This window comes from Streptomyces spinoverrucosus (genome assembly GCF_015712165.1).
Classification (GTDB): domain Bacteria; phylum Actinomycetota; class Actinomycetes; order Streptomycetales; family Streptomycetaceae; genus Streptomyces; species Streptomyces spinoverrucosus_A.
Genome location: NZ_JADPZX010000001.1, coordinates 4,417,474 through 4,597,500, shown reverse-complemented (window position 1 = coordinate 4,597,500; position 180,027 = coordinate 4,417,474). Strand labels below are relative to the sequence as shown.

165 protein-coding genes, 11 tRNA genes, 1 other RNA gene, 4 pseudogenes and 1 riboswitch (2 of these 182 cut by a window edge) are annotated in these 180,027 nt (G+C 71.0%); of the genes and pseudogenes, 79 read left to right on the top strand and 102 right to left on the bottom strand.

All coding sequences use genetic code 11. The features are described from left to right. Positions 1-388 carry the 5' portion of a MarR family winged helix-turn-helix transcriptional regulator gene (locus tag I2W78_RS20780; protein WP_196461775.1) on the bottom strand. Its footprint begins 161 nt before the window's first position, so the window shows 388 of its 549 coding nt (coding positions 1-388); it begins with the start codon at positions 386-388; its stop codon lies beyond the left edge, outside the window. 139 nt (positions 389-527) lie between these two features. Between I2W78_RS20780 and I2W78_RS20775 the strand changes: the two genes are divergently transcribed. Then, positions 528-1,799: an MFS transporter gene (locus I2W78_RS20775; RefSeq protein ID WP_196464653.1), complete on the top strand. Its 1,272-nt coding sequence runs from the start codon at positions 528-530 to the stop codon at positions 1,797-1,799. A 33-nt stretch (positions 1,800-1,832) separates the two neighbouring features. On the opposite strand, the gene I2W78_RS20770 is transcribed toward I2W78_RS20775, so the two are convergent. Beyond that, complete coding sequence (locus I2W78_RS20770; protein ID WP_196461774.1) at positions 1,833-3,473, bottom strand: ATP-binding SpoIIE family protein phosphatase; 1,641 nt, start codon at positions 3,471-3,473, stop codon at positions 1,833-1,835. A gap of 245 nt (positions 3,474-3,718) precedes the next feature. Next, positions 3,719-5,086: an NAD(P)/FAD-dependent oxidoreductase gene (locus I2W78_RS20765; RefSeq protein ID WP_196461773.1), complete on the bottom strand. Its 1,368-nt coding sequence runs from the start codon at positions 5,084-5,086 to the stop codon at positions 3,719-3,721. 405 nt (positions 5,087-5,491) lie between these two features. Here I2W78_RS20765 and I2W78_RS20760 point away from each other — a divergent pair, with 405 nt between their 5' ends. Next, positions 5,492-6,238, top strand: coding sequence for a TetR/AcrR family transcriptional regulator (locus I2W78_RS20760; protein ID WP_196461772.1), 747 nt, complete (start codon positions 5,492-5,494; stop codon positions 6,236-6,238). 228 nt (positions 6,239-6,466) lie between these two features. After that, positions 6,467-8,449 (top strand): sigma-70 family RNA polymerase sigma factor, encoded by a 1,983-nt coding sequence (locus tag I2W78_RS20755; RefSeq protein ID WP_196461771.1) that lies wholly within the window; start codon positions 6,467-6,469, stop codon positions 8,447-8,449. A gap of 3 nt (positions 8,450-8,452) precedes the next feature. Here I2W78_RS20755 and I2W78_RS20750 read toward each other — a convergent pair whose 3' ends face one another. Continuing rightward, positions 8,453-10,543: an asparagine synthase-related protein gene (locus I2W78_RS20750; RefSeq protein ID WP_196461770.1), complete on the bottom strand. Its 2,091-nt coding sequence runs from the start codon at positions 10,541-10,543 to the stop codon at positions 8,453-8,455. 745 nt (positions 10,544-11,288) lie between these two features. Here I2W78_RS20750 and I2W78_RS20745 point away from each other — a divergent pair. From I2W78_RS20745 to I2W78_RS20730, 4 genes are all read left to right on the top strand, one after another. Beyond that, a complete protein-coding gene (locus I2W78_RS20745) occupies positions 11,289-12,713 on the top strand; it encodes an MFS transporter (RefSeq protein ID WP_196461769.1) in 1,425 nt (474 codons plus the stop codon). Between the two features lie 197 nt (positions 12,714-12,910). Then, positions 12,911-14,125 carry an L-2-hydroxyglutarate oxidase gene (gene lhgO / locus I2W78_RS20740; protein ID WP_374222687.1) on the top strand — a complete coding sequence of 405 codons (1,215 nt, stop codon included), beginning with the start codon at positions 12,911-12,913 and terminating at the stop codon, positions 14,123-14,125. A gap of 494 nt (positions 14,126-14,619) precedes the next feature. Then, complete coding sequence (gene trmB, locus I2W78_RS20735; RefSeq protein ID WP_196461768.1) at positions 14,620-15,453, top strand: tRNA (guanosine(46)-N7)-methyltransferase TrmB; 834 nt, start codon at positions 14,620-14,622, stop codon at positions 15,451-15,453. 42 nt (positions 15,454-15,495) lie between these two features. Continuing rightward, positions 15,496-16,806: a PrsW family intramembrane metalloprotease gene (locus I2W78_RS20730; protein WP_196461767.1), complete on the top strand. Its 1,311-nt coding sequence runs from the start codon at positions 15,496-15,498 to the stop codon at positions 16,804-16,806. A 90-nt stretch (positions 16,807-16,896) separates the two neighbouring features. Here the strand turns inward: I2W78_RS20730 and I2W78_RS20725 are convergent, their stop codons facing one another. The 3 genes from I2W78_RS20725 to I2W78_RS20715 form a co-directional block, all read right to left on the bottom strand. Next, positions 16,897-17,946, bottom strand: a complete 1,050-nt coding sequence (locus I2W78_RS20725) for a M23 family metallopeptidase (protein ID WP_196461766.1) — start codon at positions 17,944-17,946, stop codon at positions 16,897-16,899. A gap of 11 nt (positions 17,947-17,957) precedes the next feature. Beyond that, positions 17,958-18,137: riboswitch (cyclic di-AMP (ydaO/yuaA leader) on the bottom strand. A 191-nt stretch (positions 18,138-18,328) separates the two neighbouring features. Further along, positions 18,329-19,426 carry a PP2C family protein-serine/threonine phosphatase gene (locus tag I2W78_RS20720; RefSeq protein ID WP_196464651.1) on the bottom strand — a complete coding sequence of 366 codons (1,098 nt, stop codon included), beginning with the start codon at positions 19,424-19,426 and terminating at the stop codon, positions 18,329-18,331. Positions 19,427-20,012: 586 nt separating this feature from the next. Beyond that, positions 20,013-20,086 (bottom strand) — tRNA-Met (locus tag I2W78_RS20715). Between the two features lie 189 nt (positions 20,087-20,275). Between I2W78_RS20715 and I2W78_RS20710 the strand changes: the two genes are divergently transcribed. From I2W78_RS20710 to I2W78_RS20670, 9 genes are all read left to right on the top strand, one after another. Then, the gene (locus tag I2W78_RS20710) at positions 20,276-20,536 is read left to right on the top strand and encodes a phosphopantetheine-binding protein (RefSeq protein WP_196461765.1); all 261 of its coding nucleotides are present in this window, start codon (positions 20,276-20,278) and stop codon (positions 20,534-20,536) included. A 345-nt stretch (positions 20,537-20,881) separates the two neighbouring features. Further along, positions 20,882-21,382 carry an RNA polymerase sigma factor gene (locus I2W78_RS20705; protein WP_196461764.1) on the top strand — a complete coding sequence of 167 codons (501 nt, stop codon included), beginning with the start codon at positions 20,882-20,884 and terminating at the stop codon, positions 21,380-21,382. Positions 21,383-21,476: 94 nt separating this feature from the next. Then, complete coding sequence (locus tag I2W78_RS20700; protein ID WP_196461763.1) at positions 21,477-22,103, top strand: hypothetical protein; 627 nt, start codon at positions 21,477-21,479, stop codon at positions 22,101-22,103. Between the two features lie 662 nt (positions 22,104-22,765). Next, positions 22,766-24,319, top strand: coding sequence for an ABC1 kinase family protein (locus tag I2W78_RS20695; RefSeq protein ID WP_196461762.1), 1,554 nt, complete (start codon positions 22,766-22,768; stop codon positions 24,317-24,319). Between the two features lie 100 nt (positions 24,320-24,419). Beyond that, positions 24,420-25,292, top strand: a complete 873-nt coding sequence (locus I2W78_RS20690) for an SAM-dependent methyltransferase (protein ID WP_196461761.1) — start codon at positions 24,420-24,422, stop codon at positions 25,290-25,292. A gap of 5 nt (positions 25,293-25,297) precedes the next feature. Next, a complete protein-coding gene (locus I2W78_RS20685) occupies positions 25,298-25,765 on the top strand; it encodes a hypothetical protein (protein WP_196461760.1) in 468 nt (155 codons plus the stop codon). Beyond that, a complete protein-coding gene (locus I2W78_RS20680) occupies positions 25,762-26,793 on the top strand; it encodes a DUF2156 domain-containing protein (RefSeq protein ID WP_196461759.1) in 1,032 nt (343 codons plus the stop codon). Before I2W78_RS20685 ends, I2W78_RS20680 begins: the two co-directional genes overlap by 4 nt. 80 nt (positions 26,794-26,873) lie before the next feature. Next, positions 26,874-27,851, top strand: coding sequence for a VlmB-like protein (locus tag I2W78_RS20675; protein WP_196461758.1), 978 nt, complete (start codon positions 26,874-26,876; stop codon positions 27,849-27,851). 66 nt (positions 27,852-27,917) lie between these two features. After that, complete coding sequence (locus I2W78_RS20670; RefSeq protein ID WP_196461757.1) at positions 27,918-28,961, top strand: fatty acid desaturase family protein; 1,044 nt, start codon at positions 27,918-27,920, stop codon at positions 28,959-28,961. Between the two features lie 98 nt (positions 28,962-29,059). On the opposite strand, the gene I2W78_RS20665 is transcribed toward I2W78_RS20670, so the two are convergent. The 7 genes and pseudogenes from I2W78_RS20665 to I2W78_RS20635 all read right to left on the bottom strand — a co-directional run bounded on the left by I2W78_RS20665 (position 29,060) and on the right by I2W78_RS20635 (position 35,665). Beyond that, complete coding sequence (locus tag I2W78_RS20665; RefSeq protein WP_196461756.1) at positions 29,060-29,620, bottom strand: flavin reductase family protein; 561 nt, start codon at positions 29,618-29,620, stop codon at positions 29,060-29,062. Further along, entirely contained in the window at positions 29,613-30,080 is a 468-nt protein-coding gene (locus tag I2W78_RS20660) for a type II toxin-antitoxin system RatA family toxin (RefSeq protein WP_196461755.1), read from the bottom strand. The genes I2W78_RS20665 and I2W78_RS20660 overlap by 8 nt, the downstream gene beginning before the upstream one ends. A 79-nt stretch (positions 30,081-30,159) precedes the next feature. After that, positions 30,160-31,452, bottom strand: coding sequence for an aspartate aminotransferase family protein (locus I2W78_RS20655; RefSeq protein ID WP_374222686.1), 1,293 nt, complete (start codon positions 31,450-31,452; stop codon positions 30,160-30,162). Further along, positions 31,449-32,564, bottom strand: coding sequence for an SDR family oxidoreductase (locus I2W78_RS20650; protein ID WP_196461753.1), 1,116 nt, complete (start codon positions 32,562-32,564; stop codon positions 31,449-31,451). Before I2W78_RS20650 ends, I2W78_RS20655 begins: the two co-directional genes overlap by 4 nt. 96 nt (positions 32,565-32,660) lie before the next feature. Then, a pseudogene (locus I2W78_RS41855) lies at positions 32,661-32,897 on the bottom strand (acyl-CoA dehydrogenase); the annotation flags it as partial. A 519-nt stretch (positions 32,898-33,416) separates the two neighbouring features. After that, positions 33,417-34,304: pseudogene (locus tag I2W78_RS20640) on the bottom strand (acyl-CoA dehydrogenase); the annotation flags it as partial. A gap of 227 nt (positions 34,305-34,531) precedes the next feature. Further along, a complete protein-coding gene (locus I2W78_RS20635) occupies positions 34,532-35,665 on the bottom strand; it encodes a dihydrofolate reductase family protein (RefSeq protein WP_196461752.1) in 1,134 nt (377 codons plus the stop codon). A gap of 83 nt (positions 35,666-35,748) precedes the next feature. On the opposite strand from I2W78_RS20635, the gene I2W78_RS20630 reads away from it, so the two are divergent. Next, positions 35,749-36,261 carry a MarR family winged helix-turn-helix transcriptional regulator gene (locus I2W78_RS20630; RefSeq protein WP_196461751.1) on the top strand — a complete coding sequence of 171 codons (513 nt, stop codon included), beginning with the start codon at positions 35,749-35,751 and terminating at the stop codon, positions 36,259-36,261. Positions 36,262-36,349: 88 nt separating this feature from the next. After that, a complete protein-coding gene (locus I2W78_RS20625) occupies positions 36,350-36,985 on the top strand; it encodes a GTP cyclohydrolase II (RefSeq protein ID WP_196461750.1) in 636 nt (211 codons plus the stop codon). Between the two features lie 9 nt (positions 36,986-36,994). Here I2W78_RS20625 and I2W78_RS20620 read toward each other — a convergent pair whose 3' ends face one another. Together I2W78_RS20620 and I2W78_RS20615 are read right to left on the bottom strand one after the other, a co-directional pair. Continuing rightward, complete coding sequence (locus tag I2W78_RS20620; protein WP_196461749.1) at positions 36,995-37,189, bottom strand: hypothetical protein; 195 nt, start codon at positions 37,187-37,189, stop codon at positions 36,995-36,997. 9 nt (positions 37,190-37,198) lie between these two features. Continuing rightward, positions 37,199-37,858 carry an XRE family transcriptional regulator gene (locus I2W78_RS20615; RefSeq protein WP_374222685.1) on the bottom strand — a complete coding sequence of 220 codons (660 nt, stop codon included), beginning with the start codon at positions 37,856-37,858 and terminating at the stop codon, positions 37,199-37,201. Between the two features lie 131 nt (positions 37,859-37,989). Here I2W78_RS20615 and I2W78_RS20610 point away from each other — a divergent pair, with 131 nt between their 5' ends. The 6 genes from I2W78_RS20610 to I2W78_RS20585 all read left to right on the top strand — a co-directional run bounded on the left by I2W78_RS20610 (position 37,990) and on the right by I2W78_RS20585 (position 41,758). Further along, on the top strand, positions 37,990-38,148 hold the full coding sequence (locus I2W78_RS20610) for a hypothetical protein (protein WP_196461748.1): 159 nt from the start codon (positions 37,990-37,992) through the stop codon (positions 38,146-38,148). Between the two features lie 133 nt (positions 38,149-38,281). Next, on the top strand, positions 38,282-38,755 hold the full coding sequence (locus tag I2W78_RS20605; RefSeq protein ID WP_196461747.1) for a glycine-rich domain-containing protein: 474 nt from the start codon (positions 38,282-38,284) through the stop codon (positions 38,753-38,755). A gap of 72 nt (positions 38,756-38,827) precedes the next feature. Next, complete coding sequence (locus tag I2W78_RS20600; protein ID WP_196461746.1) at positions 38,828-39,496, top strand: class I SAM-dependent methyltransferase; 669 nt, start codon at positions 38,828-38,830, stop codon at positions 39,494-39,496. A gap of 713 nt (positions 39,497-40,209) precedes the next feature. Then, entirely contained in the window at positions 40,210-40,506 is a 297-nt protein-coding gene (locus tag I2W78_RS20595) for a hypothetical protein (RefSeq protein ID WP_307783722.1), read from the top strand. Positions 40,507-40,509: 3 nt separating this feature from the next. Continuing rightward, positions 40,510-41,265: a hypothetical protein gene (locus tag I2W78_RS20590; protein WP_196461745.1), complete on the top strand. Its 756-nt coding sequence runs from the start codon at positions 40,510-40,512 to the stop codon at positions 41,263-41,265. A 61-nt stretch (positions 41,266-41,326) separates the two neighbouring features. Next, the gene (locus I2W78_RS20585) at positions 41,327-41,758 is read left to right on the top strand and encodes a DUF6907 domain-containing protein (RefSeq protein ID WP_196461744.1); all 432 of its coding nucleotides are present in this window, start codon (positions 41,327-41,329) and stop codon (positions 41,756-41,758) included. Between the two features lie 148 nt (positions 41,759-41,906). On the opposite strand, the gene I2W78_RS20580 is transcribed toward I2W78_RS20585, so the two are convergent. The 5 genes from I2W78_RS20580 to I2W78_RS20560 all read right to left on the bottom strand — a co-directional run bounded on the left by I2W78_RS20580 (position 41,907) and on the right by I2W78_RS20560 (position 47,141). Next, positions 41,907-41,979, bottom strand: a tRNA-Lys gene (locus I2W78_RS20580). 99 nt (positions 41,980-42,078) lie between these two features. Next, entirely contained in the window at positions 42,079-43,623 is a 1,545-nt protein-coding gene (locus I2W78_RS20575; RefSeq protein ID WP_196461743.1) for an amino acid permease, read from the bottom strand. Positions 43,624-43,855: 232 nt separating this feature from the next. Further along, complete coding sequence (locus I2W78_RS20570; protein ID WP_196461742.1) at positions 43,856-45,937, bottom strand: DEAD/DEAH box helicase; 2,082 nt, start codon at positions 45,935-45,937, stop codon at positions 43,856-43,858. Positions 45,938-46,178: 241 nt separating this feature from the next. After that, positions 46,179-46,715, bottom strand: coding sequence for a hypothetical protein (locus I2W78_RS20565; protein WP_196461741.1), 537 nt, complete (start codon positions 46,713-46,715; stop codon positions 46,179-46,181). 75 nt (positions 46,716-46,790) lie between these two features. Beyond that, positions 46,791-47,141: a metallopeptidase family protein gene (locus tag I2W78_RS20560; protein ID WP_196461740.1), complete on the bottom strand. Its 351-nt coding sequence runs from the start codon at positions 47,139-47,141 to the stop codon at positions 46,791-46,793. A 141-nt stretch (positions 47,142-47,282) separates the two neighbouring features. On the opposite strand from I2W78_RS20560, the gene I2W78_RS20555 reads away from it, so the two are divergent. Then, positions 47,283-48,818: a metallophosphoesterase family protein gene (locus I2W78_RS20555; RefSeq protein ID WP_374222684.1), complete on the top strand. Its 1,536-nt coding sequence runs from the start codon at positions 47,283-47,285 to the stop codon at positions 48,816-48,818. Positions 48,819-48,898: 80 nt separating this feature from the next. Then, positions 48,899-48,974, top strand: a tRNA-Glu gene (locus I2W78_RS20550). An 83-nt stretch (positions 48,975-49,057) separates the two neighbouring features. Here I2W78_RS20550 and I2W78_RS20545 read toward each other — a convergent pair. Together I2W78_RS20545 and I2W78_RS20540 are read right to left on the bottom strand one after the other, a co-directional pair. Continuing rightward, the gene (locus I2W78_RS20545) at positions 49,058-49,960 is read right to left on the bottom strand and encodes a hypothetical protein (protein WP_196461738.1); all 903 of its coding nucleotides are present in this window, start codon (positions 49,958-49,960) and stop codon (positions 49,058-49,060) included. A gap of 14 nt (positions 49,961-49,974) precedes the next feature. Beyond that, positions 49,975-50,355: a hypothetical protein gene (locus I2W78_RS20540; RefSeq protein ID WP_196461737.1), complete on the bottom strand. Its 381-nt coding sequence runs from the start codon at positions 50,353-50,355 to the stop codon at positions 49,975-49,977. An 85-nt stretch (positions 50,356-50,440) separates the two neighbouring features. Between I2W78_RS20540 and I2W78_RS41180 the strand changes: the two genes are divergently transcribed. The 6 genes from I2W78_RS41180 to I2W78_RS20510 all read left to right on the top strand — a co-directional run bounded on the left by I2W78_RS41180 (position 50,441) and on the right by I2W78_RS20510 (position 59,882). Then, on the top strand, positions 50,441-54,922 hold the full coding sequence (locus I2W78_RS41180; RefSeq protein WP_196461736.1) for a CHAT domain-containing protein: 4,482 nt from the start codon (positions 50,441-50,443) through the stop codon (positions 54,920-54,922). A gap of 171 nt (positions 54,923-55,093) precedes the next feature. Then, a tRNA-Asp gene (locus I2W78_RS20530) sits at positions 55,094-55,168 on the top strand. Positions 55,169-55,190: 22 nt separating this feature from the next. Further along, a tRNA-Phe gene (locus I2W78_RS20525) sits at positions 55,191-55,264 on the top strand. Between the two features lie 176 nt (positions 55,265-55,440). Then, the gene (hrpA, locus tag I2W78_RS20520) at positions 55,441-59,385 is read left to right on the top strand and encodes an ATP-dependent RNA helicase HrpA (protein WP_196461735.1); all 3,945 of its coding nucleotides are present in this window, start codon (positions 55,441-55,443) and stop codon (positions 59,383-59,385) included. A 93-nt stretch (positions 59,386-59,478) separates the two neighbouring features. Continuing rightward, positions 59,479-59,553, top strand: a tRNA-Asp gene (locus tag I2W78_RS20515). A 134-nt stretch (positions 59,554-59,687) separates the two neighbouring features. Beyond that, the gene (locus I2W78_RS20510) at positions 59,688-59,882 is read left to right on the top strand and encodes a DUF6274 family protein (protein ID WP_196461734.1); all 195 of its coding nucleotides are present in this window, start codon (positions 59,688-59,690) and stop codon (positions 59,880-59,882) included. Positions 59,883-60,293: 411 nt separating this feature from the next. Here I2W78_RS20510 and bldC read toward each other — a convergent pair whose 3' ends face one another. After that, positions 60,294-60,500, bottom strand: a complete 207-nt coding sequence (gene bldC, locus I2W78_RS20505) for a developmental transcriptional regulator BldC (RefSeq protein ID WP_003949541.1) — start codon at positions 60,498-60,500, stop codon at positions 60,294-60,296. A gap of 520 nt (positions 60,501-61,020) precedes the next feature. Beyond that, a complete protein-coding gene (locus I2W78_RS20500; RefSeq protein ID WP_196461733.1) occupies positions 61,021-61,872 on the bottom strand; it encodes a hypothetical protein in 852 nt (283 codons plus the stop codon). Between the two features lie 221 nt (positions 61,873-62,093). Between I2W78_RS20500 and I2W78_RS20495 the strand changes: the two genes are divergently transcribed. Both I2W78_RS20495 and I2W78_RS20490 read left to right on the top strand, forming a co-directional pair. Then, positions 62,094-63,194, top strand: coding sequence for a Leu/Phe/Val dehydrogenase (locus I2W78_RS20495; protein WP_196461732.1), 1,101 nt, complete (start codon positions 62,094-62,096; stop codon positions 63,192-63,194). Positions 63,195-63,498: 304 nt separating this feature from the next. Beyond that, complete coding sequence (locus I2W78_RS20490) at positions 63,499-63,753, top strand: DUF3073 domain-containing protein (protein ID WP_141312914.1); 255 nt, start codon at positions 63,499-63,501, stop codon at positions 63,751-63,753. Between the two features lie 69 nt (positions 63,754-63,822). Here I2W78_RS20490 and purM read toward each other — a convergent pair whose 3' ends face one another. The 8 genes from purM to purS form a co-directional block, all read right to left on the bottom strand. Next, positions 63,823-64,890: a phosphoribosylformylglycinamidine cyclo-ligase gene (gene purM, locus I2W78_RS20485; RefSeq protein WP_196461731.1), complete on the bottom strand. Its 1,068-nt coding sequence runs from the start codon at positions 64,888-64,890 to the stop codon at positions 63,823-63,825. A gap of 44 nt (positions 64,891-64,934) precedes the next feature. Next, positions 64,935-66,461, bottom strand: coding sequence for an amidophosphoribosyltransferase (gene purF, locus I2W78_RS20480; RefSeq protein ID WP_196461730.1), 1,527 nt, complete (start codon positions 66,459-66,461; stop codon positions 64,935-64,937). A gap of 61 nt (positions 66,462-66,522) precedes the next feature. Next, positions 66,523-67,335, bottom strand: coding sequence for an META domain-containing protein (locus I2W78_RS20475; RefSeq protein WP_196461729.1), 813 nt, complete (start codon positions 67,333-67,335; stop codon positions 66,523-66,525). A gap of 55 nt (positions 67,336-67,390) precedes the next feature. Further along, the gene (locus tag I2W78_RS20470; protein WP_196461728.1) at positions 67,391-68,188 is read right to left on the bottom strand and encodes a maleylpyruvate isomerase family mycothiol-dependent enzyme; all 798 of its coding nucleotides are present in this window, start codon (positions 68,186-68,188) and stop codon (positions 67,391-67,393) included. A 10-nt stretch (positions 68,189-68,198) separates the two neighbouring features. Next, a complete protein-coding gene (locus I2W78_RS20465; protein WP_196461727.1) occupies positions 68,199-69,437 on the bottom strand; it encodes a hypothetical protein in 1,239 nt (412 codons plus the stop codon). 129 nt (positions 69,438-69,566) lie between these two features. Then, the gene (gene purL, locus I2W78_RS20460; RefSeq protein WP_196461726.1) at positions 69,567-71,825 is read right to left on the bottom strand and encodes a phosphoribosylformylglycinamidine synthase subunit PurL; all 2,259 of its coding nucleotides are present in this window, start codon (positions 71,823-71,825) and stop codon (positions 69,567-69,569) included. Continuing rightward, a complete protein-coding gene (gene purQ / locus I2W78_RS20455; RefSeq protein WP_196461725.1) occupies positions 71,822-72,502 on the bottom strand; it encodes a phosphoribosylformylglycinamidine synthase subunit PurQ in 681 nt (226 codons plus the stop codon). The genes purL and purQ overlap by 4 nt, the downstream gene beginning before the upstream one ends. Continuing rightward, positions 72,499-72,762: a phosphoribosylformylglycinamidine synthase subunit PurS gene (gene purS, locus I2W78_RS20450; RefSeq protein WP_196461724.1), complete on the bottom strand. Its 264-nt coding sequence runs from the start codon at positions 72,760-72,762 to the stop codon at positions 72,499-72,501. Before purS ends, purQ begins: the two co-directional genes overlap by 4 nt. Before the next feature lie 309 nt (positions 72,763-73,071). Between purS and I2W78_RS20445 the strand changes: the two genes are divergently transcribed. From I2W78_RS20445 to I2W78_RS20410, 8 genes are all read left to right on the top strand, one after another. Next, the gene (locus I2W78_RS20445) at positions 73,072-73,389 is read left to right on the top strand and encodes a histone-like nucleoid-structuring protein Lsr2 (RefSeq protein WP_196461723.1); all 318 of its coding nucleotides are present in this window, start codon (positions 73,072-73,074) and stop codon (positions 73,387-73,389) included. A 123-nt stretch (positions 73,390-73,512) separates the two neighbouring features. Next, positions 73,513-73,584, top strand: a tRNA-Gly gene (locus tag I2W78_RS20440). A gap of 80 nt (positions 73,585-73,664) precedes the next feature. Next, positions 73,665-73,740: transfer RNA gene (locus tag I2W78_RS20435), tRNA-Gly, on the top strand. Between the two features lie 125 nt (positions 73,741-73,865). After that, complete coding sequence (locus tag I2W78_RS20430; protein ID WP_196461722.1) at positions 73,866-74,825, top strand: ABC transporter ATP-binding protein; 960 nt, start codon at positions 73,866-73,868, stop codon at positions 74,823-74,825. Next, entirely contained in the window at positions 74,822-75,586 is a 765-nt protein-coding gene (locus I2W78_RS20425) for an ABC transporter permease (protein WP_196461721.1), read from the top strand. Before I2W78_RS20430 ends, I2W78_RS20425 begins: the two co-directional genes overlap by 4 nt. Before the next feature lie 19 nt (positions 75,587-75,605). Beyond that, the gene (locus tag I2W78_RS20420; protein ID WP_196461720.1) at positions 75,606-76,835 is read left to right on the top strand and encodes a sensor histidine kinase; all 1,230 of its coding nucleotides are present in this window, start codon (positions 75,606-75,608) and stop codon (positions 76,833-76,835) included. After that, entirely contained in the window at positions 76,832-77,440 is a 609-nt protein-coding gene (locus tag I2W78_RS20415; protein WP_196461719.1) for a response regulator transcription factor, read from the top strand. The genes I2W78_RS20420 and I2W78_RS20415 overlap by 4 nt, the downstream gene beginning before the upstream one ends. A gap of 23 nt (positions 77,441-77,463) precedes the next feature. Beyond that, positions 77,464-77,536: transfer RNA gene (locus tag I2W78_RS20410), tRNA-Gly, on the top strand. A 45-nt stretch (positions 77,537-77,581) separates the two neighbouring features. On the opposite strand, the gene I2W78_RS20405 is transcribed toward I2W78_RS20410, so the two are convergent. The 6 genes from I2W78_RS20405 to ffs form a co-directional block, all read right to left on the bottom strand. Continuing rightward, on the bottom strand, positions 77,582-78,481 hold the full coding sequence (locus tag I2W78_RS20405; RefSeq protein WP_196461718.1) for a phosphoribosylaminoimidazolesuccinocarboxamide synthase: 900 nt from the start codon (positions 78,479-78,481) through the stop codon (positions 77,582-77,584). Positions 78,482-78,550: 69 nt separating this feature from the next. Beyond that, positions 78,551-80,056 (bottom strand): N,N-dimethylformamidase beta subunit family domain-containing protein, encoded by a 1,506-nt coding sequence (locus I2W78_RS20400; RefSeq protein ID WP_196461717.1) that lies wholly within the window; start codon positions 80,054-80,056, stop codon positions 78,551-78,553. 248 nt (positions 80,057-80,304) lie between these two features. Then, the gene (locus tag I2W78_RS20395; RefSeq protein WP_196461716.1) at positions 80,305-82,695 is read right to left on the bottom strand and encodes a hypothetical protein; all 2,391 of its coding nucleotides are present in this window, start codon (positions 82,693-82,695) and stop codon (positions 80,305-80,307) included. Between the two features lie 362 nt (positions 82,696-83,057). Beyond that, a complete protein-coding gene (gene purD, locus I2W78_RS20390; protein ID WP_196461715.1) occupies positions 83,058-84,311 on the bottom strand; it encodes a phosphoribosylamine--glycine ligase in 1,254 nt (417 codons plus the stop codon). A 196-nt stretch (positions 84,312-84,507) separates the two neighbouring features. Continuing rightward, positions 84,508-86,982 (bottom strand): DNA polymerase III subunit gamma and tau, encoded by a 2,475-nt coding sequence (locus tag I2W78_RS20385; protein WP_196461714.1) that lies wholly within the window; start codon positions 86,980-86,982, stop codon positions 84,508-84,510. Positions 86,983-87,078: 96 nt separating this feature from the next. Beyond that, positions 87,079-87,177: signal recognition particle sRNA small type (gene ffs / locus I2W78_RS20380), an RNA gene on the bottom strand. A 72-nt stretch (positions 87,178-87,249) separates the two neighbouring features. Here ffs and I2W78_RS20375 point away from each other — a divergent pair. Further along, positions 87,250-87,334, top strand: a tRNA-Ser gene (locus I2W78_RS20375). A 66-nt stretch (positions 87,335-87,400) separates the two neighbouring features. On the opposite strand, the gene I2W78_RS20370 is transcribed toward I2W78_RS20375, so the two are convergent. The 14 genes from I2W78_RS20370 to I2W78_RS20305 form a co-directional block, all read right to left on the bottom strand. Further along, on the bottom strand, positions 87,401-88,684 hold the full coding sequence (locus I2W78_RS20370) for a tyrosine-type recombinase/integrase (protein WP_196461713.1): 1,284 nt from the start codon (positions 88,682-88,684) through the stop codon (positions 87,401-87,403). Positions 88,685-88,768: 84 nt separating this feature from the next. Continuing rightward, positions 88,769-88,996 carry an excisionase family DNA-binding protein gene (locus tag I2W78_RS20365; RefSeq protein ID WP_230885527.1) on the bottom strand — a complete coding sequence of 76 codons (228 nt, stop codon included), beginning with the start codon at positions 88,994-88,996 and terminating at the stop codon, positions 88,769-88,771. A gap of 341 nt (positions 88,997-89,337) precedes the next feature. Next, complete coding sequence (locus I2W78_RS20360; RefSeq protein ID WP_196464649.1) at positions 89,338-90,885, bottom strand: YfjI family protein; 1,548 nt, start codon at positions 90,883-90,885, stop codon at positions 89,338-89,340. 11 nt (positions 90,886-90,896) lie between these two features. Continuing rightward, a complete protein-coding gene (locus I2W78_RS20355; protein WP_230885525.1) occupies positions 90,897-91,220 on the bottom strand; it encodes a hypothetical protein in 324 nt (107 codons plus the stop codon). After that, a complete protein-coding gene (locus I2W78_RS20350) occupies positions 91,217-92,095 on the bottom strand; it encodes a bifunctional DNA primase/polymerase (protein ID WP_196461711.1) in 879 nt (292 codons plus the stop codon). Before I2W78_RS20350 ends, I2W78_RS20355 begins: the two co-directional genes overlap by 4 nt. Before the next feature lie 202 nt (positions 92,096-92,297). Further along, the gene (locus tag I2W78_RS20345) at positions 92,298-92,588 is read right to left on the bottom strand and encodes a hypothetical protein (protein WP_196461710.1); all 291 of its coding nucleotides are present in this window, start codon (positions 92,586-92,588) and stop codon (positions 92,298-92,300) included. Between the two features lie 19 nt (positions 92,589-92,607). After that, complete coding sequence (locus I2W78_RS20340) at positions 92,608-93,075, bottom strand: hypothetical protein (protein WP_196461709.1); 468 nt, start codon at positions 93,073-93,075, stop codon at positions 92,608-92,610. A 20-nt stretch (positions 93,076-93,095) separates the two neighbouring features. Then, entirely contained in the window at positions 93,096-93,290 is a 195-nt protein-coding gene (locus I2W78_RS20335; protein ID WP_196461708.1) for a hypothetical protein, read from the bottom strand. Between the two features lie 19 nt (positions 93,291-93,309). Beyond that, positions 93,310-93,561, bottom strand: a complete 252-nt coding sequence (locus tag I2W78_RS20330; protein ID WP_196461707.1) for a hypothetical protein — start codon at positions 93,559-93,561, stop codon at positions 93,310-93,312. A 141-nt stretch (positions 93,562-93,702) separates the two neighbouring features. After that, positions 93,703-95,931 (bottom strand): cell division protein FtsK, encoded by a 2,229-nt coding sequence (locus tag I2W78_RS20325; protein ID WP_196461706.1) that lies wholly within the window; start codon positions 95,929-95,931, stop codon positions 93,703-93,705. Between the two features lie 81 nt (positions 95,932-96,012). Further along, a complete protein-coding gene (locus I2W78_RS20320) occupies positions 96,013-96,396 on the bottom strand; it encodes an RRQRL motif-containing zinc-binding protein (protein WP_196461705.1) in 384 nt (127 codons plus the stop codon). Continuing rightward, positions 96,393-97,535 (bottom strand): conjugal transfer protein, encoded by a 1,143-nt coding sequence (locus tag I2W78_RS20315; RefSeq protein ID WP_196461704.1) that lies wholly within the window; start codon positions 97,533-97,535, stop codon positions 96,393-96,395. The genes I2W78_RS20320 and I2W78_RS20315 overlap by 4 nt, the downstream gene beginning before the upstream one ends. Next, positions 97,532-97,822, bottom strand: a complete 291-nt coding sequence (locus I2W78_RS20310; protein ID WP_093910937.1) for a hypothetical protein — start codon at positions 97,820-97,822, stop codon at positions 97,532-97,534. Before I2W78_RS20310 ends, I2W78_RS20315 begins: the two co-directional genes overlap by 4 nt. Positions 97,823-97,921: 99 nt before the next feature. After that, the gene (locus tag I2W78_RS20305) at positions 97,922-98,734 is read right to left on the bottom strand and encodes a DUF4097 family beta strand repeat-containing protein (RefSeq protein WP_196461703.1); all 813 of its coding nucleotides are present in this window, start codon (positions 98,732-98,734) and stop codon (positions 97,922-97,924) included. A gap of 422 nt (positions 98,735-99,156) precedes the next feature. Here I2W78_RS20305 and I2W78_RS20300 point away from each other — a divergent pair, with 422 nt between their 5' ends. The 4 genes from I2W78_RS20300 to I2W78_RS20285 all read left to right on the top strand — a co-directional run bounded on the left by I2W78_RS20300 (position 99,157) and on the right by I2W78_RS20285 (position 104,917). After that, positions 99,157-99,492 carry a winged helix-turn-helix domain-containing protein gene (locus I2W78_RS20300; RefSeq protein WP_230885524.1) on the top strand — a complete coding sequence of 112 codons (336 nt, stop codon included), beginning with the start codon at positions 99,157-99,159 and terminating at the stop codon, positions 99,490-99,492. 158 nt (positions 99,493-99,650) lie between these two features. Continuing rightward, on the top strand, positions 99,651-100,898 hold the full coding sequence (locus I2W78_RS20295) for an XRE family transcriptional regulator (protein ID WP_196461702.1): 1,248 nt from the start codon (positions 99,651-99,653) through the stop codon (positions 100,896-100,898). 258 nt (positions 100,899-101,156) lie between these two features. Beyond that, positions 101,157-102,932, top strand: a complete 1,776-nt coding sequence (locus tag I2W78_RS41450) for an AIPR family protein (RefSeq protein WP_196461701.1) — start codon at positions 101,157-101,159, stop codon at positions 102,930-102,932. 512 nt (positions 102,933-103,444) lie between these two features. Beyond that, positions 103,445-104,917 carry an AAA family ATPase gene (locus I2W78_RS20285; RefSeq protein WP_196464646.1) on the top strand — a complete coding sequence of 491 codons (1,473 nt, stop codon included), beginning with the start codon at positions 103,445-103,447 and terminating at the stop codon, positions 104,915-104,917. Positions 104,918-104,969: 52 nt separating this feature from the next. Here I2W78_RS20285 and I2W78_RS20280 read toward each other — a convergent pair whose 3' ends face one another. From I2W78_RS20280 to I2W78_RS41445, 6 genes are all read right to left on the bottom strand, one after another. Then, the gene (locus tag I2W78_RS20280) at positions 104,970-105,299 is read right to left on the bottom strand and encodes a hypothetical protein (RefSeq protein ID WP_196461700.1); all 330 of its coding nucleotides are present in this window, start codon (positions 105,297-105,299) and stop codon (positions 104,970-104,972) included. Next, the gene (locus I2W78_RS40595) at positions 105,263-105,751 is read right to left on the bottom strand and encodes a DUF2157 domain-containing protein (protein ID WP_230885523.1); all 489 of its coding nucleotides are present in this window, start codon (positions 105,749-105,751) and stop codon (positions 105,263-105,265) included. The genes I2W78_RS20280 and I2W78_RS40595 overlap by 37 nt, the downstream gene beginning before the upstream one ends. A 579-nt stretch (positions 105,752-106,330) precedes the next feature. After that, positions 106,331-106,732, bottom strand: coding sequence for a DNA-binding protein (locus I2W78_RS20270; protein WP_196461699.1), 402 nt, complete (start codon positions 106,730-106,732; stop codon positions 106,331-106,333). After that, entirely contained in the window at positions 106,729-106,977 is a 249-nt protein-coding gene (locus I2W78_RS20265) for a hypothetical protein (protein ID WP_196461698.1), read from the bottom strand. The genes I2W78_RS20270 and I2W78_RS20265 overlap by 4 nt, the downstream gene beginning before the upstream one ends. 128 nt (positions 106,978-107,105) lie before the next feature. Beyond that, entirely contained in the window at positions 107,106-107,525 is a 420-nt protein-coding gene (locus I2W78_RS20260) for a calcium-binding protein (protein WP_230885522.1), read from the bottom strand. Continuing rightward, positions 107,501-108,643 (bottom strand): hypothetical protein, encoded by a 1,143-nt coding sequence (locus I2W78_RS41445; protein ID WP_307784002.1) that lies wholly within the window; start codon positions 108,641-108,643, stop codon positions 107,501-107,503. Before I2W78_RS41445 ends, I2W78_RS20260 begins: the two co-directional genes overlap by 25 nt. Between I2W78_RS41445 and I2W78_RS20255 the strand changes: the two are divergent. Together I2W78_RS20255 and I2W78_RS20250 are read left to right on the top strand one after the other, a co-directional pair. After that, positions 108,569-110,523: pseudogene (locus I2W78_RS20255) on the top strand (DEAD/DEAH box helicase). The gene I2W78_RS41445 and the pseudogene I2W78_RS20255 overlap by 75 nt on opposite strands. After that, the gene (locus tag I2W78_RS20250) at positions 110,520-111,755 is read left to right on the top strand and encodes an SWIM zinc finger family protein (RefSeq protein ID WP_230885521.1); all 1,236 of its coding nucleotides are present in this window, start codon (positions 110,520-110,522) and stop codon (positions 111,753-111,755) included. The pseudogene I2W78_RS20255 and the gene I2W78_RS20250 overlap by 4 nt, the downstream one beginning before the upstream one ends. Positions 111,756-111,863: 108 nt before the next feature. Here the strand turns inward: I2W78_RS20250 and I2W78_RS41175 are convergent, their stop codons facing one another. The 4 genes from I2W78_RS41175 to I2W78_RS20240 form a co-directional block, all read right to left on the bottom strand. Next, the gene (locus I2W78_RS41175) at positions 111,864-111,998 is read right to left on the bottom strand and encodes a hypothetical protein (RefSeq protein WP_269066568.1); all 135 of its coding nucleotides are present in this window, start codon (positions 111,996-111,998) and stop codon (positions 111,864-111,866) included. 40 nt (positions 111,999-112,038) lie between these two features. Beyond that, on the bottom strand, positions 112,039-112,254 hold the full coding sequence (locus tag I2W78_RS40590) for a DUF6000 family protein (RefSeq protein WP_307783721.1): 216 nt from the start codon (positions 112,252-112,254) through the stop codon (positions 112,039-112,041). Between the two features lie 278 nt (positions 112,255-112,532). After that, entirely contained in the window at positions 112,533-113,531 is a 999-nt protein-coding gene (gene gap / locus I2W78_RS20245) for a type I glyceraldehyde-3-phosphate dehydrogenase (RefSeq protein ID WP_196461697.1), read from the bottom strand. A gap of 133 nt (positions 113,532-113,664) precedes the next feature. Next, positions 113,665-114,621 (bottom strand): GlxA family transcriptional regulator, encoded by a 957-nt coding sequence (locus I2W78_RS20240; protein ID WP_196461696.1) that lies wholly within the window; start codon positions 114,619-114,621, stop codon positions 113,665-113,667. 161 nt (positions 114,622-114,782) lie between these two features. Here I2W78_RS20240 and I2W78_RS20235 point away from each other — a divergent pair, with 161 nt between their 5' ends. Continuing rightward, positions 114,783-117,479 carry a tetratricopeptide repeat protein gene (locus I2W78_RS20235; RefSeq protein WP_196461695.1) on the top strand — a complete coding sequence of 899 codons (2,697 nt, stop codon included), beginning with the start codon at positions 114,783-114,785 and terminating at the stop codon, positions 117,477-117,479. A gap of 15 nt (positions 117,480-117,494) precedes the next feature. On the opposite strand, the gene I2W78_RS20230 is transcribed toward I2W78_RS20235, so the two are convergent. Continuing rightward, positions 117,495-118,181, bottom strand: coding sequence for a TetR/AcrR family transcriptional regulator (locus I2W78_RS20230; protein WP_230885520.1), 687 nt, complete (start codon positions 118,179-118,181; stop codon positions 117,495-117,497). A 105-nt stretch (positions 118,182-118,286) separates the two neighbouring features. On the opposite strand from I2W78_RS20230, the gene I2W78_RS20225 reads away from it, so the two are divergent. After that, positions 118,287-119,003 carry an NAD(P)-dependent oxidoreductase gene (locus I2W78_RS20225; RefSeq protein ID WP_196461694.1) on the top strand — a complete coding sequence of 239 codons (717 nt, stop codon included), beginning with the start codon at positions 118,287-118,289 and terminating at the stop codon, positions 119,001-119,003. On the opposite strand, the gene I2W78_RS41695 is transcribed toward I2W78_RS20225, so the two are convergent. Next, positions 118,906-119,142, bottom strand: a complete 237-nt coding sequence (locus I2W78_RS41695; RefSeq protein WP_374222727.1) for a PEP-utilizing enzyme — start codon at positions 119,140-119,142, stop codon at positions 118,906-118,908. The two genes, I2W78_RS20225 and I2W78_RS41695, sit on opposite strands and share 98 nt — an antisense overlap. Here I2W78_RS41695 and I2W78_RS40585 point away from each other — a divergent pair. Further along, positions 119,089-119,586, top strand: a complete 498-nt coding sequence (locus I2W78_RS40585; RefSeq protein WP_230885519.1) for a hypothetical protein — start codon at positions 119,089-119,091, stop codon at positions 119,584-119,586. The two genes, I2W78_RS41695 and I2W78_RS40585, sit on opposite strands and share 54 nt — an antisense overlap. On the opposite strand, the gene I2W78_RS20215 is transcribed toward I2W78_RS40585, so the two are convergent. From I2W78_RS20215 to I2W78_RS20140, 16 genes are all read right to left on the bottom strand, one after another. Beyond that, positions 119,558-119,965 (bottom strand): DUF1257 domain-containing protein, encoded by a 408-nt coding sequence (locus I2W78_RS20215; protein WP_196461692.1) that lies wholly within the window; start codon positions 119,963-119,965, stop codon positions 119,558-119,560. The genes I2W78_RS40585 and I2W78_RS20215 overlap by 29 nt on opposite strands. A gap of 31 nt (positions 119,966-119,996) precedes the next feature. Then, complete coding sequence (locus tag I2W78_RS41440) at positions 119,997-121,556, bottom strand: AAA family ATPase (RefSeq protein ID WP_196461691.1); 1,560 nt, start codon at positions 121,554-121,556, stop codon at positions 119,997-119,999. Beyond that, positions 121,553-122,128: a 4Fe-4S single cluster domain-containing protein gene (locus tag I2W78_RS20205; protein WP_196461690.1), complete on the bottom strand. Its 576-nt coding sequence runs from the start codon at positions 122,126-122,128 to the stop codon at positions 121,553-121,555. Before I2W78_RS20205 ends, I2W78_RS41440 begins: the two co-directional genes overlap by 4 nt. After that, positions 122,125-122,337: a DUF2997 domain-containing protein gene (locus I2W78_RS20200; RefSeq protein ID WP_196461689.1), complete on the bottom strand. Its 213-nt coding sequence runs from the start codon at positions 122,335-122,337 to the stop codon at positions 122,125-122,127. The genes I2W78_RS20205 and I2W78_RS20200 overlap by 4 nt, the downstream gene beginning before the upstream one ends. Before the next feature lie 11 nt (positions 122,338-122,348). Continuing rightward, positions 122,349-123,983, bottom strand: a complete 1,635-nt coding sequence (locus I2W78_RS20195) for an Hsp70 family protein (protein WP_196461688.1) — start codon at positions 123,981-123,983, stop codon at positions 122,349-122,351. After that, the gene (locus I2W78_RS20190; protein ID WP_196461687.1) at positions 123,983-124,519 is read right to left on the bottom strand and encodes a hypothetical protein; all 537 of its coding nucleotides are present in this window, start codon (positions 124,517-124,519) and stop codon (positions 123,983-123,985) included. Before I2W78_RS20190 ends, I2W78_RS20195 begins: the two co-directional genes overlap by 1 nt. A 5-nt stretch (positions 124,520-124,524) precedes the next feature. After that, a complete protein-coding gene (locus I2W78_RS20185) occupies positions 124,525-126,453 on the bottom strand; it encodes a WD40 repeat domain-containing protein (RefSeq protein WP_196461686.1) in 1,929 nt (642 codons plus the stop codon). A gap of 111 nt (positions 126,454-126,564) precedes the next feature. Further along, on the bottom strand, positions 126,565-127,353 hold the full coding sequence (locus I2W78_RS20180) for a DNA-formamidopyrimidine glycosylase family protein (protein WP_196461685.1): 789 nt from the start codon (positions 127,351-127,353) through the stop codon (positions 126,565-126,567). A 47-nt stretch (positions 127,354-127,400) separates the two neighbouring features. Continuing rightward, positions 127,401-129,416, bottom strand: a complete 2,016-nt coding sequence (locus tag I2W78_RS20175; protein ID WP_196461684.1) for a beta-galactosidase — start codon at positions 129,414-129,416, stop codon at positions 127,401-127,403. Further along, positions 129,413-130,726, bottom strand: a complete 1,314-nt coding sequence (locus I2W78_RS20170) for a glycoside hydrolase family 36 protein (protein ID WP_196461683.1) — start codon at positions 130,724-130,726, stop codon at positions 129,413-129,415. Before I2W78_RS20170 ends, I2W78_RS20175 begins: the two co-directional genes overlap by 4 nt. Before the next feature lie 27 nt (positions 130,727-130,753). Then, positions 130,754-131,635 (bottom strand): carbohydrate ABC transporter permease, encoded by an 882-nt coding sequence (locus I2W78_RS20165; RefSeq protein WP_196461682.1) that lies wholly within the window; start codon positions 131,633-131,635, stop codon positions 130,754-130,756. Continuing rightward, a complete protein-coding gene (locus I2W78_RS20160; RefSeq protein ID WP_196461681.1) occupies positions 131,632-132,609 on the bottom strand; it encodes a carbohydrate ABC transporter permease in 978 nt (325 codons plus the stop codon). Before I2W78_RS20160 ends, I2W78_RS20165 begins: the two co-directional genes overlap by 4 nt. An 8-nt stretch (positions 132,610-132,617) precedes the next feature. Further along, positions 132,618-133,928, bottom strand: a complete 1,311-nt coding sequence (locus I2W78_RS20155) for an ABC transporter substrate-binding protein (RefSeq protein WP_196461680.1) — start codon at positions 133,926-133,928, stop codon at positions 132,618-132,620. Between the two features lie 238 nt (positions 133,929-134,166). Then, positions 134,167-134,481: a hypothetical protein gene (locus tag I2W78_RS41435; protein ID WP_196461679.1), complete on the bottom strand. Its 315-nt coding sequence runs from the start codon at positions 134,479-134,481 to the stop codon at positions 134,167-134,169. A gap of 508 nt (positions 134,482-134,989) precedes the next feature. Beyond that, positions 134,990-135,460 carry an ATP-binding protein gene (locus I2W78_RS20145; RefSeq protein WP_196464642.1) on the bottom strand — a complete coding sequence of 157 codons (471 nt, stop codon included), beginning with the start codon at positions 135,458-135,460 and terminating at the stop codon, positions 134,990-134,992. Between the two features lie 139 nt (positions 135,461-135,599). Beyond that, the gene (locus tag I2W78_RS20140; RefSeq protein ID WP_196461678.1) at positions 135,600-136,310 is read right to left on the bottom strand and encodes a siderophore-interacting protein; all 711 of its coding nucleotides are present in this window, start codon (positions 136,308-136,310) and stop codon (positions 135,600-135,602) included. A 91-nt stretch (positions 136,311-136,401) separates the two neighbouring features. Here I2W78_RS20140 and I2W78_RS20135 point away from each other — a divergent pair, with 91 nt between their 5' ends. From I2W78_RS20135 to I2W78_RS20115, 5 genes are all read left to right on the top strand, one after another. Continuing rightward, a complete protein-coding gene (locus I2W78_RS20135) occupies positions 136,402-138,747 on the top strand; it encodes a penicillin acylase family protein (RefSeq protein WP_196461677.1) in 2,346 nt (781 codons plus the stop codon). Next, positions 138,740-139,348, top strand: coding sequence for a GNAT family N-acetyltransferase (locus tag I2W78_RS20130; RefSeq protein WP_196461676.1), 609 nt, complete (start codon positions 138,740-138,742; stop codon positions 139,346-139,348). Before I2W78_RS20135 ends, I2W78_RS20130 begins: the two co-directional genes overlap by 8 nt. Then, positions 139,345-139,818 (top strand): cupin domain-containing protein, encoded by a 474-nt coding sequence (locus I2W78_RS20125; protein WP_196461675.1) that lies wholly within the window; start codon positions 139,345-139,347, stop codon positions 139,816-139,818. Before I2W78_RS20130 ends, I2W78_RS20125 begins: the two co-directional genes overlap by 4 nt. After that, positions 139,815-140,579 carry an SDR family NAD(P)-dependent oxidoreductase gene (locus I2W78_RS20120; protein ID WP_196461674.1) on the top strand — a complete coding sequence of 255 codons (765 nt, stop codon included), beginning with the start codon at positions 139,815-139,817 and terminating at the stop codon, positions 140,577-140,579. Before I2W78_RS20125 ends, I2W78_RS20120 begins: the two co-directional genes overlap by 4 nt. A 101-nt stretch (positions 140,580-140,680) precedes the next feature. Continuing rightward, positions 140,681-142,645 carry a copper resistance CopC/CopD family protein gene (locus tag I2W78_RS20115; RefSeq protein WP_374222683.1) on the top strand — a complete coding sequence of 655 codons (1,965 nt, stop codon included), beginning with the start codon at positions 140,681-140,683 and terminating at the stop codon, positions 142,643-142,645. Here the strand turns inward: I2W78_RS20115 and I2W78_RS20110 are convergent. From I2W78_RS20110 to I2W78_RS20100, 3 genes are all read right to left on the bottom strand, one after another. Then, complete coding sequence (locus tag I2W78_RS20110; protein WP_374222726.1) at positions 142,642-143,067, bottom strand: aromatic-ring hydroxylase C-terminal domain-containing protein; 426 nt, start codon at positions 143,065-143,067, stop codon at positions 142,642-142,644. The two genes, I2W78_RS20115 and I2W78_RS20110, sit on opposite strands and share 4 nt — an antisense overlap. 256 nt (positions 143,068-143,323) lie before the next feature. Continuing rightward, the gene (locus I2W78_RS20105) at positions 143,324-144,007 is read right to left on the bottom strand and encodes an AAA family ATPase (protein WP_307783720.1); all 684 of its coding nucleotides are present in this window, start codon (positions 144,005-144,007) and stop codon (positions 143,324-143,326) included. Then, a complete protein-coding gene (locus I2W78_RS20100) occupies positions 144,004-144,762 on the bottom strand; it encodes a GntR family transcriptional regulator (protein ID WP_196461672.1) in 759 nt (252 codons plus the stop codon). The genes I2W78_RS20105 and I2W78_RS20100 overlap by 4 nt, the downstream gene beginning before the upstream one ends. A 488-nt stretch (positions 144,763-145,250) precedes the next feature. Here I2W78_RS20100 and I2W78_RS20095 point away from each other — a divergent pair, with 488 nt between their 5' ends. The 11 genes from I2W78_RS20095 (at position 145,251) to I2W78_RS20045 (ending at position 154,873) form a co-directional block, all read left to right on the top strand. After that, complete coding sequence (locus I2W78_RS20095; RefSeq protein WP_196461671.1) at positions 145,251-145,520, top strand: DUF6284 family protein; 270 nt, start codon at positions 145,251-145,253, stop codon at positions 145,518-145,520. Then, entirely contained in the window at positions 145,520-145,945 is a 426-nt protein-coding gene (locus I2W78_RS20090; protein WP_196461670.1) for a hypothetical protein, read from the top strand. Before I2W78_RS20095 ends, I2W78_RS20090 begins: the two co-directional genes overlap by 1 nt. Continuing rightward, entirely contained in the window at positions 145,942-146,841 is a 900-nt protein-coding gene (locus tag I2W78_RS20085; RefSeq protein ID WP_196461669.1) for a DUF2637 domain-containing protein, read from the top strand. Before I2W78_RS20090 ends, I2W78_RS20085 begins: the two co-directional genes overlap by 4 nt. Continuing rightward, positions 146,841-147,182, top strand: a complete 342-nt coding sequence (locus I2W78_RS20080) for an RRQRL motif-containing zinc-binding protein (protein ID WP_196461668.1) — start codon at positions 146,841-146,843, stop codon at positions 147,180-147,182. The genes I2W78_RS20085 and I2W78_RS20080 overlap by 1 nt, the downstream gene beginning before the upstream one ends. Positions 147,183-147,184: 2 nt before the next feature. Continuing rightward, the gene (locus tag I2W78_RS20075) at positions 147,185-147,502 is read left to right on the top strand and encodes a hypothetical protein (protein WP_196461667.1); all 318 of its coding nucleotides are present in this window, start codon (positions 147,185-147,187) and stop codon (positions 147,500-147,502) included. Between the two features lie 102 nt (positions 147,503-147,604). After that, a complete protein-coding gene (locus tag I2W78_RS20070; RefSeq protein ID WP_196461666.1) occupies positions 147,605-149,731 on the top strand; it encodes an FtsK/SpoIIIE domain-containing protein in 2,127 nt (708 codons plus the stop codon). Between the two features lie 204 nt (positions 149,732-149,935). After that, a complete protein-coding gene (locus tag I2W78_RS20065; protein WP_196461665.1) occupies positions 149,936-150,400 on the top strand; it encodes a hypothetical protein in 465 nt (154 codons plus the stop codon). 89 nt (positions 150,401-150,489) lie between these two features. Continuing rightward, positions 150,490-151,338 (top strand): bifunctional DNA primase/polymerase, encoded by an 849-nt coding sequence (locus tag I2W78_RS20060; RefSeq protein ID WP_196461664.1) that lies wholly within the window; start codon positions 150,490-150,492, stop codon positions 151,336-151,338. Positions 151,339-151,340: 2 nt separating this feature from the next. Continuing rightward, entirely contained in the window at positions 151,341-152,819 is a 1,479-nt protein-coding gene (locus tag I2W78_RS20055) for an ATP-binding protein (protein WP_196461663.1), read from the top strand. A 456-nt stretch (positions 152,820-153,275) separates the two neighbouring features. After that, positions 153,276-153,509, top strand: coding sequence for a helix-turn-helix domain-containing protein (locus I2W78_RS20050; RefSeq protein ID WP_196461662.1), 234 nt, complete (start codon positions 153,276-153,278; stop codon positions 153,507-153,509). A gap of 86 nt (positions 153,510-153,595) precedes the next feature. After that, entirely contained in the window at positions 153,596-154,873 is a 1,278-nt protein-coding gene (locus I2W78_RS20045; protein ID WP_196461661.1) for a tyrosine-type recombinase/integrase, read from the top strand. Between the two features lie 65 nt (positions 154,874-154,938). Here the strand turns inward: I2W78_RS20045 and I2W78_RS20040 are convergent. The 4 genes from I2W78_RS20040 to I2W78_RS20025 all read right to left on the bottom strand — a co-directional run bounded on the left by I2W78_RS20040 (position 154,939) and on the right by I2W78_RS20025 (position 156,657). After that, positions 154,939-155,023: transfer RNA gene (locus I2W78_RS20040), tRNA-Ser, on the bottom strand. 102 nt (positions 155,024-155,125) lie between these two features. Continuing rightward, positions 155,126-155,557 (bottom strand): tRNA adenosine(34) deaminase TadA, encoded by a 432-nt coding sequence (gene tadA / locus I2W78_RS20035; protein WP_230886393.1) that lies wholly within the window; start codon positions 155,555-155,557, stop codon positions 155,126-155,128. A gap of 56 nt (positions 155,558-155,613) precedes the next feature. Next, positions 155,614-156,150 (bottom strand): tRNA adenosine deaminase-associated protein, encoded by a 537-nt coding sequence (locus tag I2W78_RS20030; RefSeq protein ID WP_196464639.1) that lies wholly within the window; start codon positions 156,148-156,150, stop codon positions 155,614-155,616. Positions 156,151-156,453: 303 nt separating this feature from the next. Next, the gene (locus I2W78_RS20025) at positions 156,454-156,657 is read right to left on the bottom strand and encodes a hypothetical protein (RefSeq protein WP_196461659.1); all 204 of its coding nucleotides are present in this window, start codon (positions 156,655-156,657) and stop codon (positions 156,454-156,456) included. Between the two features lie 96 nt (positions 156,658-156,753). On the opposite strand from I2W78_RS20025, the gene upp reads away from it, so the two are divergent. Beyond that, positions 156,754-157,389 (top strand): uracil phosphoribosyltransferase, encoded by a 636-nt coding sequence (gene upp / locus I2W78_RS20020; RefSeq protein WP_196461658.1) that lies wholly within the window; start codon positions 156,754-156,756, stop codon positions 157,387-157,389. A gap of 128 nt (positions 157,390-157,517) precedes the next feature. On the opposite strand, the gene I2W78_RS20015 is transcribed toward upp, so the two are convergent. Further along, positions 157,518-158,132: a LytR C-terminal domain-containing protein gene (locus I2W78_RS20015; RefSeq protein ID WP_196461657.1), complete on the bottom strand. Its 615-nt coding sequence runs from the start codon at positions 158,130-158,132 to the stop codon at positions 157,518-157,520. A 148-nt stretch (positions 158,133-158,280) separates the two neighbouring features. Further along, on the bottom strand, positions 158,281-158,577 hold the full coding sequence (locus I2W78_RS20010; protein WP_003991361.1) for a type II toxin-antitoxin system VapB family antitoxin: 297 nt from the start codon (positions 158,575-158,577) through the stop codon (positions 158,281-158,283). Between the two features lie 104 nt (positions 158,578-158,681). Here I2W78_RS20010 and I2W78_RS20005 point away from each other — a divergent pair, with 104 nt between their 5' ends. Next, positions 158,682-160,253 (top strand): helicase HerA-like domain-containing protein, encoded by a 1,572-nt coding sequence (locus I2W78_RS20005; protein WP_196461656.1) that lies wholly within the window; start codon positions 158,682-158,684, stop codon positions 160,251-160,253. 19 nt (positions 160,254-160,272) lie between these two features. Here I2W78_RS20005 and I2W78_RS41170 read toward each other — a convergent pair whose 3' ends face one another. From I2W78_RS41170 to I2W78_RS19990, 4 genes are all read right to left on the bottom strand, one after another. Further along, the gene (locus tag I2W78_RS41170; protein WP_269066567.1) at positions 160,273-160,398 is read right to left on the bottom strand and encodes a hypothetical protein; all 126 of its coding nucleotides are present in this window, start codon (positions 160,396-160,398) and stop codon (positions 160,273-160,275) included. 55 nt (positions 160,399-160,453) lie between these two features. After that, positions 160,454-160,783, bottom strand: coding sequence for a hypothetical protein (locus tag I2W78_RS20000; protein WP_307783719.1), 330 nt, complete (start codon positions 160,781-160,783; stop codon positions 160,454-160,456). A 142-nt stretch (positions 160,784-160,925) separates the two neighbouring features. Continuing rightward, positions 160,926-161,603, bottom strand: coding sequence for an HdeD family acid-resistance protein (locus tag I2W78_RS19995; protein ID WP_196461655.1), 678 nt, complete (start codon positions 161,601-161,603; stop codon positions 160,926-160,928). Between the two features lie 67 nt (positions 161,604-161,670). Next, positions 161,671-162,264: an HhH-GPD-type base excision DNA repair protein gene (locus I2W78_RS19990; RefSeq protein ID WP_196461654.1), complete on the bottom strand. Its 594-nt coding sequence runs from the start codon at positions 162,262-162,264 to the stop codon at positions 161,671-161,673. A gap of 158 nt (positions 162,265-162,422) precedes the next feature. On the opposite strand from I2W78_RS19990, the gene I2W78_RS19985 reads away from it, so the two are divergent. The 5 genes from I2W78_RS19985 to I2W78_RS19965 all read left to right on the top strand — a co-directional run bounded on the left by I2W78_RS19985 (position 162,423) and on the right by I2W78_RS19965 (position 165,962). Then, complete coding sequence (locus I2W78_RS19985) at positions 162,423-162,602, top strand: hypothetical protein (protein WP_196461653.1); 180 nt, start codon at positions 162,423-162,425, stop codon at positions 162,600-162,602. Beyond that, positions 162,599-162,892, top strand: a complete 294-nt coding sequence (locus I2W78_RS19980) for a Dabb family protein (RefSeq protein WP_196461652.1) — start codon at positions 162,599-162,601, stop codon at positions 162,890-162,892. The genes I2W78_RS19985 and I2W78_RS19980 overlap by 4 nt, the downstream gene beginning before the upstream one ends. 147 nt (positions 162,893-163,039) lie before the next feature. Continuing rightward, a complete protein-coding gene (locus I2W78_RS19975; protein WP_196461651.1) occupies positions 163,040-163,933 on the top strand; it encodes an RNA polymerase sigma factor SigF in 894 nt (297 codons plus the stop codon). A 346-nt stretch (positions 163,934-164,279) separates the two neighbouring features. After that, entirely contained in the window at positions 164,280-165,194 is a 915-nt protein-coding gene (locus I2W78_RS19970; protein ID WP_196461650.1) for an RNA polymerase sigma factor SigF, read from the top strand. A 39-nt stretch (positions 165,195-165,233) separates the two neighbouring features. Continuing rightward, a complete protein-coding gene (locus tag I2W78_RS19965) occupies positions 165,234-165,962 on the top strand; it encodes a hypothetical protein (protein WP_196461649.1) in 729 nt (242 codons plus the stop codon). 21 nt (positions 165,963-165,983) lie between these two features. On the opposite strand, the gene I2W78_RS19960 is transcribed toward I2W78_RS19965, so the two are convergent. Then, a complete protein-coding gene (locus I2W78_RS19960; RefSeq protein WP_196461648.1) occupies positions 165,984-166,187 on the bottom strand; it encodes a hypothetical protein in 204 nt (67 codons plus the stop codon). Positions 166,188-166,380: 193 nt separating this feature from the next. On the opposite strand from I2W78_RS19960, the gene I2W78_RS19955 reads away from it, so the two are divergent. From I2W78_RS19955 to I2W78_RS19945, 3 genes are all read left to right on the top strand, one after another. Next, entirely contained in the window at positions 166,381-166,830 is a 450-nt protein-coding gene (locus I2W78_RS19955) for a MarR family winged helix-turn-helix transcriptional regulator (protein WP_196461647.1), read from the top strand. Positions 166,831-166,877: 47 nt separating this feature from the next. Continuing rightward, complete coding sequence (locus I2W78_RS19950; RefSeq protein WP_196461646.1) at positions 166,878-169,394, top strand: MFS transporter; 2,517 nt, start codon at positions 166,878-166,880, stop codon at positions 169,392-169,394. 77 nt (positions 169,395-169,471) lie between these two features. Then, on the top strand, positions 169,472-170,293 hold the full coding sequence (locus I2W78_RS19945; protein ID WP_196461645.1) for a YceI family protein: 822 nt from the start codon (positions 169,472-169,474) through the stop codon (positions 170,291-170,293). A 9-nt stretch (positions 170,294-170,302) separates the two neighbouring features. Here I2W78_RS19945 and I2W78_RS19940 read toward each other — a convergent pair whose 3' ends face one another. Then, the gene (locus tag I2W78_RS19940) at positions 170,303-170,983 is read right to left on the bottom strand and encodes a GAF and ANTAR domain-containing protein (RefSeq protein WP_230885516.1); all 681 of its coding nucleotides are present in this window, start codon (positions 170,981-170,983) and stop codon (positions 170,303-170,305) included. A 208-nt stretch (positions 170,984-171,191) separates the two neighbouring features. Here I2W78_RS19940 and I2W78_RS19935 point away from each other — a divergent pair, with 208 nt between their 5' ends. After that, complete coding sequence (locus tag I2W78_RS19935) at positions 171,192-171,662, top strand: PPOX class F420-dependent oxidoreductase (protein WP_196461644.1); 471 nt, start codon at positions 171,192-171,194, stop codon at positions 171,660-171,662. A 120-nt stretch (positions 171,663-171,782) separates the two neighbouring features. On the opposite strand, the gene I2W78_RS19930 is transcribed toward I2W78_RS19935, so the two are convergent. The 6 genes and pseudogenes from I2W78_RS19930 to I2W78_RS19905 form a co-directional block, all read right to left on the bottom strand. Beyond that, the gene (locus I2W78_RS19930; protein WP_196461643.1) at positions 171,783-173,012 is read right to left on the bottom strand and encodes an IS701 family transposase; all 1,230 of its coding nucleotides are present in this window, start codon (positions 173,010-173,012) and stop codon (positions 171,783-171,785) included. A 243-nt stretch (positions 173,013-173,255) separates the two neighbouring features. Beyond that, positions 173,256-174,017, bottom strand: a complete 762-nt coding sequence (locus I2W78_RS19925; protein ID WP_196461642.1) for a TetR/AcrR family transcriptional regulator — start codon at positions 174,015-174,017, stop codon at positions 173,256-173,258. A 41-nt stretch (positions 174,018-174,058) separates the two neighbouring features. Beyond that, positions 174,059-175,555 (bottom strand): MFS transporter, encoded by a 1,497-nt coding sequence (locus tag I2W78_RS19920; RefSeq protein ID WP_196461641.1) that lies wholly within the window; start codon positions 175,553-175,555, stop codon positions 174,059-174,061. Between the two features lie 110 nt (positions 175,556-175,665). Next, positions 175,666-177,818, bottom strand: a pseudogene (locus I2W78_RS19915) (ArnT family glycosyltransferase). Positions 177,819-177,820: 2 nt separating this feature from the next. Continuing rightward, positions 177,821-179,227 carry a bifunctional glycosyltransferase family 2/GtrA family protein gene (locus tag I2W78_RS19910; RefSeq protein ID WP_196461640.1) on the bottom strand — a complete coding sequence of 469 codons (1,407 nt, stop codon included), beginning with the start codon at positions 179,225-179,227 and terminating at the stop codon, positions 177,821-177,823. 14 nt (positions 179,228-179,241) lie between these two features. Continuing rightward, positions 179,242-180,027, bottom strand: partial view of a sensor histidine kinase gene (locus I2W78_RS19905; protein WP_196461639.1) — the 3' end only. It continues 849 nt past the right edge of the window; 786 of the gene's 1,635 nt are visible here — the last part of the coding sequence; its start codon lies off the right edge, out of view — the gene reads right to left on this strand; it ends in the stop codon at positions 179,242-179,244.

Below are 180,027 nucleotides of genomic sequence, written 5' to 3'. Positions count from 1 at the left end.
ACTTCTCGCGGCCCTCCGACGTCAGCTCCACGATCACCCGTACGCGGTTGCTCTCGTCCCGCTCCCGGGTCACCAGTCCCTCGGCGACCATGCGGTCGATCCGGTGGGTCATCGCGGCCGGCGTGAGGCCGAGCCGCTTGGCGAGGTCGCTGGGGCCCATGCGATACGGGGCGCCGGAGAGGACGAGGGCCTTGAGGACCTCCCAGTCGGCGTTGCTGATGCCCAGCGCGGCGGTCTGGCGGCCGTAGGCGACGTTCATACGGCGGTTCAGCCGGGACAGCGCCGAGACGATCTTCTCGACCTGCGGGTCGAGGTCCTGGAACTCGCGCTGGTAGGCGGCGATCTGTTCTTCGAGGGTCGGCTCAGTGACGCCGGGGGTGTCGCCCATGGGGCGAGTATGGCACGGGGTCCGTTGGCGTTGAAGTCCTTCTGTATGTACTCTTTAGCTTCGAAGTTTAGTTTCGAAGTCTTCAGGTCTAACCCCTGAAGACTTCACGGTCTTGAGAGAGGTGAACGTGACCAGGGCGATGGGCGCAGCGATGCGCCGGATCCACGTGGGTAACGCACTCAGCGCCTTCGGGCTCGGCTTCACCGTCCCCTACCTGTACGTCTATGTGGCGCAGGTGCGGGGGCTGGGAGCCATGACGGCGGGGCTCGTCCTCGCCGTCTTCGCCGTGGCCGCGCTGATCGTGCTGCCGTTCGCCGGGCGGGCCATCGTCCGGCGCGGCCCGCTGCCGGTGCTGCTCGCCGCCCTGGTCACCGCCGCGATCGGCGCGCTGAGCCTGGGGCTCGCGGGCAACGCGACCGCCGTACTGCTGTCGGCGGCGGCGCTGGGTGCCGGGCAGGCCGTGATGCAGCCGGCGCTGGCGACGATGATCGTGGACTGCTCGTCGGCGGAGACCCGGTCGCGGGCGTTCGCGATGCAGTTCTTTCTGCAGAACCTGGGGCTCGGCGTCGGCGGGCTCATCGGGGGCCACCTCGTGGACGCGACCCGGGTGTCGTCGTTCACGCTGCTGTTCGCGATCGAGGCGGCGATGTTCCTGCTGCTGGTCGTGGTGATGGTGACCGTGCGGATGCCGCGCTCTCCGCGGATCGGGGATGCGCCGGCGGCGTCCGCCAAGGGCAGCTGGAAGCAGTTGCTGGGGAACCGGGCGATGGTGCAGCTGTGTGTGCTCGGGTTCGTGCTGTTCTTCGCCTGCTACGGGCAGTTCGAGTCGGGGCTCAGCGCGTACGGCGTCGAGGCTGCCGGGATCTCCACGTCCGCGCTGGGGACGGCGCTGGCCGCCAACACGGCGATGATCGTCGTGGCGCAGTTCCTGGTGCTGAGGTTCGTCGAGCGGCGTCGGCGGTCGCGCGTGATCGCCGCTGTCGGGCTGATCTGGGCGGTGGCCTGGGTCGCGGCGGGGTACGCCGGGCTGGGGCACGGCAGTCAGGAGATGGCGACGGCCGCCTTCATCTCGACGTACGCGCTGTTCGGGCTGGGTGAGGCGATGTTGTCGCCCACCGTGGCGCCGCTGGTCGCGGATCTCGCGCCCAGTGGGATGGCGGGGCAGTACAACTCCGCCTTCGCGCTGGTGAAGCAGCTGGCGCTGGCCGTCGGGCCGGCGGTGGGCGGGCCCATGGGGGCCTCGCTGCACGCGCCGTACATCGTGACGTTCCTGCTGTTCTCGTTGGGGATCAGCGTCCTCGCCCTGCGGCTGGGGCGGCGGCTGACCGAGGCGCAGGACCGGCCGTGGTCGGCGCGGAGCCGGGTTGTGACGCGCGGCGGGGCTGCGGAGCCGGTGCCGGCGGACGCGTAACCGTAGGGCCCGCGGCCGCGCCGCTGCGTCCCCTTACTTGTTCGGCAGCGCGAACTCGCACCACACCGCCTTGCCGCCGCCCGGTGTTCTCCGGCAGCCCCAGGCCGAGGCGATCGTCGCCACGATCGCGATGCCGCGGCCCGACTCGTCGCCCGGTTCCGCGCGGCGGCGGCGAGGGAGGTGGTCGTCGCCGTCGGTGACCTCGATGATCAGGCGCCGGTCGGTGCGGCGGAGGCGGAGGCGCATGGGTGGGGTGCCGTGCTGGAGGGAGTTGGCGACCAGTTCGCTGGCGGCCAGGACGCCCAGGTCGTGCAGGTCGGCCGGGAAGCGCCAGCTGGTGAGGACGCCGGAGGCGAACGCACGCGCGCGTGGGGCCGCTTCCACGCCGCCGAGGAGTTCCAGCGCGGCGTTGCGGAAGAGTTCGCTGTCGGCGCCGGTGCGGGCCGGGTGCTGGAGGACCAGGACGGCCACGTCGTCGTCGTGGTCGGCGGTGACGCCTGCCGAGCGGAGCAGGCGGTCGCAGATCACCTGCGGGGTGCCGGTGGCGCCGGCGAGGGCGTGCCGGAGGGCCTCGATGCCCTCGTCGAGGTCGGCGTCCCGGCGTTCGACCAGGCCGTCCGTGTAGAGCACGGCCATGGAGCCGGGGGTGAGCGGCACCGAGCCCGAGGCGTGCATCCAGCCGCCGGTGCCGAGGGGTGGGCCGGTGGGTTCGTCGGCGCGCAGGACCGTGCCGTTCTCGTCGCGGACGAGGATGGGGAGGTGGCCGGCGGAGGCGTACACCAGCCGGCCCTCGTTCGGGTCGTGGACGGCGTACACGCAGGTGGCGATCTGGTTGGCGTCGATCTCCGTCGCCAGGCCGTCCAGCAGTTGCAGTACCTCGTGCGGGGGGAGGTCCAGACGGGCGTAGGCCCGCACCGCCGTGCGCAGCTGGCCCATGACCGCTGCCGCGCGGACGCCTCGGCCCATGACGTCGCCGATGACCAGGGCCGTGCGGCCGCCGCCGAGGGTGATCACGTCGTACCAGTCGCCGCCGACCGCGGCCTCCGTGCCACCCGGCTGGTAGGCGACGGCGATGCGCAGGTCGTCCGGTTGTTCGAGCTCTTGGGGGAGCAGTGACCTCTGGAGGGTGACGGCCGTCTCGCGCTGGCGGCGTTCGCTGGCTCTGAGGCGTTCTGCGGCCTCGGCGTGGTCGGTGACGTCGGTGGCGAAGATCAGGACGCCGTCGCCGGCTCCGTCGGCGACGGGGGTGCAGGTGAAGGTGTAGGAGCGGCCGTCGGGGGCCTTGCGGGACTTGACCGTGCGGGGCTTGCCGCTGCGCAGGACCTGATCGAGGAGGGGCAGCAGGCCCAGGTCGCGGAGTTCGGGGAGGGCCTCGCCGGCCGGTTCGCCCGGCGGGCGGCCGCCGAAGGCCGTGGCGTAGGCGTCGTTGACGTAGGCGAGGCGGTGGTCGGGGCCGTGGACGAGGGCGACGAGTGCCGGGACGCGTTCGAGGACCTCGCGTACCGGCAGTTCGTCGACGGCGGGGGTCGACGGTGGGTCGTCGGTCAGTTGTTCGGCGCGGGCCGCGGGGACGGAGCCGTCCCCTCGACGGTCCGGGGTGACCGTCTGGTCGGTCCGCGCGGCGGCGCGGCGCTGCGTTCCGGGGAGCCGGGCGCTCCAGCGCGTGAAGTTCACGAATCCTTGCCTCGTGTAGTGGTCGTCGACCGGCTCCGGACCCGGCCCGGTCCCCCGGGGGTGGCGCGGCGGTGGCCGTGCCTTGGTACGACCCCTGGGAAGTGCAGCACTTGGGAAAAGCCTCGTGGGTTCGGTGAGCAGGGTGGGCGGCGGCCCGCCCTGACGCGCGGACCAGTCTGGCAGTGTGGCCGACCGGGCCGACATCCGTCAGACGCCGGGGTGGCCGTAGGAGTTCCTCGGGATGGTCAGGTCGACCCCTTCGGGTCGTAAGGAGGCTTTCCACCGGCCGCGAGTTCGAACTCCGCACGGGGATGTTCGAGTGAACCCAGGGAGACGATCTCCCGTTTGAAGAGGCCGGAGAGGATCCATTCGGCGAGCACGCGCGCCTTGCGGTTGAAGGTCGGCACCCTGCTCAGGTGGTAGGCCCGGTGCATGAACCACGCGGGGTAGCCCTTCAGTTTGCGCCCGTAGACGTGGGCGACGCCCTTGTGCAGTCCGAGGGAGGCGACCGAGCCGACGTACTTGTGGGCGTACGTCTGGAGGGGCTCGCCGCGCAGGGAGTGGACGATGTTGTCGCCGAGGACCTTCGCCTGGCGGAGCGCGTGTTGTGCGTTGGGGGCGCACTCCGTGTCAGGCGCGCCTGCGGTGACATCGGGGACGGCGGCGGCGTCACCCGCGGCCCACGCGTGCGCGTGCCCCTCGACCGCCAGCTCCGGGGTGCACTTCAGGCGGCCCCGTCCGGTGCGCGGCAGGTCGGTGGCGGCGAGCAGCGGATGGGGTTTGACGCCGGCCGTCCAGACGACCGTACGCGTGGGGAAGCGCTGTCCGTCGCTGAGGACCGCCACCCGGTCGGCGCAGGACTCCAGGCGGGTCTGAAGAAGGACCTGGATGTTGCGGCGGCGCAGTTCGGTGACCGTGTAGCGGCCGAGTTCCTCGCCGACCTCGGGCAGGATGCGGCCGGAGGCCTCGACGAGGATCCACTTCAGGTCCTCGGGGCGGATGTTGTGGTAGTAGCGCGTGGTGTAGCGGGCCATGTCCTCCAGCTCGCCGAGCGCCTCGACGCCGGCGTAGCCGCCGCCGACGAAGACGAAGGTGAGGGCCGCGTCGCGGATCGCGGGATCGCGGGTGGAGGAGGCGATGTCCATCTGTTCGATGACGTGGTTGCGCAGGCCGATGGCCTCCTCGACGGTCTTGAAGCCGATGCCGTGGTCGGCGAGACCGGGGACGGGCAGCGTGCGCGCGATGGTGCCGGGGGCGAGGACCAGTTCGTCGTACGAGAGCTGCTCGGCGCCCGTGCCCTCCTCCTCGGTGGCGAGGGTGGTGACGGTCGCGAGGCGCTTGGCGTGCTGAACGGAGCGCACCTCGCCGACGATCACCCGGCAGTCGGGCAGGACGCGGCGCAGCGGTACGACGACATGGCGCGGGGAGATGGAACCGGCGGCCGCCTCGGGGAGGAACGGCTGGTACGTCATGTAGGGGTCGGGTGTGACGACCGTGATCTCGACCTGGCCCCGCCTGAGTTCCCGCCTCAGCTTCCGCTGCAGGCACAGGGCCGTGTACATCCCGACGTAGCCGCCGCCGACAACGAGAATGCGCGCACGTTCCTTCACCATCCCATGACGCACCCGGCGCTTGCGTTTGTCCACAGCCCCGACAATTTGTGTGACCGGACTGGGAGCGCGCCCATGGTTGGCCGAAACGACCAGGTGGAGGAGAGCCGCGCAGGTCAGGTGGTGTAGGCCGGGTGAGGTAGGGCGGCACAATCGGGACGTATACGACCCGTACTCCGATCGGGGGGCGCTCCGTGCGGAACCTGCCCCTTCTGAATTGACTGTCTCTCAACTATGTTCGTGTGTCGACGGGGTGTAGGGGGATGCGCTCGTCGGTTCTCGGGGTTCGCGACGGGCGGGCCCGGGGGCCCGGCGGGTCGGCTCGCGGTAGGGGCCTGTTCCCCGCGCTCCGGCTAGCAGTGGCGGGGAGTGTCTCCGGGGGGAGACGTCATTACCGGGGGAATTCGTATGCACATTCAGGACTCTCGTTGGTCTTCCGCGTCTGCCATCGCACCTGGTGGCGCGGTCGCGGCGGCGGGCAACGGACGCGGGGACGGCCCGCGGACCGCGCCGCTGCGAGTGGACGCACAGCGCAACCTCGAACACGTACTGCGGGCCGCCCGCGAGGTCTTCGGCGAGCTGGGGTACGGCGCGCCGATGGAGGACGTGGCACGCCGCGCGCGGGTCGGCGTCGGCACGGTGTACCGGCGCTTCCCGAGCAAGGACGTCCTGGTGCGGCGGATAGCCGAGGAGGAGACCTCCCGGCTCACCGACCAGGCCCGGGCGGCGCTCGGTCAGGAGGACGAGCCGTGGTCGGCCCTGTCGCGCTTCCTGCGCACGTCGGTGGCGTCCGGCGCCGGGCGGCTGCTGCCGCCGCAGGTGCTGCGGGTCGGTGTCGCCGAGGACGGCGAGCCCGACGAGGCGCGGGTGCCGCAGCAGCGGACGCAGCCGGGCGGCGGTGAGCTGCGGCTGGTGGCGCAGGCGCCCGCGTCGGCCGGGGACGACGCCGGTGCGGCGGTGCTGCTCGACGTCGTGGGCCAGCTCGTGGAGCGGGCGCGCGCGGCGGGCGAACTGCGGCCGGACGTGTCGGTCTCGGACGTCCTGCTGGTGATCGCGACGGCGGCACCCTCGCTGCCGGACGCGGCGCAGCAGGCGGCGGCCTCGGCACGGCTGCTGGACATCCTCCTGGAGGGCCTGCGGTCGCGGCCGGCGTGACGGTGGGCGTGGGCGCCGCGCCGCCCACGCCTTGCCCGCTCCTGCCCAACCCGGTGTCCCTAGGTGGCCTGTTGTCGCCTGATCCGTACAACTGAGCACTAGCACTGGCTCACGACAGGCCCCCACGGACGGGTGGATGGTCGGTACGACCACCTCCTGAACAAAAGCCAATATGGCAACCTGGCCCCTGTTCGGGACTGGTTGGGCAGGCGGCGGGGGCTTTCCGCGATGAGCGTTGACGGGCGGGACGAGTCACTCGGTGACGAGGGCGGCGAGGCCAACGGCCTGACCGCGCCCCAGGTGCCGGCACAGCGCGACCGGCGGGAGGACAGCGTCCTGCCGCCACCGGTCGAGCTGCCGTCGTCCGACGCCGAGTTGATCGGCCGGATGCGCGCGGGCGACGACACGGCATACGAGGAGCTGTACCGCCGCCACGCGCAGGCCGTACGCCGGTACGCGCGCACGTGCTGCCGCGACCCGCACACCGCCGACGACCTCACCGCCGAGGTCTTCGCCCGCGTGCTGCAGGCGGTACGCGGCGGCCACGGCCCCGAGCACGCCGTACGGGCATATCTGCTCACCACCGTCCGGCGCGTGGCCGCGAACTGGTCGAACTCCACCAAACGCGAGCAACTGGTCGACGACTTCGCGGTGTTCGCCGCCCAGTCCGCCCGCGCCTCGGAGGTGTCCGACACCGACACCCTGGACCTGGGCGCGGACGTACGCGCCATGCACGCGGCCGAGCAGTCCCTGGCGATGCGGGCGTTCCGCTCGCTGCCGGAGCGCTGGCAGGCCGTGCTGTGGCACACCGAGGTCGAGGACGAGTCGCCGAGCGAGGTCGCCACGCTCTTCGGGCTCGACGCCAACGGCACGCGCGTACTCGCCAGCCGGGCCCGGGAGGGCCTCAAGCAGGCCTACCTCCAGGCCCATGTCAGCGCCGCGCTCACCAGCGACGAGGAGTGCGCCCGCTACGCCGACCAGCTCGGCACCTACGCCCGCCGCAGGCTGCGCACGCGCGCCGAGCGGGGGCTGCGCAAGCACCTGGAGGAGTGCGCCAGGTGCCGGCTGGCCGCCGGCCAGATCGAGGACCTCGCGAGCAGCATCCCCGCGGTCGTGCCGGTCGCGGTCATCGGCTGGTTCGGGGCCGCCGGGTACGCCAAGGTGGCCGGGATCGTCGCGGGCGGTGCCGGAGCGGGGGCGGCGGGCGCGGCGGGTGCCGCCTCGGCGGCGGGTGGCGCGGCGGCGGGTGGCTCGTCCGGCGGGGCGAGCGGCGCGGCGGCGGGTGGCTCGTCCGGCGGGGCGAGCGGCGCGGCGGCGGGTGGCTCGTCCGGCGGGGCCGGCGGTGGGGCCACCTCGGCGGCAGGTGGCTCGTCCGGTGGGGCGAGCGGCGGGGGCGGCGCGGCGGCGTCGGAGGGCCTGGGCGCGCCGGTGAAGGCCGGGATCGCGGCCGGCGTGGCGGCCACGGCGATCGCTGTAGTGGCCATCGCCCTGGTCGGCAACGACGAGCCGGCCGAGGAGAAGAAGCCGTCGGCCAAGCCCCCCGCATCGGCCCCGGCCGCCCAGCCGGAACCCCCCGCCCCCACTCCCTCGGAATCGACCCCCGAGCCCCCGGCCGCGCCCCCCGTCATCCCGGCGGCCAACGCGACCCCGACGCCCACCCCGTCACCGACCCCGACGCCAACCTCCACACCCACCCCGAAGCCGACCCCGACACCCCGGCCGACGCCGACCCCCACGCCAACGCCCACGCCGCCCCCGACACCGACTCCCCCGCCGCCCGTCTCCTACCAGCTCAACGAGCTCTCCTACGACGTCACGGGCGACGGCACCGAGCCCGAACTGCGGCTGAGCGGCAGCAGCTGGGTCTGGCAGCGCTACGGCCTGTCGATCGGCGGGACGACGTACGCGCGCGGGGTCAGTGTCCACGCCCGCTCGTCCGTCACCGTCGACCTCAATCGCGCGTGCACGTCGTACGACGCCCTGGTGGGGATCGACGACTCGACGCTGGGCCTGGGCAAGGTCCACTTCTCCGTCCACGCCGACGGCACCCGGCTCTGGGAGTCGGGCCCGGTCAGGGGCGGGGAGGCGGCGACACCGGTGCACGTGGACCTCACCGGGCACCGGACCGTGCGCCTGGTCGTGGCACCGCACAGCCCCTTCGACCACGTGGCCGTGGCGGACTGGGCGGAGTCCCGGTTCACGTGTACGTGACGGTCATCCGCCGGACGCCAGCGCCCCGCGTCTCGGCGTGATCCCCGCGGGCACCGCACGCGCGCGTGCGGGTGTCCCGGTCCAGCAGGTGCCCCGCCGGGCCAGCAGACGTCGTAGCCACAGCTCCAGGGAGACCAGGTCCGCCAGGCCGTCCAGGGGCAGCGGTTCGCCCTGGGTGGCCGCGCGCAGCGCCTTGCGTACGACGCGTGCCTCGACCAGGCCCGCCTCCGCCAGCAGGGGCGTGTCGAACAGTGCCATCAGGGAGTCGACCGCCACCCTGAGGCCGGCCCGCGCGGCGGCGGCCGCCGGTGCGTGGGAGGGGGCACCCCAGCCGGGCGGGAGGTCGGTGATGCCCGCCCCTTGCAGGACCGTTCGCAGGATCGCCGCGCGGGCGCCGGGCTGGACCCGCAGGGCCTCCGGCAGGGCGCGGCAGGCCCGGACGACCTGGTTGTCGAGGAACGGCGCGTGCAGGCGCTGGAAGCGGATCTCGGCGGCCTGCTCCAGGACGCGGATGTCCGCCGCCGTGCGGGCGAGCGCCGCCCGCGCGCGGAAGTCGCCCGGCCGCTGACCTGGTCCGAGCCCGGCGCCGGAGCGATGTGTGGCCCCCTGCAAGCGAATCGATACTTCAGCCAGTGCCTCTCCGGTCAGCCAGCGCGCCGCCGGGCCGGGTCTGGCCCAGGTCAGTGCTGCGAGCGAGGCGCCGACCGCGCCCCCGGGTTCCTCGAAGCGCTTCTGCAGCAGCCGCTCGGCGAGGCTCTCCAGGCCCGACCCGTAGGGCGTGCGCGCCAGCCGTCGTGCCGCCGCGTACACGCGCGCGGGGACCAGGACGGACCCGTCGGCCTTGGCGAGGGCGGCCACCGGCCGGACGAGGTGGCGTCTTTGCCGGTCCAACAGCAGGTCGGCGAGGCGGGCCGGATGGGCGTCCAGCACCTGGCGTGCACCGTACCCGGTGAGGTGGTCCGCGCTGCCGGAGGCGAGCCGGGCCCGGTGCCGGACGGAGGTGACCAGACTGGGGCCGGGTTCGTCGGTCAGGGGGCCGTCGAGGTCGGCGTACGGCAGGGTCTCCTCGCCGCCCGCCACCACCACGTGGTGGAAGCGCGGGTTGGCGGCCAGTGCCCCCGCCCGCTCCAGCTCGGCCTCCCGGCCGCCGACCGCCAGATCGTTGAAGGTGACGGCCAGCAGCCGCTCCCCCGCGCCCGTGCCGTGTCCCAGCACGGTGCCCGGCATGCCCGGCAAGCCCGCCGCGAGCAGCGCCAGCGTGCCGGAGGCGGGCCCGCCCGAGAGGTCCGCTCCGATGCCGGGCACCGGCATCCCGCGCGCGGCACGTCGTTCGGCGGGGCCCATGCCGGGGACGGGCCCGGGGTCGATGTCGGCGCCGGGGACGTGCCGGGGGGCGGCGAGGCGGGTGCGTACGGCCTCGACGAGGGCGTCGCGGACGGCGTCGACCGCGCGGTCGGGGTCGGCGGGCGGTGCGGCGACGGCGAGGGAGGCCACCGGCTCGTACCCGGCGACCTCGCGCGCCCCGGCGCGCAGGATGAGCGCATGCCCCGGCGGAATGCGACGTACGCCGTCGTACGGGGTGGAGTCGTGCAGCGCGGCGGGGACGTCGGGGGCGGCCAGCAGCGCGGCGAGGTGCCCGAAGTCGAGGTTGGCCTCGATGAGGTCGGCCAGCGGCAGCGCGGCGGTCGCGTAGGCGGTGCCGCCCGCCCAAGGGGTGTGGAACACCGGCCTGGCGCCCGCCAGATCGCCGCAGACGGTGATGCGCCGGCCGACCTGGACGACCGCCGTGTAGCTGCCGGGCCAGGCCGTCAGATGCCGAAGTGCCCCTCCGCGCGCGGTGAACAGCCCGAGCCGCAGCTCCTCGTCGGTGGCGCCGCAGGTGCCGAGGACCGCGATCCGGGTCTGTGCGTCGGCCGTGACGAGCCGAACCTCGTCGGGGCGCCAGTCGCCGACCGCCCACAGCGGATCCGGGTCGCCCCACAGGAGTTGGGAGCCGACCGGGTGCAGGGTCTCGCCGTCGTAACCGGTCGCCCCCGCCGAGCCGATCTCGGCGGCTCCCGCGGCGGTGCTGCTCCAACCCACCAACCACCGCATCGACGCCTCCACAGGCTGTGGACAACCAGTGCACCGTACGAACCGGTTCACCATGCTGCCACGAAGAACGCGCCGCAGAGCGGCGGCGGTGCCGCTTGTGATCCCTCGAATGCGCCCCGCGCACCGCCTCGCGCAACCCCGAACCACCCCGGAGATACCCCGGAATCCGCCGCATGACGCCCTGCGGGCCGCCCCAACAGCGTCTTGCCACAAGACGACTGCGACGCGAATGCGCCCCTGATACGCCCCCCGAAAACCCCCAACGCGCCCTCAAACTCCGTGGTGGGCGCGGTAATCACCCACAGGGGGCGGGGTCGATTTTCGGCCAAATCGATTCCGGGCAAGTGCACGTGCATACGCTTCGTGCACGCTCCGTACAGGCTCAGCGCACCACTTCGGGTGCGCACGGTCCGGGAGACGGGACACGCCTCCCGGACCGGTCCACCGCCCGCGGGGATTGAGGCGGCGGTATCCCCCAGCCCACTGGTCCAGTACAGCGGGCCGACCCACGCAGAGCCATGGAATCGCTCCCGGGATGGCCGGAGAAGAGCGCACGGACGGGCGCACGGCCACACACCGGGAGCACGCCACAACTGTGCGTACCGGGACCGTACTTCCGTACGGACCACAATCCCGCCATCCGGAACAATGCCCCTTAACGCTTGGGATCCGGCGAACTACGCTGGGTTTACGAATGCCGCGTGGTTATGCCAGCGCGGCAGCCGTCTGTGTCGAGGGGTGGCGCATGTCCAGGGAGCAACGCGGGCCGAACGAAAAGCTCGGCGCCGTTCTCGCCCTCGCGGGAATCAGCAACGCGGGACTCGCGCGGCGCGTCAACGACCTTGGCGCCCAACGCGGGTTGACGCTTCGCTACGACAAGACGTCGGTGGCGCGCTGGGTGTCGAAGGGCATGGTGCCGCAAGGTGCCGCGCCGCACCTCATCGCGGCCGCGATCGGCCAGAAGCTGGGCCGGCCGGTGCCGCTGCACGAGATCGGCCTGGCGGACGCGGACCCCGCGCCGGAGGTCGGCCTCGCCTTCCCCCGGGACGTCGGGCAGGCGGTGCGGTCGGCGACGGAGCTGTACCGCCTCGACCTCGCCGGCCGCCGGGCCGGCTCCGGCGGCATCTGGCAGTCGCTCGCCGGGTCGTTCGCAGTGAGCGCATACGCAACGCCCGCCTCACGGTGGCTGATAACCCCGGCCGACAGCTCGGTGGCGCGCGAGGCGAACCCGGCGGAAGGTTCCGGCGCACCGATCAAAGTCGGCCACAGCGATGTGCAGAAGCTGCGGGAGGCCGCCGAGGACGCCAGGCGCTGGGACTCCAAGTACGGCGGCGGCGACTGGCGTTCGTCGATGGTGCCGGAGTGCCTGCGGGTGGAGGCGGCGCCGCTGCTGCTCGGCTCGTACTCCGACGAGGTGGGGCGGGCACTGTTCGGGGCGAGTGCCGAACTGACGCGCCTTGCCGGGTGGATGGCCTTCGACACCGGGCAGCAGGAGGCCGCCCAGCGGTACTACATCCAGGCGCTGCGGCTGGCTCGGGCGGCGGCCGACGTACCCCTTGGGGGGTACGTGCTGGCGTCGATGTCGCTCCAGGCGACCTACCGCGGTTTCGGCGACGAGGGCGTCGACCTCGCCCAGGCCGCGCTGGAGCGCAATCGGGGGCTTGCCACCGCACGCACCATGAGCTTCTTCCGCCTCGTCGAGGCACGCGCACACGCGCGCGCGGGTGACGCCCAGGCCGCGGGAGCGGCCCTGAAGGCGGCGGAGGGCTGGCTGGAGCGGTCCCGCGACGGGGACAACGACCCGTCCTGGCTCGGTTTCTACTCCTACGACCGTTTCGCCGCCGACGCCGCCGAGTGCTACCGGGATCTGAAGGCGCCGCGGCAGGTGCGGCGGTTCACCGAGCAGGCGCTGTCGAAGCCGACGGAGGAGTTCGTCCGCTCGCACGGGCTGCGGCTTGTCGTGTCCGCCGTTGCCGAACTGGAGTCCGGGAACCTCGATGCGGCGTGCGAGCAGGGGGTGCGGGCGGTGGAGGTCGCGGGGCGGATATCGTCCGCGCGGACCACGGAGTATGTGAAGGATCTGCTGCATCGGCTGGAGCCGTACGGGGACGAGCCGCGGGTGGTGGAGTTGCGGGAGCGGGCTCGGCCGTTGCTGATGGCTCCCGCGTAGGGCTCCGCTGGGTGGAGCCGGTTTCCACAGGGCTGTGGTCTTGGGGCTGCGGGTGGTTCGTGGTTGATCGCGCCCGCGTGGCGGGGCCGCATATAGATGCGGCCCCGCGCCCCTGTGGAGGCCTGCGGCCCCATACGGGCGTGCGGGTTTGAGCTCGTTGTCAGTGGCGCAGTGCACTATCGAAAGCGGGAGGTGGTGTGCGGGTGCGGGCGATCGGCTACGACTGTGACGTGCTGGTGATCGGCGGCGGGATCGTCGGGCTGTCGGCGGCGTATGCGATCACGCGTGCCGCGCCGGGGACGCGGGTGACCGTGCTGGAGAAGGAGGCCGGGCCGGCCCGGCACCAGACGGGGCGCAACAGCGGCGTCATCCACAGCGGGATCTACTACCGCCCCGGCTCGCTCAAGGCGCGCTACGCGGTGCGGGGCGCGGCCGAGATGGTGAAGTTCTGCGCGGAGTACGACATCGCGCACGCCGTCACCGGCAAGCTGATCGTCGCCACCGAGCGCTCGGAGCTGCCCCGGCTGCACGCGCTCGTGCAGCGCGGCCGGGAGAACGGCATTCCGGTACGGGAGCTGGTCGCCGCGCAGATCACGGAGTACGAGCCGGAGGTGCGGGGCCTCGCGGCGATACACGTCGGGACGACCGGCGTGTGCGACTTCGTCGCGGTCGCGCGACAGCTGGCCGAGGCGTCCGGCGCCGAGATCCGGTACGGCGCGGAGGTGCTGCGCATCGACCGGCGCCCGGAGCTGGGGGTCGCCGTGCGGACGGCGGACGGGGCCGTGGTGCGCGGGCGGGTGCTGGTGAACTGCGCCGGGCTGTACTGCGACGAGGTCGCCCGGCTGACCGGGGACGATCCCGGCATGCGGATCATCCCCTTCCGGGGGGAGTACTACGAGCTGGCGCGGCCCGAGCTGGTGCGTGGCCTGGTCTATCCGGTCCCCGACCCGGCGTTCCCGTTCCTCGGCGTGCACCTCACGCGCGGCATCGACGGCGGCGTGCACGTCGGCCCCAACGCCGTACCGGCGCTCGCCCGCGAGGGCTACGGCTGGGGCGTGGTCCGGCCCCGCGAGCTGGCCCGGACGCTGGCCTGGCCCGGAGCGTGGCGGATAGCGGGCCGGCACTGGCGGTACGGCGGCGGGGAGCTGTGGCGGTCGGTGTCGAAGGCCGCCTTCACGGTGGCGGTACGGCGGCTGCTGCCGGCGGTGACGGAGGAGGACCTGGTGCCGACGGCGGCCGGGGTCCGGGCCCAGGCCGTGCTCCGGGACGGCACGCTGGTGGACGACTTCCTGATCCACGAGGGCGCGCGGGCCGTGCACGTCCTGAACGCCCCGTCCCCCGCGGCGACGGCCTCCCTGCCGATCGGCCGGGAGGTGGCCCGACGCGCGCTGACCGCCCTGGGCCGGGCATGAGCCTCGTACAAGAGCCGCCGCATCCCCGTCCACTGCTCCCGCCTGCTCGCACGCAGCCTCCGCCGGCCCGTCCACAGCCCCCGCCTGCTCGCACGCGGCCCCCGCAGGCGCGCCCGCAGCCGCTGCCCGCTCGCCCGCAGACCCCACACGCGCGCCCACAGATCCCACACGCCCGTCCGCAGACCCCGCAGGCCAATCCTCGGCGGCCGCACCCGAATCCCCCGCACGCCCGCCCGCAGCCCCCACACACCCGCCCCCAGCCTGCGCACGCTCACCCGCAGACCCCACACGCGCGCCCGCAGATCCCACACGCCCGCCCGCAGACCCCGCAGGCCAATCCTCGGCGGCCGCACCCGAATCCCCCGCACGCCCGCCCGCAGCCCCCACACACCCGCCCCCAGCCTGCGCACGCTCACCCGCAGCCCCCACACACCCGTCCTCGGTGGCCGTGCCCGGATCCGTCCGGATGGGAACGCCGTAAAATCGAATCCACTGTGTCTGACTCCCTGAACACCCCCGAAGCCCCCCACCCCACCCCTGACGGCGGTATCCGCCACACGCGGGCCAAGGGTGAGCCGCGCTTTCCGGACGGTCCCAAGGCGGACCCCGCCGGTTCGCACTTCGAGCGGCGGATCCGGAGTTTCCAGCCACGGCGGAGCCGGGTGACCGCGGGGCAGGCGGACGCGTTGCAGCGGCTGTGGCCCAAGTGGGGGCTGGACATCGACGGGCGACGGGTCCTCGACCTCGCCGAGCTGTTCGGCAACGACAACCCTGTCGTGCTGGAGATCGGCTTCGGCATGGGCGAGGCCACCGCCCAGATGGCCGCCGCCGACCCGGACACCAACATCCTCGCCGTGGACGTACACACCCCCGGCCAGGGCAATCTGCTCAACCTCGCCGACCAGAGCGGCCTGAGCAACGTCCGCGTGGCCAACGGGGACGCCATCATCCTGCTGCGCGAGATGCTCACCCCCGACTCCCTGGCCGGGCTGCGCGTCTTCTTCCCCGACCCCTGGCCCAAGAAGCGGCACCACAAGCGCCGCCTGATCCAGCCGGACTTCCTCACCCTCGCCGCGAGCCGCCTGAAGCCGGGCGCGATCCTGCACTGCGCGACCGACTGGGAGCCGTACGCCGAGCAGATGCTGGAGGTGCTCACCGCGCACCCCGCCTTCGAGAACACCCGGCCCGACGGTGGTTTCGCGCCGCGCCCCCACTTCCGCCCGCGCACCCGTTTCGAGGGGCAGGGGCTGGACAAGGGTCATGTGGTGAACGACCTGCTCTTCCGCCGCGTACCGCACGACGACCGGCGCGCAGGTCAGCAGCAGTAAAACCTTCCCTCGTTCGCACCTCCCCTCGTTAGGGTCAATGCCGTGGCGACCAGTCCCCCGTACCCGACGAACCCCGGCATGCCCACCGGCGGCACCCTGCGGCACGCGCACTGGTGGCAGAAGCGGTGGGTGCGGTACGGCGCGCTGATCACGTTGCTCGCGCTGTCCGGGCTGGTGATCCTCGCCCTGGTCCGGGAACAGACCGGCACCGAGGGCTTCCTGGTCGGTCTCGGCCTCGCGATCCTGCCCGTACCGCTGCTCATAGCCGCCTTCCGCTGGCTGGACCGGGTCGAGCCCGGCCCCTGGCGGAATCTGCTGTTCGCCTTCGCCTGGGGTGCCTGCGCGGCCGCGCTGATAGCGATCGTCGCGAACAGCTTCGCGACCCGATGGATAGCCACCGCGACCGCCGACCCGACCAGCGCGGACACCTGGGGCGCCACGGTCATAGCCCCGATCGTCGAGGAGTCCGCGAAAGCGGCCGCGATCCTGCTGCTCTTCCTCTTCCGGCGCCGCGACTTCACCGGAATCCTCGACGGCGTCGTCATAGCCGGCGTCACCGCCACCGGCTTCGCCTTCACCGAGAACATCCTCTACCTCGGCACCGCCTTCGGCACCGACCAGCTGGCCGGCCACAGCGGGATCGCCTCCGTGACCGCGGCGACCTTCTTCGTGCGGGTCATCATGTCGCCGTTCGCGCACCCCCTGTTCACCGTGCTCACCGGCATCGGCTTCGGCATCGCCGCGCTCGCCGGGGAGCGCCAGCGGCTGCGCCGCGTGCTGCTGCCACCGGCCGGGCTGCTGCTCGCGATGGGCATGCACGCCTTCTGGAACGGCTCGGCGACCTTCGGCGGCTACGGCTTCTTCGCGGTGTACGGCGGCTTCATGGTCCCCGCGTTCGGGCTGCTCACCTGGCTGGTGATCTGGACGCGGCAGCGGGAGCTGCGGACCGTCCGCGAGGAACTCCCGGCCTACGTCGTCGCCGGCTGGCTCGCGCCCGCCGAACCCTTCACCCTCGGCTCGATGCGGGCCCGCCGCCTGGCCCGCGAGTACGCCGGCCACCACCTCGGAAAGCCGGCCGCCCGGGCGGTCGCGCAGTACGAGGCGTACGCCACGTCGCTGGCCTTCCTTCGGGCTCGGGGCCGCCGGGGCCGCGCCCGGGCGGACTTCGTCGTACGGGAACGCGAGCTGCTCCAGGAGCTGTGGAGCCGCCGCGAGATCGCCCGCCCCGCGCTGGAGTACGCGGCACGGGTGACCGCGCCGCCGGTGCCGGTGATGATGCCGCCGGTGTACGGCTGGGCACCGATGCAGGGGCCGACGGCGCCCTACCCGGCGTACAACCCGTACCGCTCGTAGGACGCGCGAAGAACCTCGGACAGCCGAAACCGGCAGCCCTGACGTCGGGGGGTTGCCGTCAGGACCGCCGGGGTTCGTGAGAAGCGTGTCTCAGGGGTTGAGGCCCTTGCTCCGCAGCCAGGCCAGCGGGTCGATCCCGCCGGACCCGCCGGTGTGCACCTCCAGGTGCAGGTGGGCCCCGGTCACGTTGCCGGTCGCGCCCACGCGGCCGATCACATCGCCGGTGGCGACCTTCTGGCCGACGCTGACGCCGATCGAGGACTGGTGGGCGTACCAGATCTCGGTGCCGTCGTCGAGGGTGAGCACGGTCTTGTAGCCGTACGACCCGTTCCAGCCCGCCTCGGTGATGGTGCCGCTGTGGACGGCCTTGATGGGCGTGCCGCTCGGCGCGGCGAAGTCGAGGCCCGTGTGGTAGCCGGACGACCACAGGGCGCCGGCCTGGCCGAAGGTGGAGGTGATGGTGTACGAGGAGGTCGGCAGCGCGAACTGCTTGGCCAGTGCGGCGAGCCGCTCGGCCTCGGCCTTCTCGCGGGCCTCCTGCTCGGCCTTCGCCTTGGCGGCGGCGGCCTTCTCCTTGGCCTCCTTCTCCGCCTTGGCGGCGGCTTCGGCGGCGGCCTTCTCGGCGGCGGCCGCGGCCTCGGCGGCGGCCTTGGTCTCGACCTGCTCCTGCTGCTGCTCGGCCTGCGCGATGATGCGGGCGCGCAGTGCCTCACCGGCGTCGGTGGTGCCCTCCGCGGTGTCCTCGGCGGTCGTGCCGAGGCTGCTGAGCGGGGCGGTCGCGGTCTTGGTGTCGGCGGAGCCGGAGTCGTCGTCGGATATCAGCGCGCCGACGGAGGGCAGGTCGGGCATGGAGATCGACACCGGCGGCTTGCCGGTGTTCGCGCTGGCCATGCCGCCCGCGCCGACCGCGGCTATGACGCCGACGCCGAGAACCGTGGAGCTGCGGGCGAGTCCGCCGCCGCGCTGCTTGGTGACGCGATGCCGGCCGCGTACGGGACGGATGGTCTCCGCGGTGGGGTTCCACTCCTCCCACGGGCCCTCGTCGGTGCGCTGTGCGCCGTAGACGAACGTCTCGGTGCGGTCGGCGGAGCGCTGGTCCGGCACGAACGGGGCTTGTGGGGCAGGCCGGTTGGACGCCACGTAGGCGTACTCCTTTCCTTCCTTCTCGCCTACCGGGTTAGCTGACGGGTTCGGAGCAGGAAGGTCTCCTACGCGCGTAAACAAGCCGTACTGGTACGGCGGCTTACGCCCGATTCACCCCAAGGTGGTGGTTCCCCGGTTCCCTTGTGTGGCCGGTGAGGGCCTCGCGCGGGATTCGGCGCGTGCGCACGGAGCCGCCTCTTGTGACGGCTGGGACGACCGCGCTGCGTTATCGGACGTTAATAGAACCGGGGCCTGATTTCCAAGCTGTTCCACTTGATCATTAACGTTTTCTGCCAGGACGTACAGGCCATGAACGGCGAAAATCGGGCGAGTTGACCGCCGTTCAGGACCGTAACCGAATCTGACTGTATGTCAGTTGTTATGCGGAGGGCGTTCGTTCGCTCACCCCCGGTGACGGTCGGCGGACGGCGAGCAGAGCCATGTCGTCGGTGGCGCCGCCGCCGCTGTGCCTGCGTACTTCTTCGGCCACCACGCACAGCAGTTCGCCGGGTCCGCCGAAGGTCCGGCCGGCCAGCCGGACCGCCGGGTCGTAGAAGGCGCCCCGCGTGTCACGGGCCTCGGACAGGCCGTCGGTGTACAGCAGCAGGGTCGCCCCGCCCGGGAAGCGGGACTCCTCCGCGCGGTCCGGCCAGGCGCCCAGTTCGCCCATGCCGAGCGGCAGCGCCGGGTCCCGGGCGGGCAGCGGACTCACGGTGCCGTCCGCGTACAGCATCAGGGGTGGTGGATGGCCGCGGTTGAGGATCCGTACGACGCCGTCGTCGTGCGGGAGCTCGGCGAGTACGGCGGTGGTGAACCCCTCGAAGGCGTCGATCCTGTCGCGCCGGGTGCCCTCGCGCGTCAGCGCCCGCTCCAGCCGCTGCGCCACCGCCTCCAGCGTCGTCTCGTGCTCGGCGGCCTCGCGGAACGCCCCGATGACCACCGCGACCGCCGCCACCGCCCCCATGCCCTTGCCGCGCACGTCCCCGACCACGAGCCGTACGCCGTACGGGCTGTCCTGCACCGCGTACAGATCGCCGCCGATGAAGGCGTCCGCCTGCGCGGCCTCGTAGCGCGCGGCGATCTCGAACCCGCCGATCAGCTCCATCGGCTCCGGCAGCACCGCCAGCTGGGCGGCCTCGGCGATCTCCCAGGCGGAGTCGAGGCGGGCGTGACTGCGCCGGACGAGCACGTTGATCAGCACGGCGAGGGCGGCGACCGTGGCCACGGTGAGCGTCTCGGTGAACGCGTCGACGTGCGGCAGGGTGCCGTACCGGATGTGCAGCGCGAGCACCACGGCGACGGCGGCGACGCCGGTGAGGAGGGTGGCGCGGCGGGAGAGAAGCGGGGCGGCGATCAGCGGGGCGGCCGTGAGGAAGGGAGCGGCGGTGAAGCCGCGCGGGGTGAAGTAGTCGTAGCAGCCACCGATGAGGAGAAGCAGGACGGGGAGGGCGCGGACGATGGTGCGGGCGTAGGAGATGGGCCGTTCCTCGGGGGGCGGTACGGGGGGTGCGGGGCGGGCGAGGGTGGGGGGGTTGCTGGGGCGGGTGGGGTGGGGGAGTCGCCGGGGCGGGCGGGGGCGGGGGTGGGGGAGTCGCCGGGGCGGGCGGGGGCGGGAGAGTCGCCGGGGCGGCCGGAGGCGGGAGAGTCGCCGGGGCGGCCGGAGGCGCGGGAATCGCCGGGGCGGGCGGGGCCGGAGGCGGGAGAGTCGCCGGAGCGGCCGGAGGCAGGGGCGGTATCCCGGCTCGGTTCCTCGGGGACGCGGCCGTCAGGGGCGGGAGATTCGCCTGAGCGGTCAGGGCCGGAGGCGGGAGAGTCGCTGGGGTGGGCGGGGGCGGTGTCGCGGCTCGGGTCCTCGGGGGCGCGGCCGCCGGGGCCGGCGTGCGGTCGCTCTCCTTCTGGCTCCGCAGGCCGCACTGTCGTCTCCTACCACGCAGGTCACCGCACCTGTCCAGGGTTCCCGGAGTGGGTGTGCGGGACCAGTCGGAAGGGCCGACCGGATGAGGCCGGGTAGAAACGACTCGGGGCCGGAATCCATGATCTGGATTCCGGCCCCGGGCCTTCAGTAGCGGGGACAGGATTTGAACCTGCGACCTCTGGGTTATGAGCCCAGCGAGCTACCGAGCTGCTCCACCCCGCGTCGGTGTGACACCAGTGTACGCCATGCGCGGGACCGGTCGCGCCACCGTTTCCGCCCGCCGCCACTGACCGGCCTTTTCCGGCTCTCGTGGACCACCCGATCGAGCAGTGGCCGGTCGTCCGTGTCGCGCGTTCTTCTTGTCAGGAACGGCAGGAAGAACGGCTCGGAGAACGAACAGGAGCACTCCGTATGCCCCAGGCCACAGGACGGACCGGGTTGCCCGAGCCGCTGGTCGCGCTGATCGCCCACCACCTCGAAGTGCCGGTGAGTCCGAGTCGGCTGACCGCCGACGCGACCTTCGAGAGCCTCGGCATGGACTCGCCGGCCATGCTGGAACTCGTCGTGGCCGTGGAGGAGGAGTTCGGCGTCAGGCTGCCCGACGAGGCGCTGGACCTCTCCCCCGCCTCCACCCTCGGTGACGCCTTCCTGGCCTTCCACGACGCGTCCTGACGTCGCGCGGTCCTCGCCCCCCATCAGCCCGCCCCGCACCGCCGTGGTGAGGCTTTCCCCAGTGATGGCACGTTTCTGTGTGACGGCGGCACGTTTCCGCTGTAATAAGCGGTCGGCCAACCCGTTGAGAAAATGGGCCGTCGGGTGGTTCCGCCCTCGATTTGTAGCACGAAACGGAAGCCTGCGCCGGGGCTTTTGGTCGGTTTCATGCGGATGAGTGGACGTCCATTGCGACCGTTTGTCTCCGGCCCCGGGCGGACAGTTGTCGGGTGACGGGCGGAGGGGGATTTCTTGAATTACTCCGGAGAACTTCACGGCTCAACCGAGATTCCGGTATCCAAGGATGTGGGCCGGGAATTTTCCTGGACCGAGATCGCCGGGCACCGGGAAAGGCTCCTGCGGCTGGTCCGGCGCCGGCTGCCGAACGCGCAGGACGCCGAGGACTGTGTCCATGAGGCCATGCTGCGGGCCGCCGCGCACGGCAGCCTGGACCGCGAGCGGATCGGGCCGTTTCTCACCTCGGTCGCGCTGCGGCTGTGTGCCGATCACTACCGCGAGCAGGAGCGGCGCCACCGGCTGCTGCGCCGGGCCGTGCAGGTGGGGGTGCCCGAGCTGCCCGACGAGGGCGTGTGCGACCAGGACTTCGGGCGCTGGCTCCTCGGGCAGGTTGACCTGCTGCGCGGCCGGGAGCGGCAGGTGGTGCTCGCCCGGGTCCAGGGCATCTCCACCCTGGAATTCGCGCGTATGCATCAGATTTCGGTCAAGGCGGCCGAGGGTGCGTTTACCCGGGGGCGGGCGCGGTTGCGGCTGATGTGCGCGCGTGCGCTGGACGGGGCGGCGGCCTAGCACGTTCCGTGGTTTTCCTTTTCCGGCACTTCCATAAATTCCGCGAGGACGGTTCCCGAATGTCGGCGGACCGGCGAGATGAAAGGCAGTGAGCGTGGGAAAGAACAACACCCAGGACACCATCAAGGATTTCATCGGCGACATCGCCGACAGCACGAAGAAGGCCTTCGACGAAATTCTCGACCGGAAGAGCGACGACCGGGACGGCCTGGAATGGCTCACCCCGGCGCAGTCCGTGCAGGCGCTGACCGGGCTGCCCGGTGACGTGCTGCGCACGGTGAGCGCGCTGTCCGCCCTGGGCGGGGTCGCCAACCCGGTGGCCGCCCTCGCGGGCGCCGCGAACGCCGCCGTGCCGGGCGGTGCCGGCAACCCACTGGCCGCACTGACCGGCGCCGCGGGCAACCCGCTCGCGGCGGTGACCGGAGCGGCCGGGGCCGCCAATCCGCTGGCCGCGCTCACCGGCGCCGCGGGCGCCGCGAATCCGCTGGCCGCCCTCGCCGGGGGTGGTCCACTCGGGGCGCTCGGGCAGGTGGCCGGCGGTGCCGCCTCAGCCGTGTCGGGGGCGGCGGACATGGCCCAGGGCCTGGCCGAACTGCCCCGGCAGATCGCCCAGCTCACCGAGCTGGTCGGCAACCTCGTGCAGGTGCTGGAGAACGTTCAGCAACTCACCGGCGCCGCCACCGGCGGCGGCCGCACGTCCACGGCACGCAAGGCGACGTAGCCGCGCCGTACATCGCGCGGTGCCCTTGCGGCGCTGCGAGAGGTCGGGCGCCGCAAGGGCACCGCGAGAGCGCGGCACTGCGAGGGGCCGGACGCTGTGACGGGCCGGACGCCGCAAGGGGCCAGCCACCTCGACAGGCCGGCCGCCGCGAAAGATCGGCGCTACGACAGGCCGAACGCCACAAGAGGCCAGCCACCTCGACAGGCCGGCCGCCGCGAAAGATCGGCGCTACGACAGGCCGAACGCCACAAGAGGCCAGCCACCTCGACAGGCCGGCCGCCGCGAAAGATCGGCGCTACGACAGGCCGAACGCCACAAGAGGCCAGCCACCTCGACAGGCCGGCCGCCGCGAAAGATCGGCGCTACGACAGGCCGAACGCCACAAGGGGCCAGCCACCTCGACAGGCCGGACGCTGCGAAAGATCGGCCACCGCGACAACTCGGCGCTGCGACGGGCCGGACGCTGCGACGAGCCGGACGCTGCGACGGGCCGGGCGCTGCGAAGGGTCGGATGCGCCGAGGGGGCGAGCGCCGCGACGGGGTGAGTGTCGTGGCGCTCGTCGGGCGGTGTTGCGTCCGGCCCGTGGGTGTCGCTCGGGCGGGCGGTGGGCCGTGGTCCATGTGGGACCGATACGACGTCGGACATCAGGAGGTCGTGGTACATGAGTGCGCCGCTCGGGAACCGGCTGCGGCTGGTGGTCAAGGTGCTGGGGAGCCTCGTCGCGGACGAGGTCGGGCAGGTGGCGCGGGTCCGCCGGCGGGCCGGGCGGGATCCGGCCGCCCCGCCCTCGGCGACGCCCTCCGCCGGGGACGGGGCCCGGCGGGCGAGAGCCGTGCGGAAGGCGCTGGAGAGTCTCGGGCCGTTCTACGTGAAGCTCGGGCAGATCCTGTCCACCCGGCCCGACATGGTGCCGCCGGTGATGATCGCCGAGCTGCAGAATCTGCACGACCAGGTCGACGTCCAGCCGTTCTCCGTCTTCGAGCCGGTGCTGGCGCAGGAACTCGGCCCGGACTGGAAGCTGTGCTTCGACGACATCGACACCACCGGCCCGCTCGGCGCCGCCTCCCTCGCCCAGGTCTACCGGGTTCAACTCCCGGGCGGGCGGCCCGCGGTCGTGAAGGTGCAGCGTCCCGGCATCCGCGACACCGTCCGCGCCGACATGGCGCTGATGCGCAAGGCGTCCCGGATCGTCGCCCGCACCGCACCCCGCTTCAACGAGGTCATCGACGTCGAGGCGATGCTCGACTCGATCTTCGACGCCATGGAGCCCGAGCTGGACTTCACCGGCGAGGCCCGCAACATGGACGAGGCCCGTGAGCACATCCGCCGCTACCCGACCCTGGACGTGCCCCGGGTGGTGCATGCCACCCCCAAGGTGCTGGTGCAGTCGCTGGCGCCCGGAGCCTCGGTACGCCACCTCGACCGCCGCGCGTTCAGCGACCGCGAGCGCACGGAGATCGGCAAGGATCTGCTGCGGTTCATGTACCGGGGCTACTTCGTCGACCGGATGTTCCACGCCGACCCGCACGCCGGCAACGTCTTCGCGCTGCCCGGCGGCCCCGCCACCCTCATCGACTGGGGCATGGTCGGCCGGCTCGACCGCCGCACCAGCCTGCGCCTGCTGCCCCTGCTGATGTCCATCGCGCAGAACGACGGCCATGGCCTGGCCTGGGCGTGGGCCGACATGGGCCGGGTCACGGCCTGGTCCAATCTGCCCGCGTTCGCTTCCGACATGGCCGCACTCGTGCCCAAGGTCGCCACGGCCTCTTTGGAGGACATCAACTTCGGGGTGTCGCTGACCACCGTCCTGGAGAAGGCGACCCGGCGCGGCATCGGCTCCGCGCCGTCGATCTCCCTGCTCGGCAAGTCCTTCGCGAACCTGGAGGGTTCGGTGCGGTGTCTCGCGCCGGACATCGCCCTCGCGGAGGTCTTCAAGGCGGAGGCCCGCGGCATCATCGTCGCCCTGCTGCGCGAGTACTTCTCCCTCGACCAGGCCGCCCGCAACACGATGGACCTGCTGGCGGCCGTGACGACGGGACCCGAGCAGTGGCGCGGGCTGCTCGCCGACGCCGCGAACCGCCGTTTCGCCCTACAGGTCCAGGAGCCGTACACGCCGGCCGCGATGGGCGGCCAGCGCCCCTGGAAGCCGTCGCCCGCACTGATGGCGCTGGGCGCCGCGGCCCTGCTCCTCGACCGACGCCGCCCACCGCGCTGACCAGCGAACGACACCGCGTCTCCCTACGACGCCGTGTCTCCATCTCCCCTTCCCGCCATCCACCATTCGCCACTGCCCACATTGCCGAAGGACCCCAGACATGCCCATGTCCCTGCCGTACGACGACACCCCCGCCGACCTGGACGGTGTCTCCGCCACCGCGCTGTGGACCGTCCGTATGCGGGCGCAGGAATCCGCGCGGGCCGACGCGCTGTCGCACGATCCGCTGGCGGCCGAGTTCCTGGCCCGTGCCCGCACGGCCGGGGCCCCGCCGGGCAGTGGCCTGCTCCAGCAGGTGCTGCCCGACTGGCTCGCCGTACGCACCCGCTTCTTCGACGACCACCTTCTCGACGCGGCCCACTCCGGCGGTGTCCGCCAGGTCGTGCTGCTCGGCGCCGGACTCGACACCCGCGCGTACCGGCTGAAGTGGCCCGACGGCGTCCATGTCTTCGAGGTCGACCTGCCGGCCGTGCACGCCTTCAAGGAGCAGGTGCTGCAGGGCCGCGCCCCCACCGCCGCGCGGCGCACGCCCGTCACCGCCGATCTGCTCGCCGACTGGGGCGCCGCCCTGCGCGCCGCCGGGTTCGACCCCGGGCGGCCCACCGCCTGGCTGTGCGAGGGGCTGCTGTTCTATCTGCCGCCCGAGGCCGTGGACCGGCTCGTCACCGTTGTGTCCGAGCTGTCCGCGCCCGGCAGCACCCTCGGCGCGGAGTGCCTGAACGCCGACGCCGCCGACTCGCCGTTCGTGCGGCCCTGGCTCCAGGCCCTGGCCGGCTCCGGCACGCCGTGGGTGTGGCACCTGGCCGACGCCGAGAAGTGGTGGGGCGCGCGCGGCTGGCAGGCGCAGGTGGCCGACCTGCTCGGACTGCCGTACGCCGTGGCCCGCTTCGCTCCCCACCTCGCCGCCCACCCCGGCCTGGAGACGGGGAGCATGATCCTGGTGACCGCGGTCCGGCCGGTCGGCGGACGGTGACCGGCGTGGACGGAGAGAACCTGTGCCAGACGCCGACCACCTACCGGCTGCTGCGCCTGGAGTACCTGGCCGGGCTGCTCGTGGCCGCCGGGTTCTTCCTGGCGCATCTGCACGAAGTGCGCTGGTGGGTCGCCGCCCTGCTCTTTCTGTACGTCGACGTCATCGGCTACCTGCCCGGCGCCCTCGCCTACCACCGCAGCCCCGACCGGCGCATCTCCCGCGTCTACTACGTGCTGTACAACACCATGCACAGCCTGACCGTGCAGGGGGCCGTGCTCGGCGCGTGGGTGCTGGTGAGCGGCTGGGAGTGGGCGCTGCTGGTGCTGCCCATCCACCTGTTCGGCGACCGCGCCCTGTTCGGCAACTTCGTCAAGCCTTTCACGGTGTCCTTCGAACCCCGCCCGCATCCCGCGGTCCAGTCCGCGCTGCGGGACTTCGCGACCGTGCCCTGGTACCGGGCGGCGGCCCGATGAGCGGCGTCCGCGAGGCCGCCCCGGCCCTCACCGACGACCAGGCGTACCTGCTGCTGCGCCGCCACGCCGGGCACAGCAGCGCCTTCCTCGCCCTGAACGCGGGCAACCACCGCTTCCGCGCGGACGGCGTCGACGGCTTCGTCCCCTACCGGGACGGCGGCCGGCGGCACCTGTTCGAGCTGGGCGGGCCGGTGTGCGCGGCCGCCGACCGGGAGCGGCTGCTGGGCGCGCTGCTGGCGCGGGCCGAGGACGAGGGCCGCCGGGTCACCGCCGTGCAGCTGCCGCGCGCCGCGGCCGAACTGCACGCCGGGCACGGATTCACGGTCAACCAGTTCGGCGCCTCCTTCAGCATCCACCTGGACGGCTACGGCCTCGGCGGGCAGCGCATGGTCAAGGTCCGCAACATGGTCAACCGGGCCCGCCGGGAGGGCGTGACCGTCTCCGAGGTGCCGCCCGCGGAGCGGGACAGCCCGCTCGTCACGGCGGCCCTGGACGACGTGGACCAGGCCTGGCTGCGCGACAAGGGCCGCCATGTGAAGGAGCTGGACTTCCTCATCGGCGAGCGCGGCGGCCCCGGTGCCCCGTACCGGCGGCTGTTCACCGCCCGGCACGCCGGACGGACCGTCGCCTACGTGTCGTACTCGCCCGTGTTCGGGGAGCGTTCGGGCTGGCTGTACGACCTGACGCGGCGGCGGCCCGAGGCCCCGCCCGGGACCGTGGAGCTGATCTTCGCGACGGCCCTGCGCCGGTTCCAGGACGAGGAGTGCGGCTGGCTCCATCTGGGGTTCACGCCGTTCGTCCAACTGCGTGCGGACGTCTGCGACTTCGCCGCCGCGAGCAGCAAGGCGCTGCGGCGGTGCCTGGAGCTGGTCGCCACCAAGGGGCAGGCGATCTATCCGGCGGCCTCGCAGGAGTCCTTCAAGCTCAAGTGGCGGCCCCAGCTGATCGAACCCGAGTACCTCGCCTTCCAGCGCGGGGTGACACCCCGCGCCGTATGGCGGCTGATGCGGCTGACCAGGGCGGTATGAGGTGCCCGGACTCCCGTACCGGTGCCATGCCCCCCGTACCGCTGCCCGGCCCCGTACCGATCGTGATCAGAAAGGCAGAGATGACCACATCCATCGACCGTACGTCCCCTGCTGCCGGCGTCCCCGCGGAGGCCGACCGGCACCGCGCCCCCAGCCTGCTCGACGGCGCGCTGCACGCCGAGCTGACACCGGAGGGCTGTGACCTCGGCTACTGGTTCCGGGCCGTGCCCGAGGGCACCCTGGGCGGTCACCCGATGGGCCGCAGCCCGGACGTGGCCGTACCGGAGCACATGCTGCGCGAGGGGCCGCTGCGGCAGGCGGTCATGCAGGAGCTGGCGTTCCGCTCCATGGCCGAGGAGAAGGCGGCCCGCGCGATCTCCCACCTGGTGGCGAACGCCCCCGACCTCGCCGGGATGGACTTCTACGCCACCCAGCTGATGGACGAGGCCCGCCACGCCTACGCCTTCCGCGGCCACCTCCTCGAACTCGGCGTCCTGGAAGCCGATGTGGAGGACACGATGGAGGACCTGGCGGGCGCCGACCGGGACGCCGTACTCGCCCCGCTGGAGGAGTTCGGGCTTCAGGTGCTGCGCGACGGGCGGGACTACATCGGTGGGGTCGTCACACTCACCGTGCTGGTCGAGGGGGTCCTCGCCCCCACGGCGGAGCTGAGCGAACGCAAGTGGCGGCCCTTCGACCCGCCCGCCGCCGAGATCGAACGCGCCGCCGGCATCGACGAGATCCGCCACCTGTCGGTCGGCACCACCATCGTCCGCCGCCATCTGCGCCGGTACCCGCGCGACCGCGAACGCATCTCAGAACTCATCGATCGCGGCACCCGGTTGTGGGCCCAACTGCCCGTGGGGGAGCTGACCTTCCGGCGCGAGCAGCTCTACCAGGAGGGCCTCGAACAGCACCGGGACCTCGCGGGCGACTACGAGGTGTGGCCCGGCCGCCGGCTCGTCGACACCACGGCGGAGGAACGGATGCGCACCGCCCAGGAATGGGCGCAGCACACGCAGCGGGCACGGCTCGCCGACATGGGTCTGGCGCAGTGAGTCCCGCGCCCACGTCTCTCACATCTCGTACGTCCCCTGCGTCCCCGAGTGCGAAAGGGCACCGCGATGACCGATCTGTCGGCAGTCGGCTCCGCGCCGCGTGAACCGGGCGCGGCGGAGGAGGACTTCCGCGAACTGACGCGGCGCGTCACCGACGCCGGGCTGATGCGGCCCCGCAAGGGGCAGTACGCCACCGCGATCGTGGTGGTCTGGCTGATGAACGCCGTCGGCTGGGCAGGGCTCGCGCTGTCCGACGGCGCCTGGTGGCAGGTGACGCTCGCGGCCGTCTGGCTCGCGATCTGGCACGAGCAGCTCGCCTTCCTCCTGCACGACGCCGGGCACCGCCAGATCAGCCGCTCGCAGCGGACCATCCGCACGCTCGGCCTGATCCACGGCAACCTGATGCTGGGCGTGTGCTTCGGCTGGTGGGTGCAGCACCACAACCGGCACCACAACCACCCCAACCACCTGGAACTGGACCCCGACATCCGACGCCGCGCGGCCGTCTTCGCACCCGAACAGGCCCGCGAGCGCACCGGACTCGCCCGCTTCCTCGCCACCCACCAGCGCCATCTGTTCTTCCCGCTGCTCGGCCTGGAGGCGGTCGTCCTGCGCATCGCCGGGGTCATCGCGCTGCGCCGGCGAGCGGTGCGCCGGCCGTGGCTGGAGGGCGGTCTGATGGCCGCGCACGCGGCGATGTTCTTCGGCGCGCTGATCTGGCTGCTGCCCTGGACGGGTGTCCTGCTGTTCCTCGCCGTGCACCAGGGCCTGCTCGGCTATCTGCTGGGGCTCGGCTTCGCGATCAACCACAAGGGGCTGCCCACCAGGACCGGCGCCGAGTGGACCTGGCTGGAACGCCAGGTGCTCACCTCGCGCACCCTGCCCACCGGTCTGGTCGGCGACTTCTTCTTCGGCGGCCTCAACTACCAGATCGAGCACCACCTGTTCCCGGGTATGCCGCGCTCCGCGCTGCGCCACGCCTACCCGGTCGTCAAGGCGTTCTGCGCCGAGCGCGGGATCCCGTACACCGAGATCGGAGTCCTTCAGTCCTACCGCGATCTCGCCCGCCACCTCGGCACGGCGAGCGAGGTTCTGCGCACGGCGTCCTGACGTCCCTGTGAAACGGCGGTGGGGTGGGGCCCTGAACGGGTCCCACCCCACCGCCTTGTCATGGGCTCAGCCCTCGGTAGGGCTGAGCCGTCGGTACGTCAGTCGGGGTCGAGGGCGTGGAAGGACCGGTCGTGCCACAGCAGCGGCCTGCCGTTGCCGAGGCCGACCGCGCGGAGGCGGCCGACGACGGTGTGGTGGTCGCCGTACCGGCGGACGTCCTCGACCAGGCACACCGTCCAGCCGAGCGCGTCGTCCAGCACCGGCAGGCCGAGCACCTGCCGCAGGGGTACGCCGGTGCAGCGCGCGGCCGGCGGCAGGGCCGGGTCGGCGAACCGCTCGGCCAGCGCGCGCTGGTGCTGCCCCAGCAGGCTGACGGCGAACGTGCCGCGCCGCCGCAGCGCGGCCAGGGTGCGCGAGCCGCTGCGCAGGCCGGCCAGCAGCAGCGGCGGGCGGGCCGACAGGGAGGTCAGGGCCGAGACCGTCATCCCGATCGGGCCGCCGTGGTCGTCCAGCGCGGTGACCACGGCGACACCGCCCGCCAGCTTGGCGTACAGCCCGAGGCAGCGGACGGTGTCGGGGCCGGGCTCGTCGCGCAGCGCGTCCCAGGCCGGTTCGGGCGGGCGGCCGGACAGGGGCGGCGCGGTCACCGGCTCAGCCATGGACGGCCGCGGCGGCCGGCAGGGCCGTGACCCGGCCGAGCAGGCCGCGGGCGATCAGCTCGACGTTGCCGCGCAGCGTCGACTCGGCCACCGGGTCGAGCAGGTCGGCCAGCGTGGGGATGCCGAGGTCGAACACGGCGTCGAAGGTGACGGCCGTACCGCGCGCTCCCGCCGCGCACCGCCACGTGCCCTCGAACACCTCGAAGTCGCCCCGGAGCTGGGTGAAGCCGAGAGTGAGGGTCTCGGGGTGGAAGGCGTCCCGTTCCGACCAGCGCATCAGGCCGTTGCGGAAACGCACGGTCCAGTCGGACACGACCGTGCCGTCGGCGCCGGGCGGGTGCACCACCACCTCGCGGACGGTCTCGGTGACGTCCGGGTAGCGCCGGAAGTCCCGGATCCGTTCGTAGGCGGCCTCGGGCTCGACGTCGTGGGCGGTCATCGTGACGGTCACATGGCGCATGGGGTTACCTTTCCGCCGTCGCCGGGACGGCTGTTGCGCTCGTACGCGGTCAGGGGTTCACGGGCAGGCGGACCAGCGGTCAGCCGAGCCGCTCGGCCACGGCCCGCAGCGAGTCGGACAGGGCCGTGCGGAACAGCCCCAGCTCCGCGTCGGTGACGACGGCCGGCGGGGTCAGGCGCAGGACTCGGCCCGCGTTGAGGGAGTGGTTCACCAGGACGCCGCGGCCGATCAGTTCCAGGATCAGCTCGCCCACCGCCTGTTCGGCGCCCAGCTCCAGCCCGACGAGCAGGCCGCGTCCGCGCACGTCCCGGACCAGGCCGCCGGTGTACGGCGTGCAGGCGGCGCGTACGCCGTGCAGCAGCCGCAGCCCCAGCGCCCGGGCCCGCGCGACGACGCCCTCCCGGTCCAGGGTCTGTACGGCGGCCAGGGCGGCGGCGCAGGCCAGGGGCGAGGCGGCGAAGGTGGAGGTGTGCAGGTAGGGGTCGCGGGAGAAGGGGGCGTAGGCCCGCTCGGTGGCGACCATCGCCGCGACGGGTACGACCCCGCCGCTCAGGCCCTTGCCGACGAGCAGTACGTCGGGGCTGACCCGCTCGGTGTCCACGCCCCACCAGGAGCCGAGCCGGCCGAGGCCGGTCTGGATCTCGTCGACGATCAGGAAGGCGCCGTGGGTACGGCACAGCCGGCCCGTGTCGGCGAGATAGCCGGGCGGTGGGATGCGCACCCCGCCCTCGCCCTGCACCGGTTCGACGATCACGCAGGCGCGCGGCCCGAACCGGGCGAGGGCGTCCGCCAGCACATGGGTGTCGCCGTACGGCACGGACACGGTGTCGGGCAGCAGCGGCCGGAACGGGTCCTGGTAGAGGGGGTTGGCGGTGGCGCCGAGCGCGCCGAGCGTCTTGCCGTGATAGCCGCCGGTGGTGCTGATCAGCGCGGTGTGCCCGTGCACCCGGGCCAGCTTCAGCGCGGCCTCGGTGGCCTCCGCGCCGGAGTTGACGAAGTGCACCCGGTCCAGGCCCGCCGGGGTGTGCGCGGCCAGTGCCTCGGCGGCGCGGGCCGCGACCGGCTCCAGGAAGACCCGGGTGGCCAGTGGATGGGCGTCGATCTGCCGGTGCACCGCCTCGGTGACGGCCGGATGGCGGTGGCCGAGGATGAACACGCCGTAACCGCCGAAGTCGAGGTAGCGGCGGCCGTCGGAGGTGTGCACCCAGGCGCCCTCGGACACCGTCTCCACCATGCCGCCCAGCACTTCGCCGAGCACGGCACGGCCCGCGGCCAGATGCTCGCGGTAGAGCCGGGCGACGTACGACGGGTCCACCACGGCCGCTTCAGTGGTGGAAGAGCTGGTGGGGGAGCTGATGGGAGAAACGGTCACGACGCCAGCCTCCGCGCGGAGGAGGCCCCGTACGACGCGCGCGGTGCCCGGCGCAGCCCGCCCGGGCCGGCCGACCACGCGGCGAGGTTGCGTACGAGCGCCTGGCGCAGGTCGTCCCGGGACACGGTCGTACCGCAGTGCGGGGCGCCCAGTGAGGAGTCGAAGGGCAGGGCCCGCTGGAACACCAGCAGTAACTCGGCGTAGGTGTGAAAGCGGCGGCGCAGCGACTCGGGGAACGACGGGCCCTCGATCAGCGGCAGCAGCAGCCGGTGCACCGACTCCAGCGGGATCAGCCGGGGCGGATGCGGCCGGGGCCCGTACCCCTCGGCGAACTCCAGGCACACGTCGACGACTTCGCCCTGCGACAACGCCTGTGTACCGGCCGTCAGCCAGTATTCGCCACCGGTGGCACCGGCGCGCAGCAGCTCGCCCACGGCACGTGCGACGACGTCCTGCGGCACCATGTCGATCCGGGCGTCCGGCGCCCCCGGCAGCACGGGCACCTGGCCCTTGACGATCGCGCCCAGCGCCCGCGTCAGTCCCTGGGCGCCGGCGATCCGGCCCGTGCGGGAGTCGCCCATCACCACCGAAGGGCGCAGGATCGCCGTCGGCACCGCCGCCTCGCGCACCGCCTGCTCGGCCGCCGTCTTGGAGGCCAGGTAGGCGGCGGCGCCGGGAAAGCGGCGCTGCTCCTCGGGGGCGAGCGGGTTGGCGACGAAAGCGGTGCTCACGTGGTAGACGGGCGCTTCGGCGCGGGCGGCGAGGTCGAGTACGGCGGCGGTGCCGTCCAGGTTGGCCCGCCAGATGGCCTCGGGCGCCGCCTTCCAGTTGGTGGCGGCGGCCGAGTGCACGACCAGGTCCACGTCCGCGGTGAGCCGCGCCAGGTCGGACGGGGACAGGCCGAGACGCGGCTGCGTCAGGTCGGCCGGGACCTCCTCCACGCGGGGGTCGGCCACGCCGGTGCGGTGGCGCAGGCACACGATGCGGAAGCCGGGCGCCAGCTCCTCGATCAGGGCCCGGCCCAGGACGCCGGAGCCGCCGGTGAGCAGCAGGGTTGGTCGGTCGGATGCGTTGAATGCGTTGAATGCGCTGGATGCGTCGAATGCGGGCATGCGAAGGATCCCCTCGGTCGGATGAATGGGGGTTGGTGGAGGTTGGTGGGGTCAGTGGCGGTGGGGAGGGGGGCGGGATCGGCTCTCGGTGACGTGTCAGGCGACGGTCAGCGGGCCGCCGGCCAGGTACGCGGCCAGCGGGCCGGTCATCCGGGAACGGGACGGCGGGTGCAGGGCCAGGCCGTGGGTGCAGGCGGCGAGATGGCCGATCTCGTCGGAACTCATGAAGTTCAGCCCACCGAGCAGCTCGACCGCCCGCGGCACGATCCGGGCGAGGGCGTCCTGGACGCCGTAGCGGACGTAGAGGGACTCGGCGAGGACGGAGTCGTCGAGGGGGGTGCGGTTGGGCGCGGCCATGTCGGACGTGGAACCGGCCGACGTGGAACTGCCGGAGGCAGAGCCGGCCGTCGTAGAGCTGGCCGACGCAGAGCTGCCCGACGCAGAGCTGCCCAACGTAGAACTGCCGGACGTAGAACTCCCCGACGCAGAGCTGCCCAACGTAGAACTCCCCGACGCAGAGCTGCCCAACGTAGAACTGCCGGACGTAGAACTCCCCGACGCAGAGCTGCCCAACGTAGAACTCCCCGACGCAGAGCTGCCCAACGTAGAACTGCCGGACGTAGAACTCCCCGACGCAGAGCTGCCCGACGCAGAGCTCCCGGACGCAGAGCTTCCCGACGTGGAACTGCCCGACGGAGAGCCGGCCGACGTGGAACTCCCGGACGCAGAGCCGCCAGACGTGGAACTCCCGGACGCAGAGCTCCCGGACGTAGCGCTGCCGGACGTAGCGCTCCCGGACGTAGCGCTGCCGAGGTCGGAGCTGTCGGACGAAGACCCGGTCGCCATTGCCTGGTCCACGCGGCGGGCCAGGCCTTCGAGGGACGCCGCGGCGGACTCGACGGCGACCAGCAGCGCGACCCGCTCGCCCTCGGGCACCCGGTCGTTCAGCAGCACCCGCTCGACGAGCGCGCTCGCGGCGCCCAGATAGCTGCCCGTCATCAGCAGCTCGAACCAGACCAGGCCCAGCGTCTGCACCTCGTCGAGCCGTTCGCCGGGCGGGCACGCCGTCCGTACCAGCAGGTCCGGCGGCACGAGGACGCCGTCCAATGTCACCTGCTCGCTCTCGGCGCCGGCCAGGAAGCGGCTGGCCCAGAATCCGCTCACGGTCAGGCCCTCGCTGTCGGCGGGGATCAGCGCCACGGCCAGCTCCTGCCCCTCGCCGTCCGCGCGCGGCACCAGCACGCTGGCCGTGAGCAGGTCCATGGAACGGGCCAGGCTGCAGGGCCGTTTCACCCCGCTGACGCGCAGGCCCTCCGGGGTCGGTGTCGCGGTCATCGTCGGCGACAGGATGCCGTGCCCGCTGCGGCCCTCGGCGAATCCGGACGCCAACAGCAGGTCGTCGGTGGCGACGGCCTGCACGAGCATCCACTCCAGGCCCTCCCCGGTGCCGCTCAGCCCGACCAGGGTGGCCATGGAGAAGTGGTGCATGGTCGTCGCCACGGCGAGCGAGGGAGAGCGGCTGCCGAGCGCGCGCTGTACCCGTACGGCGTCCAGCGCCGAGGCTCCCCGGCCCTTCAGGGACGTCGGCGCCAGCAGCCCGGGGCCCCCGCTCTTGCGGAACAGCCCGATTCCGGGGCTGTCGGGCCCTTCCAGGGTCATCAGCGGCACGGCGCTCAGACTGTCGTCGAGACCCGGCAGCAGCCTGGTGAGGGCCGCGCGCTCACGGTCCAGGAATCTCATGTCGTCCCCTGCTCCTTGCTCCTTGGGCGCTGCCGGCGGCGACGGCTGCGTCGCGGGGGCGCTGAGGTGGCAGCGTCGGTTGTTTTACGCACGGAGCACGGGGACCCCTCGCGCAGAACTCGGGGGCGCCCGGCAGGAGTTCGGGCTTGTTCGGGGGCGCGCGGAGCAAGCGGCGTGTCGAGGCGCGCCTCAGCGGGGGCCGAGCTGTCCCAGGGACTGCGCCCCGCTCACCTCGCCACCAGATGACGATTGGGCGCCGTGGCCGCCCCCTCGTACTCCGGTACCACCACCACGTCCACCCCGGCCCTTCCCAACATCCCACTCCCGTCGGCCCGCTCCACGAACGTGTCCGGCTCGCGCCAGGCGGTCACCACCCGCCCCACCCCGGCGTCGAGGATCAACCGCGCGCAGGGCCGGGGCCGGGAGGCGCGGCGGGTGCAGGGCTCCAGGCTGGTGTACACCGTGGCGCCGGGCAGCCGAGGGTCGTCGGGGTCGATCTTCGCGAGCGCCGCCTCCTCCGCGTGGACGACCGGGTCGCCGCCCTCCCGGGAGTGGCCCCGGGCGAGTTCCGTGCCGTCCTCCGCCACGACCACCGCCCCCACGCTGAAGGCCGTGTCCGACGGCGGGCACAGGGTCGCCAGCTCGCACGCCAGTGCCAGCCAGCGGCGGTCGGCGGCCGAGGGGAGGGTTCCGGTGCCGGGTGCGGTGGGCTCGTAGCGCATGAGTACGACGTCCTCGATGGCCCGCGTCTCGACCAGGCGCAGGCGTCCTGGCTGGTAGCGGCCGGGGCCGAAGAGGCGGGGGGCGGACGGGTCGCCGACGAAGAGGGGGGCGAGGACGAGCTGGAGTTCGTCGGCCAGGCCCTCCAGGAGGAGTTGGGTGTGGACGGTGCCGCCGCCTTCGACCATCAGGCGGCGGATGCCTCGTACGTCGTGCAGGTGGGCCAGTACCGCCCGCCAGTCGAGCGTGTCGCCGAGCGCGACCACGTCCGCCGCGACGGGCGTCTCCTTGAGGCGCCGGGCGCCCTCCGTCGTCGTGTAGACGACCTTCTCGCCGCCGGTGTGCCAGAAGTTGGCGGTCGGGTCCAACTCGCCCGTGCCGCTCACCGTGACCTTCAGGGGGTACTCCGGCTTTCCCTGCGCCACCCGGGCGGCCCGTCGCTCGGGGGAGTTGACCAGCAGCCGGGGGTTGTCGGCGCGGATGGTGCCGGCGCCGACGAGGATCGCGTCGACGGACGCGCGTACCTCGTCGACCCGGTCGAAGTCGGCCGGGCTGGAGAGCAGGAGGCGTTCGGGGCCGGTGTCGTCCAGGTAGCCGTCGAGGGAGACCGCGGCGGACAGGAGGACGTAGGGGTAGGGCATGGGAGCACTCCACCTCGGGGACGGCGGACCGGGGAGGGACCGGCGAGCTTGGTTCAAGTTTTAAGCAAACCTACACTGGCGGCATGACGACTCGCTGGCTCACTCCGGAGGAGCAGCGCGCCTGGCGCGCCTACATCGGAGCCACCCTCCTCCTGGAGGACACGCTCGACCGGCAGCTCCAGCAGGAGGCCGGCATGCCACACATGTACTACTCCATCCTCGCCAACCTCTCCGAGGCCCCGGAACACCGCCTGCGGATGACCGATCTCGCGGAGCGCCTGAAGATCACCCGGAGCCGGCTGACGTACGCCGTCACCCGGCTGGAGAAGGACGGGCTGGTACGGCGCGAGGGGTGCCCCGGGGACAAGCGGGGCAGCGTGGCCGCGCTGACGGACGAGGGGATGGTCGTGGTGGAGCGGGTGGCGCCGGGGCATGTGGAGACGGTGCGCGCGGCGTTGTTCGACCATCTGAACCCGCAGCAGGTGGGGCAGTTGGAGGAGATCTTCACGGGGATCGCGCAGGCGCTGCAGGGGGATGAAGGGGGCAGCGCGGTGAGCGATGTGCCGTGGCGGCGCCGGTCGTCGCCGTGTTCCTGAACGGGTTGCTTGAAGGTTAAAGCATGGAGTAGGGTCGCCGTTCGAGAGGCTGCTTCAAATCTGAAACAACCGCAACCGGGAGACCCGCATGCCCGACTTCCCCGCCGCCACGCCGCGCGCCCGCGTCCGGGTACCACTGCGCTTCCACGACGGCTACAGCGTCGACGCCGACCTGGTCACCTTCCACGGCCTGGCCGACGGCCAGGAACACGTGGCCGTCGTCCTCGGCGAGCCCGGCCCGCGCCCCCTCGTACGCCTGCACTCCGAATGCCTCACCGGCGACCTCTTCGGCTCCGCGCGCTGCGACTGCGGCCCCCAGCTGCGCGAGGCGGTCGAGCGCATCGCGGCCCGCGGCGGCGTGCTGCTCTACCTCCGCCAGGAGGGGCGCGGCATCGGCCTCTACAACAAGCTCGACGCGTACGCCCTCCAGGACCAGGGCCTCGACACGTACGAGGCCAACACCGCGCTCGGCCTCCCGGAGGACGGCCGCGACTACACGGCGGCGGCCCAGATGCTGCGCGCCCTGTCCATCACGGACCTGGACCTCCTGTCCAACAACCCCGACAAGGCCGAACAGCTGCGCGGCCTCGGCATCACCGTCCACGACCGCATCCCCACCGGCGTCTTCACCACGGCCCACAACGTCCGCTACCTGCGCGCGAAGGTCCTGCAAACCCAGCACACACTGCCGCTCGCAAAGCTCGCGGAGCTGAACGCGGGGTGAGCGGGACGCTCAGGCCGACGGGTCGACGGTCCGCACCGCCGCATGGCCGGAGATGCCGCCCTCCCGAGTTCCTGGCTGCCGCGCCTTGCTCTTCCGCGCCTCCTCCCGCGGATACGGAATCCAGCCCACCTCTGCGACCACTGCAAGGATCCGGTCCAGCCCGGCGAAGCCCCGACGCGGGCCGCGCAGGGGGCGCTTCGTCATGACCGGGGTCTAGTCGGGCGGCCGGTTGTACGAGTCGAGCGTCGCCTTCGCGGTCGACGTGTCCAGGAGTCGCAGCTCCCAGGGCCCGGTGTTCACGTCGAACTCCTTGCCGAAGCCCACCCACTTGCCAGCCATGCGGCGGCCGGTCGGCTCGGCCAGCATCTGAATCGCCCCGAAGTAGCGGGCACCCCGGTAGTAGCCCTCGCCGGCCGTCTGCTCCGTCCACGTCCCGGTGACCGTGCCGCCTTCGACCTGCAGGTCGAGGGTGAGCGGGCTGTCCGGGTTGGAGGACGCGTTGGGCAGGCTCCGGCCGGTGAGCCGGTTGCCGTGCTGCAGCAGGACGACGTGGTGCTTGCCGGTGAAGACCTGGTTGCCGCGGCCGCTGGAGACGTACTCGTAGGTGGACAGCCAGACGCCCGAGTAGTTTCCGCGCGGTGCGGTCTGAGGGGCAGTGGAACCGTTTGCGACCGGGACGCCCACGGGCGAGTCCTGTAGGTCGTGGCCCCCATGCCCGTCCTCGGAGATCCGGGCGAGCGTCGGCGGCGGGAAGCCCAGGGACTCGATGGGCAGGCCTGTCACAACCTCCAGGGCACGGGCGTACACCGGTCGCGGTGCCGCGGTCGTACCAGACTCCCATCGCTGCACGAGGCGCGTACTGGTCGGTGCCAATGCCGTCGCCCGGCATGCTGTGCGCGCCCCTTCGCGTCGCCCGGCTGATCGCCGCCGGACGCCACCAGCTGGAGGAGGGGACGGCCGCGTGAGCATCGTCGACTGGGGGTGGGCTGAGAGCGGCCGCGGCCATGGCTCCCGTGCAGCAGCGCGTCATCACGACAGCCCGCGCCCGGGCTGAGGATGCATTCGCCGCCTACAGTGAGCGCCGCCTCGTCATCGCGTATGCCGCCACCCTCACGGTGGAGGCCGGACTGCTCGCGTGGGGTATCGCTACGACCGCGCCCTGACTCCCGTCGCCGGTGCGCCGCCGATCGCGCCGGTAGCGGGCCGCCCCGCCCGTCCCCTACACCGTGAGCACCAGGGCCGGGCGGGTCTCGTCGCCTCCGACCGGAGGCGATCGTCCACAACAGGAGGATTGACGTGACCATCGCGTTAGAACGTCCCGTGGGCACCACCGACCCGATCACCCTGGTCGACCCTGAGGTGACCGACCGGCTCGCCCGCCGCATCACCACCGACCACCCGGACATCGACGAGGCGACCGCGCGCCGCATCGTCGGCCAGGCGGCCGCGTTCATCGCGGCCTCCGGCCAGCAGCCCGGACACTCCCTCGCGCCGAGCGAGCTGGTCGACTTCGGCTGGCACACGTTCATCCTGCACACCGTCGACTACGCCGCTTTCTGCCGACGGGTCGCCGGGCGCTTCGTCCACCACGTCCCGACCAACGAGGGCGACGACACACCGGGCGGGGCACAGGCCACCCGCGAGCGCACCCTCGCCGCCATCACGGCCGCCGGGTACACCGTCGACAAGGAACTGTGGCCGGACATGGCCGACTGCACCCAGTGCCACTCCGGATGCAGCGACAGCCCCAACAGCGGCAAGAAGAAGTAGCGCGCCCATCGTGCAAGACTCCAGCCGCCCGGCATCACAGCCGGGCGGCTGGCCCTGTGAGCGGAGCACCACGTGACAGACACGGCGATCGCCTGGGACACCTACGCGCGACAGCGGCCCGAGCGCCGGCAGACGAACGCCCGCGGCGAAACGACTTGGTTCAACTGGACCCAGTACGAGGACCACGGGCCCGGCGTCGAGTTGCTGGGCGCCGCCGCCGGCAGCCGCGTTCTGGACCTGGGGTGCGGAAAGGGCGGCAACGCCGCGCACCTGGCTGCAATCGGCATGCGCGCCGTCGGCGTCGACGTCTCGCCGCGGCAGCTGGCATCGGCGCACGAGCGCTGGCGTCAGGCGCCGAGGCTGGAACTGCACCACACCGAGGCCGTCAGCTTCCTGCGGGAAGACCGGGAAGGCTTCGACGCCGTGTACTCGGTGTACGGCGCCGTCTGGTTCACCGACCCGGCACTGCTCCTGCCCGCCGTTCGCGAGCGGCTGCTCCCTGGCGGCCGACTCGTCTTCTCGCAGCGGCCACCGGTGCAGGGCTGCTACGGCTGCCAGGCCTCGTACATCCCGCGCGGCGCCGACGAGGACCCGCTCGTTGTGAAGCGGTGGGACTACGAGCCGCGCGAGTGGGAGCAACTGCTCGCCCGGCACGGCTTCACCGATGTGCGCGCCGAGGTGCTGCCCGCACCCCCTGGCCGACGGAAGGTCGGCACGCTCATCGTGTCCGCCCGCGCCTGAGAGACCGCAGCCCCGGCCGGTGTCCCCCGCACCGGTCGGGGCCCCTTCATGTCTTGATCGCCTGACGCTCGGGCCAGCAGCGGGCCGACTAACGATCATGGGACCTACCCAAAAGGACACGCCCCCAGCTCGAAGTACCTCTGAGCTGGGGGCGATTCCGTAGGCCCTGTGGGACTCGAACCCACAACCAATGGATTAAAAGTCCTGGCGTGATCTTGTTGGGTGGTTCCGGACGCCTCCTCAGTGTCCGGAACCACCTGGTCAAGATAGGTGCCGCCTTGCACTCGATCCACGCCGTGATGGCCTCTGCCACATCATCCGCTCACGCATCGCTCACGCACGACAGCCTGCTGAGCATTGCCGGGTCAACCAGCGGACACGAGTGCGTCGAACGCCGACTGCAGGGCAACGACGACGCTGCTCAGGGTGGCCCCGCCTCATCGAGCGCGTCGGTGATTGCACGGCCACGGCGACGCAGCCTCCCAGGGTGAGGCTCGGGGCGGGCCGCCTCCGACTCGGCCTCGTCAAGCGCCCGCATCGCGTCCGCGGCGTCCTCGTCTGGTACGGCACAAGTCCTGCACTCAAGATCCGCAGGCCACCGACTTGAGGGCCTCAGATCTCCCTCAGGCATCCCCCTGTCCACTCATCCTGTCCACTCATCGCTCGCAAGTAGAGGAGGATAGGAGTACCTTTTGGTACCGGAGGAGGTAAGCGTGAGCATCACAGAGGAAGCCCGGAGTAAGACAACCCGGACGACAGCACCATTGAAGGTCGATGCGGCCATAGACGAGCTGATCGCGGACGGCGCCCATTTTCTGGGGATGACGAAGAAGGACCTGGTCGCGGAGGCCGTTCGAACCTACCTGGAGATCCGCCGTGAGGAGGTTCGGGCCAGCATGCTGGAGAAGATGCGCAAGCTTGACGGATCTGTTGAATCGAGCGTCTCGCTGCTCACCGGACTGTCGCCGGAGCGGATCAAGGAACTCGGCGGAGTAGGCAAGGACGACTGATCTGTGCGGCCAGCTCGACCCACCCTGCGCGCACTCCGCGACGACCTGAAACTACCGCTTCCGCCAGCCCGGGAACCGCTCGATGAACTGGATCATCCGCTCCTGGCCAAGGCCCGGGAACGCTTCACCGACGGCGAGGCCGGACAGGAGCGGATCCGCTCGATCGATGATGAGGTGCTCTTCAAAGTCAAGGTCCAACGCTGGCGCGGAGCGGTCTGGACAGACGAGGACCTGCCCTGGCTCATCGCCGCCGGGCAACGCGAGGACGGGTCGCCGGACGACTTCTACTCAGCCTTGGAGACGACTGCGAGGGCTGCACGGGCCCGCTACAACGCCGAAGAACGTCAGCCCCTGAGTACGAAGACGTACGTCGGGCATCTCCTCCCGGACCAGAACGACCGCGATCGCTACCAGCTCGAAGCCGGTACCCGGCTCGTCCGCCATCTCGCTGCGGCTGTGCGGGAGCTGGCTCGCGGATCACTGCACGACGGGCACGAACACGCCGCCGACTTCCCCACCTTCCGCCTCGGCATCCTCGTACGCGCCGACGACGGCCATGAGACCTATGTCGCCGTGCGCATCACCGGCTCCGTCCCCGACGATCTCATCGCGGTCATTCTGCGCCATGTCCCCGGCTGCGATCCAACCGACTGGTATCCCGAGTACGCCCTCCCCAGCCGCCCCCTGCTTCCCGCCGAGCAAGCCTGGTCGACCCTCATGGATCCGAAGGCCGCGGCCGAGCTCTTGAACGAGGAATGAGCCGGGACCCCCATCGCATGCCGGCCCAGGGCCGATGACGACCAGAACAAGGAATCCGCTCATGCCGGATCACGACAACTCGTCCCGGACAGTGACTGTCCCCACATGCGACCACGGGCCTGTCGCCGTCTGGGAACCCGACTGGTGTACGGGCAGCGAGAGCGAGCACCAGCCCGGCGGCTACCGTGTCGACATCACGCACGCGAGCCCCGACTACGAATTCACGACCTCAACGAGCCGTGGTACAGCGGTGGTCCTGCGGGCATGCTTCGAACAGCGCCCCTTCACCGAGCGCCCACCCGGTCATGTCCCGTTCGTGAACGTCGAAATGGACGGCGACTGGCATCCGCATGGTTCCGACGACTTGCGCCGCCTCGCGGACACCCTCACAGCACACGCGGATGAATTCCGAAAACTTGCCGACCGCCTCGACGGTCTCACCAACGCCTTCGATGCCATACATGGGGGGCACACCTGCGGCGGCGAACCCTGAGAAAAGACACGGTGGCTGAACAAGCCACGCTGTCTGTCAGCACACCCGCTCACGCAGACGGCCTCCTCACATGACGTGGCCCCGACCAGAAGGACTGGTCGGGGCCACGAAATCGCTGGTCAGGACCACAAGGTGACCCTGACCTCAGTAGGCCCTGTGGGACTCGAACCCACAACCAATGGATTAAAAGTCCACTGCTCTGCCAATTGAGCTAAGGGCCCAGGCGATGTTGCCTCCCCGAGCATAGCCCGAGGAGGCCGCGTCGCCGATCGGGTATCCCGGAGACGAGGCCGGGTGCCGGGCGGAAGGGTCCGGAAGCGCTAGGGATCTACCGGTTCGCGATCTACGGCCGCCCCCGACCGCGCCGCCTCCCTCCCCGCGGTCCGCTCGTGTTCCGGGTTCAGGAACCAGTGCCGAGCCGACGCCACCCACCAGCTCGTGGCGAAGCCGAGGACGACCAGGACGGCGATCGGGGCGTAGTTGAAGGTCTCCCACGTCACCGGGGAGACCTGCGGGAGCATGAAGAGGACCGTGATCACGCCGACCCAGCCGACCGCCACCACCCCGACGGGACGCGACCAGCGGCCCAGGTGCCACGGCCCCCGTTCGAACGCCTCGCCCTTCCACAGCCGCAGCAGTGTCGGGATGACGTACGCGATGTACAGGCCGATCACCGCGATCGACGTCACCGCCGCGTACGCCGTGACATTGATCAGGTAGGGCAGGCCCAGGGCGAGGGCACCCAGCGCGGCCAGCCACACCGCCGCCACCGGCGTCCGGGTGCGCGGGCTCACCGTGTGCCAGACGCGCGAGAACGGCAGCGCGCCGTCGCGCGAGAAGGCGTAGATCATGCGGCTGTTGGCCGTCACCGACGCCATCCCGCAGAACAGCTGAGCGCCGATCACCACCAGGAGCAGGAGCTTGCCGGCCGTCGCGCCCAGGGCGTCCAGCAGGATCTGCGCGGGCGGTGCGCCGGTCGGGGACGTGCGCGCGCCCTCGTAGGACTGAATCGCGAACGTGAAGCCCAGCAGCAGGACGAACCCCGCTATCCACGACGTCCAGATGGAGCGGACGATCCCCTTCGGGCCCGCCGTCGACGCGTCCCGCGTCTCCTCCGTCATGTGGGCCGAGGCGTCGTAGCCGGTGAAGGTGTACTGGGCCATCAGCAGGCCCAGGAGGACGACGTACACCCCACTGCCCCAGCCCGTGTTGTTCACGAACTCGCCGAAGACGAACGACGCCGACTGGTGGTGGTCGGGGACGAAGGTCAGCGCGCCGACGATCAGCGCCACGCCCAGCACGTGCCACCACACGCTGATGCTGTTCAGCAGGCCGACCACCCGCACGCCGAAGGTGTTCAGCAGGCCGTGCAGCAGCAGGATCCCCGCGAAGAGGAGGATCGTCCGGCCCGGGGTGACCTCCCAGCCGAACTGCAGGTTCAGGTACGCGCCGAGGAAGGACGCGGCGCCGAAGTCGATGCCCGCCGTCACCGCCACCTGGCCCAGCACGTTGAACCAGCCCGTGAACCAGGCCCAGGCCGCGGCCGTCCGCGAGGGCGCCAGGCGGTGCGCCCAGAAGTACAGGCCGGCCGACGTCGGGTACGCCGAGCAGATCTCGGCCATGGACAGGCCGACGAACAGGGTCATCAGGCCGACCGCCACCCAGCCCCAGGTGATCACCGCCGGGCCGCCGGTGTTCATGCCGAACAGGTAAAGGGTCAGACAGCCGGACAGGACCGAGATGATCGTGAAGGAGACCGCGTAGTTGGAGAACGCCGACATGCGGCGGGCGAGGACCTGGGTGTAGCCGAGCTGGGCCAGACGTTCCTCGTCCGTCGGCCCGCCACGCAACGCGTCATCTGTCATGCCCCCAGCAATTCCCCCACCGGGGGCGTGACACACGTCACAGGTTGGCCGGAACAGGCTCTGTTACTAGAACAGGCCCCTGTAGCCCTGCCAGCCACTCGCGATCTTCAGGCCGTGCGGGGTCGGAAATCCATCGGGAACCCAAGGGAATCCAAGGAAATCCCCATGGAAAAGCGCCATGGCCCCACCCGGCGAGGGATGGGGCCATGGCGCTCACTGCTCAGGGATCGACTCAGCCGTTGCGCTTCCAGCGCGGCTTGTCCTCGCGGCGCCCGAAGGAGCCGCCGGTGCCACGGTGGTCGTCACGGCGACCGTACGGGCGCTCGTGACCGCCGCTGCGGAAGCCGGGGCGGTCGCCCTGGCGGTCGCGGTTGAACGGACGGTCGCTGCCCCGGTGGCCGCCGCGCTCGTCACGCCGCTCGAAGGAACGGCCCGGACGGTCGTCACGGCGGAAGCCGCCACGGTCGTCGCGACGCTCGAAGGAACGACCGCCACGGTCACCGTCACGGCGGTCGAAGGAACGGCCACCACGGTCGTTGTCCCGGCGCTCGTCCCGGCGGAAGCCACCCCGCTCACCGTCACGGCGGTCGAAGGAACGGCCACCGCGGTCACCACGGTCGCCACGGTCGTCACGGCGGAAACCGCCACGGTCGTCGCGACGCTCGAAGGAACGGCCGCCACGGTCACCGTCACGGCGGTCGAAGGAACGCCCGCCCCGGTCACGGTCGAAGGAGCGACCACCACGGTCACCGTCCCGGGAGTCCCGGGAGTCCCGGCGGTCCCGACGCTCGTACGACGCCGAAGCCCCCGTACGCTCCGACCGCTCGGGCCGCTCAACGTCCCGCGCCGCCGCCTGCTCCGGCACCGACACCTCGATCACGTCCGGCACCTCGGTCACCGCGGCCGCCTCGGCGACCGCCGCCACCGGGTCCTCGCCCCGCTCGCGGGCGACCCGGGCGACCAGCCGGTCGGCCTCCTCGCGCAGCTCGGCCGCGCGCCGCTGCGCCCGCTCCAGCTGCTTGGTGAGCTGGGCGACCTCGCGCTCGGCCTGCTGCGCGGCGTTGCCCGCGGACTCGGCCTGCACCTCGGTCATCGACCGGGCACCGGTGATCTCGGCGACCTCGGGGTCGAACGCGCCGGCGCCCTGGATGATGTGGCGCGAGGCGTCGACGCCCGCGTCCTCCATCAGGCGGAAGATCTGGCGGCGCTGGTGCGGCAGGGCGAGCGAGACGACCGTGCCGGTGCGCCCGGCGCGTGCCGTACGGCCGGCCCGGTGCAGGTAGTCCTTGTGGTCACCGGCGGGGTCGACGTTCAGCACCAGGTCGATGCCGTCGACGTGGATGCCGCGAGCCGCGACGTCGGTGGCGACGAGCACGTTGACGTACCCGTCCTTGAAGTCCGCCAGCGTCCGGGTGCGGGCGCCCTGGGTCATACCGCCGTGCAGCGCGTCGGCCTTCGCACCGGCGTCGCGCAGCTGCTCGGCGACGCGGTCGGCGCCCAGCTGGGTGCGGACGAAGATGATGGTGCGGCCCTTGCGGGAGGCGATCGCGGCGGTGACCGGCGCCTTGTCCTTGGGCTTCACGATCAGGATGTGGTGCGACATGGTCGTCACCGCGCCCTGGGCGGCGTCGACCTCGTGCAGGACCGGCTCCGTCAGGTACCGGTCGACGAGCGTCTTGATCTCGTTCTCCATCGTCGCGGAGAACAGCATCCGCTGACCGCCCGCCGGAACCTGGTCCAGCAGCTCCGTCACCTCGGGCAGGAAGCCCAGGTCGGACATCTGGTCGGCCTCGTCGAGCACGGCGACCTCGACGTCCTCCAGGGAGCAGGCGCCGCGGTTGATGATGTCGCGAAGACGACCAGGGGTCGCCACCAGCACATCCACACCCCGCTCCAGGGCGTAGATCTGGTTGCCCATGGACGTACCGCCGCACACGACCTTCATCTTCAGGCCGAGCTGGTCGCCGTAGGGCTGGAGCGCGTCAGCGACCTGCATCGCGAGCTCACGGGTGGGGGTGAGGATGACGGCGCGCGGCTTGTGCTTCTCGGTCCGGCCGCCGGCCAGGCGGGCCAGGGTGGGCAGACCGAAGGAGAGGGTCTTGCCGGAGCCGGTGCGGCCGCGGCCGAGGATGTCCTTGCCGGCCAGGGCGTCCGGGATGGTCGCGGCCTGGATCGGGAAGGGGGTGGTCACACCGTTCTGCGCGAGCTTGCGCACGACGCCCTCGGGCAGGCCGAGGTCGGCGAAAGTGATCTCGGGGGCCTGGTCGTCGTCGCCCGCGGGCATAACGGCATGATCAGTACTGGCGATAGACATACGTCTGCGAAACCTTCCGGAGTCTCGTCGGCACGCGCCCGTCAACTCCGTGATTCGCACACGACCGCCTCAATGCGGTCCGCCACGGCAAGGGAGAGTACGCGCCACACGGCGCGCTCTGCGTTGGCGCCGGGCAAATGGGATCAAACGATCTACCAAGATACGCACCCTCCACCCCGAAAAGCAAACCGGGGCCGTTACCGCAGCTCGGCGGCCCCTTCCCCCCTCTGTGCTCCCCCGCCTACACCGGCGCCCCCGCCTCCGGCGCCGGCTCGCGCTGCGCCAGCTGCGGTCCGGTCTCCTCATGTGCCGACGAGGACGGCTCCGCGACCGTCGGCTCGGGAGAGGTCGGCGGTTCCGGCGACGGCGGGGGCGGTTCCGGGTCCGGGGTGGTGCGGGTGGGGGTCGGCTCCGGTGGCGGCGGTGGCGGGTCGCCCGGCTTGACGGTGTGGCCGGGCTTCGCCGGTGCCGAGGCCGACGTGCTCGCCCGCGGCTCCTGCGCCGAACCCGACGGCTCGGGCGTCTCACCCGGCGCCGCCGAGCGGCCCTTGCCGTCCTTGCCGCGCACGGCCTCCGCGCCGCCCGCGGCACCGCCGCCCGCGACGCCACCGCCGGACACGGCCGCCCCTCCGTCGGGTGCCTCGCCGCCCCGCGGTCCCGCCGAGTGCGACGGCCGGGCCCGGTCGCCGTCGTCGTCACCCACGCTCATACAGCCGGCGGCAGCGGCGACGGCCACGACGGTGGCGGCCAGGCGGACGGGTACGTACAAGGGGCGCACGGGAGCCACCTCCGAGGCGGGGTGATGGAGTCAACGTGCCCAACTCCCGCCGCCCACAAGAGGACACGCGCCCTGTTACCCGTATCCCAGAGCGTGCAGCCGGGCGTCGTCGATCCCGAAGTGGTGGGCGATCTCGTGCACGACCGTGATCTCGGTCTCCACGACGACGTCCTCACGTGTGTCGCACATCCGCAGCGTCGGCCCCCGGTAGATGGTGATCCGGTCCGGCAGCACCCCGGCGTACCACTCCCCGCGATCGGTCAGCGGCGTCCCCTCGTACAGCCCGAGCAGCTCGGGATCGTCGGCGGGCGGTTCGTCCTCGACGAACACCGCGACGTTGTCCATCAGCCGCGTCAGCTCCGGCGGGATCCGGTCCAGCGCCTCGGCGACCAGTTCTTCGAACTCCTCGCGCGTCATCTCCAGCACAGGCCCCATTGTCCGGTACGACACCCCCGTACGAGACCCCCGCCACCATCCGCGTACGACCCGCTGGGCGCCCGCATATCCACCCGCGGGCATGGGCATACGGGACCAATGGCCCGCGTCCCCGCTGCCGTCCGGAACACGATGAGCCGTTTCCTTCGAAGCATCCGCCGTCCTCGAACCGCCACCGACCCCGAACTCCTCGCCCCGCCCGCCAACCGCTGGACCCGAGCCCTGGGGCTCATGGCCGTCGTCCTGCTGGGCGCCTGGCTGGGGCTGCTGGTCGTCGGAAACGTCCGGGTCCCGGTCGGACCGATGGACACGACGATGACCCTGCGCCCGTCCGCCACCGGCGGCACGAAGATCAACGTCTCCCCGCTGGGCGCCCTGCACCTGGACAGCCATATCGCCCCCGTCCGGCTGGACGTGAACGTCGACCAGCTCGACCCGGACCGCTCCCAGGCCCTGGTCGACCACCCCGAACGCCTCTCCGGCCTGCAGGACGAGGTCGCCCGGGACGTCGGCCACGGCGCCCTCGACCTGGCCGTGCGCTCCTGCGTGGCCGTCGTCGCCGGCGCGACCGCCCTCGGCCTCGTGGTCTACCGCCGCCCGCGCCGCGCCCTCGCGGCCGGCGGCCTCGCGCTCACCCTCCTGGCGGCCTCGGGAGCGACGGCGTACGCCACCTGGAACCCCAAGTCGGTCCTGGAGCCGAGGTTCTCGGGCCTGCTCTCCTCCGCCCCCTCCCTGGTCGGCGACGCCCGCAGCATCGTCACCGAATTCGACGTCTACCAGCAGGAGTTGGCGCGCCTGGTGACGAACGTGACGAAGCTGTACGACGCCACCTCCACGCTCCCCGCCTACCGGCCGGACCCCACCACCATCCGCGTCCTGCACGTCTCGGACATCCACCTCAACCCGGCGAGCTGGAAGATCATCGCCTCGCTGGTGGATCAGTACGAGGTGAACGTGATCGTCGACTCCGGCGACACCATGGACCACGGCACGTCGGCGGAGAACGGCTTCCTGGACCCGATCGAGGACCTGGGCGCCCCGTACGTCTGGGTCCGCGGCAACCACGACTCCCGGATCACCCAGAGCTACCTGGAAGGCCTGAAGAACGTGCACGTCCTCGACGACGGCCGCGCGGTCTCCGTCGCGGGCCTGCGGTTCGCGGGCATCGGCGACCCCCAGTTCACCCCCGACCGCACCAACAAGCCCGGCGCCGAGGCCTCCCAGGAGCTGGCCGGCGCCCGCCTGGCCACCGCCCTGCGCGACCAGCGTGCCGCCGGCACCCCGGTGGACGTGGCCGTCGCCCACGAACCGCAGGCCGCCCGCCAGACGGACGGCGAGGTTCCACTGGTCCTCTCGGGGCATCTGCACCACCAGGAGATGGAGGTGCTGCCCTACGGCACCCGGCTGCGCATCGAGGGCTCGACCGGCGGCAGCGGACTGCGCGCGGTGGAGGGCGAACACCCCGACCCGATCGAGGCGTCGATCCTCTACTTCGACCGCGACACCCGCCGCCTGCAGGCCTGGGACGCCATCCGCCTGGGCGGTCTCGGCCTCACGACGGCGGAGGTCAGCCGCCACCTGGTGGAGGAGAACCAGCCGGGCGCCACCGGCTCCCCGACTCCGTCCCCCACCCCGTCCGGGGAACGGTCCGGAGAACGGAGTCCGTAAACCGTTTTGGCGATCCATCCCGCCATCCCATATGCTTCTCACGTCCCCGACGCGCTGAGAGGCGCCCAGGCGGGCCGATAGCCCTCATCGTCTAGCGGCCTAGGACGCCGCCCTTTCAAGGCGGTAGCACGGGTTCGAATCCCGTTGGGGGCACCAGCGAAGACGTACATGAACCCACTCCCCGTGCGGGGGTGGGTTTTTTGTATGCGCCAACTTCCGCGACCGCCCCGACCGCCCCGTCACGCGTGCTTGCGCAGATGCGCCGTCACCTGCATGCCGACCGCCGGGGACAGCCGCCCGGGCGGTACGTCGAAACCGAGCTCCCGGGCGAGCGTCGCGCCCCGCAGGTCGAACGCGGCCTCGGTGAGGTGGGCCAGCGTGTCCACGGCGGCACGGGTACGGCGCAGGCCGGTGACGAAGACGGCGGCCGCGACGGGCAACGCCGGCCACCACCACACGGCCAGCGGCACGACCAGCAGGCCCCAGCCCGCGAGCGCCACGGCCGCGTCGAGTTCGGTGCGGGCGGTGCGCAGGGCGTTCTGCTCGGAGTCGGTGAGGACCAGCCACAGCCGGGGCCAGGCGAACACGACGTCGAGCCGGTACCAGCCCCACACCCGGGCGTCCACCGCGCCCAGCCGGTCCCCGGCCCAGACGGGATGGGCGGGCGGCCGCAGGGAGACGGCGTTGCGACGGGCCGCCAACGCGTCCAGCCGGGCGCTGTCCGCGGCCGACGGCCGGTCGCCGACCCGGTCCAGCTCCTCCCGGTACGCCTCGTCGGCCGCCGACCACCGTTCGGCCCGGGCAGCCGTACGCCGCTGCGCCAACCGACCCAGGCCGCGCGGCCAGGGCTCGAACCACAGCCGCGCCAGCACCGCCGCGGCCCCCCGGGCGGCCAGCCCGGCGGCGGCCGACAGCAGCGGCAGCACCACGATCACGAACAGCCACACCGACGAGATGCCCCGGCCGACCAGCGGGCCGCCCGGTTCCAGCAGGCCGGTGAGCCGGCCCGGGTCCGCCCAGTGCGCGTGCCCCAGCCGGTACGCCGCCGCCGCGCCCGCCACGTACAGCAGTCCCGGCAGCACCAGCAGCGCCATCCAGCGCTCGACGTACCTGCGGCCCAGCTCGACCAGTACCGCGTTCATCGCCCCGCCGCCCGTCAGCCGAAGCGCAGCGGGCTGTCGTGCAGCGCGCACACCGGCAGGTCGTCGCCGGGGCGGGGCAGCTCGGCGCGGCGGCAGGTGCCGAGGGGGCAGCGGTAGCGGCCGTGCGCGACCCGGCCGGAGTGGTCGACGCCGGGCAGGTCGACCAGGCCACCGGGCGGTTCCACGCCGGCCAGGTCCGGCGGCACCGCACGGGCCGTCCCGGACCCCAGCAGCTCCAGCAGGCCCAGGTCGCGCAGCCGGTCGGTGACCGGCTCACCGCGCCGCGCCGCCGCCAGGGTCTCCTCCAGCGCCTGACCGTCGCCGGTGTCCGCCGCGACCGCGCGCAGCGCGGGAAGTTCCCGGCACAGCGCGCCGAGCAGCTCCGCCGTCTCCACGAAAGGCTCTCCTCCCCCAGAGAGTTGATGGACCATCATGATGCCCTGAACGGACACCGACAGCGGCGGCCGACGGGGGCGGACCATGCGGGAGGACATCGGCTGGGCACGGGCGGAACTGCTCGTCGAGCGGCTGGGGCAGCGGCTGGAGTCCTTCTGGGCCGAGGGCGTCCGGGACGCGGTGCTGGACCCCGAGGCGGTGACCGAGGCGGACGAACTGCGCGCGTACGTGCTGCGGACCGGGGACGGGGAAGGCGGCGGGCCGCTGTACGTGCTCGACCGGTCGGTGGTGGCCGCGATCGCGCATCTGCACTACGCCCGGTGCCTGGTCATCGGCCCGGACAGCCCGCAGGCCCGGCCCGAGGTGCAGCTGACGCTGATGCTGTACGCGGTGGTCGCCCGGTTCACGCCCGACGAGGTGCCGGAGGATCTGCGGCCGACGGTGGCCACGCTGCCGGCGTTCGAGGCGGTGGACGTGGACGAGACCGCCGACCGCGCCCTTGAGCTGCTCGGGCGCTGGCAGAGCGCGTCGGACGCGGCCGCGCTCCAGGAGGCGGTCACCTCGTGGCAGGAGCTCGCGGAGGTGCTGCCCGCGTCCCACCCCGGACGCGCGATGCTGCTGTCCAACCTGTGCGCGGGCCTGCGTTTCCGGTACACGCTGCACGGCGTCGAGGCGGACCTGGAGGAGTCCGCCGACATGGGCTTCAAGGCCGTACGCCGGGCCGCGCCCGACGACCCGAACCGGGGTATGTACTACACCAACCTGTCCGGAACGCTGACCCTGCGCTACGCGCTCCGGCACGACCCGGCCGACCTGGAGGCCGCCGTCGACACCGGACGGCAGGCGGTACGGGTCGCGCCCGAGCCGCACGCGCTGTTCCACTCCAACGCGGGCCTCGCGCTGCTGGAGCGGTACGAGCGGAACGCGGCGGCAAAGGACCTGGACGCCGCGACCGAGGAGTGCCGGGCCGCCGTACGGCACGCGCTCCCGGACGATCCGCAACGGCCGATGTACCTGTCCAACCTGGGGCGCGCACTGGAGAAGCGGTACGTCCGCTTCCGGCAGGCCGCGGACCTGGACGCCGCCCTCACGGCGGCGCGCCAGGCCGTGGCCGACTGCCCACCCGCGCATCCGGGCCGGCACGGCTTCCTGCTGGCCCTCGGCCAGATCCTTCGGACCCGGGCCAACCTCACCGGGACGGACGCCGACCTCGACGCCGCCGTGGACACCGCGCGCCAGGCGGTGGCCGCCATGCCCGACACCGGCCCCGACCGGGGCGAGACCGTCGAGAACCTGAGCCTGGCCCTGCGGCTCAGATTCGACCGGCGGCAGCGGCGGGCGGACATCGACGAAGCCCTGTCACTGCTGCGGGACCCCACCCACGGCGACGACATGCACCACCTCTACAACCTGGCCCGGGTCGAACTCGCCCGCTTCCGGCAGACCGACGACCCCGCCGACGCCGACGCCGCGATCACCGCCGCCCGGCGCAGCGCCGACGCCGCGTCCGGCAGCCACGAACAGGGCGTACCGCTCAGCCTCCTCGGCGAGGCCCTGCTCGCCCGGGCGACCCGCACGAACTCCCCGGCCGACACCGAAGCGGCGATCACCGCCCTGACCAGGGCCCGCACCCTGCTCGCCGGCTACCACCCCACCGCCCTCAGCTTCTGCCTGTCCGAGCTGGGCCTCGCCCACACCCGGCGCTTCGAGACCACGACGGACCCGGCCGACCTCGACCGGGCGATCGAGGCCTTCCACGACGCCATCCGGCACAGCCCCGACCACCCGGACCGGGTCGTCGACGAGTCCCACCTCGGCGGCTCCCTGCTGCTGCGCTACAGCCGTACCAACTCCCCCGACGACCTCGCCGAGGCGCTGGTCTGGAACCGCCGCGCCGCCGACCGGATCACGGACGTCGGCGACGAGCACGCGGGCCAGGTGCTGTTCAACCTCGGCCGCACCCTCCAGGCGGTCTACCAGCAGAACGACGACCTCACCGCCCTGGACGAGGCCGTACGGCGCCTGGACGACGCCCTGCGCGCCCGACGCCGCGGCCCGGCGGACCACGCCAAGGGGCTGTCCAACCTGGGCGCCGCCCTGCGCGTCCGGGCCGAACGGCTCGGCGGCCGCGCCGACCTCGACCGCGCCGTCGACCTCAGCCACCAGGCGGTCGCGGCCCTCCCCGCCGACCACCCGGACCGCGCGATCTACCTGTCCAACCTGACGACGACCCTGCTCGCCCGCTACATCTCCTACGGCGCCCAGCAGGACCTGACCGACGCCGTACGGGCCGGCCGGGAATCCGTCGAGGCGACCGCGCCCTCGGACACCGGCCCCCTGGTCGTCCACCTGACCAACCTGGGTATCGCCCTGCGACGCCGGTACGAGTGGTCGGGCGCCCTCGACGACCTGGACGAGTCGATCGAGGCGTGCCGGGCCGCCCTACGCGCGCTGCCACCCGGGCACGTCGACGAGTCCCTGCACCGCAGCAACCTCGCCGTGGCCCTGATCTCCCGGTACGGGCGCACCGGCGTGCCCGCCGACGCCGACGAGGCCGTCGAGGCGGCCCGCGCGGCAGCCGACAGCGTCCCCGACGACCACCCCCAACGCGCCACCCACCTGTCCAACCTTGCGCTCGCCCTGCGTGCCCGCTCCGACGGCCGGGACAGCCCGGCCGACGCCGAGGAAGCCATCGACCGGCTCCGGCACGCCATCCGCCTCTGCCCCGCCGGACACCCGCAGCGCCCGCTCCTGCTGACCAACCTGTGCACCGCGCTCCTGGCCCCCGACCGCGACGACCCGGCCGCCGTGGCCGAGGCGGCCGGCGCGGCCCGCACCGCCCTGCGAGCCACCCCCGAGGACCACCCACAACGCGCGTCGAGCCTGTCCACCCTCGGCCAGACCCTGGTCGTCCGCGCCCGGCTGGACGACGACCCGGGCGACCTGGCCACCGCATTCGACCTGTTCCGCCAGGCCACCACCATCGCCACCGCCCCCGCGGCGGTCCGCTTCCGCGCCGCCCGCGCCTGGGCCGTGGCGGCCACCGTCGCCGGCGAGTGGCACGAGGCGCTGGACGCCTACCGCGCCGCCATCGCCGAACTCCCCCTGCTGGCCTGGCACGGCCTGGACCGCCGCGACCGCCTCGACGCCCTCGGCCACGCGGCGGGCGTGGCCGGCGAGGCGGCCGCCGTCGCCCTCAACACCGGCCGCCCCCACGAGGCCCTGAGGCTGCTGGAACAGGGCCGCGGCGTCCTCCTCGCACAGGCCCTGGACGCCCGCGACGACATGACCGACCTACGGGACCGGGCCCCGCACCTCGCCGACCGCGTCCAGGAGATCCGCGCCCGCCTGAACCAGCCCCCCACGGACACCGCAGACACCCGCGCCCAACGAGCGGCAGCAGAGCAGCGCCGGGAACTCGCCCAGGAAATGGACGACTTGATGGCCCGCGTCCGGGAGCTGCCCGGCCTGGAGGACTTCCTCCGGCTCCCCTCCCTCGAACGGCTCCAGTCCGCCGCCGCACACGGCCCCGTGGTCGTCGTCAACACCAGCACCGTGCGCTGCGACGCCCTCGTCGTCACCCGCACCGACGTCCACACAGTCCCGCTCCCCGACCTGCGCCTCGCCGAGGACGACGGCCTGATGGACCGCACCGAGGCCCTCCTGGACGCCCTGTCCGCCATCGGCCGCTCCCCGGCCGACACCTGGCGGGCCCAGCGCATCCTCACCCGCACCCTCGCCTGGCTCTGGGACACGGTGGCGGCCCCGGTCCAGGCCGCCCTGCCGAAGGACACCCGCCGCCTCTGGTGGTGCCCCACCGGCCTGCTCACCCTCCTCCCCCTCCACGCGGCAGGCCACTACACCGGCCGAAAAGGCCCGTCCCTCCCCGACCACTACATCTGCTCCTACACCACAACCCTCCGAGCCCTGGCCGCCGCCCAGACCCGCCCTACCCCTCCCGCCACCCCCCACATCCTGGCCGTGGACCAGTCCGACACCCCCGGCCTGCCACCCCTCCCCCACGCCGCCGCAGAAGTACGACGACTGTCGAAACGCATCCCCCGCACCACAGTCCTCTCAGGCCCCCAGGCAACCCGCCAAAAACTCCTGAACACCCTCCCCACCCACCCCTACCTGCACTTCTCCGGCCACGGCACCCAGGACCCCACCGACTCGGCCGGCGGCGCCCTCTACCTCCACGACCACGAACAGTCCGGCCCCCTCACCGTCGCGGACATCTCCCGCCTCCGCCTCACCGACGCCCAGCTGGCCTTCCTCTCGGCCTGCGAAACCGCACGGGGCGCCGCGGCCGTGCCCGACGAGGCCGCCCACCTCGCCGGCACACTCCAGCTGGCGGGCTTCACCCACGTGGTCGCCGCCCAGTGGGCCGTGGACGACGCCTGCGCCCTGAAGGTGGCCGACACCTTCTACGCCGGCCTGACCACCCCCGACCACCGCATCACCCCGGACCAGGCGGCCCAGGCCCTCCACACCGCCGTCCAGCGCCTGCGCCGCGAGAACAGCGATCCCCTCTGGTGGGCGGCCTACGTCCACACCGGCCCGTGACGCGGAATTAACCGGTACGGGCCACCATCCACCCTCTGATATGCTGATCCAGCGACATCGGGCACCAAGAAAGTGCAGGTCAGCCACCGGGAAGCCAAGTCCCGGCGGATTTCTTCCACTGGTTTTGGAGACCCACATCGCCGTGTGCGACACTGTCGTACGCAACAGCCTGGTCCTGTGGAGCAGTTTGGAGTGCTCGCCACCCTGTCAAGGTGGAGGCCGCGGGTTCAAATCCCGTCAGGACCGCTCGGGGTTCCACAAACCCCGTGGCTGGGTAGCTCAGTTGGTACGAGCGTCCGCCTGAAAAGCGGAAGGTCGCCGGTTCGACCCCGGCCCCAGCCACAACAGCCCTAGCAGGGCGAGAGCCCCTCTCCGGCGAGATCGGAGAGGGGCTTTCTCATGCGGTTCTTCATAAGGTTCTTCATGCGGTTCTTCTTACGGTGCGGTGCTTACCCCCACCCGCACCCGTAGCAATTGGTTCGCCAGTCGTTCGGACGAGGTGCGATCCTGGACCGCGTATGTCTACGCATCCCGCCCCCGCCCTCGGCGCTCTCGCGCCTCGCCTGACCGAGCTGTCGCTGCGCGACGCGCACCGGCTCGGGCGCAGGCTCGAAGGCGCGCGCAAGATCCGTAAGCCGGAGGCCCGGGCCGCCGTACTCGCCGAGATCGAGGCGGAGGTCGCCCAGGCCGCGGAGCGGATCGCCGAGCGACACGCCCGCGTACCCGGGGTCAGCTACCCCGAGCAGCTGCCGGTCAGCCAGAAGAAGGACGAGATCGCCGCCGCCATCCGCGACCACCAGGTCGTGATCGTCGCCGGTGAGACCGGGTCCGGCAAGACCACCCAGATCCCCAAGATCTGCCTGGAGCTGGGGCGCGGCGTGCGCGGCATGATCGGGCACACCCAGCCCCGCCGGATCGCCGCCCGCACGGTCGCCGAACGCGTCGCCGAGGAACTCGACACCCCCCTCGGCGAGGCCGTCGGCTGGAAGGTCCGCTTCACCGACCAGGTGAACCCGGACGCGACCTTCATCAAGCTGATGACCGACGGGATCCTGCTCGCCGAGATCCAGACCGACCGCGAGCTGCGCGCCTACGACACGATCATCATCGACGAAGCCCACGAGCGCTCCCTCAACATCGACTTCCTGCTCGGCTACCTCGCCCAGCTGCTCCCGAAGCGCCCCGACCTCAAGGTCGTCATCACCTCGGCCACCATCGACCCCGAGCGCTTCTCCCGGCACTTCGGCGACGCACCGATCGTCGAGGTCAGCGGGCGGACGTACCCGGTGGAGGTCCGGTACCGGCCCCTCCTCGAAGAGGACTCCGACGACGCCGACCGCGACCAGATCACCGCGATCATCGACGCCGTCGAGGAACTCCAGGGCGAGGGCCAGGGCGACATCCTGGTCTTTCTCTCCGGCGAGCGCGAGATCCGGGACACCGCGGACGCCCTCACCAAGAAGCAGTACCGCTTCACCGAGATCCTCCCCCTGTACGCCCGCCTCTCCCACGCCGAGCAGCACCGCGTCTTCCAGCCGCACACCGGACGCAGGATCGTTCTGGCGACCAACGTCGCCGAGACCTCCCTCACCGTCCCGGGCATCAAGTACGTCATCGACCCCGGTTTCGCCCGGATCAGCCGGTACAGCCATCGCACGAAGGTGCAGCGGCTGCCCATCGAGCCGATCTCCCAGGCCAGCGCCAACCAGCGCAAGGGCCGCTGCGGACGGACCAGCGACGGCATCTGCATCCGCCTGTACGGCGAGGAGGACTTCGAGGCCCGCCCGGAGTTCACGGACGCGGAGATCCTCCGTACGAACCTCGCGAGCGTCATCCTTCAGATGACCGCCGCCGGGCTCGGCGACATCGAGAAGTTCCCGTTCATCGACCCGCCGGACCACCGCAACATCCGCGACGGCGTCCAACTCCTGCAGGAACTGGGCGCGCTGGACCCCGCCCAGAAGGACCCGCGCAAGCGCCTCACGGACACCGGCCGCAAGCTCGCCCAGCTCCCGGTCGACCCGCGCCTGGCCCGCATGGTCCTGGAGGCCGACAAGAACGGCTGTGTCCGCGAGGTCATGGTCATAGCCGCCGCGCTGTCCATCCAGGACCCCCGCGAACGCCCCGCCGACAAGCAGGCCCAGGCCGACCAGCAGCACGCCCGTTTCAAGGACGAGACCAGCGACTTCCTCGCCTACCTCAACCTGTGGCGTTACATCCGCGAACAGCAGAAGGAGCGCGGTTCGTCGTCCTTCCGCCGGATGTGCAAGCAGGAGTACCTGAACTTCCTGCGCATCCGCGAATGGCAGGACATCTACTCCCAGCTGCGCACGGTCGCCAAGCAGATGGGCATCCACCTCAACGATGACGACGCCCCCGCCGACCGCGTCCACGTCTCCCTCCTCGCCGGCCTGCTGTCGCACATCGGCATGAAGGACGTGAAGGACGGCAACAAGAACGAGTACCTGGGCGCCCGCAACGCCAAATTCGCGATCTTCCCCGGCTCGGCCCTGTTCAGGAAGCAGCCGCGCTTCGTGATGTCCGCCGAGCTGGTGGAGACCTCCCGGCTGTGGGCGCGCGTCAACGCCAGGATCGAACCGGAGTGGGTCGAACCGCTCGCCGGGCACCTGATCAAGCGGACGTACAGCGAACCGCACTGGGAGAAGGACCAGGCCGCGGTGATGGCGTACGAGAAGGTCACGCTGTACGGCGTGCCGATCGTCGCCCAGCGGAAGGTGAACTACGGCCGGATCGACCCGGAAGCCTCCCGGGAGCTTTTCATTCGCAACGCGCTGGTCGAGGGCGACTGGCGCACGCACCACAAGTTCTTCGCCGACAACCGGAAACTCCTCACCGAGGTCGAGGAGTTGGAGCACCGGGCCCGCCGCCGGGACATCCTGGTCGACGACGAGACCCTCTTCGACTTCTACGACCAGCGCGTCCCCGAACACGTGGTCTCCGGCGCCCACTTCGACTCCTGGTGGAAGCGCAAGCGGCACGAGCAGCCCGACTTCCTCGACTTCGAGCGCGAGATGCTCATCCGCGAGTCGGCGGAGGCGGTCACGAAGGCGGACTACCCGGACTCGTGGCGCCAGGGCCCGCTCAAGTTCAAGGTGACCTACCAGTTCGAGCCGGGCACGGACGCCGACGGCGTGACCGTCCACGTCCCGCTGCAGGTCCTCAACCAGGTCACCGGCGAGGGTTTCGACTGGCAGATCCCGGGCCTGCGCGAGGAGCTGGTCACGGAGCTCATCCGTTCCCTCCCCAAGCCGATCCGCCGTAACTACGTGCCCGCGCCGAACTTCGCGAAGCGGTTCCTGGACACGGCCGTCCCGCTCCAGGAGCCCCTCACCACCACCATGGCCCGCGAGCTGAAGCGGATGGTCGGCGTGCCCTTCACCGCCGACGACTTCGACTGGGCGAAGGTCCCCGACCACCTGCGGATCACCTTCCGGATCGTCGACGAACGGCGCCGCAAGCTGGCCGAGGACAAGGACCTGGAGGCGCTGAAGCTCCAGCTGAAGCCGAAGGCCCGCAAGGCCCTGTCGCAGGCCGCCGCGGCCACCGCGGAACGCCGGGGCGGCGAGTCCGTCGAGCGCAAGGGCCTCACGGACTGGACCATCGGCACTCTCACCCGCGTCTTCGAGACCCGCCGGGCCGGCCAGCCGGTGAAGGCGTACCCGGCGCTCGTCGACGACGGCGACACGGTCTCCGTACGCCTCTTCGACACGGAGGCGGAGCAGGCCGAGGCGATGTGGAAGGGCACCCGCAGGCTCATCCTGCGCAACATCCCGGTCAACCCGGCGAAGTTCGCGAGCGACCGCCTGACCAACGCCCAGAAGCTCGCCCTCTCCGCCAATCCGCACGGCTCCGTCCAGGCCGTGTTCGACGACTGCGCGATGGCGGCGGCGGACCAGCTGATCGCGGACTTCGGCGGGCCGGCGTGGGACGAGGAGTCGTATCGCAAGCTGTACGACAAGGTGCGCGCCGAGATCGTCGACATGACGGTGCGTACGGTGGGCCAGGTGCAGCAGGTCCTCGCCGCCTGGCAGGCCTGTGAACGCCGTCTGAAGGCCGTACGCAGCCCCGCGCTGCTGCCGAACCTCCAGGACGTGCGCAAGCAGCTGGACGCCCTTGTGAAGCCCGGCTTCGTGGCGGAGACGGGTCTGAGCCGTCTGCCGCACCTGATGCGCTACCTGGTGGCCGCGGACCGCCGCCTGCAGCAGATGCCGACGAACGTCCAGCGGGACACCACCCGCATGGCGAAGGTCCACGAGATGCAGGACGAGTACGCGTGGCTGCTGGAGCAGATGCCGCAGGGGCGTCCCGTCCCCGCCTCGGTGCTGGACATCCGCTGGATGATCGAGGAGCTCCGGGTCAGCTACTTCGCGCACGCGCTGGGCACGGCGTACCCCGTGTCGGACAAGCGGATCGTGAAGGCGATCGACGCGGCCGTGCCGTAACGGAGCCCGCACGCTAAGTGAGTTCGACCAGGCGGCCACGCTCCTGTACAGTCTCTTCTCGCAGCGCAACGCAGGAATCGCGCCGCGAAACCTGGTCCTGTGGAGCAGTTTGGAGTGCTCGCCACCCTGTCAAGGTGGAGGCCGCGGGTTCAAATCCCGTCAGGACCGCATCCGGTGAGAGAGCCCGGGTTCTTCGGAACCCGGGCTCTTTCGTATGCGCTCCACGCCTCCTTGACGGCGTCACATTCGGTCGGTACTCAGAAACCAGGGCAACCCGCCCGCAGGGCCCCCGGAGGTGGCGTATGGCGGCATCGGCGAGGCACGAGACGCGGGCGCTGCTGCGTGCGCATCTGTCGGCCGCGTCGTCGTACCGGCATCACACCCGGCACTGCCCGGTCTGCCACCGGCTGCTGCGGCTCGCCATGGACTCCGCGCCGCGAGCGACGGACGCCGCCGAGGAGGAGGGCGCCGATGAAGAGCGCCCCACCGACGCATGACGCCATGCCCCCGCACCCTCAACTCCCTTACCGCACATAGGCCAGAGGCAACAACCACACTGGCATGTGACGGGAGTCACCGCATGAGTTTCTGAAACGGCGGTACTTACCCATCCCCTACAACAAGTCAATTTAATATGTGCAATTGCACTACCCCGAGGGGTTCCCTCACAGCAGCTCCGACACCCCTCCCCAGAGTCCGACAAGCCCGCCCACAGCCTGGGCATTCCGCGCACAAAAAAGATCGCGCTGGACCCGGCGGAGTCCAGCGCGATCGACGACGCACCCTGTCAGTTGCCTGAGGACCGTGGGCGAGGGCTCTGTTGGGGCAGAACCCGCGTCGCTTGGAGCTTGGTTTCGGACGCCTCGGCAGGTTGGGGGACCGGCCGGTTTGTCCGGTTATTCAGTTGTTCAGGCCTCGCTGCGCTGCTGCGGGATGCCCGCGAGCAGAGCGCGGACCTCGGCCTCGCGGTAGCGGCGGTGCCCGCCGAGCGTGCGGATGGAAGTGAGCTTGCCGGCCTTCGCCCACCGCGTGACCGTCTTCGGGTCGACGCGGAACATCGTGGCGACCTCAGCCGGGGTCAGCAGCGGCTCGGCATCAGGGGTGCGAGCGGTCATGAGCGGCCTCCTCGGGAGAACCGAACCTTCTCGGTTCTTTCCTCTAAATTCTGCACCTTGACCCGCGTTGCCCGAAATGGCGGACGCGAGTCGAGTCGGTTATAGGACGAACGGCTTGTCCTCGGCACTACAACTACACCATCTGTCCAGCCGCGTCGGCCAAACCGATGGAATTGCCCTCCCAGGTGTTCATCAGCGACGGATGCCGATGGACCATGCCATAGCGGACAGTCACGCCGCTGTGACGATCAGTCACAGGGCGATCAGGAGTCACCAGACCCCCCAAAGCGTGCAATGCGGAGAATCCGCCCACAGTTGAGCACATCGGGGCGGACAGAGTCCTCCCCGGACTCCTTGTCCTATTTTGGCATGAGGACGGGCAAGGACCGCAAGAGCCGTGTACGTGCGCTCCGTCACGCATGTCGCATGCATCACACTCTTGACGGATACGCCCAGATCGGGTTCTAGATCCCTTGTTGACGTCCCGTAAGGTCCGTAAGGTGCGTCACAGAACAGTACGTCAGTTCGCCGAACGCAGGTCCCGCACCGACCGCCAGCGCTCCACCAGCCGCCCGTACGCCTCGCCCGCCGTGGCCCCGTCGCCGATGCGCAGCGCCTCGATCCCCTCGGCCACGTCGGCCGCCGAGTGATCGCCCTCCAGGTCACCGGCCGACAGGGCGTGCACGAGCCCGCCGTAGTCCAGCTCCACCAGCGAGCGCGGATGGAATTCCTCCAGCCATCGCCCGACGTCCACCAGGCCGTCGATCAGCGGCCCCTCGTCCATGGCGTTCTTGAGCGTGCGCAGGGCACGGGCCACCCGGCGCCGGGCCTGCACCATGGGCGTGCGGTAGCGCAGCACCGGCGGGGCGTCGTCGGTGCCCCCGGAGCCCTTGTCGTACTGCCGCTCCTCGTCGGAGACGAGGACGAACCAGTTCAGCGGCACCTGCCAGGTCGCCGTGCGGATCCAGGGGCGGGCGTCGGGGTTGCCGGCCAGCCAGCGCTCGTAGTCCTGGGTCGCCTGGTGGCGCACCAGGGGCGGCAGCACGGCGTCCAGGAGCGGCGGCGGGAGCTCCTCGGCGAGGTCGCCGAGCGCCTGCCAGCCGCGCAGCCGGGTCCGCCAGGGGCAGATGTGGACCACCCCGTCGGCCTCCAGCACGAAGGCGTCACGGCTCTCGTGCACCGGCACCGGCACGGGCGGCGTGGGCAGCAAGTCGGCCAGGGAGCGGCGCAGTTCGTCCTGGTACGAGGGGCGGTCCGGGCGGCGCGCGTAGCGTGTCCAGTGGTCGCGCTCCGGCTCGGGGAAGGCGGCCAGCGGCTCGTACACGCGCAGGTACGCCGCATACGGAACGATCACCGAGGACACCTTGGGCACGCCTGCTCCCTCCCCCGCCGTCTGCCGGGGAAACCTGCGGAACCCGCCCACAAACGCGCGGGAAAACTATGCAAATCGTCGCACGGACGTACTCCGTGCGGAGGTGATCCTGAGCACTGCCCGGTCGGCGGGCCCTGGAGGCTTTAATCTCATGCTCACAGGCCCCGCCACCCGCACGGGACCCCGTCCAATCGCCGCTTCTTACCTCAGGAGTCACCACCGTGACCGACGTAACCGGCGCACCTGCTGATGTACTGCACACCCTGTTCCACTCGGACCAGGGCGGTCATGAGCAAGTCGTGCTCTGCCAGGACCGCGCGAGCGGCCTGAAGGCCGTGATCGCCATTCACTCCACCGCCCTCGGCCCCGCGCTCGGCGGTACGCGCTTCTACCCGTACGCGAACGAGGCCGAGGCCGTCGCCGACGCGCTCAACCTCGCGCGCGGGATGTCGTACAAGAACGCCATGGCCGGGCTGGACCACGGCGGCGGCAAGGCCGTGATCATCGGCGACCCGGAGCGGATCAAGAGCGAGGAGCTGCTGCTCGCCTACGGCCGGTTCGTGGCCTCGCTGGGCGGCCGGTACGTCACCGCGTGCGACGTGGGTACGTACGTCGCCGACATGGACGTCGTGGCCCGTGAGTGCCGCTGGACCACCGGGCGCTCCCCGGAGAACGGCGGCGCCGGCGACTCCTCCGTCCTCACCGCCTTCGGTGTCTACCAGGGCATGCGCGCCTCCGCTCAGCACCTGTGGGGCGACCCCTCGCTGCGTGGCCGCCGGGTCGGCATCGCCGGCGTCGGCAAGGTCGGCCACCACCTGGTGGAGCACCTGAGGGCGGAGGGCGCCGAGGTGTTCGTCACCGACGTGCGCGAGGAGGCCGTACGCCGGGTCACCGAGCGGCACCCGAACGTCACGGCGGTCGCCGACACCGACGCGCTGATCCGCGTCGACGGTCTCGACATCTACGCCCCGTGCGCGCTCGGCGGGGCGCTGAACGACTACTCCGTTCCGGTACTGACCGCGCGGGTGGTGTGCGGCGCGGCCAACAACCAGCTCGCCCATCCGGGTGTCGAGAAGGACCTCGCCGACCGCGGGATCCTCTACGCGCCCGACTACGTGGTGAACGCCGGCGGGGTCATCCAGGTGGCCGACGAACTGCACGGCTTCGACTTCGACCGGTGCAAGGCGAAGGCGGCGCGGATCTACGACACCACGCTGGCCATATTCGCACGTGCGAAGGACGACGGGATTCCGCCGGCCGCCGCGGCCGACCGGATCGCCGAGCAGCGGATGGCGGAGGGGCGCGCCGCGCGCGGATGGTGACGTTCCGCAGGGCTCATCCGTGGGGTTTGGGCGGTACCTGCCGGTGGACAGTTGGAGAGAACTCTCACTTCGACCGGCGGGTCGCCCGCCAATAAGTGGTTAAAATCGCCACTGACCAGCGAGGACGGGGCGCCTCAAAGGTTCTGGGCACACGCGCGTGCTGCGGGCGACGTACCGTATGGGCGCGGGCTCAGGTACCGTGGAAGCCCTACGGACCGGTCTCTCCACGGAGAGCCCGTTCCGGATCATGAACGCGTGTCAAGACTCTGGGGCCGTCGAGCCCCGTCGTTGAGGGGGTCGAGCCATGGGGCGCGGCCGGGCCAAGGCCAAGCAGACGAAGGTCGCCCGCCAGCTGAAGTACAACAGCGGTGGGACGGACCTCTCACGCCTGGCCGAGGAGCTGGGCGCATCGACGTCGAACACGTCACCGAACACGAACGGTGACCGGTTCGAGGACGATGAGCACGACGACGACCTGTACGCACGGTACGCCGACCTCTATGAGGACGACGACGAGGACGAGGACGACGACTCCTCGCGCCACCGTCGCGGCGCTTGACCTTGCACTGAGCAGCAACCCGGTCGGTGACCTCGGTCACCGACCGGGTTCTGTGCTGCCCGCAGGGCGTCAGGCGCTGTAATCACCCACCAGGGCGGCGCCCGTGGTGTGCTCGCCCCGGTCCGTGATCTCACCGGCGACCCAGGCGTCGACGCCGCGGTCGGCCAGCGTCGCCAGGGCCACCTCGGTGGACTCCTCCGGGACGATCGCGATCATGCCGACGCCCATGTTGAGGGTCTTCTCCAGCTCCAGGCGTTCGACCTCACCCGTCCTGCCGACGAGGTCGAAGACCGGTGCCGGGGTCCAGGTGGAGCGGTCGACGATGGCGTGCAGGCCGTCGGGGATGACGCGGGCCAGGTTGGCCGCGAGTCCACCGCCGGTGATGTGGCTGAAGGCGTGCACCTCGGTGGTGCGGGTGAGCGCGAGGCAGTCCAGCGAGTAGATCTTCGTCGGCTCCAGCAGCTCCTCGCCGAGGGTGCGGCCGAGTTCGTCGATGTGGGCGTCGAGGGACAGGCCCGCCTGGTTCAGCAGCACGTGCCGGACCAGCGAGTACCCGTTCGAGTGAAGACCGGAGGACGCCATGGCGATGACGGCGTCACCCGTTCGGATGCGATCGGGGCCGAGCAGCCGGTCGGCCTCCACCACGCCCGTACCGGCGCCGGCGACGTCGAAGTCGTCCTCGCCCAGCAGCCCGGGGTGCTCGGCCGTCTCGCCACCCACCAGGGCGCAGCCGGCCAGCACACAGCCCTCGGCGATGCCCTTGACGATGGCGGCGACCCGCTCGGGGTGGACCTTGCCGACGCAGATGTAGTCGGTCATGAACAGCGGCTCGGCGCCGCACACCACGATGTCGTCCATGACCATGGCGACCAGGTCGTGGCCGATCGTGTCGTACACGCCCAGCTGGCGGGCGACGTCGACCTTGGTGCCGACGCCATCCGTGGCGGAAGCGAGCAGCGGGCGCTCGTAGCGCTTGAGGGCGGAGGCGTCGAAGAGGCCGGCGAAGCCGCCGAGGCCGCCGAGGACCTCGGGGCGCTGCGTCTTCTTCACCCACTCCTTCATCAGCTCGACCGCGCGGTCGCCCGCTTCGATGTCGACGCCCGCGGCTGCGTAGCTGGCACCAGTTGTCTCAGACATGGCTTTGAGAACCTTCGTGTCGTACGGCAGGTGACGCGGGCGCCCTACGGGCGACGGATGGCGTCGGTGGCGGCCGTGGCGGCGGGACCGGCGGCGAGCTCGGTCTCCAGGAGCTGCTTGCCCAGCAGCTCGGGGTCCGGGAGCTCCATCGGGTACTCGCCGTCGAAGCAGGCGCGGCACAGGTTCGGCTTGGCGATGGTGGTCGCCTCGATCATGCCGTCGATGGAGATGTACGCCAGGGAGTCGGCGCCGAGCGAGGTGCCGATCTCGTCGATGGTCATGCCGTTGGCGATGAGCTCGGCGCGGGTGGCGAAGTCGATGCCGAAGAAGCAGGGCCACTTCACGGGCGGCGAGGAGATCCGGATGTGCACCTCGGCGGCGCCGGCCTCGCGGAGCATGCGGACCAGGGCGCGCTGGGTGTTTCCGCGCACGATCGAGTCGTCGACGACGACCAGTCGCTTGCCCTTGATGACTTCCTTCAGCGGGTTCAGCTTCAGCCGGATACCGAGCTGGCGAATGGTCTGGGAGGGCTGGATGAACGTACGGCCGACGTACGCGTTCTTCACCAGACCCGCACCGAACGGGATGCCGGAGGCCTCGGCGTAGCCGATGGCGGCCGGGGTGCCGGACTCCGGGGTCGCTATCACCAGGTCGGCCTCGACGGGGGCCTCCTTGGCGAGGCGGCGGCCCATCTCGACGCGGGAGAGGTACACGTTCCGGCCGGCGATGTCGGTGTCGGGGCGGGCCAGGTACACGTACTCGAAGACACAGCCCTTGGGCTTCGCGTCCGCGAATCGGGAGCTGCGCAGGCCGTTCTCGTCGATGGCGAGGAACTCGCCCGGCTCCACCTCGCGGACGAAGCTGGCGCCGCAGATGTCGAGGGCGGCGCTCTCGGAGGCGACGACCCAGCCGCGCTCCAGGCGGCCCAGGACCAGCGGGCGGATGCCCTGCGGGTCGCGGGCGGCGTACAGGGTGTGCTCGTTCATGAAGACGAGGCTGAAGGCGCCCCTGACCTGCGGGAGCACGACCGGGGCGGCTTCCTCGACGGTCAGCGGCTTGCCGTCGGCGTCGACCTGGGCGGCCAGCAGGGCCGTCAGCAGGTCGGTGTCGTTGGTGGCGGCGACCCGGGTGGTACGGCCGTCCTGCTTGGGCAGGTCGGCGACCATCTCGGCGAGCTGGGCGGTGTTGACCAGGTTGCCGTTGTGGCCGAGCGCGATGGAGCCGTGCGCGGTGGCACGGAACGTCGGCTGGGCGTTCTCCCACACCGAGGCGCCGGTGGTGGAGTAGCGGGCGTGGCCGACCGCGATGTGGCCCTGCAGGGAGCCGAGCGAGGTCTCGTCGAAGACCTGCGAGACCAGGCCCATGTCCTTGAAGACGAGGATCTGGGAGCCGTTGCTGACCGCGATTCCCGCGGATTCCTGGCCCCGATGCTGGAGGGCGTAGAGCCCGAAGTACGTGAGCTTTGCGACCTCTTCGCCCGGAGCCCAGACACCGAAGACGCCGCAGGCGTCCTGGGGGCCTTTCTCGCCGGGAAGCAGATCGTGATTGAGTCGACCGTCACCACGTGGCACGCCACCGAGTGTAGGCGAGGTCGACCACTGGTCCGAATTGGGGATACCGGGCGGTAAGGGATCACTGCCCGGCGACGGCCGTCACCGACTCGCCGTTTTCGCTGGTCAGCGTGAGGGTGCGGTGCTCCAGGCGGTAGCTCACGGTGCCGTCGAAGAGGCGCAGGAGACGCTTTTCGGTTGCCATGAGTGAGGCTTCGCACATCATGCGCGTGGTGGACGCGGGGCCGAGGGTGATGCGGCCGTCGCGGACGGTGGCCTCGGCGTTCACCTTGTTGCAGGTGAGGCGGCCGCTGACCGTGCCCGCTGCCTTGTCGAAGGTGAGGTGCGCCTTGCCCTCGGCCTCCTTGGGGAGGGGCTCGGCGACGCCGTCCGGTCCGCCCTTGCCGAGGGTCGTGACCGTCCACTTCGTCCCGTACAGCGGGGCGGCCTTCTCCTCGGTCAGGCGGACGGTGTCGCCGGCGTCCGTGGTGAGGGTCAGGCTGTTGCCGGTGACCTCGGTCTTCAGGGGGCCGTCGGCGAGGGTGCGGGCGAGGTTCTGCTCGAAGGTCATGGGCTTGTCCTCGCAGGCCATCTCGGTCACCGTCGCGTCGCCGAGCCGGACGCGGTCACCGTCGAAGGAGGCCTGCGCGCTGAAGTGGTTGCAGCCGTAGTTGCCCTGTGCCTTGCCGCTCTCGTCGATCGTGACGTGCGCGTCGGTGGGCGCCTTGTGCTGCTTGCCGTCGACGGTGACGCTGTCGACGGCCCAGTGGACGCCCGTGACGGGCTTCCTGGCGTCGGCCGTCGTGCTGCCCGCCTGCTCGCTGCCGCAGGCGGCGGCGAGGGGGAGGAGAGCGAGGGCCGCGGTGAGGGTGATGCGCTGCTTCTGCCTGTACATGCCGATTCGACGGGACGGGTGGGGTGGTTGGTTCCCGTCCGGGGACATCGGCATCTCAGGACATCAGCGGAAGGAGCTTCTCCAGGTCGGCCCGTTCCCCGCTGGCGCTCACCTCGGTGTTGGTGACCGCCTCCTGCCAGGTGAGACGGCCGGTCGCGAGCCGGAGCCAGGTCAGCGGGTCGGTCTCGACGACGTTGGGCGGGGTGCCCCGGGTGTGCCTCGGCCCCTCGACGCACTGCACCACGGCGTACGGAGGGATCCGCACCTCGGTCGAACCACCGGGGGCCTTCGCGGCGAGCGCGTCGGCGAGCAGCCGGGTGGCCGCGGCGAGGGCCTGCCGGTCGTACGGGATGTCCAGTCCCGGCACGGCGGCGTTCAGGTCGTCGGTGTGGACGACCAGCTCCACGGTGCGGGTGACGACGTAGTCGGCCAGGGGCAGCGCGCCGGCGCTGGTGGGGAGCAGCCGGGTGCCCGGGTGCGCGTCGAGGTCGGCGATGAAACGCCGCTCTACGTCGGCGAGGTGGGTGTCGAGGTCGGGGTGCTGTTCGGCCAGGTGGCGGGCGGTGTCGGCGATGGCGGGCGCGTCGGCGGCGATCGCTGCCGGCCAGTCGACCAGCCGACCGTCCTGCTTCGGCGGCTCGGGTTCGGCGAGCAGCCGACTGACGGCCGCGAGGGCCGTTCCGGTGTGCGCGACCAGGTCCCGCACGGTCCAGTCGCCCAGACGGGTGGGCAGGGCGAGCTGCTCGGGCGTCAGCGTCCGGACGGCGTCCCGGACGCCACCGAACTGTGCCAGCACGGCAGCGCGGGTCTTGGCGGGGTCGTAGCTGCGGGGGCGCTTCTTGGCCGGGGGCATGGCGGTGAGCCTAATCGGCGCGGAAGGTGCCGGGCGCGGGGAACTTCACGTCCGTGCAGCCCCGGCGGCCGGTGACGTCCGTGACGTATGCGCGGAACACCTTCTCGTACTCGGGTGCCATCAGCTTGTCGTAGCCGTACGCCATGGTCATCGTGTGGATCTGGGGTGCGCCGGCGCAGACGGAGGAGGCCCACCAGATCGGCTCCTCGCTGCTGCGGCCGGCCTTTCCGGGTGTCGCCGGGGCCGGGGTGTCGGCGAAGTCGGGGTCCTTGAGGTGGACGTTCTTCGCGTCCTCGCCCCGATAGGTGTGCAGGGAGACGAACCACTGGCCGGGGTTCTGCGGCTCGGTCAGCGTGTCGTGGCGGTCCGCCTCGGCAATGTAGAGCCCGTTCGCCAGACCGTCACTGAGTATCAGACCGCAGCTCTCGTCCCAGAGTTCGTCGTCCACACGGCTCTCCAGCACCTGATCCGCGAAGTTTTCCCGGCGGGGGAAGCCGGCCTTGCGATACCAGGCGCAGGTGCCGTTCGCGCGGTCGGCCGGGATCGGGCCCTCGGTCAGCGCCGGTATGTCCCGGGATGGGTCCGGTAGGCGGTCGGCGCAACCCAGCCGTTCGGCGAGATTGTTGGCGGTGAGGACGGCGGTCTCGGCGAGGATGTCACGGTCGTGGGCGGTGAGCTGGCCGTCTTCACCGAACCTGGATGTCTCCGTCAACTCGGCACGCGCCCACAGCGCGGCTCCCACGGGCCGCCCGTCCATCTTGCCCTCGGCGCACGGCAGTTGGACGACCACTCCTGAGCGGGTGAGGACACCGACGATTCCGTTCCCGAGCGGCTGCTGGGGGTAGGTGCGACGGCCGAAGGGATCGATGAGGAACTCCAGCGGGTCGTCGACGACCACAGGGCTGTCGGCGGGAAGAGCACCCACCGCACCGGTGAAGAACCAGCGCTCGCCGGTGTCCGTGCCGAACTTCTCCCCAGCCTCGGTGCTGAATATCTCGCAGTCCTGGCCCGACGACAGGGAATCCAGCTCGATCACGCCCTCTTCACCCTGCCGGTGCGTGATGGTGCCGCCCGCCGGGGAGAGCGCGAGCACCCGCCCGGCGGGGACGAGCCCGGCGCAGGCCTCGTCGATCTGCCGCCGCCCGTCCCACACCTGCCAGATCTCCCGGCCACTCCACCCGATGCCCGCAACGGCCACCAGACACAGCACTACGTTCGCGAACTTCCGTACGCGGTCAGGTACCTTCACCGCTCCCCCGGTCACCCGTGATCCCCAGGTTCCGCCGAAGCTACCAGGAGCCACCGACAACGCCGTGCGCACACGTGAAGGCCCCGCCCTGGCAACGGGCGGGGCCTTCACGGTTGGTGTCGGGGGAAGTCAGGCAAGCAGCGCCGGGATCGTCCCCTCGTGCGCCTCGCGCAGTTCCTCCAGGGAGAGGGCGAACTCGCCCTGGACGTCCACCGTGTCGCCGTCGACGACGCCGATGCGGGTGACCGGGAGGCCGCGGGCGTTGCACATGTCGGTGAAGCGGAGTTCCTCGGAGCGCGGGACGGCGACGATCGCGCGGCCCGCGGACTCGGAGAAGAGGAACGTGAACGCGTCCAGGCCGTCGGGGACGACCAGGCGGGCGCCCTTGCCGCCGAGCAGCGCCGACTCGACGACCGCCTGGATCAGGCCGCCGTCCGACAGGTCGTGCGCGGAGTCGATCATTCCGTCGCGGGAGGCGGAGATCAGGATCTCGGCCAGCAGCCGCTCGCGCTCCAGGTCGACCTCGGGCGGCAGGCCGCCGAGGTGGTCGTGGACGACCTGGGACCAGGCCGAGCCGCCGAACTCCTCGCGCGTGTCGCCGAGGACGTACAGCAGCTGCCCGTCCTCCTGGAAACCGACCGGCGTACGGCGGGCGACGTCGTCGATCACGCCGAGGACCGCGACGACCGGCGTCGGGTGGATCGCCGCCTCGCCCGTCTGGTTGTAGAGCGAGACATTGCCGCCGGTCACCGGCGTACCGAGCTGCTGGCAGGCGTCCGCCAGGCCCCGTACCGCCTCCGCGAACTGCCACATCACCGCCGGGTCCTCGGGCGAGCCGAAGTTCAGGCAGTCGGAGACCGCGAGCGGCTTGGCGCCGGTCGTGGCCACGTTCCGGTAGGCCTCCGCGAGGGCCAGCTGGGCTCCCTTGTACGGGTCCAGCTTGGCGTACCGGCCGTTGCCGTCCGTGGCGATGGCGACGCCCAGGCCGGTCTTCTCGTCGATCCGGATCATGCCGGAGTCCTCGGGCTGGGCGAGGACGGTGTTGCCCTGCACGAAGTGGTCGTACTGCGAGGTGATCCACTTCTTCGACGCCTGGTTCGGGGACGCCACCAGCTTGAGGACCTGGTCCTTCAGCTCCTTGGAGGTCTCCGGGCGCGGCAGCTTGCCCGCGTCGTCGGCCTGGAGGGCGTCCTGCCAGGACGGACGGGCGTACGGGCGCTCGTACGTCGGGCCCTCGTGGGCGACCGTGCGCGGGTCGACGTCGACGATCTTCTCGCCGTGCCAGTAGATCTCCAGGCGGTCGCCGTCGGTCACCTCGCCGATGACCGTGGCGATGACGTCCCACTTCTCGCAGATCTCCAGGAAGCGGTCGACCTTGCCCGGCTCGACGACCGCGCACATCCGCTCCTGCGACTCGCTCATCAGGATCTCCTCGGGGGAGAGCGTCGAGTCGCGCAGCGGTACGTCGTCCAGCGTGACGGTCATGCCGCCCGAGCCGTTCGACGCCAGCTCGGACGTGGCGCAGGACAGGCCCGCCGCGCCCAGGTCCTGGATGCCGACGACCAGCTTCTCGGCGAACGCCTCCAGGGTGCACTCGATGAGGAGCTTCTCCTGGAAGGGGTCGCCGACCTGGACGGCGGGGCGCTTCGACGGCTTCGCGTCGTCGAAGGTCTCCGACGCCAGGATCGACGCGCCGCCGATGCCGTCGCCGCCGGTCCGGGCGCCGTACAGGATGACCTTGTTGCCCGCGCCGGACGCCTTGGCGAGGTGGATGTCCTCGTGCCGCATCACACCGATGCAGCCAGCGTTGACCAGCGGGTTGCCCTGGTAGCAGGCGTCGAAGACGACCTCGCCGCCGATGTTGGGCAGGCCCAGGCAGTTGCCGTAGCCGCCGATGCCGGCGACGACGCCGGGCAGGACGCGCTTGGTGTCGGGGTGGTCGGGGGCGCCGAAGCGCAGCGGGTCGACCACCGCGACCGGGCGGGCGCCCATCGCGATGATGTCGCGGACGATGCCGCCGACACCCGTGGCCGCGCCCTGGTAGGGCTCGACGTACGACGGGTGGTTGTGCGACTCGACCTTGAAGGTGACCGCGTAGCCCTGGCCGACGTCGACGACACCGGCGTTCTCGCCGATGCCGACGAGCAGGGCGTCGTTCTCGGGGGCCTTCTCGCCGAACTGGCGGAGGTGGACCTTGGAGGACTTGTAGCTGCAGTGCTCGGACCACATGACCGAGTACATGGCGAGCTCGGCGCCGGTCGGGCGGCGGCCGAGGATCTCGACCACACGCTCGTACTCGTCCTTCTTCAGGCCGAGTTCGGCCCAGGGCAGCTCGACGTCGGGGGTCGCGGCCGCGTGCTCGACCGTGTCCAGAGGCGTCCTGCTCATGCGTTGACCAGCTTCTTGAGGATCGAGGTGAAGAACGGCAGACCGTCGGTGCGGCCGGTGCCGATCAGCGGCTCCACGGCGTGCTCCGGGTGGGGCATGAGGCCTACGACGTTTCCGGCCTCGTTGCTGATGCCGGCGATGTCCCGCAGCGAACCGTTGGGGTTGAAGTCCAGGTAGCGGAAGACGACCCGGCCCTCCGCCTCCAGCATGTCGAGGGTGCGCGCGTCGGCGACGTACCGCCCGTCCATGTTCTTCAGCGGGATGTGGATCTCCTGACCGGCGACGAAGTCGCTGGTGAAGGCGGTGTTCGCGCTCTCCACCCGGAGCTTTTGGTCCCGGCAGATGAAGTGCAGGTGGTCGTTGCCGAGCATCGCGCCGGGCAGCAGATGGGCCTCGGTGAGGATCTGGAAGCCGTTGCAGATGCCGAGGACCGGCAGTCCGGCCTTCGCCTGCTCGATGAGGGGCTCCATCACCGGCGAGAAGCGGGCGATGGCACCGGCGCGCAGATAGTCGCCGTAGGAGAAGCCTCCGCACAGCACCACCGCGTCGACCTGCTTGAGGTCCTTGTCCTTGTGCCACAGGGCGACGGGTTCGGCGCCGGCGATACGGATCGCGCGCTGCGTGTCCCGGTCGTCGAGGCTGCCGGGGAAAGTGACGACGCCAATACGAGCGGTCACTTCGCCGCCTCCGCGACTTCCTCCACCTTGACGGTGAAGTCCTCGATCACGGTGTTGGCGAGGAAGGATTCCGCGACCTGGTGGATGCGGGCGAGGGCGGCCTCATCGACCGGTCCGTCCACTTCCAGTTCGAATCGCTTTCCCTGACGTACGTCGGAGATGCCGTCGAAACCGAGGCGCGGCAGTGCGCGCTGCACCGCCTGGCCCTGGGGGTCGAGGATCTCCGGCTTGAGCATGACGTCGACTACGACGCGTGCCACTGGCACTCCCGGTGTGTGGTGCTGAGCAGGTTCCTTCAGACTACCCGCACAAAATTTCTACGCGGGTAGAGTTGTAGGAAGCTACGGATCGATGGTCACGGTCACGCATCGACGGGGCGTGTTCACGAAAAGTTCCAGGAAAGATCCGAGATCCACCCGCGAGAGCTATTGCGCCCGGACACGCGGAGAGATTTAGTCGGGCTTCACAATGCTTTGCCGGGCACTGTACAAATGAATTGGCAATAGCCGACACTCGGCATGTCATCGCAGCTGAGCTGGATAGACAGCCGTACGAAGGGACCGATATTCGTGGCGCAGAAGGTCGTGGTCACTCTCTTTGACGACATCGACGGCTCGGAAGCGGCGGAAACGATCGCCTTCGGACTCGACGGCAAGTCGTACGAGATCGACCTGAATGAAGCCAATGCCAAGAAACTGCGTAAGGCGCTCGCGCCCTACGTGGAGGCCGGCCGCAAGCGGTCGAAGTCGGGCAAGGCCTACCGGCAGACGGAGGTCGCCCCCGACCCGGCGGCCGTACGGGCCTGGGCGCAGGCCAACAAGATGGACGTCCCCGCGCGCGGCCGCATCCCCAAAAAGGTGTACGAGGCGTTCACCGCGGCCCAGTGAACCGCGCTCGACGGCCGCTCACGCGCCCCTCGGAGCATCCGACTTGCACAGCACCCCCGGTGATCAGCTAGAGTCTGGAGCACGCCGAGGGGCGGGGCCGGAAAAGCCCAGCTCACGGAACATGCGGGTGTAGTTCAGTAGTAGAACATCCCCCTTCCAGGGGGAAGGCGCAGTGTGCGATTCCTGTCACCCGCTCTGCATCGCCGTACAGACCACTCCTGTGGATCAGGTAGGCTGGTGCTCGCACCGATCGGTGAAAGCTGGTCGGGAGCAATGCGGACGTAGCTCAGTTGGTAGAGCGCAACCTTGCCAAGGTTGAGGTCGCGAGTTCGAGCCTCGTCGTCCGCTCCATTGTGAAAGGCCCCGGTCGTCGACCGGGGCCTTTCGCGTGTGCCCTGAGGCCTTCTGACATTTGTCATGTGCAGTGATGACATCGCGCACTGCTTCCGGGTTTTCGTCGCCGGGATGCTGAAGCCATGAACACGAACGAGCACGAGCACGTGATCGAGGTCACCGACCTGAGGCGTGTCTACGGGGGCGGGTTCGAGGCGGTGCGTGGGATCACGTTCCACGTGAAACATGCCGAGGTCTTCGCGCTGCTGGGCACCAACGGGGCGGGCAAGACCTCGACCGTTGAACTGCTGGAGGGCCTCGCGGCCCCGGCCGGGGGCCGGGTGCGGGTGCTGGGACACGATCCCTACGCCGAGCGGGCCGCCGTACGGCCACGGACCGGGGTGATGTTGCAGGAGGGTGGCTTTCCGTCGGAGCTGACCGTCGGGGAGACCGTCCGGATGTGGGCGGGCTGTACGAGTGGGGCGCGGCCGGTGGGCGAGGCGCTGGAGCTCGTCGGACTCGGCGAGCGGTCCGGCGTACGGGTGAAGCAGCTGTCCGGGGGTGAACGGCGGCGGCTGGACCTGGCGCTGGCGTTGCTCGGCAAGCCCGAGGTGCTGTTCCTGGACGAGCCGACGACCGGACTGGACGCCGAGGGGCGGCGGGACACCTGGGAGTTGGTCCGGCAGCTGCGCGACACCGGGACGACGGTGCTGCTGACCACGCACTACCTGGAGGAGGCCGAGGGGCTCGCCGACCGGCTGGCGATCCTGCACGAGGGGCGGATCGCGGCGGCCGGGACGCCCGCCGAGGTGACGGCGTCCCAGCCGGCCCGGATCTCCTTCGAGCTGCCCGAGGCCTACTTCCTCGGGGATCTGCCGTCCCTGGGCGAACTGGGGGTCGTCGGGCACGAGGTGGCCGGGCGAGTCGTACGGCTGCGGACGCACGAGGTGCAGCGGACGGCCACCGAGCTACTGGTGTGGGCCCGGGGAGCCGGGGTCGAACTGCGCGGGCTGGATGTGCGGTCGGCCTCGCTGGAGGAGGCGTTCCTGCAGATCGCCGGGCGGATGTCCGCGGCGCAGAAGGAGGAGGTGGCGGCCGTATGACCACGGTCACCGGACGTATGAGCGCCCTCGCACGGGCGGAGCTGACCCTGCTGGGGCGCAGCCGGGCGACGATCGTCACGGTGCTGCTCGTCCCGCTTCTGCTGCCCCTGAGCGTGCGGTCGGCGATCGACGGGATGGATCTGGCGGACGCCGGGCTCACGGTCGGCACCGTCCTGCTGCCCGCCGCGATCGGGTTCTCGCTGCTCTTCGCGTTGTACTCGGCGCTCACCAGTGCGTATGTGGTGCGACGCGAGGAACTGGTGCTGAAGCGGTTGCGCACCGGTGAGCTGCGGGATGTGGAGATCCTCGCCGGAGCCGCGCTGCCGCCCGTCGGGATCGGGCTGGTGCAGTGCGTGCTGCTGGCGGTCGGCTGCACGGTCCTGATGGACCTCGGCGCGCCGCCCGCTCCTCATCTCGCCGTCATCGGAGTGCTGTTGGGGCTCGTGCTGTGCGCGTTGCTCGCGGCGGTCACGGCCGCCTTCACCAGGACCGCCGAGAGCGCCCAGGTGACCAGCCTGCCGCTGCTGTTCGTGTCCATGCTCGGCTCGGGCATGGCCGTCCCGCTGGAACTGCTGCCCGACCGGGTGGCCTCGGTGTGCGAGCTGCTGCCGCTGACGCCCGCCATCACGCTGGTGCGCGGTGCGTGGACCGGGGATCTGCCGGCGTCCGAGGCGCTGGGTGCCATGGCGGTCTCGCTGGCCTGGACCGTCGTCGCCGTGTTTGCTGTACGGCGGTGGTTCCGGTGGGAGCCGCGACGCTGACGGAGGGGAGGTGCGGCAGGTGTCCAGGCCGGGGCGATGGTGGCGGAGGAAGAGCACGCCGGCGAAGGTGGAGACGTACACACGGTGGTCGTTCCACTTCTTCGCGGTGATCGAGGTCGGGCTGTTCGGCCTCCCGGTCCTCGGCCAGGGGCGACTGCCGTACGCGGTCTGGATGTTCCTGCTGGTGTGCGGGCACGCTCTGTTCGCCGCGGTGGTCGGTTCCCGGGCGCTGGACTGGACACGCGGCCTGCGCCCACAGCCCCTGCGGCTGATGTGGGCGCACGGGACGGTCAGCGCGCTGTTCGCGGGCACCGTACTCGTCCTCGTCGACCGTGGAGTGGGCGGCGAGGACGCCACGACCGCGCTGGGCACGCTGTTCGCCGGTCTGCTGGCCTTCGGCGTCGGGTCGATCACGCTGGGCATCCGCAGCCGGCGCCGGGTTCTGGAGCTGGTGCTCGGCCTCTCGGCGGGCACCGCCCTGACGGTCCTCGCGCTGGGCGGCCCCGTCGTGGACGCGCTGGCCTCGGCGCTGGCGGGGCTGGCCGCCATGGGCTTCTTCGCCTTCACCTCCGTCTTCTCCGTCTGGCTGCTCAACGCCGTCTACGAACTCGACGAGGCCCGTGAGACCCGGGCCCGGCTCGCCGTCGCGGAGGAACGGCTGCGGTTCGGGCGGGACATGCACGACGTGATGGGCCGCAACCTCGCCGTGATCGCGCTGAAGAGCGAGCTGGCCGTGCAGTTGGCGCGGCGCGGGCGGGCCGAGGCCGTGGACCAGATGATCGAGGTGCAGCGGATCGCGCAGGAGTCGCAACGAGAGGTGCGGGATGTCGTACGCGGGTACCGCGAGGCCGACCTCGGCGCCGAACTCGCCGGTGCTCAGGGCGTGCTGACGGCGGCCGGGATCGCCTGCGAGGTGTCCGGGGAGGACGCGGCCGCCGGGCTGCCGGGTGAGGTGCAGTCGGCGCTGGGGTGGGTGGTGCGCGAGGCCACCACCAATGTGCTGCGGCACGGGGACGCCGGGCTGTGTGTCGTGGGGCTGCGGGTGGCTGAGGGGCGTGTGGTGTTGAGGGTGGAGAACAACGGGGCCTCCGGGGCCACTGGTACCGGAGGGGGGTCCGGTCTTGCCGGACTGCGGGAGCGGTTGGCCGCCGTGGAGGGGACGTTGGAAGCCGGACCGGTCGGGCAGGGTGTGTTCCGGGTGGTGGCAGAGGTGCCGTTGACGCCTGTTGTGCATGAGGTGGCTTCGTGACCGTGCGCGTGCTGCTCGCCGACGACGAACATCTGATCCGGGGTGCGCTGGCCGCGCTGTTGTCGCTGGAGGACGACCTCATGGTGGTCGCCGAGGCGGCGAGCGGGCCGGAGGCACTGGCGATGGCACGGGCGCACGAACCCGATGTGGCCGTGCTGGATCTGCAGATGCCCGGCGCCGACGGTGTGAAGGTCGCCACATCACTGCGGGCCGAACTGCCCGGCTGCCAGGTGCTGATCGTCACCAGTCACGGCCTGCCGGGGCACCTGAAGCGGGCGCTGGCGGCGGGCGTACGGGGGTTCGTGCCGAAGACGGTCAGCGCACAACGGCTGGCGGAGATCATCCGTACCGTCCATGCCGGGAGCCGTTACATCGACCCCGAGTTGGCCGCCGACGCCATCTCCGCCGGGGACTCGCCGCTCACGGCGCGGGAGGCCGAGGTGCTGGAACTGGCCGCGGACGGGGCGCCCGTCGCCGAGATCGCCGAGCGCGCGGCGCTGTCCCAGGGAACCGTACGGAACTACCTGTCGTCGGCCGTGTCGAAGCTCGGGGTGGAGAACCGGCATGCGGCTGTGCGTCTCGCTCGCGAGCGGGGTTGGGTATAGTTGCTTTCGCGCCCCGGCGCACTGCGGACGTAGCTCAGTTGGTAGAGCGCAACCTTGCCAAGGTTGAGGTCGCGAGTTCGAGCCTCGTCGTCCGCTCTGGATGAGCCCCCCGGTTTCGGCCGGGGGGCTTTCTTGTTGTGGTTACGACCAGCTGGTGCCCGTCAGGCGCTCGTACGCCTCCACGTACTTGGCGCGGGTCGCGTCCACGACCTGCTGCGGCAGCGCGGGCGGGGGCTGCTCGCTCCCGCGGTCCCAGCCGGACTCGGGCGAGGTCAGCCAGTCACGGACGTACTGCTTGTCGTACGACGGCTGCGCGCGGCCCGGCTGCCACTGGTCGACCGGCCAGAAGCGGGAGGAGTCGGGGGTGAGGACCTCGTCGGCGAGGACCAGGGTGTCGCCGTCGAAGCCGAACTCGAACTTCGTGTCCGCGAGGATGATCCCGCGGTCGCGGGCGATGTCCCGGGCGCGGGAGTAGACGGCGAGGGTGGCCTGGCGGAGCTGGGCGGCGGTGTCGGCGCCGACCTGGCGGGCGACCTCCTCGTAGGAGACGTTCTCGTCGTGCTCGCCGACCTCCGCCTTGGTGGCCGGGGTGAAGATCGGGGCGGGCAGCTCGGAGCCGTCGACGAGGCCTGCGGGGAGGGCGAGGCCGCAGACCGTACGGGACTCGTTGTACTCGACCAGGCCGGAGCCGGTGAGGTAGCCGCGGGCCACGCACTCCACGGGGACCATCCGCAGCGACTTGCAGACCAGCGTGCGGCCCGCCCAGTCGGCGGGGGCGCCCGGCGGGAGTTCGGTGCTCAGGACATGACCGGGGGCCAGGTCGGCGAGCTGGTCGAACCACCACAGGGAGAGCTGGGTGAGGACGCGGCCCTTGTCGGGGATCTCGGTCGGCAGCACCCAGTCGTAGGCGGAGATACGGTCGCTGGCGACCATCACGAGGTCGCCCGCCTCGTTCTGGTACAGCTCGCGCACCTTGCCGGTGTGCAGATGCACCAGGCCCGGAACCTCGGTCGGCTCGGGCTTTTCGACGAATCCGGACACGGTTCCTCCCCGTGGTTCTGTCCAACTGGGTCGATTCTCCCGCACCGGGAAGTGATCGAGGACAGCGGGTCAGTCGCGTTTGCAGATGCGGTCCAGGAGGTTGGCGGTGGCGCGCTGGATACGGGCGTCCACGTGGCCGGGGCGGTCCAGGGCCGGGGACCAAGCGAACGTTCCGGCCGCGAAGACCAGGGCGCCGGACGGGGCGCGGTAGAGGGACGTCTCCTGGTGGCGGAGGACGCCCTCGCTGTCGGTGTACGGGGAGTGGGCGAGCAGGATGCGCTCGTCGTGGTCGGGGAGCGGGGTGCGCGGGAAGTAGCGGTCGGCCTCGCCGGCGACCAGGCCCGCGATCTCGTCGCCCTCGTGCGCGCCGGTCGCCTCCCACAGCCAGTGGCCGGCGTTACGGACGATCAGCGGGTGCGGCTCGGGGACCCGGCCCTGGTACTGGATGCCGATCACCTGCTGCTCCGGGCGGTCGATCTCCCGCCACAGCACCGGCCTGCCCGGGCCCCTGCGCTTGCGGCAGGTCAGGAGGCGGTCCGGGGTGCCGGACGGGGACGGGCCCAACTCCACCTGCCAGTACATGGAGTTGGAGGAGAGGAAGACGAGGGACGTGCCGTTCTCGCGGGCCAGCTCCACCGTGCGGCGCATGTTCGTCGACCAGTACTCGTCGTGGCCCGGGAAGACCAGGCCCCGGTAGCGGGTGGGGTCGACGCGGCCGGCGTGCAGGTCGCGGGCGTCGGCGTAGGCGAGGTCGTAGCCGTAGCGCTCGGCCCAGCGGATGAAGTCGTAGGCGTGGCCCACGTGCAGGGGCAGGCCCGCGCCCGCGTACGGCCGGTCGAAGGAGACCGTCGTCGCGGCGTCCGCCTCGCCGAGCAGCCGGCCGTGCTCGTCCCAGGCGTGGTAGAGGCTCGCGCCGGTGCGGCCGTCCTCGGGATAGAGGTTGTACGCCTGCCAGGTGATGTCCGGGAGTAACAGCAGCAGGTCGGCCGGGTGGTCGTCGCGGACCGTGAACGGGACGTGGGAGCGGTAGCCGTCGGCGGTGGTCAGGACGGCGACGTACGCGCCGACGCTCCAGTGCGACGGGATCTGCAGGCGCCAGGAGAGCCACCAGTGGTGGCAGGAGACCGTGCGGTCGGCGGTGAGGGGTGGGGGCTGGACGATGCCGGAGAGGCGGGGGCTGGTGGTGATCTTGGCCGCGCCGTCGCCGCCGTAGTGGCCGATGCGGTAGATGTCGACGGCGAATTCCTGGGGCGGGTCGACGGTGACGTGGAAGTCGACGGCATCGCCCGGGGCGACCGCGCCGGTGGAGTTGAAGCCCTTGATCTGGCGGTGTACGTCGTCGGCGGCTCGGGGGCCGCCGGAGCGGGGGGCGGGGACGCGGGGGGTGGCGGCGCCGGGGGTCTGCGTCTGTTGGGCGCCGGGGGCCTGGTCCACGTACCAGGGGACCACCTTTCCGGTGTCGTCGAAGTACGTCTCGCTGCCGCGCAGCCAGGGGAGCGGGCCCTGGCCGAAAGGATCCGTCACGGCGTGTGCCAGTGCTCCCGACTCCCAGCGGCGAATCTGCTCCGACCCCATGGTCGCTTCCCCTCCCCGGGCGCCGTTTTGTTGTGGTGGTGCGGTCGTTCTTGGGTGGTGGTGAGTGTGCTGTGGTGCGCTCTGGGTGTTTGTATGACTGTCTTATGTCGGGCGGGTTTGCCATGTGCGCGTTCAGTACCAGCACATCACATTACGCACGGAGTCCGTCACAGTTCGTTTCGAATTGACCGAAAGCGGAAGCTGGGGCTCCGGGCGGGGAGCCGGAAGGGTGGCGGGCAGACCGGGGCTCAGACGAGCCGTACGGGCTTCTCCGGGCGTATCCCGACCTCGGACAGCCAGGCTCTCAGCGGGGCCGGGTCGCCGTCCTCTATGAGGCTCAGGACTCTGGGGGTCAGGTCGGCGGCGCGTTCGCCCTTGACCAGGAGGGACGGGCCGTCGAGCCAGTCCAGGCCGGGGGCGGCACCGGCGGTGTCCATCGCGGCGCAGCAGATCATCGCCGTGACGTGGTCGGCGAGCAGCTCGCGAGGGGTGCGCGGGGGCTGGAGAGGGAAGAGGGGGAGGGCGCAGTCGTCCCAGAGGGTGTCTGGGGTGGGGGTGGGCGCGGCTGTCCGGGGCGGGGCGGCGGTGGCTTCTTCGCGGGCGATTTCCGCGCTGATGCCTGCGGCGAGGGCTGCGCTGCGGGGGTCGGAGGGTGGGGGGTCTTCTTCTGGGGGTGTGGCTGGGGCGGGGGGTGTGGGGCTGACTGAGGGGGTGGCTGGGGCGGGCGCTGGGGTGGTGGCCGGGGCCGTGTGTGGGGCTGGCGCTGGGGTGGCCGTGGCTGGGGCTGGCGCTGGGGTGGTGTCTTGGGCCGTGGCTGGGGCTGGCGCTGGAGTTGTGTCTGGGGCTGGCGCTGGAGTTGTGTCTGGGGCTGGCGCTGGAGTTGTGTCTTGGGCCGTGGCTGGGGCTGGCGCTGGAGTTGTGTCTTGGGCCGTGTCTGGGGCTGGCGCTGTGTCTGTGGCTCGGGTCGTGACTGTGGGGCGGGCTGCGTCTGCGGCCGCGCCTGCGGCTGACGCCGTGGCTGTGGGTCGCACTGCGTCTACGGCTGGCGCCGTGTCTTTGGCTCGGGTTGCGTCTGCGGCTGTGCCACCGGCTGGCGCCGCGGCTGTGGGTCGCGTTGAATCTGCGGCCGTGCCTGCGGCTGGCGCCTGCTCTGTGGGGCACGCTGCGTCTGCGGCTGGGGTCGTATCTGAGGGTCGGGCCCTCTCTGCGGCCGTGCCACCGGCTGGCATGTCTGTGGGTCGCGCTGAATCTGCGGCCGCACCACCGGCCGGCGCCTGGTCTGTGGGTCGGGCCGTGTCCGGGGCTGGGGCTGTGGTCGGGAGTGTTTCGGCGTTGGTGGTGTGGCCCGGCGTCGGGGGCGGGTCCGTGAGGTGGTCGAGGACTCGGGCCAGGGTGGGGCCGTGGTCGGTGTCGCGGGTCGTGCGGCGTACGCCGAGGGTGTCCAGGACGCGGTGGAGGCGGGCCGCGTCGGTGCGCCACTTGCGGTCGACGACCTCGTCCGGGTACTCCTGCCAGTCCACCGGCAACCAGTCGGGGCCGGACTCCGCCGGGCCCCCGTGGAAGAGGCGGGCGGCGAGCAGCGAGGCGGCCTCGTCCACCAGGCCGGGCTCTTCGAGCAGGTCGCAGGCGGGACGCTCGCCGAGGCGGGAGGCGAATCCCTCGGCCAGGCGGTCGCGCCGGGACAGCTCGGTGAGGGCCGCGACGACGCCCGCGTCCAGCCGGGACGGCCAGCGGCCCATCCGCCAGGCGGGCAGCGCGACCCGGGTGAGCAGGCGGTCCCAGCCGGCGTACGCCAGCCCGACCTGCTCCTGCGCAACGATCCGCAGCCCGTAATCCACAGCCTGTGCACGCTCGGCCGCCGCGGCGGCGACCCCGCGCTCCATCCCGGCCGCGTGCTCCCGGCAACCGCGCAGCAGCAGGCGGGCCAGCCATCCGACGCCCGCGCACACCGTGCGGATCACGGGGCGGCGGCCCGGTGCCGAGACGACGGCCACCGCCGCGTCCAGGCCCCGCACGAAGCGCCGGGCGGCGGCTATGTCGGGGTGCGCCGAAGGTCCCGTACCGGCGACCACCGGGGCGAGCACCGCGCGCAGCTCGCCGACGCGCATCCACCACAGGAACGGGGAGCCGATGACGAGGACGGGGCTGGCCGTCGTACGGCGATGGCCGTGCCGTCGTATGAGACTCGCCATCTCGTCGGGGTCGTCCGGCGCGGGCGGGGGGCCGTGGGCCGGATGAGTGCGGTCCTCCAGCCAGCTGTCGCAGTCCGGGGTGAGCGCTATGGCGGAGGGGGCTGGGACGTCGAGGCGGTCGGCGAGGTCCCGCACCAGCCGGTAGAGGTCGGGGGCCGCTTCCTCGGCGATCGGGACCGTCGGGCTCACGGCGGGGCGGGCGCGGGCGAGGAGCAGGGCGAAGCCGCCGGCGGCCAGCAGGGCGAGCAGCGCGAACACGCTCACCGCCCAGCGGGCGAGGTCCCAGCCCCGGCCGACGAGATGGCCGGTGGAACCCCCCGCCAGCAGGACCACGGCGACGGCCGCGGGCAGCACGGCGACGGCCAGCGCGCGGCTGCGGATCCGCAGCACGGCCAGCGCCCGGGCACGCGCGTTCTGCGTCCCTGCTTCCACACCGATGCCGGTCACGTCCGGAACTCACCCCCTCCCGTCCTGGCAGTCCTGGCTGTCCTGGCGTTGCTCACTCCCCCACTGTGGCACCCACCACTGACATCGCAATGCCGGTGGGCCAAGTGCCGGAACGCTTGCGCCGCACCCTAGTTGGGGCCTCGCCCCTCGTCAGCCGGATACGACATCGGTCACTCGATGGAATGGCTTTGGGGAGAGGTGGATGACGGAGGGCAAGGATCAGGCCCCGGGTCCGAGGAGGTCCGGGGCCTGTGTCATGCCAGGTCAGGCGGGTGATCGCCGGTGATCGTGGCGTGGTGCGGGCGGCGTGGGGCCGTGGTGTGGGTGATGTCGGTGGTGTGCGGGAGGTCGGGCCGTGTGGGCTATGCGCCCGTCGCCGCCTTCGCCGCGATGTCCGTACGGTGCTGGGAGCCGTCCAGGTGGATGCGGGAGACGGCGCGGTACGCCCGTTCGCGGGCCTCGGCGAGATCGCCGCCCGTCGCGGTGACGGACAGGACGCGGCCGCCCGCGCTGACGACGGCGTCGCCGTCGCGGTTCGTACCGGCGTGCAGGACGTAGGCGTGCGGGGCGTCCTCCTCGGCCACCGCGTCGAGGCCGGTGATCGGGTCGCCCGTGCGGGGGGTGCCGGGGTAGTTGTGCGAGGCGACGACGACGGTGACGGCCGCGTCGTCGCTCCAGCGGAGGGGTTCGAGGTTGGCGAGGTTGCCGGTGGCGGCGGCCATGAGGATGCCGGCGAGCGGCGTCTTCAGGCGGGCCAGGACCACCTGGGTCTCCGGGTCGCCGAACCGGGCGTTGAACTCGATGACCCGCACACCCCGGCCGGTGATCGCCAGACCGGCGTAGAGCAGGCCGGAGAACGGCGTGCCGCGGCGGCGCAGCTCGTCGACGGTCGGCTGGAGGACGGTCTGCAGAACGTCGTCCACCAGCTTCGGGTCGGCCCAGGGCAGCGGGGAGTAGGCGCCCATGCCGCCGGTGTTCGGGCCCTCGTCGTTGTCGAGCGCGCGCTTGAAGTCCTGGGCGGGCTGGAGCGGGAGGACGGCCTCGCCGTCGGTCACGGCGAACAGGGAGACCTCGGGGCCGTCGAGGTACTCCTCGATGACGACACGGTCGCAGGCGCCCGCGTGGGCCTTCGCCGCGTCGAGGTCGGCGGTGACGACGACGCCCTTGCCGGCGGCGAGACCGTCGTCCTTGACGACGTACGGCGGGCCGAAGGCGTCGAGTGCCTCGTCGACCTCCGCTTGCGTCGTACAGACATACGAGCGGGCGGTCGGGACCGCGGCCGCCGCCATGACGTCCTTGGCGAATGCCTTGGATCCCTCCAGCCGCGCGGCCTCCTTGGAGGGGCCGAACACGGCGATGCCCGCCTCGCGCACGGCGTCCGCGACCCCCGCGACCAGCGGGGCCTCCGGGCCTACGACCACCAGGTCGGCGCCGAGCCGTGCGGCCAGCGCGGACACGGCCGCGCCGTCCAGGGCGTCGACCGGGTGCAGCTCGGCGACCTCGGCGATGCCGGCGTTGCCGGGGGCGCAGTGCAGCGCGGTGACGGCGGGGTCGAGGGACAGGGAGCGGCACAGGGCGTGTTCGCGGGCGCCGGTACCGATGACGAGGACCTTCACGGGGTCAGCCTAACGGGAGCGTGCCGGGTGGGTTTGTGGGGGATGCCGAAGGGGTGGGGGGTGGCGGGTTGTGGGTTTCTCCGAAAAAGGGCGCGCCTGGAGGTGTCGACGGCGACAGTTGATTGCTCGTTGGCGGTCGTGTGCGCGTCGGCACTCGTGTGCTCGTTGAGAGTCGACTGCTCGTTGGAGGTCGCTGTCAGTCGTTCGAGAACTCTTCCATCACCGTCGCTCCCAGCTCCCGCACGATCAGTTCCTGGCCGGAGAGGGCGGACTCGTCGAGGTCGGGGTCGTCGTCCTCCGGGATGTCGTCCTCGATGGAGACGGGAGGCGGCTCCGGCGCGGAGGGCCGCGGTGGGGTGGGGGCCAGCGTCGCGGCCGGGGCCGATGCGGCCGTGGGCTGGGCAGGGGCGGCCGACGTGGGCTGCGTCGACGCCGGGCGCTGGGCGGTCGTAGTACCGCCGCCGGTGCCTCCCGGCGTACCGCCGCCGTAGCCGCTCGCGGTGCCGCCACCGCCGTAACCGCTGGCGCCGCCGCCGCTGCCGTAACCACCGGGGGTCCCGGAGGCGCCGTAGCCGCCCCCGCCGCTGTTGCCCGGCGCGGGCGGAGCCGAGCCGCCGCCCGAGGGGTCGACGACGGCCTCGATCTTCCAGTGGACGTTGAACTGCTCGGCCAGTGCCTGCCGCAGTACGTCCTCGCTGCCGCTGCTCGCGAAGTTGTCGCGGGCGCCGGCGTTGACGAAACCGAGCTGGAGGGTGGTGCCGTCGAAGCCGGTGATCTGGGCGTTCTGGCTCAGGAGGATCCAGGTGAAGCGGCGGCGGTTCTTCACCGCTTCGAGGATGTTCGGCCAGAGGGAGCGGGGGTCGAGGCCGCCGGTCGGGGGTGGTGAGGCGGGCGGGGCCGATGTGGGAGTGGGGGTCGCGGGAGTGGGGGGCGCGGGGGTGGGCGCGGGGGCGGACGGGCTGGGGGCGGCCTGGGGGCGGCCGCCGCCTCCCGGGGGCGCGGCGGTGGGCCAGCCGCCGGGACGACGGCCGGTGCCTCCGGAACCGGCGGGGGTTGCGGTGGGCCAGGCGCCGGGGGTGGGGGCGGACGGGGCGGGAGCCGGTGCCTGGGGCTCGGACTGGGGCTGGGGTGTGGTCGGCGCGGGGGCCGGTGCCTGTGCCGGTGTGGTCGGGGCGGGGGCCGAGGGCGGCTGCTGGGTGGGTTCGCCCGCGCTGGGGGCCGTAGGAGTACCCGAGCCGTCAGGGCGTACGTCGCCCCGCTGATCGCCGGGCGCACCTGGACCACCGTGTCCACTGGGTCCACCGGACACGGCGCCACCGAAGGCCTCCGAGGGAACTGTGCCGCCGCCGGAAGCCCGCACGGCGGCGCGAGCCGCCGCAGCTCCGCCCCCCGGCGGAATGGCCGCGCCCGCAGCCGCGCCCGCACCGGCATTCGCGCCCGCAGGGGCTCCCCCATGCACGTCGGGCCCGGGCACGTACCCCATGGCGGGGGCACCGGCCCCGGTGGAGAAGTTCACCCCCCGCTCCAGCCGGTCGAGCCGGGCCATCACGGACCGCTCGTCTCCGTACGCGGCGGGCAGCAGCACGCGCGCGCAGATCAGCTCCAGCTGGAGGCGCGGGGAGGTGGCGCCGCGCATCTCGGTCAGGCCCTCGTTGACAAGGTCGGCGGCGCGGCTGAGCTCGGCGGGGCCGAAGGTGCCGGCCTGGGCCTGCATCCGCTCCAGCACGTCGGCCGGGGCATCGATGAGCCCCTTGTCCACGGCGTCCGGAACGGCGGCGAGGATCACCAGATCCCGCAAACGCTCCAGCAGATCGGCGACGAACCGCCGCGGATCGTTCCCGCCCTCGATCACGCGGTCCACGACCTCGAAGGCGGCGGCGCCGTCCCCTGTGGCGAAGGCCTCGACGACGGAATCGAGCAGCGAACCGTCCGTATAGCCCAGCAGGGACGTGGCCATGGCGTATGTCACACCGTCCGCGCCTGCGCCCGCGAGCAGCTGGTCCATCACGGACATGGAGTCACGCACGGACCCGGCGCCGGCCCGCACGACGAGCGGCAGGACGCCGTCCTCGACGGGGATGTCCTCCTTCTGGCACACCTCGGCGAGGTACTCCCGGAGCGTGCCGGGCGGGACCAGCCGGAACGGGTAGTGATGCGTACGCGACCGGATCGTCCCGATGACCTTCTCGGGCTCGGTGGTGGCGAAGATGAACTTCAGATGCTCCGGCGGCTCCTCGACGACCTTCAGGAGCGCGTTGAAACCGGCCGACGTGACCATGTGGGCCTCGTCGATGATGTAGATCTTGTACCGGCTGGCGGCGGGCCCGAAGAAGGCCTTTTCCCGCAGCTCACGGGCGTCGTCCACACCACCGTGCGACGCGGCGTCGATCTCGATGACGTCGATCGAACCCGGCCCGTTGCGCGCGAGGTCCCGGCACGACTGGCACTCCCCGCACGGGGTGGGGGTGGGCCCCTGCTCGCAGTTCAGACACCTGGCGAGAATCCGCGCACTGGTGGTCTTGCCGCACCCGCGCGGACCGCTGAACAGGTACGCGTGATTGACCCGGTTGTTCCGCAGCGCCTGCTGCAGCGGGTCAGTGACATGCTCCTGCCCGATGACCTCGGCGAACGACTCCGGGCGATAGCGGCGGTACAGCGCGAGAGACGACACGCATACGAGGTTATAGGCGCCCACTGACAACAGGCCCCGCCCCAGAACCCGGGGCGGCCTCCCCGGAGGCGGATCCGGGGCGAACCCGGGAGACCCAACGCAAGCGCCCCCCACGCACCCGCCAGAGCCAACCTACCCTTGCTGCCTTCCGGCCCTGGGGGAGTTCAGTCAGATAGCGCCGCGTGAGGGGCTTTGCACAGGGTACCTGATGCTGAGGTGCGGGAACGAGTTCGCGAGCACTCCTCTCGGTCATGTAATGTTTCCGGCGGAGGATTCGCCTAGAGGCCTAGGGCGCACGCTTGGAAAGCGTGTTGGGGGCAACCCCTCACGAGTTCGAATCTCGTATCCTCCGCACCTCGCCTGAACAGGCAAAACGAAGGGGCCCGCTGATCTCCAGCGGGCCCCTTCGTCGTTGTCCTCAGCCGCCGTTGTCCTGGTTTTTGTCCACAGGGGGCTCTTCCGGGGGTCCCCAGATGGCATCGGCGATCTTCTTTGCCACGTCCTTGAGCATGGCGTCCGGCACATGGAGGTACCGGGCCCGCATGCTCGCGGAGGTGCCCGGCTCCCACCCCATGATCTGATCGATGACGCGGGCCGGGACACCGAGCAGCATGAGGACGGTGGCGGCCGTGTGCCGGGCGTCGTGCAACCGGGCGTTCCGAACCCCCGCGTCTTCCAGTAGCCGCTTCCAGTCGTGATAGTCCGTGTTCGGGCTGAGCGGGCCACCGAGCGGCTTGGTGAACACGTAGTCCGAGTCGCTCCACAGGTCCCCGGCCGCCTTGCGCTCGCGCTCTTGCGTCTCGGCATGAGCCCGGAGCATGGCGACCAGCGGACCCGGCAGGGGCACGGCGCGGCGGCCAGCCCGGGACTTGGTGTTCTTGGTCTCGCGCCGCACCTGCACCTTGTCCGGGCAGTACCCCGCCTTCCGGCCGCATGGCGAGGCTTCCGGGCACCCGTGCTCGTACCGGGGCCTCAGACGGTTCCGCCTCAGCTTCAGGTACTCGTTGGCGAGGTCGACGTCAGACCAGCGCAGTCCGAGCGTCTCGCCCTGACGCAGTCCGAGCGCCAGCGCCAGCATCCAACGGGCGCTGTTCCGGCGCTTGTTGGCTTCCAGCAACAGGCACTGAACCTCTTCCACGGAGTAGGGCTCAACCTCGGATTCGTCCTCTTCCAGCCGTGGCGGCTTCGCCAACGCGGCAGCGTTCTTCGCCGCGTAGCCGCGCCGTACTGCCTCCCCCAGCGCGGTTCGGGCGGTGCGGTGGGCCTGGTGAGCTGTACCGGCCTTGCGCTCCCCGTTCGCCTGCATACGGCGGTACAGGCTTTCCAGGTGCTCGGGCTGCAAGCGGTCAAGGCGATGCCTGCCGACACCAGGAACGAGGTGCACGCGAACGGCGACTTCGTAGCCGTCGTAAGTGTTCTCGCTGACCGTCGGCTTGGCGATGTTCTCAACCCAGTGCTGAAGCCACTTCTCAACCGTCCACGCCTTGCCCGGCTGTTGAGCCGAACCCCCGTCGCGCTGCTTCTCCAGCTTCTTGACTTCCTCAACCAGGTCATCGCGCGTCTTGCGCGTCAGGTGCCGACGGTAGGGCTCCCCGTTGTCCTTGTAGCCCATCGGCACGCGCGCGTGCCAACGACCATCCGCCCCGAAGTAGATAGCCGATTCGCCGTTGGCGCGGCGGGTGCCCTTCTTCTTCTCTGCCACAGGCAGGCTCCTGTTTCTTGGTGTCGGGATGGAGACCGGGGCGGCGGGCTGTCCTGTCCGGGAGTGCCGCCGCCCCGGGCGTGGTCAAGCCGCGCGCTTGGCCGCGCGTCGGCGGGCGAGGAATTCGGCCGGCGCGTCCGCCGGGACACGACGGAGACGGCCGATTTCGATGGATTCCAGTTCGCCGGTGCGGATGAGCGCGAAGCAGGTGGTTCGGCCGATGCGGAGTCGGCGGGCAGCTTCTTCGACCTTGAGGAGAACAAGGGTCGTGTCGTCGTCGGCCGGGGGCGTGAGGGTGTCGTGGTCGTCCAACGCTCGCTCCTGTGGGGCTGAGTTCATGGGCAGGTGCCGCCGCACAAACCGCAATATCCGCAGAAACCCGGGGGAGGGTCGTTGACCTGCGGCGTTGTGGTGTGCGGGTGGTGGTGGGTGGTGCTCCGCAGAAACCCGCGATATTCCGCAAAAATCAGGGGCGGCCGTCGGCCGGTCGCCGGTTGCGGGGGTGGTGCTCGGTTTTTTGCGGAATATCGCGGGATTGTGCGACGGGACCCGGTCCGGGGTCGGTGTGGGGGCCCGTCGCAGGTCAGCAGGGGTGTCCGGGGTTTTCTGCGATTTCGCGGTTTGTGCGAGGGGGGTTGTGTGCGCGGGCGGGGTCACCGGCCGCCATGGCGCAGGGACGGGTGGGCCTGTAGGCGGGGTGCCGGTGGGCGTCCGCGCTTGCCGGTGCGCTCGGGTTGGTAGGACCGCAGGTATCCGTGGTCTTCCAGCAACGCGAGGGCCGGTTCGAGGTCCGCGACGGTGGGCACCTCGCTGCGGGACAGGACGCTGAAGACGTCCCGCCGGCTGACGTCCTCCCATCCGTTGTCCCTCAGCGCTTCCAGCACGCTGCGGGCGCGGGACAGGACCGGATCGGCGCCCATGACGTCGAATACAGCGAGGGCGTGGGCGGTGTAGTACTCCCCCAGCTCGATAGCCGCGCGCATGGTGTCTTCGGTGACGGGGTGGGCGTAGCCGCTGCCGCCGTGTTCGGCGAGGTGCAACAACGCGGCCATGCGGGCGGTCGCACCGGCAAGCTTTCCGGCCCAATTGGAGATGTGGCCCAGCTTGCCGCCGCGTGCCTTGAGCTGCGGTTCGATGCGCTTCTGATAGGCAATCAGGGCCGCGTCCGCGTCCGGGGTGAGCTGGATGACGGCCGGGTCGGTCCACTCCGCCAGGGACAGGGCGAGGTCGATGACCCGGGCGGTGTAGGCGGCGGCCGTCTCTTCCGGTACCGGGTCGGTGATGATCTCGCGGTCACCGACCGTGGACACTGGCAGGGAGTACAGGAAGCGGGCCAGCAGTCCGCGTCCCTCGAACCCCTTCACCTTCCCGATGTCCCGCAGTACGTCAGGCTGTACGGCGAGGCCGATGGTCAGGGCGGGGGCGTCGATGTACTCGCGGCGGGTCTGCCGGTTCACCCTCAGCCGGTCCCCGGCATGCCCTTTAAGGAAGACCTCCATGTTGGGGGCGCCGGAGTAGCGGCCGGCGATGATGTCGAAGATGCCGCCCTCAGCGCTCATCACCGACAGCCGCCCGCCCTGTTCGGACATGAGCGAGGTGACCGTCTCGGGTGTCGAGTCGTCCGCCAACAGGACCGGTTCGGCGGGGACGGTGAGCGTGTCGGCGGTCTGCGCCAGCCCTACAGCGGTCGCCACCATCTCATCGCGCTTGTCCCCGTCGGCGGACGCGGCCTTGGCGGCGGCCTTGTCCGCCGCTTCCTTGGCCAACCGCGCCGTCAGCTCCGCTTCCACGATCACGGGCTTCATCGCCGTCTTGAGCTGCTTCTCCGCCTCATAGAGGGGGTTGGTGAGCAGCGCGAAGACGGCCGACTTGCGGTTCGCGGGCGGGAGCGCCACCACCGTGTAGAGGTTGGTGGGCTCACGCCAGTTGCCGCGCACGTGGACCACCGACCGACCGCCGGCCGCCGTGGCGAGCACGGCGAGGGCGATCGACCCGGCGAGGTCCACCGGGGTCTGTGTCTCCTGTGCGACGGCCGTCACGAACTCCCCCAGCCAGGCGGGCAGCACGTGAGCGGGGAACGGCGGACGCTCGCGGCGGCCGGTGAGGGGAATGGGGTCCTCCCACACGTCAGGTGCCGCGTCGTCCTCGCCGGGCGGTTCGTCCAGGGTGGGCATTCCGGCCCACAGGTCGGGGCTGTCCACAGGCTGTGGAGTCATGAGGCCGCCCTCCCTTCGGCGGTGGTGGTGTGGGGGCAGTCGCCGACGTGGATGCGGGCGGTCAGCCTGATGACGGCGGCGCGGCCCCGGGCGCGTTCGTGGTACCCGCAGGCACAGAGCCAGTCCGCGACAGGTACGCCCTCGCACTGGATCTGAAGCCCCGGTGTGATGCCGGCGACAGTGACCGTCTGCGAGTCAGAACCAACGGCAGAAAGGACGCCCTTGCGGGCGGCGACCTTCGGTTCGCCCACGCGCCACCGTGGCGGGCCCTGTACGGCGCCCTGAGGGCTGTTCGCGGTGGTTCGGGATGCTTTGTTCATGCCGCGCGCTCCACAGCCGTCTCAAGGCCGTTGGCGACCGCGCGGCGCGCGTAAGCCTCCGGGACACCCACGGAGACGGCGGCCGTCACGATCTCCTCGCCGATCGCCGCGAGGCCGCACGGTCCCGGGCACCCCGCGTGCTGTGCAGCGAGGAACCGGGCGACGCCGAACGCCTGTGATCCGGCGCCGGATTCGGTCCGGGCCCGTACGAGGGCGAGGCCGCGTTCCAAGCCGGTGCGGACGTAGCGCTCGGTATGGCGGCACCCGGTGGCAACCGTCCGGTCCCACGTGGCGCGGGCGGGGAGAGAAGAGGCCACCCCGCCCCGGGCGGGGGTGGTGTCTTCCTTCACCACCAGGGCGCGCACGACCGCCGGGAGAACGGCCATACGGCCGACCCCGGGGCCCAACCAACGGGCGTACTGAGTCAGGCTCTTGATGTCGAGACCCGGCCGGACCGCGTTCGCCGACTGCATGGCGCCCCGGTAGATCCAGTGTTCGCCCCGCGTCGTCGGCACGGTTCGCGTCGGGGGCAGCATCTCGCGGGCCCATGCAACGGCCGCCGCGTTGTCCAGGTCAACCACCGTCAGCCTCGCCCCGCCCGGGTGGTAGGCGACCGCCACCGCCTCGCTCCATACCGGCGCCCACACGGGCGAGGTGAGGATGTGCGGGTCGGTGGTGGCAGCGGCCCACGCGTGGCACGGCGCGAGGCACTGGCAGGCGCCGGCGCTCTTCATGTTGGGGCGGCCACCACAGGCGCCGTCCTTGCAGGAACGGCAGTTGCCGAACGGAACCTTGCCCTGCCGCAACGGCAGGACCGGGACACCGGCCGCCGCGAGGGCGAGGGCGACCCTCAGGGGGTCGGACGTCGCGCTCATGCCACCGCCCCCAGCGTCGCCGTGGCAGCGAGGTTGGCGCGGCCGGGACGCTCGCCCCGTTCGGGTGGCAGGGGCCGAAGGGCCCTCGCCCAAAACGCGCGGTTGGGTCATGCTGTAGGTCTCCTGTTCTGCTACGTCGGGACTCGGAGACCGTGGGCGGCGGGCTGTCCTTGTCCGGGAGTGCCGCCGCCCACGGGCAGAGCTAGAAGGGCGGTTCGTTGCTGTAGCCGTCGGGCCCCCACGGGTCACGGCCGCTGTCACGGCGACGCAGCCACCGGGGCCGACGCGGCAGGGGAAGCAGGAACCAGCGACGGGACTCGTTCCAGCACCCGCAGAGCTCCCAGTCACTACCGGCGTACTCGCCGTTGTGGTCGCCGTAGTCGTACTCGATCCCGCCCTCGCCCTCGCAGTCGCGGCAGTTCGGGCGAGGGGTGTCGGTCAGGACCAGGGCCCGGCGAGGCCAGTGAGCGACCTGAATGCGCAGTCGGATCACGGGTGTTGATCTCCCTCTGTCAGCCGTAGAACTTGTTGCGCTTGATGACGGCCTTGCGGATGTTGACCGTCGTCCCGCCGCCGTGGCCGCTCGCGCTGAACACCTGCACCGCGATCCAGCCGCCGAAGATGACGGCGGCGAGGATGATGAGCTGATGGATGAGCGCGGCGAGCGCGGCGATGAACGTGGTCAGCAGGACCAAGCCGCCGCACACCGCGCCGAACCCGATGCCCCCGAGCGCGATGTTCACCGCCGCCCGGGAGACGGCCGGCTTGGCGACGACCGGTTCGGGCTTGGCGGGCTCGATGGCGTAGCCGGTGACGACGCGGCCGTCGGGCAGGACGACGCTCGCCACCGTCGGGATGGTGCCCGGCTGTACGGGCATGAGCGGCGCGGTGTGGGCAGGGACGATCGGGGTGGGAACGTGGACTTCCACGGCCGCCGTCTCATGTCCGGCGAGGTGGCCGTACGCGGTGGGCTCGTTCACGGTGCTGGTCTCCCTTCGGGTCAGCGGGTGATGCCGGGCAAGGCGTCGGTGACGGCGGTGACGAGTCGGTTGACGGTGTCGGCCGCGCCGGTGTGGGCGAGGTAGAAGCCGAAGAGCGCGACGGCGACGGCCGCCCCGGCGCCGACCGCGCGGAAGCGCAGCAGCAGCGCGACGCCGACGGCGAGTAGCAGAACGAGCGGGATGGTGATTTCCATGGGGCCTCCCGGGCGGGGGTCAGCGGGTGCCGGCGCGGTAGGTGCGCGCGGCGCGGTTGTAGATCCAGCGGCCGACGCGTATGCGCTTGCCGGTGGCGTCGCAGCGGCGGCAGTCACGGCCGCGCTTGGGCTTGCCCTTGCGGTCGGTCTTGAGTTCGTGGCCCATGCCGTCGCACTTGCGGCAGTCCCCGAACGGGCTCAGCCAGCACTTGACGGCGTAACCGAGGGTGACGATCAGCAGGAATGCGGTAGCGAGGGCTGCAAGGCTCATCAGGGGCCTCTCAGAGGGGTTGAAGGGGGTTTTCGCAGGTCGGCCGCTACGTGCTAGCGGCCTGATCAGGGGCGGTTTTGGTCGCTAGCAGGGTTGCTACCGGTAGCGACGCCTGCCGCTACCGGTAGCAGTCCGTGAGACCTATCCGGCGTCCCGCTTCTTGTTGCGCTCCGTAATCGCGGCGGCGATGTCGTCGCGCTTGATGCCGCGCTTGTTGACCTGTTCGCCGTCGATGCGCCGGCTGATCTGCACCGTGCCGATGCCGAACGGCTTGAGCGCGGCGGTGAGCGCTTCCGCCTTGGGCTTGGGCTCCAACTCCACCCACGGGCCGTAGACGTCCGGGCGCAGGTCGGCAAGCCGGTCCACGACCGTTTCGGACCACACCTTGGCCTCGCCCTTGCCGAGCACGGCCGCGACGTCGTCAAGGATCGTCGCGGACGTCTCCGGCGCGGGTGCCTCGCCGACCGCGTCACCCGACAGCGTCCCCTCCGCCTCGCGCAGCGCGGCGGCGCGGGTCAGGATGCGGTCGGCGTCGCGGCCGTCGGCGAGGTAGGTGCGCACGATCCCGGAGTCGTCGGACATGCCCTTGAGCAGACCCACCCCCTTGTGGGACTTCAGCAGCTTGGACGCGTCCAACCCCTCCGAGTACGACCCGGCACCGAGGATCGTGTCCGAGACCTGGTAGGCGCCGACCCGCAGGGCGAACCGGGCCTGATGCTGGTCACGCAGCTCCGACGGGCACGCCTTGTCGTCCGGCTTCTGCGTCGCGGTCATCACCGAGACGCCGACCGCCGGGGCGACCCTGGCGAGGTAGACCATCAGGGACAGGATCTCCTTGCCGTGCTCGGGATGGGTCAGGTACTCCTGCACCTCGTCCACCACAAACAGCGTGAGCGGCATGTTCAGCTTCTTGTCTCGGCTGATCTCCGGGGTGAGCTTGCCCTCCGGGCAGACGTGCAACGGCAGTTCGGACAGCCGGTGGTAGCGGTCTTCGACGTCCGCCTTGAGTTCCCGCAGCGAGGTCAGCAGATGCTGAACCGGGTCGAACCCGTTCTTGGGCACGATGCCGAACCCGATGCGGTGCGCGACCAGCGCGAACTTCCGCCAGTCCGGCGACGCCTTGCCGTCGAACACGTACAGGCGCACGTACGGGTCCAACGCGGCGGCCAGCGCGATCGTGCGGGCAGAGAACGTCTTGCCCTGCCGGGGCACGGCGCCGACCAGCAGCGACAGCCACAGCATCGTGGCCATGACCGGGTTGCCGCGCTCGTCCACGCCCCACGGGAACGGCTTCCAGAAGTCCACCCGGGTTGCCCCCAACAGTGGGGACTTGCCCGACGGGACGGCGAGCGGGTCACGGTCGGCGATCCAGTACGACACCCGCCGCCCACTCGTCTCGTCCTTGTCCAGGAAGAGCTGAGTCGGGGCGATGTCCATACCGGAGGCGAGACGGGCGTGAGCCTTCATCGCGTCCTCGAACGTCTTGCCGTACGGCAGATCCACGACCACGCGCCAGCCGTCGCCGTCCCGGCCGATCGGCCGGGGGAAGGCGATCGTCTGATCCTTGGTGGTCAGCCCGGACGCCTCGTGTGCGCGGATGACGATGTCGGAGGACAGCTTGCGCTTGCGGAACGTCACCTTGGCCATGTCGATGAGCGGCCGGTCCGCCGGCGCCCCGACCACACCGAGGGTGGTGGTCAGCGTCGCCACAGCCAGCATGAGCAGCCACGACGGCGCCATGACGTACAGGGTCAGCGCGGCGGCCAGGCCGACGAAACCGGCGATCGTCGCCACGATCCCCCGCAGCCGGACGCGGTCGTTGCGCTGCCGCGACAGCTTCAGGTACTCCGCCGCGTCCTCGTTCGCGACGGACGCGAGCCGCAGCGTCTTGCCCTCCGCGTCGAACACCCACCTGCCGATCGCGGCCGACCACCGCCACGCGCCGCGCGGCGAGTACACGCAGATCTTCGGCGTGTAGACCAGCGGCAGCCGCACGGCGTGGTAGCCGACCACAGCCGAGTAGTGCCGGACGGCCCACTTGCGGACGGCCGTGCGCTGGTCAGGGAGCTTCACCCAGTCCGGCAGCACCGGCATCCGGGCCTTGTCCTTGGCCTCCATCCATTCCGCGACCGAGGGCGGGTAGACCTCGCGCGGCGGGTCGACCGGTGCCCCCTCGCTCAGCCCTTCGGCCTCCGGGTCGTCGCTGTCGGGGAGTTCGGCCTCCCACTCCCCCGGCTTCACCACACCGGCCGGCATGGCCGGGTCGGCGGGGTCGGTCTTCTTCTTCAGCGGGAACGGCACGATGTCAGCCGTCGGCTGTTCGGTGCCCTCGGGGTCCTCCGGGGGCGGGAAGGCGGTGGTTTCCGTCACGATGTACGCGCTCCTTCGGGAGTCGAAGGGTCCGGCCGACTTGCTGTGGAAGGTGGGCGGCCGGGCCCGGGTTCGTGTGGTTCAAGCGGCGCGCTGTTCCTCGGGATAGGCGCAGGTCACGCAGGTTCCGAGCGTGGGCGGGATGACGTATCCGGCGTCCCGGCCGCACTCGGGGCAGCGGCGGCGGGCGGCATTGGCCTTGGCGAGCGCCGCCCACCTCGCCGGGGTCATCGGCCGCACAGGCCGGGCGAGGTCGACCCGGTACAGGTACGCGGTGAGCGGTTCGCGCCGACGGCGCGGCCGAAGGATCTGCGCCGCGATGTCCTGACCTCCCGGGCGCAGTCCACGGATACGGAGTTGACGGCGGGTGGCCAAGTCGTCGGGGGCGTAGCGCCACGGGTAGGTGGGGATGCCGAAGCGCTCGCCGGCGGGGTCGAAGCAGTCGGCGAGGGTCAGCCGGCTCACGCGGCTTCAGCGCCACCGGCGGCGCGCTCAGCGAGGATCGTGTCCCGCAGCATCCGCGCGTTCGCCGGCGAGGTGTGGACCTCGCGGCGGATGCCCTCTGCCGTGATCCGGGCATCGGGCCAATCGGCGGTCGCGGTGCGGGCCTCAGCGAGCAACTGATCCGTCGTGCGCTTGGGTCGGGGCGACCGGGCCACGTCGGGAACCTTGCCGGTCGCCCGACGGGATCGGGGGGAGTCAGCCGCCACCGCCCGCCGACCGGCCGGCGCCGGATCGGCCTTGACCGAGTCGACCGCCGGGGCGATCGCCGGGACCGGCTTGAAGGGAAGCGTCGGCTTCATGAAGTCGACCGCCACCGGATCGGGCGCGGGGAATCGGGTCAGCACCACCGACGGCGCCGGGGTCGATTCCCGCAGGTCAGCCGTAGACCGATTCATTATGTTCTCGGTAGATTCCTCCGCATTCCCGTTCGTGTCGGGAATCGGGGCGAGGGCGGGGGCAGTGCCGCCGAACATCGACGCGAGGGCGGCATCCGCCCCGTCCGTGATCCGGTCGCGCTGGACTTCCAGCAGCCTCGATCCGAGCGCCGCGTCCCCGACTCCGACCTTGCGGGCAAGACGCCACGACGCCCGATCGGACCGCTTCCGCACCCGGCTCACCGGGTGATGAGCGGCACGGGCGCGGTGGTAGGCGAGGGCCTGAACGATGTCGGCGGTGCGCCGCTCGTTCTCCGCGTCGCGGCCGTCGGTGTGGACGACGATGCGCCGGGCGAGGAATGCCATGCCCTCAGCCGACACGGACATGCCCATCGGGGTCAGGGCGTAGATGACGGTCCGGCCGGTGTCCGGCGCGGCCATGGCGCCCATGACGGCGGCGGCGGCCGGCAGTGCCCACAGCCCGATCCGGACGACGCGCGGGGAGGACTGTCCCAGCATGGTCAGGCCCAGCAGTACGAGCGCGAGGACGGCGGTTGCGCCCTCGCCGGCGGCGAGGGCACCGAGCGCGGTTCCCTTGCCGTAGGTGTGTCCAATGTTGCTGTAGGTACCGATGCCGCCGATCACGCCCGTGGCGAGCATCGGTACGAACGCGGCCGTCAGGACACCGATCTGAACCTTCGTCAGAGGCTTGCGGGTCTCACTCATGCCGCTTCCCCCGTCCCCGGCCGGTAGCCGCGAGCGGCGCGCAGGAACGGCACCGTACGGGTCAGCGCGTCGGCGTACAGGGCGTCCCAACCGGCGATCTCGTCACCGGCCTCCGCCTCCGCCCGCAGGTCGGCGAGGATGTCACGGGCCGCGTCCTCGCGGGCGGCACGCTCGCCGTCCGTCTCGAACTCCAGCGGGCCCCGGAACAGGTCGACGTCGATACCGAGCGCCAGTTCCGCGAACTCGATGTCGCCATGGGCTTCCTGGCCGGCGACGAAGGTGCGCATACGCATGGTGGGTCTCTCCTTGATACGTCGGGAAGGGCGCGGGGCGGTCGGCTGTCCTGTCCGGGAGTGCGACCGCCCCGCGAGGGGCGAGGTAGAGGGTTAGCTGATCTGCACGTGGCCGCTGGTCACCCGGCGGCGGACGTTCAGGTGACCGGCGCCGGTGACGCGGACGCTGCCGGAGGTGGCGTTCACGGACAGACGGCCGCTGGCCTGCGAGGTCGCGGCCATGCGGACGCTGCCGGAGGTGACGTTCAGGCGGGCATGGTGGCCGCTGTAGGCGCCGACGTTGACGCTGCCGGACGTGAGGCTGATGTCCAGCGGGCCGTGCACCTCGCCGACGATGACGCTGCCGCTGGTGACCGTGGCTTCCAGGTCGCCGACGCGGTCAGCGGTCAGCATCCCGGAGGTGCCGTCGTACTCCAGTCGGGCCAGCACGCCCGTGACGACGGTGTTCGCGGTGTGCGTGCTGATCGCGACCACCGACTTGGCGGGCAGGTGGACTTCGGCGGTGATCGGCGTCACCGCGTCCCCGGCCGGGCCGGTCGCGGTGACCTCGCGGCCGTTGACGAACACCTTGCCGCCGCTGTGGCCGGTGATGTGGACGTTGCCGTTGATGATCTGCACACCGTTGCCGCCGGAGAACGTCATGGTGTAGCCGCCCCTGCTGACGGTGGTGATGCCGCTCATGCCGCCGGCGACGTCCGGGACGCGGACCCTGAGGTTCTGCCCGTTCAGGCTGACGGTGGTGTCACGGATCGCGTCGGCCGACGGGCCGGAAGCGGCCTCCGTCGTCAGCACCATGCACGCCTGCTTCAGCGTGGGGTCGACGACGACGCGGATACTGCCGGTGTTCATCGTCAGATCCAGGGCGATCGGGCCGATGACGTCCACGGGGATGATGCGCTCGGTCATGCGGGAACTCCTGACTGCGTCGGGATAGGAGATCCGGCGCGGCGGGCTGTCCTGTCCGGGAGTGCCGCCGCGTCCGGAGGTGAGGCCAACGCCGCAGGTCACGGCGGGCCAAGTGACCCCGGGCGGAAGTCGATTCCGCGCCCTCACGGCTGGATACCGGGGCCGACGGTCGTCACCCGGCCGTCACGGGGACGGGGGCAAGCCCCGTCGCTCTCAAAGCACTCTGTTGAGTTCTCAAGGAACCGGCGTTTCCTTCGTACTCACCCCTGCGGGCTTTCCTCCGAACGCTGTCTGTGCAGGTCAAGCGGTTTCCCCTTTGAGTCGGGGCGACCTCTTGCTGACTAGCTTGCACTAGTCTGCTGTGGTGCACAACCCCTGTGGGGTGATGCGCACTAGTTCGCTGTGGTGGGTACCCTCAAGGCATGACTGTCACAGGAGGGCCCAAGCCGAAGGCGGTGCAGGTCGCAGACGCGCTGCGCGACGACATCAAGAAGATGAAGCCGGGGGAGAAACTCCCCTCTCAGCGAGAGCTGATGGACCGCTTCGGATACGCCAGCCAGACCATCCAGAACGGGCTAGCCGCACTCCGGGCCGAGGGGCTGATCGTGTCGGCAGGGAACCTGGGCAACTTCGTCAGCGACGGGTCTGCCCCGGGTGGCGACGTACGTGATGACATCAAGGAAATCCGCTCCCAACTCCAGGCGTTGACCGAACGGCTCGAAGCACTGGAAAGCCGCTCCGCATCAGGTGGCGCTTGATCTGCAACCAGCATGGGAGTAACGGAGTGTGTGAGGTAAGTGACAGCCAGGGGACGGCGGACGGGAGGTGGGGACATGTCCAGTGACACCCCTCTGTCCCCTTCCCTGTCCCCCCTGCCCGCGCGCGAGACTCGGAGTAGGCACTCGGAGGAGGGCGCATGACTGACGACAGGCCCGCATGGGCGCGACGCATCGCTGCCGAACGACAGGCGCGCGACTGGTCACAGCGTGACGCGGTCAGGGCCCTGCGTGCGCACGCGCCCACGGAGCTGCCGGCAGAGGACAGCATGATTCGCCAGTGGAAGCGCTGGGAGTCCGGCCAGGCACCGAACGACTTCTACCAACCGATCATCGCGGCCGTGTTCGGCACGGTGACGCACGCCCTCTTCCCTGCGCCGTCTCGCCGGGACGGAGACAAGGAGATCTTGGCAGCGAGCGGCATGGAGACTCTGGAGATCGTGAGTCGCCTGAACCGGTCCGACGTCGACAGCGCGACGCTCGATGCTCTCCGGATCACCACGGACCGCCTCTGCTCTGAGTACCCGTTCATGCCGAGTGGTCAGCTCCTCATCGAGGGGCGGCAGTGGCTTCGCCGCGTCGTTGACCTGACCGCGAAGAACCTCACGCTCGCCCAGCACCGCGAAGTGCTCGCCCTGTCGGGCTGGCTCGCCTTGCTCGTCGGCTGCGTCGAGTACGACACGGGAGACCGCCACGCGGCCGAGTCGACACGCCGCGCCGCCCTGTCGCTCGCGACGGAGGCAGAGCACCCAGAGGTGGCGGGGTGGGCGCACGAGATGCGGGCGTGGTTCGCCCTCACGACCGGCGACTATCGCGGTGTCATCGCGGCAGCGCAGGCCGGATCAGAGGCAGCACCGACCCATGGCGTTGCCGTACAGCTCGCAGGCCAGGAAGCCAAGGCATGGGCGCGACTCGGAGACCGCCGACAGGTTGAGGTGGCACTGGACAAGGGGCGCCGGCTGCTTGAAGGGATGCCGCACCCCGAGAACCTGGACAACCACTTCGTGGTGGACCCCGCCAAGTTCGATTTCTACTCGATGGACTGCTACCGGCTGGTAGGAGAGGATCGGCTTGCTCGGACGCTCGCGGACGAGGTTCTACGCGCCGGAACGGACTTCGACGGCACGGAACGCTCACCCATGCGGAACGCCGAAGCGCGGGTAACGCTCGGAGTCACCGCAGCACGTGAGGGCGACCTCGAACAGGCCCTCATCCATGGCGAGCGAGCGCTTCAGGGCGACCGACAGTCCGTCCCTTCCCTCATCATGACCAGCCGAGAACTCGCGGCCGTCATGAGGCAGCGCTACAGCAAGGAGCCGGCGGCACAGGACTACCTGAACCGCCTGCAGGAGCTGGGCCGTGAGAAGCCGGGATTCCTCCCTTCCTGAGCGGCACCAACAGAAGACGGGCGCGGCCTCCAAGTGAGGTCGCGCCAGTCTCGGTTTCCATCTATCCGGTGGATCCTTCTGCCCTTCTAGGTTCGCCCGGTACTGAAGCGGACCGCCGCCGGCACTCAGAACTGGCTCACTCAAGTGATGATCCGCTCGGCTCGGCAAAGTCCTGACGTCGACGGCAACCCAGACGCTACGCTCACTGACAAACACACCGTGATGACGATCAGCGCTCGCGCTGCCTAGGGGGATTAAGTGCACACGCTCACGGGAAAGCGAGTGGCCAAGTTTGCACGAGACTTTGGCTTTGAGGGAGACGAGGCGAAGCAGTTCGAGCTGTACGTCGCAGCCAACTACCTCTTCCCTTATGTACGGGACGATGTCGAGCAGATTGAGCGCGCTGTTCTCGGCGGTGGGACCGACGAGGGCATCGACATCGCTGCCGTCGTAGTCAACGGACAGATCGTCTCGGAACCCTCAGAGATCGACGATCTTATCTCAGATCAGGCGTCCAATTCAGCGCGGGTACTCTTCATCCAGGCTAAGACAAGCGAGTCCTACGACTCTAAGCTCATCGCGAAGTTCCTCCACGGCGTCGAGGCCGTGACAAAGTACGCGATTAAGGCGAAGAGCGTCAAGCTTCCTCCGGCCCTGGTTGACCTGGCTGCTTTGATCGATCGGATCGCAGAGAACGGTGACAAGTTTCAAGACACGCGAATCCCGTGCGAACTCTTCTACGTCACCACCAGCAGCAATGACGGGAAGAGTGCACAGCAAGAACTTCAGGTCACAGAAGCGATCGATCGTATTCGATCCCAGGGCATTTATTCAGAACCTTTGCACCTCAACACTCATGGCCACGATGCACTAGCTGCAAAGCTGAAAGAACGTCACGGACCACAGAACATTCAGTTCAACTTTGAAAAGCGGCAGACCATCCCTGCGACTGAGCGGGTGAGTGAGGCTTACATCGGGCTCTTGTCCGGCAAGGAGGTGATGAAGTTGCTGACGGATGAAACTGGCTCCGTACGACCAGGGATCTTCGACGACAATGTGCGTCTCGATCTCGGTAGTCACAACCCAGTGAATATCCGGATCACGAGAACCCTTCAGAGCGACGACCGCGAGCACTTCCCCTTCCTCAACAACGGACTCACGATCATTGCGACATCTCTCCGAGGGTCGGGTGACAGATTCTTCATCTCCGGGTATCAGATCGTAAATGGCGGGCAGACAAGCCACCAGCTCGTTAGGTGGGCGGCAAGCGCAGAGGTTAAGGCCAAGCCGGCCCTCCTCTCTGACCTTTGGATCCCAGTGAAGATCGTCAGCTCAGGCGACGCTGGGGTGCGAACGAACGTGGCGATCGCTACTAACCTGCAAACTCCCATCGGCTCAACTGACATTCAGGCGAGTTCCCAGATGGCGAAAGACGTGGAAGAGTTTTTCAACCAATCGGGCGTAAACGGCCTACGTTATCTGCGGCAGAACCAGCATGCGTCTCTTGATTTCCCGCGGACTCGCGTTGTCACAACTCCCGAACTTAACCGAGCGGTCGCTGCAACACTGTTCGGTGATTCTTTCCGAGCGATCGGTGCTCCGAAGGAGCTAGAGGTTGAGGGTTCGTTCGTTTGGGGTGAATACTCCGTTGAGGCCTACTACTACGCGGCCTGGATTTTGTATCGGGTAGACAGATTCTTCGCCCGAACACCCGACTCGACCACTCTCAAAGCCGCGAAGTATCACATCGCGATGATGGTGTCCGCTCTGATCACGCCGGAAATTGTGCCTATCTTCGAAACCTCTGAGACAGAGGCAGCTAAACAACGGCTGAGGGGCGCTAAGAAGCTGAGGTTCAAGATTTCAGACTCGGAGAAGATTGAAGGAGCGATCACTACTGCAGTCGAGCTTGCCACCGAGCAGTTTCAGTCTGTCTTGAACGAGGGCAGGAGCTTGCGCAAGGACGATGTGCGCAGCCGTCGTAACCAGGAGGCTCTGCTACAAAAGGCCAAGGAGTCGAGCGCCGACGTCTGATGCTCGGCTTTCGATACATCAGCCGAAAGTAGTCAGACGAAGAAGGCCGGGGATCGCCCCTGTGTCTTGTCCTGGTCTTTGTCCAGTACGCCGACGGCCACCATCGTTCACCGCCGTACGCGCACCCCGTCTGACCTGCCCCGCGAACCCCTATGAACGCCCCCGAACGGCCGCGCGGACAGTTGGAAAGCGTGTTGGGGGCAACCCCTCACGAGTTCGAATCTCGTATCCTCCGCAGCCGCCTGAACAGGCGAAACGAGGAGTCGGACCGCAATGCGCGGTCCGACTCCTCGTTGTGCGTTGGTCTCAGTTTTGGTCTCATTCACTTCGGACATTCAAGGCATTCTTCTCGCATGTGCGGCTCGCCGCTCCCGCGAACTTTGACCCCACTCACGGGGCACTCGCGGATGCGGCATGGCGATTACCGAGCGACATCCGCGCAGGTACACACCTCCTTCTCACATATAGGGGTATGTTTCATGGAGGCGTACTTCTATATCTGGGGGTGTGGCATGGAAAAGCCTGCCGAGATGTTCGACCGGGACTACGAGTGGTCGGCGCTGAGGCGGTTCATCACCGACCCACAGCCGGGCGCGACTCTCGGCGTGGTCTCCGGACGTCGCCGCCAAGGCAAGACCTTCCTGCTCGACGCCGCGTGCCGCGCCGCCGAAGGTTTCTACTTCGGTGCGACCGAAGCTACGGACGCCGAGTCGCTGCGGAGGATCAGCACCGCGCTGACCGATCACGTCCGGCCCGCCAGCCCGTTCCACTTCGCCAACTGGTCAGAGGTGGTCGACGCGCTGCTTGCCCTCGGCTCCGAACGCCCCGTCCCCGTGGTGATCGACGAGTTTCCGTACCTGGCCAAGGCCAATCCGGAACTGCCCTCAATCATCCAGGAGGCTCTGCGGCCCCTGCGTGATCAGCGCACCCGCTCGCGCACTCGGCTGCTGCTGTGCGGCTCGGCGCTGTCCTTCATGGGCCGACTACTGTCGGGCAACGCCCCGCTGCGTGGACGGGCGGGCCTGGAGTTGGTCGTCCGCCCCCTCGACCACCGCCTCGCCGCGGACTTCTGGGGCATCACCGACCCCCATCTGGCCATGAAGGTCAACGCGATCGTCGGCGGCACGCCCGCCTATCGGCGCGAGTTCGCGCGCGGCGACACTCCCAAGGAGCCGGACGACTTCGACGACTGGGTTGTCCGCACGGTCCTCAATCCCGAGACCCCCCTCTTCCGCGAGGCCCGCTACCTGTTGGCCGAAGAGCCCGACCTTCGCGACACCGCCCTGTACCTGTCCGTCCTGGCCGCCGTCGCCGATGGCAACGCCACCCGAGGCGGCATGGCCGGCTATCTGGAACGCAAGGCCACCGATATCGCGCACCCCATCAACGTTCTGGAAGACGCGGGACTGCTCCACCGCGACGCGGACGCATTCCGTGACAACCGTCCCACGTATCGCATCGCAGAACCGCTGATCGGCTTCTACCACGCGATCATGCGCCCGGTATGGGACCAGCTCGAGCGCCCGGGCAGTGCGACACGAGTCTGGCAAGCCAGCCGCCGACGCTTCGTAAGCAATGTCCTGGGGCCTCATTTCGAACAGGTCTGTCGCGACTGGGCTCTCCATCATGCCGATCCCGATCTTCTGGGCGGTCTGGCCGCCCGCGTGGGACATGGCGTGGTCCACGACTCCAAGGCTCGCATCGGCCATGAGGTCGACGTGGCGGTGATCGGCATCGCCGACGCCGGCAAACCTCCGCTCCTGGCCATCGGAGAGGCCAAGTGGAATGACACCATGGGCATTGCCCACATCGACCGCCTCAGGCATATCCGCAGCCTTGTCAGCCAGGCCGGACGTTATGACACCACCGACACTCGGCTGATCTGTTTCAGCGGAGCAGGATTCAACGACAAAGCCCATGCAGCAGCGGAAGCCGACACTGATGTCCGTCTCATCGACCTGGCTGCGCTCTACAGCCAGGAGTGAAGGCGCGCACCGAGACCGGAACGGCAGCCACCACGGAGATGATCAGCTGCCTTCAGCTGGGGTTGTCAGGACGCTGCAGTAGATAGCCCCAGACAGGGTCCAGTGCCTCGTCGTCGAAGGCCAGGGAGTCGGACCAGTGACGCTGTTCGAGCGGAGCAAGCAGGTCCTCAATGGTGCACAGCCAAGCCTCGCACAGGGCACGCAAGAAGAGCCCGTAAAGGCCACCGGACATTCGCCACCAGACCTTCTCCCAGGTCAGAGTGGGATGGTTGCGCGCGAATTCATACGCCGCATCACGGTTCAGAATATCCGGGAAAACGCCTGCGAAAGGAGGAAGAGGCGCTCTCAGGAAGAAGACGACCCAGTTGTCGGGGAGTTGCACGTTCCGCCCTGACAGGTAGTGATAGACCTGCGGTGGCCGGGTCCGGGCAGCGACATTTGGGCCTGAGGCCAGGAAGACTTCTGTCCGCTGTGCGGCCCATGCCGCGACATCGACCGGACGGAGCAGGCCCTGTGCTGTAAGGGAAAAAGCGAGGCGAGGGCGCCCACGACGATCAGCGTGATGGTGAACGCGGCGACCACCGTCGTGAGGACCAGAAGCCCGATCACGCCGCTCCGCGCGGTATCCGACGCCACATCCCATTTGCGGTATCCCACGAAGAGCGCCAGAGCCGCGCCGACAAGGGTGGTGGCGAGCGTCTGATAGACGGCAAGGAAACGGTGCGCATTCTCATTCACCGCGTGGATCTGCTGCAGGATGTACCGGTACCGCTCCAGGGCGAACTCGTTCCGCACCGTTGCGGCTTCCGGCCTCGTCTCCCCCGATGCTGCCATCGCCCCCACCTGTCTGACCTTCCATCAGGATAGGGCGACCAAGGTCGCTGAGCACCTGGATCACCGAGACTCTCTACCGCGCCAGCACGTTCCACGACGCTTTCCAGCCGAGGTGGCTGGCGCTGCTTGCAAGATCCACACGCCGCATCTGTAGACACAGCCCACCGCGCTCCGCCAACTAGCGAAGGCCAGTTGCTCTCTGGTCTCAGTTTTGGTCTCATTCACCCTCGTCCAGCATCGTCCGGAAGGCCCACTACCACCCGCTTCATCGCAGGTCAGAACATCCCCGGCCCTCGCCGAACCCTCAGACGAACATTTGGAAAGCGTGTTGGGGGCAACCGCTCACGAGTTCGACTCTCGTATCCTCCGCAGCCGCCTGAACAGGCGAAAAACGAAGAGCTGGACCGCTCATCACGGTCCAGCTCTTCGGCATGCCCTGGGTTGCAGCTTTGACACCGAACGCAGTCATGCCCCCGCATCCGTCGACGCCTCATTCACCCATCGCGGGCTGAACTGCGGCGACTTCGGTTCTCGGCGGATCCAGGCGCATTCGCCCATGGCCCCGGGACGATGCCGCGGTCATAGCCCGATCATCCGGACCTTGCTGCCGCACAGCCGGGTCATGTCATCGACGTCCGACGTGAGGATGGCGACCGGGTCAGGCTGACGCAAGGCCGCTTCGGCGACGGTGGCGTCGATCGCGTACTTGTGTCCGTGCAGACCGGCACCCTTGAGCAGTTGTGCCGCCGCCTTGGCCGCCGCCTCCGTGACCGGCTCCACCTTGACCCGGGAGAGCGCCCATTGCAGTCGGGACAGGTTCACCCTGGCGTGGCTCACCTCCACGATGGTGTTGGCGCTGACGACAAGGTCCGCTCCCATGTCGTGGAACACCTGGAACATCGCCAGAACCTTCCGGTCCTGCGCCACCCAGGCCGACAGCCCCTCACTGTCCAGGACGACAGTCTCAATGTGCCCGCTCACGCGGCGCTCGCGCCACCGGCGGCCTGCGTCGCACCGAAGATCCGCGCCCGCGCCTCGGCCAGCTCTTCCTCACTGAAGGCCCCGTGCTCGTCTGTGTGGCTGCGCAGGTCGGCCCCCAGAAGCTGGTGCCGGATCTGTCTGGCGACCGCTTCGGCCACGTAGCCGGAGATGTTGTCCGTGATCTTCTTCAGCTCCGCCACCTGCTCGGTGGGGAGTGTCACCGTGATGCGTGTGGTGTCAGCCATAGCGGTAAGCATACTGCGGTATGCGCGCTATGTGCTCTCTGTTTCCCGCGGTCGGTCCGGTCAGCGGCGGTCGGGGCGACTGTCCGTTCGAGCAGGGGCTGAGCTGGGCAGTTGTGCGACGCGCCAGTTCAGCGGGCCCAGCAGCGGTAGGCCTCGATCCATTGCGAGCCCTCGGGGGCGGGTTCCGGCAGCGGCAGGTCCAGAATTCCGATGTCCTGTCGGACCGACCCCCGGACGCAGCGTGCGACCACGCGCCCGTCCCCGGCCAGATCGACACCGACCACGCTCACCTCGACGCCGAGAACAGTCGTGGTGAACGGTACGGAAAGGCTCTCCTCGATCATCGTGAAGAAGCCGGTGCGCTGCTCATCCTGGCCGTAGGCGTCGACGGTGGCCTCTTCGAGCAACGCCTCCGGCGCGGCTGGTTCCCAGGCGCTCATGGCCTCGCCGTAGCGCCGCACCGTACGGTTGAGGACCGGTGTGTTCAGCAGCGGCATATCCGCCGTGGCGCCATCGCCAGCAGTCAAGCCGGGGCCCGCGGTTGCCAACGTGTGACGTTGCCTGGTGGGGTGCTGTGGGGAGCGGGCCCGGGGGCCGGCAAGCGACAGGGCGGATGAGAGTGGCACGAGTCGTCGTACGAGAGCCGAGTACGGGCGCGAGGAGCGCACCGCCGCTGGCCCGGCAGGAAACATCCGCCTTCGTGAGAGAGTTGCTCGGCGCCGGCTGGGCGGCGGTGTTCCTGCCCGGTGAGCCCGCCCGCCTTGGGCGGCTGCTGCTGTGGAAGCCGACCGGGGCAGCAGCCGGAGACCGTACGGCGCCCACCGGCCTTGAGACCGAGGTGGTGGAGCTGGTCCTGCCGCACGGCCGCTCGGTCAGGCGGCGCAGGGTCGAGGGTTACGCGCTGCCTGTCGCCGTCGCTGTCTCCGCCCTGGCCGATGCGGAGCCGACGCATCCCTCCGGCGCCGCCTGGCGGGCCGCCACTCGCTTCGCGCTGCGGCTGCTCGCCGACGGCCGCCTCCACCCCGCCCTCACCCCCGCCGGTTACGACACCTGGCAGGTGGGTCCCTGCACCGCCGCCCAGCGCCGGACGCTGGACGCCCTGGCCGCCGCCTTCCCGCCGCACGCCCACTGCCTGCCAGAGCCAGGTCCTGCGCCGGTACGGATCGCCGAACCGGCTGCGCTGGTACGCCAGTTCTGCGACGCGGTCGCCGATGATCTGGTCCGTACGCCGGCCGCGCCGCTCGCCATGGGAGCGCTGCCGTACGCCTGGCGCGAGGCCCGTGCCGTGCCCATCTTGCGTGAATGGGCAGAGGAAACCCAGGCTGCGCTCACCGCCGAGGTCAGTGTCTCCCTGCGCGTCGACGTACCCGAAGGACGCCGACGGCAGTTTCGGGCCGTCCTGCAACTGCACACCGCGGCGGACCCGGCGCTCGTCATCGAGGCCGCACGGCTGTGGAGCGAGCCGATCGAAATGGAGCGGCTGCTCGGCCCGCGCGCCGAGACCGAGACCCTGCTCGCTCTGCGCCGCGGCGCCCGCGCCTGGCCCCCGCTGCGGAGGCTGCTCGACGATGCCGCTCCCGATCAGCTCCGGTTGACCGACGACGAAGCCTTCGAGCTCCTCGGGGACGCCACGGACGCGCTGCGCGCGGCCGGTGTCGACGTGCACTGGCCGCGCGAACTGGTCAAGGCACTCACCGCGACCGCGGAGATCGGGCGACGCACCGCCCCCGGTTCCACCACGGGCGGCCTGCTGGACACCGAGGCCCTTCTCGACTTCCGCTGGCAGGTCTGCCTCGGCGGCGAGCCGCTCACCGAGGCCGAGATGGATGCCCTCGCGGAGTCACGCCGTCCCCTCGTCCGGCTTCGCGACCAGTGGGTGGTCGCCGACCCGAAGCTGGTGGCCCGCGCCAAACGCCGCCGGATGGAACCACTCACCCCCATGGAGGCGTTGAGCGCCGCGCTGACCGGCGAGGCCGAGCGAAGCAAGATGGGGGTCCCCCGGCCGGAGGCTGGGGGAGGGACGGTGACCGCATCCCCTGTGCGGCGGTCGGTGCGCTCGGCGACCTGGTCGCTCGTATCCGCGACCCCGAGTCCCGCGCCCCCGTGCCCCAGCCCGCCGCTCTCAAGGCCACGTTGCGCGAGTACCAGAAGCGGGGCCTGGCCTGGCTGGCCGAGATGTGCGCACTCGGCCTCGGCGGCTGTCTCGCCGACGACATGGGCCTGGGCAAGACCATCACCCTGCTCGCCCTGCACCTGCACCGCCAGACCGACCCCGCCACCGCGGGCCCCACGCTTGTCGTCTGCCCGGCCTCCCTGCTCGGCAACTGGCAGCGCGAGGCCGCCAGATTCGCACCGTCCACCCCCGTACGCCGCTACCACGGCGGCGACCGCCACCTGGGGGGCCTGGCCGGCGACGAGATCGTCCTGGTCACCTACGGGGTGCTGCGCCGCGACCGCGAAGTGCTCGCCGAGACGGCCTGGTCGCTGGTGGCCGCCGACGAGGCCCAGCACGTCAAGAACCCCTACGCCGTCACCGCCCGCGAACTGCGCGCCCTGCCCGCCCGCGCCCGCGTCGCTCTCACCGGCACCCCCGTGGAGAACAACCTCTCCGAGCTGTGGGCACTGCTCGACTGGACCACCCCCGGGCTCCTCGGCACACTCACCGCCTTCCGTGACCGGCATGCCCGCGCCATCGAGGCGGGCGAGGATCCCGAGGCAGCCGAGCGCCTGTCCCGTCTCGTACGTCCCTTCCTGCTGCGCCGCAAGAAGTCCGACCCCGGTATCGCGCCCGAACTGCCACCCAAGACCGAGACCGACCACGTCGTCCCGCTGACAGCCGAGCAGACCAGCCTGTACGAGGCACAGGTTCGCGAGACCATGGCGAAGATCGCGGAGTCGGAGGGCATCGCCCGGCGCGGTCTGGTACTCAAGCTGCTCACCGCGCTGAAGCAGATCTGCAACCACCCCGCCCAGTATTTGAAAGAGCACAGCCCGCGCCAGTCCGCTCCCCTGCGGGGCCGCTCCGGCAAGCTCGATCTGCTCGACGAGCTTCTCGACACCATCACCGCCGAAGGCGAATCCGTGCTGGTCTTCACGCAGTACAAACAGATGGCGGCTCTGCTGGAGAAGCACCTCGCCGGGCGCGGCGTCCCCGCTCTCTTCCTGCACGGCGGCACCCCCGTCGCGCGGCGCGAGGAGATGGTGGACCGCTTCCAGCGCGGTGAGGTGCCGGTGTTCCTGCTGTCGTTGAAGGCGGCGGGCACCGGACTCAACCTCACCCGCGCCACTCACGTCGTGCACTACGACCGCTGGTGGAACCCGGCAGTCGAGGACCAGGCCACCGACCGCGCCTACCGCATCGGCCAGGACAAACCCGTCCAGGTACACAAACTCCTCGCGGAGGGAACCGTGGAGGACAAGGTGGCGAAGCTACTCGAAGGAAAGCGCGCCCTCGCCGACGCCGTCGTCGGCTCCGGCGAGGCAGCCCTGACCGAACTGTCCGACGCCGAACTCGCCGAACTCGTCGCCCTGGGAAGGCGGTCATGAGCCCCGCTGTCCCCGGCCCGCGCCGTGCGCCCGCCCGCGGCAAGCGAGCCTTCGCCTCGACCTGGTGGGGCCAGGCATGGGTGGCCGCCCTGGAGGACTCCACCCTGGACGCCGGACGGCTCTCGCGCGGACGCACCTACGCCCGCAAAGGCATGGTCGGCCCGGTCACCGTCGCTCCGGGCAAGGTCAATGCCGCTGTCCAGGGCAGCCGCCCGCGCCCGTACCGCTCCTCAGTCCACCTGCCCGTCCTCACCGGCCCTCAGTGGGACACTCTGCTCGACACGATCGCGTCCCGCGCCGGACATCTCGCAGCACTTCTCGACGGCGAGATGCCCGCCGAACTCGTGGACGACGCCCGGGACGCGGGCGTCCCACTGCTCCCGCTGTCCACCGAGCTCGATCCGGAGTGCTCCTGCCCCGACTGGGGATACCCCTGCAAGCACGCCGCCGCGCTTTGCTACGCCATCGCCGCCACCATCGACACCGACCCGTTCGTGCTCTTCGCGCTGCGCGGCCGCGGTCGCGAGGAGGTCTTCGCCCAGCTGCGCGCACTCCGTACGGCAGCACAGCAGACCGCCGCCCCACCGGTACCGGCCGGCATCCCGGCCGCCGCCGCGTACGCCCGCTGGGCCGAAGAGCCACCCGAACTGCCCGAACTCCCGGAACCCGCCGCCCACACCACAGCCCTGCCTGTCACCCCGCCACCCGGCACTGGCCTGGCTGCCGCGGACCTGGAACGCCTCATGGCCGACGCCACCGCGCGCGCCGCCCGGCTCCTCGCGGGCGACACCGCCGACCTGCACCTGACCCAGCACCAGGACGCCGTGCGCATCGCCGCGAGCAACCCCGGACCCGAGTGGTTCCACCACCTGATCCAGAACACCGGCACCAACCCCACGGCCTTCGCACGCCTCACCCGCGCCTGGCGACACGGCGGCCCCACGGGCGTCACCGTCGCCGAACAGCCCCACACCCCCGACCCGACGGTGATGAAGGCCACCCGCACCGCCCTGGATGCGGCCCTCGCCGAGATGACCGACTCCCCCACACACCTCAGAGTCTGGCGCAACCGCCTCACCCTCACCCACCACGGCATCCAGCTGCGTCTGGGCCCCGACGCCCGCTGGTACCCCTACCTCCAGGACGACGACGGCGAATGGTGGCCCGCGGCACCGGCCGACAGTGACCCGGTCACCGCGCTCACTGCGGCCTGGTCGCATCAGGGGGAGTAAGAAGGCGATTCCCGCTGACCAGGAACCACGGGCAGAAGCTGGACACACTCGCGCCGCTCCAGTTCCGTAGTTGCAATTCTGGTTGCATTCGTCGGCGTACAACACCGTTCACAACGCCCGCCCGGACCAGCCGTACCGCAGGTCAGGACGTTGCCGTACGCCCCACGTTCCTGGACGGAGGCGCACGGGCTTCTGCTCGCAATCGCCGTAGCGGACGACGAGCTTGTGAAGCTGCTCCGTCATGCTTCCCCCTGGCCATGACGTCGGCGTGGTGCGGTGGTGGCTATTTGCGGTGAGGTATCACACCGTGCATGCGTGTCGGGCAGTGCTTGGCACTTTCGTCAGCGAAAGAGCAGAGCTGGCCGATGAACTCTCGGTAGCTGTCGGGGGCGTCGCGGTCCTTGCTGGGTGGCCCGTCGACCCACTGCTGCCAGAGTCCGTTCGGGGCGAGGAATCGGGCGGCGTGGTCAGCACCGAGTTTGGCGTCGAGTAACAGCACCGCCGACCTTGAGGTACCGCCGGTCGGGCGTGACGTAGCGGCGGATCAACTTGAGCCGCTCGTCCTCTTCTTCGGTGTCACGCATGGCAGCATCCTCGTATGGACGAAGCTGTCAGACCAGCATGGCGGCCGGCGGTCCGGGAGCCGAGCGGCATGAGCACGGTGGCGGCGGTGTGCCGCATCCTCCCGTGCGGTTCGGTCAGTGCGGTGAGCCCGCGCCTGTGCCGGCACCCGGAGCTCCTCGGCTGGGAAGGGGCGGGGGCCGCCCCGCCGTCCGATCAGTGGTTGGCCAGGAGTTCCAGTGTGTCGATCACGCGGTTCGAGAAGCCCCACTCGTTGTCGTACCAGGCGACCACCTTGACGTGGCGGCCGTCGACGCGGGTGAGGGACGAGTCGAAGATCGACGAGGCGGGGTTGCCCGTGATGTCGGACGACACGAGCGGGTCGTCCGAGTACTCGAGGATGCCGGCGAGCGGCCCCTGGGCCGCCGAGCGGTACGCCGCCAGCACGTCGTCGCGCGTCACGTCGCGGGCCACGGTCGTGTTGAGTTCGACGATCGAGCCCACCGGAACCGGTACGCGGATCGCGTCGCCCGACAGCTTGCCGTCGAGGTTCGGCAGGACGAGCCCGATCGCCTTGGCGGCGCCGGTCGTGGTCGGCACGATGTTGACGGCGGCGGCGCGGGCGCGGCGGGCGTCGCGGTGGGGACCGTCCTGCAGGTTCTGCTCCTGCGTGTAGGCGTGCACCGTCGTCATGAAGCCGTGCTCGATGCCGGCGAGGTCGTCGAGGACCGCGGCCAGCGGCGCGAGGGCGTTGGTGGTGCAGGAGGCGTTCGAGACGATCGTGTGCACGGCCGGGTCGTAGGCGGCCGTATTGACCCCGTACGCGAGTGTGACGTCGGCGCCGTCCGACGGCGCGCTGACCAGTACCTTCTTGGCGCCCGCGTCGAGGTGGGCGCGGGCGGCCTTGGCCGAGGTGAAGCGGCCGGTGGCTTCCAGGACGATGTCGACGCCGAGGTCGGCCCACGGCAGCTGCGCCGGTTCGCGCTCGGCGAGCACCGTGATGCGGCGGCCGTCGACGACGAGGGTGTCCCCGTCGGCGGTCACCGGGCGGCCGAGCCGGCCGGCCGTCGTGTCATAGGCGAGCAGCCGGGCGAGGGTGGCGGGCTCCGTGAGGTCGTTGACGGCGACGATGTCGAGCCGGCTGTCGCGTTCGAGCAGTGCGCGCAGCACATTGCGTCCGATGCGGCCGAATCCGTTGATCGCGACGCGAGTCATGAGTGGTGTCCCATCTCTTGGTGTCCCTTCGGTCGCCACCAGCGTCGCGCGCGGCATCCGCCCGTGACAGCGGCGTGATCGCCACGGTTCAAAAGGATCGCGCCACAGGGCGGCGGGGCCGTGTGGCGGCGGGCTACTCGCCCTGGGCGAAGGTGCGCCGGTACTCGCTCGGCGTGGTTCCGAGGATGCGCTGGAAGTGCAGCCGCAGATTCGCACCGGTGCCCAGACCGACGTCGGCGGCGATCTGCTCGACGCTGCGCTGCGAACGCTCGAGCAGCTCACGGGCCACGTCGATGCGGGCGCGCATGACCCACTGCATCGGCGTGTAGCCGGTCTCCTCGACGAAGCGCCGGGAGAACGTGCGCGGCGAGACCCCCGCCTGCCGCGCCAGTACGTCGAGGGTGAGGGGCTCGCCGAGCCGGTGCAGCGCCCACTCGCGGGTGGCGGCGAACCGCTCGCCGAGCGGCTCGGGCACGCTGCGCGGCACGTACTGCGCCTGACCGCCGCTGCGGTAGGGGGCCGCGACCAGGCGTCGGGCCGCGTGGTTCGACGCGGCCACCCCGAGGTCGCCGCGCAGAATGTGCAGGCACAGGTCGATGCCGGAGGCGGCGCCGGCCGACGTCAGCACGCTGCCCTCGTCGACGAACAGGACGTTCTCGTCGACCTGGACGAGTGGATGCTTCGCCGCGAGCGCCCGCGCGTAGTGCCAGTGCGTCGTGGCGCGCCTGCCGTCGAGCAGGCCGGTGGCGGCGAGCGCGAAGGCGCCTGTCGAGATGGCGGCGAGCCGCGTGCCCCGGTCGTGGGCGGCGGTCAGCGCGTCGACGACGGCCTGCGGCGGGTCGTCGCGGTCCGGGAACCGGTAGCCGGGGATGAAGACGATGTCGGCCCACGCGAGCGCGTCGAGGCCGTGGGCGACGGCGTACGACAGGCCGTCGCCGCCGGTCACGAGACCGGGTGCCGCCCCGCACACCCGCACCTCGTACGGCATGCTCGCGCGGGTCGTGAACACCTGCGCGGGAATGCCGACATCGAGCGGCTTCGCACCCTCGAGCACAAGGACGGCGACGCGATGCAGGCGGGAGGGTGGCACAGGGAACAGGGTACGAGGGAGGGCGGGGGCGGCCCGTTCGTCCTCATCGACGGCGCGACTCCGGGAGGAGTCCGGACAGGCCATGCCGGGGCCTTCGTCGTGTTCCGGCTCGCTTCGTCGGCGTGGCATCATCGGGCCACGCCGACTTCGGGGGGATGTACATGGCGGAACAGGCCAGGTCGCGTCGCAACACGATTCTCGTGGCCGGGACGGCCTTCGGTGCCGCTGCCCTGAGTACGACCGGCGACCTCATTTTCAACGTCTTCCACGAGACGACCGCCAAGCTGGTGTCCATCGGCGCCACCGTCGCGTTCGGCGGAATCATGGCCTATCAGGCGGTGAAGGCCCGGGGGGAGCAGTCCTTGGGGGCGGTCGCGCCGGACCGGGGCAGGCGGCACCAGTTGGAGAGGGTGGAGCCCTTGGTGGGCCGGGCGGCCCTCCTGGACAGCCTGACGACGTTACTCAGGGATGTGCCCACTCCGTCCCGTCGTGCCCTGCCGGTGAATGTCAGGGACAGCCAGGCGAAGATCGTCGTCGTGCACGGTGCGGCGGGCGTGGGGAAGACCACGCTGGCCCTGAACGCGGCCCACCGGGTGAAGGACTCGTATCCCGACGGTCAGCTCTACGTCAATCTCCAGGGCGACGGCGAGACTCCCAAGTCGAGCAGGGAGGCCCTGGAGGACCTCCTGCTCAGCCTCGACGTCGCCCGCGCCGATCTTCCGGCCGATGTCGACGGCCGGGCCGCCCGGTTCCGCAGCCTCACCAATGACCAGCGGTTGCTGATCGTGCTGGACAACGCCCACCGCTCCGAACAGGTACGGCCGCTGCTGCCGGTCGGCGCGGGATGCTCGGTCCTGATCACCAGCCGGAAGCCGCTCTCCGGCATCACGCTGCGGGAGCCGGTGCCGGTCTCGCTGCCGGACGAGAGCGAGGCGCTGGACGTCCTGGCCCACTACGCCGGCCGCGAGCGCGTCACCAGCGACCCCGCGATCGCCCTGGACATCACCCGCTTCTGCGGCAGGCTGCCGCTGGCCCTGCGCATCGTCGGTTCGAAACTGGCACAACGGCCCGACCTGAGTCTGAGCGACATGAAGGCACGTCTGGAGGACGAGAAGCTCCGTATGAGGGAACTCGTCCTGGAGGACGAGAGTCTGCACGCGTGCCTCATGCTCACCTATCGGGACCTCGACCAGGCCACCCGGACGGTGTTCGGGCTGATCGCCTCACTGGCGGTCGGAAGGCTCACCAACTGGCACTTCGAGCACGCCGGTACCGCGCGTGGGGCGGCGTTCGCGGTGTGCGACGAGCTGATCGAGGTCAGTCTGATGGAGGTCGAGGGCGGCGAGGAGGCGAGTACGAGCTATCGCGTCCACGATCTGGTCCGGGTCTTCGCAGCCGAGCAGTACGACTTGCTGCCGCCCGAGGAGCGCGGCCGGCACGAGGCCCGCCTGGTCAAGGCCTACCGTGATGCCGCGGTCGGCCTGGCCGCGCGGCGTGCGCCGGAACTGGGTGCGGAGGTGTCCGCCGGGGAGATCGGCGATCCGGTCGGGGAGTCGGGCGCCGGCTGGGTGTCCGCCGAGCAGGAGCGGCTGCGCTGGGCCATCGGCCGTGCCCGAAGTCTTGGCATGAACGCCGAGGCGGCCGAGATCGGGGAGGCGCTGTCGTACTTCCTCGACGACATCAACCTCTCCCCGGGCGCCGCGGACTGGCTGTTCGACGCGCCCCCGTCCGAGACCCGGCCTCGCGTGCTCGCCAGTCTGCGGCGCGCCCGCGCCTCGGCGGCCGTCGCCGAGGGCGCACCGGACACCGCGCTGACGCTGCTCGGCCGTGACGAGGCGGACGCCGGCGCCGACCCGGTCGGCAGGGCCCGGGACGAGATGGTCGTCGCCCGCGCGTACGCGGCGAAGAAGGACTTCCGGGAAGCCCTGGACCACATGACCACGGCCACGGACGAGCTGCGTGCCGCCGACGACCCGTGGCACGTCCTCAACTCGCTCGAGAAACTGGGTGAGTTCCAGAGGTGGCGCGGCAGACCCGAGCTGGCGGAGCAGAGCCAGAGGGAGGCGCTGCGGCTGGCCGAACGCACCGGTGATCTCAGGGCGCGGGCCCGGCTGCGGCGGACCCTGGCGGAGACCCTCGGGTATCTGCGCCGCCCCGAGGAGGCGGCGCCTCTGCTGGAGTCCGCCGTGCGGGACTTCCGGGTGCTCAACGACCGCAGATGGGAAGGTGCCGCCCTCTACGCCCTCGGCAAGATCTACCGTCTCCTCGGCCGACGCCAGGAGGCCGGTGAGCGCTACGACCGGGCTGAGGAGATCTTCGGTCCGATGGGTGAGCGGCACTGGGTGGGGCGCGTCAACAACGCCCGGATCCGCGTCCTGGCCGGCTCGGGGCGCCTCGACGAGGCCGCCGCGACCGCCGGGGCCGCGCTGAGGATCTTCGAGGAGGTCGGCGACGAGCTGTGGCAGGCGCACACGGAGCGGGACATCGGATGGCTCCACATCAGGTCGGGCCGGCCGGCGGCAGCCCTTGAGCCGCTGACCCACGCGATCGAAGTGACCGCACGAGCGGGGGACGCCTATGCCGGTTCCATGGCCAGGCATCTGCGCGGGGTCGCCTACCGGGAGCTCGGCCGGTATGCGGAGGCACTCGCCGATCTGGAAGCGGCACTGGAGACCTACCGGTCCGGCTCCTACGAGTGGAACGAGGCGGCCGTCACGCACGACGTCGTCCGCGCTCTCCGTTCCGACGGGAGGGCGGCGGAGGCCGACAGCCTGGAGGAGACCGCCGCCGCCAGCAACCCGGTCTTCGTCCGCATGCGGGGCCGCGACGGGGCTCAGGCCGTGCCTGACGAGGACTGACCGAGCGGGACGGGCCTACGCGTTGGCGGGTTCGTCCGGCCGGAGGGCGTCGAGGATGCAGGTGAGGCCGAAGGGGAACTCGTCGGCGTAGTCGTAGCCGGGCTTGAGTACGTGTTCCGTGGCCAGCTCCGTGAGGTGGGGATAGGCGTCGGCGGGCATGTCGCGCAGGATGGCGCCCGCGACCTCGTCCAGCTCCGCCGCGCCTGTGAACGGCAGGCTCAGTTCCTGGAGCACGAAGCCGTACAGGTAACTGTCGATCAGTGAGACGGCGTGGGCGGCCATCGGGACGGAGAAGCCTCCGGCGCGCAGTGCTCCGATGACGGCGTCGTGGTGGCGCAGGGTCGCGGGGCCGGGCCGGGAGCGGGAGTCCATCAGGCCGATGGCCCACGGGTGGCGCCGGAGGGCGGCACGGGCGGAGAGCGCGCGATCGCGCATGGCGGTCTTCCAGTCCGTGTCGCGCGGTGGCAGGTCGATCTCGGCGAACACCGCGTCCACCATGCCGTCGAGGATGTCCTCCCGGCCCGCCACGTGGTGGTACAGCGACATCGCCTCGACGCCGAGCGGTTCGGCGATGGCCCGCATGGTGAGTGCCGCCGACCCCTTCTCGTCCGCCACCGCCACCGCCGTACGAATCACGCGCTCGCGACTGAGCGGGGGACGCGCCGACCCGCCACGCCGGCCCTTGCCTGTGCTGGGCACCAATCTTCCAACTCCTCCGACAATTCCCGGCCTTGACTACCTTACAGCATAAGGCTAGCGTGCCTTACAACATAAGGTGAGCAGGCGGTGGAGGGGCGGGGCTGCGCCATGGGCACGGATCGGATGAAGAAGGTCTGCATCGTCGGGGCTTCGGGGAAGCTCGGGCAGTACATGGTTCGGCACGCACTGGAACGCGGCTACGAGGTGGTCGGCGTGTGCCGGGAGCGCAGCGTGCCGAAGCTGGCCGCGTTCGAGGGCCGGATGACCGTCGTCCCCGGACCCACGAACGACCCGGAGGTGATCCGGCGGGCGGTCGCCGGGTGCGACGGGGTGCTGACGGTGCTGGTGCCCTGGGGTGTGCGGCAGTACTCGTCGGGCACGGCGCAGGCGGTGCTGGACCACGCGCGGCCGGGTGCGCGGCTCGTCTTCTCCTGTGGCTGGCACATCACTCGTGACGGCAAGGACAGGTACTCGCGGATGTTCACCCTGGGCGTCCGGATCGCCGCCGCGCTGGGCAGGCTGGTCCGGGCCGTCGAGATCGACGACCAGGTGGAGGCGTGCCGACGGATCTTCGCGAGCGACACCCGGTGGACCGTGGTGCGCGGCAGCAGCCTGGAGGAGGGGGAGAGCCAGGGTCTGCCCGTGTGGAGCCGACACGTGGGCGACCCGGTCCTGGCCAGCAATCTGACGCGCCGGGTGGACTTCGCGCTGTTCATGGTGGAGGCGCTCACCGACGACACGCTCGTCCAGGAGGCCCCGGCGATCGTCGGCCGCCGAACCCCGAGCGCCCTCGCCCACACCGGGGGCTCCCCCGACCACGCCTAGGTTCAGTGCAGGGCGGGCTCGTCTCGGTGGCGCAGGGTACGCAGATCACGGCCGGGATGCCGTACCCCCGCGCCACCGTCGGCCCGTGCGCCATCACCGCGCCGGTCTCGGTGACCAGCCCGCCCGCCGTGAGGAACAGCGGTGCCCAGCCCGGGTCGGTCGTCGGCGCGACGAGGATCCCGCCCGGCTCGACGTGCGTGTCCGCCGGGTCGCGGACCACTCGGGCGCGGCCGCCGACCCGCCCGGCGGCCGCGCCCATGCCGGTGAGCGTGCGGCCGTCCGACGTCCGGGCCGGGGCCTGCTCCGGGTCGGTGACGCGCGGGTAGTTGGCGAGCATCGCGAAGACCGGGGCCGGGTCCTCCGGCCAGCGCGGCACGCGCGCCTCCGGGCCGCCGGTCCGGTGGACGGCGCGGACCCCGAACGTGGCGCGGCCGGGCTGCTCGCGCTCGTCGACGGGCTGGGCCTGCAGCCGCTGTCGCGGCAGTACGCCGAGGGGGACGCCGCAGCGGCGCTCGACGCCCAGCTCGCGCTCCTCTTCGGTCACTGGGGCCGGCTCACTGGAACCGGCGCAGCACCATCCTGACCGTCCCGTCCCGTTCCGTCGTCTCCTCGGTCAGGGCGAAGCCCTGGGCCGCCAGGGTGCCGGTCGTGAGGTGGTAGGCGTGGCGGGCGGTCAGCTTGCCCAGCCAGCGTTCGTCGTGCTTCCTGCGGTCGTACTCGCTGATCACCGCCAAGTAGTGGCCCTCCTCCTGATGCAGGAAGCCGATGTCGTTGGAGGCCCGGCCGATGTGGGCGCGGCGGACGATGACGTGGGCGCGGTCGGAGCGCACGTCGCCCTGGTAGCCGTACAGCGGCTGGGCGGTGTCGTGGACCTCCACCTCGCCGTAGCCCACGTCGGCGAGCGCGGCGCGCAGGGCGTCCGGGTCGGTGAGCTGGGTGGTCATGGTGGTGAAGTGCGACATGGATGCTCCATCCGGGAATTGGCACAGCGGATCAGTGGCCGAGCGGTTCCAGCGGCACGACGAACTGGCGTTCCGCCTCCACCGCCTCGTCGAAGGACGCCGACTGCGCGCGGCCCTCCCGCATCCAGGAGCGCAGCGCGCCGATGGTCTCGCGCTGGGACACCGACAGCGGCACCTGGCGGGCGAGCGCGGTGAGGATGTCGTCGGTGGTGAACTCACGGTCCTGGTGGAAGCCGACGTACATCGCGTCCACGATCGTCTGCTCGATCTCGGCGCCGACGTACCCCTCGGCGCGAGCCGCCAGCTGCGCGATGTCGAAGTCGCCCGGCAGTCGGCGGCGTTTGCGCAGGTGGACCGAGAAGATCTCGGCGCGTTCCTCGGCGGTGGGCAAATCGAGGAAGAAGATCTCGTCGAAGCGGCCCTTGCGGAGCACCTCCGGCGGCAGGCTGGAGACGTCGTTGGCGGTGCCGACCACGAAGCAGGGGGCCGTCTTCTCCTGCATCCAGGTCAGGATCGTGCCGAACACCCGGGTGCTGGTGCCCGAGTCGCCGCCGCCGTGGGCGAGCGCCTTCTCCATCTCGTCGATCCACACCACGCACGGTGCCACCGTCTCGGCCAGCCTCAGCGCCCGGCGGGTGCGTTCCTCCGCCTCGCCGACCAGCGAGCCGAACAGGGCGCCGACGTCGAGCCGCAGCAGCGGCAGCCGCCACAGTCCGCCGATCATCTTGGCGGTCAGGCTCTTGCCGGTGCCCGGGATGCCGATCAGCGCCATGCCCTTGGGCGCGGGCAGCCCGTAGTCCCGCGCCTCCTGGGTGAAGGCGCGCTCCCGCAGCCGCAGCCACTGCTTGAGTACGTCGAGACCGCCCACGTCGTCGGGGGTCTCGTGGACCGGGTAGAACTCCAGCGCCTCGCTCTCCCGGATGACCTCCTTCTTCTCCCGTACGACGGCCTCGATGTGCCGCTCGTCCAGGGCGCCGTCGCGGACGATGGCCTTGGCGTAGGCGCGGCCGGCCTGGGCGGCCGTCATGCCGAGGGCCGCCTGGCCGAGCTTCTCCCGTCCGCCGGGCGTCAGGTCGACCTTGATGCCGGGGGTCCTGGTGAGCCCGCTGAGCACGCCGTCCAGTTGGTCGGCGTCGGGCAGCGGGAGTTCCAGCACCTCCGTCTCGTTCCTGAGCTCTTCGGGGACCGTGCGGGCGGGCGAGATGACGACGATGGACTTGCGGGTGAACTTCAGCCGCTGCGCGGTGTTGCGCAGTTTCCGCTTCACCTGGGGGTTGGACCAGCAGTCGTGGAAGTCCTTCAGTACGAAGGTGATGTCGCCGTCCGCCTTCTCCACCTGCTCGATCACGGTGAGCGGGTCCTTCGCGACGGGCAGGTTGCCGGGCTTGCCGCTCAGCACCTCGAACCCGTCCGCCAGATCCCAGGCGAGGCAGGGACGCCGGCCGCGCTCGCAGACCTCGGCGATGGCCCGCAGCGCCCGTTCCTCTTCGAGGGTGACGACGACCACCAGGGTGTAGCGCGCCCGCAGGAACAGATCGAGTTCCCCCTCGAAACCCGAAACGGGGCCCACACCGTCGTACTCCTTCTTCACTCGCCCACCTCCAGCGGGTCGATGCCGGTCAGGGTCAGCCGTCCGTCGGGGTGGATGACCACCTCCGCGTCCGGGACCGCGTCGAGATCGTGCGGCGTGTAGCGGTCGCCGAACAGGTGCACCGTCTTGTTGGCGGAGCCGCGCAGGCCCCGGGCGATGCGCCGCCCCGCCTCGTACCGCCCGGCGAGCAGTACGTCGACGCAGTCGCGCAGGGCCGCCGCCTGCGGCATCCGCGCCACCTCCGGCCAGCGGTACCCGGTGAACAGGACGGTCGACAGGGAGGTCTCGGCGCGGACGCGGCCCAGCAGCCGCAGGACCGGCTCGCGCTGCTGGAGCGGCTCGCCGCCGCTGATCGTCACGCCCTCGATGCGGTCGCCCAGGCTCCGGATGCGCTCGAACAGGTCGTCCACGGGCGTCTCTTCGCCGCCCCGCGCATGGGTCTCGGGGTTGAAGCAGCCGGGGCAGCCGAGGGTGCAGCCCTGGACCCAGACGACGGCTCGGACGCCAGGGCCGTTCGCGGCGCTGTACGGCTCGAAGCCGTGGAGGCGCAGCCCGCGCTGTGACCGGTTCACGAGCCCGGCTCGCGGCGCAGTCGTTCCGCGGCGCGCTGCTGTATCACCGCCTGGGCCTCGGCGGTCAGTTCGCGTTCCACGATCCGGCCGCCCAGCGCCTTCTCCAGGTCCTCGGTGAGGTCGAGGCAGCCGGCGCCCGCCACCCCGCGCACCTCGATCCTGGTGGTGCCGTCGGGTGCGATGAACACCTCGACTTCCTGCAACTCCATGTGCCGTCTCCCTACGTCAGCTTCACGACGGGGTAGTCGCGGTGGGTGACCCGCCCGCTGACCAGGTCGTGCGCGGTCAGCAGCAGCCGCTTGTTGGCGTCGATGCCGAACTCCACGCGGAACCGCGCCTGTCCGGCGGACGCGGGCGGCTTGGCGTTGAGGAACATCGGGCTCTGTTCGTTGATCCAGAAGCGGTTGCGGATGTCGTCGTCCTCGGCCGAGATCTCGCGGACCCGCCAGGCGCCCGACGGGTCGCACACCAGCTCGGTCTCGCCGGTGGCTCCGCCGCCGGGCCGCCGGCCGCCGAGTTCGTAGATGGCGATGCCGAGTTCGCGCTGCCCGTCGTGGGTCGCGCGGACCGTCATGGTGTGGACCGGCTCGGTGGTGGGGTAGGCCGTACCGGCCTTGACGCAGGTGCGGTACTCGTACCGGCCGCTCTTCCGGTCGAACCAGCGCACCGCGTAGTCGTGCTGGATGTGGTCGTGGAAGTCGGTGCCGGCGGCGAAGGCCGCGGCGCCTCGGGCCACGGCGTCCAGCGGCCGGTCGCTGAGGACCCGCTCCCGGCCGAAGATGCGCTCCAGCGTCCGGCGCACCGAGGGGATCAGGCTGCTGCCGCCGACCATCAGCACCGCGGAAAGGTCGTCCTCGTCGTAGCCGCGGGTGGCGGCCGCCCGCAGGGCGCGGCGGACCACCCGGTCGATACGGGAGTACAGGTCGCGCCGGTCCAGCAGGTCCTCGAACGACACCACGCGCTCGCCGGGCGGCTCAGGACCGCTGCGGATCAGGTCGATGCCGAGGACGGCACCGGTGTCCGGGTTCATGACGCTGATCTCGGCGCGTTCGCGGCCCGGCTCGGACAGGGCCTCCTTGGCGCGTTCGCACTCCACGAGCAGGGCCCGGCTGAGCCGGCGTACGTCCTCCTCGCTGTCGTGGCGGCCGCAGCGCGCCAGCAGTTCCTCGTAGATCCACTGGTCGATGGTGGAGCCGCCGATGTCGTCGCCCGCCTTGCCCAGGACCCGGCAGTACCGGCCCGAGCCCGCGCGGTCGTCGTCGTCCTGCACGCGCACCACGGCCGCCTGGACCGTGCCGCCGCCGAAGTCGAACATCAGGTAGGCGTGGCCGGGCCGGATGTGCGCGCCGTAGCCGAGCACGGCCGCCGACGGCTCGTCGATCAGCCGGAAGCGGGGCATGCCCGCCCGCTCGGCTGCCTCCGCCAGCCAGTCCTCGTAGTGCTCGAACGACTCGACGGGGGCGGTCAGGGCGATCTCCTCGCCCTCGGAGCCGGTCTCGACGGCGGCGAAGGCCAGGACCGTGGACAAAAAGTCGCGGCCGGCCTCGGCGGGCGACACCTTGCGGCCGTTCACCGTCATCTTCTGCGGGCTGCGGTTGGAGACGTAGCGCTTCATCCAGCGGAAGGTGCCCGCCGCGTGGTACCTGCCCGCCGACAGCACCTGGTCCCCGAGGAACTGCCGTCCGTCCTCGGCGTAGTGGATCAGCGACGGCACCACCGGCACCCGGTGGGCGCCGTGTCCGAGCAGCCGCCCGTAGTCGGGGATGCCGACGGTCACGCCCTGGGCCGACGCCTCGTCCCAGACGGCCACGACCGTGTTGCTCGTACCGAAGTCGACACCCAGCCGGCCCGCCATCAGTGCTCCCCCTTCTCGTCGGCCGTCCCGCTCCTGTCACCCGGGACGTCCACACCGGCCTTGCGCACGGTCCGCCCGTCGCAGGACAGCCCCACCACCCGGACCAGCACCGGCTCTCCCGGCGCGCAAGTCACCGCCGCGCTCAGCGGCTCGTGCAGATCCGGGTCGAACGGCACTGCGGCGCCGGGCTCGCCGACGGTGTCGACGCCCACGTCACGCAGCAGCCGCAGCAGCCGGGTGCCGACCTCCACGACGTCACCGGCGCGCACCTGCGCGGTGCCCGAACGGTGCAGGTGCGCCTGCGTCGACAACTGCACCAGGGGCGAGCCGATCGTCGTGACCAGCTGTTCCAGGTCGGCGCGGGTCCGCTGCCGGGCGCCCTCCTCGGCGCCGGCGCGGGCCCGGGCGAGCTCGGCCCGCAGCCGCTCGATCGTCCGGTCGCGCTCGGCGATCTCCAGCCGGGCCTGCCTCAACTCGCTGCGCTGCCGCAGGCTCTGGTCCGCCCTTCTCGGCAGCAGCTTCCGCAGTATCGTCATGGCACTCACCGCCTCCCCTTCCGTTTGCGCCGTGGCCGGTGCGGGGCCGGGGTGCCGTGGTCGTCGCTCAACTCGACGTCGTGGGGCGCCGCCTGGTCGCCGTACGAGGCGTCGAGGAGTTCGACGTCGTGCCGGTGCCGCCACCGCACGAGTGCCGCGACGAGGTCGAACCAGGCGCGTTCCGCCGTGGAGAACCGGTCGTAGGAGCCCTTGAAGTGGCGTATCCGGGCGGGATCCACCTCGCCGAGGGGCGTACGGACCAGGGCGTCGAGCTTCGACAGCTTGCGGGTCCACCACAGCATGCGCCCGTCGCTCGAACCGCTGGCCAGCAGTGAGCCGTCCGGGCTCACGGTCAGGGCCTCGACCGTGCCCCGGTGGCCCCTCAGTTCCCCGGCCGGCCGGCCCGAGGGCAGATGCCACAGCCGTACGACGCTGTCCTGGCCGGCGCTGGCCAGCAGCTTGCCGTCCGGTGTCATGGCCAGCGCCCGGATGAGCTGGGTGTGCCCGGTGAGGACGCCGGCGGGCTCGCCCGAGGGCAGGTGCCACAGCCGTACGGTGTGGTCGTAGCCGCCGGTGGCCAGGAGCGAGCCGTCCGGGGTGATGGCGAGGGAGCCGACATGGTCGGTGTGGCCTTCGAGGGCGCGGATCTGCGCCCCGCCGGGCAGCTGCCACAGGCGCACATTGCCCTTCTGGCCGCCGCTGACGAGCATGCTCCCGTCCGGGCTCACGGCCAGGCACGGCACCCACAGTTCGTCGGCCCGCAGGGTGGTGGTCCGGGTCAGCCTGCCCGAGGACAGGCGCCACAACTGCACGTTGGGGCCGTAGCCGCTGCTGGCCATCAGATCGGCGTCCGGGGACAGGGCGACCGCCAGAAGGTTGCGGCCCAGCACCACGTTGCGCTTGGCCATGGTGTGCGCGTATTCGCCGACCACACTGCCCGAGCGCAGGTCCCAGACCTTGATGCCGCCGCCCAGGTCTCCGGTGATCACCAGTTTTCCGTCGGGCGTGGTCGCCATCGTCAGGACGCGCTTCGAGCCGTCGCCGGTCGCGAGCGGGCCGGCCGGTGTTCCCGAGGGGACCTGCCACATCCGTGTGTCGCCCCTGCTGCTGCCGCTGATCACGCGGGTCCCGTCGCGGGTGACGGTCAGGGACTGGACGTCGGCGTTCGAGTGGATGACCTGTGCCTGCCGCTCGCCGAACGGCGTGGTGCCGGGGAGTTCCGCGGCGCAGGCGCGCCGCGCCAGCCGCACCAGCTCCTGGTAGCCGGTCGTGTCGATGTCGGCCAGTCGCCAGCGCGCGTCCCCCAGAGCGCGGACGACGGCCGCCGCCCGCGCCGCCGGGGCGTCGAGCGCCAGCCGCCACAGCTCGTCCCACCGCTGGGCGCCCGTCAGCGTCTGGACCACCGCGTCCCACTCGACGTCGGACACCCGGCCGGACTGGCGTGCGGCCCCGTCGGCGACCGCCCGCACCCATTCGAGCCGCCCTCCGGCGCGCGCCTTCTCGGCCAGTCGCCGGCGCAGCGCCGTCCCGGCCCCGGCGTGGACGCCGCGCAGCAGGCTCCCGTCGAAGTCGAGGTCGGCGTACCGGTCGAACTCACCGGCCAGGAACAGCACCACGGCATGCCGGCCGGGGTCGGAGGGCGCCCGGCCCGCCCGCGCCAGCATGCCCGCGAGGCGCTCGTCGCCGGTCGAGACCGCCGCGTCCGCCACCGCGTCGACCGCGTCCTGCTCCTGGACGGCCTCCAGGGCGGCGCGCGCGATCTCGTCGACGACCGGGTCGGAGGACCGTGTGAACGTCTCGGCGAGCACGGCCACCGCGTCGGCCGTGCCGAGCGCGGCCAGCTCCCGCGCCGCCCGTCGGCGCCGTCGCGGGCCGAACATCCTGGACGTGTCCGTGATTCTGGCAGTCAGCTGGGCAAGCCGGGGATCAGTCATCCGGCCACCTGGGTGCGGTCTCCATGTGCTGCCTCGCGTGTCTCGCAGGCCAACGTGTCCGCCGCACACTGTGCTCCGACCCGGCCGGGACCGGTCCCGAGCCGTCCTTCGTCAGGCGTCCCCCGGCTGGCAGCGCGGGCACCACACGGTGGTCCGGCCCGCCAGGCGGGTCCGGCGCAGGAAGGTGCCGCAGCGGGGGCAGTGCGGGTCGGGGTCGTCACGGTGGCCGGTGAGCCAGGAGTCGCGCGGCGGTACGCAGCCGGCGGTGACCGAGGAGCGCAGGGTGCGGCGCATCTCGGTGTGCAGGCGGCGGCGGTCGGCCTCGGTGAGGTCGCCCGCCCGGCCGGTGGGGCGCAGCCCGGCGCGCCACAGGATCTCGTCGGCGAGCAGGTTGCCGAGTCCGGCGAGGACGGACTGGTCGATGAGCGCACTCTTGAGGCTGCCGCGCCGTGCGGTGAGCGCGGCCTCGAACTCCTCGCGGTCCACGGCCATCGCGTCGGGGCCCTGCCGGTCCAGCAACCGGGCGACCCCGGCGTCGTCGGCCAGCCACAGGCCCTGGAGTTTGCGCTGGTCGCGGAAGCGGAGCTGACGGTCGCGGCCGACGGTGAACAGGACGCGGTCGTGCGGTTCGGCGGCGGCGTCGGGGTGGTCGCAGACCAGGCGGCCGGTCATGCCGAAGTGCAGCATGAGGGTGTGGCCGCCGCCGGTGCGGGCGAGGAGCCACTTGCCGTGCCGTTCGAGCCCGGTGAACTTCCGGCGCTCCAGCGCCTCACGCAGCCGCCGGGCGCTCACCCCGTGCAGGACTCCGGCGTCCCGGACGTCGACGCGCCGGACGACCCGGCCCACCGCGCAGGTCTGGAACACCTCGCGGTAGGCCTCGACGTCCGGTAGTTCGGGCATGGCACGGCTCCATGTGGCTCGATGCGACGGCGCATCTCAACCGTGGCCTACTGCCGAGGCTCCCGCACCACGACGACCCCGCCCGCCGGCACCGTGACCGAACCGTCCCCCACCGGCTTCCCGGTGAGCAGTTCCGTCGCCCCGTCCGACACGGCGACCTCACCGCCCCGGCCCGAGTGGTCGATCAGGAAGAGGTAGTCGGCGTCGGAACCGCGCCGCAGCGCCGCCTCCACCCCCTCCGGCGTCGTCCGCACCGGCTCCACCCCCGCCTCCGACCGGATGCGGTCGAGCAGCGCGCCCAGGGTCGCCGGGTCCGGCCGCGTCGCCACATACCAGGCCACGCCCTCGCCGTACGCGTTGCGGGTGATCGCCGGTCGGCCGGACAGCGGGCCCTCCGTGTAGGTCGCCACCACCCGCGCGCCCTCCGTGCGCACCCGTTCCGACCACAGGGTCCCGGTCGCGCCCGGCGTGACCTCGCCCGTGAGGCCGACCGACTCGCCCGGCAGCAGCGGGAACAGTTCGTCGCCGCGCACGCCCAGGACCTCGCGGAACGCGCCCGGGTAACCACCCAGCCGGACATGGCAGTTCTCGTCCACGGCACCGCTGTGGAAGCCGACCGCCAGGACCCCGCCCCGCCGTGCGAAGGACGTCAGGTTCGCCGCACCGGCCTCGTCCACCAGGTACAGGCTGGGCGCCAGCACCAGGCGGTACGACGACAGGTCCGCGTCCGGGCGTACGAAGTCCACCGCGACGCCCGCCCGCCACAGCGGCTCGTACCAGTCCCGTACGAGGTCCAGGAAGCGGAGTTCGCCGCTCGGCTGGGAGGGCAGCTCCAGGGCCCAGCGGGCGTTCCAGTCCCAGACGACGGCCACCTCGGCCGTGCCCGCGCTGTCCCGGACCTCGGCCAACGCCCGCAGGTCGGCGCCCAATCGCACCACGTCCTGCCAGATCCGGCTGTCGGTGCCGGCGTGCGGGAGCATCGCCGAGTGCCACTGCTCGGCGCCCGCCTTCGCCGCCCGCCACTGGAAATAGGCGATGCCGTCGGCGCCGCGCGCCACATGGGCCAGGGCATTGCGGCGCAGCTCGCCCGGGCCCTTCGCCCGGTTGACCGGCTGCCAGTTCACCGCGCCCGTGGAGTGTTCCATCAACAGCCAGGGGCCGCCCGCCAGCGAGCGCATCAGGTCGCCGCTGAGGGCGATGTCGATCTCCGACTCGGGGTCCGTGGACCGCAGGTAGTGGTCGTTGGACAGCACGTCCAGGTGCGGGGCCCAGCGCCAGTAGTCCAGCGCGTCGAAGTTGTACATCACCATGAAGTTGGTGGTGGCCGGGATCGACGGGGCCGCCGCGCCGAGCACGTCCCGTTCCGCCACGTACAGCGAGAGCAGCTCGTCCGAGCAGAAGCGGCGCCAGTCCAGCTGGTGGGTGGGGTTGGGGACCGCGCCGGTGGGGCGCGGGGGCAGGATCTCGTCCCAGTCGTAGTACCACTGGCTCCAGAACGTGGTGCCCCAGGCCTCGTTCAGCGCCGCCAGGTCCTCGTAGCGGGAGCGCAGCCAGCCCCGGAACGCCTCCGCGCTGGTGTCGCAGTAGCACTCGGCGTTGTGGCAGCCGTACTCGTTGTGGACGTGCCACATCGCCACCGCCGGGTGCCCGGCGTAGCGGTCGGCGATCGCCCGGGTGATCCGCAGGGCCGCCCTGCGGTAGGCCGGGCTGCTGGGGCAGAACGTCTGACGGCTGCCGTACGACAGCCTGCGCCCGTCCCTGTCCACGGGGAGCGCCTCGGGATGCCTGCGGAAGAACCAGGCCGGCGGGGCCGCCGTCGGGGTGGCCAGGTCGGCGGCGATGCCGTTGTCGTGCAGCAGGCCGAGGATCTTGTCCATGCGGGAGAAGTCGTACTCCCCCTCGGCCGGCTCCAGCAGCGCCCAGGAGAAGATGCCGACGCTGACCATGGTGACCCCGGCCTCGCGCATCAGGCGCATGTCCTCGGCCCAGACCTCCTCGGGCCACTGCTCGGGGTTGTAGTCACCGCCGTAGGCGATGCCGGGGAGCTTGAGCTCGGGCTTCATCGGTCGGCACCTCCCAGCAGCCGTCGGGTGGTGGCCACGCCCCACTCGTCCAGGGACAGCAGGCGGTCGCTGGAGGCCATCAGGCCGCCGGTCGCCTCGACGTGCGCCGCCCAGCGCTCGCGGGTCTCGACGGCCGGGCGGGCCATCAGGCAGTCGGGGTCGTTGATCCAGAGGCGGCCGTGCTGCCACTGGCGTCCGACGCCGGTGAACTCGGCCGGGTCCTGGCCGGGCTGGCTGTAGTCGTCGGCCTCGGGGCGGCGGTGCGGTGCCGTGTCCGGGCTGACCCGCATCGCGTCGAACAGGCCGATGGACGGGAGGATCGGCGCCCCGCAGCCCAGCAGGTACGCCTCCGCGCCGATCGCCTCACGGATCAGCTCGATTCCGGAGCGGTACGCCGTGATCGCGTCCACGTCCGAGTGCCGTACGCCGTCCAGCGCGCCCGCGTAGAGGAAGTCGACCTTGAAGTAGTCGTAGCCCTCGGCGCGCAGGGTGCGGAAGACCTCCGTCAGGTACGCCGCCGCCTCGGGGTGGGTGGTGTCCAGGACGTGCAGGTCGTGGCCCCAGTTGACGCCCGCGTGGCGGAAGGCGCCGGACGCGTCCCTGACCAGCCACTCCGGGTGCTCGGCGGCCAGCTCGCTCTTCGGGTCCACCAGGAACGGGGCCGTCCAGATGCCCGCCCGGCGGCCCCGGGCGCGGATCGCGTTCGCGATGCCCTCGCGGGAGCGGAAGCGGCCGGAGAGGGTGAGCCAGTCGCCGAGGGCGCTCTGGTAGCCGTCGTCGATCTGGACGACGTCGACGGGCAGGTCGAGGGTGTCCATCGCACGGAGGTTCTCGTGGATGTCGTCCTCGGTGACGGCGGTGAAGTACTCGTACCAGGAGCACCAGACGGTGGGGGCGGGGCGGGGGGCGGCGAGGTCCAGGGTCGAGGCCCAGTCCGCCGGCGCCGACTGGATGTCCGTGCCGGTCCACTCCTTCACCGGGCCGTTCGCGCTCACCTCCGCGGTGCCGTCCGTCACGGCCAGCCGGATCGAGGGGACCTCGCGGGTCGGGTCGGTCGCCGCCCACAGGCGGACCGGCGAGCCGTCGCCCGGGTCGAGGACGAGCAGCCCCTCGCCCTGGAAGGTCCCCTCGGGGACGGAGTGACCGGGGCGGTAGCAGACCGTCGCCCAGTTGGCGTTGGTGGGGCGGTACGGCCGGTCGGTCAGGGCGTAGGCGCCGCTGGGGCTCCAGGACTGCCAGCCCTCCTCGTGGACGCGGGCTCTGCCGACGTCCACGGGCACGGAGGCCTGCGGGGTGAAGGAGTGGGGCACGGTGGTTCTCTTTCGAAAGGGTGGGCGTCAGCCCTTGTTGGCGCCGAGCGTGAGGCCGCTGACGAACTGCCGCTGGAGCAGGAAGTAGACGATCAGCGTCGGGATCGCGGTCAGCAGGGCGCCGGCGGCGACCAGGTTGGGGTCGGTGAAGTACTGGCCGGAGAGGTTGTTCAGCGCCGAGGTGATCGGCATGTTCTCGCCGGTGGAGATCAGGACCAGGGCCCAGAAGAAGTCGTTGTAGATCCAGATGGACAGGAGCGTGGCCAGGGCCGCCATCGCCGGGCGGCACAGCGGCAGGGTGATCTGCCAGTACAGCCGCCACACCGAGGCGCCGTCGACCAGCGCGGCCTCGGTCAGCTCGTGCGGGAGCATCTTCATGTAGTTGCTCAGCACGAACGCGCAGAACCCGGACTGGAACGCCACGTGGATGAGGACCAGGCCGAGAGCGGAGTCGTACAGCTTGCCGCTCATCGTGATGCCGGGCAGGTCCACCAGGAGGTACATCCGGTACAGCGGGGTGATGATGACCTGCTGGGGCAGCAGGTTGCCGGCCGTGAAGACCAGCAGCAGGGCCAGGTTGACCCGGAAGTCGAAGCGGCTGACGTAGAAGGCCACCATCGACGACAGGAACAGGGTCAGCAGCACCGCCGGGACGGCGATCACCAGCGTGTTCACGAAGTAGTGGGTCATGTCCGACTGCGTGAACGCGTCTGTGAAGTTGTCGAGGTTGAGCGTGTCCGGGAGGGACACGTAACCCTTCTCGCTGGTCTCGGCGTACGGGCGCAGGGCCGCGTAGATCGCCCAGGCCAGCGGGGCCAGCCAGGCCAGCGCCATGGTGGCGAGGACGACGTGCAGCAGGACGCGGCCGGGGCGGATCGGCGCGCGCCTCCTCACAGCGATGGTGCTCATGCCCGCCGCTCCTTCCGGAAGGTGCTCACCAGGTAAGGAATGATCACGACGAGCGAGATGAGGAGAAGGACGACCGCGATCGCCGATCCGTATCCGATACGGCTCGACTCACCGATGATGTTGCTGGTCACCAGGATGGACAGCAGCTCGGTGCCCTCGGCGCCGCCGTTGAAGACGTAGACGAGGTCGAAGGCGCGCAGCGCCTCGATGATGGTGACGACCAGGACGATCGTGTTGGTCGGGCGCAGGGCCGGGAAGACGACGTTCTTGAACGTCTGCCACTCGCCCGCGCCGTCGATCGCGGAGGCCTCGCGCAGGGACGGGTCGACGCCCTTCAGGCCGGCCAGGTAGAGGATCATCATGTAGCCGGTGTGCCGCCAGGACGCGGCGACGAGGACCGCCCAGAGGTTGAGGTCCGGGTCGCCGATCCAGTCGATGTACTTACCCGGCTCGTTGGCGCCGATGATGCTGTTGATCAGGCCGGTGTCGGGGTTGTAGACGAGCTGCCAGACGAATCCGATGACGGCCATGGACAGCACGACCGGCAGGAAGAACGCCGTCTGGTAGACCCGGCTGAACCGGATCTTCTTGTCCAACTGCACGGCCAGGAACAGACCGAGCGGCGTCGGGATCACGATCAGCACGACGAACCAGATGACGTTGTGCTGGACGGCCGGCCAGAACTGCGGGTTCTGTTCGAACAGTTCCTTGAAGTTCTGCAGGCCGACCCAGTGGATCGAGTCGAAGCCGATGCCGTCCCAGGTGGTGAAGGCGAGCGCGACGGAGGCGAGCGCGGTCACCCACACCAGGGCGATGTGCAGGATCGTCGGCAGGGTCGCCATCAGGCCCAGCGTGACCCGGTCGCGACGGGTGAGCAGACGGCGGTGCCCGTAGAGGGGCTTGGGTACGGGGGCAGCGCCCGGAGGCGGCGCGGCGGCCGCCTCCGGGTTCTCCTTGGCTATGTCCGTGGTCATGTGGCGGCTCATGAGGAAGCGAAGATCGTCTTCTTCTGACGCTCGATCGACGAGAGCAGGCTGTCGACGCCCTTGGGGTCGCGGATGAACTTCTGCAGCGCGGGCTGCATCACCGTGGAGGTGAAGTCCGGGCGGCTGTCGCGGTCCATGAACTGGGTCAGGGATTTGGCGCCGGAGATCATCTCGTACGCCTTCTTCTGGAGCGGGGTGTACGAGGAGGTGTCGGCGCCGGTGGCGGCGTGGACGACGCTCGGGTCTGCCTTGAGGTAGATGTCCTCGGCCTCCGTGGTGCCCAGGAACTCCAGGAGCTTGACGGCCTCGGCCTTGTTCTTCGGGCTCTTGCTCATCATGAACCCGTCGGTCGGCGCCTCGACGGTGTCCTGGCCGTACGCCGGGTCGATCTCCGGGAAGGCGAAGAAGTCGAGGTCCTCGAGATCGTCCGGGTTGGTGAACTGCTGGCCCACGAAGGTGCCCATCAGATACATGCCGGCCTTCTTCGACGCCAGGGTCTGCGCGGCGTCCTGCCAGGTGCGGCCGACGGCGCCCTCCTGGTGGTAGGGCAGGATCTCGGCCCACAGGTCGAAGGCGGCGCGGACCTTGGCGTCGGTCCAGGAAGCCTTGCCGGCCATCAGGTCGACGTGGAAGTCGTAGCCGTTCTTACGGAAGTTGATCTGGTCGAAGGTGCCGAGCGCGGGCCAGGCGTCCTTGTCGCCGAAGGCGATCGGGACCAGCTTGTCCTTCTGCATCTGCTTGCACAGGGCGACGAAGTCGTCCCAGGTGGTGGGGACTTCGTACCCCTTCTCCTCGAACACGCTCTTCCGGTAGAAGACCGCCCAGGGGTACGTGTACAGCGGCACGAAGTAGTACTTGCCGTCCTCGCCCTTGCTGAGCTTCTGCATCGCCTCGGGGAAGTTCCCGCCGATCTTCTGCCACACGTCGTCGATCGGGGTGGCGAGACCCTTGGCCGCGAAGAACTGCATCCGGTAGCCGGCGAACCAGGTGAACACGTCGTCCGGCGTGCCCTGGAGGTAGGAGTTGATCTGCTCCTGGAAGGTGTTGGAGTCCTTGGTGTTCACGTCGACCGTGATGCCGGACTTCTTCTTGTAGGCCGCGTAGATGTCGGCGAACGCCTTCTTCGGCACCGGGTCGGACGCCTTCGAACCCAGCGTGACCGTCTTGGGGTCGGCGGCCGCGCCGCTGCCGCCGCAGGCGCTGAGCAGGGGTATACCGGCACCGAGAACGGCGGCGCCGCCGATGCCGCGCAGGAGGGTACGGCGGCTCGGGCTCGGGAGGGTGAGACCGGAGGGAGTTCTGTGCATTGACGGCTCCTGGGGGGACAGGGTCCGGTCCGGCCCGAGAATTGGTCGAAACCAATCAGAAATCAACCTGACCGAACACGAGGGTGGCGTAATAACAGCCGCATGTCCGGTCATACGTCAAGGGTCGACGTCACTGTTTGTTGAAACGTAACCGTCATACTCGGGGCAACGGGGGGTCCCGACAGGCAGCGCCACAGAAACCAACAGGATCGACCGGGCCGGGGGCGCCCCGATGCCGTCAGGAGCCCAGGACGTCCATCAGGTGGTCGTCGAGGTCGGCCACCCAGTCCTCCCGCCGCCATGGCCGCAGCCCGTGACGAGCCTTCCGCAGCCGCAGCGCCGGCACCCGGCCGCCGGTCGACGCCGCCGCGGCCACACACTCATGCAGCAGATCGGCCGCCGCGCGCGGCTCCCCGAGCCGGATTCGGGCGAGTGCCTGGTCAGTCGTGACGATGGCCCGCTGCACCTGCTCCCTCGGTGCCGGCAACAGCGCCGCCGACCGGACGAAGCGGTCGTGCGCCGCGGAGGGATCCCCGACGTACAGCTCGCACACGCCCTCGAAACCGCGCAGATGCCCCCCGCGAGAAGGAGGTGGGCGCCGGGTCTTCGGAGTGGTCCGCCTCAATGTCGTACCAGGCCAGTCCGAGCGCGGCCTGTGCGTGCCGCTCGGGCCCGGCCCGAGCCGCGATCTCCGTCCGCAGCGCGTGTGCCCGCGCGCGGACGAGCATGCTCTCCCCCGACCGGGCGGCGCGTACGGCGTGGTCGACCAGGCGCCATGCCTCGTCGATGCCCTGTGTCGAGTACAGCGTGACCAGGGCGTGACTCATGAGCGCTCCGGCCTTCCGCCAAGGCTGCGCCAGTCGTTCTGCCTCGCGCGTCGCTTCCGCGTACAGGGCGCGGGAAGCGCTGTCGTCGCGGGTCTCGAAAGCCGGTCGGCCTGCCAGCGTCGCCGCCGCCACGGCAACTTCCCGGACCTTCGGGACAAAGGGATCGGGGAGCCCGCGCCAAGCACTTCGGCGCCGTCATCCGGAGATAGCCGCGCGGCTTCCCGGCGCGCCCGCTCACCGGCCACCCACCCGAAGTTCGGCCCACACGCGTTTCCCCCACGGCCTCGAGCCCATCCGGTCGTAGCCCCACCGGTCGCTCAGCGCGGCCACGAGAAGCAGACCCCGGCCCCCTTCATCCGTGTCGGGGGCAGGGGTGCGGACCTCTGGCAGCCGGTAGGCGTCCCTGTCCACCACGGCGACGAGGACACGGCCGGGCTCGGGAAGTTCGTAGATCAGCCGAATGCCGCCCCTGCGCGAGTGGACGATCGCGTTCGTCACAAGCTCCGAGACGATCGCCACGGCCGCATCCGCGGCCTCCTGGGGCACGCCCCAGCACTGCATCGTGGTGAGCGTCGCGCGCCTGGCAACGCCCGCGGACTCCTCCGTGCGCTCCAGTGTCGTGCTGTAGCTGGGGTGGCCAGTTGGACGGGGCGTCAGCCGGGTGCCTGCCGGTTGCGCTGGGGGTCTTTCCGTGATCGTCGCCATTCCGGCGGTGCGGGCACTGTCCGAGCGGGCGCGGGAGGTCGCCCGGCTCAAGGCGGCCTGACCCGGCACCGCCGCACGGCCCCGCCTCGGGGTGACGGGGGGCCGTGCGGGGGTCCTTCTGTCTCGACCAACGGGCCCGTCAGCTCGCCCGCCAATACCCCAACGCATGCATCCGATCCTTCGGCACACCCAGTTCCTTACGGACGTACGACGCCAGCGCCCGGGTCGTCACCGTGTCGCAGGCGACCCACACGTACGGATTCGGCGTGGCCGTCAGCAGCGTCGGCAGCGTGGTCCGTACGGCGTCGACCAGACCGGGCCGGGCCACCTGACGTATCTCGTGCCGGGCCGTGTCCGCGTGGCACGGCAGGCCGTCCAGCTCGCCCTCGAACCAGATCGTCGCCGGTGCCGAACCGAGAGCGTCGAGGAGGGAGTTGAGCGCGGGCAGCGAGGCCGGGTCGCCGATCGCGAAGACGTGTGAGGGCTCGGGCCGGGGATGCTGGAAGCCCGTGCCCTGGACCGTCGCCTCGATCGTGTCCCCTGCCTGCGCCGCCCGCGCCCAGTCACTGGCGCACCCCTCGTGGAGTGCGAACTCCAGGCTGAACGTGCCCGCCTCCGGGTCCGGGTCGACCAGCGTGTACGCCCGCTGGTGCGGCTTGCCGGCGTTGTCGAACCACAGCCGGACCCACATCGTGGGGTGGACCGCGTTGGCCTTGAGCAGGCCGCCGTCGGTGAAGTGCAGCCGCCGGTACTCCGGCGTGACGTCCTCGGCGCCGGTCACGGTGAGGACGAAGTCCTTCGCGCCCATCAGCTTCAGGACCGTGCCCTGCCAACCGTGCCCCTGCCCCATGGCGCTCCTTCACATTTCACGTACTATTCCGCCACGACAAACTTAGGGAAGCCTAACCTAAAGCACAGAGGGATGACAGGGTGATGACCAGGTGACCATCGAGATCTACCGTGACGCCTGGGGCATCCCGCACCTGCGCGCCGCCGACGCCCGCGAACTCGCCCGCGCCCAGGGCCGGGTCACCGCCCTCGACCGCGCCTGGCAGCTGGAGGTCGAACGCCATCGCGCCCAGGGCACCTCGGCCTCATTCCTCGGCACGGCCGCCGTGGCCTGGGACGTCCTGGCGAGACGGGCACGGCTGGCGGATACGGCGAAACGTTCCTTCAACGCCTTGGAGCCGGAGACGGCCGACTGGGTCCGGGCCTACGTCGAGGGAGTCAACGAAGGCCTCGCCGAAGGCGCCCGCCGTACGCCCGAGTTCGCCGAGACCGGCCTCACCCCCGGCCGCTGGGAGCCCTGGACCCCGCTCGGCGTCTGGCTCGGCACGCACATCCTGTTCGCCGGCTTCCCCGCGAAGCTCTGGCGGGAGGAGGTGATACGGCATCTGGGGCCGGAGGCGGTGGCGCTGTTCGCCACGGACGGTCCCGGCACCTCCGGCAGCAACGGCTGGCTGGTCGCCGGGGAGCGGACCGTCACCGGGCAGGCCGTGATCGCCGGTGACCCGCACCGGTTCATCGAGGAGCCGGGCGTGTACCAGCAGATACGGCTGGGCTGCCCGGAGTTCGACGTCGTCGGCCTCGCCGTGCCCGGCGTTCCCGGCATCGCCCACTTCGGCCACACCGGCACGGTCGCCTGGGCCATCACCAACGCCATGGCCGACTACCAGGACCTCTACCGCGAGCGGCTGCGGCGCACCGGCGCGGGCGTCGAGGCCCTCGGCCCGGACGGGCGGTGGCAACGGGCGTACCGCGAGACGGAGTTCGTCGAGGTACGTGGTGCGGAGCCGGTACCGGTCGAGGTGATCGAGACCGAGCGGGGGCCGGTGATCGCCGGTGGCCCGGACGGCCTCGACGACGGCACCCTGCTGGGCGGCGCGGCCGACGGTGACGACATGCCACTCGTCGCTGCGGGCCAGAGCGACGGCATGCCACTCGTCGCTGCGGCCCACGGTGACGGCATGGCACTCGCCGGTGCGGGCCAGAGCGACGGCACGCCACTCGCCAGCGCGGCCGACGGTGACGGCACGCCACTCGTCGGTGCGGCCGACGGTGACCCGGATGCCCCGGGCACCCCCGACGCCACCAAGACCCCGGACGCCCCCTGGACCCGCGACACCCCCGACACCCCCGTCGCCCTCAGCCTCCGCCACCCACCCCGCGTCACCGCCGACGTCGGCTTCGCCGCCCTGCTCCCGCTGCTGCGGGCCCGCACGGTCGTCGACGTCGATCGGGCCTTCGACACCTGGGTGGAGCCGGTCAACGTCGTGCAGGCCGCCGACACCGAGGGCGGCACCCTGCACCGGGTGGCGGGCCGGGTGCCGGTGCGGGCCGAGGCCAACCGGGTGCGGCTGGTGCCCGCCTGGGAGCCCGGCCACGAGTGGCGCGGCTGGCACGAGATGCCCCGCGCGGGACTGACGGACGGCATCGCGGTGATGGCCAACCAGCGCGGCCCGTCCACCCCGCTCGGCGTCGAGTTCGCCCCGCCGCACCGCGCCGACCGCATCGCCGCACTGCTGAGCGAGCAGGACCGGTGGTCGGCGGCCGACATGCCCGCGATCCACATGGACACCCACCTCGCCTCCGCCGCGCCCCTCCTCGACCTCCTCGCGACCCTCGACGACCTGCCCCCCGAGGCCGCCGCACTGCGCGAACGCCTGCTGCGCTGGGACCGCCGCATGGACGCCGCCGGCGAGGAGGCCGCCGCCTACGCGGCCGTGCGCGGCGCGGTCGTCCGCCGGCTCGTCGCCCACCCGGCGTTCACGAAACTCACCGAGCCGCCCGCCTACCCGGAGGTCCTCCTCCCCTGGCTGGGCCTCACCGCACGGATCGCGTTCGCCCTGGAGAACCTGCTGAAGGCCGAGGAGCTGTACGGCATCGACCGCCCCGCGATCGTCCGGGCGGCCCTGGAGGAGGTGGCGAGCACCCCGGGCGCGCGGACCTGGGGCGACACCCACCGCCTCGCCCCTTGGCGGGCGCTGCCCAGCACGCCGTACGCCACGAAGAAGTACAGCGAACCGGCCCTGTCCGGCGACCACGACTGCGTGCTGTGCACCTCGGCCGTCCCCGGCCTCACCGACCTCGCCGCGCGCGGCCCGGCCGCCCGGTACGTGTGGGACCTGGCCCGGCGCGAGGACAGCCTGTGGGTGGTGCCGCTCGGCGCGTCCGGCGTGCCCGGCTCGGCGCATCACCGCGACCAACTCCCGCTGTGGACCAGGGGAGACCTCGTCCCGGTCGTCACCGACTGGGCCCGCCTGACGAAGGAGTCCGACAATGACTGACCCGTACGCCGACCGCCCCGCCCTCCACGAACAGACGGTCGACGGCTTCGGCACCGTACGCGTGCTGCCCCTCGACGCGAAGGGCGACGCCGAGGTGGTCCACGGCTGGGTGAGCCAGGAGCGGGCCGCCTTCTGGGGCATGAACGGGCTCACCCGGGACGACGTGGCCGACATCTACGCCCACCTGGACACCCTCGACACCCATCACGCGTACCTGGTGGTGAAGGACGGCGAACCGGCCGCCCTGCTCCAGACCTACGAGCCGGAGGCGGACCGGGTCAGCGAGTGCTACGACGTCCAGCCGGGCGACATCGGCGTACACCTGCTGCTCGCCCCCGCGTCCCCGGGCACCACGCGCACCGGCTTCACGGCCGGCCTGCTGCTCGCCCTCACGTCGTACGTGCTGCTCACGCTCGACCGGCAGCGGGTCGTGGTCGACCCGGACGTGCGCAACGAGAAGGCGATCGAACGCTTCCTGCGGCAGGGGTTCGTGGCGGGGCCGAAGGTCGTACTGCCGGAGGTGAAGCTCCCGGACGTGCACCTGCCGGAGAAGCACGCTCAACTCGCCTTCCTCCCCAGGGCGGTAGCCTTCCCCGCGTGACTCCAGAAGACCTCGTCGCGCACTACGCCATGGAGCCGATCCCGCGCGAGGGCGGCCTGTTCCGGCAGACCTGGGCCGGGCCGGACCGCCCCGACGGGCGCCCGGAGGGCACCGCCATCGTCGCCCTGCTCCGGCAGGACGACTACTCCGCCCTGCACCGCCTGCCCACCGACGAGGTGTGGCACTTCTACCTCGGCGACCCGCTTCAGCTGCTGCTCCTCGACCCCGACGGCACCTCCCGCACGGTCGTCCTCGGACCGGACGTGCTCGGCGGCCAGTACCCGCAGTTCACTGTGGAGGCCGGCACCTGGATGGGCGGTCGGGTCGTCGAGGGCGGCTCCTGGACGTTCTTCGGCTGCACGATGGCGCCCGGTTTCACCTTCGAGGGGTACGAGCACGGCGACGCGGACGAGTTGACCGCCCGCTATCCGGACCGGGCCGACCGGATCGTGGAACTGTGTCGGTCATGAGGTTGCTGGAGGGCCAGGTCGCCCTCGTCACGGGCGCGGGCGGCGGAATCGGCCGGGGCATCGCCCTGCGGTTCGCGGAACAGGGCGCGGCGGTCGCCGTGCACTGCCGTACGTCGGTGGAGTCGGCGCGTGAAGTGGCCTCGCTCGTAGAGGACTCGGGTGGACAGGCCGTCGTACTGCAGGGCGATCTGACCGACGAGGACGAGTGCCGGCGGGTGGTGCGCGAGGCCGCCGAGTGGGCGCAGGGGCGGCTGACCGCGCTGGTCAACAACGCGGCCGTGCAGCCGGTGCGGGAGCTCGCCGGGATGACCGCGGCCGACTGGCGGACGGTCGTGGACACCAACCTCACCAGTGTCTTCGCGTGCACGCAGGCGGCCGTCGAGGTCATGCGGGAGCGGGGCGAAGGGGGCTCGGTGACGCACATCGCCTCCATCGAGGCGAGCGCACCGGCGCCCGCGCACGCGCACTACTGCGCCTCCAAGGCGGCGGTCGTGATGCACGCCCGGTCGGCGGCGCTGGAGTACGGGCGGTACGGGATCCGCGTCAACACCGTCTCACCCGGGCTGATCGACCGGGAGGGGCTGGCGGAGGGCTGGCCGGAGGGCGTGGAGCGCTGGCAGCGGGCGGTGCCGCTCGGCCGGTTGGGGCGGGCGGAGGACATCGGGGACGCGTGCGTGTTCCTGGCCTCGCCGCTGGCGTCCTGGGTGTCGGGGCACGACCTGGTGGTGGACGGCGGGGTCTCGGCGCGTCCCACGTGGTGAGGGCACTGCCGGTGCTTTGAGGCGCCGGGGCGGGCGTCGGTGAGCACATCGGAGCCCGCGTCCGTACGTATCCCGGAAGCAGATCCGACGACGGGGCAGCGATGGGGATGCGCGATGGCGGAGCACGGCACGACGACGGCGACGGCGGCGCGATCCAACGACCCGGACCGATCCAACGCCCCGGACCGATCCGGCGACTTCGGCGGCTGGTGCTGCTGGTCGCCATGCTGGTCCTGCTCCTCCTCGGCGGAGCGGCCCCCGCGTCCGCGCACGCCGCGCTCGGCAGCACCGACCCCCGCGACGGATCCGTCCTCGACTCCGCCCCCCGTCACATCACCCTGACCTTCACCGAGTCCGTCGGACTCCTCGACGACTCGGTCCGGGTGATCAGCCCGGAGAACCGCCCGGTCGACACGGGCGAGGCCGCACACGCGGGCGACCGCGCCGACACCGTCCGGGTCAGCCTGCCCGCCGACCTCGCGGACGGCACCTACACCGTCGCCTGGCGGGTCGTCTCGGCGGACAGTCACCCGGTCTCGGGCGCGTTCATCTTCTCGGTCGGCGAGCCGTCGGCGACGACCGCCGTGGTGACCGGCCCGACCGAGGACCCGGCGACCGCCTCGCTCTACAACGCCGCCCGCTATGCCGCGTACGGCGCTCTGGCCCTGCTCATCGGCGTCGCCGTCTTCATGTCCGCCGTCCTGCGCGGCCCCACCGACGCCCTTCGCAGACTCCTCCCGGCCGCCTGGCTGACCCTCGTGATCTCCACGGCCGCCCTGCTGCTCCTGCGCGGCCCCTACGAACGCGGCACGGGCCTGACGGACGCCCTCGACCCGACCATCCTCAGCGCCACCCTCACCACCCGGCCCGGGCTGGCACTGCTGACCCGGCTCGCCCTGCTGGCGGCGGCCTTCTTCCTGGTACGACGATCGGCCCGCCGTACCACCCCACCCGCACCCGGCGTCGCGCTCTCCGTCGCGCTGGCCGTCACCTGGGCCGCCGCCGAGCACGCCTCCGCCGGTATCCAGGTGCCGGTGGCGATGACGTCGTCCGTGCTGCACCTGCTGGCCATGGCGGTCTGGCTGGGCGGCCTGACGGCCCTGCTCACCGTCCTCCACCGGGCCCCGCACGACCTCACACTCACCGCCGTCACCCGTTTCTCCCGGCTGGCCCTCGCCTCGGTGATCGTCCTCACGGTCACCGGCGTCTACCAGTCCTGGCGGGGCCTGGGCTCCTGGGAGGCCCTGACCGGCACGACGTACGGCCGCATCCTGCTCGCCAAGCTGGCCGCGGTGGCCCTGCTGCTGGCGGCGGCGGACTTCTCCCGCCGGTGGACGCGACGCTGGGCGACGGCGGAACCGGCGCGGGCGCAGTCCGAGGCGCGGGTGCTGGAGACGGTGGGCGGGCCGACGAAAGCGGAGGTCGGCGAGCGGGCCGAGGCCGAGGCGCGGATGCCGGAGACGGTGGGCGGGCCGACGGAAGCGGACGTCGGCGAGCGGGCCGAGGGGGTGGTGAGCGGGGGCGCGGGCGACTCCGCCGACTGCCCGGAAGGCGCCGCCACTCAGGACGACCACCACCGCCAAGCCCTCCGTCGCTCCGTCCTCGCCGAGTTCATGATGGGTGTGCTGGTCCTGGTGATCACCTCCCTCCTCACCATCACCCTCCCGGGCCGCGCCGCCACCGAGTCCGCCGCCGCGCAGACCACCGCGGCCGATCCCGGCAAGCCCACCGCCTCCAGCAACGAGGTCCCCTTCGACATCGGCACCCCGAACGGTCAGGGCAAGGTCCAGCTCAACCTCGCCCCGGGACGCGTCGGCCAGAACCAGGTGCAGGCCGTCGTCTACGGCCCCGACGGCGGCCTCGTCACCGTCCCCGAACTGCGCCTCACCTTCACCCTGCGCGCCCAGGACGTCGGCCCCATCGACGCGGAACTGGAGAACCGGGGCGGCTACTGGGCCACGGACAACCTCCGGCTCCCCCTCCCCGGCACCTGGACCATGAAGATCACGGTCCGGACGACGGACATCGACCAGGTGACGGTGGAGCAGGACGTCCGTGTGGGCTAGTCCGGCGTGACTCCCGTGAGGGTGGCCAGTGCATGGCGCAGGCGGCCGTCACGGGGACCGTCGGGCCAGCGGGCGGCGATGTGGCCGTCCGGGCGGACGAGCAGGGCGCCCCGGGGGCCCACCGCCAGTCGCCCCGCGCGGCGTCCTCCGGTGAGGGACCGAACCAGGCCCGGCCGCCCTCGGGGTAGAGCGGGATGACCGAACCGTGCGCCGGCGGCCAGTACGTAACAGGCCTCCTCAGTCAGATCGGTCAGCTCGACACCGAACCGGGTCCGCGCGTCCGCCGCCGCCGTGGCGAAGTCGCGGTCGTACAGGGTGTCGCGGAAGCGGATGCGGCCGAACTTCGCCGGGAACGCGACATCCGCGATCCTGTCGGCGAGCCCGAGCCGGCGGAAGATCTCCATCGTCCCGGGGCGGAACATCACGAAGGGCCCGGTCCATCGGACCGGGCCCTTCGCTCAGAAGCGGTAGCGGAGGGATTTGAACCCTCGGTGACTTGCGCCACACTCGCTTTCGAGGTCTGTTCGTGCTGGTCAGATGGGTATTCAGGGTCGTTCAACCTCGTTCATTCGCGCTTCCCTGGCCATGTCGTGAACCGCTACGAACGACTCCGACCGAGGCTGAATGAGACGGAAACTGAGACGGAGCCCGGCCCCGCTGACCTGCCCCTTCGCTCCTCTAACAGTCCGGGGGAGAGGCTTCCAGAGCTGCGATCACCACCGCTGGGTCACCGTCGTACAGCACGTGCGCTTCATCGTCCTGCGGAGGCACGAACCGCGCGCGGTAGCGCTGTAGGTCGCTCTCGGAGAAGTAGATCGAGTTTGGGTCGTTGGCGTGGAACTCGTTGCGCTTGCTGATCCTCGCCCACAGCTCTTCATGGCTGGCAGCGAGGTAGACGAGCATGGGGGTCGCTCCGGCGTCGGTAGCGATCGTTCGCCACTTCGCGCGGTCCTCCGGAGTCCAAAAACCGTGGTCAACGACGACATCGTGCCCGTCCTTGAGGTGCTCCCGCAGTTCGACCGCCACGTCTTCGAGAACGGGGCGCTCAAGGGTGGGAAAGACCCCCCGGGGGAAGTCCACGCCGTAGACGCCGTGCCGACGGAACATCTCTTCGTCTGGGCACAGCCGTACGAACCCACGGGCGGTGAGGGCACGGGAAAGAGTCGTCTTACCGGAGCCGGGAAGCCCGGCCATGAGGACACAGAACGGCGGACGTGGGGGCATCGGTCTGATCATGGTTCGGGAGATGGCGGCCACCTCTGCTTCTGCTTCGGGCGTGATTGTGCCAGCCCTGCGGGCCGCAAGCAGTGCATCCAGGCGGTCTTCGAGCACGCTCATGAGCGTGTCGTCCACGACCGTCACGGGTTCACCTCCGATTCCGTACGCCATGTCCGGCCCGGGCCGCCGAGGTCCACGCCGTACTCCACGATGTTGCCCTCACTGTCCACGAACTTGGCTGTCATCACGACTACCGGGTCCGTCGGCAGGTTGTCAGGGTCCAGTTCCAGAAGCCGGGCGTACTCCGGTGTGACCAGGCGCGCGGAAGCGGTGTCGATGCGGTGGCTGATCGGGTGACCGGTCGCCTGGGCAATGAGCTGGAGCGACGTCCCGCCTGTTAGGCGCTCGCTCGCTGCTAGCTGAGGGATCAGCTTCCCGTACCGAGCGGGAATCCACGATGTGCTGTGCGCGACGATGCCGTGCCGGTCCCGGTACACACGGCTGCGGCGCACCACGTCGGAGCCGGGCCGGATGTCCAGTGCTTGCGCCACTTCTTCGGGCGCGGGTACCACGGCCGCCTGATGCGAGTCGGACCGTTCGCCTGCCCCCCAGCTCGACCCGGTCCGGCGTCCCCGGTCCTGCCGCTGCGCCCCGGACGACATCGGAGTCGGCTGGTCCAGCACTTCGGTACCGATGCCGTGGATGCCACGGACAAGCCCCTCGTTGCGCAGCTTGCGCAAGGCTTTCTCGGCTGTCGCCGTACTCACCTTCCACTCTTCCGAGAGGTTCTTGATGCTCGGCAAGAGGGTCCCCGGCTGGAGCTGTCCAGACGTAATCAGCTCCGTGTAGTGGGCGGCAATCTTCGCGTACGGCGCCCGATTGTCGGCCTGGCCTGCCATGTTGCCCGCTCCCTGTCGTCACTTCCCTGAGGTTCCCTAGCTTACCGCTTGACACCGCAGGGAACCCTAGGGAACCTTAGGGATGTGCCCGCCGGTCGGTTCACCGGACAGCGGGTGCCGGACCTCAATGCGCCCTGATTCAGGGCCTATTCGAGGTCAAGGGGCCCGGGACAGAGCGGGCCGAGGGCGCACCCGACCCTTTGCATTCGGGAGGGCTTAGACCGAAAGGTCATGTCTCCATACGCCTACAACGGGGTCATGCCGCGCTACCTGATACGGGCGAGGCACCCCGAAGGAGACATGCACATCGCCCCGGCGTCCAGCCGTGAAGGGCGCGAGATCGAATCTCGCCCGGGGCACTCCGGCCGCTCTATGTGGCCGTTCCGCGCGTTTGGCGCGGCTGATCACCTACAACGGCGCGCGCCCCCGGAGCGGCTACTCCGAGGGCGCTGTTCGGGCCGTTTCACCTGCTAGGGAGACCACGACCCATGAACCACATCGTCACTGTTCAAGACGCTGTTACCGCGTTCGCCGACTTCGTGGAGCCGACGGACGCGGAGCTGGACGCGATCGAGCAGGAAATGCCTGTCATCCTGGCGGACGTCGACCTGTTGGACGCGCACATCGTCACCCTCGACCGCACGCCGACCGAGGTGGACGACCGCCGCATCCGTCGGGCCCGCCGCCGGGCGCTGGCCGCCCGGGTCGCGCTGGGAAACCGCGCGGCCGGCGCGGCCGTTCCGGGGGGTGCTGCCTGATGGCACGCTCCGACCTCACCGAGTACGACCGCTGCGTCATCGAGGCCGCCCGGAAGACGTTGGCGGCTGCGGAGAGCGTGAACCTCCTGGATGGCAGTGCCATGGCCCGCATGATCGGCCGTCTTGAGGTAGCCGTGGAGCGGCTGATCGAGATGGTCGACGAGACGGCCGGCGGGAACGTCGTCCGGTGCCCGGCCGCGCACCCGGAGGACCCGACGCCGTGCGGTGGCCCGGTCGTCGTGACCATCGTCGACACGCAGAATGCGGGCGCCGACGGATGCGAGCACCACGCCGCCCGCATGCTCGCCTCGATCACCGGCGCTCGCCCGGTCGCCAAGCCGGACGCCCCCGCCGGGGTGGCCCTGCGAATCTTCCGCGCCGCGCACCACACCCACCCCTTCCCGTGGCTGGAGGGCCGGTCATGAGCCTTCACCGCAAGGGCCGCGCCGCTCTGGTGCTCGCCCTGGTCGCCGTGGTCGCCATGGCGTTCCGGGTGTCGTGGAACGCGCTGCGGGACATCGCCGGCGCCGTGGGCGCGGACGACACGGCCGCGATGCTGTACCCGTTCGTGGTCGACGGCCTGATGGCGCTCGCCCTGATCGCCACCCTCGTACTCACCGGCGACGCCCGCCGCTTCGCACTGCGGGTGCTCGGGGCGTACACGATCGCCTCGCTGGTCCTGAACTACGTGCACGGGTTGGTCCCGGAGCTGCACGGGCGAACGGTCGATTGGGGTCGACTGGCCGACTGGGACCCGGCGAACTGGGCCCTGGTCCTGCTCGCCACGTCGCTGCCGGTCGGGTCGATCTACTTCGGTTCCGACCTCGTGGCCAAGGTGCTGCACCACCGCCCCGACTCGATCCCGACCGTGAGCACGAATGAGGAGGAATCGACCGATACCGAGAGGAAACGGTCTACGGCTGACCTGCCGGTATCGACCCCGACGCCGATCACTCCGAACGCGACCGTGCTGCCCCGGCCGGTGGCCGTCGGCTTCCTGAAGTCGACGCTCCCGGCCAAGCCGCTCCCCTCGATCGCACCGGCCTCCGCCGCGCCGATCGAGCGGCGCGCGGTGGCTGCGGAATCGACTCGACCGCGCCGCGCCACGGGCCGTGTCCCGGCGGTGGCGAAGTCGACCCGGCCGAAGCGCACCCCGGAACAGTTGCTCGCTGAAGCGCGCAAGGTGACGGCTGATTGGCCGGACGCGAAGGTGACCGGCGAGGGCATTCGCCGCGCCATCCACACGTCGCCGGCGAACGCCCGGTCGCTGCGGGACACGATCCTCGCCGACCGGGCCGCTACGGCGGCTGAGGCTGCGTGATGGCGGCGCTGCCGGTGTTCCGGTGGCGCCTGGCCCCGGACGGCTACGCCACCCGCCGCCAACTCCGTGCCCGGGGCTTACGGCCCGGCGGTCAGGACGTGGCCGCGCAGCTCGAACGGCCGCGCCGCCGCCGAGGGCCGCTGGTCGCCTACCTCTACCGCGTCGACCTCGCCAAGCCGGTGAGGCCGATGACGCCGGGCCGGTGGGCGGCGCTGGCCAAGGCGAACGCCGCCCGCCGCGTCTGCCCGCAGTGCCGGCGCGATGCGGGCTACGTCATCCCCGCCTCCCTCGGGTCCTGCGTGCCCTGCGCCTACCCCGCCGACTCTCCGAGGAGCGTCTGACCATGCGCAATGCCGATATCCGTCGTCTGGACCGAGAGATTCAGGCGACCACGAAGAAGCTCGAAGCGGTCCGCCGGGGTGAGTGGTGGCCGCTGAACGGCAGCGAGCGCCGGGCCATGGCCCGCTCCCTGGCCGTCGGTGGCTACAAGGTGGCCCGGGGCCGTAGCGCGGGCCGTGAGGAGCAGCGCATGGACGCCACCGGCAGCTCTGCCGAGATCCGGCTGAACGCGGAACTGACCGCCCTGCACGGCGAGCGTCAGCGCCTCCTCACCGAGGCCGCCCGCGAAAAGGCCAAGAAGAAATCTTCCGGCTGGTTCTGACCAGCCATCACACCGGGGGTGGCCGCTCTTTCCACGGACCCGGCCACCCCGGCTCTCTCCCTTACTCCCGCCCCCGAAGGGGCAGTCAGGAGCACTTCCAGCATGTCTGAGAACGTCGTCCACCTCCACAAGCCCACAGACCCCCCGACCCCCGACACCGCCCCCACCGTCCTCACGGTCGTACCGGAAGCGCCGCCCGCGCGGCCCGTGCCGCTGTGGGTTCGCTCCGGCCGCGCCATCAAGACCGGCGTCACCCACGAGAAGACCCGCGCGACGGTCCGGGCGGCGGCCCGGCACAGCCTCTACACCTTCAACGGCGGACGGATCGTGGCCCGCCGCGCATGGGACGGCCGTACCGGCTCCCGGTACGAGCGGATGATCCGGGCGGCGGAAGCCGCAGGGAACCTGGAGGCGGCCGAAGAGTGGGAGGAGCGGTTGCAGCGCTTCCGGGCCGCCCGCCACCACCGCCGCATGGACCTGCTCCACTCGCCGGTGGAGGCCGCCAAGGGCGTGGCCGTCGGCGCTGGCATGAGCATCGGCGTCCTGGTCGCGCTCGGCGTCGTGCTGGCCATCAACACCGGCCACGTCGGTGACGTCATCACCCCTCTGTCGGCCACCATCGACTTCATCGCTCTGCTCATCCGGATCGTGCAGGTGGTTTGGGGTCCGGCGCTCACGATCGGCCCGTTCCTCGCTCTGCTCGCCCTGTGGTCGGTGGGCCGCAAACAGCAGGCTGCCCCCGCATGGGCCCTGCCCGAGAACGTCCGCAACAGCGAGGGTGAGCCGATCACCCCGTCCATCGTGGTCAAGGCCCTGCGTGACCTCGGAGTGCCCGCCCTGGCGCGCGCCATCAAGGAGATGGGCGACGCCGGCGCGAGCATGCTCGGACCGATCCGCATCGCCGGATGCGGCGTGGAAGTCGACGTGACCCTTCCTTCCGGGGTGGCCACGAACGAGGTGCAGAACAAGCGGCGCAAGCTCGCCGAGAACCTGACCCGGCACGAACACGAGGTGTTCATCACCATCCCGGAGGCCGCGCGAACCGTGCGGCTGTGGATCGCCGACCCCGGCGCGCTGGACGAGCCGATCGGCCCGTCTCCGCTGGTCACCGATGAGACGCTGACCGCGAACTACAAGACCGGTCGGGCCCCGTGGGGCCAGGATCTGCGCGGGGACGCGGCGGAGCTGAGCGTGTATCAGCGCCACCTGCTGGTCACGGGCCTGTCGAACCAGGGCAAGACGGCCGCCCTGCGGGCCCTGGCGCTGTGGCTGGCGCTGGATAGGACGGTGCAGTTCTGGATTGCCGACCTGAAGGGTGTCGGTGACTGGGCCCCGTTCGACGGCATCGCAAAGGTGCTGATCGAGGGTCCCTCGGACAGCCACTGCATTCAGGCGACCGAGATGGTTGAGGACGCGGTGGAGGAGATGAACCGGCGGATCGAGGCTGTTCGCAAGGACCCCTCCCTCGTGTTCCCGCCGCTGATCGTGCTGGTGGATGAGGCGCAGAAGGCGTTCATGTGCCCGGCCAAGGGCGAGGACGGCCGCCCCTACGGCGGCGCCAAGGCCACCTCCCGCTACTTCATGGCGGTGCGCGAGATCCACAACCAGGGCCGTGCGGTCGACGTGCTGATGTGGCAGGGCACGCAGGACCCCACCGACCAGAACCTTCCCAAGCTGGTCCGCGAGGGTGCCCACACCCGCGCCTCCCTCGTGGTCGGCACCGAATCGCAGGCTGAGATGGCGCTCGGAGCCAAGGCCGTCAACGCCGGCGCCGCGCCGCACCTGCTGCGCCAGGGACTGGACAAGGGCACCCTCGTGGTCGCCTCCGACGGCATCGCCATCCCCGCCGGCCAGTCCTCCATCACCGTGCGCACGCACTTCATCGACGACGAACCGGCCGCCGAGATCGCCGCCCGCGCCAAGGCGCTGCGCGACGGAGTGGCCACCCTGCGCGCCATCGACCCCACCGAGGAGCGCGACGCGCTCGCGGACGTGGCGGCCGTCATCGGCGACGCGGCCCGGATGCGCACGGATGAGGTGCTGAAGCGGCTGCACGCTCTGGACACGGCCGTCTACCGCGAGTGGAACAACGTCCGCTTGAAGCGGCTGCTGGAGGAGCACGGCGAGGAGCCGAAGAAGTCGCACGGGGTCATGGTCGTGCGCCGCGACGACGTGGCCCGTGCCCTCGCCAACCGCGACGCCGACGGTTCCGCTTCCGCCTCCCAGTAGCGGGGAGGAACACCCGTCCGGCCCGGGGAGGCGGGGAGAACTCCCCAATCCCCTCCCCGGGCCCGCCTCCCCGTACTGATCAGCACAAACATCGTTTCGGGGAGGCGGGGAGGCGCCCTGCTCAGACTCCTAAAACACCCCTCCACGCGGCACCCCGAAGGGGGTGCCTCCACCTCCCCGGCCGAGTACCGGAAGGGATTCCGCATGTACCCCGACCACACCCCGCACGTGCCCGCACAGCGGGCCGTGGAAGTCCACCAGCCCACCCCGCTCCCGCCCGCCGTGGCCGTGTCGGCACCGGTCGTGCCAGTGCAGCCCGGCAGTGTTCCGGCGGTGGCCAGCATCGTCCTGCCGGACGGCCGCGTCGTCACCGGCTACGCCATCAACCCCGCCCAGCCCGAGCCGATCGCGGCCAAGCCGGCCGTGTCCCGCACGGCGGTGAACGTCGCCCTCGGAGGCGTCGGATTCCTCGCGGTGTGCGGCGGGCTGATCCTGCTCACCTCGTTCATCGCCGCGCTCACCGCGTTCATCACCCAACTGATCATCCTCGCGGCCGTCATCTTCGGCGGATGGATCGCCGTGCAGCTCTTCAGCGCGAGCGGCCACCAGGGCGGCACCACCGTGAACATCCGCAAGGCGACGTTCAAGCGCAACCACTTCCACGGCTAGCTACGCCAAGGGCGGCCCCCACTCACGCCAATGAATCCGGGGCCGCCCTTGCCAGCCAGAACCCGTCAAGGAACTGGAGATACCCCAGCATGACGCAACCCACGCCCTTTCCGCAGCACACGGCGCTGAGTCTCGCGGCGTCCGGTGTGCCCGTGCTGCCCCTGCGTCGGGGCAAGGTCCCGTTCGGTAACTGCACGACGTGCGCGGACAACGCGTGCGGCGGCCGGCCGAACATGAAAACGCCGGGCCCCTGCCGGTGCCCCGGCGTCTGCCACGCATGGGCCGCCGCCACCACCGACCCGGCGGTCATCGTCTCGCCCGCATGGGCGGCGGCGTGGCGCCGGGCGGTGTGCGTCGGCTACCACCCCGGCGGCGCCGGACTGAGCGTCGTGGACCTGGACGACGCGGACGCCATCGCATGGGCCCGCGCGACCCTGCCGGCCACGCGGACCGTACCGACGACGCGCGGTGAGCACTGGATCTACCGGGGTGCCATGACCTCCCGCAACAAGGTGCGTCCCGGTGTCGACGTCAAGTCGTCCATGTCCTACGCCCGCTACCTCGGTCCCGGCATCGGCCGCGTGGTCGACCTGCCGGACACTGTGCGTGCCCTGGCCGCCAAGACGCGCTCCCCGGCCCGGCCTGTACCGCACGCCGACGTGTCCACACGGTCCGCCGGCGGGCAGTGCCCGCACCGCACGCCCGTCTTCCTGGACCGTGGCATCGCCATGGCAGAGCAGCGCATCACCGAAGCGTCCAGTGCGATCCACGCGACCGTGTACCGGACATTCCTGGCCGTGCTGTCCAAACACGGCAGGTGCGGCTGCCTCACCGACACCCACGTCACGCGGTTGTTCACCGCCGCGCAGGCCAAGGGCGAGACGGTCCGGCACTGCACGGACGCGTGGACCAACGCCCGCACCACGTTGGGGTTGTGACCATGTCCGACGACGAGAAGACCCCGGCACGCGAGATCATCACCGACTACGCGCAGGCGCACTTCCGGTACTTCCGCACCGCCGACGGGACCGTGTACGCGCAGCGCAACGGCCACCCCGTGGCCCGTCCGATCCGCTCGCAGGGCACGACGGGTAGCCACCGGCAGGAACTCATGGTGGGACTGTTCAGGGACGGCATCGGCGTGTTCAACGGCACCGCGATGAAGGAGGCGCTGGACTTGATCGAAGCGTTGGCGCTGACCGAGGACGTGCAGCCGGTCCACATCCGCGTCGCCCCCGGATTCGATGGGGCCACCTGGCTGGACCTCGGGCGCGACGACGGGCAGTCCGTGCGTATCCACCCCACCGGCTGGGACATCCGTACCCCGGACCCGCGCGAGGTGTGCTGGCGCCGTACTCAGCTCACGGGTGAGTTGCCGTTGCCGGTCAAGGACACCGACGGCAAGGGCATCGATCTGCTGATGCGGCTCTGCAACTTCGCCACCGCCGAAACGGAGTGTCTGGCCATCGCGTGGCTCATCGGCTGTCTTGGGCCGACCGTGCCCGTCCCGGCCCCGTTCCTCACCGGACCGCAGGGCGCCGGCAAGTCCACCGGCGGCCGGATGCTCGTGCGGATCATCGAGGGCATGACCGGGGACCTGCGCCGGGCCCCCAAGGACGAGGAGAACCTGATCACGGCGGTGGCGGCCGGCTGGGTCACCGCCCTGGACAACCTCTCCCACATGACCCCTGAGCTGTCGGATGCGATGTGCTGCATCGTGACCGGCGCGGAGAACGTCAAGCGCGCGCTGTTCACCGACGGGGACGTCTTCCGCATCGGCTACCGCCGCCCCCTACTCCTGACCGGCATCGACGTCGGCGTGATCCGGCCCGACCTCGCCGAACGGCTCCTGCCCCTGCGCCTGGAACGCCCCCGGGTGCGGCGCACCGAGGCGGAACTGTGGTCCGACTTCGCAGAAGTACTGCCCGTCATCCTCGGCTCGCTCCTGGATCTCGCTGTGCAGGTGCGGGCGGCGGAGGCGGACATTCCGACCGACCTGCGGATGGCGGACTTCGCGCACCTGTGTGCGCAGCTTGACGCGGCCACCGGTCTGGGAGCTCTCGCCGCCTACCGGGCCAGCCTGGACGACCTCAACGACGACGTCATCGAGGGCGACCTGTTGGCACAGACGGTGCTCAAGCACGCCGCCGGCACGGAACCCGGCACCGAGCAGCGGATGACGTCCGCCGAATGGCTGCACTGCCTCACCGGCCTCTACACCGGCGAGGACTTTCGCCCCCTGCCGAAAGGGTGGCCGACCACGGGCAAGGTGCTCTCTGACCGCCTCAAGCGGCTTCAGCCCACCCTCGCGGCCCGGGGCGTCCTCATCGACTGGGGGCGCACCAACGCCTCCCGCTACATCGAGATCGCGCGGCCGTCCGCCGCGCCGCCAGCGTCTGAGCAGGAAGCGGCCTTCTGACCGCACGGCACCACGACCGCTCACAAGCAAGAGGAGCACCGGCGCCCGGGTGCTCCTCTTGCTGTTCGGCGGCGGCGCCGCCCTGCGAGGGACGCGCCGCGAAGCGGCTCCTTCTTTCACTCTCTGAGCCGCGCACCACAACAGACACCACCCCCTCTTTGTCCTAAGTAGGAAGGCGCTGCGTCACCTGCGTCACCCGGGCCCCGAAAACGGTCGGTGACCTGCCGAAAGGCGGGTGACGCAGACGGCCGATTCCTGCGTCACCCCGCGTCACCTGCGTCACCCGATGACGCAGGTCTGTGTCACCGGTGACGCACCCCCACCGTTCTGCGTCACCGCGAAATCGCAGGCCAGAGCAGCGAATGACGCAGATGACGCAGGTGACGCAGAAATCCGCACCTAGGACACACACGCACCCAGCACCAGCCCCCGAGGACTGCCCACAGGAGTGCCCACATGAGCGTCACCGACCTGGAAACCACCCGGCTCGCCAAAGCCAACGGTCCGGCCCCCGTCCTCCTGACCGTCGAAGAGGCCGCCCGCTGCCTCCGCATCGGCCGTACCACCTGCTTCGCCCTCATTCGCAGCGGAGAGCTGGAATCCCTGCTGATCGGCGGACTCCGCCGCGTCCCCGCCGACGAGCCGGCCGCCTACCTCGCCCGCCGCCGCGCCGAACAGCGCGCCGCCTGACCCATCCCTCACCACCGGAGCGCCACCCCGCCACGGGGCGGCGCTCCGGTCGTTCGTATTCGCCTCAACCCCAAGGAGTCCCGCCCGTGGCGGAAGACAAGAAGCGCACCCGACAGCCCAACGGCCGAAGCTCCATCTACCAGGGCAGTGACGGCAAGTGGCACGGCCGCGTCACCGTCGGCATCCGCGACGACGGCCGTCCCGACCGACGCCACGTCGAACGCAAGACCCGGGCCGAAGTGACCGCCGCCGTGAGGGAACTGGAGAAACAACGCGATGGCGGCACGGTCCGAAAGGCGGGCCGGGCCTGGACCGTCGAGACGTGGCTGACCCACTGGGTGGACACGATCGCACCACTCGCCGTTAACGAGAACACGATGGTTGGGTACGGCGTCGCCGTGCGGAAGCACCTGATCCCCGCCCTCGGGGCGCACCGCCTGGACAAGCTCCGCCCGGAGCACATCGAGCGTTTCTACGGCGCCATGCAGGCGGACGGCCGGCGAGCGGGAACGATCCATCAGATTCACCGCACCTTCCGCACCGCCTTGAACGAAGCTGTCCGGCGTGGCCACCTGACCCGCAACCCGGTGCAGCTCGCCAAGGCCCCTCGCCTCAGCGAGGAGGAGATCGAGCCGTACACCGTTGACGAGGTCAAGCGACTGCTGCGAGCCGCTGACGGCCGCCGAAACTCTGCGCGCTGGGCCGTGGCTCTTGCCCTGGGACTGCGACAGGGCGAGGCGTTGGGCCTGAAGTGGACCGATGTGGATTTGGAACGCGGCGTGCTGATGGTTCGTCGGAGTCGTCGCCGACCGCGCTACGCCCACGGGTGTGGCGACACATGCGGCAGGAAAGCCGGGTACTGCCCGCAGAGGCAGCGCACCAACCCGGAGACGGCCGACACCAAGTCACGCGCGGGCCGCCGTGCGGTTGGTCTGCCTGCACAGCTTGTGGACCTGCTCAGGGCTCATCGGGTGAAGCAGGAAGCCGAACGGGCGGCGGCCGGCGACAAGTGGACGGATCATGGTTGGCTCTTCGCCACCCCGGACGGACGCGGCACCCCGCCCCGAACGGACTACGACGACTGGAAGGAGCTGTTGACCGACGCCAAGGTCAGGGACGGTCGGCTGCACGACGCTCGGCACACGGCCGCCACGGTCCTGCTGATCCTGGGAGTCTCCGAGCGTGCCGTCATGGGGCTCATGGGGTGGTCCACCACGGCCATGGCCGCTCGGTATCAGCACATGGTGGACTCGGTCCGCAGCGATGTTGCGCGACAGGTTGACGGGCTGATCTGGAGGCCGGACCAGGAGCGGCCCGACGAGGGCGACGACGGGGCCGCCGGGGTCCTCGTACCGGCCAACTGAGACGGAAACTGAGACGGAAAGCGAAGGGGCGCCCTGTGAGTAAGACAGGGCGCCCCTTCTACCTGCGGTAGCGGAGGGATTTGAACCCTCGGTGACTTGCGCCACACTCGCTTTCGAGGCGAGCTCCTTCGGCCGCTCGGACACGCTACCGAGGGAGACCTTACAGCAAGGTGGTGCGTGCTCCGAAATCCGTTTCCGCCGGTCCCCGGGGGCCGGGGCGGCAGCGGCCGTCAGCGGGCTCTCAGTGGGCTCTCAGCGGGCCCGGAAGAAGTCGGTGAGCAGCCCCGCGCACTCCTCGGCGAGCACGCCCTCGATCACCTCGGGGCGATGGTTGAGGCGCCGGTCGCGTATGACGTCCCAGAGGGAGCCGGCCGCGCCGGCCTTGTCGTCGCGGGCGCCGTAGACGACCCGGTCCACCCGGGACTGCACGATCGCGCCCGCGCACATCGTGCAGGGTTCCAGGGTCACGACCAGCGTGCAGCCGGTCAGCCGCCATTCGCCCAGTTCGGAAGCCGCCCGCCGGATGGCGAGGACCTCGGCGTGCGCGGTCGGGTCGCCGGTGGCCTCGCGTTCGTTGTGTCCGGCGGCGAGCACGGTCGTGCCGTCGGCGGCGAGGACGACCGCGCCGACGGGGACGTCTCCGCCCCGGACCGCCCGCCCGGCCTCGTCCAGGGCGAGCCGCATCGCGGCCCGCCAGGGGTCGCGCACCGGGTCCGGGACCGTACTCGGGTCGGACGGGGTCAGCGGACGGTCTCCAGCGTCTCCGAGGCGCCCAGGGACTCGGCGATCTCGGTGAGCGCGTCCTCCGTCAGCGACAGCAGTTCCTTCTCGCTGACGCCGAGGTCGTCGAGGATGCCGGTGTCGCCGACCGGGCCGTGCGGAACGGCCTCGGCGGAGCCGCCGTCCTCCTCTCCGTCGTCGGCGTCGTTCTCGGGCTCACCGTCCTCGGTGCCGTCCAGGTCGAGGGCGTCCAGGTCGGTGGCGTCGTCGGCCGGCTCGCGGCCGAGCAGTTCGTCGGTGAGCAGGATCTCGCCGTAGCTGCTGCGGGCAGCCGCGGCGGCGTCCGAGACGTAGATACGAGGGTCGTCCTCGCCGTCGATGCGGACGACGCCGAACCAGGCGTCCTCCTGCTCGATCAGGACGAGCACCGTGTCCTCGTCGGGAGAGGCTTCCCGGGCCAGGTCGGCCAGATCCGACAGGGTTTCCACGTCGTCGAGCTCTGTGTCGCTCGCTTCCCACCCGTCTTCGGTGCGCGCGAGCAGTGCGGCGAAGTACACCGTGACTCTCCCACTGGTCATAGGCGTGCCGGTTGGGGGTCCCCCCGGCGGAGGTTGCGGGCGGGGAGAGCTCGGGCTCCGAGCCCCGCCCACTCGGAATCGTGGCAGAAACAAGGCGTTCAGGGGACGTCTTCGGCCCGCTGTGTCCGGCTGTTTTGATCGCATGTCCGCGAACGACTCACCAGCACACTCGTTGCCGCCACCAGCGGATCGTACGCGGCTTTCGGCCGACGCCACGCACGCCCACCCCCACAACGACCGCGGGAAGCGCGGTTCTTCCCGCCCCGGCGCGGGCCACGGGAACTACCAGCGGAACGTTCGCATGCGCATCGCGTGTCGCAGCCGGGCGGTCTTGGCACGGCGCGGCTGGACGCGGTCACGCAGTTCCCGGGCTTCGGCGAGTTCCCGCAGAAACTGCGCCCGGCGCCGCCTCCGCTCGGCGTCGGTCTGCTGCGCGCTCGCGTCGGCCCGGGACGCCTGGTCGGGCAGCTCTGGCAGGTCGGGCATAGGCACACCACCCCTATCCGTCCCTCTCACCTTCCCCCGGATGGCCGGTTTGACGCCAGGGAGTGCAGGCACCGAAGCGCGGTTACTGTTGTGCCCATGCGTCTCCACGTCGTCGACCACCCCCTGGTCGCCCACAAGCTCACCACGCTGCGCGACCAGCGCACCGACTCCCCGACCTTCCGCCGGCTCGCCGACGAACTGGTCACCCTGCTCGCCTACGAGGCCACGCGGGACGTGCGCACCGAACAGGTCGACATCACCACCCCGGTCGCCACCACCACCGGCGTCAAGCTCTCCCACCCGCGCCCGCTGGTCGTGCCGATCCTGCGGGCGGGTCTCGGCATGCTGGACGGCATGGTCCGGCTGCTGCCGACCGCCGAGGTGGGCTTCCTGGGCATGATCCGCAACGAGGAGACGCTCCAGGCCTCCACGTACGCCACCCGCATGCCGGAGGACCTCTCCGGTCGGCAGGTGTACGTCCTGGACCCGATGCTGGCCACCGGCGGCACCCTGGTCGCGGCGATCCAGGAGCTGATCAAGCGCGGCGCCGACGACGTGACGGCCGTGGTCCTGCTGGCCGCCCCCGAAGGCGTCGAACTGATGGAACGCGAGCTGGCGGGCACCCCGGTGACAGTCGTAACGGCCTCGGTCGACGACCACCTCAACAACCACGGCTACATCGTCCCGGGCCTGGGCGACGCAGGGGACCGCATGTACGGCGCGGCGGAGTAGCGGCAACCTGAAAGCGCCCCTTAAGGGGCGCGGGGCTCTGTCGATATGCGGCTCCGCCGCGTGGGCGCGACCAGCCACAACGCACCCGCAGCCGCCCCACAACGGATCCCCCTACGGCGAGACGGCGCTCAGCACCCCGCCTTCACCCCACTCGCCGCCGGCCGAGGCGCGGCCAACTCGGCCAGCGCCCGGTCGGCAACCGGCTTCTCCGCAAGCTCCTTGAAGCCATCGCCGATGATGAGATCGACCGCCTGCCCCTTACGGGCCGCATCCGTGCTGCGCCCGGCCGCAGGCAACTGCGTGCCAAGCACCGGCAGCGAGGTGTTCACAGCGGAGACGGGCCCGATCAACAACCCCGTGCCCTTCACCTTCTTGTCCCACTGCTTCGGCGCGTTGCCCACCTCGCCGATCCTGAAGCCACGTTTTTTCAGCTCGTCGGCGGTCTTCTTGGCCAGCCCGCTACGGGTCGTGGCGTTGAGCACGTTGACGGTGACGGCCCCCGGCCGCGGCACGGCCACGGCCGCGCTGGGCGAGGGGCTCACCTTGGTGGCGCAGTCCGCCTTGGTCCCGGCCGCCGAGGCCTCACGGCCGCCGGTGAAGACGTCGACGAGTTGCAGAGTGCCCCAGCTGAGAACGCCGATCACGACGACCGACGCGGTGACGATGAGTACGAGCCTGCCGCGCCGACGGGGTGGACGCATCCGCGGGTACTTGTCCCCCGTGATCCGGTACTGGCCGCCCATGCCGGGGGGAGTCAGCATGCTCATGAGCGCAGCGTAGTGCGCCTGGGCGGCGATGCCTACTAGATGATCATCAGACGCCGCTCAGGAGAACCCGAAAGGGCCAAGCCATGGCCGGCCGGTGCCGTTCCGAGAGCCCGCGCGGGGTGGGTCAGTCCAGCTCGAGGACGCGCGCGTGGAGCACCTGGCGCTGCTGGAGCGCCGCCCGCACCGCGCGGTGCAGGCCGTCCTCCAGATACAGGTCGCCCTGCCACTTCACGACGTGCGCGAAGAGGTCGCCGTAGAACGTGGAGTCCTCGGCGAGGAGGGTCTCCAGGTCGAGCTGCTGTTTGGTCGTCACGAGCTGATCGAGGCGGACCGGGCGCGGCGCGACGTCCGCCCACTGCCGGGTGCTGTCCCGGCCGTGGTCGGGGTACGGCCGGCCGTTTCCGATGCGCTTGAAGATCACACGGAAAGCCTACCGGTCAAGACGTTCCGGGCGCAGCCATGGAGAGGGAGTGCAACGCTGGAAAAGATGCCGTAAACCCGGGCGAAACGGAATAGGGGCCTGACATGAGTGACAGCGAGACCGTGCCCGCGGCCGCCAACCCCGACGCGCCCGGCAGTGCTCACGCCCTCCCGCAGGAGGCCCTGAAGATCGCCGCCGGGTACCAGTTCACCGGGCCGGCGCTGGATCTGGGCGCCCTGCTGTGGGACGGCCGGTGCCTGCCCGACGCCCAGGTCCGCATCCCGCTTCCGATGCTCAACCGGCACGGGCTGGTCGCGGGCGCCACCGGCACCGGAAAGACGAAGACGCTCCAGCTGATCGCCGAGCAGCTGTCCGCGCAGGGCGTGCCCGTCTTCCTCGCCGACATCAAGGGCGATGTGTCGGGCATCTCGGCACCGGGCCGACCCAACGACAAGATCCGCTCCCGCGCCGCCGAGGTGCACCAGCGGTGGACGGCGAACGGCTTCCCGGCCCAGTTCTACGCCCTCGGCGGCATCGGCCACGGCATCCCGCTGCGCGCCACCGTCACCAGCTTCGGCCCGGTCCTGCTCGCCAAGGTCCTCCAGCTCAACCAGACCCAGGAGCAGTCCCTCGGCCTGATCTTCCACTACGCCGACACCAAGGGCCTGGAACTGATCGACCTCAAGGACCTGCGCGCGGTCGTCGCCTTCCTCACCTCCGACGAGGGCAGGGCCGAGCTGAAGGCCGTCGGCGGGCTGTCCTCCGCCACCGCGGGGGTGATCCTGCGTTCGCTGACCGCCTTCGAGGCGCAGGGGATGGGCTCCTTCTTCGGGGAGCCGGAGTTCGACACGGCGGAGTTCCTGCGCACGGCTGAGGACGGGCGGGGTCTGGTGTCGGTCCTGGAGCTGCCCGCCGTACAGGACAGGCCGCAGCTTTTCTCGACGTTCCTGATGTGGCTGCTCGCGGACCTCTTCCACGACCTCCCCGAGGTCGGCGATATCGACAAGCCCAAGCTGGTCTTCTTCTTCGACGAGGCGCATCTGCTCTTCAACGACGCGTCGAAGGCGTTCCTGGACTCGATCACCCGGACCGTGCGGCTGATTCGCTCGAAAGGGGTCGGCGTCTTCTTCGTCACCCAGACCCCCAAGGACGTGCCCGGCGACGTCCTCGCCCAGCTCGGCAACCGCGTCCAGCACGCCCTGCGCGCCTTCACTCCCGACGACCAGAAGGCCCTCAAGGCGACCGTCAGGACCTTCCCGGACTCCGCCTACGACCTCGAGGAGCTCCTCACCGAACTCGGCACCGGTGAGGCGGTGGTGACGGTGCTCAGCGAGAAGGGCGCCCCGACCCCGGTCGCCGCGACCCGGCTGCGCGCCCCGGAGTCCCTGATGGGCCCGATCGAACCGGCCGCCCTGGACCGGGCGGTGACGTCCTCGCCGCTCTTCGGCCGGTACGCGCAGGCGGTGGACCGGGAGTCGGCGTACGAGAAGCTGGAACAGCGGGCCGCCGAGAGGCCCGCCGCGAAGCCCGCGCCGGCGCCCGAGCGGCCGAGGGAGTCGGTCGTGGAGCAGGTCGTCGGCAGCGGCGTGTTCAAATCCCTGGCGCGTTCCATCGGCACCCAGATCGGGCGGGAGATCACCCGTTCGATCTTCGGCACGGCGCGGCGGAGGCGGTAGACCCGCCTCCGCCGACGGCTCAGCGGCCCCGCTTCTTCGGCGGCCGCTGCGGCTGTTTGGTTTCCTTCAGTTCTGTCTTGGGCGCGTTACGCATGGCCTCCGCGCGTACCAGGGCGCGCAGAACGGCGTACGGATCCGAGGGCATGGCTGTGCCTCCTTGCGTAGTACCGACTGACCTGGGTGGGGGGAGGGCAGGTCTGTCAGCAGCGCAGGACCACCGAGCGCAGGGTCCGCAGTGGATACGGCGGCCCGGTCGGCGCCTGTGGTGAGCGGACCTGCGTGGTCCGCACGGGCGGCGCTGCCGGTGGTGCCGGACGCTGCGGCACCACGGGCCGGTGCGTGCCCCGCGCCGGCGGCCGCAGGGCCGTGTCGAGCACATCGGCCTCGGCGACCTCTCCCGCCACGGCGGCGACGGGCACCGCCGCCGCCTCCGCGTGCGCCATCGGCAGGAGCAGCGCGAGCAGCAGCGCGAGCATCCGTGGCCAGGTGCGGCGGCGCACGGCGCGGCGGGACTGCGGGGGCGTGCTCACAGCAGGTCATCTCCCCGGCAGGCGTACGGCGTCCGTCGCACGGCTGCCGTAAACCGCCCGCTCGGCGTAGCGGTGAGCCGCGGCGACGTGCCGGATATGCCGGGCGGACTCGGCGACGCGCAGGGAGACACGGTCATGGCGATCACACCTCGCGTGGGACCTGGCGGGCGCGGACCCGGATGCGCAGTGCTGTGACGATCTCGACCAGGCCCACCGCGACCAGCCAGCACCCGCCGACCACCGTGAGGACGGCGACCGACTCGAACGGCGAGGCGATCAGGACGATCCCGGCGAGGAACGTGACCGCGCCGAGGACGATCTGCCAGCCGCGCGCCGGCATCGCCGGGTCGGAGGCGGCGGCCAGCGTCTGCGTGATGCCGCGGAACAGCCAGCCGATCCCGATCCAGAGCGCGAGCAGCAGGATCGACTGCATGGCCCCGCGGAAGCAGAACAGCCCCAGCAGGATCGACAGGGCGCCGCTGACGAACGCCAGCACGCGCAGGGAGGTCGTCTTGTGGGTGCCGAAGGCGGAGACGAGCTGGAGGACGCCGCTGACGAGGAGGTAGACACCGAAGAGGACGGCGGCGGCGAGCAGCGAGGCGCCGGGCCAGACGAGGACCAGGACGCCCAGGATCAGGGACGCGACGCCGGTGGCCAGGACGGCCTGCCAGGCCGCCCGGGACAGCATGTGCAGCGGTCCCTCGAAGGGCGGTTCGGGACCCTCGTGCGGCGGCCTCGGCGCGTGCGGGTCACGGGTGGCGTGGACGCGCCGGTCGTCGAACTCCGGTCCTCGGGGGGACCCGCTCGGTGGCTCGGTCATGCTCCATGCTGGGAACGCGACCGAGCCTCCCGCACGCCGGAGCGGTCCAGTCGGCTGACGCCGGGCGCTACTTCTTCGCGGCCTTGGCCGCCTTCGCCGCCGCCTTCATCTCCTGCTTGTGCGCCCGCACCTTGGCCAGCGACTCGGGCCCGGTGATGTCGGCGACGGACCGGAACGACTTGGGCGCGCCGTAGTCGCCGGCGGCCTCCCGCCACCCCTCGGGGGTCACGCCGAGCTGTTTGCCGAGCAGCGCGAGGAAGATCTGTGCCTTCTGCTTGCCGAACCCGGGCAGTTCCTGGAGCCGCTTGAGCAGTTCCCGCCCGTCGCCGACGCCCTGCCAGACGGCGCTCGCGTCACCGTCGTAGTGCTCGACGAGGTACTGGCACAGCTGCTGGATCCGCTGGGCCATCGACCCCGGGTAGCGGTGCACGGCCGGTTTGTCGGAGAGCAGCGCCGCGAACGCCTCCGGGTCGTACGCGGCGATCTCGTGCGCGTCGAGGTCGTCGGTGCCCATCCGGTTGGCGATGGTCGAGGGTCCCTTGAACGCCCACTCCATCGGGATCTGCTGGTCCAGCAGCATCCCGACCAGCGCGGCGAGCGGGGACCGCCCGAGCAGCTCGTCGGCCTCGGGGTCCTGTGCGAGGTGAAGGGTGACGTCCATGGACCGATGATCCCGCGTCGGCCACCGCGCCGCCTCCCCGTGCGGGGCCCGCACGGTTCGTTCAGCGCGCCGTTGGTCGTCAAATACGACCTGAAGCTACACTCACGGCCGGCAAACAGGCGTTCCAACAGGCACAGCAGGCGCAAGGGGAGGCCGCGGTGGCGGTGAATTCCAAGAAGATCGCCGTCTACGTACTCGTGGTCTTCGTGCTCTACCTGATCATCACTGACCCCGAGAAGGCCGCGGAGTACGTCCAGATAGGGTTCGAGGGCATATCGGACGCCGCCAAGGCCATCGGCGACTTCATGACCTGGGTCGCCAACGGAGGAAAGTCATGATCCGTCACCTGGTCCTGTTCAAGCTGAACGAGGGCGTCGAACGCGACGACCCCCGCGTGGTCGAGGGCGTGGAGCGCTTCCGCGCCCTCGACGGGAAGATCCCGGAGATTCGCTCCTGGGAACTGGGCTGGAACTTCAGCGACCGCCCCATCGCGTACGACTTCGCCATCAACTCGTCGTTCGACGACCAGGACGCCCTGCGCCGGTACGTCGAGCATCCGGAGCACCAGGCGGGCGTCACGCTGTGGCGGGAGTTCGCCACCTGGGTGATCGCCGACTACGAGTTCTGAGCCCAGGGCAGGCCCGGCCCCGCACTGTTCCGGTGCGGGGCCGTTTCGCGTCTTATACCCCAACTCTCCCTCAACACGGCGTTATGCGGTGCTTGCACACAGTGCACATGTCTTGTGATGCTATGACCGCTTTTGACGGATGAGTTGATGGATCACGAGGTGGAGTTGACCGTGCCGGCCAGTACTGCGCCTCAAGCCCCGCCCCAGGAGACACCTCCTCCGGAAACACCCGCCCCCGCCGCCGACCCGGCCCCCGAACCCGCGCCACAGCGCAGCAGCCGGGGCGCCGACACCAGGGCGCTCACCCAGGTGCTGTTCGCCCAGCTCAAGACGCTGGAGCCGGGCACGCCGGAGCACACCCGGGTGCGCGGGGCGCTGATCGAGGCCAACCTCCCGCTGGTGCGCTACGCGGCCGCCCGGTTCCGCTCCCGCAACGAGCCCATGGAGGACGTCGTCCAGGTCGGCACCATCGGCCTCATCAACGCCATCGACCGCTTCGACCCGGACCGGGGCGTGCAGTTCCCGACCTTCGCGATGCCGACCGTCGTCGGCGAGATCAAGCGGTACTTCCGGGACAACGTCCGCACGGTCCACGTACCGCGCCGGCTGCACGAGCTGTGGGTGCAGGTGAACAGCGCCACCGAGGACCTCACCACCGCCTTCGGGCGCTCCCCGTCCACCGCCGAGATCGCCGAGCGGCTGCGCATCACCGAGGAGGAGGTGCTGTCCTGCATCGAGGCGGGGCGCTCGTACCACGCCACCTCGCTGGAGGCGGCCCAGGAGGGCGACGGACTGCCCGGACTGCTCGACCGGCTCGGCTACGAGGACCCGGCCCTGGACGGCGTGGAGCACCGCGACCTCGTACGGCATCTCCTCGTCCAGCTCCCCGAACGCGAGCAGCGCATCCTGCTGCTGCGCTACTACAGCAATCTGACGCAGTCACAGATCAGCGCGGAACTCGGCGTCTCCCAGATGCACGTCTCCCGGCTGCTCGCGCGCAGCTTCCAGCGCCTGCGTTCGGCGAACCGCATCGACGCGTAAAACGCGTAACCGATAGACCCCGTCCGGCGCAACCGCCGACGGGATCACCGACGCACCCGCGAATGGAACCGGCGCACAACCGAAAGCGGGATCGACGTATCACCGTCGAGAGCGAATCGTTCACCAGGCACTTTGCCGACGGACGGGACCCGAAATGCCGTCAGACCCCCTTCTTCCAGGGCGTATTCGCATCTCGCATGTCGACATGTCACTACAGCGTGTTGCCGACATGTGACATTCTGCCGGAAGCGCGTTTGCCGGTGCCCCGGCGCCGGTATTCAGGTGAAGGCTGCGCTCCTCACGAGGAGCGCCCGCCGCGACCGTCCCGCGACCCAAAGGGGGTGGCATGTCCGCAGAACAGGGCAGCTCGAAGGTGCTCACGCTCACCAAGAGCGAGACAGCGCCCGAGGCGCTCGACGCGCACGACGCGCTCGACCCCATCGATGACGTCTCGGCCCTGGCGGCCGCGCCGACCCCGGCCCTCCCGGCCTCCTCGGAGGCCATCGACACCCGCACCTTGTCCCGCTCCCTCTTCCTCCGGCTCGCCGCGCTGGACGAGGACAGCCCGGAGCGGGCGTACGTCCGGGACACCCTGATCGAGCTCAACCTCCCCCTCGTGCGCTACGCGGCGGCCCGCTTCCGCTCCCGCAACGAGCCGATGGAGGACATCGTCCAGGTCGGCACGATCGGCCTGATCAAGGCGATCGACCGCTTCGACTGCGAACGCGGGGTGGAGTTCCCGACGTTCGCGATGCCGACGGTCGTCGGCGAGATCAAGCGGTTCTTCCGCGACACCTCGTGGTCGGTGCGGGTGCCGCGCCGCCTCCAGGAGTTGCGCCTGGCCCTGACCAAGGCGAGCGACGAGCTGTCCCAGAAGCTGGACCGCTCCCCGACGGTCACCGAACTCGCCACCGTGCTCGGCGTGTCCGAGGAGGACGTCGTCGACGGCCTCGCGGTGGGCAACGCCTACACGGCCTCCTCGCTGGACTCCCCGGCCCCCGAGGACGACGGCGGCGAGGGCTCCCTGGCCGACCGCCTCGGCTACGAGGACAGCGCGCTGGAGGGCGTCGAGTACCGCGAGTCGCTCAAGCCGCTGCTGGCCAAGCTCCCGCCCCGCGAGCGCCGGATCATCATGCTCCGCTTCTTCGCCAACATGACCCAGTCGCAGATCGGCGAGGAGGTCGGCATCTCGCAGATGCACGTCTCCCGCCTCCTGACCCGCACGCTGGCCCAGCTCCGCGAGGGCCTCATCTCCGACTGAGGGCTTCCTTCCTGACGCAGCGTCAGCCACACTGGCGCGATGCTTCCCAGGAGTTGGACCCGTGGCCGCCGCCGCGCTGTGATCGGCGTGTCGGCGGCCGTCGTCTGCGCCGGTGCGGCACTGGCGGGGTACTCAGGAGGCGGCGCCGGCGACGGGTACGTGGCCGTCGGCGCGGGCGGCGGCCCGTCCGGGCGTACGGCGGCGGCACCGACGGAGGGTGTACGGCTGGTGCCGCTCGACGGACCCGGGACAACGCCCGGCGCGGACAACACGCCGCAGGACACGCCGAGTTCAGCGCCGGCAAGCCGGGATCCGGAGCCCGCACCGGGCAGGAGCAGCGCTCCCGCCTTCACGAGTGGCACCAGCAGCCGCACGCCGTCGGCGGACGGGGGGAGTCCCGGTCACCCGGAGGCGCCTCCGCCGGCCCCAAGTCCCTCCCCCACTCCCACGGCTCCAGCCGGACCCGCCGAGCTGTCCGTGGGCGCACCCGTGCGGGAGCCCACCGACAAGCGCTGGTGCGAGAAGGTGACCGTCGCCTTCCACAACACCGGCGGAACCGCGGTGCGTTCGGGCACGGTCACCTTCGGCACGCACGTCATCGGCGCGCTCGGCATCGACTGGGGGACGATCGAGTCGGCCGAGGACCTCCCGGTACCGATCGAGGCCGCCGCGCGCACCGAGAGGACCTGGACGGTGTGCGTCGAGTCCTGGCGGGTGCCGCTCGGTATGCACATCGAGACGCGGGACGTCTCGGTCGAGTGGGCCTGAGAGGCCGCTACCGCTTCGGCACTACTTCAGCGCGAGCCAGGCAACCGCGGCGACGATGGCGACGGCCGCCACGATGCCGACGATCAGCCCGATCCGCGGACCCGCCGGAGCGGCCGCCTGCTGCCGATTCCGGGGGCCCTGGGGGCCCTCGTCGACGAACGCACGGAACATCTGAGTGCTGCCTGCGGGGTCGTGGTTGCCCTGGGGACCCTGGTTGTTAGCCATGGCCCGAGACCCTAGCGAAAACGCCGGGGGCGCCCAAGTGGGGGGCGTGCGGTCGTCCCATGGGCCCCGACCTGCACGTTTACGCTCGCAATACTTGCCTTTGCCAAGTTTTTATGGCTGAACCCCTGATTTAGTTTGCCTGTGGCAACCAACTTTTCTATGGTTGCTCTAAGCAACTGAACCGGGAGAGGTCATGGCAGAGCGGGCGCAGTACGAGGAACTGGCGCGTCAGTTCAGCGCCTTCGGCGCCGTCAAACGGGAGATGGGGCGGATCCTGCCGGCCGAGTGCCCCGGCGGTGCCGCCGCCGTCCTCACGCTGCTCGGCCGCCACGGCGACATGCGCATGAGCAGGCTCGCCGAGCTGCTCAGCGTGGACATGTCGGTGACCAGCCGCCACGTCGCGCACGTCGCCGAGCGGGGCTGGATCGAGCGCTCCCCCGACCCGGCGGACAAGCGCTCCCGCATCCTCCGCCTGACCCCCAGCGGCCGGGACCAGCTCGACGAGCTGTCCCGGCGGACCACCCACCTGCTCGCCGGGCGGCTGAGCGACTGGACCGACGACGAGGTCGGTCAGCTCATCCAGCTGATGACGCGGCTCCGGGCGAGCTTCGACGACTGCACCCGTACACCCGCGAACACGTAGCCGACTGCACCCGTACACCCGCAAACACGTAAGAGAAAAGGAAGCCCATGGCAACATCCACACCAGCCGGTGTGCGGGCCCACGCCAAGCACGGGGGAGGCGCCCACGGCGGCCACGGCTCGCACGGCTCGGGCGCCCCGATGACCCACCGGCAGATCATGGAGGCGCTCACCGGGCTGCTGCTCGGCATGTTCGTGGCGATCCTGTCCTCGACGATCGTCTCCAACGCCCTGCCCGACATCATCAAGGACCTCGGCGGCGGCCAGAGCGCCTACACCTGGGTGGTCACCGCGTCGCTGCTGGCGATGACCGCGTCCACCCCGCTGTGGGGCAAGCTCGCGGACCTCTTCTCCAAGAAGCTGCTCATCCAGCTGGCGCTGGTGATCTTCGTGCTGGGCTCGGCTGCGGCCGGTCTGTCGCAGAACCCGACGATGCTGATCACCTTCCGCGCGGTCCAGGGCATCGGCATGGGCGGGCTGTCCTCGCTGGCCCAGATCATCCTCGCCGCGATGATCTCCCCGCGCGAGCGCGGCCGCTACAACGGCTACCTCGGCGCGACGTTCGCGACCGCGATGGTCGGCGGCCCGCTGATCGGCGGGGTCATCACCGACACCGACTGGCTCGGCTGGCGCTGGTGCTTCTACGTCGGCGTCCCCTTCGCCGTCATAGCCCTGATCGTGCTCCAGCGCACCCTGCACCTGCCGGTCGTCAAGCGGCGGGTCAAGGTCGACTGGGCCGGCGCCTTCTTCATCACCGCCGCGGTCTGCCTGCTGCTGGTCTGGGTGACCTTCGCCGGTGACAAGTACGACTGGGTGTCCTGGCAGACGTACGCCATGGTCGGCGGCACCGTCGCGCTGCTCCTGATCTTCCTGCTGATCGAGACCAGGGCGAGCGAGCCGATCATCCCGCTGCGGCTGTTCCGCAACCGCACCATCACGCTGGCGTCGCTCGCCTCGCTGTTCGTCGGTATCGCGATGTTCGCCGGCACCATCTTCTTCAGCCAGTACTTCCAGCTGGCCCGGGACAAGTCGCCGACCATGTCCGGCGTCCTGACCATCCCGCTGATCGGCGGTCTGTTCATCTCGTCCACCGTCTCCGGCCAGGTCATCACCCGCACCGGACGCTGGAAGGCGTGGCTGCTGGCCGGCGGTGTGCTGGTGACCGGCGGGCTCGGCCTGCTCGGCACCATCCGGTACGACACCGAGTACTGGCACGTCGCGGTCTACATGGCGCTGCTCGGCCTCGGCGTCGGCATGATGATGCAGAACCTGGTCCTCGCCACGCAGAACCAGGTGGCCCCGAGCGACCTGGGCGCCGCGAGCTCGGTCGTCAACTTCTTCCGCTCCCTCGGCGGCGCCGTCGGCGTCTCCGCCCTGGGCGCGGTGCTGACGCACCGGATCAAGCAGTACGTCGAGGAGGGCGCGTCCGCCCTCGACCCGCAGTCGGCCGCCGCGCTGGCCGGTTCGGACTCCAGCGGCAGCATCCCCGACATGGACGCCCTGCCCGGCCCGATCCGCACCCTGATGGAGAGCGCGTACGGCCACGGCATCGCGGACGTCTTCCTCTACGCCGCGCCGGTCGCGCTGCTCGCGCTGCTGTGCTCGCTGTTCATCAAGGAGGTCCCGCTGAAGACCAAGGGCGCGCTGGCGCAGGCCGCCGCCGATCAGGCCCCGGCCCAGGCCGCCGCCCCGGCCGAGGAGTTCGTCCCGAGCCGGGCGGTCGTCGCGGACACCGAGGCAGGCCCCGACGGCACGCGGCGGCCGGCCGCCGCGGTCGCCGTGGCCACCGAGTCCCCGGTCTCCGGCGGCATCCCGGTCCGCGGTTACGTCCGCGGCGCCGAGAACGCGCCGGTCCCGCAGGCCGCCGTCACGCTGATCTCCCTCGCGGGCCGTCAGCTCGGCCGCTCCGTCGCGCAGGCCGACGGCTCCTACGCGGTGGACGCGCCGGGCACGGGCTCGTACGTCCTGATCGCCTCCGCCGACGGCTTCCAGCCACAGGCGTCCACCGTCGTGGTGAACGGTGAGCCGGTGGCGTACGACATCCTGCTCAGCGGCACCAGCGGGCTGACCGGTGTGGTGCGGGCCGCCGGGAGCGCGCTGCCGGTGAAGGACGCGATGGTGATCGTGACCGATGTGCGCGGCGACCTGCTGGCCAGCCAGACCACCGGTGAGCAGGGCGAGTTCGGCTTCGCCGAGCTGGTGCCCGGGCCGGTGACCGTCGCCGTGAACGCCGCCGGGTTCCGGCCGCGCGCGCTGCCCGTCGAGGTGGGCGGCACCGGCGTCACCCGGGTCGAGGTCGACCTGGACGCCGGGGCCCAGGTGCAGGGCGTCGTACGGGCGCCGCACGGGCCGCTGGCCGACGCGCGCGTGACGCTGGTCGACGCCGCCGGCAACGTCGTCGGCACCGCGACGACCGGGATGGACGGGGCGTACGCCTTCACCGACCTGGACGGCGGCGAGTACACGGTGATCGCGACCGGCTACCCGCCGGTGGCGACCGCGCTGACCGTCACGGGTACCGGCGTCGACGCCCACGACATCGAACTCGCCCACCCCGGCGAGTAGTTCACGAGAGAAACAGCTCCGGCCCGTGGCGGGTGCCCCGTCACGGGCCGGTTCCAGTACAGGGAGTTGCGAAGGACATGGGACTGACCGCGAGGATCCGTACCCGGGACGGATGGGCCGTGTCGCACGCGGTCGTCACCGTGACGGACGCGAGGGGCACGCAGGTGCTGCGCGCCGAGGCGGACGCCGAGGGCGCGGTGCGGGACCTGACGCCGCTGGAGCCGGGGGCGTACACCGTCGTCGTCACGGCGGTCGGATACGTGCCCGCCGCCGCGAGCGCGATCGTCACGGCGAGCGGGCGGGCCGAGGTCGGCACGGTGACGCTGGCCCGGCAGGGCGGGGCGGAGCTGCCGCCGCCGGGGCCGTGGACGATCGACCCGGCGCACTCCGGCGTGGCCGCCGTCGCCCAGCACCTGGGGATCTCCAGCGTGCGTGGCCGGTTCACGGACTTCGCCGGCACGATCGAGATCGCCCCGGACGACATCACCAAGTCCCGGGTCGCGGCGGTCATCCGGGCCGCGACCATCGACACCGGCAACGGCATGCGGGACCAGCATCTGCGCTCCCCCGACTTCCTGGACGTCGAGCGGCACCCGGAGATCGTCTACCGCTCGACGGGCCTCACGGCGGCCGGCGCCGACCGCTGGACCGTGCACGGCGAACTCGCCCTGCACGGCGTCGTCCGCCCGGTCGACCTGGACCTCGCCTACCTCGGCACCGGCCCCGACCCGTGGGGCGGCACCCGCGCCGCGTTCCGCGCGACCACGCAACTGCGGCGCGAGGACTTCGCCATGCACTACAACCAGGTGGTGCAGGCGGGCATCGCCGCCATCGGTACGACGCTGAAGGTGGAGCTGGACGTGCAGGCGGTGCAGGGGGAGTCGCTGCCGGTGGCCTGAGCCGTCCCGTCAGGCCGGGGGCTGTGCGTCCACGAGCCGGCGGGCGAGGTCGCGCAGCTTGATGTTCTCCCGCTGGGAGGCCCGGACCAGGCTGTCGAAGGCCTCCGCCGCGTCCATGTTCATCCGCTCCATCACGATGCCGGTGGCCTGGCCGATCAGGTCACGGGTGCGCATGGCCTCGGTGAGCTGCTCGCGGACGGTCGCGGAGTCCAGGGCGATGCTGACGTGCGCGGTGAACAGGCGGCCGATCCGGGTCGCCACGTCGTCGAAGGCGTGCGGCTTGCGGGCGTAGGCGGTGAGCACGGTCAGGCTGCGCTTGTCGGCCCGCAGCCGCAGCGCCAGCGCCGAACGCAGCCCGAGACCGGCCGGGCCGTCGCCACCCTCCTCGGCCTCGCTGTCGGCGAGCCGGACGACGGGGGCGTTCCACAGCCGCGTCCAGTACGGCGGACGGGCACGGTCGCTCCGCGTGCCCTCGGCGGCGCGGACCAGCTCGTCGCTCCAGGCCGCCGTACGCCGGTGGCCGTCCCGTTCGATCACGGAGATCGCGGCGTACTCGGCGCCCGGCAGCAGCCGCACCGCGAGCCGTACGGCGGTGTTCAGGGTGGTGTCCGGGGTGAGGGTCTCGTGCAGTTGCTGCGCCGCCACCGTCAGGGCTTCGGCCAGCTCGAAACCAGCCGGAAAACGGGGCAAACCAGAAAACTCGGACGCAGTCACCACGAACCTCTTCAGCGAGCGCGGCCAAAAGGCCGTGCGCAGGAGAGCTCCGCAGCACATTCCCGACTGCGAGCACAGGACGGACAGCACTTTATCCGCTCTGTTGCATTCGGGTGACGCCCGGCCGACGGTACTCCTGGCAGGGTCAGCCTCCGCGGACCCCGCTCCCCGTAGGCTGCCGTCCATGGCACCGAACATCGCGACCAACACCCGCGTCTCGCTCGACGAACTCCTGGACTTCGTACGCCCCCGCCATCACGCCCTCCTGATCACCCGCCGCGCCGACGGCAGCCCCCAGGCGTCCCCGCTGACCTGCGGAGTCGACGACTCGGGCCGGATCGTGGTGTCCACCTACCCGGAGCGCGCCAAGACCCGCAACGCCAAGCGGGACCCCCGGGTCAGCGTCCTCGTCCTGAGCGACGACTGGAACGGACCGTGGGTCCAGATCGACGGCACCGCCGAGGTCGTCGACGCCCCCGACTCCGTGGAACCGCTGGTGGAGTACTACCGCAACATCGCCGGGGAGCACCCGGACTGGACGGAGTACCGGCAGGCCATGCTGAAGCAGGGCAAGTCGATCATCCGGGTCACACCGGAGCGGTGGGGGCCGGTGGCCACCGGTGGATTTCCGGCGCGGCTGGTCGAGGGCGACTAGTAGTGCTTCGTTAGGTTCTGGCTCTGCTTCGGGGTGTGGTGAGGGGGCGGCCGCAGGTGGTGCAGGTGCCGGTCCAGCACCTCAGCAGGTCCTGAAGGGCACCAAGGACCTGGTAGAGGGTCAGGCCGGCGCTTGGGCTTTTGGGTCGAGCCGCCTGAGGGTGAGGAAGGCCTGGGCGGCGGTGACGAGGGTGACGTGGTGGTGCCAGCCGCGCCAGGTGCGGCCTTCGAAGTGGTCCAGGCCCAGGCCGTGTTTGAGTTCGCGGTAGTCGTGCTCGATCCGCCAGCGCATCTTGGCCCACCGCACCAGGTCGGCGATCGGAGTGGTGGCGGGCAGGTTGGTCATCCAGTAGCCGGTCGGCTCGTCGGCTTCTTCGGGCCGTTCGACCAGCAGGGTCCGCAGCGGCAGCACACCGTCCCACCGGCTGCGTCCCCCGGCCTGTTCCTGGGCGGTGCGGCAGGCCTCCTTGCCCGAGGGCCGCACCGGAAGCACCGCGAAGTGCGAGGTCATCGCCCCCTTGCTGCCCTGCCTCCAGGTGACCTCCTCGAACACGGCGGTTTCATCAACGAGGCCGGGCAACGGGCAGGGCTTCTCGCGGTAGCGGGGCAGGGTCGGTGGTCCCAGCCCGCCATAAGCCGGCTGATACGGCTCGGCGTCGGCAGGCCGCGCGATCTCCTTCGGGTCGACGGCCATGACGTAGGTCCAGGCGCGTTCCTCCAGTGCGAGCCGGAAGGAGACGCTGCGGCCATAGCCGGCATCGGCCACGATCACCGGCACCGCCAATCCCTGCCCGGCCAGCCGGTCCAACAGGCCCAGAGCCAGGTGCGTCTTGGAGACATGCCCGACCTCCACGGGTATCCCAGCGCGCTGCCGCCGACCATCGTCGTGCGCCCACTCCTGGGGCAGGAACAGCTCCCACTCCAACGGGCACGATGCTGTGTCGGTGGCCGCGTGGACGCTGACCGCGACCTGGCAGTTCGCCCGCTTGCCCAGCGCTCCGCAGTACTGCCGGGCCACCCCGACCGACGCCGTGCCGCACTTGGGAAACGACACATCGTCGACCACCCACACCTCAGGGCGGATCGCCTCGCACAACCGCTGGGCGATCCGCCGCCGCACCGGCAGCGGGTCCCACGGCGACTGGTTCACGAACTGCTGCAGGGCCTGCATGTTGCCGTCCGGCAGCCGCTCGGCCATCGGCTGGATCGACTTCCGCCGGCCGTCCAGCATCAGACCCCGCAGATAACAATCGCCCCACCGCCGCTGATCCCGCCGCGGCAACGACCCCAAGACATCGGCAACGAACTCTGCTAACTCACCGCGGAGCCGTTCCACTTCCCCCAGCTTCACACCACGAAGATGCCCACCACCAGGCGAGATCACTCGACGTAACGAAGCACTACTAGGGCCTGTCCGGCGGATCAGGTCGCAGGAAATCCGCGGTGACTCATCGGCGCAGGTGAGCGGGGTTTGGTGCGCGCAGCTGCAAGGCGGAGGAGGGAGTCGACGCGGAGCGTCGGCGACCGACGACAACGCGGCAGATGGGGGTGCCAAACCCCGCGTCTGCGGCATGATCCGCCGGACAGGCCCTGGTTACCCCCGTTCGACCATCGCCTCGATGCCGGACACCAGCAGGTCCAGGGCGAAGGTGAAGTCCCGGTCCATCATCTCGGCGACCGTGTCGCCGCCACGGGCCGCCATGATGTCCTTGGACTCCTCGATGACCTCGGCGGTCTCAGGGACCTCACTCACCGAGCTCATGGAGTGCTGGAAGTAGTCGTCCGGGGTCATGCCGGTCTCCGCGACGCGGGCGAAGAAGTGGCCCTCGATCGTGCCGTAGCCGTACACGAACTGGAAGACGGCCGAGATGGCACCCGTCACGCGGTGCGGGGGCAGCCCCGTCCTGCGGATCACGCGCTGGACGACCCGGGAGAACGCCAGCGAGTTCGGCCCGATGTTGAGGTACTTCCCCGCGAGCGGCGACAGCCAGGGGTGGCGCACCAGCAGCGCCCGGTACTCGGTGGCGAGCGCCCGCAGCTGGTCGCGCCAGTCCTCGTCGGCGTCCGGGTCGGGCAGCCGCAGCTCGCCGAAGGCGGCGTCGAGGGCGAGTTCGAGGAGGTCGTCCTTGGTGTCGACGTACCAGTAGACGGACATCGCCGTGACGCTCAGCTCGGCCGCCAGCCGCCGCATCGAGAACTTCGCGAGCCCCTCGGCGTCCAGCAGCCGCACGGTCACCTCGGTGATCCGCTCCCGGTCCAGCCCCGACGGCTGCCCACCGCCCCGCCCACTCCGGCGCGCCTTCCCCTCCAGCCACACACTGGCCCGCGGAGCCCGCCCAGCAGCCGCCTTCGCCATCGGCGCACCTTTCCTCGACAAGGGGTTCCCTGCTCACAAGGCTAGGCTGCAACGCCTTTCTGCTCCGCCCGCCTCAACAACCCAGCCGCCACAAGCCCGCCCAGCAGCACAGCAACAGCCCCCACCAACTGACTGGTCTGAAGCCCGGACGAGAACGCCTCAGTAATCTCCCGCCGCTCAACCTCGGACCCCGCCGACGCCAACGCCGCCGGCAACGAACTCGCCGCCACCGGAATCAACGCAGCGAACCGGGAGTTGAGCACAGCCCCCAGCACCGCAACCCCCAACCCGTTGCCGAACTCCGCGAGCGTGCCGTTGATCCCGGCCCCCACCCCCGCCTTCGCGGGCGGAATCGCGCTCATGATGGCGTGCGCCATCGCGGGGTTGGCGATGGCGCACCCCACCCCGATCAGCACCAGCCCGAGCAGCGTCCCGGCATACCCGCCGGAGGCAAGCATCGCGATCGCCACCAGCCCGCCCGACATCAGCACCATCCCGAGCCCGATCGACACCGGCGTACCGAGCCGCACCGTCCACTTCGCCGACAGCCCGGAGAAGTTGAGCACCACCACGACCAGGGCGAGCGGCGCCGTGCGCAGGCCCGCCTCCAGCGGCTCGTATCCGAGCACGAACTGCAGATGCTGCGTCAGCAGGAACAACGCCCCGCCCATACCGAAGGTGATCAGCACCGCACCGGCCACCGCCCCCGTGAACCGCTGGTCCCGGAAGAAGTGCAGATCCAGCATCGGGTACGGAATCCTGCTCTCCCACCAGGCGAACAGCCCGAGTACGACCACCGCGACGCCCCCGCTGACCAGCACCTGCCCGGACGTCCACCCGTGCTCAGGCCCGGAGATGATCGCGAACACCAGCGAGCCCATACCGATCGTGGAGAGCAGCGCGCCGAGCAGGTCGGGCCGGTCGCCCTGCGGGTTCTTCGACTCCGGCACCAGCGCCACCACCGCGACCAGGCCGAGCGCCACGACCGGCAGGTTGATCAGGAAGATCGCGCCCCACCAGAAGTGGTCCAGCATGAACCCGCCGATCAGCGGCCCGGTCGCGAAGCCCAGCGCGTTCACGGCACTCCAGATGCCGATCGCCTTGGGGTGCTCCTCGGGCGCGAAGATCTGCATGGCCACGGCGAGGGTGGTGGTCAGCAGCAGCGCGCCGCCGACGCCCATCCCGGCCCGCGCAGCGATCAACTGCCCGGTGGAGTCGGCGAGTCCGGCCACCAGCGAGCCGATGCCGAACAGCGCCAGACCGGCGATCAGCATCTTCTTGCGGCCGTAGCGGTCGGCGGCGCTGCCCGCGGTGAGCAGCAGGCCCGACTGCACGAGGGAGTAGGCGTTGATCATCCACTGGATGTCGGAGGTGGCCGCGCCCAGCTCCTGGGTGAGGGAGGGGATCGCCACGTTCAGGACGGTGTTGTCCAGCAGCACGGTGAGCTGCGCGAGGCAGATGACACCGAGGATCAGCCAGCGTTGCGGGTGACCGGCGGGGGTCCGCTCCGGGGCCTGCACGTTGGAGGTCGTCGACATGCTGTACACCGTAGAACACTTCCTATACGGCGTACAACGCCGTACAAGAGAATTCCCGCCGTGCGAGCGAGCGCACGGCGGGAAAAGGGTGAGTACGGGACGCGCGGGCGTCAGCTCGTCGTCGGCTGCGTCAGGTCGTAGAACGTGGCCGAACCGACCGTGACCTCCTTGAAGTTCTCCTGGACCCACGAGGTGATCTGGGACGACGTGCCGTCGCTGGAGCCGCCCATGCCGCCACCGCCACCGCCTCCGGCGATGAAGTAGTGGATCCTGCCGTCCGCCACGTACTGCTTGAACTGGGCCAGCGTCGGCGACGGGTCGGTGCCGTTGAAGCCGCCGATCGCCATCACGGCCTCGCCGGTGCCGAGTTGGTAGCTCGCGGCGTTCTGGGCACCGATGGCGGCGGCGGCCCAGGTGTAGTCCCCGGCGTTCTTCTCCAGCAGTTCCTTGGCCTCGTCGGAGACGGAGGCGCCGTTGAGGAGACCGCCGACGCCGCCCATGCCTCCGCCGCGCTCGCCCATCCGGCCGCCGCCGGGGAAGGTGTTGCCCTGCTGGTTCTGGCCGTTCTGGCCGTTCTGGCCCTGCTGGTTCTGGCCGGGGAAGCCTCCGGTGCCGCCGGTCGGGGGCTGGCCCATGCCGCCGCCCTGGCCCTGCTGACCCTGACCCTGCTGGTTCTGACCACCCCCGGCAAGCCGCCCCCACCGGGACCGCCACCCATACCGCCGCCCCCACCGGGACCGCCGCCCCGGCCACCCGCGACCGCCGGACCGGCCGTCACGATCGAGCCGGTGTGACCCTCACCCAGCGTGGTGAGCGCGTACGCGGTCGGACCGGCCAGCCCGGTCACGAAGCTCAACGCCACGACACCAAGGGCGAGTCGGCGCCCGAGCCGGTTCGCGAAGACCAGGCCCAGCGCCGCGACCAGCCCGCCCACCAGCACGAGCCACTTCAGCCAGGGGTAGTAGTCGGAGGAGCGGTTCAGCAGGACGTACCCCCAGGCCGCGGTGGCCGTCGTCGCGGCGGCGAGGGTCAGCGACACCCAGGTCCGGCCCCGCTCCTGCCACAGCAGGGCCGCGCCCATGCCGATCAGCGGGGCGATATAGGGGGCGAGGGCGACGGTGTAGTACTCGTGGAAGATGCCCTGCATGAAGCTGAAGATCACCATGGTGATCAGCAGCGAGCCGCCCCAGAGGAGGAAGGTGGCGCGGGTGGTGTCCGTCCGCTTGAACTTGCGCGTGAGGACAAGGGCCGCCACCAGCAGGATCAGCGCCGCCGGGATCAGCCAGGAGATCTGGCCGCCGATGGTGGAGCCGAACATCCGGTCCCAGCCGGTCTCGCCCCAGCCGCCGCCCCGGCCGCCGCCGACGCTGCCGGTCTCCTCGCCGTTGATCCGGCCGAGGCCGTTGTAGCCGAAGGTCAGCTCCAGGAAGGAGTTGTTCTGCGAGCCGCCGATGTAGGGGCGGGAGGACGCCGGCCACAGCTCGACGATCGCCACCCACCAGCCGCCCGCGACGACCATCGCGAGCCCGGCGAGCAGCACCTGCCCGAGCCGCCTGCGTACGGTCGTCGGTGCGAGGACGACGTAGACCAGGGCGAGCACCGGCAGGATCAGGAACGCCTGGAGCGTCTTGACGAGGAAGGCGAGTCCGACCGCGACTCCGGCCCACACCAGCCACTTGGTCTGCGCCTTGTCGAGCGCGCGCTGAGTGCAGTAGACGGCGGTGGCCATCAGCAGGGCGAGGGCCGCGTCGGGGTTGTTGAAGCGGAACATCAGCGCGGCGACCGGCGTCAGCGCGAAGACCGCCATGGTGAGCAGCCCGGCGGTGGCCGGGAACCGGCGGCGCACGGAGGCGTACAGCACACCCGCCGTCGCCACCGCCATCAGCACCTGCGGGAACAGGATCGCGAAGGAGTTGAGCCCGAAGAGCCGCACCGAGAGGGCCATCGGCCACAGGGAGGCCGGGGGCTTGTCGACGGTGATGGCGTTCGCCGCGTCCAGCGAGCCGAAGAAGAACGCCTTCCACGACTGGCTGCCGGCCTGGACGGCCGCGGAGTAGAAGGAGTTGGCGTATCCGGAGGCGGTGAGGTTGTAGGTGTACAGCGCGCCGATGACGAGGAGCGTGGCGAGGAAGGCCGGGCGCGCCCAGCGGGGGTCCTCGGGCCGGCCGCGCCAGAGCCGTCGTACGAAGGGCTGCCGGGGTTCGTCGGACGCGGGTTCCGTCGGCAGGCCGGCTGCCGGGGGCCGCAGGGTGGTGGTCGTCATCGTCAGTCCCTCGGATCGGTGTCGTTCGGACGCACCGGCTGCAGTCGCAGGGTGGCGTCCCCCCAGGTGGTGTGGTTCGCGGCGGCACCGGCGCGGAACTGGTACGGGCTGTACGGCTCGGCGGTGTACGGCTCGCTGGTGTACGTCGGTACGGGGGCGGGCTCCGGATCGCGCCGTTCCGGGAAGACCCACGCCCGGAAGAGCAGGAACCGCAGCACCGTCGCCGCGAGGTTGGCGGCGATCAGCACGGCCAGCTCGGTGGAGTGGCCGGGGCTGGTCGTCGCGGTGTTCAGGGCGGCGAGCGAGCCGCTGGTGAGGGCGAGGCCGATGCCGAAGACGACCAGGCCCTGCGCCTGGTGCCGGACGACCCCGCCGCGGCCGCGCACCCCGAAGGTGAGCCGGCGATTGGCGGCCGTGTTGGCGATCGCGGAGACGAGCAGGGCGAGCGCGTTGGCGACCTGGGAGCCGGTGAAGCCGCGGAAGACTGTGTAGAGCAGCAGGTAGAAGAGGGTGGACAGGGCGCCGACGACACAGAAGCCGAGCAGCTGCCGGGCCAGTCCCTTGGGTACGTCGGTCAGCTCGCGGTCCCGCGGATCGTCACCGAACGGCCGTGCGAGCCGGTCCAGTGGTAGCGAACCGGTGGCCAGGGCCCTGCCCACCCGCCACACGCCCCTGAGGTCCTCGGTCGCCGTCCTGACGATGTGCACCGTCGAGTCGGGGTCGTCGACCCAGTCGACCGGCACCTCGTGGATCCGCAGTCCCGCCCGCTCGGCGAGCACCAGCATCTCGGTGTCGAAGAACCAGCCGGAGTCCTCGACGAGCGGCAGCAGCACCTGGGCCACATCACGCCGGATCGCCTTGAAGCCGCACTGGGCGTCGGAGAAGCGGGCCTGGAGCGAGCCGCGCAGGATGAGGTTGTAGGAGCGGGAGATGAACTCCCGCTTGGCGCCGCGCACGACCCTGCTGCTGTGGCTGAGCCGGGAGCCGATCGCCAGGTCCGAGTGGCCCGAGATCAGCGGCGCCACCAAGGGCAGCAGCGCGTTGAGGTCGGTCGACAGGTCGACGTCCATGTAGGCGAGGATCGGGGCGTCGGAGGCCGACCAGACGGTGCGCAGCGCGCGGCCGCGGCCCTTCTGCTCCAGCCGGAAGGCCCGGACCTCCGCCAGCCGCGCCTCCAGCCGCGCGGACACCTGCGGGGTGGTGTCGGTCGACGCGTTGTCCGCGATGGTGATGCGGAACGGGTACGGGAAGGTCCGCGTCAGGTGCTCGTGCAGCCGGAGCACACACGGCTGGAGGTCCTTCTCCTCGTTGTAGACGGGAATCACTACGTCCAGGACAGGCGTACCGGCGTCTCCGGCCGGGAGGTGCTCCCGCGCCGGCAGGGTGCCGGGAGAAGAGTCGGTTCGCATGCGAACGACTCTTGTCAAACCCCCTGTTGTGCCGGTGTGGTGGCGCTGTGGTGTGCCTGTGAGTGCGGTTGCCAGTTCATTTCGGGAGCCGGCAGCGGGGCGAGCGCGGGCAGATGCACCGTGAACACGGTCCGCCCGGGCACGCTGTCCACGGTCACCGCACCGCCGTGCGCGGCCGCGACGGCCTGCACGATGGCGAGCCCCAGGCCGGTCGAGCCGGTCGAACGGGAGCGGGCCGAGTCGCCGCGCGCGAACCGTTCGAAGACGTGCGGGAGCAGTTCGGGCGGGATGCCCTGCCCGTCGTCCTGGACGTCCACGCACAGCCAGTGCCCGTTCTTGCGGACGCGTGCGGTGACCGTCGTACCGGGGGGTGTGTGCGTACGGGCGTTGGCGAGCAGATTGACGAGGACCTGTTGGAGGCGGGCCGCGTCGGCGGACACCAGGGCCGGCTCGTCGGGCAGCTCCAGCCGCCAGTTGTGGTCCCTTCCGGCCGCGCGGGCGTCGCTGACGGTGTCCACGACGAGCGGTACGAGGTCGGTCTGCTCGAACTGCAGCGGGCGCCCCGCGTCGAGGCGGGCGAGCAGCAGCAGGTCCTCGACGAGCAGGGTCATCCGGCCCGCCTCGGACTCGATCCGCCCCAGCGCGTGCCGGGTGTCGGGCCCGACCTGTTCCCTGCCGCGCCTGGTCAGCTCGGCGTACCCGCGGATGGAGGCGAGCGGTGTCCGCAGCTCGTGGCTGGCGTCCGCGACGAACTGCCGTACCCGCGTCTCGCTCCGCTGCCGGGCGTGCAGCGCGCCGTG

Bases quoted from the DNA above. Each gene is read 5' to 3' on its own strand.
- I2W78_RS20750 (WP_196461770.1), bottom strand. From the start codon at position 10,543: ATGCGGTGGTTGGTGGGTTGGAGCAGCACCGCCGCGGGAGCCGCCGAG.
- I2W78_RS20175 (WP_196461684.1), bottom strand. From the start codon at position 129,416: ATGAAGCCCGAGCTCAAGCTCCCCGGCATCGCCTACGGCGGTGACTAC.
- gap (WP_196461697.1), bottom strand. From the start codon at position 113,531: ATGACTCGCGTCGCGATCAACGGATTCGGCCGCATCGGACGCAATGTG.
- I2W78_RS20425 (WP_196461721.1), top strand. From the start codon at position 74,822: ATGACCACGGTCACCGGACGTATGAGCGCCCTCGCACGGGCGGAGCTG.
- I2W78_RS19960 (WP_196461648.1), bottom strand. From the start codon at position 166,187: ATGGCTAACAACCAGGGTCCCCAGGGCAACCACGACCCCGCAGGCAGC.
- I2W78_RS20225 (WP_196461694.1), top strand. From the start codon at position 118,287: ATGGGCACGGATCGGATGAAGAAGGTCTGCATCGTCGGGGCTTCGGGG.
- I2W78_RS20660 (WP_196461755.1), bottom strand. From the start codon at position 30,080: ATGCGCCATGTGACCGTCACGATGACCGCCCACGACGTCGAGCCCGAG.
- I2W78_RS20350 (WP_196461711.1), bottom strand. From the start codon at position 92,095: ATGAGCGCGACGTCCGACCCCCTGAGGGTCGCCCTCGCCCTCGCGGCG.
- I2W78_RS20070 (WP_196461666.1), top strand. From the start codon at position 147,605: ATGTCTGAGAACGTCGTCCACCTCCACAAGCCCACAGACCCCCCGACC.
- I2W78_RS20575 (WP_196461743.1), bottom strand. From the start codon at position 43,623: ATGACAGATGACGCGTTGCGTGGCGGGCCGACGGACGAGGAACGTCTG.
- I2W78_RS41170 (WP_269066567.1), bottom strand. From the start codon at position 160,398: ATGCCCTCGGATCCGTACGCCGTTCTGCGCGCCCTGGTACGCGCGGAG.
- I2W78_RS20545 (WP_196461738.1), bottom strand. From the start codon at position 49,960: ATGAACGCGGTACTGGTCGAGCTGGGCCGCAGGTACGTCGAGCGCTGG.
- I2W78_RS20430 (WP_196461722.1), top strand. From the start codon at position 73,866: ATGAACACGAACGAGCACGAGCACGTGATCGAGGTCACCGACCTGAGG.
- I2W78_RS20295 (WP_196461702.1), top strand. From the start codon at position 99,651: ATGACTGACGACAGGCCCGCATGGGCGCGACGCATCGCTGCCGAACGA.
- I2W78_RS40595 (WP_230885523.1), bottom strand. From the start codon at position 105,751: ATGGCAGCATCGGGGGAGACGAGGCCGGAAGCCGCAACGGTGCGGAAC.
- I2W78_RS20775 (WP_196464653.1), top strand. From the start codon at position 528: ATGGGCGCAGCGATGCGCCGGATCCACGTGGGTAACGCACTCAGCGCC.
- I2W78_RS19980 (WP_196461652.1), top strand. From the start codon at position 162,599: ATGATCCGTCACCTGGTCCTGTTCAAGCTGAACGAGGGCGTCGAACGC.
- I2W78_RS20195 (WP_196461688.1), bottom strand. From the start codon at position 123,983: ATGGCGGGCCGGCTGGGTGTCGACTTCGGTACGAGCAACACGGTCGTG.
- I2W78_RS20745 (WP_196461769.1), top strand. From the start codon at position 11,289: ATGTCCAGGGAGCAACGCGGGCCGAACGAAAAGCTCGGCGCCGTTCTC.
- I2W78_RS20330 (WP_196461707.1), bottom strand. From the start codon at position 93,561: ATGAGCCTTGCAGCCCTCGCTACCGCATTCCTGCTGATCGTCACCCTC.
- I2W78_RS20680 (WP_196461759.1), top strand. From the start codon at position 25,762: ATGAGCGGCGTCCGCGAGGCCGCCCCGGCCCTCACCGACGACCAGGCG.
- I2W78_RS20100 (WP_196461672.1), bottom strand. From the start codon at position 144,762: ATGGCAGGCCAGGCCGACAATCGGGCGCCGTACGCGAAGATTGCCGCC.
- I2W78_RS20710 (WP_196461765.1), top strand. From the start codon at position 20,276: ATGCCCCAGGCCACAGGACGGACCGGGTTGCCCGAGCCGCTGGTCGCG.
- I2W78_RS20665 (WP_196461756.1), bottom strand. From the start codon at position 29,620: ATGGCTGAGCCGGTGACCGCGCCGCCCCTGTCCGGCCGCCCGCCCGAA.
- I2W78_RS20630 (WP_196461751.1), top strand. From the start codon at position 35,749: ATGACGACTCGCTGGCTCACTCCGGAGGAGCAGCGCGCCTGGCGCGCC.
- I2W78_RS20250 (WP_230885521.1), top strand. From the start codon at position 110,520: ATGAGCCCCGCTGTCCCCGGCCCGCGCCGTGCGCCCGCCCGCGGCAAG.
- I2W78_RS19990 (WP_196461654.1), bottom strand. From the start codon at position 162,264: ATGGACGTCACCCTTCACCTCGCACAGGACCCCGAGGCCGACGAGCTG.
- I2W78_RS20160 (WP_196461681.1), bottom strand. From the start codon at position 132,609: ATGACCACGGACATAGCCAAGGAGAACCCGGAGGCGGCCGCCGCGCCG.
- I2W78_RS20075 (WP_196461667.1), top strand. From the start codon at position 147,185: ATGCGCAATGCCGATATCCGTCGTCTGGACCGAGAGATTCAGGCGACC.
- I2W78_RS20120 (WP_196461674.1), top strand. From the start codon at position 139,815: ATGAGGTTGCTGGAGGGCCAGGTCGCCCTCGTCACGGGCGCGGGCGGC.
- I2W78_RS20085 (WP_196461669.1), top strand. From the start codon at position 145,942: ATGAGCCTTCACCGCAAGGGCCGCGCCGCTCTGGTGCTCGCCCTGGTC.
- I2W78_RS20060 (WP_196461664.1), top strand. From the start codon at position 150,490: ATGACGCAACCCACGCCCTTTCCGCAGCACACGGCGCTGAGTCTCGCG.
- I2W78_RS19945 (WP_196461645.1), top strand. From the start codon at position 169,472: ATGGGACTGACCGCGAGGATCCGTACCCGGGACGGATGGGCCGTGTCG.
- I2W78_RS20180 (WP_196461685.1), bottom strand. From the start codon at position 127,353: ATGCCCGAACTACCGGACGTCGAGGCCTACCGCGAGGTGTTCCAGACC.
- I2W78_RS19965 (WP_196461649.1), top strand. From the start codon at position 165,234: ATGCTTCCCAGGAGTTGGACCCGTGGCCGCCGCCGCGCTGTGATCGGC.
- I2W78_RS19925 (WP_196461642.1), bottom strand. From the start codon at position 174,017: ATGGCGAAGGCGGCTGCTGGGCGGGCTCCGCGGGCCAGTGTGTGGCTG.
- bldC (WP_003949541.1), bottom strand. From the start codon at position 60,500: ATGACCGCTCGCACCCCTGATGCCGAGCCGCTGCTGACCCCGGCTGAG.
- I2W78_RS20355 (WP_230885525.1), bottom strand. From the start codon at position 91,220: ATGAACAAAGCATCCCGAACCACCGCGAACAGCCCTCAGGGCGCCGTA.
- I2W78_RS20695 (WP_196461762.1), top strand. From the start codon at position 22,766: ATGAGTGCGCCGCTCGGGAACCGGCTGCGGCTGGTGGTCAAGGTGCTG.
- I2W78_RS20215 (WP_196461692.1), bottom strand. From the start codon at position 119,965: ATGTCGCACTTCACCACCATGACCACCCAGCTCACCGACCCGGACGCC.
- hrpA (WP_196461735.1), top strand. From the start codon at position 55,441: ATGTCTACGCATCCCGCCCCCGCCCTCGGCGCTCTCGCGCCTCGCCTG.
- I2W78_RS20510 (WP_196461734.1), top strand. From the start codon at position 59,688: ATGGCGGCATCGGCGAGGCACGAGACGCGGGCGCTGCTGCGTGCGCAT.
- I2W78_RS19920 (WP_196461641.1), bottom strand. From the start codon at position 175,555: ATGTCGACGACCTCCAACGTGCAGGCCCCGGAGCGGACCCCCGCCGGT.
- I2W78_RS20140 (WP_196461678.1), bottom strand. From the start codon at position 136,310: ATGGGGCAGGGGCACGGTTGGCAGGGCACGGTCCTGAAGCTGATGGGC.
- I2W78_RS19950 (WP_196461646.1), top strand. From the start codon at position 166,878: ATGGCAACATCCACACCAGCCGGTGTGCGGGCCCACGCCAAGCACGGG.
- I2W78_RS20155 (WP_196461680.1), bottom strand. From the start codon at position 133,928: ATGCACAGAACTCCCTCCGGTCTCACCCTCCCGAGCCCGAGCCGCCGT.
- I2W78_RS20110 (WP_374222726.1), bottom strand. From the start codon at position 143,067: ATGTTCCGCCCCGGGACGATGGAGATCTTCCGCCGGCTCGGGCTCGCC.
- I2W78_RS20265 (WP_196461698.1), bottom strand. From the start codon at position 106,977: ATGGCTGACACCACACGCATCACGGTGACACTCCCCACCGAGCAGGTG.
- I2W78_RS20570 (WP_196461742.1), bottom strand. From the start codon at position 45,937: ATGTCTATCGCCAGTACTGATCATGCCGTTATGCCCGCGGGCGACGAC.
- I2W78_RS19955 (WP_196461647.1), top strand. From the start codon at position 166,381: ATGGCAGAGCGGGCGCAGTACGAGGAACTGGCGCGTCAGTTCAGCGCC.
- I2W78_RS20475 (WP_196461729.1), bottom strand. From the start codon at position 67,335: ATGTACAGGCAGAAGCAGCGCATCACCCTCACCGCGGCCCTCGCTCTC.
- I2W78_RS20305 (WP_196461703.1), bottom strand. From the start codon at position 98,734: ATGACCGAGCGCATCATCCCCGTGGACGTCATCGGCCCGATCGCCCTG.
- I2W78_RS20090 (WP_196461670.1), top strand. From the start codon at position 145,520: ATGGCACGCTCCGACCTCACCGAGTACGACCGCTGCGTCATCGAGGCC.
- I2W78_RS20025 (WP_196461659.1), bottom strand. From the start codon at position 156,657: ATGCCCGACCTGCCAGAGCTGCCCGACCAGGCGTCCCGGGCCGACGCG.
- I2W78_RS19910 (WP_196461640.1), bottom strand. From the start codon at position 179,227: ATGCGAACCGACTCTTCTCCCGGCACCCTGCCGGCGCGGGAGCACCTC.
- I2W78_RS20185 (WP_196461686.1), bottom strand. From the start codon at position 126,453: ATGACTGATCCCCGGCTTGCCCAGCTGACTGCCAGAATCACGGACACG.
- I2W78_RS20670 (WP_196461757.1), top strand. From the start codon at position 27,918: ATGACCGATCTGTCGGCAGTCGGCTCCGCGCCGCGTGAACCGGGCGCG.
- I2W78_RS20400 (WP_196461717.1), bottom strand. From the start codon at position 80,056: ATGGGGTCGGAGCAGATTCGCCGCTGGGAGTCGGGAGCACTGGCACAC.
- I2W78_RS20050 (WP_196461662.1), top strand. From the start codon at position 153,276: ATGAGCGTCACCGACCTGGAAACCACCCGGCTCGCCAAAGCCAACGGT.
- I2W78_RS20065 (WP_196461665.1), top strand. From the start codon at position 149,936: ATGTACCCCGACCACACCCCGCACGTGCCCGCACAGCGGGCCGTGGAA.
- I2W78_RS20675 (WP_196461758.1), top strand. From the start codon at position 26,874: ATGACCACATCCATCGACCGTACGTCCCCTGCTGCCGGCGTCCCCGCG.
- I2W78_RS19975 (WP_196461651.1), top strand. From the start codon at position 163,040: ATGGATCACGAGGTGGAGTTGACCGTGCCGGCCAGTACTGCGCCTCAA.
- I2W78_RS20335 (WP_196461708.1), bottom strand. From the start codon at position 93,290: ATGGAAATCACCATCCCGCTCGTTCTGCTACTCGCCGTCGGCGTCGCG.
- I2W78_RS20620 (WP_196461749.1), bottom strand. From the start codon at position 37,189: ATGACGAAGCGCCCCCTGCGCGGCCCGCGTCGGGGCTTCGCCGGGCTG.
- I2W78_RS19970 (WP_196461650.1), top strand. From the start codon at position 164,280: ATGTCCGCAGAACAGGGCAGCTCGAAGGTGCTCACGCTCACCAAGAGC.
- tadA (WP_230886393.1), bottom strand. From the start codon at position 155,557: ATGCGGCTCGCCCTGGACGAGGCCGGGCGGGCGGTCCGGGGCGGAGAC.
- I2W78_RS20760 (WP_196461772.1), top strand. From the start codon at position 5,492: ATGCACATTCAGGACTCTCGTTGGTCTTCCGCGTCTGCCATCGCACCT.
- I2W78_RS20635 (WP_196461752.1), bottom strand. From the start codon at position 35,665: ATGCCCTACCCCTACGTCCTCCTGTCCGCCGCGGTCTCCCTCGACGGC.
- I2W78_RS20055 (WP_196461663.1), top strand. From the start codon at position 151,341: ATGTCCGACGACGAGAAGACCCCGGCACGCGAGATCATCACCGACTAC.
- purM (WP_196461731.1), bottom strand. From the start codon at position 64,890: ATGTCTGAGACAACTGGTGCCAGCTACGCAGCCGCGGGCGTCGACATC.
- I2W78_RS20690 (WP_196461761.1), top strand. From the start codon at position 24,420: ATGCCCATGTCCCTGCCGTACGACGACACCCCCGCCGACCTGGACGGT.
- I2W78_RS19995 (WP_196461655.1), bottom strand. From the start codon at position 161,603: ATGACCGAGCCACCGAGCGGGTCCCCCCGAGGACCGGAGTTCGACGAC.
- I2W78_RS20115 (WP_374222683.1), top strand. From the start codon at position 140,681: ATGGGGATGCGCGATGGCGGAGCACGGCACGACGACGGCGACGGCGGC.
- I2W78_RS20015 (WP_196461657.1), bottom strand. From the start codon at position 158,132: ATGGGCGGCCAGTACCGGATCACGGGGGACAAGTACCCGCGGATGCGT.
- I2W78_RS20145 (WP_196464642.1), bottom strand. From the start codon at position 135,460: ATGGCGACGATCACGGAAAGACCCCCAGCGCAACCGGCAGGCACCCGG.
- I2W78_RS20235 (WP_196461695.1), top strand. From the start codon at position 114,783: ATGGCGGAACAGGCCAGGTCGCGTCGCAACACGATTCTCGTGGCCGGG.
- I2W78_RS20625 (WP_196461750.1), top strand. From the start codon at position 36,350: ATGCCCGACTTCCCCGCCGCCACGCCGCGCGCCCGCGTCCGGGTACCA.
- I2W78_RS20470 (WP_196461728.1), bottom strand. From the start codon at position 68,188: ATGCCCCCGGCCAAGAAGCGCCCCCGCAGCTACGACCCCGCCAAGACC.
- I2W78_RS20585 (WP_196461744.1), top strand. From the start codon at position 41,327: ATGCCGGATCACGACAACTCGTCCCGGACAGTGACTGTCCCCACATGC.
- I2W78_RS20080 (WP_196461668.1), top strand. From the start codon at position 146,841: ATGGCGGCGCTGCCGGTGTTCCGGTGGCGCCTGGCCCCGGACGGCTAC.
- I2W78_RS20190 (WP_196461687.1), bottom strand. From the start codon at position 124,519: ATGACGATACTGCGGAAGCTGCTGCCGAGAAGGGCGGACCAGAGCCTG.
- I2W78_RS41180 (WP_196461736.1), top strand. From the start codon at position 50,441: ATGCGGGAGGACATCGGCTGGGCACGGGCGGAACTGCTCGTCGAGCGG.
- I2W78_RS20130 (WP_196461676.1), top strand. From the start codon at position 138,740: ATGACTGACCCGTACGCCGACCGCCCCGCCCTCCACGAACAGACGGTC.
- I2W78_RS20285 (WP_196464646.1), top strand. From the start codon at position 103,445: ATGGAAAAGCCTGCCGAGATGTTCGACCGGGACTACGAGTGGTCGGCG.
- I2W78_RS20200 (WP_196461689.1), bottom strand. From the start codon at position 122,337: ATGGAGTTGCAGGAAGTCGAGGTGTTCATCGCACCCGACGGCACCACC.
- I2W78_RS20555 (WP_374222684.1), top strand. From the start codon at position 47,283: ATGAGCCGTTTCCTTCGAAGCATCCGCCGTCCTCGAACCGCCACCGAC.
- I2W78_RS20490 (WP_141312914.1), top strand. From the start codon at position 63,499: ATGGGGCGCGGCCGGGCCAAGGCCAAGCAGACGAAGGTCGCCCGCCAG.
- I2W78_RS20755 (WP_196461771.1), top strand. From the start codon at position 6,467: ATGAGCGTTGACGGGCGGGACGAGTCACTCGGTGACGAGGGCGGCGAG.
- I2W78_RS20610 (WP_196461748.1), top strand. From the start codon at position 37,990: ATGGCTCCCGTGCAGCAGCGCGTCATCACGACAGCCCGCGCCCGGGCT.
- I2W78_RS20310 (WP_093910937.1), bottom strand. From the start codon at position 97,822: ATGCGCACCTTCGTCGCCGGCCAGGAAGCCCATGGCGACATCGAGTTC.
- I2W78_RS41175 (WP_269066568.1), bottom strand. From the start codon at position 111,998: ATGACGGAGCAGCTTCACAAGCTCGTCGTCCGCTACGGCGATTGCGAG.
- upp (WP_196461658.1), top strand. From the start codon at position 156,754: ATGCGTCTCCACGTCGTCGACCACCCCCTGGTCGCCCACAAGCTCACC.
- I2W78_RS20650 (WP_196461753.1), bottom strand. From the start codon at position 32,564: ATGCCCGCATTCGACGCATCCAGCGCATTCAACGCATTCAACGCATCC.
- I2W78_RS20765 (WP_196461773.1), bottom strand. From the start codon at position 5,086: ATGGTGAAGGAACGTGCGCGCATTCTCGTTGTCGGCGGCGGCTACGTC.
- I2W78_RS20300 (WP_230885524.1), top strand. From the start codon at position 99,157: ATGACTGTCACAGGAGGGCCCAAGCCGAAGGCGGTGCAGGTCGCAGAC.
- purL (WP_196461726.1), bottom strand. From the start codon at position 71,825: ATGAGCAGGACGCCTCTGGACACGGTCGAGCACGCGGCCGCGACCCCC.
- I2W78_RS20165 (WP_196461682.1), bottom strand. From the start codon at position 131,635: ATGAGCACCATCGCTGTGAGGAGGCGCGCGCCGATCCGCCCCGGCCGC.
- I2W78_RS20095 (WP_196461671.1), top strand. From the start codon at position 145,251: ATGAACCACATCGTCACTGTTCAAGACGCTGTTACCGCGTTCGCCGAC.
- I2W78_RS20005 (WP_196461656.1), top strand. From the start codon at position 158,682: ATGAGTGACAGCGAGACCGTGCCCGCGGCCGCCAACCCCGACGCGCCC.
- I2W78_RS19935 (WP_196461644.1), top strand. From the start codon at position 171,192: ATGGCACCGAACATCGCGACCAACACCCGCGTCTCGCTCGACGAACTC.
- I2W78_RS20315 (WP_196461704.1), bottom strand. From the start codon at position 97,535: ATGAGTGAGACCCGCAAGCCTCTGACGAAGGTTCAGATCGGTGTCCTG.